Origin of the sequence: Photorhabdus luminescens subsp. luminescens (genome assembly GCF_001083805.1) — a bacterium.
Lineage (GTDB): Bacteria > Pseudomonadota > Gammaproteobacteria > Enterobacterales > Enterobacteriaceae > Photorhabdus > Photorhabdus luminescens.
In genome coordinates this window covers 115,344-306,351 of sequence record NZ_JXSK01000007.1, presented here as the reverse complement: position 1 = coordinate 306,351, position 191,008 = coordinate 115,344, and the positions used below count along the sequence as shown (strand labels likewise).

At 43.3% G+C, this 191,008-nt stretch carries 125 protein-coding genes, 1 tRNA gene, 3 rRNA genes and 7 pseudogenes; 106 read left to right on the top strand and 30 right to left on the bottom strand.

The features are described from left to right. From TI10_RS24105 to TI10_RS24100, 3 genes and pseudogenes are all read left to right on the top strand, one after another. Positions 1–315: pseudogene (locus TI10_RS24105) on the top strand (Sua5/YciO/YrdC/YwlC family protein); the annotation flags it as partial. 13 nt (positions 316–328) lie between these two features. After that, a pseudogene (gene aroE / locus TI10_RS16975) lies at positions 329–1,148 on the top strand (shikimate dehydrogenase). A gap of 84 nt (positions 1,149–1,232) precedes the next feature. Then, positions 1,233–1,409, top strand: a complete 177-nt coding sequence (locus TI10_RS24100; RefSeq protein WP_336431733.1) for a DUF1488 family protein — start codon at positions 1,233–1,235, stop codon at positions 1,407–1,409. Here TI10_RS24100 and TI10_RS16970 read toward each other — a convergent pair. Beyond that, positions 1,385–1,928: pseudogene (locus TI10_RS16970) on the bottom strand (gamma carbonic anhydrase family protein). The gene TI10_RS24100 and the pseudogene TI10_RS16970 overlap by 25 nt on opposite strands. Before the next feature lie 470 nt (positions 1,929–2,398). Between TI10_RS16970 and TI10_RS16965 the strand changes: the two are divergent. From TI10_RS16965 to gntU, 7 genes are all read left to right on the top strand, one after another. Next, positions 2,399–3,940, top strand: a 16S ribosomal RNA gene (locus TI10_RS16965). A gap of 82 nt (positions 3,941–4,022) precedes the next feature. Continuing rightward, positions 4,023–4,098, top strand: a tRNA-Glu gene (locus TI10_RS16960). 190 nt (positions 4,099–4,288) lie between these two features. Beyond that, positions 4,289–7,604: ribosomal RNA gene (locus TI10_RS16955) — 23S ribosomal RNA — on the top strand. Positions 7,605–7,739: 135 nt separating this feature from the next. After that, a 5S ribosomal RNA gene (rrf, locus tag TI10_RS16950) occupies positions 7,740–7,855 on the top strand. The 16S, 23S and 5S rRNA genes sit together here with 1 tRNA gene alongside, the layout of an rRNA operon. Before the next feature lie 1,140 nt (positions 7,856–8,995). Beyond that, on the top strand, positions 8,996–9,991 hold the full coding sequence (gene gntR, locus TI10_RS16945) for a gluconate operon transcriptional repressor GntR (RefSeq protein WP_049584564.1): 996 nt from the start codon (positions 8,996–8,998) through the stop codon (positions 9,989–9,991). Positions 9,992–10,158: 167 nt separating this feature from the next. Then, positions 10,159–10,698 carry a gluconokinase gene (gene gntK, locus TI10_RS16940; protein ID WP_049584563.1) on the top strand — a complete coding sequence of 180 codons (540 nt, stop codon included), beginning with the start codon at positions 10,159–10,161 and terminating at the stop codon, positions 10,696–10,698. Further along, entirely contained in the window at positions 10,698–12,035 is a 1,338-nt protein-coding gene (gntU, locus tag TI10_RS16935) for a gluconate transporter (protein ID WP_049584562.1), read from the top strand. The genes gntK and gntU overlap by 1 nt, the downstream gene beginning before the upstream one ends. A gap of 110 nt (positions 12,036–12,145) precedes the next feature. Here the strand turns inward: gntU and TI10_RS16930 are convergent, their stop codons facing one another. From TI10_RS16930 to TI10_RS16870, 13 genes are all read right to left on the bottom strand, one after another. After that, entirely contained in the window at positions 12,146–13,069 is a 924-nt protein-coding gene (locus tag TI10_RS16930; protein ID WP_049584561.1) for a GNAT family N-acetyltransferase, read from the bottom strand. 211 nt (positions 13,070–13,280) lie between these two features. Then, the gene (locus tag TI10_RS16925) at positions 13,281–14,498 is read right to left on the bottom strand and encodes an SGNH/GDSL hydrolase family protein (protein ID WP_049584591.1); all 1,218 of its coding nucleotides are present in this window, start codon (positions 14,496–14,498) and stop codon (positions 13,281–13,283) included. Position 14,499: 1 nt separating this feature from the next. Continuing rightward, complete coding sequence (locus TI10_RS16920) at positions 14,500–15,651, bottom strand: SGNH/GDSL hydrolase family protein (protein WP_049584560.1); 1,152 nt, start codon at positions 15,649–15,651, stop codon at positions 14,500–14,502. Continuing rightward, positions 15,638–17,059, bottom strand: a complete 1,422-nt coding sequence (locus tag TI10_RS16915) for an MBOAT family O-acyltransferase (RefSeq protein WP_049584559.1) — start codon at positions 17,057–17,059, stop codon at positions 15,638–15,640. The genes TI10_RS16920 and TI10_RS16915 overlap by 14 nt, the downstream gene beginning before the upstream one ends. Before the next feature lie 197 nt (positions 17,060–17,256). Further along, positions 17,257–18,045: a protein bax gene (locus TI10_RS16910; RefSeq protein ID WP_049584558.1), complete on the bottom strand. Its 789-nt coding sequence runs from the start codon at positions 18,043–18,045 to the stop codon at positions 17,257–17,259. A gap of 1,285 nt (positions 18,046–19,330) precedes the next feature. Next, positions 19,331–20,440: a fimbrial protein gene (locus TI10_RS16905; protein ID WP_244161636.1), complete on the bottom strand. Its 1,110-nt coding sequence runs from the start codon at positions 20,438–20,440 to the stop codon at positions 19,331–19,333. Between the two features lie 11 nt (positions 20,441–20,451). Next, complete coding sequence (locus TI10_RS16900; RefSeq protein WP_244161635.1) at positions 20,452–22,881, bottom strand: fimbria/pilus outer membrane usher protein; 2,430 nt, start codon at positions 22,879–22,881, stop codon at positions 20,452–20,454. A gap of 70 nt (positions 22,882–22,951) precedes the next feature. Then, positions 22,952–23,650, bottom strand: a complete 699-nt coding sequence (locus tag TI10_RS16895) for a fimbrial biogenesis chaperone (RefSeq protein ID WP_049584556.1) — start codon at positions 23,648–23,650, stop codon at positions 22,952–22,954. 67 nt (positions 23,651–23,717) lie between these two features. Beyond that, positions 23,718–24,299, bottom strand: coding sequence for a fimbrial protein (locus TI10_RS16890; protein ID WP_049584555.1), 582 nt, complete (start codon positions 24,297–24,299; stop codon positions 23,718–23,720). A gap of 827 nt (positions 24,300–25,126) precedes the next feature. Further along, positions 25,127–26,248, bottom strand: coding sequence for a DUF4056 domain-containing protein (locus tag TI10_RS16885; protein ID WP_049584554.1), 1,122 nt, complete (start codon positions 26,246–26,248; stop codon positions 25,127–25,129). Beyond that, complete coding sequence (locus TI10_RS16880; protein WP_049584553.1) at positions 26,245–27,390, bottom strand: BamA/TamA family outer membrane protein; 1,146 nt, start codon at positions 27,388–27,390, stop codon at positions 26,245–26,247. The genes TI10_RS16885 and TI10_RS16880 overlap by 4 nt, the downstream gene beginning before the upstream one ends. Further along, positions 27,390–28,373: a hypothetical protein gene (locus TI10_RS16875; RefSeq protein WP_080985093.1), complete on the bottom strand. Its 984-nt coding sequence runs from the start codon at positions 28,371–28,373 to the stop codon at positions 27,390–27,392. The genes TI10_RS16880 and TI10_RS16875 overlap by 1 nt, the downstream gene beginning before the upstream one ends. Positions 28,374–28,549: 176 nt before the next feature. Beyond that, complete coding sequence (locus TI10_RS16870; protein ID WP_049584552.1) at positions 28,550–29,743, bottom strand: benzoate/H(+) symporter BenE family transporter; 1,194 nt, start codon at positions 29,741–29,743, stop codon at positions 28,550–28,552. A gap of 313 nt (positions 29,744–30,056) precedes the next feature. Here TI10_RS16870 and TI10_RS16865 point away from each other — a divergent pair, with 313 nt between their 5' ends. Then, on the top strand, positions 30,057–30,725 hold the full coding sequence (locus TI10_RS16865) for an epoxyqueuosine reductase QueH (protein ID WP_049584551.1): 669 nt from the start codon (positions 30,057–30,059) through the stop codon (positions 30,723–30,725). 114 nt (positions 30,726–30,839) lie between these two features. Here TI10_RS16865 and TI10_RS16860 read toward each other — a convergent pair whose 3' ends face one another. Then, positions 30,840–31,061 (bottom strand): hypothetical protein, encoded by a 222-nt coding sequence (locus tag TI10_RS16860; protein ID WP_049584550.1) that lies wholly within the window; start codon positions 31,059–31,061, stop codon positions 30,840–30,842. A 910-nt stretch (positions 31,062–31,971) separates the two neighbouring features. Between TI10_RS16860 and TI10_RS16855 the strand changes: the two genes are divergently transcribed. Then, positions 31,972–33,570 carry a hypothetical protein gene (locus tag TI10_RS16855; RefSeq protein WP_049584549.1) on the top strand — a complete coding sequence of 533 codons (1,599 nt, stop codon included), beginning with the start codon at positions 31,972–31,974 and terminating at the stop codon, positions 33,568–33,570. A gap of 81 nt (positions 33,571–33,651) precedes the next feature. Here TI10_RS16855 and tcaC read toward each other — a convergent pair whose 3' ends face one another. From tcaC to TI10_RS26405, 6 genes are all read right to left on the bottom strand, one after another. Beyond that, positions 33,652–38,109 (bottom strand): insecticidal toxin complex protein TcaC, encoded by a 4,458-nt coding sequence (tcaC, locus tag TI10_RS16850; RefSeq protein ID WP_049584548.1) that lies wholly within the window; start codon positions 38,107–38,109, stop codon positions 33,652–33,654. A gap of 62 nt (positions 38,110–38,171) precedes the next feature. Beyond that, entirely contained in the window at positions 38,172–41,744 is a 3,573-nt protein-coding gene (gene tcaB / locus TI10_RS16845) for an insecticidal toxin complex protein TcaB (protein ID WP_049584547.1), read from the bottom strand. A 21-nt stretch (positions 41,745–41,765) separates the two neighbouring features. Further along, positions 41,766–45,053: an insecticidal toxin complex protein TcaA gene (tcaA, locus tag TI10_RS16840; protein WP_074525081.1), complete on the bottom strand. Its 3,288-nt coding sequence runs from the start codon at positions 45,051–45,053 to the stop codon at positions 41,766–41,768. A 581-nt stretch (positions 45,054–45,634) separates the two neighbouring features. Then, complete coding sequence (locus TI10_RS16835; protein ID WP_049584545.1) at positions 45,635–46,252, bottom strand: hypothetical protein; 618 nt, start codon at positions 46,250–46,252, stop codon at positions 45,635–45,637. A gap of 386 nt (positions 46,253–46,638) precedes the next feature. Then, the gene (ppxB, locus tag TI10_RS16830) at positions 46,639–47,661 is read right to left on the bottom strand and encodes a photopexin PpxB (protein WP_049584544.1); all 1,023 of its coding nucleotides are present in this window, start codon (positions 47,659–47,661) and stop codon (positions 46,639–46,641) included. Positions 47,662–47,753: 92 nt separating this feature from the next. Beyond that, positions 47,754–49,448 carry a fucose-binding lectin II gene (locus tag TI10_RS26405; protein WP_279615330.1) on the bottom strand — a complete coding sequence of 565 codons (1,695 nt, stop codon included), beginning with the start codon at positions 49,446–49,448 and terminating at the stop codon, positions 47,754–47,756. A gap of 313 nt (positions 49,449–49,761) precedes the next feature. On the opposite strand from TI10_RS26405, the gene TI10_RS16815 reads away from it, so the two are divergent. Beyond that, positions 49,762–50,655 carry a hypothetical protein gene (locus TI10_RS16815; protein ID WP_049584543.1) on the top strand — a complete coding sequence of 298 codons (894 nt, stop codon included), beginning with the start codon at positions 49,762–49,764 and terminating at the stop codon, positions 50,653–50,655. A gap of 135 nt (positions 50,656–50,790) precedes the next feature. Here the strand turns inward: TI10_RS16815 and TI10_RS16810 are convergent, their stop codons facing one another. Then, the gene (locus TI10_RS16810) at positions 50,791–51,822 is read right to left on the bottom strand and encodes a fucose-binding lectin II (protein ID WP_049584542.1); all 1,032 of its coding nucleotides are present in this window, start codon (positions 51,820–51,822) and stop codon (positions 50,791–50,793) included. 677 nt (positions 51,823–52,499) lie between these two features. Between TI10_RS16810 and TI10_RS16805 the strand changes: the two genes are divergently transcribed. The 5 genes and pseudogenes from TI10_RS16805 to TI10_RS25230 all read left to right on the top strand — a co-directional run. Then, positions 52,500–53,060: a rhomboid family intramembrane serine protease gene (locus TI10_RS16805; RefSeq protein ID WP_049584541.1), complete on the top strand. Its 561-nt coding sequence runs from the start codon at positions 52,500–52,502 to the stop codon at positions 53,058–53,060. A gap of 422 nt (positions 53,061–53,482) precedes the next feature. Beyond that, a pseudogene (locus TI10_RS25235) lies at positions 53,483–53,646 on the top strand (IS5/IS1182 family transposase); the annotation flags it as partial. Between the two features lie 76 nt (positions 53,647–53,722). Next, complete coding sequence (locus TI10_RS16800) at positions 53,723–54,052, top strand: type II toxin-antitoxin system RelE/ParE family toxin (protein WP_049584540.1); 330 nt, start codon at positions 53,723–53,725, stop codon at positions 54,050–54,052. Positions 54,053–54,054: 2 nt separating this feature from the next. Next, entirely contained in the window at positions 54,055–54,348 is a 294-nt protein-coding gene (locus tag TI10_RS16795; RefSeq protein ID WP_139180561.1) for a helix-turn-helix domain-containing protein, read from the top strand. Between the two features lie 119 nt (positions 54,349–54,467). After that, a pseudogene (locus tag TI10_RS25230) lies at positions 54,468–54,716 on the top strand (transposase); the annotation flags it as partial. Positions 54,717–54,869: 153 nt separating this feature from the next. Here TI10_RS25230 and TI10_RS16790 read toward each other — a convergent pair. The 3 genes from TI10_RS16790 to TI10_RS16780 form a co-directional block, all read right to left on the bottom strand. After that, positions 54,870–56,318 (bottom strand): flavin-containing monooxygenase, encoded by a 1,449-nt coding sequence (locus TI10_RS16790; RefSeq protein ID WP_049584538.1) that lies wholly within the window; start codon positions 56,316–56,318, stop codon positions 54,870–54,872. A 536-nt stretch (positions 56,319–56,854) separates the two neighbouring features. Next, positions 56,855–57,868 (bottom strand): fucose-binding lectin II, encoded by a 1,014-nt coding sequence (locus TI10_RS16785; RefSeq protein ID WP_049584537.1) that lies wholly within the window; start codon positions 57,866–57,868, stop codon positions 56,855–56,857. A gap of 420 nt (positions 57,869–58,288) precedes the next feature. After that, entirely contained in the window at positions 58,289–59,227 is a 939-nt protein-coding gene (locus TI10_RS16780; RefSeq protein ID WP_049584536.1) for a fucose-binding lectin II, read from the bottom strand. Positions 59,228–59,621: 394 nt separating this feature from the next. Here TI10_RS16780 and TI10_RS16775 point away from each other — a divergent pair, with 394 nt between their 5' ends. From TI10_RS16775 to TI10_RS16530, 52 genes are all read left to right on the top strand, one after another. Next, positions 59,622–60,833, top strand: a complete 1,212-nt coding sequence (locus TI10_RS16775) for an MFS transporter (protein WP_049584535.1) — start codon at positions 59,622–59,624, stop codon at positions 60,831–60,833. Positions 60,834–61,111: 278 nt separating this feature from the next. Beyond that, on the top strand, positions 61,112–61,552 hold the full coding sequence (locus tag TI10_RS16770; protein ID WP_049584534.1) for a hypothetical protein: 441 nt from the start codon (positions 61,112–61,114) through the stop codon (positions 61,550–61,552). A gap of 980 nt (positions 61,553–62,532) precedes the next feature. Then, complete coding sequence (gene tssC, locus TI10_RS16765; protein WP_049584533.1) at positions 62,533–64,065, top strand: type VI secretion system contractile sheath large subunit; 1,533 nt, start codon at positions 62,533–62,535, stop codon at positions 64,063–64,065. 20 nt (positions 64,066–64,085) lie between these two features. Beyond that, entirely contained in the window at positions 64,086–65,444 is a 1,359-nt protein-coding gene (gene tssK / locus TI10_RS16760) for a type VI secretion system baseplate subunit TssK (RefSeq protein WP_049584532.1), read from the top strand. Next, positions 65,441–66,085: a type VI secretion system protein TssL, short form gene (tssL, locus tag TI10_RS16755; RefSeq protein WP_049584531.1), complete on the top strand. Its 645-nt coding sequence runs from the start codon at positions 65,441–65,443 to the stop codon at positions 66,083–66,085. Before tssK ends, tssL begins: the two co-directional genes overlap by 4 nt. 16 nt (positions 66,086–66,101) lie before the next feature. Continuing rightward, a complete protein-coding gene (locus TI10_RS16750; RefSeq protein WP_049584530.1) occupies positions 66,102–67,814 on the top strand; it encodes an OmpA family protein in 1,713 nt (570 codons plus the stop codon). A 159-nt stretch (positions 67,815–67,973) separates the two neighbouring features. Further along, positions 67,974–70,652 (top strand): type VI secretion system ATPase TssH, encoded by a 2,679-nt coding sequence (tssH, locus tag TI10_RS16745; RefSeq protein ID WP_049584529.1) that lies wholly within the window; start codon positions 67,974–67,976, stop codon positions 70,650–70,652. A 119-nt stretch (positions 70,653–70,771) separates the two neighbouring features. After that, positions 70,772–71,236 carry a cytochrome c oxidase assembly factor Coa1 family protein gene (locus TI10_RS16740; RefSeq protein ID WP_049584528.1) on the top strand — a complete coding sequence of 155 codons (465 nt, stop codon included), beginning with the start codon at positions 70,772–70,774 and terminating at the stop codon, positions 71,234–71,236. A gap of 194 nt (positions 71,237–71,430) precedes the next feature. Beyond that, positions 71,431–71,829: a hypothetical protein gene (locus TI10_RS16735; RefSeq protein ID WP_049584527.1), complete on the top strand. Its 399-nt coding sequence runs from the start codon at positions 71,431–71,433 to the stop codon at positions 71,827–71,829. Positions 71,830–72,375: 546 nt separating this feature from the next. Continuing rightward, complete coding sequence (locus TI10_RS16730) at positions 72,376–74,748, top strand: type VI secretion system Vgr family protein (RefSeq protein ID WP_244161634.1); 2,373 nt, start codon at positions 72,376–72,378, stop codon at positions 74,746–74,748. Positions 74,749–74,758: 10 nt separating this feature from the next. After that, the gene (locus TI10_RS16725; protein WP_049584526.1) at positions 74,759–75,790 is read left to right on the top strand and encodes a DUF4123 domain-containing protein; all 1,032 of its coding nucleotides are present in this window, start codon (positions 74,759–74,761) and stop codon (positions 75,788–75,790) included. Then, positions 75,787–78,387 carry a T6SS effector BTH_I2691 family protein gene (locus TI10_RS16720; protein WP_049584525.1) on the top strand — a complete coding sequence of 867 codons (2,601 nt, stop codon included), beginning with the start codon at positions 75,787–75,789 and terminating at the stop codon, positions 78,385–78,387. The genes TI10_RS16725 and TI10_RS16720 overlap by 4 nt, the downstream gene beginning before the upstream one ends. Beyond that, complete coding sequence (locus TI10_RS16715) at positions 78,384–79,379, top strand: putative type VI secretion system effector (protein ID WP_049584524.1); 996 nt, start codon at positions 78,384–78,386, stop codon at positions 79,377–79,379. The genes TI10_RS16720 and TI10_RS16715 overlap by 4 nt, the downstream gene beginning before the upstream one ends. Positions 79,380–79,456: 77 nt before the next feature. Further along, the gene (locus TI10_RS16710) at positions 79,457–80,452 is read left to right on the top strand and encodes a putative type VI secretion system effector (RefSeq protein WP_049584523.1); all 996 of its coding nucleotides are present in this window, start codon (positions 79,457–79,459) and stop codon (positions 80,450–80,452) included. Positions 80,453–80,967: 515 nt separating this feature from the next. Further along, positions 80,968–81,327, top strand: coding sequence for a hypothetical protein (locus tag TI10_RS16705; RefSeq protein ID WP_049584522.1), 360 nt, complete (start codon positions 80,968–80,970; stop codon positions 81,325–81,327). A gap of 692 nt (positions 81,328–82,019) precedes the next feature. Continuing rightward, positions 82,020–84,515: a type VI secretion system Vgr family protein gene (locus TI10_RS16700; protein WP_244161633.1), complete on the top strand. Its 2,496-nt coding sequence runs from the start codon at positions 82,020–82,022 to the stop codon at positions 84,513–84,515. 20 nt (positions 84,516–84,535) lie between these two features. Then, positions 84,536–86,752, top strand: coding sequence for a hypothetical protein (locus TI10_RS16695; protein ID WP_049584521.1), 2,217 nt, complete (start codon positions 84,536–84,538; stop codon positions 86,750–86,752). Further along, complete coding sequence (locus TI10_RS16690) at positions 86,749–87,708, top strand: formylglycine-generating enzyme family protein (protein ID WP_074525127.1); 960 nt, start codon at positions 86,749–86,751, stop codon at positions 87,706–87,708. The genes TI10_RS16695 and TI10_RS16690 overlap by 4 nt, the downstream gene beginning before the upstream one ends. Next, positions 87,705–88,649 carry a formylglycine-generating enzyme family protein gene (locus tag TI10_RS16685; RefSeq protein ID WP_075262252.1) on the top strand — a complete coding sequence of 315 codons (945 nt, stop codon included), beginning with the start codon at positions 87,705–87,707 and terminating at the stop codon, positions 88,647–88,649. The genes TI10_RS16690 and TI10_RS16685 overlap by 4 nt, the downstream gene beginning before the upstream one ends. Further along, the gene (locus tag TI10_RS16680; protein ID WP_053093471.1) at positions 88,646–89,590 is read left to right on the top strand and encodes a formylglycine-generating enzyme family protein; all 945 of its coding nucleotides are present in this window, start codon (positions 88,646–88,648) and stop codon (positions 89,588–89,590) included. The genes TI10_RS16685 and TI10_RS16680 overlap by 4 nt, the downstream gene beginning before the upstream one ends. Further along, positions 89,587–90,531 carry a formylglycine-generating enzyme family protein gene (locus TI10_RS16675; protein WP_053093470.1) on the top strand — a complete coding sequence of 315 codons (945 nt, stop codon included), beginning with the start codon at positions 89,587–89,589 and terminating at the stop codon, positions 90,529–90,531. The genes TI10_RS16680 and TI10_RS16675 overlap by 4 nt, the downstream gene beginning before the upstream one ends. Beyond that, a complete protein-coding gene (locus TI10_RS16670; protein WP_075262251.1) occupies positions 90,528–91,481 on the top strand; it encodes a formylglycine-generating enzyme family protein in 954 nt (317 codons plus the stop codon). The genes TI10_RS16675 and TI10_RS16670 overlap by 4 nt, the downstream gene beginning before the upstream one ends. After that, a complete protein-coding gene (locus tag TI10_RS26400) occupies positions 91,478–91,603 on the top strand; it encodes a hypothetical protein (RefSeq protein ID WP_279615329.1) in 126 nt (41 codons plus the stop codon). Before TI10_RS16670 ends, TI10_RS26400 begins: the two co-directional genes overlap by 4 nt. Before the next feature lie 348 nt (positions 91,604–91,951). After that, positions 91,952–92,416: a cytochrome c oxidase assembly factor Coa1 family protein gene (locus tag TI10_RS16665; RefSeq protein WP_049584520.1), complete on the top strand. Its 465-nt coding sequence runs from the start codon at positions 91,952–91,954 to the stop codon at positions 92,414–92,416. Between the two features lie 189 nt (positions 92,417–92,605). Further along, entirely contained in the window at positions 92,606–93,757 is a 1,152-nt protein-coding gene (locus TI10_RS16660) for a hypothetical protein (RefSeq protein WP_049584519.1), read from the top strand. A 2-nt stretch (positions 93,758–93,759) separates the two neighbouring features. After that, positions 93,760–97,128 carry an ImcF-related family protein gene (locus TI10_RS16655; RefSeq protein ID WP_049584518.1) on the top strand — a complete coding sequence of 1,123 codons (3,369 nt, stop codon included), beginning with the start codon at positions 93,760–93,762 and terminating at the stop codon, positions 97,126–97,128. Between the two features lie 807 nt (positions 97,129–97,935). After that, positions 97,936–98,427: an Hcp family type VI secretion system effector gene (locus TI10_RS16650; RefSeq protein WP_049584517.1), complete on the top strand. Its 492-nt coding sequence runs from the start codon at positions 97,936–97,938 to the stop codon at positions 98,425–98,427. A gap of 100 nt (positions 98,428–98,527) precedes the next feature. Further along, a complete protein-coding gene (locus TI10_RS16645; protein WP_049584516.1) occupies positions 98,528–101,134 on the top strand; it encodes a T6SS effector BTH_I2691 family protein in 2,607 nt (868 codons plus the stop codon). Next, the gene (locus tag TI10_RS16640) at positions 101,131–102,135 is read left to right on the top strand and encodes a putative type VI secretion system effector (RefSeq protein ID WP_049584515.1); all 1,005 of its coding nucleotides are present in this window, start codon (positions 101,131–101,133) and stop codon (positions 102,133–102,135) included. The genes TI10_RS16645 and TI10_RS16640 overlap by 4 nt, the downstream gene beginning before the upstream one ends. A gap of 77 nt (positions 102,136–102,212) precedes the next feature. Further along, positions 102,213–103,196 carry a putative type VI secretion system effector gene (locus TI10_RS16635; RefSeq protein ID WP_049584514.1) on the top strand — a complete coding sequence of 328 codons (984 nt, stop codon included), beginning with the start codon at positions 102,213–102,215 and terminating at the stop codon, positions 103,194–103,196. 77 nt (positions 103,197–103,273) lie between these two features. Next, positions 103,274–104,284 carry a putative type VI secretion system effector gene (locus TI10_RS16630; RefSeq protein ID WP_049584513.1) on the top strand — a complete coding sequence of 337 codons (1,011 nt, stop codon included), beginning with the start codon at positions 103,274–103,276 and terminating at the stop codon, positions 104,282–104,284. A 213-nt stretch (positions 104,285–104,497) separates the two neighbouring features. After that, on the top strand, positions 104,498–105,265 hold the full coding sequence (locus TI10_RS16625) for a hypothetical protein (RefSeq protein ID WP_049584512.1): 768 nt from the start codon (positions 104,498–104,500) through the stop codon (positions 105,263–105,265). A gap of 34 nt (positions 105,266–105,299) precedes the next feature. Continuing rightward, entirely contained in the window at positions 105,300–105,431 is a 132-nt protein-coding gene (locus TI10_RS26395; protein WP_275669920.1) for a hypothetical protein, read from the top strand. Positions 105,432–105,433: 2 nt separating this feature from the next. Then, positions 105,434–107,032, top strand: coding sequence for a type VI secretion system protein TssA (tssA, locus tag TI10_RS16620; RefSeq protein ID WP_049584511.1), 1,599 nt, complete (start codon positions 105,434–105,436; stop codon positions 107,030–107,032). A 92-nt stretch (positions 107,033–107,124) separates the two neighbouring features. Next, positions 107,125–108,891 carry a type VI secretion system baseplate subunit TssF gene (gene tssF, locus TI10_RS16615; RefSeq protein WP_049584510.1) on the top strand — a complete coding sequence of 589 codons (1,767 nt, stop codon included), beginning with the start codon at positions 107,125–107,127 and terminating at the stop codon, positions 108,889–108,891. Then, positions 108,855–109,931 (top strand): type VI secretion system baseplate subunit TssG, encoded by a 1,077-nt coding sequence (tssG, locus tag TI10_RS16610; protein ID WP_049584509.1) that lies wholly within the window; start codon positions 108,855–108,857, stop codon positions 109,929–109,931. The genes tssF and tssG overlap by 37 nt, the downstream gene beginning before the upstream one ends. Next, positions 109,912–110,448, top strand: coding sequence for a type VI secretion system lipoprotein TssJ (gene tssJ / locus TI10_RS16605; protein ID WP_049584508.1), 537 nt, complete (start codon positions 109,912–109,914; stop codon positions 110,446–110,448). Before tssG ends, tssJ begins: the two co-directional genes overlap by 20 nt. Positions 110,449–110,451: 3 nt before the next feature. Continuing rightward, positions 110,452–110,886 carry a type VI secretion system baseplate subunit TssE gene (gene tssE, locus TI10_RS16600; RefSeq protein WP_049584507.1) on the top strand — a complete coding sequence of 145 codons (435 nt, stop codon included), beginning with the start codon at positions 110,452–110,454 and terminating at the stop codon, positions 110,884–110,886. A gap of 53 nt (positions 110,887–110,939) precedes the next feature. Then, positions 110,940–112,319 (top strand): VasL domain-containing protein, encoded by a 1,380-nt coding sequence (locus TI10_RS16595; protein WP_049584506.1) that lies wholly within the window; start codon positions 110,940–110,942, stop codon positions 112,317–112,319. 187 nt (positions 112,320–112,506) lie between these two features. Then, positions 112,507–113,976 (top strand): Eco57I restriction-modification methylase domain-containing protein, encoded by a 1,470-nt coding sequence (locus TI10_RS16590; RefSeq protein WP_049584505.1) that lies wholly within the window; start codon positions 112,507–112,509, stop codon positions 113,974–113,976. Next, positions 113,973–114,920: a BsuBI/PstI family type II restriction endonuclease gene (locus TI10_RS16585; protein WP_049584504.1), complete on the top strand. Its 948-nt coding sequence runs from the start codon at positions 113,973–113,975 to the stop codon at positions 114,918–114,920. Before TI10_RS16590 ends, TI10_RS16585 begins: the two co-directional genes overlap by 4 nt. A gap of 82 nt (positions 114,921–115,002) precedes the next feature. Next, positions 115,003–115,320, top strand: coding sequence for a helix-turn-helix domain-containing protein (locus TI10_RS16580; protein ID WP_049584503.1), 318 nt, complete (start codon positions 115,003–115,005; stop codon positions 115,318–115,320). Between the two features lie 730 nt (positions 115,321–116,050). Then, positions 116,051–116,821, top strand: coding sequence for an SDR family oxidoreductase (locus tag TI10_RS16575; protein WP_049584502.1), 771 nt, complete (start codon positions 116,051–116,053; stop codon positions 116,819–116,821). Between the two features lie 2 nt (positions 116,822–116,823). Further along, on the top strand, positions 116,824–117,537 hold the full coding sequence (locus TI10_RS16570) for a 4'-phosphopantetheinyl transferase family protein (protein ID WP_049584501.1): 714 nt from the start codon (positions 116,824–116,826) through the stop codon (positions 117,535–117,537). Continuing rightward, positions 117,530–118,345, top strand: a complete 816-nt coding sequence (locus TI10_RS16565; protein ID WP_049584500.1) for a cyclase family protein — start codon at positions 117,530–117,532, stop codon at positions 118,343–118,345. Before TI10_RS16570 ends, TI10_RS16565 begins: the two co-directional genes overlap by 8 nt. A gap of 950 nt (positions 118,346–119,295) precedes the next feature. Further along, positions 119,296–120,582, top strand: a complete 1,287-nt coding sequence (locus TI10_RS16560) for a beta-ketoacyl-[acyl-carrier-protein] synthase family protein (protein ID WP_080985084.1) — start codon at positions 119,296–119,298, stop codon at positions 120,580–120,582. Further along, positions 120,575–121,690 (top strand): beta-ketoacyl synthase N-terminal-like domain-containing protein, encoded by a 1,116-nt coding sequence (locus TI10_RS16555; protein WP_049584498.1) that lies wholly within the window; start codon positions 120,575–120,577, stop codon positions 121,688–121,690. The genes TI10_RS16560 and TI10_RS16555 overlap by 8 nt, the downstream gene beginning before the upstream one ends. 34 nt (positions 121,691–121,724) lie before the next feature. Then, positions 121,725–121,973 (top strand): acyl carrier protein, encoded by a 249-nt coding sequence (locus TI10_RS16550; protein ID WP_049584497.1) that lies wholly within the window; start codon positions 121,725–121,727, stop codon positions 121,971–121,973. A gap of 23 nt (positions 121,974–121,996) precedes the next feature. After that, positions 121,997–123,544, top strand: coding sequence for a class I adenylate-forming enzyme family protein (locus tag TI10_RS16545; RefSeq protein WP_049584496.1), 1,548 nt, complete (start codon positions 121,997–121,999; stop codon positions 123,542–123,544). After that, positions 123,544–124,986 (top strand): SRPBCC family protein, encoded by a 1,443-nt coding sequence (locus TI10_RS16540; protein ID WP_049584495.1) that lies wholly within the window; start codon positions 123,544–123,546, stop codon positions 124,984–124,986. Before TI10_RS16545 ends, TI10_RS16540 begins: the two co-directional genes overlap by 1 nt. A 19-nt stretch (positions 124,987–125,005) precedes the next feature. Continuing rightward, positions 125,006–126,160 carry an alpha/beta hydrolase family protein gene (locus tag TI10_RS16535; RefSeq protein WP_049584494.1) on the top strand — a complete coding sequence of 385 codons (1,155 nt, stop codon included), beginning with the start codon at positions 125,006–125,008 and terminating at the stop codon, positions 126,158–126,160. 1,183 nt (positions 126,161–127,343) lie between these two features. Then, the gene (locus TI10_RS16530) at positions 127,344–128,045 is read left to right on the top strand and encodes a helix-turn-helix transcriptional regulator (RefSeq protein WP_049584493.1); all 702 of its coding nucleotides are present in this window, start codon (positions 127,344–127,346) and stop codon (positions 128,043–128,045) included. 635 nt (positions 128,046–128,680) lie between these two features. On the opposite strand, the gene TI10_RS16525 is transcribed toward TI10_RS16530, so the two are convergent. Next, positions 128,681–129,025: a hypothetical protein gene (locus tag TI10_RS16525; RefSeq protein ID WP_049584492.1), complete on the bottom strand. Its 345-nt coding sequence runs from the start codon at positions 129,023–129,025 to the stop codon at positions 128,681–128,683. 731 nt (positions 129,026–129,756) lie between these two features. Between TI10_RS16525 and TI10_RS16520 the strand changes: the two genes are divergently transcribed. Then, a complete protein-coding gene (locus tag TI10_RS16520; protein ID WP_139180530.1) occupies positions 129,757–130,143 on the top strand; it encodes a cytochrome P450 in 387 nt (128 codons plus the stop codon). Positions 130,144–130,392: 249 nt separating this feature from the next. Beyond that, positions 130,393–130,689, top strand: a complete 297-nt coding sequence (locus tag TI10_RS16515; protein WP_049584490.1) for a type II toxin-antitoxin system TacA family antitoxin — start codon at positions 130,393–130,395, stop codon at positions 130,687–130,689. 182 nt (positions 130,690–130,871) lie between these two features. On the opposite strand, the gene TI10_RS16510 is transcribed toward TI10_RS16515, so the two are convergent. Then, positions 130,872–133,751 (bottom strand): RHS repeat-associated core domain-containing protein, encoded by a 2,880-nt coding sequence (locus TI10_RS16510; protein ID WP_049584489.1) that lies wholly within the window; start codon positions 133,749–133,751, stop codon positions 130,872–130,874. A 2,168-nt stretch (positions 133,752–135,919) separates the two neighbouring features. Between TI10_RS16510 and TI10_RS16505 the strand changes: the two genes are divergently transcribed. The 11 genes from TI10_RS16505 (at position 135,920) to tccC (ending at position 156,776) form a co-directional block, all read left to right on the top strand. Further along, positions 135,920–137,050: a LuxE/PaaK family acyltransferase gene (locus TI10_RS16505; protein WP_049584488.1), complete on the top strand. Its 1,131-nt coding sequence runs from the start codon at positions 135,920–135,922 to the stop codon at positions 137,048–137,050. A gap of 1 nt (position 137,051) precedes the next feature. After that, the gene (locus TI10_RS16500) at positions 137,052–139,457 is read left to right on the top strand and encodes an acyl-CoA reductase (RefSeq protein WP_049584487.1); all 2,406 of its coding nucleotides are present in this window, start codon (positions 137,052–137,054) and stop codon (positions 139,455–139,457) included. 29 nt (positions 139,458–139,486) lie between these two features. Continuing rightward, the gene (locus tag TI10_RS16495; protein ID WP_049584486.1) at positions 139,487–140,758 is read left to right on the top strand and encodes a phenylacetate--CoA ligase family protein; all 1,272 of its coding nucleotides are present in this window, start codon (positions 139,487–139,489) and stop codon (positions 140,756–140,758) included. Then, positions 140,755–141,678, top strand: coding sequence for a GNAT family N-acetyltransferase (locus tag TI10_RS16490; RefSeq protein ID WP_049584485.1), 924 nt, complete (start codon positions 140,755–140,757; stop codon positions 141,676–141,678). Before TI10_RS16495 ends, TI10_RS16490 begins: the two co-directional genes overlap by 4 nt. A 338-nt stretch (positions 141,679–142,016) precedes the next feature. Beyond that, on the top strand, positions 142,017–143,690 hold the full coding sequence (locus TI10_RS16485) for an S-type pyocin domain-containing protein (protein ID WP_049584484.1): 1,674 nt from the start codon (positions 142,017–142,019) through the stop codon (positions 143,688–143,690). After that, positions 143,690–144,157, top strand: coding sequence for a DUF6392 family protein (locus TI10_RS16480; protein WP_049584483.1), 468 nt, complete (start codon positions 143,690–143,692; stop codon positions 144,155–144,157). Before TI10_RS16485 ends, TI10_RS16480 begins: the two co-directional genes overlap by 1 nt. Before the next feature lie 108 nt (positions 144,158–144,265). Next, positions 144,266–144,733, top strand: coding sequence for a DUF6392 family protein (locus tag TI10_RS16475; RefSeq protein ID WP_049584482.1), 468 nt, complete (start codon positions 144,266–144,268; stop codon positions 144,731–144,733). A 90-nt stretch (positions 144,734–144,823) separates the two neighbouring features. Further along, positions 144,824–145,291: a DUF6392 family protein gene (locus TI10_RS16470; RefSeq protein WP_049584481.1), complete on the top strand. Its 468-nt coding sequence runs from the start codon at positions 144,824–144,826 to the stop codon at positions 145,289–145,291. A gap of 531 nt (positions 145,292–145,822) precedes the next feature. Further along, positions 145,823–148,723 (top strand): insecticidal toxin complex protein TccA, encoded by a 2,901-nt coding sequence (tccA, locus tag TI10_RS16465; protein ID WP_049584480.1) that lies wholly within the window; start codon positions 145,823–145,825, stop codon positions 148,721–148,723. Positions 148,724–148,823: 100 nt separating this feature from the next. Next, on the top strand, positions 148,824–153,515 hold the full coding sequence (gene tccB / locus TI10_RS23205; RefSeq protein WP_053093469.1) for an insecticidal toxin complex protein TccB: 4,692 nt from the start codon (positions 148,824–148,826) through the stop codon (positions 153,513–153,515). Between the two features lie 129 nt (positions 153,516–153,644). Continuing rightward, on the top strand, positions 153,645–156,776 hold the full coding sequence (gene tccC, locus TI10_RS16455; protein WP_049584479.1) for an insecticidal toxin complex protein TccC: 3,132 nt from the start codon (positions 153,645–153,647) through the stop codon (positions 156,774–156,776). A gap of 130 nt (positions 156,777–156,906) precedes the next feature. Here the strand turns inward: tccC and TI10_RS26705 are convergent, their stop codons facing one another. Together TI10_RS26705 and TI10_RS16445 are read right to left on the bottom strand one after the other, a co-directional pair. Next, complete coding sequence (locus TI10_RS26705; RefSeq protein ID WP_387554761.1) at positions 156,907–157,101, bottom strand: hypothetical protein; 195 nt, start codon at positions 157,099–157,101, stop codon at positions 156,907–156,909. A gap of 124 nt (positions 157,102–157,225) precedes the next feature. Beyond that, positions 157,226–157,492: a ribbon-helix-helix domain-containing protein gene (locus TI10_RS16445; protein ID WP_049584478.1), complete on the bottom strand. Its 267-nt coding sequence runs from the start codon at positions 157,490–157,492 to the stop codon at positions 157,226–157,228. A gap of 252 nt (positions 157,493–157,744) precedes the next feature. On the opposite strand from TI10_RS16445, the pseudogene TI10_RS26145 reads away from it, so the two are divergent. The 4 genes and pseudogenes from TI10_RS26145 to TI10_RS16425 all read left to right on the top strand — a co-directional run. Continuing rightward, positions 157,745–158,036: pseudogene (locus TI10_RS26145) on the top strand (type VI secretion system ATPase TssH); the annotation flags it as partial. Positions 158,037–158,291: 255 nt separating this feature from the next. Beyond that, on the top strand, positions 158,292–158,453 hold the full coding sequence (locus TI10_RS26140) for a hypothetical protein (protein ID WP_244161632.1): 162 nt from the start codon (positions 158,292–158,294) through the stop codon (positions 158,451–158,453). Between the two features lie 141 nt (positions 158,454–158,594). Next, positions 158,595–158,765, top strand: coding sequence for a hypothetical protein (locus tag TI10_RS25215; protein WP_155416494.1), 171 nt, complete (start codon positions 158,595–158,597; stop codon positions 158,763–158,765). 51 nt (positions 158,766–158,816) lie between these two features. Continuing rightward, entirely contained in the window at positions 158,817–159,749 is a 933-nt protein-coding gene (locus tag TI10_RS16425; protein ID WP_049584474.1) for a hypothetical protein, read from the top strand. Positions 159,750–160,093: 344 nt separating this feature from the next. Here the strand turns inward: TI10_RS16425 and TI10_RS25210 are convergent, their stop codons facing one another. Continuing rightward, positions 160,094–160,261, bottom strand: a complete 168-nt coding sequence (locus tag TI10_RS25210; RefSeq protein WP_162202299.1) for a type VI secretion system-associated FHA domain protein — start codon at positions 160,259–160,261, stop codon at positions 160,094–160,096. Positions 160,262–160,268: 7 nt separating this feature from the next. Between TI10_RS25210 and TI10_RS26135 the strand changes: the two genes are divergently transcribed. The 19 genes and pseudogenes from TI10_RS26135 to TI10_RS16345 all read left to right on the top strand — a co-directional run bounded on the left by TI10_RS26135 (position 160,269) and on the right by TI10_RS16345 (position 190,951). After that, positions 160,269–160,607, top strand: a complete 339-nt coding sequence (locus tag TI10_RS26135) for a histidine kinase dimerization/phospho-acceptor domain-containing protein (RefSeq protein WP_244161631.1) — start codon at positions 160,269–160,271, stop codon at positions 160,605–160,607. A gap of 74 nt (positions 160,608–160,681) precedes the next feature. Continuing rightward, the gene (locus tag TI10_RS26130; protein ID WP_049584472.1) at positions 160,682–160,981 is read left to right on the top strand and encodes an ATP-binding protein; all 300 of its coding nucleotides are present in this window, start codon (positions 160,682–160,684) and stop codon (positions 160,979–160,981) included. A 12-nt stretch (positions 160,982–160,993) separates the two neighbouring features. Next, on the top strand, positions 160,994–161,557 hold the full coding sequence (locus tag TI10_RS26700) for a response regulator (RefSeq protein ID WP_049584471.1): 564 nt from the start codon (positions 160,994–160,996) through the stop codon (positions 161,555–161,557). Beyond that, positions 161,529–161,633, top strand: a pseudogene (locus TI10_RS25205) (LuxR C-terminal-related transcriptional regulator); the annotation flags it as partial. The gene TI10_RS26700 and the pseudogene TI10_RS25205, both read left to right, overlap by 29 nt. 650 nt (positions 161,634–162,283) lie before the next feature. Next, entirely contained in the window at positions 162,284–163,504 is a 1,221-nt protein-coding gene (locus TI10_RS16405; RefSeq protein ID WP_049584470.1) for a hypothetical protein, read from the top strand. Between the two features lie 97 nt (positions 163,505–163,601). Continuing rightward, positions 163,602–168,584, top strand: a complete 4,983-nt coding sequence (locus TI10_RS16400; RefSeq protein WP_049584469.1) for an RHS repeat-associated core domain-containing protein — start codon at positions 163,602–163,604, stop codon at positions 168,582–168,584. A 185-nt stretch (positions 168,585–168,769) separates the two neighbouring features. Then, positions 168,770–169,873 carry a toxic anion resistance protein gene (locus TI10_RS16395; protein ID WP_049584468.1) on the top strand — a complete coding sequence of 368 codons (1,104 nt, stop codon included), beginning with the start codon at positions 168,770–168,772 and terminating at the stop codon, positions 169,871–169,873. 58 nt (positions 169,874–169,931) lie between these two features. Then, positions 169,932–170,972: a 5-bromo-4-chloroindolyl phosphate hydrolysis family protein gene (locus TI10_RS16390; RefSeq protein ID WP_049584467.1), complete on the top strand. Its 1,041-nt coding sequence runs from the start codon at positions 169,932–169,934 to the stop codon at positions 170,970–170,972. Between the two features lie 522 nt (positions 170,973–171,494). Beyond that, on the top strand, positions 171,495–171,638 hold the full coding sequence (locus TI10_RS25200) for a hypothetical protein (protein ID WP_155416492.1): 144 nt from the start codon (positions 171,495–171,497) through the stop codon (positions 171,636–171,638). A gap of 20 nt (positions 171,639–171,658) precedes the next feature. Beyond that, on the top strand, positions 171,659–172,921 hold the full coding sequence (locus TI10_RS16385; protein ID WP_049584466.1) for a cupin domain-containing protein: 1,263 nt from the start codon (positions 171,659–171,661) through the stop codon (positions 172,919–172,921). A gap of 512 nt (positions 172,922–173,433) precedes the next feature. After that, positions 173,434–173,796, top strand: coding sequence for a hypothetical protein (locus TI10_RS16380; protein ID WP_049584465.1), 363 nt, complete (start codon positions 173,434–173,436; stop codon positions 173,794–173,796). Positions 173,797–173,953: 157 nt separating this feature from the next. After that, positions 173,954–174,118: a hypothetical protein gene (locus tag TI10_RS25195; protein ID WP_155416491.1), complete on the top strand. Its 165-nt coding sequence runs from the start codon at positions 173,954–173,956 to the stop codon at positions 174,116–174,118. A gap of 14 nt (positions 174,119–174,132) precedes the next feature. Next, entirely contained in the window at positions 174,133–174,978 is an 846-nt protein-coding gene (locus TI10_RS16375; RefSeq protein ID WP_049584464.1) for a 3-hydroxyacyl-CoA dehydrogenase family protein, read from the top strand. A gap of 16 nt (positions 174,979–174,994) precedes the next feature. Continuing rightward, complete coding sequence (locus TI10_RS16370; RefSeq protein WP_049584463.1) at positions 174,995–176,053, top strand: HAD-IIIC family phosphatase; 1,059 nt, start codon at positions 174,995–174,997, stop codon at positions 176,051–176,053. 11 nt (positions 176,054–176,064) lie between these two features. Then, entirely contained in the window at positions 176,065–176,322 is a 258-nt protein-coding gene (locus TI10_RS16365) for an acyl carrier protein (protein WP_049584462.1), read from the top strand. 9 nt (positions 176,323–176,331) lie between these two features. Further along, the gene (locus TI10_RS16360; protein ID WP_244161630.1) at positions 176,332–177,477 is read left to right on the top strand and encodes an acyl-CoA dehydrogenase family protein; all 1,146 of its coding nucleotides are present in this window, start codon (positions 176,332–176,334) and stop codon (positions 177,475–177,477) included. A gap of 247 nt (positions 177,478–177,724) precedes the next feature. After that, positions 177,725–187,957 (top strand): type I polyketide synthase, encoded by a 10,233-nt coding sequence (locus TI10_RS16355; RefSeq protein WP_049584461.1) that lies wholly within the window; start codon positions 177,725–177,727, stop codon positions 187,955–187,957. Continuing rightward, positions 187,957–189,447 carry an MATE family efflux transporter gene (locus TI10_RS16350; RefSeq protein ID WP_049584460.1) on the top strand — a complete coding sequence of 497 codons (1,491 nt, stop codon included), beginning with the start codon at positions 187,957–187,959 and terminating at the stop codon, positions 189,445–189,447. Before TI10_RS16355 ends, TI10_RS16350 begins: the two co-directional genes overlap by 1 nt. Positions 189,448–189,523: 76 nt before the next feature. Continuing rightward, complete coding sequence (locus TI10_RS16345) at positions 189,524–190,951, top strand: serine hydrolase domain-containing protein (RefSeq protein WP_049584459.1); 1,428 nt, start codon at positions 189,524–189,526, stop codon at positions 190,949–190,951. Positions 190,952–191,008: the final 57 nt, after the last annotated feature.

Sequence of the window (191,008 nt, the reverse complement as noted above, 5' to 3'; positions counted from 1 at the left end):
TTTGCTTGTTGGCCAGGGCTGTAACTTGGGTAATCCCTGCCAAATTCAGTACATCTAAATGGTTGACTGGGCAATTCACTACCTTGGCTGTCAGAGTTAGTGATCATCCTTTGGTGAAGCAGTTGTGTACTTTTTATGGTAAACGTTGGTGTCGACTAGTGCAAATTTGAATGGTCTTGAACCATGCAGAACAGTAGAAGAAGTTAGACAACAGTTTGGGAATAAGCTTCCTACATTAAACGGAGATGTTGGAGGTCGAAAAATCCTTCAGAAATTCGGGATGCTTTAACTGGTGAGCTTTATCGTCAAGGATAGGGGAAGAATAAATATGGATCAATTTGCTGTCTTTGGTAATCCTGTTGCGCACAGTAAATCTCCGCGTATCCATCAGTTATTTGCTGGACAAACAGGTATTGAGCATCATTACGGGAAAATTCTAGTACCGATAAGTAAATTTGAAGAGGCATTGGATATATTTCTTAAACAGGGAGGTATAGGAGCCAATATTACTGTGCCATTTAAAGAGCAGGCATTTATTCGGGCAAATGAGTTGACTGAACGAGCAAGACTCAGTGGTGCAGTTAATACCTTGAAATTACTGGATAATAAGCAATTGATTGGTGATAACACTGATGGTATAGGGTTATTAACAGATTTGATACGACTTGGGTTTATTACTCAAGGACAACATATTTTAATCATTGGAGCTGGTGGTGCTGCCAGAGGTGTTTTATTTCCATTATTAGAATTTGGTTGTGAAATTACAATAACAAACCGCACGTTTAGTCGCGCTGTACAGGTTGCTAATGATTTTTCGTCAATAGGTAATATTCGGCCTGTTGAGATGAAAGCACTTAATAATCCTGAGTTTGATCTCATTATCAATGCGACTGCATCTGGTATTAATGGTGAGGTTCCTACCATATCTCCATTCATATTTAATGAAGATTGTGTCTGTTATGACATGTTTTACCAAGCTAATTTGACGCCCTTTATTTTCTTTGCTAAGAAGCATGGTGTTTCTCGTTATGCGGATGGATTAGGGATGTTAGTAGGGCAGGCAGCTCATTCATTTAAATTATGGCATGGCGTGTTGCCTGAAATTGCGCCCGTATTGCTAACATTGGGAACAGGAATTACATTCGTGAATCAATCTATTCAATTTCCTGAGAGAGAAGAGTGGAACGAGCAAAGAGCAGATAGTCATTTTTCCTGCACTGGTAAATGGATTATTGGTTCAATGCGTGATAAGCGCGGAGGATCTTTTATACCGTTATGGAACGAAAGATCATCATCCACTAAGTCTTTTTCGACAAAATCGTTGGGATATAGAAGAGGAATTCGAATTAGTAATTAATAATGAGGATGATGATCGTTTGGGACGTTACATATTACCTTCCTGCAAGTAGTTATTTTTCAAGCTAACGTAGTGGCTTGCTGAATAACATAGCCCTTTTAATTCTTCAGGTTTTAGTTTTCTGACCTGACGGGCAGGGCTGCCAATGTAAAGGTACCCACTTTCTAATACCTTGCCTGGGGCTACTAGGCTGCCTGCTCCAATAATAACGTTATCTTCAATCATTGAACCATCAAGTAGGATGGAGCCCATACCGATGAGTACTTGATTACCGATAGTGCAGCCATGAAGAATAACTTTATGTCCAATCGTGACATCATTCCCACAATTAAAGGGAAACCATCAGGATTGTCTGTTGTTTGTGTGTCACATGTAATATAGAGCCATCTTGAATGTTAGTACGTGCACCAATAGATACATAATTAACGTCCCCACGGATGACGACTAAAGGCCATATACTGACATCATCAGCAAGCCTAACATCACCAATGATTACACTAGATGAGTCTAGCATAACGTTCTGACCAACTTTGGGTTGTGTATCAAGGTAACTGCGTAACGTTTCGGACATGTATACCTCTGATGAGAAGATGGAGATTTACTTTAAATAAGATTTTAGTGAGGAAAATACCAGTATGCAATGAAAGAAACTTGCTGAATTGAGCTATTCTGGTTTGAATTTCGCTCAAAAAGAACAAGGATTAGCCTGTTGGTGATGAATGTGAAAAAAAGTATTGTATAAAAATCTGAGCTCCCTATAATGCGCCACCACTGACCGACACAACGCTGATAAACATTGTGAGGTCGGGCAGAGAGAAGTCAATAAGCGCTTGACTCTGCGGGCGAACAGCGTAATATACGCAGCCCGGCTGAACGAGAATGTTAATTTTTATGTCAGCCTGCTCTTTAACAATTAATCAGACAATCTGTGTGGGCACTCACAAGACCGTATCACAAAAAAATATGTTTTAAAGTCTTGAAGAGTGAACAACAGTTAATTCATTACGAACTAACAGTCAGTTTCTTTGAGCATCAAGCTTTCAATTGAAGAGTTTGATCATGGCTCAGATTGAACGCTGGCGGCAGGCCTAACACATGCAAGTCGAGCGGTAACAGGAAAGCGCTTGCGCTTTGCTGACGAGCGGCGGACGGTGAGTAATGTCTGGGGATCTGCCCGAGGGCGGGGGATAACCACTGGAAACGGTGGCTAATACCGCATAATGTCGCGAGACCAAAGTGGGGACCTGAAAGGGCCTCACGCCGTCGGATGAACCCAGATGGGATTAGCTAGTAGGTAGGGTAAAGGCCTACCTAGGCGACGATCCCTAGCTGGTCTGAGAGGATGACCAGCCACACTGGGACTGAGACACGGCCCAGACTCCTACGGGAGGCAGCAGTGGGGAATATTGCACAATGGGCGCAAGCCTGATGCAGCCATGCCGCGTGTATGAAGAAGGCCTTCGGGTTGTAAAGTACTTTCAGCGGGGAGGAAGGGTTCAGCTTGAACAGAGCCGGATTTTGACGTTACCCGCAGAAGAAGCACCGGCTAACTCCGTGCCAGCAGCCGCGGTAATACGGAGGGTGCAAGCGTTAATCGGAATGACTGGGCGTAAAGCGCACGCAGGCGGTCAATTAAGTTAGATGTGAAATCCCCGGGCTCAACCTGGGAATGGCATCTAAGACTGGTTGGCTGGAGTCTCGTAGAGGGGGGTAGAATTCCATGTGTAGCGGTGAAATGCGTAGAGATGTGGAGGAATACCGGTGGCGAAGGCGGCCCCCTGGACGAAGACTGACGCTCAGGTGCGAAAGCGTGGGGAGCAAACAGGATTAGATACCCTGGTAGTCCACGCTGTAAACGATGTCGATTTGGAGGTTGTGGCCTTGAGCTGTGGCTTCCGAAGCTAACGCGTTAAATCGACCGCCTGGGGAGTACGGCCGCAAGGTTAAAACTCAAATGAATTGACGGGGGCCCGCACAAGCGGTGGAGCATGTGGTTTAATTCGATGCAACGCGAAGAACCTTACCTACTCTTGACATCCAGAGAAGACCTCAGAGATGAGGTTGTGCCTTCGGGAGCTCTGAGACAGGTGCTGCATGGCTGTCGTCAGCTCGTGTTGTGAAATGTTGGGTTAAGTCCCGCAACGAGCGCAACCCTTATCCTTTGTTGCCAGCGCGTGAAGGCGGGAACTCAAAGGAGACTGCCGGTGATAAACCGGAGGAAGGTGGGGATGACGTCAAGTCATCATGGCCCTGACGAGTAGGGCTACACACGTGCTACAATGGCGGATACAAAGTGAAGCGACCTCGCGAGAGCAAGCGGAACACACAAAGTCTGTCGTAGTCCGGATTGGAGTCTGCAACTCGACTCCATGAAGTCGGAATCGCTAGTAATCGTAGATCAGCATGCTACGGTGAATACGTTCCCGGGCCTTGTACACACCGCCCGTCACACCATGGGAGTGGGTTGCAAAAGAAGTCGGTAGCTTAACCGCAAGGAGGGCGCTGACCACTTTGTGGCTCATGACTGGGGTGAAGTCGTAACAAGGTAACCGTAGGGGAACCTGCGGTTGGATCACCTCCTTACCTGAGATAGGTTGAGTGCAGTGCTCACACAGATTGTCTGATGAAAGTAAAGTGCAAGCGCGCCTGCGAAGCTGACCATCGGGTCCCCTTCGTCTAGAGGCCTAGGACACCGCCCTTTCACGGCGGTAACAGGGGTTCGAATCCCCTAGGGGACGCCAGCTTGCGAAGATGACGGGTGAAAGGCGTTGTCGTTAAGGTATCTTTAAGCGGATTTTCGGAATCGGTTTAGCGATATAAGCTCTTTAACAATCTGGAACAAGCTGAAAAATTGAAACACTCGATAATATCGCCGAGGTATTATTGAGGAGTCTCTCAAGCTGCACAGTCCGAGACAGTTTCGGGTTGTGAGGTTAAGCGACTAAGCGTACACGGTGGATGCCTAGGCAGTCAGAGGCGATGAAGGACGCGCTAATCTGCGAAAAGCGTCGGTAAGCTGATATGAAGCGATATAGCCGGCGATGTCCGAATGGGGAAACCCAGTGCAATGCGTTGCACTATCATTAACTGAATCCATAGGTTAATGAGGCGAACCGGGGGAACTGAAACATCTCAGTACCCCGAGGAAAAGAAATCAACCGAGATTCCCCCAGTAGCGGCGAGCGAACGGGGAGGAGCCCAGAACCAGCATCAGCCACAGCATCAGAGGAACGGTCTGGAAAGGCCGGCGAGAGAGGGTGACAGCCCCGTACTCGAAGATGGCGTGGTTGTGAGTTCGATGAGTAAGGCGGGACACGAGAAATCCTGTCTGAAGAGGGGGGGACCATCCTCCAAGGCTAAATACTCCTGACTGACCGATAGTGAACCAGTACCGTGAGGGAAAGGCGAAAAGAACCCCGGCGAGGGGAGTGAAAGAGAACCTGAAACCGTGTACGTACAAGCAGTGGGAGCCTTGATGAATCAGGGTGACTGCGTACCTTTTGTATAATGGGTCAGCGACTTATATTCTGTAGCAAGGTTAACCGAATAGGGGAGCCGCAGGGAAACCGAGTCTTAACTGGGCGAAATGAGTTGCAGGGTATAGACCCGAAACCCGGTGAGCTAGCCATGGGCAGGTTGAAGGTTGGGTAACACTAACTGGAGGACCGAACCGACTAATGTTGAAAAATTAGCGAATGACTTGTGGCTGGGGGTGAAAGGCCAATCAAACCGGGAGATAGCTGGTTCTCCCCGAAAGCTATTTAGGTAGCGCCTCGTGAGTTCATCTTCGGGGGTAGAGCACTGTTTCGGCTAGGGGGCCATCCCGGCTTACCAACCCGATGCAAACTGCGAATACCGAAGAATGTCATCACGGGAGACACACGGCGGGTGCTAACGTCCGTCGTGAAGAGGGAAACAACCCAGACCGCCAGCTAAGGTCCCGAAGTCATGGTTAAGTGGGAAACGATGTGGGAAGGCCCAGACAGCCAGGATGTTGGCTTAGAAGCAGCCATCATTGAAAGAAAGCGTAATAGCTCACTGGTCGAGTCGGCCTGCGCGGAAGATGTAACGGGGCTAAACCATGCGCCGAAGCTGCGGCATTCAGAGGACAGATTTCAGAAGACAGAGGACGGAATGATGTCATATGGATTCGAGCAATTGGACGTGTTTAAGAAAGCTTATCGAATTTCGTTAGAAATTCATCAGGTGAGTTTGACATTTCCTCAGTACGAACAATATGGATTAGCGGACCAGGTCGGGCGGGCAAGTAAGGGCATTTGCGCCAACCTTGCCGAGGGCTTTGGTAAGCAGCATTATTCCAAACCCGAGTTCAGGCGTTTCATTAGTATAGCCTTAGGCAGTGCCGATGAGATGCGTGTATGGTTAAGATATTGTCTGGATTTGGGCTATATCAATCGGGTTCAGTGGCAGGAATGGCGCGATGGCTATGAAGAGATAGCGAAAATGCTGACTGGACTGGGGCGGCGTCTGTAAGCTGTATTCTGACGTCTGTTCTCTGAATGGGTAGGGGAGCGTTCTGTAAGCCGTTGAAGGCGGCGCCGTGAGGCCTGCTGGAGGTATCAGAAGTGCGAATGCTGACATAAGTAACGATAAAGCGGGTGAAAAACCCGCTCGCCGGAAGACCAAGGGTTCCTGTCCAACGTTAATCGGGGCAGGGTGAGTCGACCCCTAAGGCGAGGCCGAACGGCGTAGCTGATGGGAAACAGGTTAATATTCCTGTACTGAATGTGACTGCGAAGGGGGGACGGAGAAGGCTAGGCCATCCGGGCGACGGTCGTCCCGGTTTAAGCGTGTAGGTGGGAGGAGCAGGCAAATCCGCTCTTCTTTTAACACTGAGGCGTGATGACGAGCCGCTACGGCGGTGAAGTGGTTGATGCCCGGCTTCCAGGAAAAGCCTCTAAGCATCAGGTGACATTGAATCGTACCCCAAACCGACACAGGTGGTCAGGTAGAGAATACTCAGGCGCTTGAGAGAACTCGGGTGAAGGAACTAGGCAAAATGGTGCCGTAACTTCGGGAGAAGGCACGCTGGCGTTAGGTGAAGGGGTTTGCCCCCGGAGCCGAAGCCAGTCGCAGAGACCAGCTGGCTGCAACTGTTTATTAAAAACACAGCACTGTGCCAACACGTAAGTGGACGTATACGGTGTGACGCCTGCCCGGTGCTGGAAGGTTAATTGATGGGGTTAGCCGTTAAGGCGACGCTCTTGATCGAAGCCCCAGTAAACGGCGGCCGTAACTATAACGGTCCTAAGGTAGCGAAATTCCTTGTCGGGTAAGTTCCGACCTGCACGAATGGCGTAATGATGGCCAGGCTGTCTCCACCCGAGACTCAGTGAAATTGAACTCGCTGTGAAGATGCAGTGTACCCGCGGCAAGACGGAAAGACCCCGTGAACCTTTACTATAGCTTGACACTGAACATGGAGCCTTGATGTGTAGGATAGGTGGGAGGCTTGGAAGTGCGGACGCCAGTCTGCATGGAGCCATCCTTGAAATACCACCCTTGAATGCTCGATGTTCTCACTCAGGCCCGTCATCCGGGCCGAGGACAGTGTCTGGCGGGTAGTTTGACTGGGGCGGTCTCCTCCCAAAGCGTAACGGAGGAGCACGAAGGTTGGCTAATCACGGTCGGACATCGTGAGGTTAGTGCAAAGGCATAAGCCAGCTTAACTGCGAGAGTGACGGCTCGAGCAGGTACGAAAGTAGGTCTTAGTGATCCGGTGGTTCTGAATGGAAGGGCCATCGCTCAACGGATAAAAGGTACTCCGGGGATAACAGGCTGATACCGCCCAAGAGTTCATATCGACGGCGGTGTTTGGCACCTCGATGTCGGCTCATCACATCCTGGGGCTGAAGTAGGTCCCAAGGGTATGGCTGTTCGCCATTTAAAGTGGTACGCGAGCTGGGTTTAGAACGTCGTGAGACAGTTCGGTCCCTATCTGCCGTGGGCGCAGGAAGATTGAAAGGGGCTGCTCCTAGTACGAGAGGACCGGAGTGGACGCACCGCTGGTGTACGGGTTGTCATGCCAATGGCATAGCCCGGTAGCTAAGTGCGGGAGAGATAACCGCTGAAAGCATCTAAGCGGGAAACTTGCCTTGAGATGAGTCTTCCCTTGACTTTAAGGTCACGGAAGGAACGTTTAAGACGAAGACGTGGATAGGCTGGGTGTGTAAGTGCAGCGATGCATTGAGCTGACCAGTACTAATGAACCGAGAGGCTTAACCTTACAACGCCGAAGGTGTTTTGGTGTCAGAAGACAGCGGACAGCGGTCAGAAGACGGAAGAGAGATGAATTTCAGCTTGTTCAGAGATTGAACCGGGCGGTTGTGGAGAAGCAACGGCCGGGATAAAACGGAATATGCCTGGCGGCGATAGCGCGGCGGTCCCACCTGACCCCATGCCGAACTCAGCAGTGAAACGCCGTAGCGCCGATGGTAGTGTGGGGTCTCCCCATGTGAGAGTAGGGAACTGCCAGGCTTTAACTTTAGCTTTATGTGATGGAAACAGTGACATAAGGCACAATGGTAGAGAGTAGGACAACTCCGTCGGGAACGGAGTTGAACGTCGCGAGTCGCGACGGCCCGAAGGGCGAACGGCAGGAAAGCTGTTCGTCAACTGCCAAAATCTATAAAGTTGTCATACTGCCTGCTTAATAGCGGGCAGTTTTGTATTTAGCGGTACATCGTTGTTTCCCTCTGATTGGAATTTGCCTTGGGTAAAGTTTTTTCCACACTTCTTAGATGAGATAAGTTGTTCTTCTTCCCGGAATCGTTGAAATTTCTTTGGAATTTTATCTCATACATTGTAAAAAAACTTTGCTTCAATGAATCGCAGTGCATTTAATGGGACTAGAGTTTACATCATGAGCTAGTGCCGTAAATATTATCGCTAAATGAACCAAATTATAGGGAATAGGGTTGGTTCGTTACTTTTAATGAATGCCTTCAACACTTTGATGATTAAGTGTATGCTCATGATTTAATTGCCTATGCTTTATCTCCCCGTAGCTGAGTTCAACTTTTCAATGTTCCCAATAGATTTTTAAAATCTGGTCGAGAGGAGAGTTTCAGAACGAATCGGTGAAGTGATAAATCTTTTTATGTCCTATTTTCGTGTTGATGAACAGGTTATTTTCAATATTGGTTTTGAGCACTTTATAACGTAGCTTTTTCTTAATTGGTATAGGTCAACGAGAGTTCTCTCCTAATTGTATTGTATGCCGACTTGTAATTAAGCTAATAACGTAGTTCATATCAACCTTGAGCTAGTATTGAATGATTAAACCTTAATTTCGTCTGGACATTTCTCCTAAGCTGACTTAATGTCTTTGCCTCTTTGGTAATTCTCAAGCTCTTAATCATTGTCATAGCTTGGTTCTTGCTGATTGTGGTGGTGCATTGCCTCTCAATTATTCGGTAATAAATTTCCCTGGTTAACAAAAAACCATGTCTTATATCTTCACTCTAAAGGATAAGGTTTTACGGTACATTGAATAAATTGGGGTTACAGTTTCACTACCAGACCGAGTTTTAAAAAATGTATCTTTATAGTGTATAAGTGTGTCATAACACTGCGTTTATTATCTTAAACTTTACTAATTCTATATTGCATTGAAATATGAAGAAAAAACGCCCTATTTTACAAGATGTTGCTGATCGTGTTGGTGTAACTAAAATGACGGTAAGTCGTTTTTTGCGTAATCCTGATCAAGTTTCTGAGCAATTGCGAAAGAAGATAGCGGATGCTTTAGATGAGTTAGGATATATTCCAAATAAAGTGCCGGATATTCTTTCTAATTCTACTAGTCATGCTATTGGTATTTTGTTGCCTTCTTTGACTAACCAAGTTTTTGCGGAGGTTATTCGTGGTATCGAATATGTGACGGATAACTATGGCTATCAAACTATGTTGGCTCACTATAGCTATCGTTCAGAAAAGGAAGAAGAGCGTTTGATTTCTTTACTGTCCTATAATATTGATGGTTTGATTCTTTCAGAACGTACTCATACTCCACGAACTTTGAAGATGTTGGAAACGGCTGGTATCCCTGTTGTTGAGCTAATGGATTGTATTTCTCCTTGTTTTGATACGGCAGTTGGTATTGATAACTTTGAAGCAGCTCGGCAAATGACAATGGCAATGATTGAGCGTGGTTGCCGACGGGTGATTTATCTTGGTGCAAGACAAGATGAAAGGACAATTATTCGTCTAGAGGGCTATGAAGCCGCAATGGAAAATGCGGGGTTAAAGCCAGGTAAGATAATGACGCCAGACAGCTCTTCTTACACATTAGGAGGGCAATTACTGAATGAAGCACGAGCAAAATATCCTGGTGTTGATGGTCTATTTTGCACTAACGATGATCTCGCTATCGGCGCAATTTTTGAGTGCCAACGTCAAGGGATAGCTGTACCACATGATATTGCAATAGCTGGCTTTCATGGCCATGATGTTGGTCAGGCGATGACACCAAAACTTGCCAGTGTATTGACGTCTCGTGACTTAATGGGGCGGAAGGCTGCTGAATTATTAATGGCTCGGCTGAGGGGCGAACATTTACCGCAAAAAATGATTGATATCGGTTTTCGATTATCCTTGGGAGAGAGTATCTAATCGGTCTGATGGATTTGCATTTTTTAAGCTCATTTGTGATAAATATCACATTTATATTTCCTGAATATTCCGTGTTGTTGCTAATTTCATCTCTACTTCTGATAATGTTACCGATAACAGTTACCGGTAACATTTTGTGGATAAAATATCTACGTTGAGGAGTTTATATGAGCGATACCCAGCATTCGAATCATGTTTTTGTGCTTATGGGGGTATCCGGTAGTGGTAAATCTGCTGTTGCCAGTGCTGCGGCCTATAAATTGGATTCTGCTTTTTTAGATGGTGATTTTTTACACCCAAGATCTAACATTAATAAGATGGCTGAAGGCTATGCATTAAATGATGAAGATCGTGAGCCTTGGTTGAAATCACTTAACCATGCAATTTTTGCTATGCAACGCACAAACCCGGTTTCCCTGATTGTTTGTTCTGCTTTAAAAAAGCATTACCGGGATATACTGCGTGATAATAATAAGAATCTATCATTTCTTTATATGAAAGGTGACTTTGATTTAATTGAAAGTCGATTAAGGGCACGTAAAGATCATTTTTTCAAACCTCAAATGTTGGTATCTCAGTTTGAGGCATTAGAAGAACCGGGGAGTGATGAACAGGATGTTTATCTAGTTGACATTAGATCATCTCTTGATGAAGTGATAAATCACTCGATAAGAATAATTAATAGTGTCATTTCAGGGGAAAAATAATGAGTACTTTAACCTTAGTGCTGACTGCGGTGGGTTCTGTTCTCTTGCTATTGTTTCTGGTGATGAAAGTCAGAATACACGCTTTTGTTGCGTTAATACTGGTTTCTATGGGAGCGGGTGTTTTTTCTGGTATGCCACTGGATAAAATTGCTGAAACAATGCAAGAAGGAATGGGAGGAACGTTAGGATTTCTGGCTATTGTTGTCGCACTGGGGGCGATGTTTGGTAAAGTTCTGCATGAAACAGGCGCACTGGATCAGATTGCGGTTAAATTACTAAATAGTTTTGGTGAAAAGAATGCTCATTATTCATTGGGGATTGCTGGCCTGGTTTGTGCTTTGCCGTTGTTCTTTGATGTAGCGATTGTTTTATTGATTGGTGTGGCGTTTGCAGTAGCGCGTCGTACTGGCGGTAATGTAGTGAAGCTGGTTATTCCTCTGTTTGCTGGTGTTGCAGCCGCCGCAGCGTTTTTGCTACCTGGTCCAGCACCGATGTTGTTGGCTTCACAGATGAATGCTGATTTTGGCTGGATGATCTTAATCGGTATCAGTGCAGCGATTCCTGGGATGTTACTGGCGGGGCCAATCTTCGGTAGTTTTATCAGTAAGTATGTCACTTTGGATTTACCCACGGATATAAATGAGCCAAGCCTTGGTCAAGGTAAAATGCCATCTTTTGGTTTGAGTTTGTCATTGGTTTTATTCCCTTTGGCTTTGGTTGGACTAAAGGCTATTGGTGAGAATTTTGTTGAACAAGGTTCTGAATTATATCAGTGGCTTGAATTTATCGGTCATCCATTTTCTGCGATTTTGGTTGCTTGTTTGATTGCTATTTATGGTTTGGCGATTCGCCGTGGGATGAGTAAAGAAAAGGTGATGGATATTTGTTCTTCGGCTATTCAACCGGCTGGCATTATTTTATTGGTGACGGGGGCTGGCGGCGTATTCAAACAAGTATTAGTGGATTCTGGTGTTGGTCCTGCTTTGGGAAATGCGTTGATTGGGGCAGGGTTACCTATTGCATTAGCGTGTTTCATCCTTGCAGGTACAGTACGTATTATTCAAGGCTCTGCAACCGTTGCTTGTTTGACAACTGTTGGTCTGATTTTGCCAGTTGTTGATCTTTTAGGATATTCTGGCGCCCAGCTTGCGGCCCTTTCAATCTGTATTGCAGGTGGTTCTTTGGTATTGAGCCATGTCAATGATTCAGGTTTTTGGTTATTTGGTAAATTTACTGGTGCAACAGAATCTCAGACACTGAAAACTTGGTCGATTATGGAAACTATTCTTGGAACAACAGGCGCCGTTGTGGGGATGATTTTCTTTGCTGTGATGTAATTCTTCTGCCATCTTAATAACTAAAATTTAAAGTGCTTTTCTCGGCGTTAAGTGATGCCGCCTTCTGTAGAAGGCGGGCAATAAGCCAACTATGCAGATGATTAATAAAGCTAAAATAGCGTTCTTGCCAATGGATGGCGATTGCACCAGCGATCTTTATAGGCGAGAGAAGGTCTACCAATAGAATAGCGCATAATTTTTTGCTGCTGCTGGCAGAGCTCAGAAGCATTCTGAATATTTAACCACATGAGAATACTGCCAACACTGAGATTGGAATATTCAGGGTCGAGTCCGCCGTCTACTGCATCAAATGAAATCCATTGGGGACTGTCTGCTTTTATGACTAAATCGTAGGCTACTGGGGCACCATTGATAGTTAATACATTTCCGTACAGATGTTGTTTGAGTTCGGTATATAATTCAGTTAATTTTTCTTTCTCTTCTTCATTGTGTGTTTTATATGTCCAGCGTTTTTCGTACAGTGTAGTGTAAATATCGATGAACTCTTGGCAGGTAAAATCGTTAATTTGATGTATTTCCCCACCAGAACGCTTAAATTTGTTAATTTCATTACTTCGATTTCTTCTTGTTTTATAAGAAAAATTTTCTTTAGCAAGACAGACTGTTCGCTTGTTTAACCGACCATAAAAAACGTTGATAAAATTTTCTTTGTGCAGGAGCGATATGGTTTTAGCCTTCCCTGGGATGATAGTTTTTAGGTGTTTGGCGATAGGAAAGATAATTTCATCATAGGTGAAGAAGTGATAGTCCTTTTGGTGACTTGCTGCCAGATGATGATCCTTACATGTAAAGTATGCCCCTTCGATAACGTTTTCTATTTGTGGATTTTCTTTGACGTAAAAGATAAAGTTATTGCCAAATTTTTCATTTAAAAAACGTACAATATCTGGATGAGTAGATATTCCGCCACCATAGAGAGAATACGCTTGTTGGTAACGTTCGAAACTACATTCTTTCCAGCCGGAGATGAGCCTTTTTATAGAGCTGAGAGGATACTTTTTTGGAAAAATCATATTTTAAATACTCTTTTTAACGCTATGTTTTACACATGGTATAAACTTATTTTTCAACGTATTAAATACAACAAAAAAGATGATTTGTCTTTATTAAATGGGTTTCTTGTGAGCTTATACATATTGTAAATCTAAGATTATAAGTTTAAATTTTCTGCACTAAAAACAAGATAAGTATTTAGTACTATTCCCAGCCAAGCTTTCTTGTTGCTTATTGATCGAGAATATTTATTAATTGTTGATATAAAGCTTCAGCACTGCGTTCATAACCTGCGGCTGAAAGGTGAACGTAATCAGGACGAGCAAGATCTTGTCGTGCCCAGCGCCTAATTGAGCATTTGCCACCCATATATTCACGCCAGTTCCAGAATAGTGTGTGCTGATCTTGAGCGACTTTTTGTTGAATATGGATAATATTATCCAACATTGTTGGTTGTGGTGCTGTACAACTTGTAAGTTGGTTGTTTTTCAAAGAATCACCCGGCCCAATGATAAGGATAACTGCTTGTGGCAATTGATGACGAATCTGTTTTATCTTGGTTTCCAATTGTTGGCGATAGCTTGGTAAATCAAGCGAATAATTAAATGCCTCATTTGTGCCATAAGCGAGGATCACCATATCAGGGTGCATTTGAACTAATGTATCAATCCATTCTGGTTGCCACTTATCCATCATATTAATAGTTGCACCATTAATACCCAAGGCAGATAACATAATACCTGGTTGTTTACGTTTGATAAACCAGCCGCCTAATTTTAACTGATTATTTTGTATCGCCATAATATTAACTGGGAATGTAACTGATTCTTCAGTAGAAAATTGCCAGTGACCGTGGGTTGCCGGTAATTTCAGTATTCGTTTGGTTGCAGATTGAACCAGAATCTGAGTATCACCCGATGCTTGGTATAACGTCTTGAGTTGATAGCGATCATGGGATGGTGTAAACAGTCTTAGAATTAACTGACTTATTTGGCTATCGGGTTCTGCAATTACACCGCCGAGAGGAAAATCAGGACGATTATCTTTGCGGCTGGTCGTGAATTTCCATTGCTGTTTATCTCCGGTCATACTGATTATTGCGTTACGTTGACCAGGCACATTAATTGGGTTAACAAAACCAATCCCTGCATCGCCAAAACGTTGTTGCAATAAAGAGCGAAGCTTGCCAGTAAAAAAGTCTGCGGCGGTATGAGAATCTCCTATCTGAACAAAATGCAGTTGATTATGACCACTGTTATGCAGTTTATTTGCCAGTAGGGCTAAATTCGGTTCACCAAAGTCTATTAGCTGTTGGTTTTTTGCAGGTTGTTGTATTGGCAGTGGCTCTGGTGTTTGTTTATGGCACGATATCAAACTTAAAGAGAGTATGATGACCAAGCCAATGCGGACAGATTGGTATTGCCGACGGAATTGTTTAACTATTTCCATTTTATTTGGTTCCATTTTGTTTGGTTCCATTTTGTTTGGCAGGTTCCTGAATAAATTTAATCAATGAAAATAGGTTGTCTGAGATAGTTTGCTGGCCTTTCAAGCTAAAGTGTATGCCATCACCGCTTCTGAGTTTAATTTTGTTACTATTGTCGCCAATATAATCGGAATAATCATTTGCATGATATTTAAAAATATCATTAACCGAAACGTAGATTTCTCCGGCTTTCGTGACTTCCGATCGATACAAGGAGCTAAGATATTCCATGCTGGTGGAAAGTTTTTTCTGCCGCATATTGGGAGGACCAACCCAGATAATATCAGCACCGTGGTTACGAGTTTCAGTAAGGATTGTGTCGATACGTTGGCGATAGAGGTTTTCCCAATCGGGATTGGCGAATTTCAGGTAGATGTTTCCATGTTTTGGCGGCATATCCCAGGGATCATTTGGCCCTAAAAAAATAATAACTAGCTTGATATCATGGTTGGCTTCTAGTGTTTTATTGATAGTTTCCGGCCAGTTAAAAAAACTGGGATAAGCAAGCCCAGTACTTTGTTTGCTGAGATTAATACTTGAAATACCGTAATCTTGATAGAGCCGACGTTTCAGATGGGGAGCGATACCCTGCATCATTGAATCTCCAGCAAACAGCACTTTATCTTTGGCTGTTAATGTCACGTTAGTTTTAGCGATAACCATACTGGAGGAAACGTTATTCCTTGAATTATGAGGTATTGATGAATTGACAGGATTAGAATGGGGAGATTGCTGTAATAATTCAGGGAAAGTTGCAGGCAGATTTGTAACCGGAGAGGGATAACCACTCAGAAGTTTTAGCCCGATCTGAAAATCCGTAGGTAGTGTGATATTAGCTTCCTGGGGAGTTTGCTGGCGGCTGCCACTGTTATTGTCGGTAATACGTAACATGAAAGCTTCCCCCGCAGCGAGTACGCTTTGTTCCAGGTTATCACCGAAATCCCAGAGCGGATAACCTTGTAGAGTTGCCCAAAGACTTTGTTGGTGATATTCCTGCTGCCAGAATCTATCCAGTGAACGATGATTTAGCCAGATTAACAGTACGCTAGTTAATATTACGATAAAAATGGCTTGCCCGGCTGTTTTTAAATTGGCTCTGAATTCAGAAATTGGCATAAATGAATCCTGGTATTCCTTGTGGTGAAAGCATAAATACCAAAGTCAGAATAATCGCTAATGGTATTGGGTAGTATATCCATGAAATTTGAGAATGTATTTTCTCAGTCCTTATTTTTAGATTAATCAACCACGGATAAATAATAAAAAGTCCCCAGAACATCAATAACAATCCACTATTGGCTATTATCGGGTGAAATAAGTTTAATGATATCAATTGATTTAACAATATTAGTGCATCATCTAGAGTAGGACAACGGAAGAAAACCCATGCTAGACAGACAAAGTGGAAAGTGATAATTCTGGATAAAAATAGGATGACTGGATTTTGGCGAGTATTTTGATTTTTTTTGTCAATTGAGGAAAATAACTGATATTTAATATTGAGGATTATTAACCCCAATCCATGAATAGCTCCCCAGATCATGAAGTTAATTCCGGCTCCATGCCATAACCCAGAGATTACCATAGCGGCAAATAAATTAAGATTTTTACGTATAAATCCTTTCTTATTACCGCCAAAAGGAATATAGACATAATCACGGATAAATTCGGATAAACTGATATGCCAACGGCGCCAGAAGGCTTGTAAATTTTCAGCCAGATAAGGAGCATTGAAGTTTTTAGGTACCCTGAAACCAAGGAGTAGTGCTAATCCGGTAACAAGGTTAGTATAACCAGAAAAATTAAAATAGATATGCCATGCATAGGCATAGATACCAACTAGAATTTGTCCCGCATTATAGCTGGCAGGATCATCAAAAACTGGATTGACATAATTTTCGGATAAATAAGAGCTAAACAAGAATAGCTTGGTTATCGCCAGTGCAATGAGTAATATGGCTTTTGATGGTTCAAGGATGACTCTTGATGAAATCTCGATTTGAGGCAGGAAATCTTTAGCTCGGTTGATTGGCCCGGCAACAATGCTTGGAAAAAAGCATAGGTATAAAGCGACATCAGGAAATGATGCTTTGGGCATTTCTTTTCTTGTAACAGCAACGACATAGCTGACGGAATGAAATACATAGAAAGATAAGCCTAAAGGGACGAGTAGTGTCAGTACAGGTAAATCTATGGACAAGCCAAATTTGGCAAATGCTTGTTGAAGGCTTTCCTGAAAGAAAGAATAATATTTAAATAGAGTAAAACATCCCAGAATACCTATTGTTAGGATAGTAAAGGTGATGCGATTGGATAGAAATTTGCTGGCTATGTTTGTTAAAAAATAAATAAACAACGTATAGCCAAATAGGATGCCAGCGAAAAGCGGATTAAAGGAAAAGACAAACAGATAGCTTGCGATTATCAGCAGATAGTTTTGTGCCTTCACATTTTTTTGTAGCATCCAATACAAGAGAAAGAAAGCAACAAAGGAACCAAGAAACTCAAAAGAAAAGAAATTCATATTAAACTCTGGTCAATCATTTTATCTTAATATGGGATAATATTGAGTGATATTATAATATCTAGCCTAAACATTCTATCAACGAAAAGAACAAACTGGTGGACATAAGAAAATCATCCGTTCCATAGTTGGTCATAGCAACGGATGATATTGGTATTTAGCACAAAATATTCATGATAATGGTTTACTTTAAGCTCTTAGTCATGATCGTTTTTAGCTAACTTTTGCGCTTGAGTAATAAGCCCTTTATTGCTGTTAAATACTTTGTGCAGGTAGTTGTTGTAAGTTGAACCCAATTGCGAATACCCTTCAAGATTATCAATCAATTTGCTGGTATTTAGTGATTCTTGAAGGCTTCTCTGCTTAGCGCGTGAAACACGTAATGATTCATAAGCGTTATGAGTATTCATATTTTTCATATAGGATTCGACAGAATCATTGATGGTCGGGTAAGAGAAATAACCTTTTATTTTACCTTGGGTTTTCTTACAGTTGTTACCGCAACGCATACCGAACAAATTGTTATTCTGTTGTGCAAGTTTAGATGTTCCCCAGCCAGATTCTGTTGCGGCCTGAGTGGCGACAAAATGGGTCGGGATGATATCAACACGACTTAGTAGCTTGTTCCAGTTAACTTTTTTGGGCGAGCTGCTACAGCTCACGTCGTAGTTTTTGCAAATTTGGTGCAGGCGCTTGGTATCCTGTATGGACCAATGCTTGGCATGTTGGTGTTCCAATAGCCATTTCCGTTCCTGCATAATTTGTTGATTGTGTTTATCAATCACAGGGACAACAACATTTAAAAACGCTTTCTTACGTGGGGTGCCCGAAGGGTATTTTCGCAAATCCGGCAAACTGTTTTGCATGTCATTGTGAGAATACTCTATGCTTTTAGCGGTGCTGGTTGAGGCGTGACTAAAAGCGGAAAACAATAGTGAGATAAAGAAAGCGAAGATGGCAGTTGTCCTCATCGTTTGAGAGGGCATTGCTTTTCCTCGTTTGTTCTGAATAAAAAACAAGCTGATGTTAGCAAAATAAATCCACCATAGCCAGAGTTATTAGCGATTCATAAATATATTTTCTGTAATAAAAATTATTATTTTGCTAGTTTGTTTTGTGGTTTTTTATTAATTTATATATGGTTATGTGCTGTTTGTGTACAAAATATTACCTGTCTGGGTTGAATTATTCATCAGATATAGTCATGATTTTTTAGTTAATTGTGTGCCTGTAAGTCGCTTTCTCAACAGAGAAGTGATTTGTAAACCAGCTAGTATAATATCGAAAGTGATTTAACTTAGTTTTATATAGTACTGTTAATTATAGTATTGCTAATCGTAAGAACACCGCGGCGAGTAATAAACTAATTGATATTAATATTGCCGTTATAAGAATAAGTATCATTTTCATAAAAAGGTAACCTGTTACCGAAATGGTCTCTTTCCTCTGTGAGTTAAAATTAAGTCGTATCTGTCAGGATTAATCTAATCTTGTAATATATCTATTGTTATTGGTGCGGTGCAGGATATTCGATATGGTTCTAAATGTTAAGTTAAAATAAGTAACAATGTGTTACAAATATTTACTCCGGGTGATATTGTTAGGGTGTAATAATGGAGGTGTATATAAGAATAAAAAAAATTTAATAATTTATTTGTTGATAATATAAAAATTTATCTTTCTATTTTTATATTAAAGGTGTTTTTTGGGAGTGAGAATTATATTTTTATTATGTTGGGTTCAATTGTTTCTTACATTTTTGTATTACGTTTAATTATATCGATTACTCTGGTTTTTATTTAGGTTTTATTATTATGTTGTTGATTTAAATGGGGTATTTTCATTGTTAATCAATGCAGATTGAGTGTTTTTATATATTTTAAATTTTCTTTTTATATTGTTTTTTGTCGTATTTTTTCATTGAAATATATTTTTATTTCTGGTTAATTGTTGTTTTTATTTATTTTTTAATAAGGTTTTTGAATATTGTTGTTGATATTGTTTTCTTAATTTTATTGATAGGTGTAAGTATGTTTTTTCTATTTTTCGTAGAATTACATTATTTTATTAAGAAATTAATTGAGTTGGCGTAATTACTTAATGCTAGGATTATCATTGTGTTACGCCAATTCAGGGTAAGCTATAAATGTAAATGAATTTTTCTTCAGAAACACTTTATTACAAATTATTACTTATTGAAACATAAATTTTTAATTCGTATGGAGGAAATAAGAGGCATCTCCTTTGCCTCTTGGTTAATTTTCTTATTGGTTAATTGTATTCAAAGTTCAGAACGGAAGTTGCTTTCAGTTCCCCTGTTACGATGCTTTGGGGAGCATAAACGTGGTAGTAAGCATTAAGGTCAATGGCAAAGTTTTTATCGATGACATTACCGGAGTTTTTGCTAAATAACAGTGTCGCACCGTGGGATGAGGATTGCGAAGCACTGAAAACTATAGGTGTTGAATTACCTGACTGAGAGACACGGATACCAACGCCTTTAGCGGCGCCAGCTTTGTTATCAATTAAAGTTCGATTGTCATTTGGCAGCAAATTATTACTGCTCAGGTAAGCTTTAACTGAACGTGAAGTTTTACCGTTTTGGAGATATTTGCATTCAAAGTTGAGGGTAAAAGGTGTTTCTCCTCTATCTGTTCCGTTAAGCAATCTAATGCGGTCAACTTTTGGTAGATTCACGGTTAATCCATCATTTAAGAAGTGACAAGTTGTATCTCTGTGATTAAAAATCATTGTGACCGGTTGGTAATAGATATCTTCAGAATGCGTCGGCCACTCCCAAGTAAGAATAAAGGTCAGGAAATCGGTAGCGAAACGGAGAATGGCATCAAGGAGTCCTAAATTGGTGGTATCCATCGCAATGACAGCGGTTTTTAATGTTGCAGAATTGCCGGAAAAGACATGAATATTACTACCACCGGGTCTGCCGCTGAGTAGCTTCACATTTAGCGTAAATTGGGCTTGCAATTTGCTGGCAGGGTATGTGTCGTTACTGTTTCCCAGATTAATAGTGTTGCCGGGAGAAAGATTCGTAATAGTCACTTCGGCATAATCTTTGCCGCCATTGAATCCTAAGACGACTTTGTTTTTGGTAAACGGCGAGCCATTAGCAACAGAATTTTGTTTCCATAATGAATTTCTTGTGCATGTAAAGTAGCCGGAATATTGGGTGTTGAGTATCCAAGTTGCATTACTGTTCAGGGTGAGATTATCTGTCATATCAACCGTGATTGCCGGTGCCGTTATCGCGTATTTGGGTTGGCAATCTGCATAAGCTAGGCTGCTGCTCAGACTAATTATAGCCGCCAGATACAATAATGGTTTAAGGTAAAATGGCTTAAGACACAATAGTTTAAGTTTCATTATCTTCTCCCTTAACGGCAAATATTGGCGGTTGAGCCCATTTCAGGCTGTGGATCGTTTATTATGCAGTTCTTTTCACCTAGCTGATCGATGCGGACATAAACTTGCGATGGTAATTTTTCTACTCGTAGGAAAACCATACTGCCCTGACCAACGTATCCCAAGCTGTTACCTTCTGAATCGACAATTTCAGTACCGAAAGGTAAAGGTTTACCATCAGCTTGAGCAGCGTAGAAAATAAAGGTCTTCCGCTGGTCTGTTTTAAATCCGAGATGGGTAATCGCACCGGAATATGGCGCAACATCTCTGATGTTACCGATAAGTTCAGCGGCATCTTCCGGCACTTCGCTGGTATCTAGCATGATGGCGTTTTTACGGTAAGGAGAAAGATAAGGTATCAACAACTTACCGCTGTTGTTTGTCACCATGCTTTTATCGCCATTCACAGAAGCGTTTGCTGTACCCGGCGCGTCAATGATGGCGAAAGTTTCCCCAATCTGATTAGCAGCCAAAATTCCTCCTTGATAAGCAACTAAACTACCGGTTGCGCCAAGCCCGATTTGTCGGTACTCCTTGGATTGGCTATAAGAGCTACTCAGTGTGGAAACGGATGTCTTATAGGTTAAATTTGCACTGGTTGTTGTCGAGCCGCTTTTCTGATCTGAAATGTTGAAGTGGTAATTCAAACGGTTATTTGGACCTGCGCTGCCGCTTAATCCCAAGTCACTGCTGTTATAGTGGCTTTCATTGATTGAGACGTTGCTGGTTAGATAGGCGGGGTAGTCAAACAACTCGAAAGGAACAGACAGCATCAGATAATAGCGTTGCTCCTCTTTACTCTCTGTTTCATTAATACTGTACCGAACACGGCTTGCTGTCAGGGAATAATTGATTTTACCCAGACTGTTGGAATATCCCATTTGATACTCTCTACTTTTATTCTGGGTTCCCCAGTAATCACGGAATGTTCCCGAAAGAAAAAGCGAACCTGCACGACTACCAAGATTCTGGTTCAAATTGATATTGAAAGTGTTTTTTTGATGAGAATAGTATTGTTGGTTATATCCGTTGCTTATCCAGTCATGCAGATCAATTGCATCGATTAGGGTAAGATAATTTTTAGTTGAATAACGATAAGCCGCCAGAGAGAAATTTGTTTTTGTTTGTGAAACATAGCGGCTATAAGCTAATTTGTAGCTTTGGCCTTTCATGGTGGGGCTATTATCAAATTTGGCGCTGGACTGTGAAACGTCAATTGAGATAGCGCCAATGGGTAGATTAAAACCACTGCCTAACAGTAGCGAATAATAATCTTTACTGATAGTGGCGCCTGTATAGCCGGTCAGGACATTATTGAAACCATATTGATAGCTAGCTTGAAAAAAGTTTGGTTTATAACGACTGTTGGCAATATGTGTTTTGCCTGCACTGATATCATATTTGCCAAGACCTTCTTTCATCATATTAGGGACGGATGAGAAGGGGACGATAAAGCTGTTAGTACGTCCGTCTGCTTCCGTCACTTCAACTAGCAAATCGCCGCCTGAACCCGTTGGTAAAATAGTATCAATGGCAAATGGCCCCGGAGGGACATTACCTTGATAAATAACAACATTATTTTGGATAATTTTTACCAGGGCGTTGGTCTGCGCAACTCCCCTGACGATAGGGGAAAACCCTTGCCAGGCATCGGGGTACATACGCATATCTGTTTTCAGATTGATACCTCGAAAGCGGAAAGAGTCGAATAAATCGCTTGATGTATAACTATCGCCAATACGAATTTCTGAATTAATTGATGAAATTCCCCGTTGCAGATAACGGGTGTTGTTACTCCATTTATTACCATTTGAACGTGTGTAATGATAAGAAGATTGATCGCGTAATTGCCAGCCAAATAGATTCAAACCGCTATTAAGTGACACGTAAGCATTATCTTCATTTTCACGGTCGCGATTCTGTTTATTTCTATTTTGAGTACGGTAATAGTTGGCATTATAGGACAGCATAGCGCCGGGAATGCCTCTGTCCCAGAATGCAGGATCGATATAGCCTTTTAGTTCGTTTTTGATATACGCTTGTGGGACAACCAGATGCAGACTAAGTTTAGGAACATCGAGATTAGCGGTTCCTTCATGTATTATTTTAGTAAGAAGAATTTCACCTTTGGATAAGTTTGATTTTGATAATTGGTTTTTATCAATTTTTATACCTAACCTGGGAAGATCTTCATTGAGCAGGTAGATATCTCTGCCATCGTTCTGGATATTAATATCAAATCTTCCTTTCCAGTCATTATTCAGATATATGTCAATATCGTAACGGCCGGCGGGTAGTTCTGAAGTGGAATAAAATCGGGATAAGTCCGCTTTTGCAGATTCGCCGACCAGAAAATCGGTATTAAATGTTGCGGCATAGCATAAACAATCTGTATACAGCATTATGCCTATTATCAGAATTAACGGACTAACTTTTTCTTTTATCATGTTCTATGCTATGCCAATAATTTCACTATTGAAGTGGTAAAGTTAATTTATTTATAGCACCAAAATCATCAACAATAGCCAGAGTTAATTTGTCCCCAGCTTTTACTTTTTCATTGGTACTGAATGAATGAGAAGAGAACGGTTTTATAATTGTTCCTTCATTTAGTAAGTTAGGTTGAGTGTCAGCAGATTTAAGGCCGACGACATTCATAAAATAGGGGGATGAATTCTCCAATTTTAGTTGGTTACCCTCACGTTTTAATGCAATATTTTGTTGGATCTGTTTCGGTGAAATAGACAGCTTGTCAGGCCGGTAGAAAAATTTTATCCGGGTACGAATAGCAATCTGCATAATGTTTTTGTCGCCAATATTTTCTGCAACGGGCGGAATATCCAGAACATTTAAATAAAATAGCGATTCACGATCAGCAGGCAGGTTGCTGTTGATGTACTTAATTCTTAATTGTTGCCCGTTATTGCCCTCAATTTTGACAACTGGGGGGGTGAGTAAAAAGGGGACTTTAGCTGTTTCAGGCGTTGAATTAGGATCGCCATCATCTATCCAGGATTGTACCAGAGAGGGTTGGTCTCCTACATTTAATAATTGAACCGATACCTCTTTATTATTGGCTGGATAAATAACACGTGTTGTATTAATAACGATGTTGGCATGAGCAGATAAAGTCGTTATCCCTAATAATATAGTTAAAAATAATTTCTTCATAACGTTATTTTTGCCAAATTAAATAAGCCTATTTAGATAAATAGGCTTTGTTTATTGTAGTAAGTAATTATAGATAAGTAACGTGATAAGTAACCATCGTTACTACTTTACCTGGATCTGCGTCAGCAGTGCCTACTTTGTAGTATTTGGCGTAGAAATCAACAAGTTCAGTTGTCGGCGTAGAGCCTTTGATTCCTGTATCAAATGCTTTATTCAGCATAATCGGCGTGTTTTCGTCGGCGTGTTTAACAATCGCGATACCGACGTTTTTCGGTTTACCGTTTGCATTAACTTCTTGGTTTATAAGATATTTTGCATCATTGGATATGGTGTGTGATGATGAAAACTGGATTTTCAACATAGAGGTTGCCGGGTCAAAACCGGCGGCATTGGACTGGCAGTTAGAAAATTCCAGTGAAAATGATTTCTTACCATGATCAATTAAGCCTTCCTTTTGACCGGCTTGAGTGACTGAGATCGGTTCCAATATAATCGACATATTAGCTGAAGAACCACCGTTAATAGTACAAGTGGCATCAGTAACAGCGCCAGAGAAATGTAAGGTGCCGCCGGCAGAATTATCGACTGCAACAGCAGAGCTTGTGGCAAAAATAAGTGCGGCGGTGGTTGATAACGCTAGTTTATTCATTTTTCCTCTCCAGGAGTAGGGACATCTTAATTGGCTTTATCAGGGGGTAAAGATAGGGGCCCTGAATCCCCCGATACATCATAAAAATTAAAAAACAATGTTGGTTTTTATCTTAAAAATTGATTTGATATTGTAAATTTAAAATAAAAATCAATATATTATACAATTGAAAGTATTTTAGTAACTTGAGTTTTGGTTGAATAAATCTAATTATTACCAATATAAGTTATTATTTTTTCACTTAGATAAAGGTGTTATTGTTTATACATAGTTATAACTTGGAAACATATATTATAGACGATTAAACCTATTTAAGAAGGGATTTTTGTTATTTAAGTTAAATTAAGAGTGAATGTCTGTCTTTTCGATAAAAATAAGTGAAATACACAGTTTATGAGTATAGTTTGGAATTGTATTCTGATTTTTGTGTCTTTTTGAGATTTTATTTCTTTTTTGGTCTGTTTGGTTGATTAATGTTTTTGTGACTTTTTGATTTATTTTTTATATGTTGTGTAATATTAATTATTTTATATCAGTTGTTTATTGGTTTTTTATCTTTGTAAATATTTTAATACAATTTTTTTATCCGGTGAAATAATGCCTTGATAATGTAATTTTATCTTTATGATTTGATTTAAGTACAGTCGGTATAGTTTAGTTTTATTATAGGTAATGTTGAGTTTATATTATAAAGTAACATTGTAGTAATAATAAATAATAATTGATGATATTTCAAGTCGATTATTATTTGAGAAATAGTAATCTAAAATGCCCTATATATTTTAACTCATAATGTTATATTCATTCTTTCATTGAAAATATATGAATCAATAATTCTCCTGTTGTTCTTTCGCTTTTTCTGCTAATTGCGGAAAATCAAGTGCAATCCAGTAGCTTTCTGGTACAGGAAGATCTCTCATTTGTCGGCCCGGCCACAATTGTAATTCGGCCAATTCAGATAACTTGTAGCCAATATATTGTTGTGGCAGGGTAAGCCTGAGTGGGAATTGCTGTTCTGTAGGCGCCATATTGGGTGTGCGATCGCTGTGAATATGAAAATCACGTTGAAGGATTAAGCGCTTATCAGGTATACGGCGTTTGCTGTCCCACCAGATACCATCAACCTGTTCAAACATTTTCCGCGTTTCATCAGGAGATAAGGCTTCCAGTTCACGTAGTGCAGGAGGCAGAATGGCTTGCATTGACAGGCGGTATTGTTTCATTGACGGCACTTGCCCTGCCAGTATTAAAGAGAGGGAAAGACGAGCGCCTAATAGATTAGAGTAGAGATCTTCAGGAGAGAACGCAGATACTTTTTCAGAAAAGCCGGGTACAGATTGATAACCATACCATTGGGCGATTTCATGCCATGCAGCAAGTTCAAAAGCCAATTTTACGGCTAGATAAGCACTTAGGGTATAACGTTGTTCTATCGTTGCTGGTGGAGTGAATTGATAGAATTGGATGCGGCGTAATGCTAATTCGCTGCTGAGTTCTATTTGCCACTCTTCTCCAAGACGGGGCCAGATTTGGCTGAATAGGAAAACTGCATTATCAGCGGTATCCCGTACATGGGAAATATCAATAAATCCACCCCTGCGGGTATATATCATCCCTACTTTTTCATTACTGATCCCTGTTAATGAAGCAACGGTGCCAAAAAAACTGTTGTTATAATTATGTGCCCCAAGATTATCGGCATCTAGCACATTACTTATATGGTAAAAAGGGACTGGAATGGTCAGTAATTCAGTTTTTAAATTATAGCCAAAAGCACAGCAAGCCCTTAATCCTTCGGGAGAGGGAATCGGAGCAAGAACAGGCCATGCGCGGGTTGCTTCGGCGGTTGTTTCACTATTTAAGTCAGGTTGTACCGGTGCGATTGAAGTAAAAGTTCCTTGGCATCCTGCGACTAACGTTAAAGCAGCAATCCATAAACGCAATTTCAAAACGCCTCTCCTACCTGAAAATAAAATCCATTGCTTTTTTTACCAATACCAAAGTCCAGTCTGACATTCATTTTGGGTTTGAATTCAAAACGATAGCCTGCGCCAACTGTGGGTAACCAGTTTTCAGAGCCAATATCTTCTGCGTAATGACTTAGGGTGCCAGCTCCCGCCCACAAGACAAATCCGTGCCGCCAGTTCAATTTGCGCCGATATTCCAATTGGGTGCTGATAACATTTTTGTCCCGGTATCTACCTTCATAATATCCGCGCATCCGGTTGCTATTACCTAGCATTGACAGCATATTCCAAGGCACTTGTCCGTCAGTGAAACGACCATAACTCTCAAATGCCAGTACGGACTTTTCATCTAATTGATAATAGGTGCTGTATTGCATATCAACGGTGTTAAACCGGCGGTCGCTACCTAATGCCGGAGAAAAATGGGTATAGGTAATATCAAGAACATGCCCCTGATGAGCATTAGGCAGAAAATCCCGGGTGTCGTAGCTGAAATAGGCACTGACGCCCGAACTCAATATGGATTGTCCATCGTTTTCCGCTGCGAAAAGTTTTTTAGCGCCGTTATCAGGGTCTTTGGCGTGTAATGATGAAAAATCCCAGCCGACGCCTAAATAGGTAGCGTTAGCGACTCGATAGAGCATTCTGGGTTGCAGGTGCAGTTCCTGTGAGCGATATTTTTCTTTGTGATCATTTATCTTACCTGCTTGATATCCTGTTCCCCAGTAATAAGTGGGAACGTTGTTCAAGGTACCGGAAAGAAAAAAACGCCATTGATCATTAGCAAAGAAATTGTAGTTATCAAATGTGAAGCCAAAGGCACCCGTTGAAGAGGCAAATCCATTCAGGGAAAGCGAAGAGATTTGGCTGGTACGATCATTATCATCTGGCCGATAGAGGCCAACGACGGCAACACCGAGACCGGCACCTAGCTCTGGCGTATAAAAAGGGCCGGGTAAAACGCCCCAGTCAATCGCTTTACTGCTGTCATAGGTATTACTGCCGCCTAATTTTTCTAACCAGCCATCGATTTTTTCCCTGCTGAGTCGTGCTTCGCCATATGAGAAATTAGAAATAAAAAGGCTGACTAAAGCCAGCCCATGTAAGGTACAGCGGATGTTCATTAGAAACGGAACTCACCTGAAATATAGAAGCTGTTACGTTTGTTAAAGCCAACTTCGGTCAACATATTGAAGTTGCGTGTGACTTCTAGCCTTGCACCAACGGTATTATTCCAGCGAGATGCAACATGCTGTTTTACTTTGAATTTCATATCAGGATCGTTTAATGCCTTTACCAGTCCAGAAAATTCAGGTGGTAAATCTAGGTTACTGATATTACCTTTAAATTCTTGAGTAATTTTCTGATACATACCGCCGGTCCATACCTGCAATTTGGTGTTTCCTTGCCCGGGGATAATTGGCTGGAATATAAATTCATAACCCACTCGTGGAGTGACGACCAAGGCGCTGATTTTACCGTCCAGAATATCTAGATTAGTGTAGGTATAGTTAGTATCAAGCGTACCGAAAAACTGCTCGTATCCCCCTGCCAGAGTAAAACCGCCACCATAGGTTTTACCTTTAAAATCCAGTTCGAAAGGAATATCTTTCATGCTAGGAAAAACCATACCGCCTAAATTAATACCTTCAATGTTGGTTTTTGATGTGCCTTTTGTCCAGCCATAAACACCATAAACATTCAGAAAAGGTAGAACCCAAGTATCCAGTTTAAGCATATGAGATTCATTCTTTTCTCGGGTTTTACCTGCTTGGATGTCCAGAGCGTCTCCAGTTTCTGGATTTTTCGGCATAATGATTTTAATATCATCTACAACGATATTCTGTCGCATATTCATATAACCGTAACTGGCGCCAAAAGGTTCCGGTAGGTCATAACCTTTAGCTCTGGCTTCGTCACCCCAAATTGGGAGTATCCGTGATTCTTGCTTATTTGGTTTTCTGGATAAACTACCATCAGCAGTCGTTTGGTTCCCTCCTGACTGGCTGACAGAGAGAGAAAGAATTGGGCGGTCATCAGCGTAGCTATAAGGGATTGCCAAGCATGATGAAAGGACAGCTAACTTGCTAATATCAGAAAATTTTATGTCAAAAAATTTCATAATAGGAAGCTCGGTTTTGCGAGTAGGGAAATTAAAGTTTTCATTTAAGGCTATTGATTTCTCACCGTAATATTTAAAGCGCAACAAACTCGGCAAATTAGCACAACTCTTATAGATAAGAAATATCATAAGATGCTGAAAAGTATAATTTTACTGTATGTTTAATGAACGATTTTGTTTTTCTCAGGCAAAGATAGAAGCATCATGGTTATTACGCCGCCGATTAATCCCCAGAATGCAGCGCCTACTCCAAGTAACGTCACGCCGGAAGCGGTGATCAAAAATGTGATTACTGCGGCGTCTCGTTGCTTTTCATTCTGTAATGCCTGTAGCAAGCTGCCAGAAATGGTTCCAAGCAATGCTAATCCGGCGATAACATGAATAAGCGCAGTCGGTAGAGCGCTGAATAACATACTGATTGAGCCGCCGAACAGGCCCGCTATCAGGTAAAACACGCCCGCTACGGCAGCGGCCATATAACGGCGATTCGGGTCAGAGTGGATTTCCTGGCTCATACAAATTGCGGCTGTAATAGCGGCAATACAGACGGAAAAACCACCAAAAGGTGACAAAATGAGTGAAATGAGCGCAGTCCAGCTTATCAGTGATGAAACAGAAACCGGATACCCTGCGGCTTTCAGCGTTGCGATGCCGGGCGCATTTTGAGATGCCATCGTGACGATAAAAAATGGGATGCCGATACTCAATAGCGAAGAGAGTGTGAAACTGGGTGCAATAAATTCAGGGGTGGCAAACGCGATTGTAGATTGTTGTTCAAAGTGAATATCTCCCTGTAAAGCGGCGATAATCAGCCCTGATAATAGTGTTAAGATGATGGCATAGCGGGATAAATATCTGCGTGTCAGAAGATAAGTCAAACACATGCCGGCAGTCAGTACGAAGTTGACTGAAAATGAGGAAAAGGCATCCAAACCAAAGCGTAATAGAATACCGGCCAGCATGGCTGCGGAAAGTGCTTGTGGAATATAGTTCATCAATCGGGCAAACAGGCCGGTGACGCCACACAGCAAGATCAGCGCTGAAGCAAAGATAAAGATACCAATGGCTTCGTTGATTGATGTTCCTGGCAGCGTTGTCGCTAGTAGCGCGGCACCCGGTGTTGACCATGCGGTCAGGATGGGGGTTCGGTAATAAAGCGATAATCCCAGCGAGCTGATACCCATCCCAAATCCTAGCATACTTAGCCAGCCGCCGATTTGTAGGGGGGTAGCGCCGGCAGCTTCAGCGGCTTGAAAGATAATGGCCGCGGAACTGGTATATCCAACCAGAACAGCGACAAATCCGGCGGTGATGGCCGGAAAAGAGAGGTCACTCAGGGAAATTGCATGGCGCATCTTGGTCTCCGTTTAAATTATTTTGGTTAAAAGCATCTGAATTTGGCTATAATTTAGTTAACTATCAGCATAAAACAAATTTATCTGTAGTGAACTTCCTCGTACAAACTTTGATGGCGACAATATGACAGTAGAACCTGCCAGAATTTCAAGTAATTTACTATTATTGCAAAGGTAAGGATTACAAAGGTAAGGATCACAAAGACAAGGATCGTAAAAACAAGTCAGTCATGATGAATTTCATTCGAAAAATTTGAAGCTAAAAATAACTATATTCTATAATTAATTCTTATAATTATATGGAGCCTGCTAAATGGAAAACTATGTTCGCCCTGTTTTAACGTTACCGGATAATGCGGAACGATTATTATTGCACTCTTGTTGTGCGCCTTGTTCTGGTGAAGTGATGGAAGCGCTACATGCCTCTGGAATTGATTACACCGTTTTTTTCTATAATCCGAATATTCATCCAAAACGGGAATATTTAATTCGCAAAGAAGAGAACATTCGCTTTGCGGAGCAACACAATGTGCCATTTGTGGATGCGGATTATGACAGCGATAACTGGTTTGAACGCGCTAAAGGTATGGAATGGGAGCCAGAAAGAGGGGTTCGTTGCACCATGTGCTTTGATATGCGTTTTGAGCGTACTGCTTTATATGCTTATGAAAATAATTTCAGCGTTATTTCAAGCTCGTTGGGCATTTCCCGTTGGAAAAACATGCAGCAGATAAATGATTGTGGAAAACGAGCGGCAAGTCAGTATCCGGGAATTCAATACTGGGATTACAACTGGCGTAAGCAAGGTGGTTCAGCCCGGATGATTGAAATTAGTAAACGGGAAAGATTTTATCAGCAGGAATATTGTGGTTGTATCTATTCATTGCGTGATACGAATAAACACCGTAAATCTCAGGCGCGGGATATTATCAGGATTGGTGTTAAATATTATGGTGATGAAGATACCGAAGGCACTTGTTAAGCTTTTCACTTTAATACGTTGAGGGGGGGATTTCCCCCCTGAATTTACAGTTTATGACGCTGTCAAACTTGTGTCATAACTATTGCTGCGTGTAGTGGCTTCATGCTGGAAAACTCAGTGAGTCTTCTTGGCTTCTTTGCTTGCTGCCTTTTGGTGTGAGTGTTGTTTAGGTGTGGTTTTACCCGATTTCTTCTCTGCTTTGGTATTTGCTGTATGGGAAGGGGAAGCAGTCACTTTGGTATCCGAAGATTGGGTTACCGGTGTGCTAGGTGCAGCCAATACTGCGCCAGAGAATAATAGTGATAATACAGTTATAGATAAGCCTAAACGTGTCATGATAATTTTCCTGTGTTTTAACTTTGTTTCACTTGCTGGAATACATTTTGAGCGACTAAGTAAGCTACGTGCTATTCCAGATCTGTCTTAACGCCCAGTGAGTATACGGGCTTGATCATTAATTAGGCAAATTTAAGATAATACCTTTTTATAGGTTTTTATAATTCGTTGAAGAATCGTTGAAGTTTTTGGGCATAATTTGCCTGATAACAGAGAGCGTTTATTTAAAGCAATGGGTTTTCTATTAACATGTATACGCCGGGTTTTGCGTGTTGCTGGTGGTTCACTGTTCATTCATAAGCAGGTTTGCACAAGCTGTAATTAATTATTATTGCGAATCTGCTTGTACACTATTTATAGCTTATAGGAACTCATGATGTTCTTAATGAAAATGAAATAAACGTAATTTATTTATATTTTTGGTGAAGTAATTTATTTGTTTAATTTCAATAATATTAAATAAAATAATCTTCCTAAGACTCGGGGTATATATTTAATATAGATTGGAAACTATATTTAGTAATAATCTGAATTAAATTTCAGAAGGAAATAATTATCTCTAAAGCGTTACGTCTGTAGTAATTAATTAACATAAATATAATCTGATGGAATTATCATATAATAATATTTTTTTATTTAGATAGATTAGAGAGAAATATTATTACAACTAATTTCTAGGTCTTTTGTGGACAACGGAGAAAACTACACTATTATGAAATTGGTGCATTGAAATAATTAATGCTAATATAACCGATTAGTAACTACATCACAGTCTATAATAATAGACTGAACATATTAACGCTCTATTAGGGAAAAACTTATACCGTTCATGATGAAAAGGCAATGAGGTGTCATGATAACTCATTGACTGTAATCGGAAAAGTAATGTTAACCAAGTGGAGATAGATATATGTCTAAATACAAATTAAACCGACGTTTATTAGCGAGTTGTGTATTGTGTTTTTTCATATCAGGAAATGTTATTGCCGCCAATCCTAAAATATCTGCATATTATCTGAGTGGGCCTGCTGCGCAGGTTGATACTAAAGAATATTATGCCAGCCTTGATAACTTTAAAAAATTAAGTAGAGATATTTCTAAGAATAAGAGTAACTTTAATACGTTGGTGTTGTCTTTTGTCCAGCCTGGTTTTATTAACTATGAAAAAAACAGTCTGAAATGTTCAGGATTGTTTGGTTATATCTGTACTTCTGGTCAAAGTATTAGCACGAAAGAAGCTGAAAATGCCAGGGCTGATTTTGTGGCATTAAAAGGTGTTATCGCTGATTTAAAATCTCATGGAGTGAGTACTTATATTGCTGTAGGTGGATGGAACTTTAGTTGTTATCCGAAAATTTATGATATAACCGCGGGCAAAAAAGATGCCTGTGGTAATGAACCCGGTGCGGTTTATGATATCTTTCCTAATCCCCTGACCAAAATTCCTCGATTTGACAGTACTATTACGGGTAAAGCAGCAGATAAGGCATATAGAAATATTGTCAATTTGGCGGCTGACTTGGGGGTAGTGGGAATTGATGTTGATTATGAAGAATTCTGGCATGCTGATATTAATGCAAAAAGCTGGAAATTAACCCCTGACTCAATCAAGGTTCCTCCTAATAACAGTGAAACCCTTATTACATCAACTTTAATAGCAAAGGGACTAGGCAGTTATGTTTATGATGCGTCAATGAATATTGTTCCTGGCGCAGAAAAAATTCCCCGTGCAATGCCGGCAACCGTGGATAAATTCGCTGCTATTTTAAAGTCTTTTTATACTTCAATTAATGCAGTTAAACCATCACTTAAGCTAAGTACCGCAGGTCCTGCGACGGGAGGTATCCCGAATATGTCCGCTAACTGGGGAACTAATGCGAGGAATAGTGATATTTATGGTGGTGCTTGGTGGGGAGGAAATCTCTATGGTTTGATTTACAATACCGCGCTGAGTTACCCCAATCTGATCAACCGACTCAGTTATATTGGTGTAATGACCTATGATTTAAGTGAAAAAGATTGTGGATTTATTGGGGGAGGTGAAACATATATTCCTTGTGACCTTCCCGGACAAGTTAAGTATTATTATGGTCAATATATTAACTGGCTTAAATCAGGCAATGAAGTTGTTACCTTCCATATCAAACTGAAAGGAGCGCGTAATTACGCTCAGGCATCAATTCAACCGCAAAAATTATTGGTTTTGCCGCCTATTACGGTTGGATTTGAAGTTGGTAAACCCGCAACCGGTAATTTACCGCTCACGAAGAGCGCTCTCAACAGCATATTAGATGGTACGATCAAATATGGTAAAACGGGTCTCATTATGTGGGATCTATTTAAGAATGAACGTTATGACGGTAGCAACTGGAAAGATGAGTGGGCGACACCTAATGATCTTTTATCTACGGCTTGCAAAAAAATAGGGCTGACAGGAGAGCATTATAATTGCGATAGCTCTGTCCCGACACCTGATCCTGTCCCGGCTTTTACCAAGAAAGAACATTGACGTTAATATTTAACGGAAATGCTGAATCTTCATAATTGATTAGATACTGCCCCGCAATATACTGCGGGGCAACGGATAAAATTATGTGTTTCTTGATGCTGTATCGTTTTCATCCTCGCTGACAATAAACCACGGAGTGTACAGTTTTTCTCGCAAATATTTCTTAGCGGTGATGACCTTGTATTCCCGTCCCAATGGATCATAAAGATGGGTATCGGCAAACAGATCATCGCGGGCGCTGTCATCACTGACATAGCGCCAGTCATTCAGAAAATAGGGTTGATAAGTACGCACCGGTTGGCCTTTGTCGTCATATTCTGTACGACCGGAAACCGCCCATCGGGTGTCTGTAGCGGCACTGATCAGAACGCCATTTGCATCCACAACCAGCCCACCGTCCTCTTTACGTTGCCAGGCATCACCGGGTTCATGGCGAACTGAACTCTGGAGTAACCGGCCAAAACCATCACTAAAACTCACCGTCTGTTGGTGCTGTTGTTGAGGATCGTTATCGTAGCGGTCAGTGGTGATCCCCAGTACATGTGGCGGTAAACGGGGAATACTTGCCAATAGCGAGATAAGTTGAATCGTTAGGTTCTGATGGCCGATTCCTCGTTTCCCGCCTAGCGCACACACTTTTCCATCTTCAGTAATCATATGAGCGGCACGCAATTGCGCCCATAGCGCTTTTGCTTCTTCTTGTGACTGAGAAAGCTGAGACAGCGATAACGATGGCATCCAGCTATCAACTGCATAGACTAAACATTGGGCAACGGGGAGCGCTCCGGTTAACGCTAACGCCTTATCTACGGAGTCCGGTGGGGTAAAGGGCTGGTTCGAATAACCTGCGGCTTGTCCTGCCTCTGTGCCCCAGAACCGGCTGGTGGTCACGCGACCTAGCGCATCCAGTGTCACAATATGTTGATTATCATTAATATCTGTCAGTTGTACCGGAGTCAGGAAACGATAATCGTAACGGGCTTGCGTCGTTAATCCAGCGGCATCCTGAGTCTGTATTATTACACAATGATGGGTATCCCAGGTCAGAGTGGTTTTCCCTGTCAGCAACGAGTTACGCTGAGCTTGAGGCCGCCAGAACTGTGTGGCATCGCCGTAATCGGTATAGCCTTGCCGCGCTACCCATACCGGACTTTCTGAACCAGTATTGAACAACCGTGTGACTTGCTGATAACCGGCCTGTGTCAGTGCGGTATTCAGTTCCTGCTCCTCAATCACCCCTTCATAAGCTTTTAATGAGATGTCGTCCATCATGGCGGTTTCTTGGAACGCTACCAGTGCCTGTAGTGTGGGTTTTTCTAGAGTGACTGCCGATTGGCCGGCGGTATAAAACGTCTGTTGTTGCCCCAGATAAACGGCGGCTTTTTCATCCGCGAGCAAGCCATCGGCTTTCAGCAAGACTTCAAGAGAGATCCCTTCGGCCGGAATTTTGCTTCGATCGTAAGTATAAACATCACGGCGTTGTGCATTTGGTAAGCCTAATCGCCAGTTTTCTCCGTCAGTCAGGTGATGCCAACTATTTTTTTGTCTCACCAGACGTAATAGTTGTTGCTGGTCATCATAGCTGCTGTCAAACAGGGTTTCCGGCAAGGTAGGCGGGTAGGGATTTACTGCCGGTTTTTCGCGGCGAGGCCAGGCAATATCGACACTTTGCAGTGATTGACCAACAATATCGTGTTGCAACCGGATACTTTGGCTGAACTGTGGATCAGTGATGATACGTTCATAGTGATAGCTGCGATTTTCAATGGCGGTCACCCAGGCAGATAATTCGGTTTCTTTATCTACCGGAATAGAGCGTACCTGATAGCGCGATTCACTGACGGTATAAGGCACCGTTTGCTTATCCGTTCCGTCCAGACCGTAGAGCTCACTGCGTAACAGTTGGCCTTTAAGCGCCCGCGTCAGCCAGTTACGTTGTGTCTCATTGGGGGTAAATACTTGGTCTGTCTGGCTGGCGTTGTCCCAGGCGGTATAACGGGTTTCAAATCCGCTATAAGCTTGAGTGTCTGCTTGCCAATATTCCGTGGCTAATTGGCTATCTACCTGATCCATCCCGGTGGCAAACCAGCTAATACTCAGTGACGGCGCTGCCTGTTCGGGGGCGGTGCCGTGGGAAAACGTTGTAGTATCGGTCTGTTTAACACAACCAAATCCTCTGAATTCCCGTTCTTTACCATCCCAAACTCCGTGGCTGTAGCTGACTTCACTGGTAAGCCGGTTACCGCTAATTTCATCCTGAATTTCGGTATGCCATAGCAGATGCATTGGAAACGGTAAGTAACAAGCCGGGGATTTGCCCGCTTTGGCGATCTGTAATTTCTCATCCAACCAGAATTGCGCGGAACTGCGATAATGTAGGGTGTGATGTGCGCCCCGGTTATTGTTCATCACATTTAACAACCAAGGTTTGGTCAGTGACAGGTCGCAACGCCAGTGATGTGGCGCTATATGCGGCACAGTCAGAATCAGGCTGGCTATTCCTAATCCCTGAATATCGGCGACTTGAAGTTGGCAAGTGTTGTCAAATTGTACTCCTTCTGGCAGCGCTAATGTCAGCGGGGCATCAAACTGATTACCACTTTGATTGAGATAAATAAGCAAAGAGCCGGATTGCGCATAGATAAGGTCGGTGGTGCCGGAGCCGTCGATATCCGCCAGAAACAGCCGTTCGGGATTGAAGCTATTTTCGGGCTGACTAAATCCTGGCAAGGTTAGTGGTTGACCGAAACGGCCATGTCCCAGATTAGGCCAACAAGTGACGCGATTAGCTTTGATTTCCACCAGATGTTGTTGACCGGAACCGAGCATATCACTGAAAGCCACCAGTTTGCGGGCGTCAGTCCCAGTGATGGGTAGGGTGATACCTGTGGATTGGGGCACATCTTGTCCTTTACGCCAGCCGTTTCGCTGGTTGGCATATAAACGCACGCTTTTCGGCCCGATTAATACTAAATCGGATAAACCTGCCCCGGTAAGGTCAGCGAACTGAATGTTTGGATGAAAATATTCCACGGGTAAGGCATTGATTGGGGTAAAGTGCGTCCATTTTCCATCGGGTTGCTGGCTATGGTATCCGCGAATACCGGAGGCGGTGACGACCCAATCCAGTTGACCGTCTCCGTTGATATCCATCAATGAGGCATTATCCTGCAAACTGGGTAGGGTAGGCAGCGGGGCGATTTTGTCGTAAGTGACGGCATTACTGTCTCCGCCTTCCTGACGTTGCGGCGCTTTATACCACCAGGCGCTGCGATCCTGGTACAGCATACCCGGTAATCCTTCTCCCCGCAGATCAACCAATTGGTAACGTTGCTGCGAGTTAAAATTATCTAGTGCATCAAAACGTTGCCATGTCGGCATCTTCTCCAGATCAAACCGCTGCCAGGCTAATTCCAGTGGCGGCTGGGTGACTGGGCTGCCATCCGGTTCATGGCTTAATTGACGGATGGTAATCAATGTGGTGACGCTGGCGTTTTTGTCATATTCCAGTATCAATCGTCCGACCAGTTCCGGCGTGTCATTAGCGCCGGTTTCTCCAGCCATGAGCGCGGTACGGTGAAACATCAGCACCTGTTGACATAAGCGGCGAGTACGCACTTCAAAACCGTATTCATAGCGAGAGAAGATATCTGGACGTACAGACCATTGCGCTGTACCTGTATCCCATGTTGGCACGGTATGAAGCGAAGTATCTCGTTCACCGTGGTCAAAGACCAGATGAAACAGCCACTCTTCCGGTGCGGGAGGGGTGTTATCCAGTACGAACAAGCTGGCTTGTGGTTTGATGTTACCGTAGTTCACCTGTACCAGATAGCGCTGTGCGGTAGTATTGGGATGAGCTGTTTTTTCATTGTCGTCACAATGGGCTTCATCTTCGGCTCGGTATTGATAGCTGACATGTTCGCCAGTTGGCGTTACAGTTTCTTCCAGCAACCACTGGGCGATTTGTTGGTCATTTTGCGGATTTGCCAGACAAGCCTGTGCGGTTTTCCCTAAGATGTGCAGTTGGCCGTCCGGTGATGATATCAGCCAGAAAGCGCGTCCTTCTTGACCGGAGGCAGGTTGCCAGAATTCGATTTTACTGAAATCCAGGATCTGACGGGCTTGATAGCGGGTCACGGTATAGGAGATTGGCAAGGTAACGCCTTGCAGCGTCTTAATGTCTTGACGAATATCAGGTTGCCCTTGGTCATTCAGAGCGATATTCATGACCTCGCCTTGTGGAGATAAGAATGTGTCGTCATTACCGTATTGTGGAATGCCATGTTGGGTGCGTCGGCTAATGGTCATGACGCCACATTGCCAACCGATACCGAAAGGCCCGTTACCTGCACTATTGCTGTAAATCAGCGATAATCCAGGAGCAGTCCCTCTGCCGGTCGAAAGGGGCAACGGCAGAGACAGGGTGGCCATTCCATCAGGGCCGGCAGCATTCAGCGCTTCTCCCATGCCATTGATAGCGCCGCCACCTTTGGGAAGTGACAGCGTTGTAACCGATACTTCTGGTGAATCCTGCATAAAGTACTCCTTACAACAGGCCCCTAACAAGGAAGGGCCTGTAATCGAAAAAGAAAAGAAATTTATGCGTCTCGAATGATGTAATTCAGATGCACAATGATGTCACTCAAATTAGCAGCCAAATCGTGCTGCGATCCCTCTTTACCTGCATGGAAAATATTTAACGCCAGTGTACCGGTTGTTGCATCTCGACCTTCAAAAGGCAGAAAACGGCTGTCGTTAAAGTCGGTGACAAACCGGCCTCCGTCATTCACACCGTGTGATAAGGTAGCGATTTCCGCCCCCATTACCAGTGTGGCTTCAAGATCTTGATAGGGTCCCAGAAGTGTTGGCAGGGTGACGGCGATGCGTTTAATGCGGCGCTTCTTCTCGTTACCCAAGTTGTAAGAGTTCTCCAAACCTAGCTGACTCAAATCCAGTGTTGCTTGGAAGATATCCCCTGTTAGCGTCAGAGTGACGCCGCCGGATGGAGATACCGTTTCCCCGTTAAGCACTTTATTGATATTTTGACTTAAGGTCCCTGTACCAAACAGGGTATCCAGCGACACGGTGCGGATGGCTTCTAGACCGATGCCGCCACGTGCAAGCCAGATGGCATCCAATTTCTGTAGCTCTGAGCTTAAACCTTCCCCGGCTAACAACCCTTGCCACAGATCATTCCACACCGGGACTTGGAATAGACTGTCGCTGTCTTTTTCGCCTAATTCCTGTACTAATGCAGCTTTTGCCTGGAGACATATTGGCAAAGTGGAATCATATATCTGGTAATAGAGCGCGGAGAGACGACCGGCCATCCAGTTATACAGCGCCTGTCCGGTAAAGCGAGTGGTTTGCAGGTCATAAATCGCTTGGGCGTTCGCTTGTTCGGTTTCAGAGAGCGTGATCTGTTTTTGTGCCATCGTAATCTGCTCTTGCAGACTTTGTATCTGGGCATCCAGTTGGGTTATTTCGTTATCAGCAACATCCCGTTGCAGCGTCCATTCTTCCTGACGACGCTGATAACCTGCTGTCACTTCTGAAATACCGGCGCTCTGATCCTGGATACCGGCACCCACTTGGGTTGCTTGCCCGGAGCCAATTAATGGCGCTCCCCATTCAGAACCACCGTTAGCCAGTCCGAAGACGTTAGGTACAGCGTTGGCAATTCCGCCGGCAATCAGTAATCCTGTCGCAATCCCATTGGTAATCATCGCGGTGCTGCGTAATGTCAGACCGGCGATTTCTGCCGCTGACAGACCACCGTTAATCAGGTCGCTGTAGTGTTTTTGCCGTAATGATGCTCCATCACGGCTGGCCTGTAATGCGGTCAGGCTATGTTGCAATCCTTTTAGATTATTTTGCTGTATATCGTTTTGTTGTTTCAGGATGGCTTGCTGTTGAGTCTGCAACAGTAGCGTCATTTTTTCATTATCTTGGCGCTCTAATGTCGTTTGTAAGCTATTGCCGAACTGAGTCAGCAAACTGACGGCAGTGCGGGCGCGTTCTACTAATAGTGGATAGCGCCAGCCTTGAACGCTGCTTTGACCGCCAGCCGGACTGCTGCCTGTACCATCGCCCCCGGCTTGTTGACGTTGCAAGGTTTTCGGATCTACCGGGGTGGCATACAGGGGTAGATTCAGTGGTTGACCATCCAGACTCAGGTTGTGGCGTAGGTTATATAGACGTAATTCAAGCTTATCCCAGAAACCGAGCAGCACATCGTTGTACGGCGGCAGGAAATCGCCGTCACCGATATTGGCGGTATCACCTGCGCTTAGCCAGTCAGCGAAGGTCATTGCTTCTGGCGAACTGAGGAGTGTTGGTGTGGCGATTTTGCCTGCTTCTACACTCAGCGTCGGATTTGGCCAGGTATTGGTGGTATGGATATCAGGGCGCGGTCCCAGTAGCTGTTGCGCCTGAATGTAGTACATTTTGGCTTCGACTAAAGTATCACGCTCAAGCTGACGGTAAGCACTGTCGCCGCGGGCAATCAACAGGTCAAGGGTATGCAGGAATATCGCCAGTTTGTAATGCATCGGGTCCGCCATTGCGATCACATCTGGATCAGTGGTGGCAGGCTGTGTGGTATCCCATGCGGTATCCAGTTCTAATGGCATCACATTCCAATAACGTGGCTTACTGCCATCCATAATGAGCTCGCCATTAGCATTACGGTAACCGGCGCTGCGGAAAATATATTTGTACCAAGTGTCCGCGTCTTCGTAACGTTGCTCGGTTTGCATACGGACCGCAATCAGGAACGGAATATGGAAGAAGATTTCCCACAGATAAATACCATAGGGGCCACTGAAATTATCGACCGGATTAGATCCGCCAAATTGCCCTTGTACGTCGTAATTAAGCAGTGAATCAAGGCTAATATCTAATAGTGCGTTGAGATCTACATAATTAGGGAGGTGTAAATCAATGGCAGAACCAGAAGGTGGTGTAAATTGCTTGCCGTCTGATGAGAATGTGCCGTAGGAGGTAAATATATATGCCGTAAGATTAAAACTACAATAATTGCTATTGTTATAGCTTGTGCCATGACACATACGTAACTTAATGTCTAAATAATCTTTTGAAGGTAAATCAGCACTTCCTGTATTAGGCAAGCTCTTTATTACTGCCTTTGATGAGTCATAACACAACGTCACTCCGGTGCTTGGTGTAGCTCCACCCGTGTTTTGTAAAGTAAGAACTTTTCCATCTTCTGAAATATTTAGTTGGGCATCAGAACCATATTGTGAGCTTACTTCAGTTGGGCTTGATGAACCGGTTGCTCCCCGTCTAGTGTAATCGGTAAAAATAAGCTGAGTGCTCTTTTCCTTTTTCTTTGAAGTCCAGTTATAGTCACTATTCATAACCCAGACATTTTCAGTTTTGGATAAGTTATCACCTTCGTTAGTAATATTAAACCAGCGGATATGTAGCTTATTATTTTGCCAAAAAGATTCTACTGTATCTAAATAGGGTTCGCTAATCCCGGCATTAATTGCTCGCCACTCTGACCATTGATCTGGTTTCAACTTACCGCCATCAGTGACTAAAGTTAATTTCCGCCAATAAAATGCATAGGGGGCATTTTGTGTACGGCCAATAAAGAAGATGGTTTTATTATCCTTACCTTGGCAGGCAGTAATATAGTCAAGGGTAACCAAAGTGTCATAACTAATGAGATAATCGCGTAATTTAGATTCGACTAATTCACTTTTTAATTTCCCTTGAGAAATACCTTGTTCAAATGCGGTAAATATTTCGGTCTTATTTAATCGCAATGTTGGATCAATATAATCCCCGGCATAGAATTTCAACCGCTCCTTGCCAGCCCAAGTGCTATAACGGTGGTTAAAACTATCCCAGTTATATAAAAACTGTTCATCGGCAAAATAGGGTTTTGCTGAGTCGGCCAGTGTGCCGTCATAGCCCTCTATTGCACGATGGATAAACAGTTGCAGACTGCCAATCGCCTCGGACAACGGTGAAGTGGTAACCAGATCGCTAATTTTGGTATCCAGCAACAGATATTCATACAGATCATCAGCGGTCTGGATACTCTCTTTTAAATCTGCGGGGACTTGGGTAGCAATATAATGAGCAACCAATGCATCACGGCGAGCTTCTTTCAACGATTGTGTAAATAAAGATTCAGACATAATCAATTCCTTCTTATCCGGTTACTGATGGTTGCTGATTGCGGCACTTAAGTTTTGGGCTACCGATGCCAGTAAGGCGCTACTCTCGGCGGCAGGATCTGCTTGCATCATGGCCAACAGATTGCCCAGAGTGGTACTACCGACATTCAAGCTTTGTCCGACGCGTAACCAGGTCAGAAGTTGCCAGAGTGATGTAAAACTTTTCGGCCAGTTATTTTCCCCTGATAGCAAAGTATTGACTTGCGCTACCGTACCTTTATCCATTTCATGCAATGTGGCGATCAGTGAAGCAGCGCTATCCGCTGTCATACCTTCGGCATTTAATTGATCGAAACAGCGCATCGCTTCATCACGGGAAACGGTGACCTGAGTTTGCCACTGTTTAAAACGTGATAGCGTGAGTAATAGTTCCGGATTGGGAGCAGGAACATGAGTGATACCGTTGAGTAAACGTTCAGGATAGGTTGTCAGTAATTGCAGATCCTGCTCGGTCAGGCTCAGCCATTTCACAATTAACACTAGCTGGCTAAGTTGCTGAGTAGCAATGACTAGAAAAGTGTCGGTTTGCAAGTTATCCAGTGTGGCATTGTTATGGCTAAACAGGGTTTGAATATCATGCCAGTAGTTTGCCAGTGTAAAAGGATTGCCACTACTGGCTGTGATTTTCTCCAGCCAGAAGGTGACGATACCCATCACATTGCTCTTAATGCCGAAACCGGCACTTAGAGCACGCAGCACTTTCTGCTGTAACGCTGAATCCATTGTTTCTTTAGCGGCAGTTTGACTATTCACACTGTCACAAACGTTTTCCAAGAAATTGAACATCTCTGCGGTGGCGGTGCCGCTCCACTGCGTACTCACCATTCCTTGCAAATAAGTCAGACTCAAGTTCACAGATGACATCCAATCCAATACCTGCTCGGTACGGCGTAAAATCGCCAGCGGTTGCAGGGATTTTGCCTGACCTAATTGTTGCAACAAGATATCTTTTCCGCCTTCCATCAGACGCCATAAAATTTCGGCTTGGGCAAATGTCAGCCCAAACAAACGGGGAATGGCGCCGAAGCGATACAACTGACTGGCGGTATATTCATCCAAGGTAAAACTACCTGCATTACCGAAACAATAGCGACCAATACGGAAAAATTCATCACTGGTGACGCCTAATGCTTTACAGCATATCGTGGACAACTCATCCTGCTCATTTTCTGCATATTTCACCGCTGTACCTAACGCAATGACGTGATTACCGTCGGCAGAGCGGAAAGTGGTTTCATAGAAACTCGGTGTTTGGTCTGGCGTGTAGGGGTTCACTGCGCTAATGAACGTCACAAAGGTATTGGCATCAAGCCCATAGCGCTGTTTCAGGCTGACATACTCTGCCAGTGCTTCAAGGACCGGCTTATCCAGCACAATTTTGTCGTGGTGGTCCGGCACACTACGGCTGGCATTGACAATCAGCCAGTCCAATTCTTCAAATGATAGCCCAGTCTGGGATGATAAACGCACCAGCTTTTCAGCGCGCCCGGCTAAGGCGACTACCGTATCGTCAGTGAAATTCAGGCTCTTGCCGTCGGTTTGAATCCACAGATATTGACCATCAGCCGCGGCGGCCAATGTGCTGTTCAGATAGGCGGCCCCGTAGACATTGACGCGGGTAGCGGCGGTTTCCCCAAAACGAACATAGCGGCTGGCGGCTTTCGCATCAACGCTGCTTTGACTATAAGATTGCTGAGCGGTCAGATCCATTAATTGATTGAAATTTATCCGGGTTTTCTCACAGAAGGTTTCGATAGAATTCAGTGCCGTAGTTAACGCGGAGGCCGAAGATGTTGCATCCCGTAAACTACTGCCGCCAAGGCCATAATGGTGGGTAATATCATCTTCTGTCGGTGCCGGATTGGTCATCAATTGATAACTCACCGGCGTCAGTGACAAGGTTTCGCGGGCTGGCGGCGATGGAATATCGTTAATAGCGGGAGGAATAACATCATCTGGGTTTGTCGGGGTACCTGAACTATCGCTGCAAAAGGTTAATAACAGCCCATTGTCTTTTGTCCCATTGATGACCAGCGCATTTTTCCAGTTTGACTGACCGGAACTATCTACCGCGATATAACCCTGCTCCGTTTTCAGATAGTACTTATCCTTATCCTCGCTGCGTTCTAGGGTGACTGGCAGATGGAAGCCAGATATAGGCTGAGTACTGCCTGATTTATTGGCTACTTGGGCGAAAATACCGTTTTGATCCGGGTTGGTTGGGCTGTTACCTCTTAAGAAACAGCCGGTTAGAACATTACCGTCTCCCATCGTTGTACCATCGGGAGCCCCTAAGTAGTAACACTGTTTTGCCATTGACCAGGTGAGTTGTAATGGTGCGACGATGGCGGCAGCGGCTTGATCAGGATTGCCTGCAATCAATTGTGCGCCGACAATACCGCTCCCGCTGGTGTACTGTGACAGGTAAACCATTGGTTGCCCGCCGAAACCTACCGCTTTGAAATAAAACGTATTGCCGGCAAAAAAAGTATCTTGATTATCATTTTGGGCAGCGAATAGTTTGAGTGTATTCGTATTACCGGCCTGTTCTGAAACCGCTTGTGCCGTGGTATCGGTCAACGTATTCCACACACCGTTCAGCGTTCTGGCTTGTGCCGATAAAGCGGAATCGATTTGCGACAGGTGATCGTCATAAGGTAACGTCATTGGGAAGAACGCGCTGGATAGCTCAGTAATATCTTTACTGCCTTTTTGTAGTATATCTAACAAGATATCAAGGGAAGTGACCTCTTTATTCATCATCGTTTCATTTAATATCAAATCTTTCAGATCAGCTCGGCGATTATCAATATGCAAACTGGAATCTGATTTATGCAGATCTTTAGCAACCTTGTAGAGCGCTGTAGCATAACGACCCGGTGAAAACAGGGATTGAATAGAAGCAGCGTCGGCATATTGACTGGCGCGATTCATTAAATCGCTGAAATCCCCATCACCGCCAATATTCTCTACCAAAGCATCTTGAAGGACAGATACGTTGGCTTGCGCGTTAAGTTTAGTCAGCCCTTTAATGACCGGTTCCTGACGTAATTGCCATGCTCGGTAGAGGGATTTCAGATTTTCTGCCCGTTGCCGCGCCTGACGATAGACGGTATGAGCCTCTTTGACGGGCAGGGTGGGAACGGACTGAACGAAAGCAGCCCGGCTGATTGATGCGATGTCAAAAACGTTTTGATAACCAGCATCAAGCAGGGGTTGTTCGGATGTACCTGATAAAAATGATATTTTACTTTGCATAACAGTCACCATCACATGGTTTAGAATTAGAACATCTTGGAAGGTTAGTTTCGAAAATCGAGCTAGCTTTCTTGGTGTGACAATTCATAAACATTCCTTTTTATTTTCATTTATTTATTGCTGGCTTATTTAAGGTGATACAGGGATAAAGAAACGGCCGATATGTGAAATTTCATTCAAGGTGCTGATAGCAAAAGTGTTATAAAAATGAAAAATAATTTATGATAATGGGGCAGTTCATCATTTATCTTAGGTATTTAGAATCATTTTCACTATTTGGTAAGAGTTGTTAATTGATGGAGGCATGACTTTATAGCGCGGAAGCTTATTATGTTAAGCTCAATTTTTATTAATGTAGGAATAAAAAATTAATTTAATCATAGAGGTCAAGAAACGCCGTAAATAGTTTCAGTTTGAAAATAATCAGGCTTGCATTTATCGGGGCATTTCTGGCCTTTTGCCGATTAATTTGTGGGTCAGTTTTGGTTATTTGAAGAATGGATTCCCTCTACATATATTTGCTGGCGAAAACGCACAAAAACCGATTTCGTTTGCTCTTGCCAGCTTCGTTTGAGCGGTAAAGCGAGTTATTGTTACCGCATCTTACGCCACAATGGCATGATATTGGTCAACACATCGGGGGGAGGGCAAGGATCATTCACCTTTGCCATTTTCCATAAACCGGTCTGGCTTTTACGGGCCGCATTATTGGACATGAAAACTTGATATAACGAGCCTGTATCGCTGGCATGATTATGGGTATCAAGAAAACCTTTATTTCCCCATCGATTATAGAGAGAGATACTATCGCCTTCTCTAATGTTTTCATTTGGTGGTGTGGTTTCACAATAAATAACCCATTCTAATGTCGCTCTGGTGCGGGTATCTGAGGTGTAGACTTGATGTATTTCGGTTAATTGTTCATTTTGATCCACCACATCATAATATCGCAAATAACCGCCATCACAGTAATATAAGTTGTGAAGCAAAATAATATCATTATTGATTATTTCACTGCCGACAGATTTTCCTGTTGCTGACTCAATTCTCCAGGCGCCGCCATAAATAGCTAAAGAAGCATCTACGGTTACCACGCCATATTTTGTTCCGGGTTTATTACCGTTGCCAAATACACTGAGATACCCACCGCTCCAGTTCTTGTAGCTGTTTAATATTGTCACGGTATCTCCATATTTAAGTACATTATCCATCGTTTCCTCGGAAAATAGGTTATTGCCTTTCAAACAACTGATACTTACCCTGAAATGACTTTCTATCCGATTAGGTTATTAGTGCATAACTTCTGATGTCATTTCAGGACTCGGTTATTGTCATGAACAGGTTATCTCGCCTTTTATGTGATCCCGGGTGGGCTTAAAATAGGTACGAATTCCTGTACTGTTGGATATTCATAGCAACGGGAGATAGGGAAAGAAAAGATTAAAAAATTAATTTTTATCGGGGGGATTAGAACGGTGTCATCTTTGCGGATATATCTATCGTGATGTACAGAAAAAAGCGGCATATTACCGCTTTAATTTACTGATAGATGTTATCTCTACAGGTGTTGCCAGAGTGGTATATTTTGGCTTTTGATTCACGCTTGTGACCAAATTAACACGACTATGCTGTCATCGTAATTATTATTGCCCCCATTGCTGGCGCCGATAATGGCGGTTCCCGGCTTTTCATCAAGGGTGTTATAGGCGTAACGGAGTTTACAGGGTTTGCCGTCGCCGATAATTTCAATGCAGACTTTTCCTGTGCTTGATGAGTAACTTTTAAAGCCCAACACACTACTGACACTTTGATTGATTAATGTATCGACTAATTGATCGTCAATATACACTTTTATTGTCTGTTGATGAGCCGTATTACCATAGGCTGACAGGCTAAGCTTTATATTGTGAGGTAACTGAAAACAGTGTTTACCGGTGTTATTGCTGCCACATATTCCGCCACAGCTTCTATACTCACTCCCTAACGAATCGATATCAACCGATACGGCGGCTTGAATTTTTTTGAAGGTGACTCCGTTCCAGTAAGCTTGAATAAAGGAGGGTCCACTATCGATAACCTGAGATTTTGTATTGTATTGGATGTAATAACTATCTTTGAAAAAGTAAATAATAGAACCGGCGGTATTCTTCCATAAAATAACAGCATCGAGGTCTTCACTGAATCCTGCATATTTCCCGGTAGCGCCCCATCGGTCTGAAATAGTTTTTTTATTGATTGTGTGTGAACTGACGGTGTAATCGATGCAATCTTTGCCTTTAAAGAAACAGACAACATCTTGTTTTGTATCCACCCATTCTGTGGCTGCATCTATACCATTTTCAAATCCAGTACCTTTCAACCCCGGCCATTCGTCAATGATGGGTTTTGGCCCATCAATCACCAAGGCTTTGGCTATATCGAATTTAAGGTATTGAGAGCCTTTAAAAAAATATAATGAGCCATTTAAATTAATCACATCGTCAATATCTTTTTGAAACTCGATAGGGAGACCAGGCCAATCGTTGCTGATAGATTGGGGATAGCCAGTGTCTGCTTTATCGTCTGAGTCGTTATATCTAATGTTTTCTGAGTTAAGAAATAAATAGGTCTTTGAATTCATTTTTTACATCCTTAATCATGGTTAATTTGAATGTCATTTTAATGTGTTTACTCGATTTTCTATTTTCAGATATCACAGCGATATATTTTTTCTCATGATAATGGCCAATTCAACACTACCACACTATCATCATAATTGTCATTGGAACCATTGTTAGCGCCGATAATGGCTGATCCTGGTTTTGTTTCGAGCGTGTTATAGGCATAACGGAGTTTGCAGGGTTTACCCTCTCCGATAATCTCGATACAGATTTTGCCGGTACCTGATGTGTAGGTTTTAACATCTGTTATGTGACTTATTCCCTTACCGGTTAAGGTATCGACCAATCGGTCGTCGATATAGACATTGATTGTTTGCTGATGAATATCACTATTTACGTAGGCAGTCAGGCCAAAGCGAATACTTTGAGGTAATTGGAAACAGTGTTTACCGGAGTTATTAATCCCACATGTTCCGCCGCAGTTTATATTGATATCACCACCTAATACATTTGGATCAACTGACACTGCCGCTTGAATTTTATTGAAAGTGACGCCTTTCCATTTAGTTTGAATAAGGTCGGGTTCACCATACATACTATTCAATATTAGATGTAAGCGGAGATATTCATTGCCTTTGAAAAGATAAATAAAATAACCGGTGTTCCGCCATAAAATCGCGGCATCTAAATTCGCGCTAAATTTCGCGTATTCCCCGGTAATTCTCCATCTTTCTGCGATAGTTTTTTTGTCGATGGTATGTGAGCTAACCGTATAATTGATACACTCTTTGCCTTTAAAAAAACAAACGATATCTTTTTTTGTATCTATCCACTCTGTGGCAGCATCTATCCCGTTTTCAAATTCCGTTCCTGCTAATCCCGGCCATCCCGCTATAATGGGTTTTGGTCCATCGATAACTTGTGCTTTTGCAATATCGAATTTAAGATATTGCGAGCCTTTAAAGAAATACAAAGAACCATTTAAATTAATCACATCATCGATATGCCTTTGAAACTCAATAGGCAGATTAGGCCAATTATTACGGATAGGTTGAGGATAACTGGTATCGATGTTATTTAATGGGTCATTATATTTAATATTTTCTGAGTTGAGAAAAAAATAGGTGTTTGTATTACTATCATTGCCAATCTCGCTACCTAATAAATCCGTATCAAGTGATACCGCGGCTTGAACTCTTTCGAAGGTCACGCCACGCCAATTAGCGCCAATGGGTGCTTGGCCATCAATAGTATTCGATTTCAGATGAATCCTGATGTTCGAATTATCTTTGAACAGGAAAAGAAAAGGGCTGCCAATATTTTTCCATAGAATAGCTGCATCCAGATTTTCACTAAATTCTAAGTATTGCTCTGTTATTCCCCATCGGTCTGCGATAGTTTTTTTGCTAACAGTATGTGAACTCACCGTATAATCAATACAATCACTGCCTTTAAAGAAACAGACGACATCTGTCATACCTGTTTTTTCTACATCGAGCCATTCCGTGGCAGCGTTTATCCCGTTTTCAAATTCCGTTCCTGCTAATCCCGGCCATCCTTCTATGATAGGTTTTGGCCCCTCAATCACTTTTGCTTTTGCGATATCAAATTTAAGATATTGTGAGCCTTTAAAGAAATATAAATAGCCGTTTAAATTGATCGCATCATCAATATGTCTTTGAAACTCAATAGGAAGATCAGGCCAATCATTATTTATAGGCCGGGGATAACCAATGTCTGCTTCATACGATTTCTGATTGTGTCTGATATTTTCTGAACCAAGGAAAAGATAACTTGATGTATTCATTTATATATCCTTATTGATGATTGGACTTTAATATGTTGTTTGAATTTGTTTTTTACAGTTAAAATAGAGTAAAAGAGATATTAATATTGTTTCGCTTTAATGTTTTCATATTTATTACCTATGTTAGTGTGCAGGGAAATTAATACTATTAATGAGTCATAAGCAAGACTATATATTAACAACTCATTAATGGATTTAATATTGTTGTATTTTGTGTGACTTACTTTATTTAAGAATTAAAAATAAACTTGAACTGAGATATAAAATACAAGATTAAGGTGTAATTGTATTTTTTATAGGAGATATTTTAGTCATGAAATTAGAACAACATGAAAGTTCAATCTCAATTGAAAGTTTATCTAATTCCAATTCCGTTCCAATAACGGTATGGGAACCCAATTTATATCCTGAAGGTCGGTGGATAGATTCGACAATACAGCGAGCTGGTGTGTTGTTTAAGGATTCGGCCTATGCGACTAGCGCCTGGGATATAGTCAGTATTGGGGGAAGGAAAGCTTTCAAGGCACAAACTTTGTCTAAATCTGGCAATGGTGGTAGCCATTGTTTCGGGATTGCAACAGATACACCTGTTGATGCCAGACATTGCTATTGTGAGCTTGACCTGTTTTGTAATCCATATCCTGACATTTCAGTGTGTGTGCTATCCAGGAAAACCAGTGCAAGCGGTACATATCAAAATATTGGTTACGGCTATATGGCGATTCACTTAACCGGGGGATATAAAGGTAAGTCCCAATGGATGCCATCAAATATTTCGTTGGGTACTTCGATTGACACTGCGACGCCTTATGTCATGGTTTGGAATCTTCAGGCTAATTTGATTCAGTCAGTAAATTTTGTTGGTAAACAAACGGACGGTATTTATAAAGGGCAACCAACATTAGGTAGTACTCATTCTGGTGTTCCATTGAGCTATGAATGGCCCAAAAATACCTGGTCACGTTGGCGTATTGGATTGCTTGCGGCAAATAACGGTACATTAATCATTGAGTGGTATAATATTGTGGCAGATAAATGGAAGGTAGAGCTTTGCCAATATAATATGAACACGCTTATGACGGGAAATCTTGCGTCTGGTCAGACAGGGATTATTTCTGGCATGTCTTCTACGGCGACTACAATAGATCAACAAAATTCTCTTTACCGAACGCCATTTGATCGAGCGATATTTTTTCAAGATTTTTAAGATGGAGTATTGAGTTTGATTATTTAACTATCTTGTGTGATATATGTAAAGGGGCTTTCTTCTTAGCCCCATATATCGTTGTAATATAGAAAAATTATTTTTGTTTATGGTGCAATTTACCAAAGTATTTTTAATTTACACCAGCGGCCAATTTAACATGACTACGCAGTCATTGTAATTATCATTAGTGCCATTTTCAGCGCCGATAATCGCTGTTCCCGGTTTTCCATCAAGGGTGTTATCGAAATAACGCAGTTTGCTGGGTTTGCCATTTCCTTCAATTGCAATACAAACTTTTCCTGTACCTGATGTGTAGATTTTAGTCGCCATCGGATTATTTTTTCCTTTGTTGGTTAATGTATCTACCAGAAGGTCGTCAATATAGACTTTTACCGTTTGCTGAATGTTCGTATTATTATAGGCAGTTAGTCCGAATCTAATACTATGAGGCAACTGTAAACAGTGTTTACCGGTGTCATTGGTGCCACATGTTCCGCCACAGCTACTATTGCTACCACGGTCACTGCCTAACAAATCTGTATCAACAGAGACTGCCGCTTGAATTTTGTTGAAAGTGACTCCAGGCCAACCAGCTTGGGTGGATGTAGGCCCAATATCAATAGTATTTGAATTTGTATTGTATCGGATATAATTACCATCTTTGAAAAGGTAAATTAAATAGCCAGCAATATTCCTCCATAAAATAACAGCATCCAGATTAGAGTTGAATCCAGAGTAATTTCCGGTAGTTCCCCACCTGGCTGAAATCGTTTTCTTACTAATTGTGTGTGAACTAACGGTATAATCAATACAATCGCGACCTTTAAAGAAACAAACAACATCTCGTTTTGTATCGACCCATTCTGTGGCAGCATCTATCCCATTTTCAAACTCAGTGCCTCTTAATCCCGGCCATCCCTCTATAATGTGTTTTGGCCCTTCAATCACCTGCGACTTCTTTATGTCGAATTTGAGATATTGCGAACCTTTAAAAAAGTATAAATAACCATTTAAATTAATTACATCGTCAATATGTCGTTGAAACGCGATAGGAAGGCTAGGCCAATTTTTACTGATAGGTTGGGGAGTGTCCCCTTTATTTATTTGTGCATCATCATGATATTTAATGTTTTCTGCATCAAGGAATAAGTAGGTATTTGTATTCATTATTATATCTCCTTTATGGTGATTAATTATTTAAACTTACTATTTCTAGATAATATATAATAAAAATGATATTCAAAGCTTTGATTATGATTGTTTTGTATTTATTATTTGCAGAGTGATGTGGGGTAATTTATTTCATTGATGGTTTGTAATCAAGATTGTATATTAATAAATAATTGATGAATTTAATGGCGTTGATGTTTTGCAAAAATAAAAATACTATGATAAGAGATGGATTTTTATTATATAAATAAGATGTGAAACATGGTTTATATTTTTAAAATATTCTCTTTGAATGTTTTTTATTGAATAATAATACCTTGGTATATATTTGGTTAATAATGAATTTAGCATAGTAAAAAGCGGTATAATACCGCTTTTTTTACATCATTTACTAAGCTAAATGAGTAAAGCATTTAATAGTGATGGAAAAATAAAAACTTAATTGTTATTGACATTAATGGTACAATTCTAATAAATTAATGCTTTGATATATGATTGTTTTTTATTATCAAGCCGAATTTGGTTGAACTAAAATAGAATTTATTTTTTACATCAAAACTGTTAAATTCCAAACTTTCGGGACATGGTAGTGGCCGTAGTGTCAACTCTGAGCAAACACCGTTATTGAGACAAAGTTCATTTTGATTTCTAATAAATCATAGGGCAAAAACACAGTGAAAACAGGGCTAAAACAACGCTTTCATATACTAATAGGATTAGCAATAATGCTAATCATAATCCAATTGTTTGATACTTTGACCGGCGGCGCACTAAGCAATTTCGGTATCATTCCCCGATATGCTCAAGGGCTAATGGGTATTCCACTATCTCCATTCCTGCATGGTAACTGGGGGCACTTATTCAGCAATCTCCCGGCATTATTAGTATTAAGTGCGTTATTGATGGCACATTCTATTCGTTATTATGTGCTAGCCAGCCTGTTTATTATCTTTGTGGGCGGAACATTAGTCTGGTTATTTGGACGCACGGCTATTCATATTGGCGCCAGCGGATGGATTTTTGGTTTATGGGGATTGCTGCTGGCTAACGCTTTTTTCCTGAGAAGAGTAAAAGATTTCTTCTTTGCGATTCTAGTGTTTATGTACTACGGCGGGATTGTGTTTGGCCTGTTACCGTGGCAAGCGGATATTTCAACGGAAGGCCATATCTTTGGCGCGATATCTGGGCTGGCTTTCTCTTGGTTGTCAAAGAAATGGGTAATAACGGGCCATTAGTTTTATGGCATTGGGGATAGCAGATTATCCCCATTTCAGATATTCATTAATAGTAAACAATAAAAAAATAAACCAAGTTATTTTCATTCCGGGGATAAATGAATTTCCATTTAGAATAGAATGACCACTTAGGATATTTAGGCGTATGATATTGCGATTTTAACCATAGTCTCATTTCTGAATTAAGAACCACGTTCTATATCGTTCAAAAGAGCTCAATTTAACTCTATTTCCATGAAGTAAGAATTTTATTTGTGTTTTTTTAAAAAAATAATATAACGTCAATAATAGGATAGATAGGATATATTCAATGCGTAGTAGACTCTTTCTTTGGTTACTTATTCTACCATTAATATTAAGTTGTTATGGTGGATGGCAATATTACCGAACCAGTGAACTGACTATGGCAATGGATCAATGAGATAGAACGCAGTTTTGCGTATGCGAAGCAGCATCATGGGCGCCGTTATGCCTGCTTTCGGTTCGGGGGTTGCTGACAGTGCAAATACAGTGTCTTTTGGCGGCAACGGCCCAAACCGTGAACGTCTCTATGTGCCAAATAAACTGGAGAATATCAGATAAGTAATGTTTGAAAGTAATCATTGTTGATTGTTTTGTTTTGATGGAGTAAAGTCATCGTATATGATTACAAGGATGCTGATATGAAATTTACCGTAACGGTAATTGGCGCCGCCCGTAAGGAATTAGGGAAACTTCCTGTAGGGTTGCAGGTCGCGCTTGTTGATGCAATGGAAGAACTTGAAAATTCAGGACCGGAGCTCAGGGAACCAAGAGTAAGGGATGTAGGCAATGGACTGAAAGAGTTGAGAGTAAGTGCCAGTGAAGGTATTGCGCGTGGATTTTTCTTCTTTCATACGGGCAGACAAATTTTTGTAGTACATGTTCTGCAGAAAAAGACCCAGAAGACACCTAAAACGTCACTGGAACTGTCCCGGGAACGAATGAAAGTGGTAAAGAGGATGCTGGAATGAAAATGAACAGTGATGATTACGATTTCGTTACGCTGTCTGATGTTAAGGCTGAGCTCCTGGCAACAACTGAAGGGCTGGAGGCATGGGATGATCTTCAGGCTCGCAAGGCTCTTGTCCAGCAACTCAAACTGGCGCGCAAAGCCTGCAAAATGACTCAGGAAGATGTTGCCCGTCGGATGGGAACCCAGAAACAGAATATCAGCCGACTGGAAAGAGGGGAGGTTGATCCTCAGTTGGGAACACTCAATCGCTATGCTGCTGTTTTAGGCGGACGATTTGTTTTTCAGGCCGGTTGAATTCACTCACATGCTGGTAAGAACAACCTGGTGGTTGCTCAGATTATTGACAAAGTGCTGGTTTTTTATCCGTCACTTTGTTTTAATTCAGTTCCGTTCACCAGACGGAGCTTGCCGCCCTGTTAAGAACACCGTCTCCCCAAACTTTCCCGCCAGAAACTCTGTCGCTTGACGAGCTGGTCCCCAAAAACCCTTTGGTCCGTCAAGTCGATGTTGCCATTGATTTCGACTTGATCTGCGAATGAGTCGCCCCGTTGTATTGCCACAATAATGGCCGGCCTGCCATTGATCCGGTCGGGCTGATTGAGATGATATTACTGGGCTATTTATTTGGCATTCCCAGTGAACGCCGTCTGGTACAAAAATTAGCCCAAATACCCCTGCCGGGGGATAAAACCGGATAAATGAGGCGGGTGGCATGATCCTTCATCATGAAAGAAACAAACCTCGTGATTTTCAGCGAGGTTTGTCAGCGGTCTGAGGGTATATTATATAACCACTAATTTTTTAATTTCGTGCGGTTATGTCCATTTCAACGCGGCATCATCTACAGGCTGTCCCAAAACCTGTTTATCTTTTTTGTAATCATGCGGAACCTGCCAGTTTGAATTACGTCCCTGACGAGGAAGTAAGTCCTCTGCACGTTTTACATAACCAGATTGCAAGGCGCTAAAAATATGTTCGTCCTCTTGCATTTCACCCGGCTGAGCACATGGTGTCACCGTTGTAGCGTCACGACGATCCATCTCGTTCAACAAACGGCAGATATAATCCGCAGATAGATCAACTTTCAACGTCCAGGGGTTATTGATATAACCAAACAGACAGGCAAAATTAGGGATATTCTGTATCAACGTGCCCTTATAAAGCATGCGATCATGACCTTGTTGCTTTTGCCCATCAATAGAGAGTTCAATTCCGCCAAGAAAATGTAATTGCAGTCCAGTGGCGGTAACAATAATATCCGCTGGTAACTCTTGGCCGGATTGTAATGAGATGCTGTTTTCAGTTATGCGTTCAATATTGTCAGTAACGATAGAGGCTTTACCTTCTTTCAGTACCTTAAATAGGTTATTACTGGGAATAAAACAGAGCCGTTCATCCCACGGCATGTATTTTGGCGTCAAGTGTTTCATGTCAAAATCTGGGCCGACGCGTTTGCGAGCAGATGACAGTAAAAATGATTTCAATAAATTAGGTAAATGGCGACTCGTTTTATAAATTAAGCGCTGTAGAAAGAGATTGCGATTTCTACTCAATGCGTAAATCCAGCGCTGTGGAATAATGCCTTTGCAGAACTCTGCTATCTTATCTCTTCCAGGGATTGACAGAATATAACTCGGGGAGCGCTGTAGCATCGTAATATGTTTAGTATCATTTGCCATTGCAGGAAGTAGAGTGACTGCTGTTGCGCCGCTACCAATCACAACAACCCGCTTTCCTTTGTAATCTAATCCTTCAGGCCAGTGTTGAGGATGAATTACCGGGCCTTTAAAATCTTCAATGCCGGGGAATTTAGGTAAATGAGGTTCATCATAGTTATAATAACCTGTTGCAGCGACGAGAAAACGACAGGTAAATTGCCGAGTTTCCCCACTGATTTCATCAACCGCGGTAACGGTCCACTGGCGAGTCGCATTGGACCAGTCAGTATGCGTGATTTTTAGTCCAAACTGTATTTTCTTATCAATTTCATACTCTTTTGCTGTTGCATCGATATAACTTCTAATTGAAGGCCCATCGGCAAAAATACTGGTGTCTGTCCAAGGGCGGAATTTATAGCCATAACTCATCATATCTGAATCTGAGCGAATGCCTGGATAGCGAAATAAATCCCAAGTACCGCCTATTGTTTGGCGACGTTCTAAGATAATAAACTTCTTATCAGGACATTTCTTTGTTAAATGACATGCTGTACCAATGCCCGCAATACCAGCGCCAATAATCAAAACATCATAATGGTTACTCACTGTATCTCTCCTACAAGGTCATTTGTGGATGAGTTGAAACTCACCTGACTAAGGCAACGTGATTCTTATCGTTATTGACAGTATCATAGCAATATGAAATTGCTTTAGTCTTACATTGCTTATTACAAGCGTTGAACGTGTCAATATTCCCTGCCGCCACAAATAAATAATTAGCATGAGAATATTTTCAACCCTTAAATATGAATATTGGGCACCGCGTTTAAGTCACGTTATAGACGAAATAAACACAACCAACAATTTGCTCCAGTATTTTTATCTGCTCTTGAGTCAATATTGTATGATACAAGTATTTAGAAGTGAACCAGACAGAATTTAGCGGAGCGGGAAATCAGATGTATTTTATTGATTGAATATTTTCCCAAAGTTTAGATCCTAACTATTCATAGGGATATTTTTCGGTTAATTCGATAAAATAATCCAGAGAACAGGATATTCTCTGAATTATTTTAAAAATGTGAAGTTGTTCAAGGGGATTTAATTTTTACTTATTGCTGACTGAACTTTCTTAATCATTTTTATGTTAGGGGCCAGTTCAATACTACCACGCTATCATTATAATTGCCCTCGGTACCATTTTCAGCGCCAATAATGATTGAGCCGGGTTTTCCATCGAGGGTATTATAGGCATAACGGAGCTTGCAGGGTTTGCCGTCCCCTGTAATTTGAATACAGATTTTACCTGTACCGGATGTATAGGCTTTAGTCGCCATCAGATTATCTGTTCCTTTACCGGTTAATGTATCTACTAGAAGATCGTCAATATAGACTTTTACCGTTTGCCGATGAATATCGGTATTAGAATAGGCTATCAGGCCAAATCGAATACTTTGAGGTAACTGGAAACAGTGTTTACCAGTGTCATTAGTATCACATATTCCACCACAACCCCCATTATTGCCTCGGTCACTGCCTAATAAATCGGGATCAACTGATACTGCTGCTTGAATTTTGTTGAAGGGACCTCCGGTATAATTAGAAATGGGAGCCGGTCCATAATCAATGGAATTCGATTTTAGGTTAAACCGGATATAATTACCTCCTTTGAAGAGATCAATACGAGAAGATATTCTCTGTACAGCCGCATCTAGATTGGTACTGAATTCTGTGTATTTCTTTGTAATGCCCCATCTGGCTGCAATAGAGTTTTGTTTAATCGTATGTGAATTCACAGTGTAATCGATACAGTCACTGCCTTTGAAGAAGCAAACAATATTTGTTGTAAATTCTGTGGCTGCATCTATCCCATTTTCGAATTCGGTTCCTTTCAGTCCGGGCCATCCCTCTGAGATAAACTTCGGCCCATCAGTTACCTTAGCTTTGGCGATATTGAATTTAACATATTGCGAGCCTTTGAAAAAATATAAATAACCATTTAAATTAATCACATCGTCAATATTTCTTTGAAACTCGATAGGTAAGTTATGCCAATCTTTGCTGATAGGTTTAGGATAGTTAAGGTCTGGTTTTTTTGATATCTCATTATATTTAGCGTTATCTGCATTAAGGAATAAATAGACACTTGAGTTCATTAATATATATCCTTTGTAGTTTTTAAATTTGTCATTGATTTCTCATATTTGTTAAATTTCCTGTTCATAGATAAATAATAGAAATAATGACATTAAGACTATTTGGTGAAACAGAAAATTTACACTATAGAAATTAATGGAAAAGATAGATTATGGCAATGTTATATATTAATGAGTTATTTATTGATTTAATGGTGTTGTTTCTTTGAAAAAAATATAAATATATACTAAGAGGTGATGATTATATTGTGAAATTAAGGCATAAGGAGCTATTTTGTATTTATATTTTATTTGTTTTTATGATTTAATGATGACATGTTAAAAATATATTAGATTGATAATATTTTTATATAAAAAGCGGCATAATACCGCTTTAATTTATTAATGATTTTTATAATGAAATTAACAGGGTGTTTTTAACTAATTCACCAGAGGCCAGTTCAATACGACTACGCTGTCGTTGTAATTATTATTGGAATCATTTTCAGCACCAATAATGACTGAGCCGGGTTTTCCATCAAGAGTATTATAGGAATAACGGAGTTTGCAGGGTTTGCCATCCCCGATAATTTCAATACAGATTTTACCTGTACCGGATGTATAAGCTTTCGTCTCTGTCGCTTTGCCGGTTAATGTATCGACCAGAAGATCGTCAATATACACTTTTACTGTTTGTTGATGGATAATTGTATTCGTATAAGTTATCAGACCAAATCGAATACTTTGAGGTACCTGAAAACAATATTTACCGCCGTCACTAGTACCGCATTCTCCAGCACAATTGGAGGGTTTGGTCACCGGGAGACAAGGATCTTTAACTTGTGTCATTTTCCACAGGCCGGTATAAGGTTTGCGGAGGTTATTAGCAGAAGTATATACATGACATACTGTTTCAGGGATTCCAACCCAACCATTGGTATCAAGAAAGCCTCTGGTTCCCCAACGGTTATATAGCGTAATGCTTTCATCTTCTTTGATTTTCCCATCTATAGATGGCATGTCAGAATAAATAATCCACTCTAAGGTTTCTGGGCGGATATTTTTATCTGATGTATGTATCGGGTATATTTCACCTTCTGGAACCTGTTGACTTGAGGATTGATAATGCCCTAAATAGCCGCCATCACATTGATAAAGATTGTGGAGTAAAATAGTATCATTGTTAATAACTTCACTGCCGACAGGCTTGCCCGTTCCTGATTCAATTCGCCAGAATGTTCCTGCTTGAGAAGTGGTTATTACGGTATGTTTTCCATCTGAAATACCACTCGTTCCATATACACTAAGATATCCGCCATCCCAGTTTCTGAAACTATTTAATATTTTTACGGTATCGCCATATTTAAGTATATTCGCCATGATCTCTCCAGAGGATGTGTTATTTATTTCTCATCATTGATATATCCCTGATTTCATCATGCTATTGTTGCATAATTTTTTAAATTGCTTCAGGGATCAGCAAGGTATTTTACTTTTTTATGATTCTTAATAGAGATAGTAATCCCACCAATAGAGTATCAATTATAAGATGATTGGAGAAAGGCCGGGCATTTGTGACTTACTCCTAACAATGAACAGCGCCTGGAAATTGCCATTGCTTGATGATTCTGTTTTGCCGCTATCAGCGCCACGTCAAGCTTGGCTACGCTAGACGCTCACGGTGATGATACATGGCGCTTTTTTTTGCTCTGCATGTGATGTAAATTGCTTACCACGTCGATGAAATTTAAGCCAACAGGAATTGAGACTCATAATGTCGAAGTTAATTGGAAATAATCAGGTAGTTGGAACTAATAATATAGTTGTTATTGCGATGGTTGTTGCATTAGTTCAGTTTATTAATGCATTAGAGTACATGATGGTAACTCCGCTTTTTGTTTACATGTCGAAAGATTTTCACATGCCGGTTACGATGGCGGGAGTTATTGCGGGTGTTTATGTTTTTTCCTCGGTATTTTCTGGCCTGACATCCTTTTTCTTTATTGATCGCTTTAATAAAAGAAAGGTTCTCATTTTAAACACATTGTTTCTCGGCCTGATTACGTTCCTGACGATTTTCTCTTCGGAACCATACCAACTTATTCTGCTACGTATCATTGCCGGTCTGTTTGGTGGTGTGACATTGGGAGTAGGTATTGGGATCTTACTGAATAATTCTCCAGAAAGTATGCGGGGAAGGGTGCTGGCGATTGCGTTTTCATCTTTTTCATTCGTTAGCATTTTAGGTATACCATTGTGCTTATATTTGGCTGAGAGTTTTAACTGGAAAGTCTCCTTTTTATTGATCGTTATTTTATGCATCGTGAGTGTACCTCTAATCCTCTTCTTTATTCCAGGCGCAGAGAAAGTAAAAAATAGTCAGAACAAAATTGTGCTGACCAAAAAAATAACATTAGCCGGGATGGCAAGTGGTGTCAGTAATTTTAGTCCCTTCATGCTTATTCCGATACTTGCTCCGTTATTAACTAATGTGTTTTATATCCCGGAAAATCAAATCTCACTGGTATTCTTTTGCGGTGGTATTGCGTCTTGGTTGGGCACTTATTTAACCGGGAAGCTTTGTGATAGATATCCTCCTCAGAGAATTACCATTGCGGCGGCGACTTTATTTATTGTCAATATCTTTCTAGGATTGACGGGAAAAGTAGATGGATATGTTTTCTTCTCACTTTTTATGTTCGCGACTTATGTGCAGGTGATGGCGGCAAACGTGCTCGCTTCTTATGCCTCGACGCCTGAAAATCGTGCGGGTTTTGGCGCCCTCCAGATGGCGTTTTCCAATTTGGGAGCCGGTGTGGTGTTTTTCTTCTCCTCTATCTTCTTAGACGGTAAAGAGATTATTGCTGAGAATGTGCGACCTATTTTCATACTGACTATGGTTAGCGCCCTGATATTACCGATATATGTAATGAAATTAGCTCAGGTGATGAAAAGTGGGACGAAAAATTTAATCAATAATGCTTAGCGTAACAGTTAAGGGATAATAACGATAGATCTGTGATCTAGCCTTAATGGTAAAATAGCGATTTTGCGCTATATTTGAATTTAAGGCTAATCATTGATATAAGAAGACTAGCGTGATTAGTAAGAGTTAAATGTTGTTTGAAGTGTAATATTACTGGGGGAAATTAATGTTATAAGGATAATTTTGGTCAATGCTGGATGACAGTGTGCGAAAGGATGAAGTTATCATAAATCCTATCATAATTATATTGAACTTATTAATTGATATAGGTGAATAAAATGGAAAGAAAATCAAATAACACTCATAATAGACCAGCCATTAATATTATCGCGGGAGTGACAAATATTAAATCTATTTATAATAAAACGCCCTGCAAAGTTGTCATTGAACATGGCTATGTTGCCAGGAGAAACTTTTCTGTGGAGAAGATGTCTGAATGGCATGGCGATTTATGGGCCCCTTGGATAGGTGATAAATATGAACCTAATAAAGCAATTCATATTTATACCGAACAGGGATTAAGATCTGAATTCAGATTTAATATTTGGATATTTCAGGATTATTGGAATCCACCAAATGAAAATGCGGTTAAATATTCTATAAATAGAGAATTTAGTTACGATGATGCATTAGAGATTCCTGGTAATAATCGAGGTGGTGGAAATAAAATCCTAACGTTAGAATTTAATGATAATAATATTAATCTAGAAATGGTATAGCGTTATGAGTGATAACGTTCTGTATCAATAAACAGCCGTTGAAATGCGAGCATTTCTTCGCGTATTGTTCAGCATTTTAATTACCTTGTTGATAGTTCACTTGATTGACTATCAAGTGGGTTTTTATTGGAGCTAATAATTAAATTATTGGAATGCTAATGTGCGTAGAAATCGTTTATCTCTCTAATGATTATCTATGCACTATTTATCTTATTAAACGATTTCAATTACCTATTATTGTAATAAAGAATCAATCTACTTAAACAGGTGAATGATGTAAATCATTTACCATGTATAGCGTGATGGCGTGCAGCCAACAAAGAGGCAACTTGAAAGATGACGGGTATAATTAATAATCAATATCATTTGAGGAGAAAAGATTAAATAAAGTCGTGAAACAATAATTACAATTATTCGATGTTTATTGCTTATTTTTACTGAGTATTACAGATTGTTACAATTTGAAACAAATTAAGAATTAAAAATAGTAACAATTATAATTAGTTATAAAATTTCATTAAGAATTTCCCAGATCTCATTTATTTTTATTTAATTCTGTCTTGTTTAACTTCTGTTGATGTTATCCCTCTTATTATCTATATAAGATTAATTTTTTCTTTGTTGGATGTTTTACTGCCGTAATTCTGTATTAGGATGTGTATTAAGTTGTGGTTATTTTGCATGGGTCGATTTTGTTAGAGAGTTCGTCAATTCAGATGCCATTATTCGTTCCCTCATAATTTGTGTGTCCGTTTAATTACTGATTCATAACTATCTGATAAAGCATGTTATTCCAGTAAATTATCATGCCATGACCATGATATTTTTATTCTGTTTTTGGTAGTAAAGGAAGGCGTCATCAATGACCCCACGTTTTCAAAATGAAGTTCCTAAGGTGCGTATTAATATTAAATGGGATCTACATACTGGCGGTGCATGGTCACATTATTTTTCACCAGATTTTAAGTAAAGGTATTTGAATGACTGTACAAGAGCAGGCTACATCTTCTGTAGCGACGGTTAACTATCATACAGGTGGGGTTTACCCGTCTTTGTTTGAGAAAATCAATTTACGTCCGGTGGAGCGATTAAGTGATATTGCATGCTTTCATAACAGTGAGGCATTACTGGGTGTGACGGAAGATGAGCGGGTGACCGTGGCGGTTAGCGTTCTTCTTGATCTGCTGAAAGACTCTGCTCAAAAAGTTGAACAGTTGGATAAAGCATTGCTGGATTTTGAGATCGGCAAATTGGATCGCAAAATTGGCCGCCAACTGGATGTGGTGATACATCAACCGGAATTCCAGCAAATAGAATCTGCCTGGCGAGGTTTGAAATTTTTGGTTGATCGAACAGATCTCGGCCAGAACGTCAAAATTGAAGTGTTGGATGTGGCTAAGGATGATTTGCGACAAGATTTTAACGATACGCCGGAAATTGTTCAGAGCGGTTTCTATCGTCATGCTTACATTCAGGAATATGACACACCGGGTAGCGAGCCGATTGGCGCGGTGATTGCCGACTATGAATTTAGCGCCGGATCGCAGGATATCGCCTTATTGCGCAACATTGCCAAAGTCGCGGCAGCGGCGCATATGCCGTTCATTACTGCCGTCGCGCCAGCCTTTTTTGGTAAAAAGAGCATGGATGAAGTGGCAGTGATGAAAGATATTGGTCACTATTTTGAACGCGCCGAATACGCCAAGTGGAAATCTTTCCGCGACAGCGAAGATGCCCGTTATATTGGCCTCACCTTTCCAAGAGTGTTGGGGCGTCTGCCATATGGCCCGGAGAGTGTGCCGGTGCGAACGTTTAATTATATCGAAAAGGTAAGTGGGCCGGATCGCAGTAAGTATTTGTGGACCAATGCCGCTTTTGCTTTTGCCGCCAATATGGTCAGGAGTTTTGTCAAAAATGGCTGGTGCGTGCAGATCCGTGGTCCACAAGCGGGTGGCGCTGTCACCGATTTACCGACCCCTCTCTATGATTTGGGCGCCGGTTATCAGGTTAAGATCCCATCAGAAGTGCTGATCCCGGAAACCCGTGAATTTGAATTTGCCAATTTGGGTTTTATTCCGCTTTCTTACTACAAAAATCGCGATTACGCCTGCTTCTTTTCGGCTCATTCCACACAGAAGCCCGCCGTGTATGACACCGGGGAAGCCACGGCCAACAGTCGTATTAATGCGCGTCTGCCCTATATCTTCCTGCTATCACGCATTGCCCATTACTTAAAGCTGATCCAGCGGGAGAACATTGGCACCACTAAGGATCGGCGTCTGCTCGAGATTGAACTGAATAGTTGGATCAACACACTGGTCACGGAGATGAATGATCCGACTGACGACATGCAGGCCTCTCATCCGCTGCGTGAAGCACAGGTGGTGGTTGAAGACATTGATGACAATCCGGGGTTCTTCCGCATCAAACTGTATGCGGTGCCGCACTTTCAGGTGGAAGGGATTGACGTCAATTTATCTCTGGTTTCTCAGATGCCAAAAGCGAAATCGTAATCATTTTATTGGGAGTTATGATGAAAATTTTACGTCCTCTCTGGATTGAAGACGCCTTTTTAGCCCCTCAACAATTTCAGCAACAAGCGCGTTGGGAGGCTCTGACTAACAACTGTATTGCCCATCTGGGGCTGATTCATCCTTGGGGAGTACTTGATATTCGGTTTGATCAGGAGGCGCTGCGCTTAAACCGCCTGAAAGTTCAGCATCTCAAAGTCCGTTTACAGGATGGAACGCTGATTGATACCGATTATGCTGACAATCTGCCTGCGGCCTGTGATTTACAGCAAGTGGCGTCGGCGGATATGCGTGCTGTTGAGGTATTGCTGGCGTTACCGCTGGAGCATGCCAATGGCGGCAATTGCCGCCAGAGTAGTGAAAGTGTGGGGCCGGGACAACCGCCGCTACGTTATCAGCAGGAGTGGATTGAGATACAGGATAAGTACGGTGATGGACGTGAATCCATTGCGGTTGAACGCCATGCAATTTCCCTGCGCTTTCAGCATGACCAGAATGAGGCTTATCTGACATGCCCGTTGGCGCGATTGGCGCGTGACGGGCAAAGCGGTTGGATTCTGGATAATCGTTTCGTTCCGCCATTGCTCTCTTTTGCTGCTCATCCTCCCTTGTTGGAACAGCTTGATCTGTTGCTGACTCAGCTACGCGCTAAACGCACCCGTCTGATGGGGATGCGTCGTGAGAGTCACCAACGCATGGCAGACTTTGCTGTCGCGGATGTGTCGTTGTTCTGGTTGTTGAATGCGCTGAACGGCTATGAACCGGTGTTGAATAATTTTAACGCCGCGCCTGCATTGCACCCGGAAATCATCTACCGCGAACTGGTGAAATTAGCGGGGGCGTTACTGACGTTCTCATTGGAGAGCGATCTTGATGCGATCCCTGATTATCAACACAACCAATTAAGTGACGTTTTCCCGCCATTGATCCGGCTTATCAGTACATTACTTGAGGCAAGTCTGCCATCAAGGGTGATTTCGATTGAACTGGAAGTCGTGCGTGAAAATCAGTGGAGAGCATCATTGCATGACCGGCGATTGTGTGAAGAGGCAGACTTCTATCTTTCTGTGCGATCGTCGATGCCAGCGCACTTGCTACAAACCCAGTTTCCGCAACTGTGTAAAGTGGGGGCGCCTGATGATGTTGAGCGACTGATTAACCTGTCATTGAGCGGTATTCCTTTACATCCGCTTAGCCATGTGCCGGCGGCGATCCCGTTGCGATTGGAAAATCAATATTTTGCTTTCGATCTGAATAATCCGATGGCAAAAGCCATGTTGGAGGCGGGAAGTTGCGCCTTCTATGTGCCCGGTACCTTGTCGGGCGTTCAGTTAGAACTGTTTGCGGTGTTACGCTCATGAACAAAGAGATTTCAATTGATGACCTGATGCTTGACATTGGGATGTTAGTGATTGCGCTAAAAATCGGTGATAAATCGATGCGCGGAGAGGCGTTATATCAAAAAGGGGTTGAGTTGATAGATGCGGCACGGCAGCGATTAAGTGCAAGTGGTATCAGCGAAGAGAATATGGCTCACATCATCTATGCTTTGTGTGCATTACTGGATGAAACCGTACTCAGACGCCCTGAGCGGGATAACGGCTATGAAACCTGGTCGAAAACGCCGTTGCAGACACGATTTTGCAACAGCAACCATGCGGGAGAACGGTTGTTTGAACGTATACGTCAGGTGTTGAATCAACCGCAACCCTCTCTATTGGTATTAGCGGGTTTCCAGCGCGTATTGGCACTGGGTTTTCAGGGCGGCGACTTGGAAAAGATCTCTCAGGAACGTCAGTCATTGCTGGATGTATTGACTGATCGTGCCGGTGTGATGGCGGTGCAACCTCATCAGATGATACGTCCCCATGCAAACCGTCATCGGGACCAATGTTGGCGTACGCGATCTCCGTGGTTTTGGGGATGCTTGGCTGTAGCCGGAGTAACTTTGGCGTGGTGCGGTTTGCGTCTCTACCTTCGGCAATATTTGTCTGTTGGATAAGGCTAAGGAGAGCAAATTGAGTTGCGTACTAAAACGAGCGCTGTGGCTTTTAGCTTGTGTTCTGGCGGCGCTGTTATGTCTGTTTTTCTTGCCGCTAGGGAATGTGTCTGTCGCATTGTGGTTGGCCGCGATCTTGATGGCAGCAGTGATTGCCTGGCGGCGAGTGGGACGTACCACACCTGAAATATCCCATCAGGACCGTATTTGCCGTTTGCTGGCGGCATTACCTGCGGCCTCGTGGCGTCAGCCTGTGGTGCTAACCTGCGGAGATAGCGTGGCGACGCTGTTTGCGCAAGAGCCGATACGTCTCACGCCACAAGGCTGTTTTATCTGTGTGCCGAGACAAAGTGAGATGAGCGCACTGGTAGAAGCGATTATTGCAGCCAGACCTGATTGGTGTAAGCAGATCAGCGTGTTATTGACACTCTTTCCTGAACAGCAATGCGATCGCGCGGTGATGACGGCCAAGATCAGGGAATTTCGCTATCAGGTTGACCGTGTTACTCGACTGACCGCTTGTCATACGCCGGTATTAATCGCAGGCTATCTTGATGGCGATATTAGCCCGTGGTTCGAGCTACAGGCAGACAGCTCGACAATGACAGTATGGGGAGAAAAACACGCCGCTGTTGGGATGAATATCTGGTTGACCGAAGGGGATGCGCAGCAACGCGTTGCACATTTACAACAGGCGATTGTCGTGGCGGCATGGCAACGCTGGATGGTGGAAAACGTCTTGGGCGAATGCCAATCACCGGCGTTGACCAGCCAGCCTTGTTACCCGATTGCAATGGCGTTGACGTTTTTGCCGCAAACGCCGCAGGCAAACAACGTGTGGACGAAATGGTTGGTCGAGCGTACCACTTTACCCCGCATTAGCCACAGCATTGCTGAGGCGGTGAACGTATCGCCATTTCCCGATGCCATGTTACGCCTGTTGCCACATTATGTTGGTTATACACCGCACCGACGAGCGGTCATTTGGGGTATTGGCCTGTTGAGCGGATTTGTCTGTCTGGCATTGGCTGCCAGTGCCTGGAACAACTTGCGCCTGTTGCGCCAGATACGCAGTGATTTACAGCATTATCAGGTAGTTGACATAAAAGATAGCGACGCGAAAGTTCAGGCTTACCATCAACTCAAGCTTGATGCGACATTGCTGGAGAAATATCAACGTGACGGCGAACCGGTGCGCTTAGGGTTAGGGCTTTATTTAGGCGATCGCCTTTATACGCCGCTGATGGATGTGATCAACCATGCGGTGTTACCGGTATCTCCGCCTCCCGTGCCGAAGGGCGGCAAGCCGTTGCCGCAGACATTGAACCTGAGCAGCATGTCGCTGTTTGACGTTGGACAGTCAAGCCTTAAGCCAGAAGCGGCCAAAGTATTGGTGAACGCGTTGATCGACATTAAAGCTAAACCGGGCTGGATGGTGGTGATAACCGGTCATACTGACTCAACCGGCGATGCTGCAAAAAACAGCGTGCTATCACTGGCGCGGGCCAAAGCAGTGCGGGATTGGATATTACAAACCAGTGACGTATCACCGGCTTGCCTTGTCGTAAAAGGTGAAGGCGCAACGCGGCCGATTGCTACCAATGCAAACGCTGCCGGGCGTGCGGTCAACCGCAGAGTTGAAATCAGTCTAATGCCGCCGAACGTAGCTGCCTGCCAACCACCACCAAGAGAAGCACGATCTTTGGGAGCGCCATCAGACCTAACGCGCTAACAGGCTGCCATGCGCGGATATGGCAACGCTTTTAATTCAGCGGATGAAGTAAACGTAAAACTGGCTAGGAAAACCTCGCCAGACAGATAAATTTTTACCTGAGAATAGGGGCATTTGTTGAATACCGCCTAACCTCTTAATGACAACTGGGACTTTAATATGGATACCATATGTACTGCACTATTGTGCCGCTTAAACTCTTATTGCGCGCAGGCATTGGAAGCTGCCGCTGCATTTTGCCAGACACGGGCACATGCTGAAATCACTGTGGAACACTGGTTGCTCAAGCTGCTTGAAGGCGGCGAAGGCGATATTACGGTGGTTGCTCGACGTTATGAGTGGGATATGGATGCGTTGTGGCAATCGTTGCTGACGACGATTAACCGTTTGCCGCATAGCATTAATCAACGCCCACGCTTATCGAGCGACCTGTGTAGTTTGCTACAGGTTGCCTGGTGTGTCGCTTCTCTGGAAGAGGGTAATGAATCTATTCGCTCGGTGCATCTTTTGCAGGTACTGCGCGGCCAACCGGCTTGGTTGCGTACCCATCATACCTGGCCGTTACTCAACCTGAATGTGACGCAACTACAACGTTTGCGCCCATTGCTGGATCAACAATCGGACGAGCGCCCGGAGATACAAGTAGCGACGAGTCTGACGGCGAATGGATCAATCGCTGAAATTGAGGATAGCGACACCGATAAATATGCGCTTAATCCCCAACCATTATCATCTGTCTTGCAGAACGTATTAGACAAATTCACGCTGGATATTACAGCCAGAGCCGCTGAGGGGGTTATTGATCCGGTATTTGGTCGCGACAGCGAAATCCGCCAGATGATCGACATCCTATCGCGTCGGCGTAAAAACAACCCGATTCTGGTGGGGGAACCGGGAGTAGGGAAAACCGCGCTGGTGGAAGGATTGGCGCTGCGTATTGTTGAAGGCAATGTCCCTGACAGCCTAAAAACCGTCAGCGTGCGGATGTTGGATCTGGGCTTGTTGCAAGCAGGGGCGGGGGTAAAAGGCGAATTTGAACAGCGACTGAAAAACGTCATTGAAGCGGTACAACAGTCACCTACCCCCATTCTGCTATTTATTGATGAAGCGCACACGCTGATTGGTACAGGTAATCAGGCGGGGGGCGCTGATGCTGCTAACCTGCTAAAACCCGCTTTGGCGCGGGGAGAATTACGCACGATTGCCGCCACTACCTGGTCGGAATACAAACAGTATTTTGAACGGGATGCTGCATTGGAACGACGCTTCCAGACGATTAAAGTCGATGAACCGGACGATGAAACAGCTTGCTTGATGCTGCGTGGATTGAAAGCGCGATACGCCCGTTATCATGGTGTACATATTCAGGAAGATGCGGTGAAAGCTGCTGTCACTTTATCTCGCCGTTACCTGACTGGGCGACAGCTTCCAGATAAAGCGGTAGACCTGCTGGATACCGCCAGCGCACGCGTAAGGATGAGTCTGGACACGGTACCGGAGGCGTTGACGCAGCTTCAATCCCAATTGACCGCGCTAGAGATAGAGCAACAAGCGATACTGGAAGATATCGCCTTGGGGCAATGCCATCATTCAGACCGTTTGGCACAAATTGACATGCAGCGCCATGAACTGTGTCTACAGCAACAACAGCGGGATAAACAGTATCAACAGGAAAAACAGCTCACGCAACAGTTGCTCGATGCCCGGCAGGATATCAGCCGACAGGATGATATAGCCCTGTTGCAACAGCAACTGGCGATACTGCAACAAGGGCAGCCGTTATTATCGTCGGACGTTGATGTGCGTTCTGTAGCAACGGTGATTGCTGATTGGACCGGCGTTCCATTAAGTAGCTTGCTGAAAGACGAACAGACCGGTTTGTTGCATTTGGAGCAGCATTTGGGGGCGCGGGTTATTGGTCAAGAGGCAGCGTTACGGGAAATCGCCCAGCGTTTACGTGCCGCTAAAACCGGATTAACGCCGGAACAGGGGCCATTGGGCGTATTCCTGTTAGTTGGGCCGAGTGGGGTAGGGAAAACCGAAACCGCGCTGGTATTGGCGGATAACCTGTTTGGCGGAGCGCGTTCTCTGATCACTATCAACCTATCGGAATATCAGGAGCCGCATACCGTTTCTCAGCTTAAAGGTTCACCACCGGGTTATGTCGGATATGGTCAGGGAGGGATCTTAACGGAAGCGGTACGCAAACGTCCTTATAGTGTAGTGCTGCTGGATGAAGTGGAAAAAGCCCATCGTGACGTCATTAACCTGTTCTATCAGGTATTTGATCGTGGCTTTATGCGCGATGGTGAAGGGCGTGAAATCGATTTTCGCCATACTGTAATCTTAATGACCTCAAATCTGGGCAGTGATCAACTGATGGCGCTATTGGCGCAACAACCTGATGCTCCGAATGCTATGTTGCATGAGCTGTTACATCCGATGCTGCGTGATCACTTCCAGCCGGCTTTGTTGGCTCGCTTTCAGACCGTGATTTACCGCCCGTTACAGGCTGATGCGCTCAGACGCATTGTTGAAATCAAACTGGAGCAAGTGATTCGACGTCTTCATCGCCATTACGGCCTGACTTGCACGGTAGAAAGCAGCCTTTGCGACACCTTAGTGAATGCTTGTCTGTTGCCGGACAGTGGAGCGCGTAATATCGACAGCCTGCTCAACCAGCAAATTTTACCGGTGTTATCACAGGCACTGCTGGAGCGTCTGGCCCATCACAATAAACCTGCTGGCGTGACGTTGGGTTTCGACGAAGAAGAGGGTATTACCCTGGCTTTTATTGATACTAAACTGGTCGCTTCATTGGATATCGAGGAAAAATAAATAATGGTTCAATGAATTGTACGAAACTGTGCATAGGGTTCTGCCCTATATCTGATGGAATAAGAAGTTCGAACATAAGATAACGTGGCATTTCGCCCTAATGAAAAGGTATTAAAGATATGAAAGCAAAAAATGTAACGATAAAAAAAGAGTGGAATTTATCGGATAACGAAGCAACGACGGGGATGCCTTTTATTCCTGAAAAACGCAATTGGTTGGCACGTAAATGGAAATTGATGATCGTCTGCTTTATTCCTGTTTTCATCGTAGGTGCATTTACGATTGTCATAGGCGTAATGAAAGCTTCGGAGCCATATAAAAAAGCTTTATCGCTGGCACAAGGGAATCCTGTTGTGAAAAATATTTTAGGCCAACCAATAGAAGCAGGCTGGTTTGTTTCTGGCAGTATTAACGAGAGAGAAGCGGAATTGGACATTCCTATAAAAGGAAATCGGTCTGGTGGTACAGTGCATGTGGATGCAAATAAGCATGCGGGACATTGGCGATATAAAAATATTACCGTTCAACCAGATTCAAGTGGGCGATTGATCGATTTACTGGCAGTCGATAATCCCATGAAATAAAGATTATTTTCTTTGTATAATATTATTAAAACGCGCTTGAGCCGATTTAATTTAATTGGAAAGTAATGAGAATTATTCTTAAAAAAGAAAATTAAGCAACGTAGAGTCAATGGTATTTTATTCTGTGTCATAAAATATCGTTCTCTCTATGTAGTTGTTAAGTTATTTCAAAGAGTTTCTATAAAGGTAAAAGTATGGGCTGGAATAACGCCGTCATCGCAATTCAGCAGGAGACTATCTCTCCTGTATTATGGCATTGGCTGGTTTCAGGCGTGCTGATTATCTGCATCGGTATGACTTGCTATGTGTTCTGGTCTGGATACATCAGGCCGCGACAATGGCGGATAATTTTTGGTGTGGTGGGGCTAATATGGCTGGCTGCATTTGGGCTGCGGTTATACCTCTTTGGTGATCGGTTGGAGATATATCATTTTTGGCATCAAGAGCGACAATATATTGATAGAGTTATGCTAAATAATGCAATCTATTCTCATTCGCAGAATATAACTGAGAATTATTCTTTTTTACGCATTGGTAACGTATTGATGATAATGAATATTAACCATAAGGCGGAGAGTGTGATAATGCCTTAATTGTATTTGAATATTGATTAATCTGTTGAAAATGATATAAAAATATATTTTATTTCGATAATTTTGAAAGAGATGAATATCAGAAGGGTGAATGGGGTTTATATTATTTAAATCAATGCAACCTTTTTATATCAACAAATTAAATCCTGTTTAGAATTGGTTTAAATAGAGTGAGTTTCGCAGTTGATATTAAACATATTGTGCTATTTGATAAAAAAAGACTTGATTTTAATATGCACCCGCAGGGAGGATAAGGATTATTCGGTGACTGTATATCAAGTTAATGGAACTATTAATTCGGGGGCCTGTCACCGGCCTTCGCGATTATTTTTATTCCGGTCAGCTCGCAATTAAGCAATACCGGCATCGATTGACTGTTCCCCGCATTTATCAGGGTTAACAACCGGGAATATATTCTATTCGGTTGGATTTTCGGGAGTTGAATTGACATAACCGCTTATGACGACAGGCACTTTATTAAAAAGTGGGGCGCCCTTTTCGCTGAGTGAACCGACCGTTTTATCTGATATCGGAGGAAAACCATTGATGGACAGAAAAATGCTGCGCGCCCGCCAGCTCCAGGCGAGTAAACCCGTGTTGCCGGGCCATGCCCGCTACCGGCTTGAAATCCGGCGCTGCAATGCCGAACTGGAGGTGTTCAGCTTCACCGGGGAAGAGCGCCTGTGCGCCCCGTATTGCTACACCATTGATTTCACCAGCCCGACCCGGGATATCGACCCGGCGGCGATGTTGAACAAACCGGCCGCGTTTATCTTACAGGCGCCGGAAAACCCGGAACAGGCGCGTAAAGTACACGGCGTCATCACCCGGTTTAACCGGCTGGCCGCCTCGGCGGATGAAACACGCTATCAGGTCTGTCTGGAACCCTATCTGGCGTTGCTGCGCCATACCCGACGCAGCGGGATTTACCAGAATCAGTCAGTCCCGGAAATCGTGGAAAAGATCCTGCGTGAACGACACGAATTTCGCGGGCAGGATTTTCTGTTCACGCTGGCGCGGGATTACCCAAAGCGGGAATTGGTAGTGCAGTGGCAGGAGAGCGATCTGGATTTTATCCAGCGCATTCTGGCGGAGGTGGGGATCTGGTATCGCTTCGAAATGGACGGCCGTCTGGGGATCGAAGTGGTGCGGTTTGGGGATAACCAGCGCAATTATCAGTACGACGTGAAGTTACCGTTACGTGACCCGGCGGGCATGAATCACAACGACCATGATTCGGTGTGGGATTTGCACGTTGAGCATCAGGTGGTGACGCAAAAGGTGAAGGTGCGGGACTACAACTACCGGGAAGCGGGCAATGACCTGCAATATCAGGTCGGCCGGGATCGGGATACCACCGTAGTTGGTGAAATTTACCGTTATGGCGATAACTTTCTTGAGAAGGGAGAACAGATCCAACCGGCGCCGGAAACGGCGGGATTCTACGCCCGTTTGCATCACGAGCGCGACCTGTACCGGCAGCGCCTGATCAGCGGCAAAAGTTCCTCCCCGATGTTGGTTCCCGGTTTAGTGCTGGAGCTGGAAGGGGAGAGACCGGCGGCGGTGGGAAAAGCGGGGGTATTGATTGTCGCCATGCGCAGCAGCGCCCGGCGTGACAGCAACTATCTGGTTAGTTTTAGCGGCATGCCTTACAGCGAAATCCTGAGCTACCGGCCGGTGCTGAGGGAACGGCCGGTGATTGCCGGGACGGTTCCGGCGCGGGTGACCAGCGACTGGCCGAATGACATCTACGGCCATATCGACATCACGGGGCGCTACCGCGTCAAATTTGATTTTGATTTGGATGAATGGCCGTTGGGGGGCGAAAGCCTGTGGGTGCGTTTAGCCCGGCCGTATGCCGGTAAAACTCACGGTTTTCACTGGCCGCTGATCCCGGGAACGGAAGTGGCGATCGCGTTTGAGCAGGGTAACCCGGACCGGCCCTACATCGCCCATGCGTTGCATGATTCCCGGCATGAAGACCACGTGACGCTCTACAACTACAGACGCAACGTGCTGCGCACCCCGGCTAACAACAAACTGCGGATGGACGACGATCGCGGAAAAGAGCACATCAAACTGAGTACCGAATACGGCGGGAAAAGCCAGCTCAATCTGGGCCATCTGGTGGACGGACAGCGCCCGCATCCCAACAAGCGCGGCGAAGGGTTTGAGTTGCGCACCGACGACTGGGGAGCGATCCGGGCCGGGAAGGGGCTGTTTATCAGCGCCGATCAGCAGATTAAAGCGTCGGGCCAGCAATTGGATATGCAGCGGGCGCTGGCTGAACTGGAGGCGGCGTTTCAGACCGCGGCGGGGTTGCGTCATGCCGCTGAGGCGGCGAAAGCGGAACTGGCTGATATTGAAACGCAGGCCGCCTTTATGAATGACACTCTTAAAGCGCTGCAACAGCGGGCGCTCTTACTTTCTGCGCCCTCAGGCATTGCTCAGGTGACGCCGGGCAATTTGCAGCTTTCCGCCGGGGAGAACCTGATAACCACCGTCGGCTGTGATGCGGATATGAGCATCATGAAGAAATTCCGGCTGGCGGTGGGGAACGGGCTGAGTTTGTTCACCCGAACGTTGGGCCTAAAACTGCTGGCGGCTTCCGGCCGGGTAGAGATTCAGGCACAGACTGACGCGGTGGATGTGTTGGCGCAACAGGCGCTGACGCTGGCAAGTCAGCAGGATTGCGTGACCGTCTCGGCGAAAACGGAACTGCGTCTGGAATGCGGCGGGGCTTATATCTCTCTGAAAGACGGGCATATTTCCTTTGCCGGTCCGAAAAATGCCCGATTCCAGTGTGACATTTTGCAGAAAAACGGCCCGGTGAGTCAGAGTTCAAACCTGACTTTGCCTGAGCGTTGTGCGTCAACGGCAGAGCATGTGGCAAGTGCTCACGATAGTACGATGGAATGAGGAAGATCTGATGACCCAGACTCAAATTGATTATGACTTTTCTCTTGATGTTATAGACAGGCAGAGAACCCGTCTGTTGGCTGAATTGCATACGGTGTTTACCCGGCACAATGGACGAGGATGGTTGCTGGTTGACCCGGCGGTTTTTCTCAATGACCGACAGGAAGAACGATTACCGGCGGCCATCCTGAATCATCAGCCGGCGGCAATACCGACGCAGATAAAACATCATCGTTTCGAATCCCGCTATTCCCCTTGGCTGATATCACTGGATATCAATCAGTCGGAGGATGCTGAACTGCTGGCGCTGAGCGTCACGCAGGCGTTGCAGGAAGCCGAACCGGCGGAGTTGATTGCCGGACGTGGGCGAATGGTGTGTGGCTGGTTGTTTAGTGCCAGCTTGGCCGCCGCGATTGCGCACCATATCGGGATGATTGCGGTACAAACATTGTCACCTGTACGGCAAATCGTGCTGCGTTTTTACGATCCGACGGTGAATCATGCTATATGGCCGTTGCTGGATAGCTGGCAACGCTCGCGTTTGTTGGGGCCGTTAACCGACTGGTATCTGATTGACGGCGACGGCCGGTTACTGCACCGGGACAATGCTCAGTCTGCGAAGGAACTGTACACCTTTTCATTGTCATTGACAGCGGCACAGGTGGCAGAAATGGTCTGGTCGGGGCCGATGAACCGGGCATTGCGACAATATCGTCAGGCACACCGTAATCAGTTACGCCGGACGGAGCTGGAATCTCTGCATATTATGCTGGCCTTGCTGCGCCGGGTAACTGAACGCTATGCCTTTAATGATGCTCTGGAGCTGGAAACCTGCGCATTGCACGGCTTGCTATATCACCCGGAGATTGATTTACACCCCCGAATACAGTCGCTGTTATCCAATGAAGGCGGCGAGAGCGCTGGCGGTTATGTCGAGCGGACCGCCGGACTGACAGTAGAAGCGTGGTCGGCACTGGCTCGTGAGTGCGGCTATCTCAATCCTGCCATTATTCCCTCAGAGAACCAGGAGATTTTGTTATGAATCGATCATTATGTTGGATGTGTGAATCCACCGGACCGGCGTTGCTGCCGGTGCGTTATACCGTGGTGCCTGATAACGTTTCTGAAACCTTGCCGGCGTGGGCGGAAATGCCAGAGCCGACGGTGCCGGGCTACCATTATGCGCTGCGTGCCTTACGGCAGGGGTTTTTGTATGTCTATTACGTTAATGCCGGATTAGGTGAACGGGAGAGCTGGGATACCTGGAGCGTTAGCGAGGATGGCGCACTGTGGCAAAATCTGAATGCCCCTTTTGGTATCTTCCCCAAGAAAACCGCAGATTGTCATGCGCCGACCCATCAGAGCGCCAATATGGAATTTATTGCGCTAAGAGATATCGCCTTGTATCAGGAGACCTGGCTGGCTTTCACGCCCTCAGCGTGGAGCTGGGAGACCATCGAGTATTATCACAACAACCGCGAAGCGCGGGAAAAGCGGATGCAGTGCGTGAAACCGTGGCAGTGGCGCGGGGTGCCGGAAGGGGTGGGGATTGCTCAGGCGACGGTAGAAAACCTGAATACCGTCATCGATTACTGTCTGGGCGACAATGACTCAGGTAAATATGTTTTGCCCTGTAATCCGAAAGCGGCGCGTATCAGCGGGACACTGAAAGAGGCGCCCTACTACAAAGTTTATCACAATGCGGTGAGACCGCAGGGCACCTTGTATCCGTGGAGTAAAACGCGGGCGGGGTGTGCGGACATTACAGTCAGGGCGATGCAAAAGCGGGGGCTGGCAGATGATGGCAAGCCGGTCTCGCCGGTGTTAATCGCGTTGCATGATCCGATCGGGATAGCGCATGAATTAGCGGGCTGGAGTGATGATATTGTTGGGGCGCATAAAACCTTTCTGGATGAATTGTCGATTGAGTTTATGACCGACAGTGCATTGAATGGGGTGGAGAATCAGTTGCGTCAAATGCACGCCACACATATCAAAAAGCCGGATAAAAAAAAGGATACCATTTTGGCGGCTTCTGAGGGTTTGTCCGTTCAGGAGTGGGACAAACTCAGAGAGGATACAATCCGTCACGCCATCGAATCGGATAAGCAAGCCTTTGCCCGTGATTGGAAGAAATATGCGGCAGAGCTGAATCGGGCTAAACGACAGGCATTTAACCAATGTTATGCCGATCTTTGTGCCGAAGTGGCGAAAAAGCTGGAGCCACTGGCCCAGTTCAGAGTGAGCTGGTTAAAACAGAGCGGGTTTATCACCTGTTGTCAGGATTTTCATTCCACCCGACTGGAGGACAACCTCAATTATCGCGAGGCGGTGGATTATGCCATCGCTTCGCTGAATGTAACCGAAACCGGCTGTGCCTTTTTAGATGATCAAATCGATCAATATTCCGCGTTGTCACCGGACAATATTGTCTGGCGCTCATTATTGCTGAATAACCCGGAAGTCATGAAAGAGATGGACGAGTTTTTACAGAAGATGAAGCTGAATAAGGGGAATGAAAAACCGGCGGACATCTCAGCGTTTATGAAAACGGTGACGACGCTGAGTGGAAAACTGGTTGAAGCCTACGATAAAGCGAATGAAGCGCTGGAAAAGCCGCCCAAATCCAACAGCACCTTTGCCCGGGCGATGTTGCACAGTGATCGGCGACTGGTGACGCTGGGGGACCGATTCTTTAATTTTACCCGTTTAGGCAAAGTGCTGAATAGCACCAATGAAATGCTGAGTAAGGGGCTATTCTCGGTGATTTCAGGGGTGGCGTTTGATCAGGCGGTTGATTTGTCGATATCACAGCTTAAGGAGGGTAATGCGTTTCGGCAACAGGTATTGGAAAGACTTAAGAGACCGGGAGCAGAGGCTCGTCTTGAAACGAGAAATAGTTATAACGATAGGTTTAAAGAATTTGCTCAAAGTGCTGAAGGAGAGCCGGTATTAAAAAAATCCCGGATTAAATGTTTAGTCTTGTTTTTTAATGGACTGGAGTATGCCAATCAATTCAAAGAGAGTAAGGGGGATACCAAGAGCCACGCTCAGGTGACCGCCGCGTTTTTAAGCACATTGAGTACGGCAATGGAGATTGTGGAGCCGATGGTGAAGCACGGCATAAAAAATATGGCTGCCACCAACACCATTAAGTTTATTGGGACGGGTGCTAGTACGGTTGCTTCTGCATTAAATCTGGGGGTAGATATTAGTGACCTTTATTCTGAATGGCGTGGCAGAGGGCGCTGGCAGTTTATTGGTCTTTATGGTCTTAAAGTGATTTATGATTTTGCACAATTCACAACAGCATTAAAGGGTTTATTAGAAATATTAGCTAAAAGGGCATTATTTTCAGCTAAAAGTTTAATGATTGAAGGAGGGGAAAGGGCTTTATTGTGTGAAATGATTGGTTGGTTGTGTAGCTGGGAAGTGATGCTCGTTATTTTTCTAGTTGAAGAGTTAGTGATGTATTTTTCTGATAATGATTTACAAAAGTGGTGTCGAAGCTGTGTTTTTGGTTTGGAACCAGAAAAAAATTTGCAGTCTACGCAATCTATTTACCTTGAATCGCATCGGAATGAGCTGTGTGAAGAACAACGTAAAAGTTTTGCTGACGCAATTAAGGAGGGTTTATGAATACCTTTCGTCCTTATAAAGAGGCTATTAACTTTGATGAAATAAAAGATCAAAGAAAAGACATTGATATATTGGTAAAGGTTAAGCAAGAAAGAATTCAGCGTCGTCCTGAAGACAGAGAAGAGGTAGAAAAAGCCATTGCGGAACTTCAAGTTAAAATCCCCGAACTGGATGCAATATTAGCAAAAGAGCCGCCGCCGCCAGAATTACCGCCGGGTAAACCATTAATCAAAGTGAGTGGTGTATTGGAAGAGTTCGAAACCCTGTGTGTAATTGGTTATTTTACCGATCGTGAATATGATCCGGTCGCTTTTGCTCGTAAGGAGGAACGTGATCAATATGGAGCACTGTTACTGGCGATGGTAGGAAATAGTTCAGGGGCGGCTGTGACTTCACAGACGTCAGTTCGGGTGAGTGATGTCTGTGATTTTGTGCGGGGGAAAATCAATGGTATTCCCTTTCATGGCTGGTTAGGGTTTACCATAGCAAAAGTGGGTGATGACGTTGAATTAGCGGTGACGGAACAAGAGGGACATTATGTGGTTTATGCCATTGCGTATCCCGAATTAAGGGTGGTTTCTATGACCCCGCGTTGTGATAGGGGGATTCTTGCAGATGCTAAGGCGCAGATATTTGGTACTTGCTGTTTTCTTTCTCTTTATCTGTTAATTTTAGCGATAGGGGGTGTTTTTTTTATTGACAAAGATCTTGTCGGATTTCTGGAATATATGTCTTTATTTAGTCTTGTGATAATAGCAATATTTGCACCTAGCACGTATTACCATCGTCTAAAAAAACCCAGGCCCTCAGTGAAGTTGGCTGAGGAGATTTTCACAGTATTAGATTTCCCGAATTCTACGAATCTGGATATTTACCAATTCACAAAAAAGAGGCTGAAGAGAATCAAGTTTAACTCCCCAGATGAGGAACCAGATAAAGGAAAGATTATGCCAGATAAGTATTGTTTATTAAGTTATTACTACTATTACTGATTCAGGTAATTAAATAACAGGAATTAACTGTGTGAAGAACAACGCAAAAGTTTTGCTAATGCAATAAAGGATGGCATATGAGTACTTGTCGTCCTTATAAAGATGCTATTGACTTTGAAGAAATCAAAAGACAGAGGAGCAGTCTTGATACATGGATTGAGGTTAAGCAAGAAAGAATTCAGCGTCGTCCTGAAGACAGAGAGGAGGTAGAAAAAGCTATTGCGGAAATTCAGGCCAAAATCCCCGAACTGGATGCAATATTGGCAAAAGAACCGCCGCCGCCAGAATTACCACCTAGTAAGCCATTAATCAAAGTGAGTGGCGTATTAGAAGAGTTCGAAACCCTGTGTGTGGTTGGTTATTTTACTGATCGTGAATATGATCCAGCCGCCTTTGCCCGTCAGGAAGAACGAGAACTGTATGGGGGATTATTGCTGGCGGTAGCAGGAAATACCTCAGGTACTAATTCACAAACCACAGTGAGGATAAGTGACGTTTGTGATTTTGTACGGGGGAAAATCAATGGTGTGCCATTTCACGGTTGGTTGGGATTTACTGTAGCAAAAGTCGGTGATTACGTTGAATTAGCGGTAACCGAGCAGGAAGGGCATTATGTGGTTTATGCGATTGTCCATCCTGAATTAAAGGTGATATCGATGATACCGCGTTGTAAACAGGGGATTCATTCAAATGCCAAATATCAGGTACTTGGTACATGGTATTGTTCTTTAGTTATTTTCTTTATGTCCGTGATAATGTGGTTTTTCTTTATTAAGGAAGATCTTGTGGGATATATAGAATATATGTCTTCATTTTGGGGGGGGCTGGCGGTTTTCTTTTCACCGTTAATCTATTTTTCCTGCATGAGAAACCCTAAACCAACATTCAGGCTGGCTGAGGAGATTTTTACTGTATTGGGTTTTCCTAATCCTACGGAAATTAACCTTGAGAAACTTACAAAGAAGAAGCTTAAAGAAATCAAGACCAATTCATTAGGTGAGAGAACCGGTAAAGAAAGTGAAAGGGTTTTGCCAGATAGGGCTTGTTTTGCAAGCTATTATTACTATTACTGAATTCAAGTAATCAAATAACAGAACCAACGGTATGAAAAACAAAGTAAAAAATTTGATGGATGAAATCAAGGAATATCTCATGAGTGTTTGTCGTTCTTTTTACCGAGGATAAAGACTGCTTAAAAACGGAAAACTCAATCCTTCTGGCTATAGTTTTCGCAGTGTGATGAATTTCTTTGAACTAAATACGTCATTTTGAATCTAACCAGTTCCCTGTAATGATAAAGAGATGCTGGTGATTGAATGTAAACAAAACAGTGGCGTTATTGTATGGGGAAATGACTCAATGGATTGCACCTAATCCCATGAAATAAGTATGGTTTTCTTTATATGGTGTTATTAATACTTTAGGTTCTCTTGAGTTATTTTAAGTTAAACCGAGAGTAATGAGAATTATTCTTAAAAAAGAAAATTAAGCAACGTAGAGTCAATGGTATTTTATTCTGTGTCGTAAGATATTGTTTTCTCTATGTCGTTTTCAGGTTGCCTCAAATGTTTTCTATAAAGGTAAGAATATGAGCTGGAATAAACCCGTGATAGCAATCCGGCAGGAGACTATCTCTCCTGTATTATGGCATTGGCTGGTTTCAGGCATGGTTATTGTTTGCATCGGTATGACTTGCTATGTGTTATGGTCTGGATACATCAGGCCACAACAATGGCGGATAATCTTTGGTGTGGTAGGTCTAATATGGCTGGCTGCATTTGGACTTCGGCTAAATCTCTTTGGTTGCCGTCTGGGGATATATCGTTTTTGGAGTCAAGAGCGCCAATATATTAATAAAGAGTGGCAAGGTTGGGCCAACCGATATATGGCTGGGTTGCACAATGATGTATTTTTACCGGAGAAAGTGACTGACACGATTGTGATGTAGAGTGAGGCTATTATCGATAGCGTTATGCATAAATAATGCAATCTATTCTCATTCGCAGAATATAACTGAGAATTATTCTTTTTTACGCATTGGTAACGTATTGATGATAATGAATATTAACCATAAGGCGGAGAGTGTGATAATGCCTTAATTGTAATTGAATATTGATTAACCTGTTGAAAATGATATAAAAATATATTTTATTTCAATGATATTGAAAGAGATGAATATCAGAAGGGTGAATTGATTTCATATTATTTAAATCAATGCAACCTTTTTATATCAACAAATTAAATCCTGTTTAGAATTGGTTTAAATATAATGAATTTCGCCGTTGATATTAAGCATATTGTGCTGTTTGATAAAAAAAGACTTGATCTTTATATTCACCCGCAGGGAGGATATAAATTATTCAGTCACCCTATAGGTAATTAATGAATCTATTAATTCGCGGGCATATCACCGGCCTTCGCGATTATTTTTATTCCGGTCAGCTCGCAATTAAGCAATACCGGCATCGATTGACTGTTCCCCGCATTTATCAGGGTTAACAACCGGGAATATATTCGGCTGGATTTTCGGGAGTTGAATTGACATAACCGCTTATGACGACAGGCACTTTATTAAAAAGTGGGGCGCCCTTTTCGCTGAGTGAACCGACCGTTTTATCCGATATCGGAGGAAAACTATTGATGGACAGAAAAATGCTGCGCGCCCGTCAGCTTCAGGCGAGTAAACCCGTATTGCCGGGCCATGCCCGTTACCGGCTTGAAATCCGGCGCTGCAAGGCCGAGCTGGAGGTATTCAGCTTCACCGGGGAAGAGCGCCTGTGCGCCCCGTATTGCTACACCATTGATTTCACCAGCCCGACCCGGGATATCGACCCGGCGGCGATGTTGAACAAACCGGCCGCGTTTATCTTGCAGGCGCCGGAAAACCCGGAACAGGCGCGTAAAGTACATGGCGTCATCACCCGGTTTAACCGGCTGGCCGCCTCGGCGGATGAAACACGCTATCAGGTCTGTCTGGAACCCTATCTGGCGTTGCTGCGCCATACCCGACGCAGTGGGATTTACCAGCACCAGTCGGTGCCGGAAATCGTGGAAAAGATCCTGCGTGAACGACACGAATTTCGCGGGCAGGATTTTCTGTTCACGCTGGCGCGGGATTACCCAAAGCGGGAATTGGTAGTGCAGTGGCAGGAGAGCGATCTGGATTTTATCCAGCGCATTCTGGCGGAGGTGGGGATCTGGTATCGCTTCGAAATGGACGGCCGTCTGGGGATCGAAGTGGTGCGGTTTGGGGATAACCAGCGCAATTATCAGTACGACGTGAGTTTGCCGTTACGTGACCCGGCGGGCATGAATCACAACGACCATGATTCGGTGTGGGATTTGCACGTTGAGCATCAGGTGGTGACGCAAGGGGTGAAGGTGCGGGACTACAACTACCGGGAAGCGGGCAATGACCTGCAATATCAGGTCGGCCGGGATCGGGATACCACCGTAGTTGGTGAAATTTACCGTTATGGCGATAACTTTCTTGAGAAGGGAGAACAGATCCAACCGGCGCCGGAAACGGCGGGATTCTACGCCCGTTTGCATCACGAGCGCGACCTGTACCGGCAGCGCCTGATCAGCGGCAAAAGTTCCTCCCCGATGTTGGTTCCCGGTTTAGTGCTGGAACTGGAAGGGGAGAGACCGGCGGCGGTGGGAAAAGCGGGGGTGCTGATTGTTTCCATGCGCAGCAGCGCCCGGCGTGACAGCAACTATCTGGTCAGTTTTAGCGGCATGCCTTACAGCGAAGTGCTGAGCTACCGGCCGGGGCTGAGGGAACGGCCGGTGATTGCCGGGACGGTTCCGGCGCGGGTGACCAGCGACTGGCCGAATGACATCTACGGCCATATCGACATCACGGGGCGCTACCGCGTCAAATTTGATTTTGATTTGGATGAATGGCCGTTGGGGGGCGAAAGCCTGTGGGTGCGTTTAGCCCGGCCGTATGCCGGTAAAACTCACGGTTTTCACTGGCCGCTGATCCCGGGAACGGAAGTGGCGATCGCGTTTGAGCAGGGTAACCCGGACCGGCCCTACATCGCCCATGCGTTGCATGATTCCCGGCATGAAGACCACGTGACGCTCTACAACTACAGACGCAACGTGCTGCGCACCCCGGCTAACAACAAACTGCGGATGGACGATGATCGCGGAAAAGAGCACATCAAACTGAGTACCGAATACGGCGGGAAAAGCCAGCTCAATCTGGGCCATCTGGTGGACGGACAGCGCCCGCATCCCAACAAGCGCGGCGAAGGGTTTGAGTTGCGCACCGACGACTGGGGGGCGATCCGGGCCGGGAAGGGGCTGTTTATCAGCGCGGATCAGCAGGTTAAAGCCTCCGGGCAGCAGTTAGATATGGCGGCGGTGATCGAGCAATTAGAAACGGCTTTGTCTATTGCAAAATCATTATCACAGGCGGCAGAAGTCGGCCAAGGTAAACCGGGGGATTGTGCCGCACAGACTAACCTTAACCAGACGCTGGAAGGGCTGAAAAAGCCGGGAATACTGATGCATGCGCCACAAGGGATAGGGATTGTCAGTCCTGAATCGGTCAGAGTGGCATCGGGCAACCGCAGTGTTGGCGTAATAGCGGGGAAAAATGTCGATATCAGCGCGTTGAAAGACATTACCGCGGTTGGTGGTGAATCGGTGAATCTGTTTGCGCAAAAGTCTGGCATGCAATTATTTGCTCATCAGGGAAAGCTGGCGATACAGGCACAGGATGATGAACTGTCAACTTTGGCTAAAAAGGATATTGATATCACCAGCGTAGAGGGCAAGGTCACGGTCAGTGCCGATCGGGAAATCTTGCTGTCCAGCGGCGGTGGTTATATTCGGATTAAAGACGGCAATATCGAATTAGGTTGTCCCGGCAACATCCTGTTGAAAGCGGCCAATATACAAAAAATGGGCGCTGAGAATATTCATTCTCCAGCGCCGGTGCTGCCACGGGGATACAGTGGGTTTTTTACCTTAAAAGATCAGGACAGCGGGCAAATTTTACCTCACAGGCGTTACCGCATAACCACCGCGGATGGACAAGTGTTTGAAGGGATGAGTGATGAAAACGGTAAAACCGTTGAAATTCATACCGCCACGCCGGACAAACTGAATATTGAACACTTTTAACTTACTGAGAGAAAAACCGTATGGCTGTATCGACCGGAAAAACAGGGGTAAAACCGCAGAACACCGATGTGTATATAAAAGCGGAGCCCGCAATTTATTTTCACCCTGACAGTGAAACCTTGATTTTTGTGGATAAAGAAGATGTCCACTCCTTGGTGGAGGAACATAACTTTTTGAGTCGCTGCGTGGAACAGCGCATTGAGGCAGAACAGCGGTTAAGCGCTCTGACAGAACAGTGTACTCAGCAGACAATGGCGCCTGCTTACGGGCAAGAAGTGCAGCTAAAAGCCGCTTATGACGAATTGAATGGGGCTTGTGAACGATTACGCAATCAGTTAACCACATTAAGTCCGCCGGAAAATTTACCCAAAACTACGTTATTGGATGAAAACGCTAAAAAAAGCGCGATTGGTATCACGGAACTGATAGCGATGGATAAAGGCTATCAGGGTTACAAATACACCTATGTTAGGTCGGACAAAATTAAAAGCCACTGGCGGCGCTATAAGCTGAATGATCAGGATAAGAAAGGCGGTGGTAAAAGCTTTTTACGGGAAGTGCCGTACACGGATAAAGAGGGCAACAGCCGTACCCGAATGGAAATAGATGGGAAGAAGCTGGAATCGCAAATTAAAAAACTCAAACCTTCATTAACGGTACTGGATGTGAAGTTGATTGATGATCACAGCGGTGTTTGGGGGAAGTGGGCGCAAGACCTGAATAACAGCCTGAAAACATCTCCGTATGAAGGGGAACATATTGCGTTTGATTCACAATCACAACTGATGCGCTGGTCTTACGGCGCGGGAGCTAAAGCTTCACTGAATCCGTTGGAAATCAGCAAGAATGGCCTGAAAGGGCTGTTGGATGGATCAGGGAAAATTAATTTTTATGCCAATTTTGCGTTGGCGGAGTCGCGAACCAGAGCGACGCTCTATCTGCCGGACAGAACAGGGGTGAAGCTGTGCTATCCGCGCAAGGATGGCAGCGAAGGCGTGTTGGGAATGTGGCGGTTTGATCTGACGCTGACCCTATCGGGCAGCGTGGGGGCCAGTTTGGGGATTGAGGCGGGTGTCAACCTGAAAGGGGATGTAGCGAAAGGGGTACCGGTACAGATGGCGCTGGATGGCAATGGTATACCGGGTCGTCGCAAGGTGGATGTATCTAAGCTGTTGGAAGGGTCAAATAGTGGTGAGGAACTGAGTATGTTTGTCGGGGCAGAGTGCAGCGCCAATGTTAGTGGCGGCCTGATGTGGAAAAACCCGGAAAAGAATCCAATGGCATTTCGGCCGCTGGCGAAAGTGAGTGTTGGCGTGACATTACAGGCAGGTGCGGGTTTCAGCGGCATTGTGTCGTTTAGTTATCGGGATGGCCGTATTCGCGTCGTTGCCAAAGGTGGTCTGTGTTGGGGTGTTGGCGGTAAAGGGGCGGTCAGTTTTGATATTGATGGCGAGGCGATATGGGAAGAGTTTATGCCATGTCTGGCCTATATGTTGCGCAATATGGATTATGTGAAGATGTTGGAGCTGATGATTGAGGAGCATTATTACGCGTTTTGTATGATGCCGTTGTTGAAGTTGGGAGAGATAGCGTTAAGAAATACATTTAGCGATTTGAAAGATGACTTATTTGCCTCTTGGAGTGACAAGGAAAAACGGGTGGCATTAATGGAGAAGATTAATGATAGCCAAGGGGACGTACTGAAATATGCGCCACCGGAAACTCGCGGGGCAATGATTGCCGCGTTAATTGAAACTAATTTCTGGGATGAAGTAGCGAGTCCAGCCAGTAATCGTGAATTAAAGGGGGAATTTATGACGGTATTCAGTGCGCGTAAACGGGCAATATTGGCGGTACTGAAATGGGTGCAATCAAAACGCGACTACGAAAAGGTGATGAAGAATTTGCATAAGGTGCCGGGTGGAGGAGGAGAAGATCACGATGGAGGAATAAGTGCCTGGAAGGCGGGAGAGGAGAAAGTGGTTGCCTTTTTAGGTCAAGGTGAAGCTCCACGAGTCTATGGGAGTAGTGATAAGTTTGTTCCCTTTGCGGCTAAAGTCATTATTGAACCTAGTCATTATGCAAAAAATTTGAAAGATATTTATAACTGGTTGCCCGCTAGTGCTGAGGTAGCGAAAAGCTTAAATGAACCGCTGAAACCGGTAAATGCAGAGTTGTTTAAAAGTATTACACAGGTGGTTGTTGAGCAGCACCGTTATGTGAGGATGTTTAAATGATGAAAAGAAAACATTGTTATCCCTTAGTGGCTGGTTTGGTATTACTAACATTGGCGGGTTGTAAAGATAAAAAGAAAATTCAGACAGAACAGCAGGCTTTGGTGAAAGAAGCATTGGCGGAAATGGTGCCAGTGGAAGGTGGCAGTTTTATGATGGGGGATTTTGGTCGCCGGGTGTATGAACATCTACCTTATAGCTTGGATCAGGATAACAAACCCGAACATAAGGTAACGCTGGATAGTTTTAGCATTTCTAAATACCGGGTGACTTGGGGGCAGTTTAATCGTTATCGGGAAATTCTTGGGTTACCAGAGAATGATTTCTATCAGCACTTTAAAAAGTTTGGGAAAGAATATGAATCTTATCAAGCACTGCTAGGAGAAAAATATCCGGCTTCGGTGTACTGGCAGGAGGCTAAGGATTATTGCCAGTGGTTGGGGAGAGTGAGTGGTGAGCCGGTTGATTTACCAACGGAAGCACAATGGGAGTATGCAGCCCGTAGTCGCGGTCAGTTATTTATTTTTGCCAACAATAATAATGTGTATGAGCCGAATAAAAATTTTACGGGAGATATTCGTCCGGTCGGTTCTTATCCGCCTAATCCGCTGGGGCTGTATGACATGATGGGTAATGGGCATGATTGGGTGAATGATTGGTATGCTGCCAATTACTATCAGTACTCGCCAGAGCATAACCCTCAAGGCCCTGAAACAGGGAAAGAAAAGGTAATCAGGGGGCCGGTGGGGGCTGATATATGGGGTAATCATGTTATTAATCGCGATAAGAGAGCCTTGGATTACTTTGAGAATCCTAAAACTAATCCCCCAGGCTACGGCTTCCGCTGTGCAGTTAATTTACCTGAAACCAAGCATTCAACTTTAGATTTAAAAGATTCTGATAACAGAGAAAAGCCGGCAATGAGTCAGTCTGATAAACAGGGAGTAGCGAAATCATGAAAAGCATACTTTGTTATCCCTTAGTGGCTGGTTTGGTATTACTAACATTGGCGGGTTGTAAAGATAAAAAGAAAATTCAGGCAGAGCAGCAGGCTTTGGTGAAAGAAGCATTGGCGGAAATGGTGCCAGTGGAAGGTGGCAGTTTTATGATGGGGGATTTTGGCCATCGGGTGTATGAACATCTACCTTATAGCTTGGATCAGGATAACAAACCTGAACATAAGGTAACGCTGGATAGTTTTAGTATTTCTAAATACCGGGTGACTTGGGAGCAGTTTAATCGTTATCGAGCAATTCAGGGATTGCCTGAGAATAAGTTCTACCAACACTTTAAGAAGGCTGATATTTATCAATCATTAACAGGGAGGGATTATCCAGCTTCGGTGTATTGGCAGGAGGCTAAAGATTATTGTCAGTGGCTAGGTAAAGTGAGCGGTAAAAAAGTCGATTTACCGACAGAAGCACAATGGGAGTATGCGGCCCGTAGTCGTGGTCAGTTATTTATTTTTGCCAACAATAATAATGTGTATGAACTGAATAAAAATTTTACAGGGGATATGCGTCCTGTCGGCTCTTATCCGCCAAATCCGCTAGGATTGTACGATATGATGGGTAATGGACAGGATTGGGTGAATGATTGGTATGCCGCAGATTATTATCGGTACTCACCAGAATATAATCCACGAGGGCCTGAAAAGGGAAATGAAAAAGTATTAAGAGGATCTGTTGGTGATAGTGACCAGGATAATTTGGTTATTAGTCGTGACAAAGTAGATTTAAATTACTTTGAAAAACATAAGAGCTACCCACCGGGCTACGGTTTCCGTTGTGTAGTTAACTACTCTGAAACCAAGAATTCAACTGTGGATTTAAAAGATTCTGATAACAGAGAAAAGCCGGCAATGAGTCAGTCTGATAAACAGGGAGTAGCGAAATCATGAAAAGCATACTTTGTTATCCCTTAGTGGCTGGTTTGGTATTACTAACACTGGCGGGTTGTAAAGATAAAAAGAAAATTCAGACAGAACAGCAGGCTTTGGTGAAAGAAGCATTGGCGGAAATGGTGCCGGTGGAAGGTGGCAGTTTTATGATGGGGGATTTTGGCCATCGGGTGTATGAACATCTACCTTATAGCTTGGATCAGGATAACAAACCTGAACATAAGGTAACGCTGGATAGTTTTAGTATTTCTAAATACCGGGTGACTTGGGAGCAGTTTAATCGTTATCGAGCAATTCAGGGATTGCCTGAGAATAAGTTCTACCAACACTTTAAGAAGGCTGATATTTATCAATCATTAACAGGGAGGGATTATCCAGCTTCGGTGTATTGGCAGGAGGCTAAAGATTATTGTCAGTGGCTAGGTAAAGTGAGCGGTAAAAAAGTCGATTTACCGACAGAAGCACAATGGGAGTATGCGGCCCGTAGTCGTGGTCAGTTATTTATTTTTGCCAACAATAATAATGTGTATGAACTGAATAAAAATTTTACGGGGGGTATTCGTCCGATTGGTTCTTATCCACCTAATCTACTAGGGCTATACGATATGATGGGGAATGGTATGGACTGGATCAATGACTGGTATGCTGCGGATTATTATCAGTATTCACCGGAGCACAATCCGAAAGGTCCTGAAAAAGGAAAGGAAAAGGTGTTAAGAGGATCTGTTGGTGATGATAACCAAGACAATTTGGTTATTAATCGATATAAGAGAGCGCTAAATTATTTTGAAAACCCTAAAATTAATCCACCGGGCTACGGTTTCCGTTGTGTAGTTAACTACTCTGAAACCAAGAATTCAACTTTAGATTTAAAAGATTCTGATAACAGAGAAAAGCCGGTAATGAGCCACCCTGATAAACAGGGAGGAGCAAAATCATGAAAAGAAAACACTGTTATCCCTTAGTGGCTGGTTTGGTATTACTAACACTGGCGGGTTGTAAAGATAAAAAGAAAATTCAGACAGAACAGCAGGCTTTGGTGAAAGAAGCATTGGCGGAAATGGTGCCGGTGGAAGGTGGCAGTTTTATGATGGGGGATTTTGGCCATCGGGTGTATGAACATCTACCTTATAGCTTGGATCAGGATAACAAACCTGAACATAAGGTAACGCTGGATAGTTTTAGTATTTCTAAATACCGGGTGACTTGGGAGCAGTTTAATCGTTATCGAGCAATTCAGGGATTGCCTGAGAATAAGTTCTACCAACACTTTAAGAAGGCTGATATTTATCAATCATTAACAGGGAGGGATTATCCAGCTTCGGTGTATTGGCAGGAGGCTAAAGATTATTGTCAGTGGCTAGGTAAAGTGAGCGGTAAAAAAGTCGATTTACCGACAGAAGCACAATGGGAGTATGCGGCCCGTAGTCGTGGTCAGTTATTTATTTTTGCCAACAATAATAATGTGTATGAACTGAATAAAAATTTTACGGGGGGTATTCGTCCGATTGGTTCTTATCCACCTAATCTACTAGGGCTATACGATATGATGGGGAATGGTATGGACTGGATCAATGACTGGTATGCTGCGGATTATTATCAGTATTCACCGGAGCACAATCCGAAAGGTCCTGAAAAAGGAAAGGAAAAGGTGTTAAGAGGATCTGTTGGTGATGATAACCAAGACAATTTGGTTATTAATCGATATAAGAGAGCGCTAAATTATTTTGAAAACCCTAAAATTAATCCACCGGGCTACGGTTTCCGTTGTGTAGTTAACTACTCTGAAACCAAGAATTCAACTTTAGATTTAAAAGATTCTGATAACAGAGAAAAGCCGGCAATGAGTCAGTCTGATAAACAGGGAGTAGCGAAATCATGAAAAGCATACTTTGTTATCCCTTAGTGGCTGGTTTGGTATTACTAACACTGGCGGGTTGTAAAGATAAAAAGAAAATTCAGACAGAACAGCAGGCTTTGGTGAAAGAAGCTTTGGCAGAAATGGTGCCGGTGAAAGGGGGCAGTTTTATGATGGGGGATTTTGGCATGCGCGACGGTGACAACCTGTTTTACAACTCAGATATAGATAATAAATATGAACATAAAGTAACACTGAACAGTTTTAGCATTGCTAAATACAAGGTGACTTGGGGGCAATTTAATCGCTACCGAGAGATTCTGGATCTGCCGAAAACGGCAACGTATAACAAACTGAGACAAAATAGGATTTCTCAGTATTTTGTCGAGAGTACAGGTGATAACTATCCGGCTTCAGTAGACTGGCAGGATGCTAAAGATTATTGCCAGTGGCTGGGCAAAGTAAGCGGTAAGAGGGGAGATTTGCCGACAGAGGCGCAATGGGAGTATGCGGCGCGCAGTCGAGGTCAATTATTTATCTTTGCTAGCAGTGATAACTATTACGATGAAGAAAAGGGGTTCTCTTCAAGTAATAGCCCGGTGGGATCTTTTCCACCGAATCCTCTGGGGTTGTACGACATGATGGGTAATGGCATTGACTGGATCAATGATTGGTATGCCGAAGACTATTATCAGCGTTCACCAGAACATAACCCACAAGGGCCTGAGCATGGTGATAAAAAGGTTGTGAGAGGCTATGTAGGACTAGGAGTTGGGGGGGTACTGAATAGCACAACGGTGGCAAGAAATAGTGTGTCATTAAAAAAATATAAAGTTAATTCTCCAGGCTATGGTTTCCGTTGTGTAATTAACTACCCTGAAACCAAGCATTCAACTTTAGATTTAAAAGATTCACATGACGGAGAAAAGCCGACAGTGAACCAGCTTAATAAACAGGGAATAGCAAAATCATGAAAAGCATACTCGGAGCTGAACTGGATAATGACGAGTGTTCAGAAAGCGATTATCAACATTCACCGGAGTACAACAATGGCAAGGGTAAAAGGGGATTGAAGAAAGGCACGCTTTATCTGTGAGTTAAGATTTTCTCTGTGTGATGAATTTTTTTTGAACTAAAAACACGATTTTGAATCTAACTAGTTTCTATGGTTGTAAGGAGAAGCCAATAACTGAATAGAATGATCCTTGAAAAGGAGAAAAAGAGTTAAATAAACAAAACAGTAACGTCGCTATATGAGGAAAGGATAATGATAACCATTATGAAATGGCGATGGGTTTTGCTTTCACGATTAAAGAGGAAAATAAGCAATAGTTAAATGAGTTGTAAAAAACTGTAAATAGGGTTCTGCCCTATATCTGATGGAATAAGAAGTTCGAACATAAGATAACGTGGCATTTCGCCCGAATGAAAAGGTATTAAAGAGATGAAAGAAAAAAATGTAACGATACAAAAAGAGTGGAGTTTATCGGATGACGAAGCAACGACGGGAATGCTCTCTCTTTCTGGAGAACGCAGTTGGGTGGTGCGTAAATGGAAATGGATGATTGTCTGTTTTATTCCGGTTTTAGTTGCAGGTGTATTTACCATTGTCATAGGCGCAATGAAATCCTCAGAACCCTATAAAAAAGCATTATCGCTGGCGCAATCTAATCCTGCGGTGAAAAGTGTTTTAGGCCAGCCAATTGAAGCAGGCTGGTTTGTTTCTGGCAGTATTAGCGAGAGTGAAGCGGGATTTGAAATTCCTATAACAGGAAATCGATCTGGTGGTACGGTGTATGTTGATGCAGATAAACATGCAGGACATTGGCGATATAAAAGTATTACGGTTCAACCTGATTCAGGCGAGCAGTTGATCGATGTACTGGCGGGCGGTAATTCCATGAAATAAAGATTATTTTCTTTATATCGTATTATTGAAATTCTTTTGAGCCAATTTAATTGGAAGTTAATGATAATCATTCTTAAAAGAGAAAATAGAGAAACATAGAGTCAATGATATTTTATTCTGAATCATAAAATATCGTTTTCGCTATGTCATTGTCAGGTTATTGCAAATGTTTTCTATAAAGGTAAAAGTATGAGCTGGAATAAACCTGTAATCGCAATCCAGCAGGAACCTGTCTCTCCTGTATTATGGCATTGGCTGGTTTCAGGCATGCTTATTATTTGCATCGGTATGACTTGCTATGTGTTATGGTCTGGATATATCAGACTGCAACAGTGGTGGATAATCTTTGGTGCGGTGGGCCTAATATGGCTGGCTGCATTTGGACTGCGATTATATCTCTTTGGTTATCGGTTGGAGATATATCATTTTTGGCATCAAGAGCGACAACATATTGATAGAGAGTGGCAAGTCTGGGCCAGTCGATATATGTCTGTGTTACACAATAGTGTATTTTTTCCGGAGAAAGTAACCGCCGGGACTATCGTGCAGGAAGAGCCGAAAATTGCCGTTCAATATGGTGAAAAAAAAGTAATAGACTATTTTTCATGGTCAGAGAATAAATGGCGTGATTCAGTGAAGATATTATTACACAGCGCTGAAAAGGCTATCTCTGATATCCCCCCGGATAGACCAATCTGCGCAACGGTTATCACTCATGAATCTGCACAAGAATATGAGAAATTAAAAATGATATTGCAAGAAAAGTGGCAATCGATTTTTCCGTCTCGTAAGCCATTGTCTCAATTAAATCTAGTGCCTTATTTGTCGGCAATGCATATTGAACATTGGTTAAAAGATCCTGCCAGTGAAGTGCAATTGCTAATATTGCTGCAAATTGAAAATACTGGACGATTTTCAGAAGGCTTAGGGGTATTGCTTATGGCAACCGATGACTTGGCGCAGAAATTTGAATTGACTGAGAAAGCCAGAATTTATCGACCGATGGAAATTGACTCTGAAAATTTTGAACAACAATTTAAAACCTTTATTAATACCCAATTATCAACGAAAGAAGCCATAGGTATGTTAGGGAGTGATAACGATATGTATTCCTATACTTCACAAATTATGCCAGTGATTAAAGAACAGAATGCAGCATTAAAACTGGAACGAATTAAAAATATTGAAAAGTTTATTGGTCTGGCTGGTCCGGGCGCTTATTGGTTGGCAACCGGGTTGGCGATTGATTTGTCTCAATACCATTCAGGGAATTATTTAGTTTTAGCGAAAAATGATCGTAACTGGACAGTAAATACCGTTCAGGCATGGGAGGAAGAATAAAAATGATCGGTAATAAATGGACCAAAATTGGTAATGCACTGCTATTTATCGCTGTTGCTTCTGTATTGGCATTTTGTATCTGGTTTTACGGTGAAAAAATCGGATTGGATGAAAATGATAAAAAGATATTTGCTTGGGGATTATCTGTATTGATCTTTAGTGTATTGCGTCTTTTTCCGGTAATCGTTGGGATCTATCGGCAGGAATACATCAGAAGGGAAATCGAGCAGCAAGGTATGCGCCCGGCCAGAGAAGAGCGGTTAAAAATTTATACCTCTGAGGATGAAAATAGGGAGATGATCAATTATCACCTCAGCCGACGTTATGGTCGCTTTTGGCGTAACAAAGTACGTATCTTACTGGTGATGGGCGAAGATCAAGAAGTAGATCAGATAGCTCCTGGCCTCGTTCAGCAGAAATGGCAAGAGGGCGAGCACAACCTGTTGCTGTGGGGCGGCAGTTTGCAGACGCCGCCGGATAAAGCGCAGTTACAGGCGTTGCGCCAACTGCGTCGCCGTCGCCCGCTGGATGGCGTGGTGTGGGTGATGACCGAAGACCAGCTCAGCCAGCGGACGCAGATAGAGACCGCGTTGCGCATGCTGGAGAAACAGGGCCGACAGTTGGGCTGGCAGGCGCCGGTGTATGTGTGGAATGTGCGTCACAGCCACTGGGACCAACGCGACCGGCCAACCCAGACGGTGGGCTGTTTTCTGTCAGAAGGGGAAACGCCGGAGAGGCTGGCGCAGAGTCTGGACGGCCTGATATCAACGCTGGCGAACCGGGGCATGGAACAGGCGATAGCGGAAAACCGTCACGATTTTCTGTTGCGACTGGCGCAGTCTTTGCGGGATGGCGGGGTAACGCGTCTGGTCGGGCAGTTGACGCCGTTGTTAGACCGGCCGCCGCTAGTGCTGGCGGGAATAACGTTCAGTCTACCGCTGCCGGTGCCGTCCGGGATGGTGGAGCATGGCTGGCTGGTGGATGCCAGTTGGGACGGGGTGCTGGAACAGGTACGTGATATCCGGGGACAGGCGGTGGGTTTCCCGTGGGAGAAAAGCGCCCAGTGGGGGGTGATAGCGCTGGCGGCGCTGTGGGGCGTGGGCAGTGTGACTGCATTTGGGGTTAACCGTCATCAGATAGCGGTCAGTCGTGAACGCATCAGTCAGGCCAGTGACCGGCAGGGAACCTTATCGGCCCGTCTGCTCAGTCAGCATGACTTACAATTGCAGATTGACCGGTTGCAGCGCCAGTCAGCGCACGGAACGCCGTGGTACAGCCGTTTCGGGCTGAATCAGAATGAAGCCTTGTTGAAAGCGATGTGGCCGGTGTATCAGCGTAATAATGCCGAACTGATACGTGATGCCGCTGCCCGGTTGCTCCATCAGCGTCTGACTGAACTGGTGAATTTACCGGCGGGCAGCGCACAGCGTCATCAGCGTATCACATCGGCGTATAACCAGTTGAAAGTGTATCTGATGATGGCGCGGCCGGAAAAAGCGGATGCGGCGGTGATGAGCCGGGTACTGATGGCGGACTGGCCGCGCCGGGCCGGGGTGACGGACGGCCTGTGGCGAAACACCGGCGAATCGCTGCTGACTTTTTACGCGGAGAACTTACCGCGCCACCCGGAGTGGAAAATCAGTGTGGATAACGGGCTGGTTGGTGAAGTGCGTCAGATATTGCTCAATCAGCTTGGGCAGCGTCATGCGGAGAGCATGCTGTACCAGAAAATGCTGCAACAGGCGGCCCGCAGTTACGGGGATTTCAGGCTGGCGCAGATGACCGGGGCGACGGATGCGAGCCGCCTGTTTACCACCCGTGAAGTGGTGCCGGGGATGTTTACCCGTCAGGCGTGGGAAGGGCAGGTAAAAAAAGCGATAGCGCAGGCGGCGGCGTCCCGGCAGGAGGAGATTGACTGGGTGTTGAGTGATGGCCGTCAGCCGGTATTGAAGGCGGTGTCGCCGGCGGAGCTGAAAGCGCGATTGACGGCACGTTATTTTACTGACTTCGCCGGGGCGTGGCTGCGCTTCCTCAACAGTCTGCGCTGGAATAAACCGCATAACCTGTCCGACACCCTGGACCAGTTAACCCTGATGGCGGATGTGCGTCAGTCGCCGCTGATTGCCCTGATGGACACGCTGGCTTATCAGGGAGAAACCGGGCGTCAGGACACGGCGCTGGCGGATTCGCTGGTGAAGTCGGCACAAAACCTGTTCCAGAAAAATAAGCGGCCGGTGATTGACGACCAGACCCGGATGCAGCCGGGGCCGCTGGATAACGCGTTTGGTCCGTTATTAGCGCTGATGGGCAAAAGTAGTGCGGAAAACGGGCTGACGGCGGACCCGTCACTGAGTCTGCAAACCTTTCTGACGCGGGTGACCCGGGTGCGTCTGGCGCTGCAACACCTGGCGAATACCGATGACCCGCCGGCGGTGATGGAAGCGCTGGCGCAGAGCGTGTTTCAGGGGAAAAGCGTGGAACTGACAGACACGCGGACCTACGGCAGTTTGATAGCCGCCAGTTTGGGAGCGGAGTGGAACGGATTTGGTCAGACGATGTTTGTGCAGCCGTTAACGCAGGCGTGGCAGACGGTGTTAGAGCCGGCGGCGGCCAGTCTGAATGCGCAATGGCAGTCGGCGGTGGCGATGGACTGGCAGACCGACTTTGACGGGCGTTACCCGTTTGTAGCGGGACAAGATGAGGCTTCTTTGCCGATGCTGGGGCAGTTTATTCGGGCCGACAGCGGGCGGATAGAGCAGTTTCTGCACAATCAGTTAGGCGGGGTGCTGCATAAAGAAGGTAAACACTGGGTGGTGGATGAAGTGAACAGTCAGGGACTGCGTATTAACCCGGCCTTTTTAACCGCAATAAATCAACTGAGTCAGGTCGCGGATGTGCTGTTTGCTAACGGCAGCGAGGGAATACGATTTGAACTGCGAGCGAAACCGGTGCGTGATGTGGCGGAAACGGACCTGACGATAGATAGTCAGCGGTTGCGTTACTTTAACCAGATGGAGAGCTGGCAGCGTTTACGCTGGCCGGGCGGGGAGGATAATCCCGGGGTGGTGCTGACCTGGACCGGCGTGAATACCGGTGCGCGGCTGTATGGGGAGTATCCGGGGGCATGGGGATTGGTGCGCTGGCTGGAGGCGGCACAAGTGCAGATGCTGGATGACAGTCGTTACCGGCTGAGGTTTACCACGCCGGAGGGGTTACCGCTGACTTGGGTATTGCGTACCGAAGTGGGGAAAGGGCCGCTGGCATTGCTGAAACTGCGGGGTTTTATATTACCGAAAACGATTTTTGTAGAGAATAGGGGAAATACTCTGGCTGAATCGGGGATAAATAATAACGACTGGGAGGCGGAATAATCGCTTATTTGACGGAATAAACTGGAGGTGATAAATGGTGTGATATTACCGGAATAGGTCACTGAGTTCTGCCATTCATTCGGTTTCAATATTTTATAATCATATCGTCGTGATATTCCTATTTATCTGTGAGGCTTTATTATAAGGCAGGGTCATTGCTGGCCTGAATCAGGGTTAATCTGTTATTGATGGAATGAGGCTAAATAATGCAATCTATTCTCATTCGCAGAATATAACTGAGAATTATTCTTTTTTACGCATTAGTAACGTATTGATGAGAGTGACTATTAATCATAATCTGGATGATGTAATCATGCCGGCATTGTAATTGAATATTGGATAACATATTGAAAGTAATATAAAAATAGACTTTATTTCGATAATTTTGAAAGAGATGAATATCAGAAGGGTGAATGGGGTTTATATTATTTAAATCAATGCAACCTTTTTATATCAACAAATTAAATCCTGTTTAGAATTGGTTTAAATATAATGAATTTCGCGGTTGATATTAAACATATTGTGCTATTTGATAAAAAAAGACTTGATTTTAATATGCACTCGCATGGAGGATATAGATTATTCAGTAACTGTCTATGTAGTTAATGGATCTATTAATTTAAACGCATGTGCCAGGCTATATGATTATTCTTCTCCCGGTTAACTGCTGAATAAGGAAATACCGGCATCTATTGACTGTTCCCCGAATTTACTGGGGATGAAAACCGAGAATGTATTCGGTTGGGGTTTTAATCACGTCACCGATATTGGTGGCATTACCCATTCAATAATAGAGGAGTTATGGGTATGGCAATCCCTGCGTATTTATGGTTGAAAGATGATGGCGGCGCCGACATTAAAGGCTCGGTGGATGTACACAACCGGGAGGGCAGTATCGAGGTGGTGGCGCTGGAACATGCGTTACATATCCCGACGGATAACAATACCGGCAAGCTGACCGGCACTCGTGTGCATGCGCCGTTGGTGTTCACTAAAGAGGTCGATGCGTCTAGCCCGTATCTGTATAAAGCGGTGACGTCTGGTCAGACCCTGAAATCGGCGGAATTCAAGTGGTACCAAATTGATGATGCTGGTCAGGAGAAGGTCTATTTCATCACTCATCTGAACAACGTGAAGGTGGTAAAAGTGGCGCCGTTGATGCATGACATCAAAGATCCGACTAAAGAGAAGCACAACCATCTGGAACGTGTCGAGCTTCGTTACGAAAAAATCACCTGGACGTACAAAGACGGCAACATCATTCACTCTGATGCGTGGAATGAGCGCAATCAGGCGTAATGGGTTGACGGGCTGGCGGTTATGCCAGCCACTTTGAATCTAACAGGCGCCGGTATGATTGCGGTGCCTGTCTTCCTTCGGAAGAACAGGAGATGTTGTGATGAATCAATCATTTTGTTGGACGTGTGAGTCCACCGGACCGGCGCTGCTGCCGGTGCGTTATACCGTGGTGCCTGATAATGTTTCGGAAACCTTGCCGGCTTGGGCCGAAACGCCAGAACCTTTGGCACTGGGCTATCACTATGCGCTGCGTGCCTTACGGCAGGGGTTTTTGTATGTCTATTATACTAATGCCGGATTAGATGAACCGGAGAGTTGGGATGCCTGGAGTGTTAGCGAGGATGGGGCGCTGTGGCAACAGTTTTGTGCCCCTTTTGGCGTCTCTCCCAAGAAAACCTCAGATTGTCGTGCGCCGACCCATCAGAGCGCCAATATGGAATTTATTGCGCTAAGAGATATCGCCTTGCGTCAGGAAACCTGGTTGGCTTTCACTCCCTCTGCCTGGAGTCGGGAGACCATTGAGTATTATCACAACAACCGCGAAGCGCGGGAAAAGCGGATGCAGTGCGTGAAACCGTGGCAGTGGCGCGGGGTGCCGGAAGGGGTGGGGATTGCTCAGGCGACGGTAGAGAACCTGAGTCATGTGATGGATTACCATCCAGAGGACGGTGACTCCGCTAAATATCTTCTGCCCTGTAATCCGAAAGCGACGCGTATCTGCGGGACAATGAAAGAAGCGCCCTACTATAAAGTTTATTACGGAGAGGTGAAACCGCGGGGCACGTTGTATCCGTGGAGTAGTAAACGAGCGGGATGTGCGGACATTACGGTCAGAGCGATGCAAAAACGCGGGCGGGACACGGATGGCAAGCCGGTCTCGCCGGTGTTAATCGCGTTGCATGATCCGATCGGGATAGCGCATGAATTAGCGGGCTGGAGTGATGATATTGTCGGGGAGCATAAAACTTTTCTGGATGAATTGTCGATTGAGTTTATGACCGACAGTTTATTAAATGGGGTGGAGAATCAGTTGCGCCAATTGAGGACAAGTCACTCGGAAGAAAAAGCAGAACGAAATTTTGACATGATCTCAGCGATGATTTCTGGACATGCTTCCGCTCAAGATCTTGTAAAACTTAAAGAAGATGTTACTCGTAATACGCTTAAATTGGACAACCAAGTGTTTGCCAGCGACTGGGGAAAATACACGGCAGAGCTGAATCTGACTAAGCGACAGGCATTTAACCAATCTTATGCTGATCTTTGTGCTGATATAGCGCAAAAACTGGAGCAACTGGCACAGTTGAGGGTGAGTTGGTTAAAACAGAGTAGGTTTATCACCTGTTGTCAGGATTTTCATTCCACCCGACTGGAGGACAACCTTAATTATCGCGAGGCCGTGGATTATGCCATTGCTTCGCTGAATGTGACCGAAACCGGCTGTGTATATTTAGATGCCTTAATTGACGAATATTCCGCGCTGTCGCCGGAAAATATTGTCTGGCGCTCATTATTGCTGAATAACCCGGACGTGATGAAAGAGATGGACGGGTTTTTACAGAAGATGAAGCTGAATAAGGGGAATGAAAAACCGGCGGACATCTCAGTGTTTATGAAAACGGTGACGACGCTGAGTGGAAAACTGGTTGAAGCCTACGATAAAGCGAATGAAGCGCTGGAAAAGCCGCCCAAATCCAACAGCACCTTTGCCCGGGCGATGTTGCACAGTGATCGGCGACTGGTGACGTTAGGCGATCGGTTCTTTAATTTTAACCGCTTAGGCAAAGTGCTGAATAGCACCAATGAAATGCTGAGTAAGGGACTATTCTCGGTGATTTCAGGGGTGTCTTTTGGCCGGGCAGTGAAACTGTCGGTATCACAGCTTCAAGAGGGTGATCTATTCCGGCGACAGGTGTTGAAGCAGCTTAAGGAATCAGGAGAAAAAGCTCGACTTGAAGCGAAGAATGATTATGAGCGTAATTTTAAGGAGTTCGCTGAAAGTGCCGAAGGCGAGCCGGTATTAAAAAAATCCCGGATTAAATTATTGGCCTTATTTTTTAATGGGCTGGAGTATGCCAATCAGTTAAAAGAGAGCAAGGGGGATGTTAAGGGCCAGGCTCAGGTGACCGCCGCGTTTTTAAGTACACTGAGTACAACAATGGAGATTGTGGAACCAATGGTTAAGCATGGCATAGAAAATATGGCTGCTGCCAACACTATTAAATTTATTGGGACGAATGCAGGGACGGTTTCTGCTGCATTAAATTTTGGAGCAGATATCAGTGACTTTGGAGCGGAATTGTGGAATGGACGACGCTGGCAGTTTATTGGTCTTTACGGTCTTAAAATTGCCTATGATTTTGCACAATTAACAACCCCGTTAAAGGGTTTATTAGAAGTCTTAGTAAAGAGGGCATTGCTTTCGCCTAAAGGTTTGGTTTTTAAAGGAGTATCAAGGGTTCTAGCATGGGAAACTTTTGCCTGGCTATGCAGTTGGCAAGCGATGCTCTTAGTTTTTGTGGTTGAAGCATTAGTGACATATTTTTCTGAAAATGATTTACAAAAATGGTGTCGAAGCTGTGTTTTTGGTTTGGAGCCAGCGAAGAATTTGCAGTCCACGCAATCTATTTACCTTGAATCGCAGCGAAATAAGCTGTGTGAAGAACAACGTAACAGTTTTGCTGACGCAATTAAGGAGGGCTTATGAGTACCTGTCGTCCTCTTAAAGCGGCCATTGATTTTGAAGAAATAAAACGTCAAAGAAAAGATATTGATATATCGGTAAAGATTAAGAGAGAAATAATAATTCCACGCTATCCTGAGGATAGAGAGGAGGAAGAAAAAGCGATTGAGGAGCTTCAAGCCAAAATCCCTGAACTGGATGCAATATTAGCAAAAGAGCCACCACCGCCAGAATTACCGCCCAGTAAGCCATTAATCAAAGTGAGTGGCGTATTGGAGGAGTTCGAAACTCTGTGTGTAATTGGTTATTTTACCGATCGTGAATATGATCCGGTCGCTTTTGCTCGTAAGGAGGAACGTGATCAATATGGAGCACTGTTACTGGCGATGGTAGGAAATAGTTCAGGGGCGGCTGTAACTTCACAGACGTCAGTTCGGGTGAGTGATGTCTGTGATTTTGTGCGGGGGAAAATCAATGATATCCCCTTTCATGGCTGGTTAGGGTTTACCATAGCAAAAGTGGGTGATTATGTTGAATTAGCGGTGACAGAACAAGAGGGATATTATGTAGTTTATGCCATTGCACATCCCGAATTAAGGGTGGTTTCTATGACGCCCCGTTGTAAGGCGGGCATTCTTTCAGATGCTAAAGAACAAATATTCTGTACTTGCTGTTTTTTTGCACTTTATCTGATTCTTTTAATAATGTCAGATGTTTTTTTTATGATGAAAGACATTTTAATGCTTCTGGAATACATGTTGCCATTTTGTGCTTTAATGATAGCGATATTTGCCCCCAGCACGTATTACTGCCGCCTAAAAAAACCCAGACCCACAGTTAAGTTAGCCGAAGAAATTTTCACTGTGTTAGGTTTTCCTAACCCTACGGATATCAACCTTCACCAATTCACGAAGAAGAAGCTCAAAGAGATCAAGGCTAATTCACCGAATAAAGAATCGGGTAAAGATAGCGAAAGAGTTTTACCAGATAAAGCTTGTTTCGCAAGTCATTATTACTATTACTGATCTAAGTAATTAAATGGAAAAGATTAACTGTATGAAAAACAACGTAACAATTTTGCTAATGCAATTAAGGATGGCATATGAGTACTTGTCGTCCTTATAAAGATGCTATTGACTTTGAAGAAATAAAAAGTCAGAGGAGCAGTCTTGATACATGGATTGAGGTTAATCTTGATTGGATAGTAAGTCACCCAGAAAGTAAAGAAGAGTCAGAAAAGGAGATTGAAAAAACAAAAGATAAAATCCCCGAACTGGATGCGATATTAGCAAAAGAACCGCCGCCGCCAGAATTACCGCCCAGTAAGCCATTAATTAAAGTGAGTGGCGTATTGGAAGAGTTCGAAACTCTGTGTGTTAAAGGTTATTTTACCGAGCGTGAATATGATCCGGTTGCCTTTGCTCGTAAGGAAGAACGGGAATTGTATGGCGGGCTATTAATGGCGTTGGCAGGAAATACTTCGGGATCTAATTCGCAAACCAATGTTCGATGGGGGGATGTCTGTGATTTTGTCCGGGGGAAAATCAACGGCATCCCCTTCCACGGCTGGCTGGGGTTTACTTCCGCAAAGGTAGATGATTATGTTGAATTAGCGGCAACCGAGCAGGAAGGGAATTATGTGGTTTATGCGATTGCGCATCCTGAATTAAGGGTAGTTTCTATGACTCCGCGTTGTGATCAGGGCATTCATGCAGATGCCAAAGAGCAGATATTCGGTACTTTCTGTCTTTTTGGAGGATTCCTGCTTATTTTGGTTATTGTTGCTTGGACAGATGCTTTGGAGCTTCTGGAAAATATGCTGCCATTTTTTGCTTTGATGATAGCGATATTTGCCCCCAGCACATATTATCGCCGGCTAAAAAAGCCCAGACCTACAGTTAAATTGGCTGAGGAGATTTTCACGGTATTAGGTTTCCCTAATCCTACGAATCTCAATATTCGCCAATTCACAAGAAAGAGGCTGAAAGAAATCAAGGCCAATTCATTAGATGAGGGAGCCGGTAAAGAGAGTGAAAGAGTTTTATCAGATGATGGATGTTTCGCAAGCCATTATTACTATTACTGATCTAAGTAATTAAATGGAAAAAATTAACGGTATGAAAAACAACGTAAAAGTTTTGCTGACGCAATTAAGGAGGGTTTATGAGTACCTTTCGTCCTTACAAAGATGCTATTGATTTTGATGAAATAAAAAGACAGAGAAGAAGTCTTAATACACAGATAGAAGTTAAGAGAGAAGTAATGATTCCGCGTTATCCTGAAGATAGAGAGGAGATAGAAAAAGCCATTGCGGAGCTTCAAGCCAAAATCCCCGAACTGGATGCAATATTAGCAAAAGAGCCGCCGCTGCCGGAATTACCGCCGGGTAAGCCATTAATCAAAGTGAGTGGTATATTGGAAGAGTTCGAAACCCTGTGTGTGGTTGGTTATTTTACTGATCGTGAATATGATCCGGCCGCCTTTGCTCGTAAGGAAGAGCGGGAACTGTATGGGGCGTTATTACTATCGATAGCAGGAAATACCTCAGCGGCAGCAATTAATTCGCAAACCAAGGTTCGGGAGAGTGATACCTGTGATTTTGTACGAGGGAAAATCAATGGTGTGCCATTTCACGGTTGGTTGGGATTTACTGTAGCAAAGGCGGGTGATTACGTTGAATTAGTGGTAACCAAGCAGGGAGGGCATTATGTGGTTTATGCGGTTGCGTATCCTGAATTGAGAGTGGTTTCTATGACACCGCGTTGTAGACAGGGGATTCATTCAAATGCCAAATATCAGGCACGTGGTACCTGGTATGTTTCTTTACTGTTATTTTTTATATTTATGATACCGTGCCTTTTTCATGAGCAATCCAGAGAAGACATGATTGATTATATAAAATACGCCTCTTCGTTTTGTATTTTGATGGCAATTGTCCTTTCACCGTTAATCTATTTTTCCTGCATGAGAAAACCTAAACCGACATTTAGGTTGGCTGAAGAGATTTTCACGGTATTGGGTTTTCCTAATCCTACAGAAATTAATCTTGAGAAATTTACAGAAAAGAGGTTGAAGGAAATCAAGGTCAATTCTCCAGACGAACAATCTGATAAGGAGAGTGAAAGAGTTATGCCCGATGAGGCTTGTTTTCGGAGTTATTATTACTATTACTGATTCAAGTAATTAAGTACTAATTCAAGTAATAAAGCCGAGGAGGAAAATTAAAGAGAGCATGTAATGGGGAGTTTTCAGGATTATCTATAACGAGATGTAGAGATATTAAGAGATTACTTTTCTTTGGGGAATTCAGTAACGAATTATCCAATGTAAAGCTTTGTCCATTTTTATTCGGTTTGTTTGTAATTTTGTGTAAATTAAGGTTTTTTTGTGAATCAGATCTATAAAATAGTTTGGATAGGTTTGGCTATTAATGTATTAACCTATTTTGTCTTACTGGTTGCTATAAAGGTAGCTGGCGCTGGTTATTTTGCTCTTTCTTATGAAGAGCGACATCTTGTTGCTAAATTATCGATATTCAATGCTTTGATGTTGATTTTTATTTTGCTGGAGGTGGTTAATCTGTTTGTTATTCTCAAAGCGCCAAAGTATGCGAAAGTCAGCTCGTTTATTGCATCTTGTCTTTTTCCATTTGGCGCGTTTTATTTCATTGGGTGTTTGTTGTTAATTCAACGAGTTGCACTATCCCCATTCTATGAATATCAATATCAGGCAGGTAATGTGACTCCCGATTCCGCGGTTTATTTTGTACGGGATAGGTATTGGAAAAGGATGTGTATTTTTGGTTGCATAACGCTGGTTATGTCAATGAAGGGCGCGGTTAGTATTTGTATGATGATGACGGCTATGCATTGTCTCTCATATCGTAAAACAGAAGGTCGTTATTTCTTTGCCGAGACGGAAGGGGGCTTTTTATTAACACCAACCGCGTTGAGTAAAACTATTTTCTTGCCCTATGGCTGTATTAATAGGGTGGAGGAGCGTGAAAACAGTGTACTGATTGTTGTTAATTTAAATAAAAAAATCGACATTGTATTCTCAAAGAAATTTGTCGAAAGAGACGACCTTATAAAAGTTATCAAGCTACTTTCACAGGCAGCATTGAATAATCCGAACGATAATATTATCACGTTCTAAATGTGAAAAATTTATCCTTAATGATATAGGGTTCATGATGTTTAAAGGTGTTATTCGCTTGAGCGAACAGCTCAATGGCGATGGTGAAGTTATTGCTATCTCTTTAGTTGAAATAAAACAAGTTTCAATGGCTGACAGAGATATTCAGCGTCAAAGGAGAATATAAAGATGCTGCAACAGCTAATTGCGAGTTGTTTTATTGAACGTGATGTATTGGCAGAAGCACGGCAGAATGCGGCGCTGTGGGAAAACTGGTTGTTACCCATTAGTACTGATGCGCCCATTGGCTGTGATCCGGTCTATGAAGACGATTTTCAGTGTATGCGGGACGAGGTCAATAAACTCAGTGGCATTGATACCGCTCTGATTTGTCAACTGGCGGAAAAGCTGTTGACCACCCGGTGCAAAGACGTCCGTGTGGCGACCTACTATGTGTGGGCACGTCTGCATAGTGAGGGGGAACGCGGTCTGGCAGAAGGGTTGGCGCTATTGGCTGGATTAGTGGATCGTTTTGGCGAGGCCTTGTTACCCAGTCGGGCTAGCAGCCGTAAAGCTGCGCTGGAGTGGCTGACTGGCGCCAAAATGCGGGACAGTTTATCACGCTATCCAGAGGTAAATCGGACTGATTTTGACCATATTCTGGCCGCGTTGGCGTTACTGGAACAATCATTTTCCTCTTGGGATGAAGAATCTCGTCCAAGCCTCGTCGGGCTGGCAAGAACACTGGAGAACCGATTAGCTCAGTCCGGCGGAGTGAGTGCGGTGGTGCCGCAAACTGCCGCTCCGGCGGCGCCATCGGCGGGACAGAGTAATGCATCCGCGCCGGGTAAGCCGCCGGTATGGCGTCAGGTGCAATCTGGGCGTGATCTGCTGGATCAGGCGCGTGAACTGGTGCGTTATCTGCGTGATCAACCACAGGGCTGGCTCTCTTCCGCCCGGCTGATACGTAGTGTCCGGTGGGATACCGTGCATCAGCTACCACCACAGGATGCTGATGGGCGTACCCGTCTGGTTCCTCCCCGCACCGAATATCGCGCCCAGTTAAAGCGGCTTTATCGGCAACAGAACTGGCATGAGTTATTGGAACAGGTCGAGCGCATGTTTGCGGAAGGGGTGAATCATTTTTGGCTGGATTTGCAATGGTATCTCTGTCAGGCATTGAGCCGATTAGGCTGCCCTTATGAAAGTTGGGCGGACATCATGAAACACGATCTGAGAATACTGCTTGAACGGCTGCCGGGGCTGGAGAGTATGGCCTATAACGATGGAACGCCTTTTGCCGATGAGGTGACCGCCAACTGGATAACCCAACAGGTTCATGACAATCAGGCAGATTGGCAGTTTGAGCCTTTACCGGCGCAACCTCGACACGATGATGATGTTTTGGCGCTGGAGGCGGAGGCGCTGCAACTGGCGGACAGCGAAGGCATTGATGCGGCGTTGCGTTGGTTGGGGCAATTGCCCGGCATCAATGGGGCCCGCTGCCGCTGGTTACAGCGCTTGCTGATGGCGCGGGTGGCTGAGCAATACGGCAAGCATGAAATAGCGCTGCATTTACTGACTGAGCTTGACGCCGATGAGCAATTCAATCTTGGCGAATGGGAGCCGGAACTGATGTTTGAGGTGAAAGCGTGTCTGCTTAAGTTGCTGCGCATGAAAGCCCAACGTAGTGAACATGATAAAGCGAGGATGGCGCAACGGATGGAGATGCTGCTGGCGGGATTGGTGGCGATTGATCCAGTCAGAGCGTCGGTACTTTGCGGGTGATTGACTCTGCTTATCAGTTGTAGGCGCCGCCATACGCCTTCTCGACTTGTTTTATTCCTTTTCTTTTTATAACAACCATTAAGAGTGATGATATGGATGATTTAATTCTCCGCTATTACGAGGCGGAAATGCACTATCTGCGTGAAGCTGGCAAAGAGTTCGCGCAGGCGCACCCAGACCGAGCGGCGATGCTGAATCTGAGTGACGAGCGGGATCTCGATCCTTATGTGGAGCGATTGCTTGAAGGTTTCGCTTTCCTGATAGGGCGGATGCGCCAAAAACTTGACGATGATTTGCCGGAATTGACGGAAGGGCTGGTGAGTTTGCTGTGGCCGCACTATCTGCGGACTATTCCTTCACTTTCCATTGTTGAATTGGCGCCGGATTATCAGACTTTGGCAAAAAGTGAGATGATCGCCAAAGGGTTTGAAGTGATATCTCAGCCCGTAGGGCCAAGCCAGACCCGCTGCTATTACCGGACTACCCGTGATGTGCAGATTACACCGCTGCATATCACCTCTGCTACGTTGCAAAATGAAGCCGACGGCCGTTCCGTGATCCGTTTGCGCTTTGACTGCGGTCAATTGACGGAGTGGGATAAAGTGGATTTGACGCGGCTGCCTCTGTACCTCAAAGCGGGCCGTCCGGTGAGTTCTGCCTTGCATCTGGCGCTAACCCGACAGACTCAACATATTTACGCGCGCTTGCCGAATCAGGAAAAGCGTTCTCATCTTAATAATGGCTCTTTTTCACCAATGGGGTTTGACAGTGATGATCTCTTATGGCCGAAAGAGGGGAGCGCGTTCAGTGGTTATCAGTTGTTGCTGGAATATTTCACTTTCCGTGAAAAATTTATGTTTGTGGCGCTCAATGGCTTGGATTCGTTGGAGATTTCTACCGGTACGCCTTGGTTTGAGTTGGATATCGTACTCAGTGAGCTGTGGCCCTATGAATTGAAGTTTTCAGCGGAAAATATCCGATTGCATTGTGTGCCGGTAATCAATTTGTTCAATGTTGAAGCTGATCCGATGCACATTTCGCGTCTGCAAAATGAGTATCTACTGCGCCCGATGCGCATTCAGGATGGTCATACTGAAATCTATTCGGTGGATGAAGTCTCCTCTTCCCGACGAGGTGACGCGCAGCGTTTTGTACCGTTTAGCAGCTTTCGCCATCGGGGCGGCATCATGCGTAGTTCCGCGCCGGAGCGTTATTTCCATACGCGTGTATCTCGAGGTCCTTCGGGTTTGCACGATACCTGGCTGATCCTCGGTGGGGAATCATTTGAAACCGACCCAGAGATTGATGATGAAACCCTTTCGCTGCGTATCACCGGAACCAACGGCCAGTTACCCCGTCAGGCATTACGTAATACCCAGCTTGAACAGACATTGCACTCCGCCGCAGGCAAGCTGAGCGTAAGCAACCTCTGTTCACCAACGTTGCCTTGTTATCCCCCGGCGAATGACCGTTTCCATTGGCGGATATTGAGTCATCTCGGTTCTAACTTTCTTAGCATGATGGATAACCCGGAAGTGCTGCGCGGCACGTTAGGGCTTTATAACTGGACGAATGACGAGATGAACTGCCGCTGTCTGGATGCCATTGTTGGGGTGAAACACGCGTTGATCGAACGTTTTGAAAAGGGCTTCCTGCTACGGGGCGTTGATATTGAGATTACGCTGAACAGCAATGGTTTTTCCGGCGAAGGCGATATTTTCCTATTCGGTGAGCTGCTTAACCGTTTCTTCTCGCTGTATACCGATATTCATCTGTTTAATCAATTGACATTAATCCTTCAACCTTCAGGGAGATGTTTGCGATGGCAAGAAAATCACAATCAGCGTATTCCCGGTTAATGCAGCAACTGGCGCCGAATATTTACGATTTTAACTTTTATCGCTTCTGCCAGTTGCTGGAGAGTATGCGGGATGGGTGTCCGCCGTTGGGCAGTACGATGTCGCCCGGTGATGATCCGATCCGTTTCCGGCCTGATCCCGGTATGGGTTTTCCCGCCGGTGAACTGAAAAATGTGGAGTGGGATGAGCAACAGCCGGAGCAGCCGCCGACAGTACGCACAACGTTTCTCGGCCTGTATGGCGTAGATTCACCGCTGCCGACGGCTTATCTGAATGATATCGTCCAGCAGAGTGAAGGCTATGAAGGCGTAGCAGACTTTCTGGATATTTTTAACCATCGCATGATGACCCAGTATTACCGTATCTGGCGTAAATATTCCTATCCCGCGACTTATGAACCGAGTGGTCAAGATCAAACCTCTCAATGCCTGCTTGGGCTGATTGGTTTGGGGATCGCCGGCAGCCAGCAACATATTGCTACGCCGGCTTCTCGCTTTCTGGCTCTGCTCAGCATCATGCGGTTGCCAACCCGGATAGCGGAAGGCGTGATGGCGCTGGTCAAGCTGTTGGCTCCTCTCACGCAGGTACAGGTGGTTCCTCATGATCGCAGGCGAGTACGGTTAACCCAACCGGTTCACTTAAGTCGTCGCCATCCGGTTCAACTTTCTCAACGTCCTGTACTGGGCAAAGTCGGGACGGATGTTAACAGCCAAATGGCGCTGGATCTCTATACCGAAGATATCGATGAAGCTCAAGGGTGGTTACCGCAAGGAGAACTGCATACCGACCTGTTGGTGTTGCTGCGTGTTTATCTGGGGTGGCGTTGCAGTGTGCGGTTACAGCTCACTTTACCTAAATGGGTATTGCCATCGGCGCAATTAGGGAAACAGCGCGTTCGGTTAGGTCGAACGGGCGTATTGGGATTGAAACCGGGATCACAAACGGTTTCAGGCATGGTGAAAATTAATCTGGGGCACTATCAAGGGCTCTTACCGAGTTATCAATATAGGGAGGCCGAGAATGGCAGCTATCAATTTTAAGTCCGTCGTGATGGGCGGCATCGTGTGTCTGATGACGCAAGGGTTAGTTGGATGTGGTCTGACACAGACTGTAACTGACGGCACGGTAGCCGTGACGCAATCCATTTTTCATAAACAGGTGAAAACGCTGCGTTTGGATTTCAGTGGGCGCAGTGCGCTTAACACCACCGACGCGCAAACTCCGTTGAGCACGGTAGTACGTGTTTATCAGCTTAAAGACAATAAAGCATTTGAGCATGCCAGTTATGCGGAACTGTTGAAAGGCGATAGTGAAGTGCTTAAGCCGGATCGGCTGACGCAGCGGGATATCAGAGTGGCGCCGAAGGGGAGTGTGTCACTGGATATGCCGATGGAAAAAGCAGCGCGGTTTGTTGGGGTAGTGGGGCTGTTTCATACGCCGGATGCCGCCAATGATGGTTGGCGGTTGGTGATCAGGCGTGACGAATTGGATGCGGATAAACCGCGCACGATCGAGTTGGGTAGCGGCGCCCTGACACTGGATGCGATGAAGGGGTGATCAATGAAACATCTAAGACCTTCGCTTTACGAAATGTTGATGTTTAACTTTAACGGTGGGCTGGATCTCAAGCAGATCGATGAACGGAATCAAGTGATTTTATCCGTGATGGATAATATGCAACGTATCCTGAGCAGTCGTGCGGGTTCGCTTGCCCATTTGCCGGATTATGGTCTGCCTGATTTCAACGTCATTTTGCAAGGGCTGCCGGCGTCGTCACAGAGTCTGATTGCCACAATCGAACATACGTTGTTGACCTATGAACCGCGTTTGAAGCAAGTCTATATCACGTTACTACCGCAAATTGAGCCGGGGCATCTGCGTTATGACATCAACGCAGAGCTGAAAGACATAGGATTAGTGCGTTTTAGTACGGAATTTGTGCCGGAAGGAAAGGTATTAATTCGCCATTTACGCCAACAAGGCCATATAGATTAACCCTCTTTTTCATCAGGCTAGCTTGCTGAAATAGCCTGATAAGGATAACTGTTATGACTGCAATATCATCCGGCAACACGATACATACTGGGGATGACCCACGCGCGCTGCCGGAATTCAGTGCGCTAAAAGAAGAGATCGGTAAATTGAACCATCCGGCTCGACCTGATGTTAATTGGGCCAGAGTTGAACAACTTTGCCTGGCGTTGTTTCGATTAAATGGCGTAGAGCTACAAAGTGCCGCTTGGTACACGTTGGCCCGAGCTCAACGCGCTGGATTAGCCGGTATTGATGAAGGATTAGCATTGATTGATGGATTAGTGAGCCATCAATGGGCGCAATTCTGGCCTCAACCAACTCATGCGCGGATTGAAATTTTCGCCTGGCTGGTTGCACGTTTACAGCAGGTATTGCGTACTTGCGTCTTCTCCTATATTGACTTGCCGCTAATTTACCGAGTGGAAAAGGTGCTTGAACAGTTGTGCGAAGTGCTTCAACGTCTGGAGCTGAAACATGTGAGTAAACTCGACAGCTTGCGTGTACAGCTTCACAACAGCGCCCGGCGATTAGAGTCTCTGGAGCAGGAAAAGGGCGCAGTGTCGGTATCTCTCGCTTCCGCGCAGCCTGTTGAAGGCAATGCTATTTTGCTGCCCGAGGAGCTATCTTCGCCGCAACTGATCTATGTGGTACAGGAGGCAATCTCATCGGTGCAGCCGCAAGTCAAAGTCGCTCAGGCCTTGACTGCCTCGCGTTGGAAAGCCTGGCACGGTTTTGTGGCGGGGGTTGCATTTTGTGCGTTGGTTGTGACAGGCGGTTGGCTGGTGGACAGGATGCGACAACCGTCCTCATTGGTTGAGGCTTTACTGGCGACGACAGCGCCATTACCGCAGACACTGCTTCCTGCCCAACTTGTCGAATTACACCAATCGGACAATGCGGCGCTACTGAGCCGGTTACAGGATAAAACGTTAGATGCGAGTCGGGCGCGACTGACACATTTAAACACCTTGCCAGCTTTGTGGCCTTTGAATTATGGCTCTCAGCTATTGCAACAGCTACGTACATTGTGGCCGGCCAGTCAAGTAGTACAGGATATGCAAAATCAGTGGTTACATCAGCGTGAAGCAGCAGCGTTGCCTATGTCGGCATTGGAAAATTACCATCTGGCCCAATTACGCCTGCAACATCTGACAGAACGACTTGATGCATTGGATGAAAAACGCGGTCGTTATCTCACCGGTTCTGAATTGAAGTCTATGGTGTTTGGTATTCGGCAGCCGTTGGCGAATACTCCGCCGTTAGAAGAGTTGCTGCGTCAACTGGCGGAGCAAAAAAAGAGCGGTACCGTATCTCTGGCATTACTGATGCAAATTGACACCCGTTTTAGTCAATTGCTGAATCGCTATTATTTGTTGCTGAAAGTAGGAGGGTAGCTTGGTGGAAAGTAAGAAATTAATAAAATCGGGTTAACATGTTGATTGATCATGAAGGGGGGATGTTTTATCTGTTTTTATGGATGTTAAAACAGTCAGTACAGAGGATATGAGGTAAAATCAGATTTCATTGTTGCTCAGTGGTGTATCATTTACACTAAACGAAATTTACTATCCAGATACGATAATGCTCCAACAACTAGAAACCGCAGACAGTGTGCGCCGTAAGATTGCTCCCCGGATGACTAAGAAACGCAAGGCTGAATTCGGTCAATTCATGACCTCTTCTAACGTAGCCCGTTTTATGGCATCCCTTTTTCCACCTAGCACTCTGCGTACCTGCCGCCTGTTAGATGCGGGCGCAGGAGTGGGGACATTATCGTGTGCCTTCCTTGATCGATGGGTGACGGGTGGTTTTGACTTTGAGTCTGCCGAGGTGACGGCTTACGAGATTGATGACAACTTGTGTTGTTATCTAGCACAGCACTTGGCTGGATACAGCAATGTGACGCCGCGTATCATCGTGGGTGATTATATCGAACTGGCAACTGCCAAAGATCAACAGGCGCAAGGTTATACACATGCGATCCTCAATCCGCCTTACAAAAAGATTAACAGTAATTCAGCACATCGATTGGCTTTGCGTCGTGTTGGTATCGAGACAGTAAACCTGTATTCGGCCTTTGTAGCGCTTGCCGTGTCTGAGGCGGTGCAAGGTGGGCAGATCGTGGCGATCATTCCACGTAGCTTTTGCAATGGACCCTATTACCGGCCATTCCGTAATTTCATTCTGGTGCGTGCAGCTATTCGGCATATGCATTTATTTGGATCGCGCAGCAAGGCGTTCAAAGATGACGAAGTTTTGCAAGAGAACATCATCATTCGGTTTGAATGTGGTGGTCAGCAAGGGCCAGTGACGGTATCAACTTCGACTGATGACACTTTAACCGACCTTGCTACCCATGAGTACCCATTTGATCGGATTGTATTCCCGGATGACCCCGAGCAATTTATCCATGTGCCCACGTCGCCGGAGAAAAGCGCCCTGGAGTTATCCTCGGCAATCCGCTATACGCTGGCTGACCTTGGTATCAAGGTATCTACTGGGCCTGTGGTTGACTTCCGGCTGAAAGCGCACCTGCACAGCATGCCGGGGCCGGGGACCGCGCCTTTACTCTACCCCGGCCATTTCAGCAGCAACGTTACTCGATGGCCCATAGAAGGTATGAAAAAGCCTAACGCTATTGAACGCAACATTGACACTGAAAAGTGGCTCTACCCAAGCGGTTTTTACTGTGTGGTACGGCGTTTTTCGTCCAAAGAGGAAAAGCGTCGAATCATGGCGAATGTGGTTGAACCAGATACATTTGGCGACGCGCCCGTATTGGGCTTTGAGAACCACTTAAACCTATTCCATGAGGACAAGCATGGTTTGCCCGAACGATTGGCCCGCGGCTTGGCTGTGTTCCTGAACACGACCGCTGTTGATGAGAATTTTCGACGTTTCAACGGCCATACTCAGGTTAATGCAACTGACCTCAAGATGATGAAGTACCCGAGCCGCGCAACTTTGATTGAACTTGGCGAATGGGCTATGCAGCAAGGAGAACTCACGCAAGCTGTGATTGATGCCAAATTAGGAAACCTAATCGAATGAACGACAAAAACGACTATATCAAAGCGGCGTACCAGATCATCACTTCTTTGGGGTTGCCACGCGCACAACAGAATGAGCGTTCTGCTTTGTGTCTGTTGGCCCTATTGAACCTCACGCCGGGTAAGGCGTGGGCCGCTGCGGAAAACCCGCTTTTGGGCATTACGCCCATCATGAACTGGGTGCGAGAGTTCTACAACAAAGAATATGCGCCCAATACCCGCGAGACGTTTCGCCGTCAGACTATGCATCAGTTCTGTCATGCGAGTATTGCCCTTTACAATCCAGATAAACCTGATCGCTCAGTGAACAGCCCTAAGGCGGTTTATCAGATTGAACCCGCTACTTTAGCTTTGTTGCGAACCTTTGGTATGCCTGAATGGTATGACAACTTAACAGCCTATTTGGCCGAGCGGGAAACGCTGATTTCCCGTTATGCCAAAGAGCGTGAACAGAATCGTATTCCTGTTGAAATTGCTCCTGGGAGGAAAATTGCTCTCAGCCCCGGAGAGCATAGCATGCTGATACGAGCCATTATCGAGGATTTTGCCCCACGCTTTGCGCCGGGTAGTGTGTTGGTCTACGCTGGTGATACTGGCGACAAGTGGGGTTACTTCGACTCTGTATTGTTATCTGGGTTGGGTGTTGATGTAGATTCACACGGTAAGATGCCGGATGTTGTACTGCATTACACAGCGAAAAATTGGTTGTTGTTGGTTGAATCTGTTACTAGTCATGGCCCAGTTGATAGCAAGCGGCACGCTGAGCTCGCTGAATTATTTGCTGGATCGACCGCCGGTCTGGTCTACGTTACCGCCTTTCCGAATCGAAGTATTATGAGCCGCTACCTTGGCGAAATTGCATGGGAGAGCGAGGTGTGGGTTGCAGATGCGCCGTCCCATCTTATTCATTTTAACGGGGTGCGTTTCCTCGGCCCTTACGAATGAGTGTACTGAGTTTGGGTAGATATTGAATCTATATCAAATTTGATATAAATTGTCGGCTTTGGTGCTAATTAAGGTAGAAATTATGGAATTTATAGTAACGAAAAACCCTTATGTTTCATCAAGCAATAATCCTAACGAAGCAAATGATAAGCATATTCGCGCTCAACTAATGGTGATCATCCGCAAGATGATTCAGGAGCGCGGTTTAAGTCAGGTAAAAGCGGCGGAGCTTTTGGGAACGACTCAAGCAAGAATTAGCGAGATCATTAATGGAAAGTTGGAAAACCACACTATTGATAAATTATTTAATATGTTAAATCGGCTCGGTTGGAATTTCGAATTTAGTTATCATGAAGGTGTGGTGACTGTCGCTGTAGATAAAATAATAGAAGTCGCGTAAATATTACAATAAATATCTGGTAAAGATTTTATTAATAGGCGGATTGTTTGTTATAAAATTAAGATTTGAACTATTATGGTAGAGAATATTTAAGAAATCATGGTTTTTATATTTGATTCCTTTTAATAACGTTGTTGAAATATATTTATTGGTTATATTTAATATAACCAAAAGTTATATTCCATAGAGGAGTCAGGTATATATTAAACTGTCACATAAGCCAACCGGTGATTCACTTTAGCATATCACCGGTTTTAAACGATCTGACATACTGATGGTAAAAGCGCGTGCTTCGTCTTACTCTGTGCCAACAATGGGGTTAATTTGGCGCATAAGCCTGTTTGAGAAATAGATAATAAAATCTTTCTGGTTTTCCTATATTGTACTTTGTCCCATCTATCGATTGTTATTTCATGAAAAAATAACCCAGCGGTTAATTCATAACATCATGATTTTCAACCTTTTTTAAATGCGGTGATTATTGCTGGCCATTTATTTGATTCTCTGATTAGTCAGAAAAATGAATTTGTATAGTGACATGATAAAGAGTTTTGGTATTATAAGTTATTGTAAATGTAACACCGGTATATTATTGATCTTTACGTAAAACCGTTAATATTTTTTGTAAATGCTGACAAAAACTGTCACTAGTTTGTGAATAATGCTTGTAAGGGGTAATCGTGTTTTTCCGTGAATAGCAATAATATAAATAACGATAGGAATAGTTCAGATGAAATATGCCTTTATTACTGGTGCGACAGGAGATATTGGTTACGCAATTACAGAAAGATTATCTGAGGGTGGTTTTGAACCAATATTATTATCGCGTACTCCTGAGCGCCTTGATAGTGCAATTGAAAAACTACGCAATAAATATGGTAGTCAATTTGCAAAGAAAATAGTTTGTGATGTTTCTAATCATGAAGATGTTAAAAAAGCGTTTGACCAACTGGAAGATAATAAGCTGACAGTGCTGGTGAATTGCGCTGGCATTTCTGGCGGCGGTATTACTGCTGAAATAAGCCCACGAACTTGGCAAAATGTCATAAACGTTAATTTAAATGGCACTTATTTTGTTATACGTGAAGCTTTGACAAGAAATTTAATGTTATCTGGCGGCAGAATTATTAATATTGCCTCCACCGGCGGGAAACAAGGTGTTATTCATGGCGCGCCTTATTCTGCTTCTAAGCACGGTGTTGTCGGCCTGACTAAATCCTTGGGGCTTGAATTAGCGCGTAATGGTTCAGGCGTTACGGTTAACGCGGTTTGTCCTGGGTTTGTTGAGAGCGAGATGGCGGAGCGTGTTAGGGAACATTACGCCAGAATTTGGGGCACTGATGTCGCAGAGGCGAAAAGAAGAGTAGAAGAGCGTGTTCCTATCGGAAGATACGTTGAACCTAATGAAGTGGCTGAAATGGTTGCTTATCTTGCATCCCCTCTCGCCGCGGCCGTAACCGCTCAAGCACTTAATGTGTGTGGTGGATTAGGTAATTACTAATTATGGACGGTATTTCTTTATCATCTGATTTTTTTGATCTTTGGATTATCAAAATCGACGATATTGATTTAGCTTCTATTGAACAGTTAATTCACTGTTCTGATATAGTTCGCCATAACCAAATTTGTTTAGCGGATAGAAGAAAGAGATTTATATTTAGACGGGCTGCATTACGTTATGTTTTGAGTCAATATTTATCTGATTATGAAATCATAACGAATGATAACGGAAAACCTTATATATCCACGGAGCAAGACTTCAAATATTATTTTTCACTGAGTGCTTCAGGAAACTATTGTGCCATTGGTTTTAGCTCAAGGGAAATAGGTGTTGATATTGAAGTCACTCCTTCTAAGGTAAAATTTTCAGAAATTATTGAACGTTTTATTAAGGATAAAGATTTGGAATATATGAAAGGTATAATGTTAAAACAACTATCAGGAGTTAGTCTCGGATTTAATAACTATTATCATTTAATGTCATTATATTATTGGGTTAGACTTGAAGCATATATTAAATTATTTGCTTCGACTTTACATGAGAAATTATTGGTTAATAACTCTGATTCTGTTAAAGATATGAAAGAATTGGAGGCAAGCACATTATTGATTCATAGTCAGCAATTTGTTTGTGCCTTATCTCAAAAGAAAGTCATTTCTACACCAAATATCAAGGAAATAAATTATTCCGAAATTATAAGGAACAAAGATGAGTAATATTATTGACTTAAGTGTTCCTATAGATTGTGATTTTTGGGAACCTGAGAAAGTAACTAGGGGAATCGTTGATCATAAAGAGGGCGCCAATAAATTAGGTGAGAGTTATTTGTATTTCCATACCAATTCATGGTGGAAAAGAGCCTTTGTAAAGCTGTTCAAACGCAAAAAGTGGATCATTGATCACAAAGATTTTCCTGATGGTATGGGATTATCACTGATGTATTATCAATTGACCACGCATACCGGAACGCATATTGATGCTCCCTATCACTATGGGTGGCATGAAGGGCAAGACCAGCCAGCGACAATTACGGATATTCCTTTGGATTGGTTTTATAGTCATGGTGTATTACTTGATTTTAGTCATGATAATCAGTCAATTGATAAACAGGCGGTAGAAAATCAATTAAAGAAAATTAATTATAAAATAAAAGAAAATGATATTGTCCTTATCAATACCGGAGCTGATAAGCTCATGGGGGCAAAATCCTATTTTACTCACTATAGAGCGATTGAAAGTAGTGCGGTTCAATGGCTAGTAGAGCAAGGGGTAAAGATTATTGGGACAGATGCATTTAGCTTTGATCGGCCATTCATAGAGATGATTAACGATTATAAAAAAACCGGGAATAAAGATTGTTTATGGCCATCTCATTTTATCGGACGAGATCATCCTTATTTACAGATAGAACGACTTTGTAATTTAACCAGTATTCCTAAACCTTATGGATTTAAAGTGTGCTGTTTTCCAATAAAATTAGAGAAAGCAGATGCTTCATGGAGTCGAGTAGTCGCAATATTATAATAATAATATATAATTATATGGTAAGACGGGGGAAATATGAGCAGAAAAGAAACTTCAAGATCATACAACTAAATCTAATATGCCCTATACCCTATGTATTTCAAGATGCATCGCGACGGCAAGGGAGCGAATCCCCGGGAGCATAGAAAACTATGTGACCGGGATGAGTGAGTGCAGCCAACAAAGAGGCAACTTGAAAGATGACGGGTATAAATGTTTAGAGAAGGTGCTTAAGGTATGCATTGTGCATTGCATGATTTACTTGTATCGAATCCACAAAGATACAGCTCAGTATAAATTAATAACTAGAGGTAGAGTGATACGCCGATTTAATCGGAAATTCCAGTGAGCAAGGCGATAAATAAGTTAGCAAAAGGTATATTATCTTTGCTATGTTGTAATATGAGCAGCTATAAGCTCTATGATAATAAATTTATCATCTCCTTTCTGGATGATTTTTAAGAATAAATTGAGCTATTAAGAAAAAACTTAATTATTCTATCTATACCCTATGGATTTCAAGATGCATCGCGACGGCAAGGGAGCGAATCCCCGGGAGCATAGATAACTATGTGACCGGGGTGAGTGAGCGCAGCCAACAAAGAGGCAACTTGAAAGATGACAGGTATATATGCAGATCGAAAGGAGTTAACTTAGTTTGGTTTAGCCTGAAATGTTCATATTATTCTTGCAGTCTAAGTAGATGAAATAACAGTGAAATAACCAAATGGGTATTCAAACGGAGTTATGGTCTGGTGCTTATTTTCAAGAATCTTTGTTAGGAGATAAAAATCAAGAATATATATAACAAATGTAAATTTGAAGATAAATAAAGTAGTTTAACATCACTACTTGCAGAGAATGATTTTCTTAAGTGAAAATGGGTGACTTTTATATTAATAAAACTTGCCTGAATAAGTTTTTATTCTATTTCTATCGAGATAATTATTGTGATAATAAATAACAGAAATGAATCTCAACCACGTAGAGTTGTGGTGACAGGGCTAGGTGTTGTCGCACCGACAGGTGTTGGCGTTAATGAATTTTGGAACAATATTCATAACGGCAAATCGGGGGTAAGTGAATATGAGTGGGGAAGAAAAAAATTTGGTTTTAAAAGCGGAGCAATAGGAAAAGTTCACGGTAACGATAGCGATAGCAAAGAGTTTGTGCTGAAAAGTGAGCGTAAATATCTTGAGTTTGCGCTAGAAGCCTCTGAGATGGCAATGCAAGATGCAAATTTAAAACCTTCAGACATTGATGGCCGGCGTTTTGGCGTTGCGATAGCAACAGCGATTGCCGATGCTGCGGGAATGGAAGAGTGTTTGCTCAGGATCACCAAAGGGGGCAAAGAGAATATTCATCCTGATTTAATTAAATCAGAGGATTATGACAGCTTTGATTTCAGCTCTGCCGCCACCTCTGTTGCGAAAAAATATGGCGCATCGATGTCCGTCAGTAACATATCAACTGGGTGTGCGGCAGGACTTGATGCATTAGGCATTGCGATGGAGCATATCCGTTATGGCAGAGCGGATGTGATGCTGGCTGGCGCCAGTGAAGCGCCGCTTTGTCCACTTTCTATCGGCTCTTTTGAAGCTTTAGGGGCGCTATCATCAAGAGAATTGGAAAATCAGCAAGCAGCGACTTGTCCTTTTTCCCTTGAGCGGGATGGATTTGTGATTGCTGAAGGGTGTGGAATATTAATTTTAGAGTCTTATGAACATGCTAAGCAGCGTGGAGCACATATCTATGCTGAATTAGCAGGGTATGCGTCCGTGAATAACGCTTATCATATGACCGACTTGCCTGCGGATGGAATGGCAATGGCGCGGTGCATTGATATGGCGTTGAAGGATGCCCAGATATCGCCATCAGCGGTCAATTATATTAGTGCTCATGGCAGTTCTACGGCTCAAAATGATATTAACGAATCAAATGCGATTAAATTTGTTTTGGGAGAAAATGCATTTGATATTCCAATTAACTCATTAAAGTCAATGACAGGTCATGCTTTAGCTGCCGCTAATGCGATCGAGTCTGTAGCGTTATGTCTGGAAATAGAAAAGCAATATATTCATCCAACAATTAATTATCAAACGCCGGACCCTGATTGCGATTTAGATTATATTCCTAATCAAGGTTGCGCATATCCAATTAAGACCGCATTAAAATTATCGAGTGGTTTTTCTGGTATTCACAGTGTTATTGTTATGAGGGCAGTAGACAATGCGTAAAAGAGTTGTTGTTACCGGCGTTGGCGCAGTACATCCTGATGGCAATGATGTCACCGCTATAAAAACAAAAGTGATTCAGAAATTATTGGGTCAGGAATCGATAAATAATACCAACAAAAGTTCTGTAATAAGGACATTGAATGATTTCGATGGGGCAAAATATATCAATAACCGCTTAAGACGTAAAATTGATGAATTTTCAGTTTATGGTATCGTCGCCGTTGAAATGGCATTAAAAGCGAGCAGATTGGATGTAGATAAGCTTGATCCTAATCGTGTTGGCATATATGTTGGAAACTGTTTTGGCGGATGGCAGCATATTGAGGATGAAGTTAAAGCGCTCCATGTTGAAGGCATATCGGGGATGGGACCTTATGTTGCTACGGCATGGTTCCCTGCTGCGCTTCAAGGGCAATTGTCACTGCTTTATGGTTTTAGTGCGCAATCTAAGACATTTTCCACCTCCGATGTAGCAGGGATGCAAGCAATAGGCTATGCGGCTGAAGCGATTTCTAATGGTGTTGCCGAAGTGATGTTATGTGGCGCGTCAGAACATCTTTCCAGCCCGTTAGTTAAAAGTTTACTGGAGAAAGAGTCAAGCCAGAAACACTCTGAGGTTTTTGGCGAAAGACAGCCAGGGGACTTTTCCGAAGGCGCTGCATTTCTAGTGCTGGAAGAGAGGCAACATGCTTTAGAACGCGGCGCTTCGATATTGTGTGAATTAACGGGTTTTGTTGATTATTTTTCACCGGATAAAAATACAAGAAATAACACCTTAGAATATACTGCTGAACTATTCAACCATAATGAGAATGCTGTATTTATTATGGATGGAATATATGATGATGAAAAAGAAATAACGAGTAAGGCTTTCTCCAATAAAGAGATAAAAACATCATTTATAAATCTGAGGCCTTACTTGAATAATCAATTTTCAGTCAGCGGCGTAATTGATTCAGTCCTGGCATCATCATTTTTATCAGAAAATAACGGGGATGGAGAACAACAATCTAATAAAATAAATGAACTTTCAAATACTAACCAAATAATAATTCAGCGCTTTAGTAACCAGGGTCATGTATGTGCGTTGAGTTTTTCAGCAATTTAATCTCTAAAATATTTAATTACGCGAGGAAAAATATATGAATAATAACCCAGAAGTAAAAATAAAAACGATTTTGTCTCTTTTTCTTAACGTTAATATTGATGATTTCAATATGGATGCAAACCTTGCTGATGCCTATGATATGGATTCTACGGAATTGGCTGACTTGGCAAAAGAGATTACGAAAGAGTTCGGTATTTCCGTGACGAAAAGTCAGTTCAGTCATTGGGAAACAGGAAGAGCCGTTCTTGATTTCGTCTCATCAAGTTTAAACGATAAAAATTAATTGCTAATTAAAGGGAAACAGAAATGAAACTAATCTCTATGTTGTTACATTCAGAGCATGATAACTTACATCATGATTGTATTGTCACTAAGGATTATCATTATACAAGAAAAGAGGTGATATCTTCTGTTTCCCATTTAATTGATGATTTATTGAGTCGAGGAGTGCAAAAAGGTAATAAAGTCATTGTTATATTTGAACATGATGAATTAGGTGTTTTCTTTTTGGCTGCCGCCAGTGCTATGGGGTTGCATTTATTAATGCCCTATAATTTATCATCAGCGACAATCGATGAATGGATTAATTTTACCAATGAAGTGCAATACGATTTTGTTGTTTATCTCAAAAAAGATAAACATTTTGTTGGAAAATTAAAAGAAAACAACATTAATGTTATTGATATTTCAGATCATAAGATCAGAGTTAGTGATGATATTGCGGAAATCCCAATGATAACTTATTCTCCGCAACCTATTGCTAACTTTATTGTCCTGTTCACCAGTGGGAGTACAGGCAAACCAAAAGCCATTAGTATTTCAGAATCGTTAGTATGTCGTCGAATTTATTCGGTGACCGAGAAATTAAAATTTACGCAAGATGCCAAAATATTCATGTCAGGTTTGTTGAATAATACAACTGGAGTGATTTTTTCTTTCGGCTCATTATTGCATCAATCAACACTTTTTATACCCGAAGATAGAAATGTAGAGAGATGGCCTGATTATCTTTCTCGCAATAAAATCACTCATATTATGTTACGCCCAGAATCAATGAAATTATTCGTTAAATCGACAGCAGAACTTAATATTGATCTCTCTTGTTTACGGGTGGTTGCTTATGGCGCTGCGGCGATGCCTCCTAGCGTACTTGAGAAAGGGCGACAATTAATTGGCTGTGAATGGGTGCAGGGATATGGGTTAAGTGAAACTTATGGTCCTTTCTGTTGGGTGGATGAGCAAGATCATCGTGATAAAAGATATCTCAATTCAATTTATTGTGTTGGTAAGATTGATAATACATTGGAAGTGGCAGTTAAACCTATTATAGGTTCATCGGATAATATCGGAGAAATTATACTAAGGGGTAAAAGTATTATGGAAGGATATTATGATGTCCTTTCTGGAGAAATAACGCCTCCTGATGAATGGTTTGCCACTGGTGATCTTGGTTATATAGATGAAGAGGGTTATTTAGTTTTGAAAGGACGTAAGCAAAATACGTTTATGAGTGCTAACGGACACAGAATTTATCCTGAAGAAATTGAATCTATTTTATCCCGAATACCCAATGTGAATGTCGCTACGGTTGTTGGTTTTTCTTTCCATGAAAATGGTGTTGCTATTGATCAGCCGGTTGCTTGCATGAGTGGAGAGATATCTAAGAAGTCATTACCTGAAATTGAAGATATTATTTCATCATTTTTAATGAGTAAACTCAGTCGAGAAAAATGGCCGGATTGGTTCTATGTTACTGATGAATGCTTTCCGAAAAGCCATAATGATAAGATATTGAAATCAGAGTTAATTAAATCAATCGATCCTAAGAAATTATTTACATTGAGGAACCAATAATGAATTATGTAGAATCACATTCAATTATTTGTAATGCTCAGGTGGAAAATGTATATCAAATTATTTTAAATTCTGAAAAATGGCCGGAAATATTTGAGCCTTGTCAGGAAGTAAAAACTCTCTTTAGGGATAAAGAGGGAGAAAAAATAGAAGTTAAAGCTTTACTTAACGGTGTCTTAATGCAATGGGAATCGAACCGTAAATTTTATCCGGCAACATTCAGTATAAAGTCACAACTTAATCCGCCAATGACATTAGTTAAAGAGATGGAAACGTCATGGCGCGTGATTAAAATTAATTCTCAGCAATGTGTACTACTGTTAGAACATTTATATGATCTTGAGTCTGAAATCACTGGGTTAATTGATGGTGTTGAAACAGTAGAACAGGCACACGAATTTATCAGTAAAGCCATTGATACTAATTCAGTTAAAGAACTCAAGAACATAAAAAATATTGTAGAGTCAACAGAGGATGTGGAAAAAATATTAAAAGGAACGATTACCCACTCAGCCATATGTGAAGCGCCAGCGCAGCAGGTCTATGCTTTGATTAAGGATGTCTCTTGTTGGACAGATATTTTTTCATTCTGTGATGGTGCGGAAGTTTTAAAGAGATCAGGCAATGAAGAGTTGGTTGAAATCAAAGCAAAACAAAATAATAAAGCAGTAAGTTGGCAAACACAACGATATTATTTTGATGCTATTTATCGGGTTGACTATGTTATGCCTACACCGATGCCATTATTCAAAACAATGTATGGCAGATGGCAAGTCATTCCTATTAATGATCAACGCTGTATTCTAACGGTGCAAAGGAACTGGGCTTTATTAGAAGATGTCAGTGGTATCGTTGATGGTATTGATAATCATGACCAGGCTAATTCCTTTATTATCTCATTTATCAATGATAATACTCGCATGGAGATAGATAGTTTCAAGAGCCAGGTAGAAAGTCATAAAAAATCAAATTTATTAACTTTCACAGCAGGATATTATATTCCTCACCAAGTTGATGATGTTTATAATATATTCTTAAATATCAATGACTGGGGTAAGATATTGCCTCATTGTGATTCAGTGAAAGTCATTTACAATGATGATAAATATCAAGAATTTAATATGGGAGTATCAACACCAAATGGAAATGAGACTTTCCGTAGTATACGATTCTGTGATGCAGATAATTTATCAATTGAATATTTCCAACCAGAGCCGCCTTTAGTATTAAAGTCTCATAGTGGCTCATGGCGGATATTTAGTAAGGGAAGTGGTTCATTCATTGTTTCCAGTCATGATGTTGAGTTAAATTATGATTTATGTGCGGTTAAATTTGGTACCGAAGATAAAGCGAAACAACGAGAGATAGTAAAAAATGCTATTTCAGAGAATAGCAAGAAAATGGTCTTTGCCTGCAAAGAGTGGCTAGACACTCGTATTTAGTAATTCGAAGGAAAATAAAATGAATAATAAAAATAAACCCAATAGAATTTCGCCAGAACTTCTTGCTACTTGTGGTTATTTTATGCCAAGACTATTTTTCTTAAATTCTCAATATGCTCCCCAAGTGCACTGGGGAGATGTTGTTGCGGCATTGAGTCATTTTCAGTTGGAAAACTTAGACTTATCCTCAGAAGAGTTTTGGTATGAATGGATGATTAATTGGTCAAAAGTGGGTGATAGCTATATTAGTATTGCAAACTCGGCTAAAAGTGAAGTCAGTCATGTTCGTGCTTTGAGGAGTGCCGCTGCCTGTTATCATTGGGCAGAATTTATGTATTTCAGTGATAGGAGCAGAAAGATACAGCTCAGAGAGTATATTCGTTCATGTTTTTTATCTAGTATAAAATATAGTGATTTGCTAGTTGAACATCAATATATTGTCGTCGATAAATTTCATATGCCGTTTTTCCTTATATTCCCTAAAGGGTATAAAGAAGAAGAGAATCATCCTTTGCCTTGTGTTATTTTATCCAATGGATTGGATTCAATGACTGAAATTGAAATATTATCTTTAGCCGAGTTTTTCTTAGGGAAAAATATGGCGGTAGCTATATTTGATGGACCAGGGCAGGGAATAAATCTTGGAAACTCACCAATAGCTATAGATATGGAATTATATGTTTCTTCTATAATTAAATTATTAGAGGATGACGCCAGGATTAATAGTGATCTCCTCTGTTTCTTAGGGATTAGTTTTGGTGGTTATTTTGCTCTACGAGTTGCGCAAAAAATTGGCGATAAATTTTGTTGTATCGTCAATTTATCCGGTGGACCTGAAATAGCAGAGTTTGATAAGTTGCCAAGAAGGCTTAAAGAAGATTTCCAGTTTGCATTTATGCAAGATAATAATTGTATGCAGTCTCTTTTTGATGAAATTAAATTGGACGTTTCTTTACCTTGTAAAACCAAGGTTTTTACCGTTCATGGTGGATTAGATGATATATTTCCGATCGATAAAGTGAAAAAATTAGATCAGTTATGGGGTGATAATCATAAGTTATTATGTTATGAATCAGAGGCTCATGTTTGTTTAAATAAAATAAACGAATATATGATACAAGTTTCAGATTGGGTTAGTGAGCAATTTTGGCTGAATGGCTATAAGAGAGGCTAACTTATTTTATACTATTCCTAATAGATTTCGAGTTGCAGCGCGGCGGTAAGTGAACGAATCCCCAGGAGTATAGATAACTATGTGACTGGGGTGAGTGAAAGCAGCCAACAAAGCAGCAGCTTGAAAGATGAAGGGTATAACTGCCTATTCCATTAGATCTCATTATTGTGGACTATTATTTTGTAAGTTAATAGTGAATACGGATAGTGTGCAGGAGTTGCTGCGTATATTGTCTTGGTTTGCTCTTTTTATAAAGAATGGTAAATGGAATAGTTTAATGGGATGGGCGTTAAATAGAATGGAGTTATGAATATCAGGTTGTGAGTAGCTATTTTTATGGGGTTATAAAATTTACACAAATTCGTCAGATTACCGGGATTATTATCATTCATGTGATATTATCTTGCAATATTAATAATCTGATACCAAAAATAAATTGAATATAAACTAATCATTATCATCTGCCTTAAAAAATTTTATTTTTTCAACAGGGGTGAAGGTAAAACTCATTTGGGGTACGCCTTTTAGTTCCATTGCTCTTTTACTATGAGTAATAAAATCAAAACATCTTCCCAGGCATTACGAAGAGATATGTCCGAATAAAATAAGACCATATTTTCCCTGCTTAGGCATTAACGGGCAGTGTGAAAATTGACTTTAATATTTGTGTTTTCTTATATTATTAATACATAGTAAGTTTACTTATGGTAAGTTATCTTATTGAATGTGAATTTTATTTTTTGTATTAATTAGCTGTATATTAAATAAGGTTTCATAATTCCACTACACATGGTTTTCTTTAACTCATTGTTATACATAGGGTTGTTGGTAGATAAGGTGTAGCGCCATTCTGGAAAGTTATTTAAACTTTTAAATATTTGCTCTATGTTAGATGTTCGACACTGACTTCAACCTTGTTTCGGCGTAATGCATCGAACATTTACTCTTGACAGAGTTTGGTAATTATGTAAGACGGCAATAGTATTTTCGTCAATCCAGACAATTGGGGTCTATATTAAATATAGGATTTCAAATTGATGGTTTTATAGAGAAATCTCGGCATTGTTCCATGATAGATAATTAAGAATAAATAGTTATATTGGGTAACTGGCTAGTAACTCAATATTATTTATTCAGTAAAGCCTTATCCTATTTGATTTTTATTAAAATGAGGAGTACGGAAATGTCAAGAACCGAAAGACTTATAGTATTATTGCAATACTTGAGACAAAGAAGGTATCCTGTCAGTGGTAAATTACTCGCCAGTGATTTAAATGTAAGCTTGCGCACGCTTTATCGAGATATTGCTTTACTAAATAGTCAGGGGGCAAATATAGAAGGCGAGCCAGGTTTAGGTTATATATTACGACCGGGTTTCATGTTGCCGCCTTTAATGTTTACGATGGATGAAATTGATGCTTTAGTTTTGGGCAATAAATGGGTTATTGAACAGAATGATGTTGTTTTGGCTAAGTCTGCCCATAGCTTTATATCTAAGATCGCCGCAGTATTGCCTGAAGAACAACGTGATCAACTATATTATTCACCCATGTTTGTAAAAACAGAAGGTTACAGTAAAGTTACAGATAATAACTTAATGTTATCTGATATCAGAAAAGCGATATACCATAAATCGAAAATAGTGATAACTTTCCTTGATTTAAATAATACACATACTGTGAAGACAATCTGTCCACTGTCGATCTTTTTCAATAATGAATTCTTTTTAGTTTCTTGGTGTGAATTTAGTAATAATTTTCTTAAGTTACAAGTGGGAAAAATAGAGAAACTGGAAGTATTATCTGAAAGATATATACAGGATAGAATATTATTACTAAAGAAATGGAGTGAGAAAGAAGGATTGTCTGATAATAATTTATCTTAAATAAATAATTACGAATGAGTAATTTATATGGGTATTTGTCTTATACATGTTTAATTATTCTTTCTACTAAGTATATAGTTCTAAATATGTAGTAGATTTTGGTGATGATCTAAACTTCCTGTTTTTATTTATACTGAGGGTTTGAAAAGTTTAGTGATTTTATTAGGTTTGCTAAAATTCGGTTTTGTTGCTCAAAATTAGGGATGAGGCTTCTGAAAGGATCAAGTAGACAAGAACGATTATTAGGAAAAAGCCGCCCTAGAGTGCCAATTATGATAAATCACTTAATTTGGTAATCTGGGGCAACGAATAATATAGGGCGGGTTTGAAATTGTGGATAATAAAGTTAAAGAATTCTTTAAAGGTAAGATTTTAAGTCGATTGAACAGAGATCGTGATAAAATCACGATCTCTGTTTTGCCGGCTTGTAGTTTGTTTTATGTAAGAGTGCTATACCCTATGGATTTCAAGATGCGTCGCGACGGCAAGGGAGCGAATCCCCGGGAGCATAGCGAACTATGTGACCGGGGTGAGTGAGCGCAGCCAACAAAGAGGCAACTTGAAAGATAACGGGTATATCGATATTTCCCACATGATGCATGTTACTTACATAAATAATAAAGTGGATAAAAACGCTACCATTTCCATGCATCCGGGCTGGTTCCTGTAGGTAATACGCTCATGCCAAAATCGCTAATGACAACAGCGACATAGATATCGTTGCCATAACAATTTAATTGATATCTCCTTCCTTTTGCCGTCCATTGCCAATAATCATTTTTCCGACTTTCTGGATAGAATTCTTGGATAAGTGAAGCGGTTGCTGGATGTAACCCATCAACATTGAGAGTACTTGTGTTTCCAGAGCTACTCCAAGTCACATCACCGGTTAAGTTTTCATTTGTAAGATTAACAACGAAGAAATAATGATTATTAATTTCAAGCATTTCACCTTTTTCTTTTTCCTCAGTTTCTCTCATATTCTACTCCTGGTCAATGGATTAAATAGGTGATTATTATAGAAATAACAATAGTTTCTCTGATATTTCTATTTTTATTGTGATAAATGCAATAACTAAACTAATAATTACCGTAGAAATATAACCAATTTAAATATGTTTTTATTTGCTATTGTTTTTAATCTGAATAATTTACATTAACTTATTGGGCGCAATATTTAATTTCTGTTTTTGATAATTTATTGTCTATAAATTAGTTGCATTTATGAATAGTGATCATAAATTATATATCGTATATTTTTATAGTAGCGTAAAAGTATAGAATGTAAAGTATATCATCATGAATGTTTTACATGAATATTAAGTGAAATTTAATTATGTATTGGAAAATGGCTTGAATAGCTATTTTATTGGGTTGATATTGCAGGCAAGAAAAATAGGCGATTATGATCCGGTGTTTTTTAATATATTGATTTTAATGATTTAATTAATTTTTTACATTTAGTCGAGTAAAATTTTTTGTGATATTTATCACGATTTTTATGCTAAAAATGCGCGCAAATAACCGTATTGAACTAAAAATAGAACGTAAGGTGATAATATAGTTTTATAATTGTTTACTGTAGAGGGAATATAAATAGAAAACAGTCATGAGGTTATCTGAACGGTTATGATTTTAATTGTGTAGTCTGAATGCAATTCAGAATTATGCTATTCCTGTGTATAAAAATAGCAGATGATTCTATGTAAGAGTGAAGATATTTTTTCTTTTATTTAGTCTAATTCTTTCCGTAGATAGAGTATTTAAAGAGAGATTGATATATAAAAATACCTGTTTCAATAAAGGAGATCGAGCCCTACTTTATACCGGATTAGCCAATTTCGATGCTACGGTTTTTGATCATCCTTATCAGTTTCAGCTTGATCGTGAAAGCTGCCCACTGTCATTTGGCGCAGGCGCGAAAAAGTGTATTGGCATGAACATCGCGATACATTTTACCTGCCAGTTAATAACTAAAATACTTTCTTGTTATCAACTTGATGATGTTGAAATTCATGAAGTCATTGTTGATTCGTCAGCAATAGGTTGTTCAAAGTTTACATTGAGTGTATCGAAGAAATTAAAAGTCTCATTTTGAATGGATATGAAGTTTAATAGCTTTGCATATTCGGATTTATTTGCCCAAATCTTGATGATTTTTGTTCTATCTGATACAGCTTGTTCTGTCACACAATGTGACGTCATTTTGGCAAGTATATTGGCTTTTGTTAAAATTGATGTTAAATTCATCAAATAGTATGTTCTGTGAGCTCTGCATAAATCAATGTAAGTGAATAGTGGATATCTATAGCGAACTAATAACCGTAATATGGTAGGAGTAAGGCTGATGGCCACATTAGCAAATGAAAGAATCATCATAAGGGTGAGTTCAGAGACCAAAGAGTTACTCGAAAAAGCATTATTATTATCAAGGGATGCAAGTTTGAATAACTTTATTGCAAATGCTGCTGTAGCAGAGGCAAAAAAACTTATTGAACAAAATATGCGTATTCGATTGTGCCAAGAAGATGCATTGGCGTTTGTTCATGCATTGGAAAGACCAGTCAAGGTAAATGAACGTTTCCTTCGTGCTGCTCGTAGATATAAGGAAATAATAACAGATGAAGATAAAACGTTTAAATAAAAGTAAACACGATAGGAATAATTTTGACTGTAGTGCGGGCCGAATAATTACTTGAAAGCAGTATCGGGACAGCATGATAAACAGAGTAGATGCGATGTAACATATTTCTGTTTGAGTCGAAACTTGATCTGACATCCATTCTTGATAGATGACAGATCAGGTTTGAGTTCTAGTATAAGTTATTACGCCACAGAATTTCTGCGTGTCATTCTTCGGTAATTTTCTACCCTTCCTGTCATGACATTTTCTATACCGGATAATATCCCAGAACAATTATGACAAGCCGGGAAGTCTTCATTTTTTGCGCCAACGAGTCGTTGCGTGAATATGTAAGTCTGACTCAAACGACTTGATATATTTTCTCCCTTTTTAGCAAGTTCAGTGACCATATAATTTAAAGATTGAACTTCAGCATGCAGGCCCGCAATACCTGCCATTTTCGGTAAGATGTTCTTGTTTTCCTTAATGTGTGCTCTGATCCTCTGTTCAATTAGTGGATGTAGTTCAGTTCCTGATTCTTTATACGCTTTTTGTATACCCGCGATAAATTCTTTTTCATTAGTAACACGATAGCTGCCAAGATCCATATTCGGCCTCCAACGTTTAGATGTTTGCAGTTTATCGGGATGGTACTGTTCGAAACCGGGCTTCGCTTTTTCGCTGATAAGTTGCACTCCAGGGAAGGTGTTTTTTGCACTTAAGCTGCCGCTCAGGTTTAAAAATTTATCTTTATAGGTGTCGTGTTCTGTGCTGATGCCATGACCCATAATACCGGCGTGGGCAGCATATCCTTTTAGTTTTGCATTTGTATACACCATATTTCTGGATGCTTTTTCTTTATCTTTTGGTTTCATCGGTTTGAGTTTTGCTTCGTTTCTCTCTGTTTCTTGTAATATTTCGCCGGTGCTTCTGGTGAAATATTGGTATCTCCGTTCAACTCTTGGATTTTGTTTATACAAAAATGGCGAGATATCAGGTCTGTTTTGCGGAATGGCGAGATCAAGCCAATCTAAACTTGATAGCCCCATATTATCCGCAAGCGTAATTGGGTTATTCATCACCATACAATAGAGATTTAATCCATCGATAGTACCGGCTGGGTCCGCACTTAGCCATCTCCCTACCCACGGCTGATAATACCGATAGCCGTAATAATACAATCCGCTGGCATCCCGTTCTTTACCAGAATACCGGATCGTTTTGTAACTGGCTTCTGTCTGGTTTCTGGCAGCCCATAGCGCTGTACCGCCAAATGGATAGTACTCTTCTTGACTGATGATTTGTCCGTCGCTATCTAGCTCAAGTTGGCTGGAACCAATAAGATTGTCGTAACTGTAACGTACCTGATTATTGTTGATATTTTCTGGTTTGCCGCTTTCCCAGTGCAGAACCCGCACTTGCGCTCGACCGGCTTCACCTACTGTAATGATCTGTAACTCTTCCGTTGTGGTAGCGCCATTTTTTGTTGTACGCAGTTCCAATCCCGATAGGTAAACGACTCGTTGTTGCCGGAAGATATCCTGCGTTTGCTGTTCACTGACTTTTAACAATCGCATCCCGTCGTTGCCATAGCGATACCACTCTATGTCGTTGCCATTGTCGGTGTAGTTATTTCGTTTTACCGGCGTCACCCGTTGTAGTTCACCGCGAGCATTCCAGTTTAGGTTTTGTCCCGGTAGTAATGTCTTCTGATGACCGCCTGCCTGAAACAACGCATCCACTTTGGTTGGATCAGTGGTCAAGGTACTCAGGACCGCATGATTGCTGCGGTTCGAGACGGTTATGTCTGTGGTGTAGTTGTTTTTGCTCGCGGATGAACTGTGCCGAATTTGGGTCAGGTTGCCGCCACGGTCATAGGTATAAGCACGGGTGTAATTGGTGTAAGTGTTGTTATCGGAAGGTAATGCTGGTGAAGGGAGCCGGTGATTCTGCTGGCCTATATTCGCCATTTCGCGCCCTGTTGCGCTGGTAAGCTGATACAGGGAGTCGTAGGTATAGATATTCTCCGGCGCCATTTTCTGATTGCGCCAGAAGCGGGTTGCTTCTGTATCGTTACGGAGACTGATGACGTTGCCAACCGGATCGTATTCATAACGCAGGTCTTGCAGCATTTGAGTTTTAGTATCTGATGGGCGGCGGGTAGTGATGCCTATCAGTCGCTGAGTTTCCGGCTCATAAGTGTATTCGGTGATGATACCGTTACCGTGCTCTTCACGTAGTTTTTGTCCTGCGGCAGAGTAGGTTAGGGATTTGATGATCGCCTGCTCACTTTGATCTTTCACGGTCAGCCAACTACCTTTTAACTGACCGGCTACATCATATGCCAGACGCTGGATGTTGCCTTTGGCATCGGTTTGCGTCAATAGCGAGCCAGTGGCATCCGTTTTGTTTTCGGTGGTGTATACATCGCTACTTAATCTCTTATTCCAAGTCTTTTTATCATTCCCGAACCAGTCCGCTTCTTGAGCATCAGCCAGTAGCTGACGGGATTGTGATAAAGCTGCTCCGGTCAGGGAAAGGCGATTTAGTTGGGTCACGCCTGCTGTATCGTAGTGATGCACACACTGACCAGCAAGATTTTGGTCTTTTTCTGCTAGTGTGTTTCCAGCCCAGATAAGACGTTCGGTGATACGGGATTCTAGATTTGGCTCTTGTTCAGTTATGGATAACAGACGACCGGGCAGGGAGTTGTCTTCATATTGCCGGGTCTGCTTGACGCCTGTTGCAGTCACAGTCAGGACCGGACGGTTTTCAATATCATGAAGAGTGACAGTATTACCCGCATCGACACTCTCTGTACGTAGGACGTTGCCCATTAAATCATACTGCCAGAGAAAATTGGGTTTCACCGTGTTATCTTTCTGCCCGGCGTCATACAGACGCGGATCAATACTTTTATGTAGGTATCCGAGAGCATCATATTGATGACGGGTGATACGGATTTCACTATTTTCTTCTGCGGTAGTACGGCAATAACGGATTTCACGGACAGCCAGCCCACGGTTATCGTGAACAGTGATAGTGGGAGTATGTTGATAAGTTTTGGGGTCAAAGTTGTTCATAATTTACCTCTTTATTTACCTCTTTGTGGTGTTGAATAATTTTTTGTCTGCATAGTAGCGAATGAATGCCAAGTTCAGCTTCTCCACATTAATGATGATAATTTTTCTATTGAGATACCGCGGTATGCGAGATTTCAGGAGATAGGCAAGAATAATCTCATTCAGAAGTATGCTGCTGTAACTAAATAACAGTAGCAAGTATAGGCAGACGAGTACAAGTATCGTAGAAAACAGCGTCAGCAGCTTTTGCTATCGTTTATGGCTGTTTTTTATGTTAATAGGTGAATTTTTCAATAAAGGAGAAGTAGCCTATTCTTATTTAACATACAGTTATGTACTGGTGGAGTGTTAACTGGAAGTACCGTTATCTGTTATAAGCGTGAGTTATTTTATTGGCTAGATAATTTCTGATGTTCGTCCATATATGAAATTCGGATTAGTGAGTCTGATGTCAATTAATGACGCCAGGCTGAGCGGATGTATCAGATTCTCGTATCAGGTAGACATTTCAATGAAGATCATTGAATTAGACTTCATCTTGTGTGTTATGGTGGAGTAAGTCATTGTACTTGTTACGTATTTTTTCAACGGGAAGTTATTTTATTACAATTATTTAATTGTTTTTTTAAATTAATATGCGATTTTAATTTTCAATTAAATTGCACAAATTAAAAATGTAATATCTGGAGTGTGATTTTTATATTATTTTGATGTTTTTTTACAGTGTAATTTTTTATTAATATATTATTGTGTGCAATATGAGTTTTCATGATTATTATCTGGTTGTTTATTGAAATCATTAAATAAAAATCATTTAAAATAAATTAGTCAGATTTTAATTTGTATGGAATTTATATAAAATAATGAATTTGGTAAATAGTGTAATTATTACATGAATTAATATAAAGTAAAGTAATGGAGTGAATTATGAGTCAGATATTAGTTAATTTACCATTGTTATTTTAACAATATAAATAATATTAGATTGTAATTCTTGGTTAAATTGTTAAATAAAATGATAAGGATGGTAATTATAAATATAAATGTTATATTTGCAGCATTATAGATGGGAGAAATAGATAAATTTAAGTTTTATATTTCATATATTTCTTATTTTGTAAAAATAAAAACTTTTGGTTTTTTATTGAAATATCATTATATATAATATTGCTTATTGGCAATTCTTATTTTGGTTGTTATTGAAGTATTTTATTCTTACCGGGAGCTGTAATGGTTGATAAAGGAATATTAACATGAATCATTAGTAAAGTGAGTAAAGTAATTATATAAAAGCAAATTTCTATCGTGTGTATAGAAATATGTTTTTTATTTTAAATTCTTAATGGGTTTTTTATGTTGATAAAAAACTTGATTAGTATTAGCAATATCAGGAATTGCTTATTTTTAGGTATTGTAAATATCGATAATATATACCCTATGGATTTCAAGATGAATTGTGACGGCAAGGGAGATAATCCCCGGGGTGAAAGAGTGCAGCAAACAAAGAGGCAATTTGAAAGATAACGGGTATAAATGTAGATCATTAATCTGTGTCTTTTATTATGTTATGAATAATTTAAAAATTGCTCATCATTGAATAGAAATAGACCATATAATGTTTTACCCGAAATAGTTTTCTTGCTGAAAAGGATAATCTTATTTCCTTGTATCCAATGGTTTTATTTCGGGTTTAGCGATTTTTCCTGCTTAAAGAATTGATGGAAATTAAAAAAGTAACGTTATTGATTATCATGCTAGCTATTAATTACATAAATATCGTAGGTATCTCAGTATCCTATTTGTTTTTAAAATGTTAAATGTTGATTATAAATTCATATCTGGTGAATAATTCCGAATTATTATTTGAATTATTGATGTAGAAATAATGATAACTAAACTCATTGATAAGGTTATTAGATATCAGTTGGTTATTGCATTAGTCTTATTAAATCATAATTGTTATATTTTTATTATCTTATTTACAAGGAATTAACAAAATTAAATGTTAGTTTTCACAAAACCGTGACCTATTTTTATTTGGTTAAAGAGTTGTATTCAACATGTCGTCATTTTTTCTCCGGCGATAATTTATTTGCCGGAGGTTGAAACAACGTACCTATTATTTTAAGGGAGTAAATGCCCTTTTCTTTAATTTCTGGAGATGACTTTTGACCTCTCTTGCTTATGTTGACGCCCTTTGCGCGCTTGATCATCCTTATCGGGTCGATGCTGTTTGCGACCAACTATTTGATGCTGCCATGCGTGAGTTGACGCTGTATCACTGCGAAAATACTCCCGGTTATTCTCTGTGGTTGAAGGCTAACGGTCTGGAAGTGGAAAGACTGGAGAAACTGGACGATTGGTCGCGTTTGCCGCCTATTTTCGCTAATTATTTCAAACGCCAGTTGTTGCTCAGTACTACCGGCAGGAATGCATTGGAATTGACCTCTTCCGGGACAACCGGCCAAAAGAGCCGTATGCGTTACGATGCTCGTAGTATGCGTGCAGCTCAAAATATGGTTGAACGAATTTTCGAGTATTACGGTTGGAATACGCCGCAACAGCCTTGTAATTACTTGCTGTTGAACTATGAGCCTGCCGGCGCGATTACTTTGGGAACCGCGTATACCGATCAGTATCTGTGTAAATATGCGCCGATAAACCAAGCCTATTATGCATTGCGCCACAATGGAAAAAGCAATGAATTTGATCCTTTTGGCGTCATTCGATCCTTGCAGGAATTTGCTGCCCAAGGGCTGCCGGTGCGTATCTTGGGCTTTCCGGCGTTCTTATGGTTCACACTGGAACGGATGCAGGAAATGGGGTTGCCGCCGGTGCAGTTGCATCCTGAGTCACTGGTATTTTTAGGCGGAGGCTGGAAAACCCATGCCGATAAAGCCATTCCAAAATCCTTGCTGTATCAGTGTTTGGGGGAACAACTGGGTATTCCTGACGAGCGGTGCCGGGATGGTTACGGATCGGTTGAACATCCTGTGCCTTATGTTGAGTGCCGAAATCACCATTTTCATGTGCCGGTCTATGCCAGAGCCTATATCCGCGATACGGCCAACATGGCGGTTCAACCCTATGGTAAGTCAGGTTTTCTGCATCTGATATCACCCTATATCACTTCCAGCCCGGCACACAGTATTGTGGTGAGCGATTTGGCGGTGCTGCATCCGGCCGCTGAATGTGGTTGTGAGTTAGCTACCGATTGGTTTGAGTTACTAGGTCGTGCCGGTACCAGTAAAAGCCGCAGTTGTGCGATCGCCGCTTCTGAGTTGATAAAGGAGTCCTGAAATGTATTTAGTGAATGGTAAGGTTATCTCTGACTTGGAGCCTGCTACCGTATTGGCGGAGCTGAAAGGTAATTTGGCTGAGACGCTGGTTTGTCCACCAAGTGTACAACAGATATTGGCGTGTGCTGAGCGCTTTGTTGATGGTCTCGATACGGTTGCTGCTAAGCTTAAGCTGGATACAGCCGCAATTACCGAGTTACGCCGTTTCTGTCATCGCGATTCTTTGGAGGCAAAGTTGCGGCACGAACTGGGAGAACGACCTTTTTCTCTGCGTCGCTTTGACTATACACAGCCCCGTTTTGAAACTTGGCAGCCGTTGGGATTGGTGGTGCATATTACGCCTGCCAACGCGCCTTTGTTGCCATTTATGGCGGTGTTAGAAAGCTTGTTAGTGGGTAATGTCAACTGGTTACGTCCTAGTAGCAGTGATAACGGCCTTAATGCGCAGATATTGGCTGAGTTCCTGCGTCATGACCTGAGCGGCACGTTGGCGCCTTATATATCAGTGTTGCCTTTGCCGTCTGATCAATTATCAGAATTACTGGCGTGTGCTGATGCCGTATCCGCTTGGGGCAGTCATAGCGCTCTGACCGCTATCCGTAGCCAATTACGGCCCGGTTGCCGCTGGATAGATTGGGGACATCGTATCAGTTTTGCTTATTTGGACCCGATGGTTGCCAGTGATGCTGATTACGATGCGCTGGCTGATGATGTTTGCCGTTTTGACCAACAAGCGTGTTCCAGCCCACAGTGTTTATTGGTCGATAGCACTGACGAGAACGTCCTACGGCAGGTAGTTAGTGCTGTGGCCGCCGCACTGGAACGACGTGCGCCGGTATGGCCAGCCTTACAGCCGGACATACAGGAAGCGGCGGAAATCAGCAGTCAGATGGCATTCTTACAGTTGGATCACACTTTTGCTGATCTTCGCGGCTCAGTAGAAAGAGGCAATGGTTGGCGAGTAGCTTGGACGCAGTGTCAAGAGCTTGCTCCATCGCCTCTGTTCCGTACTTTGCAAGTCCGTCCGGCGCCACGTGCGCAATTGGTTGAGATTTTGTTGCCGTGGCGCACCCATTTGCAAAGTTGTGCTTTGATAGCTAAAGAAAAAGAGCTGCCGATGTTGAGTCGTCAGTTGTTGGCCGCTGGTGTTAGCCGGGTATGTCAGGCAGGAGAGATGCATGGTGGCTATGAGGGGGAGCCACACGATGGCGTTTATGCATTGACTCGGCTGGCGCGACGTGTCTCCGTCAGTTTGAAAGCTGAACAACTGCCAGGCCATGTCACGTTGGATAAATTGTCGGCCAATCCGCCAGAGCTGGCAGGGATTCCAGTGATGGATAAAGCAAAGTTTCAAAGCGGCGGTATTACGGCGAAAGCACAGGTATTTTTCCGTAGCGGCGGCAGTAGCGGCGAGCCAAAGCTGGCGGGTTTCAGCCATCGAGATTATCACAGTCAAATGCAGTCTGCGGCGGATGGCTTATTTGCTGCTGGCTTGGACCCATCCCAAGACCGGGTAATGAATTTGTTTTATGGCAGTAACTTATATGGCGGCTTGATGAGTTTCTTCACTGTGCTGGATAAATTATCCGTGCCGCATTATCCGATGGGTGGTCCAATAGATGATGATTTTAGCCAAATCAGGCACTTTATTGTCACTCAGGAAATCAATACGCTGGCGGGAATGCCAAGCACTATACAGCGATTGTTTGAATGTGAAGAGGCTGCGTTGCGCGCCTATGGCGGGGTACGCAAAATTTTTACCGGTGGTGAACATATTAATGAAGAGCGACGTCAGTTTCTGGCTAGTTTTGGCGTACAGATAATTCGCTCAGCGGTTTACGGTTCCGTGGATGCCGGTCCGTTAGGTCATGCTTGTGCCTGTTGCCTTGAGGATGAATTTCATCTGTTATCTGATATTCAATGGTTGGAAATCTTGGCTCTTGATAGTGATCAGCCTGTTCCGACAGGGGAAAGCGGTCGATTGGTGTTTACCCCTCTGGCTCGGGAAGGGCAGGTGGTCCAGCGTTACGATGTAGGTGACTTAGGTTATTGGCTTTCTGGCCCTTGTGCCTGCGGATTACCAGCGCCGCGGTTTAAACTGGGAGGTCGTCATGGTGTGTTATTACGGGTAGGTTCTATTTTTTTGAACCCAACAGAATTATCAGCCGGGCTGCCGTTTCCGGTGCAGTGGCTGGTAGGGAACAACTCTGGTGGTTGTGATTATATCCATATATTAGCCGACGGAGATGTTGATCAGGTACGTGCGCATCTGCTGCAACATAAGATGATGAACCAGGTTGTCAGCGGTGGATTACTGCAATTGGAAGTTATCCCTACACCTGCTGGACAGTTCCATCGTCATCCGCAAAGCGGCAAAACGCCGCTGGTGCTGGATAGCCGATTCTGAGACCGATAATACTACTTTTTGGGTAAATCATGACACTATCATTACGCGATTTGGTTGAGTACGCCCGTAATCATGCTCCTTTTTTTAAAGATCTTTATCGTGATCTGCCTCGATCTGGTTGGACGCTAGCTGATCTGCCATTGATCAATCCTGCCGACTATTGGCAGCAATCGCAGTCGCTGGAAAACTGGCCGGTGTTAACCGGCCCTGTCAACGGTGGCCATGTGTTTAAAACCGGCGGCTCTACCAGTGATGGTCGGATGTCGGTGTTCAGTTGTAGCGAATGGCGTGCTTTTGTACGCGCATTTGGTCAAGGGCTTGCACAGCAATTACAGCCTGGCGACCGTGTTGCTAATCTGTTTGTGGCTGGTGATTTGTATACCAGTTTATTATTTATTCACGGCGCCTTGTCCTATTCGCCGGTGCCGGTGGTGGAATATCCGTTTACCTGGTCAGTTGATGATCGGGCGCTGGCCGATGCGATTGTTAGTTTGGGGATTAATGTTTTGGCCGGGGTGACGGTGCAACTATTACGTTTTGCCAGTACCTTGCAGCAGTGCGGCCAGTCTATGCCCGGCATTGATCGTCTGTTGTACGGCGGTGAAAGCCTGTTTCCAGAGCAATTGACACTGTTGAGTCACGTATTCCCTAATGCGCGTATTGGTTCAGTTGGTTGCGCCAGCGTTGATGCGGGTCTCATTGGGGCGGCGTCTCCTGATTGTTGTTACGGCGAACATCGAGTTTTTGATGCGGATACCATTGTTGAAATTATTGACGAAGCCAGTGGTCAGCCGATTACGGCGCTCGGGCAAAATGGCCTATTGGTTGTGACCAATTTGCAACGGCGTCTGATGCCGGTTATCCGCTATCCTACTGGTGACATGGCCTGTTGGTGTGAAGCGCCAGACCAGCCGCGCCGCAAATTCGCTTTGCAGGGGCGAGCGGGCAGCGCTCACCGAGTTCGGGTGTGCTCACTGTCCATTTTTCCTGACCATATTGCGCGTTTACTGCAACAGCAAGAGGGCATACTGGCTTGGCAGTTATTGCTGAGCCGTCAGGGCGGCATAGATAAGATAGAACTCTTGTTAGCTGGCGATGCATCACTGGCGCCATCTACAACATCAGTACATCAGACATTGTTGGCGGCGCAACCCGCTATGGCAAAGTTATGTGATCAGGGATTACTGCATGTAGAGGTCACTTACTGCGCTTTGGAAAATATGGTCACTCATCCACGCTCCGGTAAATTGATGCGGATAGTTGATCATCGTGGTTATGGTGCTGAAGAGAAGGCCGCATGAGCATGAATCCAGAAATACCATTAATTCGATTATTTCGGGAAGAAGATTCTACTGGAGTAAGTGCGTTATTTCGGGTTGTTTACGGCGAAGATTATGTCTACCCGGAAGTCTATTTACCCACCATGCTTGGCCGCTATAACGCGGCAAAACGGTGGTATTCCGCCGTTGCGGTACAGGATGGACAAGTGTTGGGGCATGCGGCGCTGTGGCGGGATGAACGCTGTCCATTAAGCGCTGAACTGGCATTGATCGCAGTACATCCGCAGGCGCGTGGGCAGGGTATTGCTACCGCGCTGGGGCGATATTTGTGTGATCAGGCCAAGAAAATAGGGTTAAGTATACTCACGATTAAACAGGTGTCGTCGCATAACCACAGTCAGCGTCTGGCCCAAAATCTGGGGTTTCACACGACGGGGTTGCTGCCGGATTATGTAACATCACCGTTTGATCAGGCACGACCGGAAAGCATCGTACTGGGTTGTTTACCTTTACAAAGCTGGCCGTTTCCAGAGTTACATTGGCCTTCCGGTTGGCAAAGATGGTTGACATCGGTGACTCAAGTATTTGGTCAAGAGCCTTTGCAACCGGAGGAGTTGGCTGATACGGATATCCGTATAACCAATCATGGCTGTCGGTTGGAAGTGTGGATAGAAAAGCAGACAACCGAGCGGGTAAAAGAGGTGGCGGAGTTACCGGCACACAAACTGGTCTATGTGAAACTGCCGGTAGGAGAAGGGACTCTTCAGGCAATGGAAATTTTGCAGCAGGCAGGATTTGTCTGTACAGGGTTTGTGCCAGGTCATCATCACCATTGGGAAGCTTTATTGGTTCGGGGACATAGCAGGAAAGAGTTGACCTTAAATTGTCAGTTTGCTCGTCGTTTGCACCAGCAAAGCATGTTTGCTTGTGCGGGCGCATAGCCTTCCTGCAATTATTAGTTTAGTAAAGCCCATCAAAACCTAAAGAGTTTTACAGATGATTGACAAAGTGTTGGTCTTTCGGTCAGCACTTTGAACGGATATTCAATTTATTCGTGATTCTCATGATTGTTAATTAATTGTATAAAAATCGTTATAATTCATGGTGAATTGCGGGCATTAATCCACCACATTTCTCTAAATTTCAGAATATTCCTATATATTTTTAAGTAAAATTCATTGCACCATTGATCGCTTATTAATCCATAAGTGGCAATAACATGATGGTGATTTCAATTAGAGCCACTCTTCATACGGTGAATCAATGGAGAAGTGAATAGATGGCAATAGGATATTTCCTGCTCGTTGGTGATAAAACAACTTGCGGCGGTCAGATTATTACCGGTGACCACACCATGACATTCAATGGGCGAGCAACGGCCCGTGAAGGGGATAAGGTTACCTGTGGCAAACATCCCGGTACTTATATCATTGTCGGAGGTGTATCCGATGTGTTTGATATGGGGCGTAAGCTGGCTGGCACGTTGGATAGTGTCAGTACTTGCCCCTGTCGGGCCCGATTTATTAATTCTGAGATGGACAGCTATGAGAAGCAGGATAAGGCTGCTGACCGGGTTATCGCTCCTGCGAATATAGTGATGCAGAGTTTCTCCTCGCCGACAAAGGAAGCGGGTGGTATTCAGCCAAAGCCGCCTGTAACGCCGACACCTCCGCCGCCGATACCGGTGTTTACGAAATCCTGCCAGCGGGGTAAAGGGTGTACCGATGCTGGAACTGAACCTGAACCGGCAGATAATTTTGGCAGAATGGCGATATATCAGGTGCCGTCATCTCCTGCTCCAGCTTCGGCGCAAAAACCTGAACCACCGCCGCAGGATAAGAAACACCCGCCAGAACCGGATAAACCGCAGGATAAAAAATTGCCGTGGTATAAGCGGTGGTTTCGTAGTGGAAAAGATAATGCTGAAGCGGCTGCTACCGCTGTGGCTGCCACTGCCCGTAGCGCGGTAGCGGAAGGCGAAACACTGGTGATGCGTTACATTGGTGGCGGCGCTATCAGTGCTGGACGCTGGTTGGCAGCACCGAATCCGGTAACGGTTGGATTAATGGGGCTGTTTTATTCACCGTCTTTGAATCAGGGGGAAGAGGATTACTTAGATCCGTATCGCCTGAGACAGATAGCGGAACAGTATGGTAAAGCGTCAACTCGAGTACGTTTTCGCTGGATCAGAGATGAAAAAAGCGGCAGGATGACGGTTCAGGGATATCACGTCAGCCCGGAAGGCGGTCTGGATAAAGTGCCGGTTCGCATGATGACGCTGAATCGGACCACGGGTAATTACGAGTTCTGGGAACCGGGAGAAACCCGGCCGACAATTTTATGGACGCCGAACGAGCAGGAATTTCAGATTCCAGCGCATACCGGGAATGAAGAACAGCCGTTTATTCCGTCGCAAATAACCGTGTTGCCGATCCCGGATAAAGTGGGCAGTGATATTGAATCGTTGCCGATGCCGGAAGAGAAGGATTTCCGCGATTATATTCTGGTATTTCCCATTCCGAATGTGCCGCCGGTGTATGTGTATTTGAGTAAACCGCCGGTGAAGTTGTTTGAAGTGGATTTGTATAGAAATTTTGCAGGCAGGCTAAGAAATGGAACACATGCGGATCATATGCCTTCGGCTGCTGCGGTTCGGGAACATTTAAAGAGAATATATCCAGATGCAAGCAAACGCGAAATAATGGATATGTCTAAAGATGCTGCTGCCATTATTATTCCAGCGGAAGTGCATCAAAAACTCAGTGCTACTTATGGAGGGAGAAATACTCCATCTCAGATAGAGCAAGATTCAAAAGACTTACGCTCAGCGCTTGATCGGGATTTTAATGCAATAAAGCCAGCATTAAAAGGCTATGGTGCAACAGAAGAGCAGTTAGAAAAAGCTAGATTGAAAATGCATAAAATTAATCAGAAACAGAGGTTATACAAATAATGGCGGTTAATATTGAAGCATTAATTAATTGTTTAGGTAAATCTTATCAGGAAATTTTTGATAAAGGGCTAATCCCTTATAAGACAAAACCGACAGGTTTTCCCGGAGATTCTGATATATCTCTTGATATGGTTAAAGAAGGGATTTTCTTATCATTTTTGCGAGAAAATAAAATACTTACTGAGATAACTTTGACTTTAATTGATCACAAACGACCTAATTTTATATTTCCTAATGAATTGCCTTCCCCTTTGATACTGCTGATGTCTAGGCAATGGATTCATGAACATTTTGGTGAGCCAGAAAAATCACTTCCGCCAAGGAAAAGGTTAACTAGAGAAATTGGCTGGACTGAGTTATATACCTTATTGGATTTTCGTATTCCAACTAGCATGCAAGTTGATTACGATTTGCTGGAACGGGTCAGATTGGTAACGTTTTTACCCACATCAGAAGTACGTTGGTAATCAATAATATATGGGTGGTTATTTTTGAAAGCCAATTCATTTGCGAACAGCTTGGAAAGTTAAGTCTCAGATGAATTGGTTTAACTAAGAATAAAGGTCATATAAATAATGACGGATATTATTGCAATTATTAATAGTTTGGGGAAGACCGCAGATATATTAGTTGAAAATAAACTTATTTCAGCGGGAAAGTTTGAGTTTGCTTTCGAAGGCTCTTCCAGATTTAGTGTTGAACCAGAGACGGGTCTTACTTTAGTTTTCGATGCGATATCAAAGGTGTTGATTTCTGTTCAATTCACATTAATCAACACTGTCGATAATACTGGTACATATCGTGGTGGTATGCCTGCTCCATTTCTTCATCAAATGGATAAAGTTACTGTCAGAGCATTTATGGGAGAACCCGATTCCAGTAGTGACCCGGAGCGAATTCCGGTAATTGGCTTAATAGGCGGATTTGATGCCTATACTCGTAAGTTAAATGATCAATACCCAAATATAGAAATTCGCTTCCTTTATCAATCTGATCTTAGTGTAGATGCACTGTTATTTGAACGGCCGGTAAATAATGATTGATATTTTTGTAATCATAAATAGTTTAGGACAGAAAATCGATATGTTGGTGAAAAACAACTTATTCCAGATAATAGATCATGAGTATGAATAATGACAGTCAATATAGATGCACTAATAAATAGTTTAGGAAAGTCTTATCAGGAAATTTTTGATGAAGGACTAATTCCTTATAAAACTAAACCAACAGGATATCTTGGAGATCCTGAAATATCCCTGCATATGATTAAAGAAGGTGTACATCTTGCTTTTAGGAGGGATAACAAAGTTTTATTTGCGATAGGGCTTATCTTGATTGATGAGAAAAAAGATTCATACCAATTTCCAAATGAACTACCATCACCATTAATTTCCATAATGTTCCGTCAATGGATTCATGAACAATTTGGTGAGCCAGAAAAATCACTTCCGCCAAGGGAAAGGTTAACTAGAGAAATTGGCTGGACTGAGTTATATACCTTATTGGATTTTCGTATTCCAACTAGCATGCAGGTTGATTACGATTTGCTGGAGCGGGTCAGATTGGTGACTTTTTTACCTACTTCAGAAGTACGTTGGTAATCAATAAAGAGGCTCTTATTTAGAACCTTAGCTGTTTGGGTATACTGAATTTGACTCATTAACTTCTCATTACCCTTCAATAGAATATTTTGTTTAAAAAATAATGAAAATACACCAAGAATATTCATCACATTGATATAACAGACTATTCTCCTGCCATTATTTCAGTCATGTATTAATATTCCAGCACACTGGTATTACCTTATTAAAAGTAAGTTCTTACAAACTATTATTAATGATTTTGTAAATTAATCATCAATATAAGTAAATATTTACTCTAAATAATTATATAAAGGTAAAGTTATTTTATTGTCTGTATTTTGTTTTTTAAGGTAAGCAAGTTTTGTGATTTATTATATTTTTCCTCACACATCATCACTGTGTGTGGCGTCTTTAGAAGGTTAAGAGACCTGATGTTCTAAAAGTATGTGTTTGTTCTGGTACCTTTCTTACACATAACGATGGTGATCATTTTTTTGCACGAAAAAACCAAACTTACTTCTCATGATAAACCTCAATTCAGGAGTCCGTATGAATCAACTCGCCAGTCCCCTGATTTCCCGCACCGAAGAGATCCATAATCTACCCGGTAAATTGACTAACCTTGGTTATGCCTCAGTGTTTGATGTGGTACGTATGCCGCGTGAGCGTTTTATTCGTGAGCATCGTGCTGATCTAGGGCGCAATGCTGAAAAAATGTATGATCTGGCGGTGGGCTATGCTCATCAGGTGTTACACCATTTTCGCCGTAATTCTCTTAGTGAAGCTGTTCAGTTTAGTTTGAGAAGTCCGTTCTCTGTATCAGGTCCGGATTACGCTAATCAGTTTCTTGATGCAAACACTGGCTGGAAAGATAAAGCACCTAGCGGCTCGCCGGAAGCCAACGATGCGCCGGTAGCCTATTTGACACATATTTATCAACTGGCCCTTGAGCAGGAAAAGAATGGCGCTAGTGCCATGATGAATACGTTGGCGGAACGTCGTCCCGATTTGGGCGCTTTGTTAATTAATGATAAAGCGATCAATGAGGTTATACCGCAATTGCAGTTGGTTAATGAAATTCTATCCAAGGCCATTCAGAAGAAACTAAGTCTGGCTGATCTGGAAGCGGTAAACGCCAAACTTTCCACCACTCGTTATCCGAATAATCTGCCGTATCATTATGGTCACCAGCAGATTCAGACAGCTCAGTCGGTATTGGGTACCACGTTGCAAGATGTCACCTTGCCGCAGACGCTGGATTTGCCGCAAAACTTCTGGGCAACAGCAAAAGGAAAATTGAGCGATACGGCTGCCAGTGCTTTGACCCGACTGCAAATCATGGCGAGTCAGCTTTCGCCAGAGCAGCAGAAAATCATTACGGAGACCGTTGGTCAGGATTTCTATCAACTAAATTATGGTGACGGTTCGCTGACGAAGAACAGTTTCAGCGATATGACCATATTGACTGGCCGAACAAATTTGACTGTACCTCAGGTAGAACTGATGTTGAGTTCAACTGTCGGGGGGGCTACGGTGGTTAAGTCTGATAATGCGAGTACTGGCGACACGGCAGCGACGCCATTTGCTTACGGCGCCCGTTTCATTCATGCCGGCAAACCAGAGGCGATTGCTTTGAGTCGCAGTGGCGCAGAAGCGCATTTTGCTCTGATGGTTAACAATCTGACCGATGACAAGTTGGACCGTATCAACCGCATCGTGCGCCTGCAAAAATGGCTGAATCTGCCCTATGAGGATATTGACCTGTTGGTGACTTCTGCTATGGATGCGGAAGCGGGAAATAGTGCGCTGTTGATGAACGACAGTACGCTGCGTGTGTTGGGAGTGTTCAAACATTATCAAGCGAAATACGGTGTTACCGCCAAACAATTTGCTGGCTGGCTGCGCGTGGTGACCCCGTTTGCCATTACACCGGCAACTCCGTTCTTAGATCAGGTGTTTAACTCCGTCGGCGCCTTTGATACGCCGTTTGTGATAGATAATCAGGATTTTGTCTATACATTGACCACTGGGGGCGATGGGGCGCGTGTCAAACATATCAGCACGGCATTGGGGCTCAATCATCGTCAGTTCCTGTTATTGGCGGATAATATTGCTCGTCGGCAGGGGAATGTCACACAAAGTACGCTCAACTGTAATCTGTTTGTGGTGTCGGCGTTCTACCGTCTGGCTAATCTGGCGCGTACATTAGGGATAGATCCAGAGGCTTTCTGTGCTTTGGTTGACCGATTGGATGCAGGTACAGGCATCGTCTGGCAGCAATTGGCAGGAAAACCGACAATCACCGCACCGCAAAAGGATTCTCCGTTGGCGGCGGATATTCTGAGTTTGCTGCAAGCGCTAAGTGCGATCGCTCAATGGCAACAACAGCATGATTTACCTGTTGAAACCTTACTTTTACTGTTGAGTAGCAATTCTACCTTTACCGGTCAGGGCACTGACGATCAATTGAATTTTATCCGTCAGGTATGGCAGAACCTGGGCAGTACATTTGTGGATGCAACATTGTTATCCCGTAGTGGCGCGCCATTAGTTGATACCAACGGTCACGTCATTGACTGGTTTGCTTTGCTCTCGGCAGGTAATAGCCCGCTTATCGATAAGGTGGGTCTGGTGACCGATGCCGGCATAGAAAGTGTTATAGCAACGGTGGTCAATACACAAAGCTTGTCTGATACAGATAAGAAGCTAGCAATTACTACCCTGACGAATACGCTCAATCAAGCACAGCAAACTCAGCAAGGTGTCGCTGTCAGTTTATTGGCGCAGACCCTGAATGTGAGTCAATCATTGCCCGCATTGTTGCTGCGTTGGAGTGGAAAAACTGTCTATCAGTGGCTCAGCGCGACTTGGGCATTGAAAGACACCGTTAAGACCGCCGCCAATATTCCTGTTGACTATCTGAATCAATTACGTGAAGTGGTACGCCGCTCCTTGTTAACCCAACAATTCACCTTGAGTCCTGCAATGGTGCAAACCTTGCTGGATTATCCAGCCTATTTTGGCGCTTCCGCAGAAACAGTAACCGATATCAGTTTGTGGATGCTGTATACCTTAAGCCGTTACAGCGATTTGCTGTTCCAGGTGGGGAAAGCCGGTAGTGGTACGGAAAATGATCTATTGACCTATCTGCGTTCGGCTAATGCTGCCGCGCCGTTGAGCCAATCTGATGCGGCACAAACGTTGGCAACGCTACTGGGTTGGGAGGCTAACGAGCTGCAAGCCGCTTGGGCGGTATTGGGCGGGATTGCCAAAACTACACAGCAACTAGATACGCTTCTGCGTCTGCAACAGGCACAAAACCAGACTGGCCTTGGCGTTACACAGCAACAGCAAGGTTATGCTTTGAGCCGTGACAGTGATTATGCCCTTTGGCAAAGCGCCGGTCAGGCGCTGGTAGTCGGTGTATCTCATGTTAAGGGTAGCCGCTGAACATGGCAGAAGTTCGCCACCTGAATAGGTGAATCCGATTTTTCCGTATGGCCCCATCGGGCTGATTCTAAACCGCCATTTAAGTAAGGCAGGTGTAATTATGTTATCGATAATGGAAAAGCAACTGAATGAATCTCAGCGTGATGCGCTGGTGACCGGCTATATGAACTTTGTAGCGCCAGCCTTGAAAGGCGTCGATGGTCAGCCAGTAACCGTGGAAGATTTGTACGAGTACTTGTTAATTGACCCAGAAGTAGCCGATGAGGTTGAAACCAGCCGAGTAGCTCAAGCGATCGCCAGCATACAGCAATATATGACTCGTTTGGTCAACGGCTCTGAACCGGGGCGTCAGGCGATGGAACCCTCCACCGCTAACGAATGGCGCGACAATGATAATCAATATGCAGTCTGGGCGGCGGGGGCTGAGGTTAGAAATTACGCTGAAAACTACATTTCTCCTATTACCCGGCAGGAAAAAAGCCATTATTTCTCAGAGCTGGAGACGACTTTAAACCAGAATCGACTCGATCCGGATCGGGTTCAGGACGCAGTTCTGGCGTATCTCAATGAGTTTGAGGCGGTGAGTAATCTGTATGTGCTCAGTGGTTATATTAATCAGGATAAATTTGATCAAGCCATTTACTATTTTATCGGCCGTACCACTACCAAACCGTATCGGTACTACTGGCGCCAGATGGATTTGAGTAAAAATCGTCAAGATCCGGCGGGAAATCCAGTAACGCCAAATTGTTGGAATGATTGGCAGGAAATCACCTTGCCGCTGTCTGGTGATACGGTGCTGGAACATACCGTTCGCCCAGTATTTTATAACGACCGACTGTATGTAGCTTGGGTTGAGCGTGACCCAGCGGTACAGAAAGAGAAAGACGCTAATGGCAAAGATATCAGTAACACCCATGCTTACAGCATAAAGTTTGGCTATAAACGCTATGATGATACTTGGACGGCACCAAATACTACCACGCTGATGACGCAGCAAGCAGGTGAAAGTTCAGAAACACAGCGATCCAGCCTGTTGATTGATGAATCGAATATGGCATTACGACAGGTTAATCTGCTGGCTACTACCGATTTTAGTATTGACCCGACGGAGGAAACTGACAGTAACCCGTATGGCCGCCTGATGTTGGGAGTGTTTGTGCGTAATTTTACGGGGACTCCATATCAAAACCGTCCTGCTGTGTATGGTTATCTCTATTGTGACTCAGCCTTTAATCGCCATAGTCTCAAGCCGTTAAGTAAAAACTTTTTGTTCAGTACTTACCGTGATGAAACAAATGATCAGAATTGCCTGCAATTTGCGGTATACGATAAGAAGTATGTGATTACTAAGGTTATTGCTGGTGCGACAGAAGATCCCGAAAATACGGGTTGGGTAGGTAAAGTTGATGACTTGAAGCAGGGTACTACCGGTGCCTATGTGGATATCGATCAAGATGGTCTGACACTCCATATCCAGACCACTACCAATGGGGATTTTATTAACCGTCATACGTTTGGGAGTGCTGACAGAGAGAACAATTCTACGTCTGGTTATGGCTTTTCATGGACAGGGGATGAGGGTTTTTACCTGGATTACGATGATGAAGACTATTACAGCTTCCATAATGCAGTAATCACCTATTATCCCCAGGGTTATGGTGGAGGGTCTACTCCTAATGGAACATGGGATATAAACCAGCCCGTTAATGATGCATGGAATTCCATATTCCTGCTTTATGGGCACCATTCTGTTACTGTGAAAAATGGCGGTATCGCTTGGGTAGGGGATGATCCTAGCAGTTATAACCTGTATATTCCGGATGGTACTCGTTTGGGGGATTGGGCCGGTGCAATAAATTATGCTATTAGTACTGATACCTTGATTGCCTTTTTCGCAGGTGCTGGTCATCTCACTTATATAAAAAACTTCAAGAAAATCGCCGATAACCGCAAATTTTATCAGGAAATCAATGCTGAGACGGCGGATGGGCGCAATCTATTTAAACGCTACAGTGATCAAACTTTCAAACTTGCCAGCGGTGCGACCTATTCTACAACCTATACCTTGTCCGAAGCGGATTTCTCCACTGATCCAAATAAAAACTACCTACAGGTTTGTTTGAGCGTTGTATGGGATCATTATGACCGCCCATCAGGGAGAAAAGGGGCCTATTCCTGGGCTAGTAAGTGGTTCAATGTCTATGTCGCATTGCAGGATAGCAAAGCGCCGGATGCCATTCCGCGATTGATTTCCCGTTACGATAGCAAACGTGGTTTGGTGCAATATTTGGATTTCTGGACCTCATCATTACCTGCGAAAACCCGTCTTAATACCACCTTTGTGCGCACTTTGATTGAGAAGGCTAATCTGGGGCTGGATAGTTTGCTGGATTACACTTTGCAGGCAGATCCTTCTCTGGAAGCTGATTTAGTTAATGACGGCAAAAGTGAGCCAATGGACTTTAATGGCTCAAACGGTCTCTATTTCTGGGAATTGTTCTTTCACTTGCCGTTTCTGGTTGCTACCCGTTTTGCCAACGAACAGCAATTTTCGCCGGCGCAAAAGAGTTTGCATTACATCTTTGATCCGGCGATGAAAAATAAGCCACACAATGCCCCGGCTTATTGGAATGTACGTCCGTTGGTTGAAGGACACAGCGATCTTTCACGTCATTTGGGTGATCCTATCGATCCCGATACTCAGGCTTATGCTCATCCGGTGATATATCAGAAAGCGGTATTTATCGCCTATGTCAGCAATCTCATTGCTCAGGGAGATATGTGGTATCGCCAATTGACTCGTGATGGTCTGACTCAGGCCCGTGTCTATTACAATCTGGCCGCTGAATTGTTAGGGCCTCGGCCGGATGTGTCGCTGAGTAGCGTCTGGACACCGCAAACCTTGGATACCTTGGCCGCTGGGCAAAAAACGGCTTTACGTGACTTTGAACTCCAGCTAGCTAACAGTAATACTGTTTTACCCGCATTACTGGGCAATAACATTAGCCACTTGAAACTGGCGGATAATGGCTACTTTAATGAACCGCTCAATGTCCTGATGTTGTCCCACTGGGATACGTTGGATGCACGGTTATACAATTTGCGTCATAACTTGACCGTTGATGGCAAGCCGCTTTCACTGCCGCTGTATGCTGCGCCTGCTGATCCGATAGCGCTGTTGGCTCAACGCGCTCAGTCCGGCACTTTGACGAATGGCGTCAGTGGCGCCATGTTGACGGTGCCGCCATACCGTTTCAACGCTATGTTGCCGCGAGCTTACAGCGCCGTGGGTACGCTGACCGGTTTTGGTCAGAACCTGCTTAGTTTGTTGGAACGTAGCGAACGGGCCGGTCAAGAAGAGTTGGCGCAACAGCAACTGTTGGATATGTCCAGCTATGCCATCACGTTGCAACAACAGGCGTTGGATGGATTGGCGGCGGATCGTCTGGCGCTGCAAGCCAGTCAGGCTACGGCGCAACAGCGTCATGACCACTATTACACGCTGTATCAGAACAACATCTCCAGTGCGGAACAACTGGTGATGGATACCCAAACTTCAGCCCAATCCCTGATTTCGTCTTCCACCGGCGTACAAACTGCCAGTGGGGCGCTGAAAGTGATTCCTAATATCTTCGGTCTGGCTGATGGTGGTTCGCGTTATGAAGGGGTAACGGAAGCGATTGCCATCGGGTTGATGGCCGCAGGTCAAGCCACCAGCGTAGTCGCCGAGCGTCTGGCAACCACGGAGAATTACCGCCGTCGTCGTGAAGAGTGGCAAATCCAGTACCAGCAAGCACAGTCTGAGGTCGAAGCATTACAGAAACAGTTGGATGCGTTGGCAGTGCGCGAAAAAGCGGCTCAGACTTCCTTGCAACAGGCGAAGGCGCAGCAGGTACAAATTCGGACCATGTTGACTTACCTGACCACCCGTTTTACCAAGGCAACGTTATACCAGTGGTTAAGTGGTCAATTATCCGCGTTGTACTATCAAGCGTACGACGCTGTGGTCTCTCTGTGTTTGTCCGCCCAAGCTTGCTGGCAGTATGAATTGGGTGATTACGCCACCACGTTTATTCAGACCGGTACTTGGAATGACCATTACCGTGGTTTGCAAGTGGGAGAAACTCTGCAACTCAATTTGCACCAAATGGAAGCGGCATATTTAGTTCGTCATGAGCGCCGTCTTAATGTGATCCGTACTGTGTCGCTCAAAAGCTTATTGGGTAATGATGGCTTTGGTAAGTTAAAAACTGAGGGCAAAGTCGACTTTACATTAAGCGAAAAGCTGTTTGACAACGACTATCCGGGGCACTATTTGCGCCAGATTAAAACCGTGTCAGTGACATTGCCGACGCTGGTTGGGCCGTATCAGAACGTGAAAGCAACGCTTACTCAAACTAGCAGCAGTACACTGCTTGCAGCAGATATCAATGGTGTTAAACGTCTCAATGATCCGACAGGTCAAGAGGGTGATGCGACGCATATTGTCGCCAATCTGCGGGCCAGCCAGCAAGTGGCGCTCTCTTCTGGCATTAATGATGCCGGTAGTTTTGAGCTGCGCTTGGAGGATGAGCGCTATCTATCGTTTGAAGGTACCGGGGCAGTTTCCAAATGGACGCTTACCTTCCCACGTGCTGTAGATGAGCATATTGATGGCAACACATTGAAGGCGGATGACATGCAGGCGTCACTGTTGGCGAATATGGACGATGTACTGGTGCAGGTGCATTACACTGCTTGCGACGGCGGCGCCAGCTTTGCAAATCAAGTCAAGAAAACACTTTTTTAAATCAACTTTTAACTAAATATCTCCCACTTTGTTCGCCAGAGTGGGAGAGAGCCTGTCATACCTGAAATTAATCTTGCGATCTTTCTCCATTTCATTGGAAGGGAAGCTTTAAAATAAAAGGAATATGATATGAGTACATCTGATACGACTCTTTATACTCAAACCCCGACAGTCAGCGTGTTAGATAATCGCGGCCTGTCCATTCGTGATATTGGTTTCCACCGTGTTGTGGCGGGCGGGGACACTGACACCCGCGTCACTCGTCACCAGTATGATGCCCGTGGACACTTGAACCACAGTATTGACCCTCGCTTGTATGATGCAACACAGACCAATAACTCGGTGAAGCCTAATTTTGTCTGGCAACATGATCTGGCTGGTAATGCCCTGCGGGTAGAGAGTGTCGATGCTGGCCGTACTGTCACATTAAATGATATTGAAGGTCGTCCGGTAATGACGATTAATGCGACAGGCGTTCGTCAAACTCGTCGCTATGAAGACAACACGTTGCCCGGTCGTTTGTTATCTGTGAGCGAGCAAGTTTCCGACCAAGAGACTTCTCAAGTGACAGAGCGCTTTATCTGGGCTGAGAATACAACAGCGGAGAAAGAGTACAACCTCTCCGGTCTGTGTATACGCCACTACGACACGGCGGGAGTGACCAGATTGATGAGTCAGTCACTGGCTGGCGCTATTTTATCCCAATCTCACCAATTGCTGGCAGAGGGGCAGGAGGCTAACTGGAGCGGTGACGACGAAACTGTCTGGCAGAGGATGCTGGCGAGTGAGGTTTATACAACACAAAGCACAACTAATGCCATAGGGGCTTTACTGACCCAAACCGATGCGAAAGGCAATATCCAGCGTCTGGCTTATGACATTGCTGGTCAGTTAAAAGGGAGCTGGTTAACGGTGAAAGGCCAGCGTGAACAGGTGATTGTTAAGTCTCTGAGCTGGTCAGCCGCAGGTCATAAATTGCGTGAAGAGCACGGTAACGGCGTGATTACGGAATACAGTTATGAACCAGAAACTCAACGTTTGATTGGTATCACCACCCGACGCGCCGAAGAGAGTCAATCAGGGGCGAGAATATTGCAGGATCTACGCTATGAATATGATCCGGTGGGGAATGTCGTCAGTATCCATAATGATGCTGAAGCCACCCGCTTTTGGCGCAATCAGAAAGTAGAGCCTGAGAACCGCTATGTTTATGATTCTCTGTATCAGCTTATTAGTGCGACAGGGCGTGAAATGGCCAATATCGGCCAGCAAAGCAACCAACTTCCTTCACCCGTAATACCTGTTCCTACCGACAACAACACCTATACCAATTACCTTCGTACCTATACTTATGACCGTGGCGGTAATTTGGTCCAAATCCGACACAGTTCACCTGCGACTCAAAATAGTTACACCACAGATATGACCGTTTCAAGCCGCAGTAACCGGGCGGTATTGAGTACATTAACGACAGATCCAACCCAAGTGGATGCGCTATTTGATTCCGGCGGTCATCAGCAGACGTTAATGCCAGGGCAAAATCTGGATTGGAATATCCGTGGTGAATTGCAACGAGTCACACCGGTGAGCCGCGAAAATACCAGTGACAGTGAATGGTATCGTTATAGCAGTGATGGAATACGGCTGCTAAAAGTGAGTGAACAGCAGACGGGTAATAGTATTCAAGTACAACGGGTGACTTATCTACTGGGATTAGAGTTACGCACAACTGAGGTTGCAGATAAAACAACTAAAAATTTGCAGGTGATTACGGTAGGTGAGGCGGGCCGCGCACAGGTAAGAGTATTACACTGGGAAAGCGGTAAGCCGGCAGATATCGACAACGATCAGGTGCGTTACAGTTACGATAATCTTCTCGGTTCCAGCCAGCTTGAACTGGATAGCGAAGGGCAGATTCTCAGTCAGGAAGAGTATTATCCGTATGGCGGCACTGCGGTGTGGGCAGCGAAAAATCAGACAGAAGCCAGCTACAAATTTATTCGTTACTCCGGTAAAGAGCGGGATGCCACTGGATTGTATTATTACGGCTATCGCTATTATCAGCCTTGGGTGGGCCGATGGTTGAGTGCTGATCCGGCGGGAACCGTGGATGGGCTGAATTTGTACCGGATGGTGAGGAATAACCCAATCACATTGACTGACCCTGATGGATTAGCGCCGTCTCCGAACCGAAATCGGAATACATTTTGGTTTGCTTCATTTCTATTTCGTAAACCTGATGAGGGGATGTCTGCGTCAATGAGACGGGGACAAAAAATTGGCAGAGCCATTGCCGGCGGGATTGCGATTGGCGGTCTGGCGGCTACCATTGCCGCTACGGCTGGAGCGGCCATTCCCGTCATTCTGGGGGTTGCGGCCGTAGGCGCAGGGATTGGCGCGTTGATGGGGTATAACGTGGGTAGCCTGCTGGAAAAAGGCGGGGCATTACTTGCTCGACTCGTACAGGGAAAATCAACATTAGTACAGTCGGCGGCTGGCGCGGCTGCCGGGGCGAGTTCAGCCGCGGCTTATGGTGCGCGAGCACAAGGCGTTGGTGTTGCATCAGCCGCTGGGGCGGTAACGGGGGCGGTGGGATCGTGGATAAATAATGCTGACCGTGGGATAGGTGGGGCTATTGGGGCTGGGAGTGCGGTAGGTACCATTGATACCATGTTGGGTACTTCCACCACTTTTACACATGAAATCGCGGCAGCAACGGGGGGTGCGGCTGGTGGGATGATCACCGGTACACAAGGGAGTACCAGAGCAGGTATCCATGCCGGTATTGGCACCTATTATGGCTCTTGGATTGGCTTTGGTTTAGATGTCGCCAGTAACCCCGCTGGACATTTAGCGAATTACGCAGTGGGTTATGCCGCTGGTTTGGGGGCGGAAATGGCTATCAACAGAGTAATGGGCGGCGGATTTTTGAGTAGGTTCTTAGGCCGGGCTATCAGCCCACATGTCGCCGGTTTAGCCAGACAGTTAGTGCATTTCGGTGTCGCCAGACCGGTCTTTGAACCTATATTTAGCGTTCTCGGCGGGCTTGCCGGCGGCATTGGAACGGGTCTGCACAGAGTGATGGGAAGAGATAGTTGGATTTCCAGAGGGTTAAGTGCTATCGGCAGCGGTATCGATAATATTGCTGGTATGATTGGTAATCAGATCAGAGGCAGGGTCCTGACCACAACAGGGATCGCCAATGCGATAGACTATGGAACCAGCGCCGTGGGAGCCGCACGACGAGTTTTCTCTTTGTAGTTAATATTTTGTAGTCAACATTGCCTGAAATCTCCGTCCAATATTGGGCGGAGATTTCAGGGCCGGGAGCAGCCGCTTTATTACCTCAATCATTAATCGCTGCTTTTGAGATTATAAGGTCATCGCAGATTTATATGTCAGATTCTGAATCGCTTTGCAGAAAAGTTTCGTAATCTTGACCGCCGTAGAAGATGCCAATAATAGAAACTAATTCAACATCGCTATCAACATCAAAAGCAATCACGGTTCGTTTCTTGTAATTGGTAATCCGTAAGCCGGAACAAATATCATCACGTTGAGTCCCGCGATGAAGAAAAGTTTGCAAACTCTCGCAATACCGTCTGTATAACGTATTGCAGTGTCTGGGGAGGCAGTGACAGCTATATAGTGGTTAAAGTGTCACCAATTGCTCTGAGGACTCTGGTGAAAAGACAACACGATAGCTCACTTTAATTCTGCTTGCGTTCAGTAGCTAATCTTGCTCGTACTTGGTTAACAGTCAGTGCTCGTGCCGGATCCGTTTTCATGGCATCGTACGCAGGGACGACTTGTTCGCGTAACCAGCTTTCAACCGCACGATCACGGGCCATTAACGCACGCAGGCCATCCCGAATAACTTCACTTTCCGTGGCATATTCTCCCGTCATGACCTTAGTTTTTACTACATCAGCCATTTCATTTGGCAATGTAATACTGAATTGTTGTGTAGTTCGCATGGCATACCTCCAGTTAGGTGTGTAGGATTTAATCCTACTCTGAAAATAAATATATGTCCAAAAAATAGACTCATAAAACAAAGAATTTTGGTGCCTATCCAGGTTGCAGATCGGCAATTATTCGCAGCAGTTCTGGTCTGGGCGATCAAGGTGTACACTGCGCTCAATATTAACTTGGTGGGGCATCTGAGCCGCCAGCCGCGTAACAAAGATGGCCTGTTGTGTCTGCTACGTTACCACTTTGGCTTGCCGGTGACGCGACGTTTTCAGGTGTTGCAGGTCGCACAGCCGGACGAAGCATTAGCTTTACAGATGGTACGTAGTCTGTCCAGACAACTAGAGCGACATCATGGCGTGTTATTGCTGGATGAAGCTCTGGAAGCTGCGGTATCGCTCTCTCATCGTTATATTCCGGCCCGAGTTGCCTGATAAAGCAATAGTCCTGCTTGACACCGCTTGCGCACGGGTGGCGGTCAGTCAGCCGACAGTATTGGAAGATTACCGCTGTCAGCTTGATGCACTTCAGGTTGAACAGGAGGTTATCAGCGCCTGTACCCGACAGGATGGTTTGCCGGATGTGGAAATGCTGACGCATCAGTTACGCCAACCGCTGCTACGGACATTTCCCGCTGCTCTACTTGGCCGTCTGACGATCATCCCTTTCTTATCGTTGAGTAATGAAATGCTGGAAAAGATTGTACAACTGCAATTGGCGCGAGTAACCCAACGCCTGTGGGAAAATTATGGTATTGAAGCGCAGTTTGACCGCTGAGTGACACAACAGATTGTGGCTTGTTGTATGGAACAGGAATCTGGCGTCCGCAGGGTTGATTCCATTATTACCAATATCTTATTGCCGCAGATTAGTCGTAAATTGCTGACAGCAACAATGGAGAATCAACGTTATTCACAATTGAAAGTCGCTTGGGAGAACTCGGCATTTGAGTGTTATTTTTGTTGAGATTGCCATATGTGCATAAAAACTTAAGCCTATAGAACATAGTGAGTATTGAATACCCAAAAATCTTTGCGATAGTATGTAGGAAGCGTTAGAATTAATTTTAATTAAGTAATCCTTGTTCCGATTTTTAGGTGGTGTTGTATGAAACTTCAATCAGCACGTGATATTAAGCAAGTTCAGCATAAAATTTACGGTAACTACCTACGTCAGATTGAATCCGGTGAACGTGAATCGATGCAATTCATGCCTAAATCTGATCTTGGTCAATTACAACACTCAACCAAGCTGAAAAAGCAATTTAGTTTTGCTTAATATCTCAATTTAAGACAATATAAGCCATCTTAATTTTAAGGTGGTTTACTTATGTCTCATATAGAACCTCTTGACCAGTTGTATTTACTTAACCGGGAATTAATGGAACATGCAGATAATTTTACCGCACCAGTTATAACTATTGGTGGACAGGCAATACATTATTGGGTTACATGGTATTATAACAACTATAGTGTTAAGCCCCTTAGTGAATACATAACCTCAAATGATGTAGATTTTTCTGCACGCAAAATAGATGTAGAAGCTATAGCTAAAGCACTAAACGTTTCTATTCAACATAATGAAAATAATCCACCGCCAGCAATAGCCATATTTGCACTTAAAAATAAAGATACGGGAAAGATAAAGGAATATAAAAATAAACTATTTGTGAATAAACAGATTTATAATGAAAAACATATTGAAATACCAAATGTCGTTGATATTATCGATTGGCCTGCGGGTTTTGAGCTTAGTGACTTTCAAGCAAATAAATTATCTTTAAATACTGAGGTGTTTTATATTCCTATTACAGATTTGAAATATACACCTCATTATAATGTTAGAATAATTAATCCAATAGCTTGTATGAAATCCAGATTTTTCAATGTATATTCAAAGGTAAAAACAGATATAATACAAGAGGTTGAGAGAATAAAGGCTCTTTGTATTCCTGTACTGATATTCTTGTATGAGAAATTTGAAAAGTATGATTTCAGAGAAGCAAAGAGATATTTTTATAAATTCTTGGAAATTGTAGAGAATACATATTATAAACGATTGCAGGTTGAGTATAATATCAGGCTAGACAAGGTGTTAGAGGAGTTTTATAATGTGTTGTTAGAAAGTTATGGTGATTTTTGTGTGCCCAGTATGTTCATGGAAAATGAATTTCCGTCAATTATTAAAAGAGTAAATAATAAAATGAACAGAAAAAAACTTCAGATCTACGCACAGAATATTATAAAGAAGGAAAATATATAATAGTACACTTTAGTTTTCACATAACTTTATCAATTAACTATTACAACTTAAAAAAACTTTGTGTTATTCAATTTATTGACAGTGAGATTAATTTTGACCATTTATCTATATAAGGTAATGGTTGTAATAAGTCGGGCTGCAAGGTTATAAGGCAGATTATCTTAACATAATGAACTGCATATTTTTATACGTGATTTTATTAATAATAACGTGTTAACCGAGAGGTGATAGCGTTATTATTAATTTGGAATCCTGTCCTTTCGAACAGGATTTTGTCAACGGATTGGCTTCATTGTTCATGATAGCTGGCATCATTAATGGGACGAAGTTATCACCCGTATTTATTAATCATCACTATTGTCGAAAACAGCATTTAATTTTTGTTGGTAAACGCTAAGGAAAAAAGCGTTGAATAACGTTGACGATTGTTGACGTATCTCTTCGGCGGTTTGTTGATAGCGGTTAGTAAAATTATCCCATAACCTTGCTTTACGGTGTTGTGTGTTATTCATGGGCCAAGTGGGCAACAGAGACATTGTTTTCGTCGCAGGACGGATCAAAACGATTGATTACCATGTTAAGGCAATAGAAAAGCGCTTCTTTCATTGCCTGTTCATGGGCATCTGTCATTGGATATATTTGGAGTTACTGAAAACCGGTGAGATCAGCAACGAACAGCTACAATTGGTGGAAACAGCTCACCAATGTACGCTATCTTTATTATTTATTATCAATAAATTACTTGATTTTTCGCGCATTGAAGCCGGGCAGGTTGAGTTACAGTACGCGGCCAGCCAGTCGCTACCGCTGCTGGATCAATCAAGACGATACAGGGAATGGCACGCAATAAAAGGTTGACGCTAGAAACCTTCGTTGCTGCTGATGTGCCATAGGTATTAACGCTTGATACAAGCCGTGTAAGACAGATTTTGGTGAATTTGTTAGGAAATGCCTGCAAGTTTACCGATAATGGCGGAATTTCTCTGACTGTCATCCGTTCGGATAACACGTTGATTTTTGATGTTACTGACAGCGGATGTGGTGTCGCTCCAGAAAATATCGTCTCGGTATTTAATCCCTTTTATCAGGTACAGGAACATGCACAAGGAACGGGTCTTGGGCTGACGATTGCGGCTACGCTAGCTAGGATGATGGGAGGAAATTTGGAATTTAACAGCACGTTTGGCTTAGGCACTAGTGTGATGTTTCAATTGCCACTTAACGTACCGTGACAGCCCTGGCGTATGCGGGTATTACTGGTTGATGACTCAGTGACCAATCGGGACATCATTGGCATGATGTTGGCGCGATTGGGGCAGGATGGTACAGAAGCATTATTGTTGGGGCAGTGTGATGATCTGGAAACTACTCGGCGTTGGCGTATTGATTCTGACAATCAGGCCCCAGAATGCATGATTGTCGCTTTGACGGCAAATACAGTTGCCGAAGAGAAGGAACGTGCGGTTCAGGCCGGGATGAATGATTACATATCCAAACCGGTTACGATTAACCAATTGGCCCAAATATTAGAGATGACGGCTGAATATCAGTTGCGGCGCGATATTCACCTGAAGGTGCAACAGGAAACAGACAAACCGCTGTTGTCCATGAATTTGTTGCGTATGCAGGAAAAGGTTCGCAGGGAATTATTAACTTTACTTGACGAAGCTGAACAACATGTTACTCAACAGGAGGTATTAGAAAAGCTCTTACATTCCATGAAAGGAGTGAGTGGGCAGGCAGGGCTTAATTCATTGTTATGTAGGATTGTTGAGATAGAAAAAAACAGTAGAAACTCACCGTCTTAATATGATGAGAAAACTTAAAGTTCATAAGGTGATTGAATTACTTAAATACTCAAGAAAATTGGGATTAATAACTTGATCATGCGGATAGTGTTAATGCTACCGGATGGTAATTGACTACTAGCAATAGCATGCAAAAACAGCTCGATTATAGGGCTGTTTTTGTATTTGTTAATAATATACATGAGCGAAATTTAGGATGTTTTTTAAATATTTCACACTGAATAGATCAAAGAGTGGATAAAGCGATGGTGCCAATTTATAAAGATGATGGTTGATGTAAGTTAAATTCATCCATTTTGATGAAAATATTTAATAATTTTCAAACAAAAAATTAAATTTCGTTGATATTCATTTTTATTTAATCTTAATAGATATAAAAATTAACTTTTAAAACATTATCTTAATAATTTTAATTTATGAATTAAGTATTGCAAAAATTGTATTTGACATATTTATTGATAAAGTAAAATAATTATTTCAAATATAACTGTTGATAAGGTTTTATGGTGGTAAATTAATGGATTAATAGCATTGTGTTTTTGGGTTTTTATTGTCAGAATTAAAAGATTAAGGTTTGAAAATAAAAATTTAAAATAATATTTATATAACATGTGAATGATGAATAATATCCCTATTCTAAAAGGAATATATCACTCTATCCTATTATCGTCAGGTAATACTGACAATTTATAACCGTTTATGTTATCAAGCACGAGGGAAAAATAGATGAATACTTGGAGTGATTTTAATACTCTGACTACGCTGAAAATTAGTTTTACTGACAGTATTGCACGTAGTGCTACCATTTATGGTAATGGTAATAATCAAGTCAGCGTCAGTATCCGGGTTAAGGCAATTGATAAGAAGCAGAAACCGATAATATTGGATGGGGAAACTTTGTCCAGTGCATTATATCTTTGTGATTATCGTACCGGAGAAGAAATTCCATTTAATACAGACAGTGATTCAGTGCGTTATAGTCGTCAGAAAAACGAATATTGCAATGCCGTGAATTACGATGGTGCTATCAGGTCACTCTCTTTTGGGAGTCGCGGGGCAAAATATGCTGTTGGTGGTGACGGTAGTGTGCTCATTGATTTTTACATTAGTGCGGGAAAAATGGTGAACAGCAAACTCATTGCTGCTGGAATTCGTGTGCCGAACGTTGGGGCGTTTGATACGTCAGAAACCGGCACTGCCACGCCTAATGGCCCTGGTGGTCATGCATTTAGGAATGTTTCTTGTGTCAATATCAAAGTATTGTCTCCTATCAATTATGGGGTTTCTGAAAATGTGAAAATAACTTCTCTGGGTGAACAAACAATCAGTAATTCATTACAATGGGTTTCTCGTTTTTCTACTTTGGGGCCCTGGAAAGAGCATTACACTGGAAAATGCCAAAGGGCTATTATTTCAATTCGTCCGAATGTAGAGAAAACAGGAGGAGATAATAAATTCATGCATCATGAAATCAGTTATTCTCCTGTGAATAATGATAATATTAGTCAGGATACTATTAAATGGGATGCGATTGGCAGTGATGATTATCCTTGTTTCTCTGTTATAAAAACAGGCGGAAGGAGTGGCGCGCCTTGTGCGGTGATTGGTAGAGGAATTGAACGTGATGATTATCAGGTGAATATTTTCTATTCTCGCAAGAATAAGGTTGATTTAGATGGTTATTTTTTTGTTGGCGACAATAGTTATTATTACCGTTTCGCAGCAAAAGCTAATGAAAATCACATGGAAGATGATGAAGGGGGCGCTGCGACATTATTATTGTATAAGTTTATTATGCCAGAAAATAATTGTGCACAGTATAACTGGATCGATGCTATTAATTCTCCAAATGTAGTTGTAGCAGATGCTTACGGTAACAAAGGGGAGTTCAAGCTGTTTTTTAACGATAGCGATCATTTTGATATTCCGGCTTTCTCTGAATCATAACAATCTTCATTTTTCTTTTATAAAAAGCAAGGGCCGGGTGTCCTGGCTCTTGCGATTTCGTAATTAATTTTTATTGAACTCTCTTTTGGAAATCATTATGAATAACATGTTCACCTCACAGGCAGGTAATTTTTTTAGTGCCTTGCAGAGCGGTGTTGATCCACGTACTGGGCAATTTAACGTTAATTTTCCGTTGGCACATTTTAATGCTAATAATCTACTCGGACCACAACTTGATCTGACCCTCAGTTATTCCCCGCTGAATAACAATAATATCGGCTTTGGCACAGGTTTTTCATTCGGATTGACCCAGTTTAACTATGAAACCAATTTGCTGGAACTTAGTAACGGCGAAAAATACCGGGTAGAGTCAGGCACAAACATTGTACGCAATAAAAAGTTGAATAATTTTAGCTTTAATTATGCCAATGGTAACAGTGATGAAAACGGTTATATTGTCGTTTGGAAAAATGGGAAAAAGGAGTACCTTACTGCCGTTGCTGACGGTCAAACGTTTGTCACGACAAAAATGACTTCCCCTACAAACCGGGAAATAATGCTAACCTGGGGCTGGAGTGGTTCATTTCCCCTGTTGGAAAGTATCTGCGATGAACAGCGTTTATTGTGCAATATTACTTACGACACCATTGTTAATGTGATTATCTGGCCAAGTTCGGCAGAAGAATATGCATTGCGTTTTGCACTTCAAAATAACGATACTATTTTGAGTAATATTAGCAGGGTGGTTTCGGACAGTGAAACGCTCTATTGGTTATTTGATTATAGTTATGCAGGGAATGATGACAGTAGTTATTTGCTGACGAAAGTGACTTTTCCAACCGGTGTGCAGGAATTTGTTAACTATAACAGTGTGGAGGGATTGTCCTTTCCAGATAATGCTAGTCTCTCCTGGTTGCCTGTTGTAGCTCAGCATACGCGTGTTCCAGGGGCTGGTCAGGTTGAAACTGTTACCGATTATGAGTACACCAGCCACAACTTTTTGGGTTATAACAGCGATTTCGGTAGCTGGAGTGAGAACAGCGACTACATTTTCACGACCCTGACGGATTACACCTATGGTTCTACGGAAACCGTGACTTGTGCCGGGGTGACCGTGACTACCCGCCGTACTTACAACAACTATCATTTTCTGGCGTTGGAAGAAGTGACACGTGATGGTTGCTCGCAGTTAACTCAGACGGATTATTACGCCGAGAAAAATACATTTATTGATGGGCAGCCCCTGCAATTCCAACTTCCTTGTCGTCGTACTATTACTTGGATGGATAGTGAAGGTCATAGCCGTCAAGAAATCACGCTTTCTGAGTTTGATGAATACGGTAATCCGATTCGTGAAGTACGTCCAGATGGAACGACGGTAACGACTGCTTGGTATGATGCAAAGGGGGAAGAGGGGTGTCCGGCAGAACCAAACGGTTTTGTCCGTTTTATGAAACAGCAGTTGATAACACCACCCGCGACGGACTATGACGTTCCGGTACAATCCACACAATATGCTTATGTACTACTGGGTGATACTCATTATGTAGTGCAACAGAGTAAATCTGCCTACAGTGGCGATACATTGTTGAACATGCAGACAACGACTTACGAAAATAATAAAAGTAGCCGCGAGTTTGGTCGTGTTTCTGCCATCACAAACAAGATATATGACCTGTCTGATAGTTCGAAGTCTTACTCATCCATGCAGACATTTGTAACCACGGTTAATAACGGCGTGATGACACAGAATGTGGTATTCACCGGTCATGATGGTTTAAGAACCACTGTCGAGCGTGTGCAATCGATATACAGCGGGCGAATACAGGGTGAAACAAATGTGCAGGGCATTAAAACTCGGTATGTTTATGATGCGCTTGGGCGACTACTGACCCGCACTCATTGCCCGGATTCGGATTATGAAAATACTACGACCTGGAGTTACATGCTGACTCCCGATGCGATATTTACAACAGAAACTAATGCATCCGGTAACGCGGTCAGAACCTATTTCGATGGCAATGGGCGTATTATCAGTCAGCATCAGTATGATGCTGATACTTCCTCCTCATGGCGTGAGATACAGTCATATTCCCATAATGCATTGGGCGAGGCGGCAGCAAGTGAGAGAAGTGATTGGTGGATAGATCGTACCAACAGCCCTGTGCAGTGCGTCATGACGGCGAAAAATACCTACGATGGATGGGGGGCAATAGCGAGCACAACGTTTACAGACGGTATTTCTGATCAGCAGGTTACCAGCGCGGTGTACCTGACACGCACTATCAGCCAGCATGGCACAATAAGCAACAACACGCTCAAAAGCGGCGCTGTATTGACACAATATGACGTCAGCCAGCGGCCACTGAGTGTAACGCGCATCGATACTAGCGGGGCCATGCAAGGGGAGCGCAAGTATGAGTATGACGGGTTAGGCCGCCTGCGCCGAGAAGAAGATGAGTTGGGTAATATTATTCTACGAACCTATGATATCTATGGGCGAGTGGTAACTCAGACGTTGCCTGACAGGAGTGTGGTGAGCCGCACTTATGCGCCGCACCTGACCGGCAACAATGTGGCAAGTATCAGCGTGACAGGGCCTGACAGTGCTACAAGACTCATGGGGACACAAACTTTCGACAGCTTGGGACGACTGACGACAAGTATTAGCGGTGGACGCATCACCACGTATACCTATGATGGCGTATCGCCGGCGCCTGCCACTGTGACAACACCTGCGGGTGACGTCCTTAACTACACATATATCCCGGAGCTGGATAACGCGATTAGCAGTATAACGGCAAAAGATCTTACCCAAGTATTTACATATCATCCGGTAACCGGATGGTTGATAGAGGCGAAGGAGACTAATGGGGCTGCTATCATCCGTGAATGGTATCCATCCGGCAGCCTTAAAGCAGAAACCACGAAATCAGTGTCTGGTATTTCCCGTAGTACAAACTACGCCTGGACGCAGGGTGGACAGCCGATAAAATGCACGGACATCACTGGAGCTCATACTCAGTACGCCAGAGATGTTTACGGCCGAGTGATTAATATGAGTGACAGCGCTTTGTCGGTCGCTCTGAACTATGACGCACTGGGTAGACTCAGTACGCAAACAGTAACGGATACCGTTACACAGGCCAGCTTGACGACTAAACTCACTTACGACGATTTCGGGCGTGAAGTAGGCCGGGTGGTAACAGATAGCGTGGGAACGGTAGTGAATGTTACGCAAGCATGGCGGGCGAATGGTCAGCTTGCTGAGAGGGTGACTTATCGTCATGGGGAAACTGTACGAACAGAGGTATACGGCTATGATGTGCGCAACCGATTGGTCAGTTATACGGTTAACGGTAGCACTCTTCCACATGATCCTTACGGCAATGAGATGGCTGTACAAACTTTCAGCTATGACGTACTCAATAACCTGACATCGGTTATCACAACATTATCGAACGGTACGACTAATACCGCCACCTATCAGTATGAGAATGATAAAGACCCAACGCAGTTGACGAAGGTAAAACATACCCATAGGTCTTATCCGGCTGCCATTACGTTGAATTATGATGCGAATGGTCGTATGACGCAGGATGAGGCGGGGCGCATACTGAAATATGATGTTACAGGGCGTTTAGTCAGCGTTAGCGGAAACAATATAAGCGGTGGTACCTATGGTTATGATGCGCTCAATCGTTTGGTATCACAGAACGTCAATCATGATGATTTACGTGAGTTGTATTACCGAGGCGATGAGCTGGTTAATGAGGTATTGACATCACAATCGCGTGAAATCCGCCTAATTAAAATGGGCCATTCCTGTTTCGGTGTGAGTGATGCGGGCAGCCTGACGCTAGTAGCAGGAGACCAGAAGAGCAGTACCCTATGGTCCCGTAAAACAAGTGAAAATAGCGGTACATTGCATGCATGGTCTCCCTATGGTTCTGGAAAGCCAGCGTCTTCGTTGCCAGGCTTTAATGGTGAGCGGTTAGACCCGGTAAGCGGAACCTACCATCTGGGTAATGGCTATCGTGCGTACAATCCGGTGTTGATGCGTTTCAACTGTCCAGATAGTTTGAGTCCATTTGGTGCGGGTGGGATTAATCCATACGCGTATTGTGTGGGAGATCCAATAAACCTGGCTGATCCATCAGGTCACCTGAGTGGTCAGGCGATTGCCGGCATAGTGCTTGGTTCGATAGGTCTGTTGGCTGCAATATTTACTGCCGGTGCGTCTATCGCCGCGGCAGGTGGTGTGATGGCCGCTATCGAGTCTGCGTCAGCGGTATCATTAGCGATTGGCGCGGCTGGCGTGGTGTCTGATGTGACAGCAATAGCGAGTGGTGCGGCGGAAGATATAAATCCAGAGGCGTCGTCAGTGTTGGGGTGGGTATCATTAGGATTCGGTATCGCTGGGCTGGCAGGAGTCGGGGCTGCGAAAGCGCTTGCGTCTCGTGGTAGTTACAAGGTTGCGAAAGCGATGAGAGCACCGTTGGGGGAGGATAATATTTTACGCGGTCCTGCTCATTGGGGAGGGAGAGGGCATGGCAATGGATTAGGCGCTGTTACCCGTGATCATCTTGCAAATGCTCCGGCAGGTTCCCGCTGGCATTCAATTCGCCAAGAATGCATGCTCAATAAGGGACATTATGTTTTCGGCGCAGATAAACCAGTAGCAGGACGTGAACTCATGGAACCGCTTGGATTTTTTGCCAGGCGGAATAGCGTGACCCGACGTCCCATTAATATTTTGTCTGGTTCTCATGGTTATTGGCATGGCGATAACTGGACTGCTTCTGCGGGTTTTCCTAATAGTATTCGCGATCCTGGGCTTCTTGAATGGAGATTTTATTTCACGGATGTTAACGAATTTGGACAAGGACAAACTTTAATAGGTATGGATTCCCTAAAAGGAAGGATAAGAGTGATTAATATGGATGGAATGACGGGGGATGAATTTGGTAGATATGTCTTGAATAAAAATGAGCACGTTATTTTAGCGTACTGCTATGGCCGTAACGATGAAGCATTACGATTTTACAGAAATTTGCCGCCTGTTGTTAGTTACGGTTAGTCACCAGTTCCTCTTTTAACTGATGCACTGATAACGCTGGCTCATGCTGGCGTTTTTTGTTTTGTGTACGAGGTAATCGCAGATTGTCAGAAAATAGAACTTATTTTAAACACGTTGTAGACATCCTATAATATTTCTTATTTTACATAAAATTATTTTATCTATTCAGCTAACAGGATTATTTTATGAGTACTAAAGTTATACCTATCCCATCATTTGGTCGTGATATGGCTATCAATGAGTCAACTGTTCTGGTTGATCAGGAGCACATCAACAGCCTAATAGAAAAGATTGATATTTCACAACCTGCGGCGGTGATCAGCTATGGCGCCAAGCCTATGGGAGGGATCGCCCGTTTTGCTGATACGTTATTGGAGAATGTACGAACCAAAGAGGCTGATGAGGTAGGGCAGAAACTCTCGGATTTGGTCATGTTTATTCGCGAACATGATGCGCTGTCCCCAGAAGAGAAGAGTAGTCGCTTTCTGAGAAAATTACCGTTGATCGGCGGGATCTTTAAGAAAGTCGAACGCACTATGATTGATCAGAAAACGCTAACACAGCAAGTCGATACCATTGCCACTCATCTGGATAGTGCAATGCTTAATTTGCTACGTGATATCACGGTGTTAGATCAACTTTATGATCGTAATCTGAGTTTCTATAAAGAAATATCGCTCTATGTTGAAGCGGGAAAACAGAAGTTACAACAGATTAAAACGGTGGAGTTGCCCTCATTACAGAGCAAGGCTGAAACGTCTCAAGACATGATGGATGCGCAGAGTGTTAAAGATCTACTGGAAAATATTAATCGTTTTGAACGCCGTCTTCATGATCTGGAACTGTCAAAAACCATTGCTATACAGACTGCGCCACAGATTCGGATTGTACAAAATAACAACCAGCAACTGGCGGAAAAGATCCAGAGTAGCATCCTTTCCACATTGCCAATCTGGAAAAGTCAGATGGTACTCAATCTGTCACTGAAAGCTCAGCATAGAGCGGCTAAATTGCAAAAAGAGGTGGCTGATACGACCAACGATTTATTGCGTAAAAATGCTGAAATTTTGCAACAGAGCAGCATTGCAACGGCCACTGAAGTAGAACGCTCTATTGTTGACATTGAAACTTTGCGTGATGTGCAGAGCCGTTTGGTCAATACGATTGAAGATACAATGCGCATTGCGTCAGAAGCGCGCGTTAAACGAACTGAAATTGAGAAAGAACTCTCCTCAATGGAAGATAATTTACGTCAGCGTTTAACTGCGGCGGCTAATGCACAATATTAGTCATCTCATCAGATGTTTTCTTGACAATAATGGATAATAGATAAGAGTAAAATACCTAATGTCTACACCTCAATCATCGTCTGACCATGATGCGACACAACAGCAGAAGCCGGGAGTGATGTCCCTGCTCGGTAGCATCAGGCGGTCTTTATCACGGGTACTGTTTCATATCAAAGTTTTTGTCCTCGCTTTTATACTGGCTTGTGTTGTTTTGTATACTCCTTGGTCTTTTTTGACCTTGCCAGCCGGTGATGGCCATATTTCCAGTATAGTGCTGTTATCAGGCTATATCGGATTGTTGGCTCTCTATCCGTCGCATCCACATAGGTCGGCGACTTTGGCCGGTTGGTTGGTGGCGGTGTTGAGTGTACTGGCGGGGCTATGGGCTGCTGCGCTGTTGTTTGGTGGGTTAGCGGCTTTATTCATCACGATTATCAGACAACGTAAACTAGAGGTAAGCAGGTTCCCGTTATTACTGATGACAGCGAGTACTATTGTCGCGTTGTTTAGAATTGATGCCCATGCGATTCCTGTTTGGTTTGGTGTCGTATTTTTTGTTGTCGTGCTGGTAACGGTGTTGATTGAGCCTTGGAATAATTTTCGACGGCAGAAAGCGCTGCAACGGCAGCAACAGATTGCTGCTCGTCAACAGGCAGAGGAACAGTGTCGGCAAGATGAAGCACAAGCAGAGTTTACTGAATATTATGAGCAACTGGCTCAGATCAAACGTTATAAGTCTGGTATGGAGAATGAGATACAGGAATTGATTAGCCTAATTGAGGAGAAAACGCAGGCGATCATTGACTGTATGCAGGCTGATGCCAGGGATGTCACTCCCGGTAAGTTATTTCTCAACCGTTATTTGCCAATGATTGTCAAAGCATTGGAACGTTGTGTTTTGTTGGAGGAGCAAAATGCTGATAGCGCACAATTCGAAGAGGTGAAATCCCTGACTTATCAAGGGATAAAGGAAATGAGCGTAGTATTTAGCGAAATGCACCAGCATCTATTAGACAACGATATCGACGATCTATTGGTAGATCTAAAAGTAATGAATCAGTTGATCCGTTCTCAAGGGTTTGGTGTTAAGGATGATTAAAAAATTGAAGAAATTTATGAGAATTATGGCATGAGCTTGTAAATAGATTTTGCCGTTGTCTGTTTTTTTATATGTTCAATCATCTCATGGCAGATGAATTTATGAATGAATAACGGTTGCAGGCATTGACTACTAAGTTGGCTAAAAGTCTTGAAAAAAACTGGAAAGCTTTAGCCAGCTTTCATGCTTTTCATAGCTAGCAAATTCAGATCGTGCTTGATCGCGGTTGTTGTCCGTATCGATCCCGTGTGGAACATTTTTTGAACCCTATAGGTATTTAGACATCGAAATGTTTATAAAAAAATGGGGGCAATTCAGTAGTTTACTTCTTAATTATACAAAAATTTTAATTATTCCAGTCAAAATAGCGGCATTTTTTAACTATTATTGGCAGTCATTATTCAGGACTATTGAAGTGTTAAAATGGGTTTGTTATTTTATTGTTGCTCAAAAGTTATGGGCATAACAACAAACCTATTCAAATAAACGTATTTAAATGAACTCATTTAATTGGAGGGTATCATGCTAGAAGACACCAATGCAGTAATGGAAGACAGCAATGTAGCCACCAATCAGATGGAGTCTAGTGTCAACGATCTCGGTTTGGAAGTTGTGGAAGACATTCCCCAAATTTCAGTATCCCGATCCGTTCAGCCTATTCGTTAGATTCATATTAGGCAAATATAATGTCTGATGTGATTCAAGATAAAGCCTTGATTCCATTATCGTCTATACAGCGACTGGCGCCACTTTATGAGCACATTCGCGTTCATGAGTCCTCCAGCGCTTCTTATGAATATGATCCTATTAAGGCACCGTGCAAAATGGCGCCTCTTCTATTGAAGAGGGTTTTCGAACCGGCAGTTTTTGATGATGCTTTATTTTTTGATTTGTTCGCTAGCATGTCGATAGAAGCTGACCGGGCTATCAATGGTTCATTGCGGTTGTATATCGACGGCATGCAAAGCCCTCAGTATGAGAACGAGGTTTTGTATAATCAGCCTCGTATGGGGGAGACGTTCAAGGACTATGTATCCAGGACCACTGATGGGCGTAAGCTCGGCATTATTGTCAATGGCGCTGAGCAGTGGTCCGATCGATTGGCTCGGATGGGCGCTCGCATTTTTGCGCCTATCGTCGAAGCTCAAGGCGCTTGGCGGAGTGCGGTTGAGGTGACGCTGTTTATCGGCAACTATGGCTATACTCCTTTTGGCATTCACATTGATAATCCTTATACCTCAGTCGTTCATTTCCATACTGGTCCTTCGGCTAAGGAGATGACGCTCTTTAGTAAAGAAGAGTTTCATCGAATGAATGGCGAACAAAAAAATTGTTTCCATCCAGAGCGTTTGGTGCCATATGGCGAGACCTTTGTCATCGAAGCGGGTGATGTTTTTTTGCTGCCGCCGCATTGGTACCATATTGGTAATACAGATAGTTTCTCAATTGGTATTGCATTTGCGGTATCAAAATATTCGGATGCCAAGGTGACCGAAAAAATTCTTCAACATGCTATTACCGAAGAGCGTTTCCAAGGTTCTATTGATGAAATCGTCAAGCGGGCCGAAAAGAATGAGTATTCTCAGGCAGAATGGTTAAGGCGAATACATGCTGAGAGTATGGCAAGAGCTTTAAGCCGTCGGCATCTGCGCTATTCTTTTGTCCGTTTTCAAGACGATGTGATAACTCCAGATACCCGTTTGATTCGCGATCCGGATTTTCCGCTGACCACTATCGAGGTGGAGGAAGATTTGTTGGTTTTTGTCCGTGGAAGCCGCATTCGCCTTGCTCGAAATGAAATCTGTGTCAAATTGATGAAAGTCATTCCTGATATACCATTCAGTGCGCGCGAGCTGTATGAGAAGCTTGACGGAAGAGTATCGCTGGATGTATTGCTTGTCACCGTGGGGCAGTTGCGCAGGCTAGGAGGATTGCAGCTTGCAGCGTAGGACCTTACGTTCATCTCTACACGTTCACACAAATCCCTGCCCCGCTGAATTATAGGTGATTTTATCACCATCGCCCACCATTGATATGACGCCTTGGGCGTTATCTCATGTTTTTCCAAGGCCGATGGAGCCTGTGTGTACAACCTACAGTCAGTGTTCTAAACGTTCGTGTTACCTGTTCATAGAAATTTACATTGTAATAATATTATTAGAACTATTAATTATTTGAATGAAAAATATTTATTATGTATGATTATTATCAGTTTTCCTAAAGTGTTTTATTAAATTTATAAGGATTAGTTCGCAAGAGATAAAAAAACTAAAAAATTGATGATATGTTTGTTATATATAGAAAATTTGCTTTAGTTCGCATGTTTGTCATGTTCTATTGTTAATGGAAATTTATGTATAGGCATTATTGCTCTGTCTTTCGGTAAAGCAGAGTAAAATACATCCCGTCAATGTTGCATGGCTGACTTCATTCTCATGAGCTACTGTTTAGGATAAATGCTATGTTTGAAAGCTTTATGAACGAAGTGCCGAAAGTACACGTTAATATTAAACTGGGCTTCCATACTGGTAAGGCACAGAAAAAAGTTAGTGTCAATGAAAACGACGGTAACAGCATCCTTGCCGAAAATTCCTCTGCTGTATACTTCATTGCTGAAAACTTCCAGTCTGCTGGTTACAACAAAGAAAAAATCACTCTGGCTTTTCGCGATCTGAAATCCAATCTGCTAAACAACGCCATATTCTGTAAAGAACGAAAGACCATTCTGAAAGTGCCGACGCTGAGCAATCACCTGTGTAAGGCGAAAACCAATCTGCTATATACAAAGTCAAAGGTCCCGCCAGAGATAAGCACAACCACCTAAAACAGGTTGAGTTGCACTACGAAAAAATCACCTAGATTGACTAAGGTCAGTAGCAGCATTCGTTTCGATTTTTGAAGCGAGTGGCGTCATTGCACAGTTCGTCAGTGGGAAGGGTAACGTCCGCTGTGTTTTGCCGAGCGTCTGCGGGGGCGGGCGCTTGGCAAAGCATCCTATAAAAAGTAGTCACCACACCTTATGCGCATTGGTCATGGCGAGGGGCGGTAGCGTACTAGAACCGGCATCAGCTATGAGAGAAAAACGTATGGAACGCTCGCTGTTGGAGCGAGGGAAAACTTCAAGATATGTAGTTTTACAATTTTAAAAAGGAGATTGGCGTTGAAAATATCGATTGTTGGTGCGGGTGTTATGGGGTTAGACACCGCGATGGTGTGCGCCGCTTTTGGTCATGATGTTGTTATTCTAGACATTGATCCAACCGTACTTGAGAACATTCCTTCCCGGATAAAAAATGAGTTTAGGCTCTATCGCATGCTTGAGCCTTCACTCAAATCGGTAAATATAAATGAGCTGCTTGAACGAGTAAAAGTGGTCAGTGACTATCAGGAAATTGAAGGGAGTGACTGGGTCATTGAAAATGTGAAAGAAGATCTGGTAGCTAAACAAAATGTGTATCAACGGCTGTCGTCTGTCATCAATGAGAAGACCTACGTCGCTGCAAATACGAGCTGTATTTCAATTACTAAGATTGGCTCATGCTTACCTTATCCAGAGCAAGTTATTGGCTTGCATTTCATGAATCCCGTTGCGCTTAAGAAATGTGTAGAAGTCATTAAAGGTTTCCATACCAGAGACAAAACGCTAGAAGCTTCCCAAGACTTGCTGCAAAGCATTAATAAGAGTGCGGTGGTGGTGGAAGACTACCCTGGGTTTGTTTCGAACCGATTATCTCACCTGTTTATGAATGAAGCGGCTTTTCTGGTACAGGATGGCGTTGCGTCTCCAAAGGATATAGACAAGATTTTTAAAGATGGATATGGCCATTCAATGGGCCCTTTAGAGACGGCTGATCTAATTGGGCTGGATACCGTGGTGAATTCATTACGTGTCCTTTATGACAGCTATCAGGACCCAAAATATCGGTGCTGTCCACTGCTTAAGAAAATGGTCGATGCCGGGCATTTGGGCAAAAAAAGCGGTATGGGTTTCTTTAAATATAAATAATTAGGAAAGTGTGAAAATGAAATCTATTGACACACAAGTTGAAGTCATAAATAAACCAGTTAAATGTGTGATTTGGGATTTGGATAATACTATTTGGGAAGGTGTCTTATCTGAGCAGGATGAGGTGAAACTCAAAGAAAATATTCCCCAGATTATTAAAAAATTGGATAGCATGGGTATTTTGCAGTCTATCTCTAGTCGAAATGATGCCAGTGATGCGATGGCTAAACTTCGCGAATTTGAACTGGATGAGTATTTTATTTATCCGCAGATCAATTGGGGGCCGAAGTCTTTATCGATAGAAAAAATTCAGAAGAATCTGAATATTTCAGCCGATACGTTTATTTTTGTTGATGACCAAATAATGGAAAGGGATGAGGTTAATTCAAGACATCCCGAGGTTGTTTGTATTGATGCTTTAGAATATAAGACACTGCTAGACTTACCGCGAATTGCGAATATGGAAATATCCGATGATGCAAAGTTGAGAAGGCGTCGTTATCAAGATGATATCCTCAGAAAAAGTGAGGAAGAGCAATTTGTCGGCACGCCTGACGACTTCCTCAGTCAATTAGATATGAAATTCTATATCTCCAAAGCCGAAGAGGAAGATCTGCTCCGCGCTGAGGAATTAACTCAACGCACTAATCAGCTCAATTCTACCGGTATTACTTACAGTCGCGATGAGTTATCAGCGCTTATGGCCTCTGATGATCATGACCTGTTGGTATTTGAATTGGTCGATAAATATGGCTCTTACGGAAAAATAGGTCTTGCTCTGGTTCAATATAAAGGTGATACGGATTATATAAAACTTTTGCTTATGTCATGTAGAACCATGTCCAGAGGTGTCGGCAGTATCGCTCTGACTTATATTATGAAGCAAGCTAAAGAAAAGTCACATAATTTGCATGCTGAGTTTAAGCGGACACAGCGTAATAGGCAAATGTATGTAACCTATCAATTTGCTGGCTTTAAAAAATGTCAAGAACTCTCAGATGATACAATAATTTTCTCCCATGATTTGAGTCAAGTTCCTGATTTTCCGCGTTATGTCAAAATTGAAATTAATTAAAAGGTGAGTGTGTGAAAGATTCATATATTATATCAACAGAAATTCGTCATTTTATTGAAAATAATATTACCAATTTAGATGATGAAATAGAATTAAAGGATGACACTAATATTTTTGAAAGCGGTTTGGTTAACTCTTTATTTTCTATGAGACTTCTATGCTTTATCGAAGATAAATTTTCGATCTCGATTCCAGATGAATATATTGAAAGAGAGAATTTTATTTCAATTGAAAAAATGCAACAACTTGTCCAAAAAATACAAGGTTAGATTTTGTTTATGAATAATAAAATGGACCGGCTGGTTAAATTAGCGAAAGAGTTTTCAAATGAAGTACTTCGGCCTAACGCTGGCATGTTCGACCAACAAGGCGGCGTGCCAAAAGACGTTATTACTCAAATGGCCGATTTAGGGTTTCTGGGATCTATTCTACCGCGAGAATATGGCGGTAGCGGCATTGATCCATTGTCATACGGCTATTTAACGGAAGAAATCGGTAAAGGCTGCAATTCCGCCAGAGCATTGCTTACGGTTCACACCAGCTTGGTGGGTGAAACTTTAGTAAGACTTGCCAACGCGGAACAAAAGGAAAAATATCTGCCAGCGATGTGTAAAGGCGAGAAGATTGCCTGTTTTGCATTATCTGAGCCCAATGCCGGGACAGATGCTGGTTCAATTCAAACAACATACGAAGAGACAGATTCAGGCTATCGCATCAACGGCAATAAAAAGTGGATCACCTACTCAGGAATTGCGGATTTGTTTCTGGTTTTCGCCAAGAATGGCGACAAAATCAGCGCCTTTATGGTGGAAAAAGAAGCGGCTGGCTTGAGTCGCACGCCAATGACCGGGCTGTTGGCTAGTCGCGGTGCTTATCTATCCGAGTTGAACTTTGATAACGTGGAGATCTCCAAGGATAATCTTATCGGGCGAGAAGGCGCAGGGTTAAGCTTTGTAGCAAATACTGCGCTCTTTTATGGCCGATACAGTATTGCTTGGGCAGGGGTTGCAATTGCTCATGCGGCCCTGGAGGAAATGGTGACTTATGCTCGTAAAAGAGAACAGTTCGGTAAAAAAATTGCCCAACACCAATTAATTCAAGGCTTAATTACAGATTCAACAACGGTCTTTTATGCGGCAAAAGCCCTATGCGAAAAGATCGGTGAATTAAGAAACCAAGGTAGCCATGATGCAATAATGGAAACAAATATTGCTAAATATCAGAGCTCCCTAGCGGCTATTCAGGTTGCAAATAATGCTGTACAGGTTTTAGGTGGTAATGGCTTATGTAATCACTATCCTGTGGAGCGGTTATATCGAGAAGCCAAAGTGTTGGAAATTATCGAAGGCACCAGCCAAATTCAGCAAGTTTTAATTGCACAACATGCATTAAGACAATTTTATCGTAAACAGTCCGTTCTTTAGATCTCGATATATCAATTGCAACAATAAACCATCATGCCAAATTTATTTGGCGATAATATTTTGAGTATCTTGGCGTCCTATTTGTTCGAAAAATAAATATTATTTCTGAGATGCTCAAAATTATGACTATTCGGATCTGCTCTATTGGCTCCAGGTTTGGAGCAAACGTTAAAAATAACCAAGCTCCGTATGAGCATTGATCTCCTGCTATTACTCGCCTGTGTAACAACGAAAACAAAGGTTAATTATGGAAAATAGTTTTACTGGACTTGAGGTTGCTGTAGTCGGCATGGCTGGGCAATTTCCTGGTGCTGACAACGTAAGTGAATTCTGGGAAATGTTGCGAGGCGGTATAGATGGTATCAGCTCATTTACTGAAGACGAACTTAAAGCCAATGGAGTTTCAAAAGAAGCATATTCAAGAGAAAATTATATTTCGGCAAAGGGAATTATTAATCATCCATTCAAATTTGCCGCAGATTACTTTGGTATTAACCATTCTGATGCCGTAAGAATGGACCCACAGATCCGTTTAATGATAGAAAACTGCTGGCAAGCATTAAATCATGCCAATATCGACTCTAAAACATATTCAGGAAAGGTTGGTGTTTTTGCCGGAGCAAGTAGCCAATGGTCTTGGTTTAAAGCATTGGATGCGCAATTTAGTTCAGCGGCTGAGCAGTTCCATGTTGCTACTTTGAATGATCCCTCATTTTGTACGCGAATCTCCTATTTACTGAACCTAAGAGGGCCGTCGGTCACTATTCAAACTGCGTGTTCGACCTCCTTGGTCGCGATACATATGGCATGTCAGGCATTACAGGCCGGCGAGTGTGATGTTGCGTTAGCGGGCGGGGTGAGTGTCACCCATCCTCATAAAAGCGGCTATCTATATCAGGAAGGGATGATTAACAGCCCTGACGGTAAAACTCGCGTATTCGATGAAAATGCATGCGGCACCGTATTCAGTAACGGGGTTGGCGTTGTTGCTTTGAAGCGCCTTGATGATGCCATCCAGAGCGGCGATAGAATCTTTGCCATCGTTAAAGGCAGTGCGGTAAATAATGATGGCAGTGACAAAATCAGCTTTACCGCGCCTAGCGAATTGGGACAAAAGAGTGTGATTCAGGACGCTCTTGAGTATGCAGAGGTAGACGCGGAACAAATTAGTTATATCGAAGCGCATGGAACCGGTACTTTGCTTGGCGATCCGATTGAATTATCCGCGTTGAAAGGCGTTTTTCAGGGTGATGGCTCATGTGCGTTAGGTTCGGTAAAGTCTAATGTTGGTCACTGTGACGCGGCCGCTGGCGTCTTAGCTTTTATCAAGGTCGCGCTTTGCACTTATTTCAAGACATTAGTTCCTACGCTGCACTTTAAAAAAGCCAATCCGAAACTGGATTTGGACAACTCGCCTTTTTATGTAAATACCGAAACCAAACCGTGGGATGTCAGTCATGGTGACGTGCGATTGGCCGGGGTGAGTGCATTTGGCGTAGGTGGAACCAATGCGCACGTCATTTTGCAAGAGTATGGGGACGGGGAGCAACCTTCATTGGCGGAGCTGCAATATCAATCATTGCCGGATCGCCTTGAGTTTAGACCTGTTGCGAATGTCCAAAAAGAAAAGATTCAGCATACGCAGGTTGTAGAAGTGCGCCAAGCGCGAGCGCATTCACTTGATGAGGCCAGTTTACAAACAGCGCTACTTGAGATGCTGAAAACGCATTTTGCAAAAGATGCGATTACCCTTAAAGACAACTTTTTTGATGCTGGCGCGAGTTCACTCGATATTGCGCATTTACATGACAAGGTCAACACTGAGTATGGATTAAATCTAAAAATCAGTGATTACTACCGTTATAGCAATTGTGAAAAATTAGCTCAGCATATTTGCTCATTAGGTAATAGCCAAACGTTACAAACGAGCAAACGCACACCTCAGAATACCTCGCCAATATCCGTTTCAAACGACGATACCCGACACAATTATCCACAGCACGCGGTTGCTGTTGTGGGAATGAGTGGGCGCTTTCCGGGCAGTGAGAACATTCAAGAATATTGGCAAAATCTGCTAGAAGGTCATGAAGGCATCAGCTTTTTCTCAGATGAGGAGTTACTCGAAGCGGGTGTTCCTGCGGCGGTTTTGCAGTTGGATAATTACATCAAAGCAAAGGGCGTGCTATCGAGCTCGTTTGATTTTGATCCAGAGGCGTTTGCGTATACGGCTCGTGAATCTCAGTATATGGACCCGCAATTCAGATTGTTACATGAAGCGACATGGCAGGTACTCGATGATGCCGGATATGGCAATCAAAAATACAGACCGATAACCGGACTGTTTGCCTCTTGCGGCTCGAATCATGAGTGGTTAGAGCGATTAAAAAAAGAGGTGACGGATTCAACTGAGCAATTTGGTGTCGCGCTTTTGAATGACCGGGAATTTTTGACGACTCGCGTCGCTTACAAACTGAATTTAACCGGACCGGCGGTAACGGTTCAAAGCGCCTGTTCCAGCTCCGCGTTGGCTATCACCTTAGCTTGTCAGAGCTTATATACTCATCAATGTGATCTTGCATTGGCTGGCGGCGTATCGATTACCACGCCGGTTAAAAGCGGTTACATGTATGCGCGAGGTATGGTCAACAGTTCTGATGGTCATTGCCGTCCATTTACCCAAGAAGCGAGCGGCACGGTATTTAGTGATGGCTTGGGGATGGTGGCACTCAAAAGGTTAGAGGATGCGCTGAGAGATAATGACAACATTTATGGGGTGATCGCAGGTTTTGGCGTCAACAATGATGGTCATGACAAAACGGGATACACCGCGCCGAATGCCAATGGACAAGCCAGTTGTATTCGCCAATCTTTAAATATGGCTGGTGTTAAGCCCGACGATATTGAATTTTTGGAAGCGCATGGCACCGCAACCTTGGTTGGTGACGAAATCGAAATTGAGGGGATCAAAGAAGCGCTTGGCGCAAGTGACAAAAATTGTGTACTGGGGAGTGTTAAATCCAACATCGGTCATACCAACACAGCGGCAGGCGTAGCAAGTTTTATTAAAACGATATTAGCGCTTAAATACGAAACATTGCCGATGTCATGCCATGTTACGGAAACGATCCCTGACTCATTGTCTGACACTCGATTTACTTTGATCGATAAATCAAGGCATTGGAAGAGTGATAATGAGATTAGAACCGCGGGAGTCAGCTCCTTTGGTATTGGCGGAACCAATGTGCACTTGACGGTTAAATCGATAGAGCAGCCAGTGAAGAGGGATAATGAGCGTTCAGAACTTATCGTTCTGTCAAGCAAGAGTCAGCAAGGTTTAGCGAAGATCGCAAGTAAGCTGCACGACTATATCCAGCATGCAGATCAAGCCCCCAACCTGACAGATTTAGCTTACACATTGCAATTAGGACGAGGCGAGTTTGATGTTCGTTCGTCAGCGGTTGTCGATAGCATTGAAGCGCTGAGCATCACTTTGTCTCGTTTGGCAAGCGGCAAGCCGGAGGGACGTGAGATTTCAGACAATGCACCCGGTCTTGTCTTTATGTTTCCGGGGCAGGGGGCGCAATATGTAGAGATGGCGAAAGGTTTGTACCACGAGCTAGACAGCTTCAAAAATATAGTGGATACATGCCATCAACTGCTGCGTGAGCAATTTGATATCGATCTGTTGTCGCTCCTGTACAGCGATGGAGAGGATGCAGAAGAGCGTAGTCTTGAACTACAAAATACCCGAATAACCCAACCGGTTATCTTTGTTGTCTCTTATGCATTGGCGAAGTGTCTGGAAAGTTTCGGTATCCGGGCCAATGCAATGATTGGCCACAGTGTGGGAGAGTATGTCGCCGCAACATTAGCAGAAGTGATGACCTTGGAAGAGGCCCTTAAATTAGTGGCTTCACGTGGTCTCATTATGCAGGAGTGTGAACCGGGAGCCATGCTCAGTGTCGCTTCGAGCAGAGAAAAAGTTGAGCCATTTCTGACGGACTCAGTGACACTGGCGACGATTAACTCGCCTAATTCATGTGTTATCGCGGGTCCTTTTGCAGAGGTTAAAGCGGTGCAAGAGCGATTGTTACAAGAGAACTTCCGTTGTCGATTATTGAAGACATCGCATGCATTTCATACCGCGATGATGTTGCCGGGCGTCGATAAGTTTCGAGCGGAACTGGATAAAGTGGATTTTAAAGAGCCAAAAGCGGCGTTCTTATCCAACGTCACAGGCCAGTGGATTCAGCCCGAAGAGGCATGCTCAGCCGACTATTGGATCAAGCATTTATGCCAAGCCGTTGAATTTCAACAAGGCATTGAAACTTGCCTGCAAAAGCCGGAACTAAATGTATTTTTAGAAGTCGGACCGGGACGTACTCTTTCAACTTTTGTGAAGCAAATAGCGGATAGTAACGCGAATATTTCCGTGTTTAATCTGTTACGTCATCCACTTGAGGAAGAGAGTGACCGAGCTTGTTTGCTCAAAGTATTAGGAGAGCTTTGGTCTTTGGGGTGTTCTATCGATTGGACTGTTTTATACCAACATGTATCTCCGGGGCGTATTAGTCTTCCCGGCTATCAATTCATCAAAGAGCCAAGTTTAAGTGAATATCATATTTCCTCTACCAACGTTGGTCGGGTGTCTGAAACTAAAGTCACTAAGAAAGAACTTACACAGTGGTTGTATACCGAACAGTGGCAACCTGTCGGGTTACCGACCGGAAGTACCGAACAGGAAAATAATATCGTCTGTTTTGTGCCGGATTTAGCGTGGTGTAACGTATTTACTGAGCGCTTTAATCAAGAGGGGAAAAAACTTAAATTTATTGTTCCGTCGCCGGAATATTATGTCGATGGTCAGGTAATAGGCGTTACACCGGGAGATAAAAATAGTTTCGATAAATTAATGGCTGAGTTAGCACATTCTGGTTTCTTACCGGACTCAATTATTTTTGCCTGGCCGCTTTCCGGTACTAAAGACATAATGACATCTTGGTTTGCTGTCATTTTATTACTGCAATCATGGGGGAAATCGGGGCACTTATCTGAGTTTCGTTTATTATTGGCGACTACCGCACTACCGGAACACAGTCTGCTTAATGGCTTAGTTAAGGTTATTGCTCAAGAGGTCACTAAATGTCATCCTCGAATTATTGAATTAGATACGGCTGAACCTATTGAGGCGGCATGCGATATTCTTGCTCAAGAATTAACAGCAAGCGATATGCGTTTTATTGTCAAAAGATCTCAACAAGCGAGATTTGAAAAGCGTTACGAACAGTTTGAGAATGCCAACGTTATTTCCCAAAAACAGCTTTTCAAAAAACAGGGTGTTTATCTGATTACCGGTGGATTGGGTGATCTGGGGTTATTATTTGCAGAGCGCTTAGTGACGCAGTATGGCGCTAAGGTAATTTTATCGGGGCGTAGAGATTTACCTCGAAAAGCCCAGTGGGGTGATGCTGAAATAAAAGTCCATCCGCAGTCAAAACTGATTGATCGAATACATCAATTATCTCTGATTAGTGACGGCGATATTGATTACTACGCGGCAGATGTTTGTGATCGTCAGGAGATGGAAGCGCTTATTGGGCATATTGAAGCACAATATGGTCAGTTAAATGGGGTGATCTGTGCGGCAGGTGTTACGCGGGGAGATTCTTTCCAAGGCATTAACCATATTACTATGGAGAATTGTCAGCCCCAGTTTGACACAAAAGTTTATTCTTACCAGTTGCTTGCAGAACTATTAGAACACAAGCAAATTGATTTCTGTCTTTTATGCTCTTCCATTGCGGCTATTTTGGGGGGCTTAAGCTTCTCGGCTTACAGTTCAGTGAGTTCTTTTGCTGATGCATTTGCGAAACAACAAAATCAGTTGGGTAAACCTTGGATTAGTATTAACTGGGATGGTTGGGTATTTGAGCGTAAAGATGCTGATGACGTTATAGGTTCTTCACTAGAGCAGCTATTAATTGAGCCGGATGAAGGTCTTTCTATTTTAGAACGCGTTTTACAGTCGCCTCTTGAGGGACAGTTAATTGTTTCTACCGGGGATCTGAACCAGCGATTTGAACAATGGGTTGGCACCCATATTCGGCCTTTTACGTATCAATCCCATTCAGCACATTCAAAGCAGATATTCTCAAAACAACAGATTGTCGACACTATTATGGATATTTGGCAAAACTTCTTAAAAATCCATTCGATTAATAGTGGTGATAACTTCTTTGAATTAGGGGCAAATTCATTGGATCTGGTTCAGGTCAATAAGCGTATTACCGCAGCGCTTTATATTGATTTGTCCGTGGTGGATATGTTCAGTTATCCGACATCAGCATTACTTGCTGATTTTATTATTGAGCAAAACGTCATGATGGTGGAGGAGCTATCAGCAGTTACGGTTGAAAATAATAAAACAGCAGAACTTGATATGCCGTTGGATAATCAACGAAGCCAAGATCACAATACTGATATCAGTAAAAAAATCGCCATTGTGGGTATTGCTGCTACATTCCCGGAAGCCGAAAACATTTACGACTTTTGGCAGAATCTCACTTACGGTAAAGAATCCATATCGATATTCAGCAAAGAAGAGCTGCTTGACGAAGGGATAGATCAGGCTCTATTAGATAATCCCAACTACATCAGAGCAAAAGGGGTGTTTCCTAATGCGGGTGAGTTTGATGCTGCCTTTTTTGGCTATACACCTTACGAAGCAAGGCAAATGGACCCGCAAGTTCGGGCCTTTCATACCTGTTGCTGGCAAGCTCTGCAAGACGCTGGCGTTAAGCCCAAAGAAAGCAGATACAAAATTGGTCTTTATGCGGCGGCGTCAGGCAATTTGCAGTGGTTAGCGCAGGCGATGGCGACGGCTGAGGGAAGTGCGGGCCAATATAGTGCAATGACCGTGGCGGATAAGGATTATATGGCGACTATTGTCTCCTATAAATTGAATTTGACAGGCCCCAGTATGGTTTTGTCAACCGCCTGCTCGTCGTCTCTGGTTGCAGTCAATGAGGCAATCAAGTCCCTGAGGGCTGGAGAATGTGATGTCGCGCTTGCTGGCGGAGTTTCCATTACTTTACCGACAAAAGCCGGTTATCTCTCCGAAGAGGGGATGATCCATGCAAAAGATGGGAAGTGCCGCCCGTTTGATATCCAAGCCAGTGGTACGGTTTTTGGTGATGGCGTTGGCGTGGTGGTATTAAAACCACTCCAGCAAGCACTGAAAGACAACGATAATATCTATGCGACCATCGTAGGCGCCGCTATCAATAATGATGGCGGCAGAAAGGTTGGATACACTGCGCCAAGTTATCAGGGACAAATTGACGTGATTCAGGCCGCGCTTAAAGATGCGAATGTTTCGGCAGACACGTTAAGCTTTGTTGAAGCGCATGGTACGGGCACCCATCTGGGAGATCCCATCGAATTTAAAGCGCTTAAACAAGCCTTTGCTACGGATAAGAAAAATTTCTGCAAGTTAGGCAGTGTAAAATCCAATATTGGACATCTGAACTCAGCCGCGGGTATTGCCGGACTGATAAAAGCGGCAATGGCGCTTAAATATAAAGAGCTGCCGCCGACAATCAACTTTGCCAGAATTAATGCGGAAATCGATATTGCCAACAGCCCATTCATTATCAGCAATCAATACAGCCGACTTGATGATGCTCAGGGACCTCTGCGAGCAGGTGTCAGTTCTTTTGGTATTGGTGGTACGAACGCGCACGTTGTGCTTGAACAGGCGCCAAATGTACATCGACAAACACTGACCAAAGGGCAGTCAGTCGTTCTACCAATCGTATTGTCGGCCCCGGATGAAAAGTCGTTAGACAGCTATAAGAAGCAGTTGAAGCGAGCAATACAAAGCAACGTCGTTGATAGTCATATCAATGAGCTGGCATTGAGTCTAATGCAAAGAGAGGTGATGCCTTATCTGTTTGTTGCTTATAGCCGGGATCGTGAAGGTTTATTGCAGCGATTGTCGTCACCCTCCTCTGATTATCTTTACAACGGCATCACAGCGGATAGGAAAGTGGTTTATTTGTTCCCGGGACAAGGTATGCAATATGCGGCGATGGGACTGTCTCTCTATCACACAAATGATCTGTTCAAAACATGGTGTGATCGAGGATTTGAAATAGCCAGCGAGTACTGCGCGATTGATTTAAAACAGCTTTTCCTCGCGGGGGAAGATGATGAGAAATTGTATAATACCGAGTTTGCTCAGCCGTTAATGTTTATTATTGAGTATTCACTGGTGCAGGTTCTCGCCTCTTATGGTGTTAAACCGGCCGTGATGTTGGGCCATAGCTTAGGTGAATATGTCGCAGCCGCGGTTGCTGAAATCTTCTCGTTCGCCGATGCGGTTAGGATGGTGTGTGCCAGAGGCCGCTTGATGCAGTCCACGGAAGCTGCCGCTATGCTATCGGTTATGTGTTCGGCACAAGTGGCTCAAACCATGTTGTTTGGTCGCTTGGAAATCGCGCTCGATAATAGCAGCGAGCTATGTGTGCTCTCCGGCTCAGACGAAGAAATCACCGCATTTGAGCAACTCTGCGAATCCAGATCAATCAAGACCAAGCGTCTTAAAGTCAGCCGTGCTTTCCATTCCCGTTATATGGAGCCCATTTTGGCTGATTATGAGCGAGTTATCGGTGAGGTGAAACTCTCAGAACCCAAACTTCCTATCATCTCTAATGTGACCGGAGCATTGAGTACTAAAAATATGATGATGGAACCGCACTATTGGGTTGGTCAAATTCGTGAACCGGTGCGTTTTACTCAGGGATTAGAGGAATTACTGGCAAGCGGTGATTGTATTTTCGTTGAGATAGGGCCTGGCAATGGTTTATCGTCGCTGATTAAACACCATCAGGATTTCAGTGCAAAACATGTCTGTATTTCTCTTATGCGTCATGGCAAAGAAGAGGAATCTTGCCTCATGGAAAGTTTGGGCATGTTGTCGCTGTTGAACGCCAATGTTCATTGGCAGCATGAATTAAACGGGATGGCTGTACCTCCAGTAAACCTTCCGCCTATGCCGATTCGAGGGAAAGAATATCCTAAAGATGTGAAAAGGCTACAGGCTATTTTCTCAGGTAAAGTTGGTTCTGACGTAACTCAAGTGTCTACACAAAGTGTGGCGAGAAACCCAGTTTCTGGCGCTACAAAGTCAAAGAGTGTAGAAGAAGAACTTAAGGTTATTTGGAAAAATGTACTGGGTGTCAGTGATGTGAACGGGGAAGATGATTTCATCACATTAGGTGGGACTTCACTATCCGCAGTACAAGTCATCGCGAAAGCGAAGTCTGTACAAATTCCTATTGATATGAATATGCTGCTATCGCGAAAAAGCCTGAATGGAATCACCCGTTTGATCGATACGCCGAGTTCATCTAATGCGATAGGTTGGCAGTACAATACACAGTTCAAGCCTGAGTTTTATGGCAGTGATGCGAGCTGTATGTATTCAGCGGTGAGAGAGAAACTGAAACATGATTATGGTTTGAATTGTCCAGATAGCTTAATGCGAGCATCGGATGGAAGCTTGCTATTTGGTTTTGGCGTGCAGTTCTCAGACTCACAAGGCAATATCCTGAGTGACTATCAGAATTATGGCGCGCTATTGGATTGGCCTCAGTTGCCAGAAAGTTTCTCGTTTTCCTATCACAAACAATTTTTTGACGATTTGGAATCTTACACCGCGTATTGCATAAATGAGCTGGAGCAAGGAAAACTGGTTATTGTAACCGGATCAGATTACTACTTACCGTTTTCCCCTTCTTACGGGTTGAGCCATAGTGAATATTTACTCAGGCCGCTATTCGATAATATAGAAATCGATGAGGAAGAGGTTATTCCACATGCGTTTGTTTTGGTTGGGCGTACTCAAGGAGGCTATCAAGTCTATGACGGGAGCTTTAATTACTTTGGTGAAATAAGCGATGATGAGTTTGCGCAAACTGTTATCGGGTTCAAAGGGCTAGATTTTATGAAATCTCATGAGGTGTATCACAAATCTCGTTCTTATCTTGCGATATCGGTTGTTCAAATGGGGGCGTTTTTACCTATTGATCATCTATTACGCAAGACGCTAGATAAAACCTTGTCGGGATTGCAGACTCACACGGTTATTACGAACGGAAATACGCCAACTCACCATTATGTTGGTATCGGTGCTGTCAATAAATTGCTGGAAAGTCCTGAACTGTTATTGGGGATGACATCTGGTGAATTGGAACAGATTGTAAAGCGGTGGTTGTCACAGTTGGAGCTTCTTCATCGTTTCCTTGCTATGGCAATACCTGAGCATGCACAAGTGTGGGCGGACGGTGTGGCGGGCATGACCGAAGCGCTTCGGAAGCTTATTATCGTTGATAATCAAAATCTCAGTGTCAATGACGTCACCAGCACAATGACGTTATTTAAACAATCGCTTGAGAGCGTGATTGGCAAACTAATGTGATGTTTGTTGTCAGAGCTCTTGTAATGAGAGCTTTGTCTTTAATTTGGCAAATTTCACTCGCACTCTTATATAGCAGTATTGAATTTAAAAATATTAATTTTGGATTGGAGATGTCATTGAAAAATACAAATTTCATGGCAAATGATTCTGTGGCTTTTGCCTATTTAAAATTATCAATTCCGGTTTTTTTTGGCATGTCAATTCAGGGGCTTTATGGAATAATTGATGCTATCTTTATCACTAAATATATTGGTAAAGATGCTATGGCGGGCTTTTCAATATTTTTTCCTATTCTTCTATTAATCGGTGCTGTAGGAGTTATGTTGGGAACCGGCGCTGCTGTCTTGGTAGCGAGATTTCTAGGCGCGAATAAGCTTCCATTGGCGAATAGAATTGCGATACAAGCTATATTTATGGGAGGAGTGTGGGCTATCTGTTTTAGCGTATTATTTCTAACATGGGCACGAGAGATTTTATTATTTCTTGGGGCTACGGAAAGCATCATTAATTATGCTGTGGATTTTGCAACACCATTGGTGTTATGTATGCCTATTATCGTGATAGCGACTATTTTTGGCGATCTGTTACGGGCAGAAGGTAAAACTAATGCCATGTTCGCAATAATGCTCTGTGCATCCATTCTTAATGTTGTGTTTGATTTCATCTTTATTGTGGTATTCGAGATGGGAATGTTTGGCGCTGCGGTTGCGACGGTATTGGCTAATACTATAGCGCTAATATGTGCCGTACTGATCTTTCATAGTGATCATACTCGTCTGACTCTCTCACTGACTTACTTCGGCATAGGCGTGAAAGAGTGCAAAGATATAGTGCTTATCGGATTGCCAACCCTGATTGGAAATTTGTCATATGGGATACTCATTTTCGTTATTAATTATCTCATCAAAGCGAGTGAGGCTGAAAACGCGGGCGATATGATTAGTGCTTTTGGACTAGTTTTCAGGGTATTAAGCTTTGTCGTCTTGCCGTTGATTGCAATGATGTCAGCGTTGCAAACTTTATCAAGTTATAACTTTGGCGCAGAAAAATATAATCGATGTATAAAGTCATTAAAGGTGGCATTATTATATGCTTCATTTTATTCAATATTAATGACTTTACTGGTTATTACGTTGCCAGAACATTTATATGGCTTATTTACTGATGATAAAAATCTGTTGTTAGAGATTTATAATATTTCCTTTTTGATTTTTTTAGGCTTATTTTTCCTTGGCGGGTTACTGGTATTTATCGGTTTTCTGCAAAGTGTAAAAAAAGAGAAATATTCGATGTTATTGGTTTTTTTTAAGCTTTTTTTACAGGTTTCTTTAACTTTTTCATTATCTTTTTGGTTTGGTGTTGGATGTTTTTCTCTTATTCTATTTTCAGTGGACTTACTGGTATTTATTTTGGCTGCTGTGCTTTCGCTAATCGCATTAGGCAATTTGGTTTCTAAACCAGCTAATGTTCAAGTTTGTCAGGTTATTTAATATATTGTTATAGTTAAAAACTTAATGAATTGTTCGATTGGAAATATCCGGTGTGAAGTGAAATGGAACCTTAAATATGAACGGAGCTGTTATGAAGTGTTTTATTATGGTTTTCCTTCTGCTATTTTCCTGTATTAATTCGGCAGATGAGAATTTAAAAAGTCAAATTTTGCAATATATGGAGTTTGGCAAAATACCAAGCTTAGTTATAGTGATGGTCGATAAGAATCAAAAATCAAACGTAATATTGTTAACAAATGAAAATAAAAGTAGTACTCAAAGTTTTGATGAAAATACTATTTTCGAGTTGGCTTCGGTAAGTAAATCTTTTACAGGTTTAATTGCTGCAAAGATGATAGAAGAAGGTAAAATTTTTCCTCAAACCAAAGTTTCATCAATATTGCCCTCGATAAAAACGACTTATGATAATAAAAGCGTTGAGGTGACATTTTTGCAGTTGCTCAACCATACATCAGGCGTGCCTTTTAAAACCATTGATATGCTCTATTCCCAACCTCAAAAGGGGCTTGAGCAAGTTATCGATGATATTAAGCTGATTAACCTCCAGACGATGCCGGGGCAGCAACATGCATACGCCACACTCAATTACGATATTGCCGCCAGAATGATGGAGAAAGTTTCGGGGCAGTCATATCAACAGTTACTGCAAACCTATATTTTGCAGCCGTTACAGATGAAGGCGACCTCCACTGTTCCAGAAGCAGCAAAAAAGGCAATCGGCCATCAAATCAGTTTTTTACAAGCCAGACCATACGATGCGCCATTTGTTTTGGCTAATGTACCCGCAGGGTATATACAAACTAACGCTTCCGATATGCTTAATTGGTTAAAGTTCTTGGTAAGCAATACAGATTCAGCTCTCCTCGATGCCAAAAAACGAGTATTTTCAGGGAAGTTTGGGATCGATACCAACGAAAGTGAAAAGACAATATATACCTTAGGATGGTATAAACAAGGGAATAGAGTATTTCACACAGGAATGAATCCAACTTTCTCTAGTTATGTTTCCGTTGATCTGGATTCTGGCGCTGCGGTTGCTGTGATGGCAAATGTTAACAGCAACATTACTTTTGAACTTGGTAAGCAAATAATGCAACAGCTTGCTCAAGGAGGGGACTTTACAGAGTTAAATGCCGTTAAAGATCTTGAATTATTTGATACTTTTGATAGAACTTTTCTCATTATCAGTGTATTTGTGATTTTGGCTTGCCTCTTTTTAATCTATTTAAACTTAAAATGGAAGAATATACGTTGGCTTTCAAACTGGGGCGTTGGGAAAGCGGCAATTTTATCTACTGTATTCGGCATTGCTCTGTTAATCGTATTGACCTTCCCAAATTTGTTGCTTGGATTGTCTTGGGCGACATTTATGATCTGGATACCTAATAGTTTTTGGGTTTTGTATTTTCCTCTGGTGCTTCTTTTACTCCTTTGTCTCTCTTTGTTCTCTCGCGCTTTATATCGTCGTCGCTCAGTACATTGAGTTTGATTAGGATTTTATTTTTCAAAATGTTCAGCATTTAAATTTCTTACGGATTTA

What these genes read in the sequence shown, in the direction of transcription:
- TI10_RS16515 (WP_049584490.1), top strand. Translation starts at nt 130,393, where the DNA reads ATGGCCACATTAGCAAATGAAAGAATCATCATAAGGGTGAGTTCAGAG.
- TI10_RS16510 (WP_049584489.1), bottom strand. Translation starts at nt 133,751, where the DNA reads ATGAACAACTTTGACCCCAAAACTTATCAACATACTCCCACTATCACT.
- TI10_RS16585 (WP_049584504.1), top strand. Translation starts at nt 113,973, where the DNA reads ATGAACGACAAAAACGACTATATCAAAGCGGCGTACCAGATCATCACT.
- TI10_RS16815 (WP_049584543.1), top strand. Translation starts at nt 49,762, where the DNA reads ATGAAATTAGAACAACATGAAAGTTCAATCTCAATTGAAAGTTTATCT.
- TI10_RS16800 (WP_049584540.1), top strand. Translation starts at nt 53,723, where the DNA reads ATGAAATTTACCGTAACGGTAATTGGCGCCGCCCGTAAGGAATTAGGG.
- tssC (WP_049584533.1), top strand. Translation starts at nt 62,533, where the DNA reads ATGACTGTACAAGAGCAGGCTACATCTTCTGTAGCGACGGTTAACTAT.
- TI10_RS16680 (WP_053093471.1), top strand. Translation starts at nt 88,646, where the DNA reads ATGAAAAGCATACTTTGTTATCCCTTAGTGGCTGGTTTGGTATTACTA.
- TI10_RS16400 (WP_049584469.1), top strand. Translation starts at nt 163,602, where the DNA reads ATGAATAACATGTTCACCTCACAGGCAGGTAATTTTTTTAGTGCCTTG.
- TI10_RS16725 (WP_049584526.1), top strand. Translation starts at nt 74,759, where the DNA reads ATGACCCAGACTCAAATTGATTATGACTTTTCTCTTGATGTTATAGAC.
- TI10_RS16870 (WP_049584552.1), bottom strand. Translation starts at nt 29,743, where the DNA reads ATGCGCCATGCAATTTCCCTGAGTGACCTCTCTTTTCCGGCCATCACC.
- TI10_RS16580 (WP_049584503.1), top strand. Translation starts at nt 115,003, where the DNA reads ATGGAATTTATAGTAACGAAAAACCCTTATGTTTCATCAAGCAATAAT.
- TI10_RS16865 (WP_049584551.1), top strand. Translation starts at nt 30,057, where the DNA reads ATGGAAAACTATGTTCGCCCTGTTTTAACGTTACCGGATAATGCGGAA.
- TI10_RS26140 (WP_244161632.1), top strand. Translation starts at nt 158,292, where the DNA reads ATGGAACAGGAATCTGGCGTCCGCAGGGTTGATTCCATTATTACCAAT.
- TI10_RS26700 (WP_049584471.1), top strand. Translation starts at nt 160,994, where the DNA reads ATGCGGGTATTACTGGTTGATGACTCAGTGACCAATCGGGACATCATT.
- TI10_RS16630 (WP_049584513.1), top strand. Translation starts at nt 103,274, where the DNA reads ATGAGTACCTTTCGTCCTTACAAAGATGCTATTGATTTTGATGAAATA.
- tssH (WP_049584529.1), top strand. Translation starts at nt 67,974, where the DNA reads ATGGATACCATATGTACTGCACTATTGTGCCGCTTAAACTCTTATTGC.
- TI10_RS16670 (WP_075262251.1), top strand. Translation starts at nt 90,528, where the DNA reads ATGAAAAGCATACTTTGTTATCCCTTAGTGGCTGGTTTGGTATTACTA.
- TI10_RS16535 (WP_049584494.1), top strand. Translation starts at nt 125,006, where the DNA reads ATGAATAATAAAAATAAACCCAATAGAATTTCGCCAGAACTTCTTGCT.
- TI10_RS16640 (WP_049584515.1), top strand. Translation starts at nt 101,131, where the DNA reads ATGAGTACCTGTCGTCCTCTTAAAGCGGCCATTGATTTTGAAGAAATA.
- tccC (WP_049584479.1), top strand. Translation starts at nt 153,645, where the DNA reads ATGAGTACATCTGATACGACTCTTTATACTCAAACCCCGACAGTCAGC.
- TI10_RS16380 (WP_049584465.1), top strand. Translation starts at nt 173,434, where the DNA reads ATGTTTGAAAGCTTTATGAACGAAGTGCCGAAAGTACACGTTAATATT.
- TI10_RS16490 (WP_049584485.1), top strand. Translation starts at nt 140,755, where the DNA reads ATGAGCATGAATCCAGAAATACCATTAATTCGATTATTTCGGGAAGAA.
- TI10_RS16370 (WP_049584463.1), top strand. Translation starts at nt 174,995, where the DNA reads ATGAAATCTATTGACACACAAGTTGAAGTCATAAATAAACCAGTTAAA.
- ppxB (WP_049584544.1), bottom strand. Translation starts at nt 47,661, where the DNA reads ATGAATTCAAAGACCTATTTATTTCTTAACTCAGAAAACATTAGATAT.
- TI10_RS16900 (WP_244161635.1), bottom strand. Translation starts at nt 22,881, where the DNA reads ATGCTGTATACAGATTGTTTATGCTATGCCGCAACATTTAATACCGAT.
- TI10_RS16655 (WP_049584518.1), top strand. Translation starts at nt 93,760, where the DNA reads ATGATCGGTAATAAATGGACCAAAATTGGTAATGCACTGCTATTTATC.
- tcaA (WP_074525081.1), bottom strand. Translation starts at nt 45,053, where the DNA reads ATGGTGACTGTTATGCAAAGTAAAATATCATTTTTATCAGGTACATCC.
- TI10_RS16785 (WP_049584537.1), bottom strand. Translation starts at nt 57,868, where the DNA reads ATGAACTCAAGTGTCTATTTATTCCTTAATGCAGATAACGCTAAATAT.
- TI10_RS16910 (WP_049584558.1), bottom strand. Translation starts at nt 18,045, where the DNA reads ATGCCCTCTCAAACGATGAGGACAACTGCCATCTTCGCTTTCTTTATC.
- gntU (WP_049584562.1), top strand. Translation starts at nt 10,698, where the DNA reads ATGAGTACTTTAACCTTAGTGCTGACTGCGGTGGGTTCTGTTCTCTTG.
- TI10_RS16740 (WP_049584528.1), top strand. Translation starts at nt 70,772, where the DNA reads ATGAAAGCAAAAAATGTAACGATAAAAAAAGAGTGGAATTTATCGGAT.
- TI10_RS26400 (WP_279615329.1), top strand. Translation starts at nt 91,478, where the DNA reads ATGAAAAGCATACTCGGAGCTGAACTGGATAATGACGAGTGTTCAGAA.
- tssE (WP_049584507.1), top strand. Translation starts at nt 110,452, where the DNA reads ATGAAACATCTAAGACCTTCGCTTTACGAAATGTTGATGTTTAACTTT.
- TI10_RS16350 (WP_049584460.1), top strand. Translation starts at nt 187,957, where the DNA reads ATGTTTGTTGTCAGAGCTCTTGTAATGAGAGCTTTGTCTTTAATTTGG.
- TI10_RS16565 (WP_049584500.1), top strand. Translation starts at nt 117,530, where the DNA reads ATGAGTAATATTATTGACTTAAGTGTTCCTATAGATTGTGATTTTTGG.
- TI10_RS16550 (WP_049584497.1), top strand. Translation starts at nt 121,725, where the DNA reads ATGAATAATAACCCAGAAGTAAAAATAAAAACGATTTTGTCTCTTTTT.
- TI10_RS16695 (WP_049584521.1), top strand. Translation starts at nt 84,536, where the DNA reads ATGGCTGTATCGACCGGAAAAACAGGGGTAAAACCGCAGAACACCGAT.
- TI10_RS16485 (WP_049584484.1), top strand. Translation starts at nt 142,017, where the DNA reads ATGGCAATAGGATATTTCCTGCTCGTTGGTGATAAAACAACTTGCGGC.
- TI10_RS16470 (WP_049584481.1), top strand. Translation starts at nt 144,824, where the DNA reads ATGACAGTCAATATAGATGCACTAATAAATAGTTTAGGAAAGTCTTAT.
- TI10_RS16735 (WP_049584527.1), top strand. Translation starts at nt 71,431, where the DNA reads ATGGGCTGGAATAACGCCGTCATCGCAATTCAGCAGGAGACTATCTCT.
- TI10_RS16390 (WP_049584467.1), top strand. Translation starts at nt 169,932, where the DNA reads ATGTCTACACCTCAATCATCGTCTGACCATGATGCGACACAACAGCAG.
- TI10_RS16705 (WP_049584522.1), top strand. Translation starts at nt 80,968, where the DNA reads ATGAGCTGGAATAAACCCGTGATAGCAATCCGGCAGGAGACTATCTCT.
- TI10_RS16720 (WP_049584525.1), top strand. Translation starts at nt 75,787, where the DNA reads ATGAATCGATCATTATGTTGGATGTGTGAATCCACCGGACCGGCGTTG.
- TI10_RS16545 (WP_049584496.1), top strand. Translation starts at nt 121,997, where the DNA reads ATGAAACTAATCTCTATGTTGTTACATTCAGAGCATGATAACTTACAT.
- TI10_RS16710 (WP_049584523.1), top strand. Translation starts at nt 79,457, where the DNA reads ATGAGTACTTGTCGTCCTTATAAAGATGCTATTGACTTTGAAGAAATC.
- TI10_RS16925 (WP_049584591.1), bottom strand. Translation starts at nt 14,498, where the DNA reads ATGGAAATAGTTAAACAATTCCGTCGGCAATACCAATCTGTCCGCATT.
- TI10_RS16660 (WP_049584519.1), top strand. Translation starts at nt 92,606, where the DNA reads ATGAGCTGGAATAAACCTGTAATCGCAATCCAGCAGGAACCTGTCTCT.
- TI10_RS16405 (WP_049584470.1), top strand. Translation starts at nt 162,284, where the DNA reads ATGAATACTTGGAGTGATTTTAATACTCTGACTACGCTGAAAATTAGT.
- gntK (WP_049584563.1), top strand. Translation starts at nt 10,159, where the DNA reads ATGAGCGATACCCAGCATTCGAATCATGTTTTTGTGCTTATGGGGGTA.
- TI10_RS16355 (WP_049584461.1), top strand. Translation starts at nt 177,725, where the DNA reads ATGGAAAATAGTTTTACTGGACTTGAGGTTGCTGTAGTCGGCATGGCT.
- TI10_RS16425 (WP_049584474.1), top strand. Translation starts at nt 158,817, where the DNA reads ATGTCTCATATAGAACCTCTTGACCAGTTGTATTTACTTAACCGGGAA.
- TI10_RS16855 (WP_049584549.1), top strand. Translation starts at nt 31,972, where the DNA reads ATGTCTAAATACAAATTAAACCGACGTTTATTAGCGAGTTGTGTATTG.
- tssK (WP_049584532.1), top strand. Translation starts at nt 64,086, where the DNA reads ATGAAAATTTTACGTCCTCTCTGGATTGAAGACGCCTTTTTAGCCCCT.
- TI10_RS16590 (WP_049584505.1), top strand. Translation starts at nt 112,507, where the DNA reads ATGCTCCAACAACTAGAAACCGCAGACAGTGTGCGCCGTAAGATTGCT.
- TI10_RS16525 (WP_049584492.1), bottom strand. Translation starts at nt 129,025, where the DNA reads ATGAGAGAAACTGAGGAAAAAGAAAAAGGTGAAATGCTTGAAATTAAT.
- TI10_RS16795 (WP_139180561.1), top strand. Translation starts at nt 54,055, where the DNA reads ATGAACAGTGATGATTACGATTTCGTTACGCTGTCTGATGTTAAGGCT.
- TI10_RS16495 (WP_049584486.1), top strand. Translation starts at nt 139,487, where the DNA reads ATGACACTATCATTACGCGATTTGGTTGAGTACGCCCGTAATCATGCT.
- TI10_RS25200 (WP_155416492.1), top strand. Translation starts at nt 171,495, where the DNA reads ATGCTAGAAGACACCAATGCAGTAATGGAAGACAGCAATGTAGCCACC.
- TI10_RS16880 (WP_049584553.1), bottom strand. Translation starts at nt 27,390, where the DNA reads ATGAACATCCGCTGTACCTTACATGGGCTGGCTTTAGTCAGCCTTTTT.
- TI10_RS16530 (WP_049584493.1), top strand. Translation starts at nt 127,344, where the DNA reads ATGTCAAGAACCGAAAGACTTATAGTATTATTGCAATACTTGAGACAA.
- TI10_RS16715 (WP_049584524.1), top strand. Translation starts at nt 78,384, where the DNA reads ATGAATACCTTTCGTCCTTATAAAGAGGCTATTAACTTTGATGAAATA.
- tssG (WP_049584509.1), top strand. Translation starts at nt 108,855, where the DNA reads ATGGCAAGAAAATCACAATCAGCGTATTCCCGGTTAATGCAGCAACTG.
- tcaB (WP_049584547.1), bottom strand. Translation starts at nt 41,744, where the DNA reads ATGTCTGAATCTTTATTTACACAATCGTTGAAAGAAGCTCGCCGTGAT.
- TI10_RS16595 (WP_049584506.1), top strand. Translation starts at nt 110,940, where the DNA reads ATGACTGCAATATCATCCGGCAACACGATACATACTGGGGATGACCCA.
- TI10_RS16835 (WP_049584545.1), bottom strand. Translation starts at nt 46,252, where the DNA reads ATGGATAATGTACTTAAATATGGAGATACCGTGACAATATTAAACAGC.
- TI10_RS16770 (WP_049584534.1), top strand. Translation starts at nt 61,112, where the DNA reads ATGGAAAGAAAATCAAATAACACTCATAATAGACCAGCCATTAATATT.
- TI10_RS26405 (WP_279615330.1), bottom strand. Translation starts at nt 49,448, where the DNA reads ATGAATACATCAAGTTATCTTTTCCTTGGTTCAGAAAATATCAGACAC.
- TI10_RS16540 (WP_049584495.1), top strand. Translation starts at nt 123,544, where the DNA reads ATGAATTATGTAGAATCACATTCAATTATTTGTAATGCTCAGGTGGAA.
- tssJ (WP_049584508.1), top strand. Translation starts at nt 109,912, where the DNA reads ATGGCAGCTATCAATTTTAAGTCCGTCGTGATGGGCGGCATCGTGTGT.
- TI10_RS16860 (WP_049584550.1), bottom strand. Translation starts at nt 31,061, where the DNA reads ATGACACGTTTAGGCTTATCTATAACTGTATTATCACTATTATTCTCT.
- TI10_RS16675 (WP_053093470.1), top strand. Translation starts at nt 89,587, where the DNA reads ATGAAAAGAAAACACTGTTATCCCTTAGTGGCTGGTTTGGTATTACTA.
- TI10_RS16635 (WP_049584514.1), top strand. Translation starts at nt 102,213, where the DNA reads ATGAGTACTTGTCGTCCTTATAAAGATGCTATTGACTTTGAAGAAATA.
- TI10_RS16500 (WP_049584487.1), top strand. Translation starts at nt 137,052, where the DNA reads ATGTATTTAGTGAATGGTAAGGTTATCTCTGACTTGGAGCCTGCTACC.
- TI10_RS16345 (WP_049584459.1), top strand. Translation starts at nt 189,524, where the DNA reads ATGAACGGAGCTGTTATGAAGTGTTTTATTATGGTTTTCCTTCTGCTA.
- TI10_RS16810 (WP_049584542.1), bottom strand. Translation starts at nt 51,822, where the DNA reads ATGAATACAAATACCTACTTATTCCTTGATGCAGAAAACATTAAATAT.
- TI10_RS16645 (WP_049584516.1), top strand. Translation starts at nt 98,528, where the DNA reads ATGAATCAATCATTTTGTTGGACGTGTGAGTCCACCGGACCGGCGCTG.
- TI10_RS16665 (WP_049584520.1), top strand. Translation starts at nt 91,952, where the DNA reads ATGAAAGAAAAAAATGTAACGATACAAAAAGAGTGGAGTTTATCGGAT.
- TI10_RS25215 (WP_155416494.1), top strand. Translation starts at nt 158,595, where the DNA reads ATGAAACTTCAATCAGCACGTGATATTAAGCAAGTTCAGCATAAAATT.
- tcaC (WP_049584548.1), bottom strand. Translation starts at nt 38,109, where the DNA reads ATGCAGGATTCACCAGAAGTATCGGTTACAACGCTGTCACTTCCCAAA.
- TI10_RS16570 (WP_049584501.1), top strand. Translation starts at nt 116,824, where the DNA reads ATGGACGGTATTTCTTTATCATCTGATTTTTTTGATCTTTGGATTATC.
- TI10_RS16890 (WP_049584555.1), bottom strand. Translation starts at nt 24,299, where the DNA reads ATGAATAAACTAGCGTTATCAACCACCGCCGCACTTATTTTTGCCACA.
- TI10_RS16700 (WP_244161633.1), top strand. Translation starts at nt 82,020, where the DNA reads ATGGACAGAAAAATGCTGCGCGCCCGTCAGCTTCAGGCGAGTAAACCC.
- TI10_RS26395 (WP_275669920.1), top strand. Translation starts at nt 105,300, where the DNA reads ATGATGTTTAAAGGTGTTATTCGCTTGAGCGAACAGCTCAATGGCGAT.
- TI10_RS16395 (WP_049584468.1), top strand. Translation starts at nt 168,770, where the DNA reads ATGAGTACTAAAGTTATACCTATCCCATCATTTGGTCGTGATATGGCT.
- TI10_RS16360 (WP_244161630.1), top strand. Translation starts at nt 176,332, where the DNA reads ATGAATAATAAAATGGACCGGCTGGTTAAATTAGCGAAAGAGTTTTCA.
- TI10_RS16650 (WP_049584517.1), top strand. Translation starts at nt 97,936, where the DNA reads ATGGCAATCCCTGCGTATTTATGGTTGAAAGATGATGGCGGCGCCGAC.
- TI10_RS16685 (WP_075262252.1), top strand. Translation starts at nt 87,705, where the DNA reads ATGAAAAGCATACTTTGTTATCCCTTAGTGGCTGGTTTGGTATTACTA.
- TI10_RS16475 (WP_049584482.1), top strand. Translation starts at nt 144,266, where the DNA reads ATGACGGATATTATTGCAATTATTAATAGTTTGGGGAAGACCGCAGAT.
- tccB (WP_053093469.1), top strand. Translation starts at nt 148,824, where the DNA reads ATGTTATCGATAATGGAAAAGCAACTGAATGAATCTCAGCGTGATGCG.
- TI10_RS25210 (WP_162202299.1), bottom strand. Translation starts at nt 160,261, where the DNA reads ATGAATAACACACAACACCGTAAAGCAAGGTTATGGGATAATTTTACT.
- TI10_RS16780 (WP_049584536.1), bottom strand. Translation starts at nt 59,227, where the DNA reads ATGGCGAATATACTTAAATATGGCGATACCGTAAAAATATTAAATAGT.
- TI10_RS16905 (WP_244161636.1), bottom strand. Translation starts at nt 20,440, where the DNA reads ATGAAACTTAAACTATTGTGTCTTAAGCCATTTTACCTTAAACCATTA.
- TI10_RS16730 (WP_244161634.1), top strand. Translation starts at nt 72,376, where the DNA reads ATGGACAGAAAAATGCTGCGCGCCCGCCAGCTCCAGGCGAGTAAACCC.
- TI10_RS16920 (WP_049584560.1), bottom strand. Translation starts at nt 15,651, where the DNA reads ATGCCAATTTCTGAATTCAGAGCCAATTTAAAAACAGCCGGGCAAGCC.
- TI10_RS16775 (WP_049584535.1), top strand. Translation starts at nt 59,622, where the DNA reads ATGTCGAAGTTAATTGGAAATAATCAGGTAGTTGGAACTAATAATATA.
- TI10_RS16575 (WP_049584502.1), top strand. Translation starts at nt 116,051, where the DNA reads ATGAAATATGCCTTTATTACTGGTGCGACAGGAGATATTGGTTACGCA.
- TI10_RS16930 (WP_049584561.1), bottom strand. Translation starts at nt 13,069, where the DNA reads ATGATTTTTCCAAAAAAGTATCCTCTCAGCTCTATAAAAAGGCTCATC.
- tssF (WP_049584510.1), top strand. Translation starts at nt 107,125, where the DNA reads ATGGATGATTTAATTCTCCGCTATTACGAGGCGGAAATGCACTATCTG.
- tssA (WP_049584511.1), top strand. Translation starts at nt 105,434, where the DNA reads ATGCTGCAACAGCTAATTGCGAGTTGTTTTATTGAACGTGATGTATTG.
- TI10_RS16690 (WP_074525127.1), top strand. Translation starts at nt 86,749, where the DNA reads ATGATGAAAAGAAAACATTGTTATCCCTTAGTGGCTGGTTTGGTATTA.
- gntR (WP_049584564.1), top strand. Translation starts at nt 8,996, where the DNA reads ATGAAGAAAAAACGCCCTATTTTACAAGATGTTGCTGATCGTGTTGGT.
- TI10_RS16480 (WP_049584483.1), top strand. Translation starts at nt 143,690, where the DNA reads ATGGCGGTTAATATTGAAGCATTAATTAATTGTTTAGGTAAATCTTAT.
- tssL (WP_049584531.1), top strand. Translation starts at nt 65,441, where the DNA reads ATGAACAAAGAGATTTCAATTGATGACCTGATGCTTGACATTGGGATG.
- tccA (WP_049584480.1), top strand. Translation starts at nt 145,823, where the DNA reads ATGAATCAACTCGCCAGTCCCCTGATTTCCCGCACCGAAGAGATCCAT.
- TI10_RS16895 (WP_049584556.1), bottom strand. Translation starts at nt 23,650, where the DNA reads ATGAAGAAATTATTTTTAACTATATTATTAGGGATAACGACTTTATCT.
- TI10_RS16555 (WP_049584498.1), top strand. Translation starts at nt 120,575, where the DNA reads ATGCGTAAAAGAGTTGTTGTTACCGGCGTTGGCGCAGTACATCCTGAT.
- TI10_RS16445 (WP_049584478.1), bottom strand. Translation starts at nt 157,492, where the DNA reads ATGCGAACTACACAACAATTCAGTATTACATTGCCAAATGAAATGGCT.
- TI10_RS16915 (WP_049584559.1), bottom strand. Translation starts at nt 17,059, where the DNA reads ATGAATTTCTTTTCTTTTGAGTTTCTTGGTTCCTTTGTTGCTTTCTTT.
- TI10_RS16385 (WP_049584466.1), top strand. Translation starts at nt 171,659, where the DNA reads ATGTCTGATGTGATTCAAGATAAAGCCTTGATTCCATTATCGTCTATA.